This is a genomic window from Tatumella ptyseos ATCC 33301 (assembly GCF_000735525.1).
Taxonomy (GTDB): Bacteria; Pseudomonadota; Gammaproteobacteria; order Enterobacterales; family Enterobacteriaceae; genus Tatumella; species Tatumella ptyseos.
In genome coordinates, this window is the sequence record NZ_JMPR01000035.1 from 115,343 (window position 1) to 328,005 (window position 212,663).

Below are 212,663 nucleotides of genomic sequence, written 5' to 3' on the forward strand. Positions count from 1 at the left end.
ATGGCTATCAGAGCGGCCCCCAGTGAGACCGGGTCCATTTCTCCGGTGACGATAGCAGAGAATAGCTGTTCACTCTCTGCCTGGCTGATGATTTTGCCCTGATAGAGTTGTTCCAGAATTTGTTGCATATCCTTGTCCTTAATCGCTAAGCGCCCATACCAGGGTTTGTTCCAGAAGCTTTGCTCCCTGCGTGGTCAGAATTGACTCAGGGTGGAACTGGAAGCCGCAGACTTTGTCCTTATCATGACGAACGGCCATGACCATTCCGTTAAAGGTCGCGTTAACCGTGACGTCTGCCGGGATGCTACTGCCGACCAGCGAGTGGTAACGGGCAACCGGTAAAGGATTCGGTAAGCCACTGAACATATGTTGTCCGTCATGGCTGATGGCAGAGGCTTTACCATGCAGGATCTCCCCGGCCTGACCCACCACGCCGCCGTAACTTTCGACGATCGCCTGATGGCCAAGACAGATACCGATAATCGGAACCTTGCCGCGCATGGCTTTCAGCAGGGCGGGCATGCTGCCGGCATCCGCAGGGGCGCCAGGCCCCGGGGATAACATCAGTACCGGGTTTTCCATAGTGCGCAGGCGTTCTGTCAGCGTTTCCACCGGCAGGTTATTACGGTAAACCATGACCCGGTGGCCGAACGTGCGCAACTGGTCGACCAGGTTGTAGGTAAAGGAATCAAAGTTATCCAGCAGTAAAATATCAGCCATCAGAAAATCTCCTTACATTGATGGGCTGTTGCGATGGCTCGTAGCACCGCACGCGCTTTATTACGACTTTCGTCTGCTTCTGCCTGAGGTATGGAATCCAGCACGACACCGCCCCCGGCCTGGACGGTTGCAATACCGTCTTCCACATAAGCAGAACGGATCACAATGCAGGTATCAAAATCTCCGGTTCCGGTGAAGTAACCTACAGCCCCGCCGTAGGAACCCCGGCGTGTGCCTTCTGACTCAGCAATAAGCTGCATCGCACGGACTTTCGGAGCTCCGCTCAGGGTACCCATGTTCATCACCGCGCGGTATGCATGCAGTACATCAAGATCTTCACGGAGCTTGCCGATGACGCGGGAGACCAGATGCATCACAAATGTATAGCGGTCGACTTTGGTCAGATCGGCGACATGCCGGCTGCCCGGCACGCAGATGCGCGCAAGATCATTACGCGCCAGGTCAACCAGCATCAGATGCTCTGCCAGTTCTTTATGATCGGTACGCATTTCCAGTTCAATACGGCTGTCCAGGTCACGGTCCAGTTCACCGGCCGCATTACGTCCGCGCGGACGGGTACCGGCGATCGGGTAAATCTCTATCTGCCGCGTGGTGGCGGAATATTTCAGTGAGCTTTCCGGGGATGCGCCAAACAGCGTGAAATCCTGATCCTGCATAAAAAACATATAAGGACTTGGGTTGCTGTTTTTCAGGGTCTCATACGCGGCCAGGGGGGACGGGCAGGGCAGAGAAAAACGGCGGGAAGGCACGACCTGGAAAATTTCGCCGATGCGGATGGCATGCTGCAGTTTAGTGACAACGTCACAATAAACCTCATCGCTCTGATTACAGCTCAGGGACATTTGCTCCACTTTCTGAGCTACCGGCGTGGCCGAAGGTTGTAACATTTGCTGATGCAACTGGTGGACGCGTTGTTGCAGACGTTCAAATTCGCTCACCGACGGGGTAAAGACACTGGCCTGCACCCGCGAGGTGCGTGACTGGTGATCAATGACCAGTAAGGTTTCGGCCAGGTAAAAACAATAGTCCGGGCAACGCTGTTCATTGGTCAGTTCCGGCAGAGTTTCAAACCCGGCGACCAGGTCATAAGCAAATAACCCGCCCAGCATTACCGCTTCGCGTTGTTTCGGGTCACTGTGGATCAGTGTCGGGATCAGCCGCAGAGCATCCATTACGGATACTGATTTCAGGCGGGAGTCTTCGTCCTGTAACGGGTCAATCGGCGGAAAGATCAGTTCCCGGCCATCGGGCCTGACGCAGATTTCCACGTCCTGAGGCAGAGCAGCATCCAGCAGGGGAAGCAGGCTGGCCCCGTTTTCAGACAAGGCCTGTACGGTCACGGTACGACCGAATGCAGTGATCCGTAAAGCACTGTCAGTGATCAGCAAGCTTTGCAGATTATTTTTACTGTCGACATCGGCAGATTCCAGCAACAGAGTTGCCGGACGTGCACCGCAGAGCTGGTTGAAAAGTGCTGCCGGGTCATCACGGTACGGGGCATCACCGGTAATCAGTTTTAAATCGGGTTTTGCTGTAGCCATTGTTGTTTCTCTGAATTCTATCCAAAAAAAAGCCCGCGATGAGCGGGCCCTGAAATCTGCACTGTGTTGACTGCCGGGTGCACGAAAACATCGCCCTGTTATGGGAGAGTCATACGCCACCAGCGGAGAGAGTGAATTGCCGTCATACACATGAGAAGTATCCTTATCTGAACTTGCGTACTAGTTAACTAGTTCACTGTCGTATTGTCAATACATCTTTTGCAGTTATTGCTAAAATCACGGGTATCCGCCCGGACAACCGATAGCATGGAGTAAATTTGACAGACAGAACGGCGTTTAATTTGTATGACCTGCATAGCCACACAACAGCTTCCGATGGCCTGTTAACCCCGGAGGCGCTGGTGCTGCGTGCCCATGAGCGGGGCGTTAATATTCTGGCGATCACGGACCATGACACCACGGAGGGGATTGCACCGGCGAAAGAGGCCATCGCCCGTCATGGGTTGCCTCTGGCGCTGATCACCGGGGTTGAGATCTCGACCCGCTGGCAGAACCATGAAATTCATATCGTTGGCCTGGGGATGGATATTGACCATCCGGCTATCTGTGCGTTGCTGGACAGTCAGCGACAAAAACGTCAACAGCGTGCACAGGAAATAGCCGAACGGCTGGAGAAGGCCGGTATTCCCGGAGCGCTGGAGGGCGCACGCAGACTTGCCGGCGAGGGTGAAATCACCCGTGGTCATTTTGCCCGCTTTCTGGTGGAGTGCAATAAAGCCGATACCATTGCCAAAGTTTTTAAAAGTTATCTGGCGCGCGGTAAAACCGGATACGTCCCTGCACAATGGTGTACAATTGAACAGGCTATTGAAGCCATTCAGCTTTCCGGTGGCAGGGCGGTGGTGGCCCACCCCGGACGTTACCAGTTATCCACGAAATGGCTGAAACGTTTGCTGCAATTTTTTGCTGAGGCTGGCGGTGATGCGATGGAGGTGGCGCAATGTCAGCAGCCCCCGAACGAACGCCAGCAACTCGCCCTGTATGCACAGGAATACGGACTCGCCGCCTCCCAGGGCTCTGATTTTCATCAGCCCTGTGCGTGGATAGAACTGGGCAGAAACCTCTGGTTACCTGCCGGTGTTGAAGCCCTTTGGCTGCGTTTTCCGCACATTCAAAATAACGCACCGGTTAAATCCGGTGCCGGGAGTGAAGTATGAGTCAGTTTTTTTATATCCATCCGGAAAACCCGCAACCCCGGCTGATAAGCCAGGCGGTGGACTATCTGAATAAGGGCGGCGTGATCGTCTACCCGACGGATTCCGGTTATGCACTGGGATGTCGCCTGGAAGATAAATCCGCGATGGAGCGTATTTGCCGGTTACGTCAGCTGGATGGGAACCATCATTTCACACTGATGTGCCGTGACTTGTCTGAGTTATCGGTTTACGCCCAGGTCGATAACAGTGCATTCCGTCTGATCAAAAATAATACCCCCGGGTGCTATACCTTTTTACTGAAAGCTACCAAAGAAGTGCCGCGCCGCTTAATGAACGAAAAGCGGAAGACCATCGGTCTGCGGGTGACAGCCCATCCGGTGGCTCAGGCTCTGCTTGAAGCGCTGAATGAACCGCTGATGTCGACCACACTGATGTTACCTGGCAATGAGTTTGCAGAGTCGGACCCGGAAGACATTCAGGACAGTATCGGTAAGCAGGTCGATCTCATCCTGAACGGAGGCACTATTGGTCAGCAACCCACCACCGTAGTCGATCTCACCGGTCCTGCGCCGGAAGTGATCCGTGTCGGCAGCGGTGATCCGGCCCCGTTCAGTTAAGAGCCGTGCGGGGGCAACCCATGCCCGCGCCACAGGTACGGCCCGATAAATAACGTTACATTAGGGCCGCCATCCTGTATAATGGCAGTGGTTTTTTACGTAAGTATTTGATTTTTAAATTAAATACACCCTAACCCTGAGGCCTGGGAAGGCGACAGTGAGGCTGCTCAATGAGCGAAAAGTTACAAAAAGTTTTAGCACGTGCCGGGCACGGTTCCCGACGTGAAATCGAATCTGTTATCTCCGCAGGTCGGGTCAGTGTTGATGGTAAAGTTGCCACACTGGGTGACCGCGTTGATACGAATACCGCGCTTAAAATTCGTATTGACGGGCACCTTGTCCGGGTGGCTGAAAGCGCGTCTCAGGTATGCCGTGTTCTGGCGTACTACAAACCGGAAGGTGAGCTCTGTACCCGCAATGATCCTGAAGGTCGCCCGACGGTGTTTGATCGTCTGCCACGACTGAACGGTGCCCGCTGGATAGCGGTCGGTCGTCTTGATGTGAATACCTGCGGTCTGTTGCTGTTCACCACTGACGGTGAACTGGCGAACCGGCTGATGCACCCGAGCCGTGAAGTTGAACGCGAATACGCCGTGCGTGTTTTTGGCCAGATTGATGATGATAAAATCCGTCAGTTAAGCTTAGGCGTACAACTTGAAGATGGTCCTGCGGCCTTTAAAACCCTGAAGTTCGGGGGCGGTGAAGGGCTTAACCAGTGGTATAACGTTACCCTGACAGAAGGTCGTAACCGTGAAGTCCGCCGGTTATGGGAAGCCGTGGGTGTCCAGGTTAGTCGCCTGATCCGTGTCCGTTATGGCGATATTCCTCTGCCGAAAGGATTACCCCGCGGTGGTTACACAGAGATGGACCTGACCTCAGTGAACTATCTTCGCCAGCTGGTGGGAATGCCTGATGAGACTGAAACGAAGCTTGCGGTGGAGAAGGATCGTCGTCGTACCAAAGCGAACCAAATCCGTCGAGCCGTGAAACGACATACTCAGGTCAGTAGTAATGGCAATGGGCGTCGTTCCACCCAGGGACGTCCGGGTTCGGGCCGTCCGGGGTCAGCAAAGCCGGTTTCTAAACGTAATAAAGGACAGGGCTGATTTTTCAGCGTTAGTCAGACTAAGACCCCGCGACTGCGGGGTTTTTTTATCTATTCCGCCGGGCCGGCTTTTCTGCCGGGCTGAGCATCAAAACTGATACCTGTTTTCCCCAGGCTTTCATCACTCATCAGATACAGGTAGACCGGCATAATATCGGCCGGGGTTTTCAGGCGCGCAGCATCCTCTTCAGGAAAAGCGCTGGCACGCATCGAGGTACGTGTCCCCCCCGGGTTGATACAGTTGACCCGCAACGCAGTCTCCTTATATTCGGCTGCCAGTACCTGCATCATCCCTTCGGTGGCAAATTTGGAAACGGCATAGGTTCCCCATCCGGCCCGTCCTTCACGGCCGACACTCGATGTGGTAAAGACCAGCGACGGTGCGGGTGCCGTAAGCAATTGAGGCAGCAGGGCCTGGGTCAGGAAAAACGTCGTATCCAGGTTCACTTTCATGACCTGTGACCACTCTGCCGGCGGAATGTCCGCCATCGGCTGAAGGGTGCCGAGGATGCTGGCATTATGCAGAACACCGTCTAATTGCGGGGTGAGTGCGGCAACTTCCGCGGCAAATTGCCGGCAGTCTTCCGGGGTTGCGGTCGCAAAATCCAGTACCAGTACCGGCGCAGGTGTCAGTCCCGCGGCGGCAATATCGTCACGGACCTGATTGAGCTTTTGGCGGTTTCTGCCAGCCAGCAGTACCCTGGCCCCCTGACGGGCGAACGTCAGGGCCGCTTCGCGACCTATGCCGTCTGAGGCACCGGTGACCAGAAGGGTACGATTTTTCAACACGTTGGTTTGTTGCTGAGCATTCACAGGCGGGTCCTTTGTTTTTAAAATTTCATGCAGTTATGCCGAAAATTATCCTATGGTACACTAAGATAACATGCTGTTAATTTCCAGCTTAGCGGCCGGTTTCTGCGCCCCTCAGTGCGTCAGGCCGGTCAGGAAAACATGCGTTTAACCGAAATTGACTAAGGTGGACTGAGTGAGTTTTATTGCAGAATATGGATTATTTTTAGCGAAAATTGTCACTGTTGTCGTTGCTATTATTGCGCTGGCAGTGGCCATTGTGAGCCTGTCTTCCCGTAAAAAAGGGGGACAAGGCCAGCTTCAGTTAGGGCACCCGGGGGAGGATTACCAGACCCTGAAACAGACTCTGGCGGTCGCGAAACTGCCGGAGCATGAACAAAAACTGTTCCTGAAAGCGGAAAAAAAACAGCGCAAAGAAAAAGCTAAAGCCGATAAGGCGAAGGCCAAACAGGGGCTTAGTGAAGAGAGTAAAAACACCCTGTTCCTGCTGGATTTTAAAGGCAGCATGGATGCGGGGGAAGTAGCCTCATTGCGTAAAGAAATTTCTGCTGTATTGTCGGTGGCTTCTGCCGGAGATGAAGTGTTGTTACGTCTGGAAAGTCCGGGCGGAGTCGTGCATGGCTATGGCCTGGCGGCATCACAGTTGCAACGCCTTCGTGATCACAATATTCCCCTGACGGCTGTGGTCGACAAGGTGGCCGCCAGCGGCGGTTATATGATGGCCTGTGTCGCGTCACGGATCATTGCGGCGCCGTTTGCTATTATCGGCTCTATCGGGGTCGTTGCACAGGTGCCTAACTTCAACCGGTTGCTGAAACGCAATGACATTGATATTGAGCTCCACACGGCCGGACAATATAAACGCACTCTGACGCTGCTGGGTGAGAATACGGAAGAAGGGCGCGAGAAATTCCGTGAAGACCTGAACGAAACGCATCAGTTGTTTAAATCGTTTGTTCATCAGATGCGCCCGGGGCTGGATATTGATTCAGTAGCCACCGGTGAACACTGGTATGGTCGTCAGGCGCTGGAAAATGGCCTGGTGGATGAAATCGCCACCAGTGATGAAGTGATTATCCGCCAGATGGATAAGTTTACTATCCTGTCGGTCAGCTACAGTAAAAAGAAAAGCATCATTGAGCGTTTCACTCAGAGCGGTGCGCAGGTCGCTGAACGTATGCTCCAGAAATGGTGGCAACGTGGTGAAAAACCGCTACTTTAAAGGGTAGTCAGTGGCTCTGATACCGAAAAATGACCCCGGGATTTCCCGGGGTCATTGTTTCAGACGGTAGCGTGATGATAAGTTCAGCGTCAGAAACTTAAACACGTTAAACACTGCGGTGGTCTGACGTGTCGGTAAGCCCTGTGCATCGGTGAACAGTGGGCCGCTGAACATCAGGAGTCCGTTCTTTTCATCTACGCCTGTCACCTGCATTGCCGAAAAGTAGTCATCATGGCCGGTCATTGATTGATTAGCGATGTTGAGCAGCGCTGTTTTATCTATATATTCAGGGTGTTCAGACATTGTTTTCCTCACTTGAGATAAAGTCATGGCAAAGAGTGTGGGTATTGTAAGCGGTTTGACCGGGCACCACAAAAATTTTGCTGGTGCAGACGGGCGGAAATTTGTCAGGATGCTAATAAAGTTGCGTCTCAAATTTTATCAGGTAGAGTGTGGACGATTTGCGAATCAGGGAGCCCGCTTCACGACCGGCCGGGGAACTAAAGTAAAAGATTATTTTAATCATACTGTTATTTCCGGGCTATTATCAGTTATCAATGGATCATGGCGTGAACTGCGGGAGTCAGCAGCAAGTAGCGTTGTTGCAAATCAGGGGAGTTCTCCTCTCCCGTTCTTCAGGACGTTTTTATTAGGTAAAGTTATCTATGGGTAAAGCACTCGTTATTGTTGAGTCACCGGCAAAGGCTAAAACTATTAATAAATACCTTGGCAGTGGCTTTGTCGTTAAGTCCAGCGTAGGTCATATTCGGGACCTGCCGACCAGCGGGTCTCTGGCTAAGAAGACGGCAGAAGCCGGTAAAGCCAAAACAGCAAAGTCAGGAAAAAAAGACGAGAAGGCCGCTCTGGTGAACCGCATGGGTGTCGATCCATGGCACAACTGGGAAGCCAACTACCAGATTTTACCGGGTAAAGAAAAAGTCGTTTCTGAATTACAAACCCTGGCAGCGGATGCTGACCATATTTATCTCGCAACGGATTTGGACCGCGAAGGAGAGGCGATTGCCTGGCACCTGCGTGAGGTCATCGGTGGAGACGATTCGCGCTTCAGCCGCGTTGTGTTTAACGAGATCACTAAGAATGCGATCCGTCAGGCCTTTGAAGAGCCGGGTGAACTGAATATCGATCGTGTTAATGCCCAGCAGGCACGTCGCTTTATGGACCGTGTGGTCGGCTACATGGTGTCGCCTCTGTTGTGGAAAAAAGTTGCGCGCGGTTTATCCGCCGGTCGCGTTCAGTCAGTTGCTGTGCGGCTGGTGGTAGAGCGTGAGCGTGAAATCAAAGCCTTTGTCCCGGAAGAATATTGGGAAGTTGATGCCCGGCTGAATACCCCGCAGGGGACCGAGCTGCTGATGCGTGTATCGCATCATCACGACAAAGCCTTCCGCCCGGTCAATAAAGAGACGACCCGGGCCGCTGTCGCTGAACTGGAAAAAGCGACGTATCAGGTCACGGAGCGGGAAGATAAACCCACCAGCAGTAAGCCTGGCGCACCTTTTATTACTTCAACGTTGCAACAGGCGGCGAGTACCCGTCTGGGCTACGGTGTAAAGAAAACCATGATGCTGGCGCAGCGACTCTATGAGAGCGGCCACATCACGTATATGCGTACGGATTCCACCAACCTGAGCCAGGACGCGATTGAAATGGCCCGGGGGTATATTGACGGTAATTTCGGTAATAACTACCTGCCGGAAAAGGCCAATATTTATACCAATAAAGATAATTCTCAGGAAGCGCACGAAGCTATCCGTCCGTCTGACGTCAATGTGCTTGCCGAACAACTGAAAGACATGGAAGCAGACGCGCAGAAGTTATATCAGCTGATCTGGCGTCAGTTCGTCGCCTGTCAGATGGTTCCGGCGAAATATGACTCCACCACTCTGACCGTGATGGCGGGGGATTATCGTCTGAAAGCGAAAGGACGTACGTTGCGCTTTGATGGCTGGACGCGTGTCATGCCGGCATTACGCAAAAACGATGATGATCTGACGCTGCCGGCCATTGAGGTAGGTGATGCACCTGCGCTGCTGGAAGTGCTGCCTGCACAGCATTTTACTAAGCCTCCGGCCCGTTTCAGTGAAGCTTCGCTGGTACGTGAGCTTGAAAAACGGGGCATTGGCCGTCCTTCGACCTATGCCTCTATCATCTCTACCATCCAGGACCGTGGCTATGTCCGGGTCGAAAGCCGTCGTTTCTATGCAGAAAAGATGGGTGAAATTGTTACCGATCGTCTGGAAGCTAATTTCCGCGAATTGATGAATTATGATTTCACCGCACGTATGGAAGATAACCTCGATCAGGTAGCGAATGATCAGGCCGAATGGCGTGCGGTGCTGGATCATTTCTTCACGGACTTCAGTGATCAATTGCAGAAAGCAGATAAGGATCCTGAAGAAGGAGGCATGCAACCGAACCAGATGGTGCTGACCTCTATCGAATGTCCGACCTGTCAGCGGCATATGGGTATTCGTACCGCCACCACCGGGGTTTTCCTGGGCTGTTCCGGGTATGCGCTGCCGCCGAAAGAGCGCTGTAAGCAGACCATTAACCTGATCCCTGAAAATGAAGTTCTTAATATTCTGGAAGGGGACGATGCGGAAACTAACGCTTTGCGTGCGCGTCCGCGCTGCCAAAAATGCGGTACCGCTATGGACAGCTACCTGATCGATGAAAAGCGCAAACTGCATGTCTGTGGTAATAACCCTTCCTGTGACGGGTATGAAATCGAAGAGGGTGAATTCCGTATTAAAGGCTATGACGGCCCGGTGGTGGAATGCGAAAAATGTGGCAGCGAAATGCACCTGAAAATGGGACGTTTCGGTAAATACATGGCCTGTACCAACGACGAGTGTAAGAATACCCGTAAAATCCTTCGTAACGGCGATGTTGCTCCGCCGAAAGAAGACCCGGTACCTTTACCTGAACTTGCCTGCGAAAAGTCTGACGCCTATTTTGTGCTGCGTGACGGGGCTGCCGGTATTTTCCTGGCTGCGAATACCTTCCCTAAATCCCGCGAGACACGAGCTCCGCTGGTGGAAGAGTTGCAACGGTTCAGCGACCGTTTGCCGGAGAAGTTTATTTATCTGACTCAGGCACCGGCCGTTGATCCCCAGGGGAATAAAACGCTGGTCCGGTTTAGTCGTAAGACCAAACAGCAATATGTTTCTTCGGAAAAAGACGGTAAAGCGACCGGCTGGTCGATGTTCTTTATTGACGGGCAGTGGCAGGAAGTTAAAAAGTAGCGTTTTCTGTGATTCGTCCTGACCCGGGTTGATATTCATCAGCCCGATAACGCCCGGTGAACTTTACCGGGCGTTTTTTATTATTCCTGATGCTTCGCTCCCTCCGGAAGTCGGGAAGCCGGTAAAACAATGATGGCGATAAGCTGTCTTGTGATAATTGCGGTCAGGTATTACCCGAACTGCGTACTGGCAAAACACCGTCCCTGACAGCCAGCCGCCGCCTTATGGAAAAACGACCACACCGCAGCCTTTTTCAGACTCTTACTGATGCAATCGCTGTACATTGATTACCGGATATAGCTATTTGTTCTGTTAATTATAAATTAATGCTATAGTGGTTATAGTAAACAGCAATGTATGCTCTGTTAATAAATATAAATTAATCAGATAACTTTTTTGCAGGAATGCAGGCAATAAGTACCTTTTGTCCCGAAAAGGTGGGCTATGAAATTACAGCAATTACGCTATATCGTCGAAGTCGTTAACCATAACCTGAATGTTTCCTCTACTGCGGAAGGGCTTTATACGTCACAGCCCGGGATCAGTAAACAGGTTCGAATGCTGGAAGATGAACTCGGTGTTCAAATCTTTTCACGCAGTGGTAAGCACCTGACTCAGGTAACTCCGGCCGGCGATGAAATCATTCGTATTGCACGTGAAGTATTATCTAAAGTTGAAGCAATAAAATCGGTCGCCGGTGAGCATACCTGGCCTGATCAGGGTTCTCTGTATGTCGCGACAACGCACACCCAGGCACGCTATGCGCTTCCTCCGGTGATTAAAGGCTTTATTCAGCGTTATCCCCGGGTATCCTTGCATATGCATCAGGGGTCACCGACGCAGATAGCGGAAGCGGTATCAAAAGGGAATGCTGACTTTGCTATCGCCACTGAAGCATTGCACCTCTATGATGATTTAGTGATGTTGCCCTGTTATCACTGGAACCGTGCTATCGTCGTCCCGCCAGGACATCCGCTGACCGAAAAAGCCCGGGTAACTATTAATGACCTGGCAGAATATCCGCTGGTGACTTATACCTTCGGTTTTACCGGCCGCTCAGAACTGGACTCCGCGTTTAATCAAGCCGGGCTGACACCAAAAATTGTCTTTACCGCCACCGATGCGGATGTTATTAAGACCTATGTCCGGCTGGGATTGGGGATCGGTGTGATTGCCAGTATGGCCATTGACCCGGTGACGGAAACCGATTTGGTGAAGATTGATGTGTCTGATATCTTCACTTACAGCACCACTAAAATAGGCTTCAGAAGCAGCAGTTTCCTCAGAACCTATATGTATGACTTTATTCAGCGATTCGCTCCCCATCTGACCCGTGACGTGGTGGATGCGGCAATCGCGTTGCGTTCGAATGAAGATATTGAAGCGATGTTTAAAGATATCCGTTTACCGGTTAAATAACCTGACCGTGGCCCCGGCCCGATAGTGTTACTATTAACGTTGATCTTGAGTATGCCGGTTATGGATGGCCGGCGACGGAATATATCGGCCAGTGGTTGTATGACTCGCTGATGTATTTCGCCAGGCAAACAGGGATGTATTATGCATTTTTCTTTTCGTACCCGCGTTAAAGGGTATCAGGCGCCAGAAAACTTCCGCAGGACTTCTCTTTGTCGTTACCGTTGCAGGATATGGGGCACGGCGGTCGCACTGTGTCTTATGTTCTGGTCCGGGGTCATTTACCTTCTTATGCAATGTCTGACATAGACGTTTTAGCACCGTCTTTTCCTGGTGACTGATGTGACCGTTATCCCGCTGAGCACGATAAGACGGCGTTACCTGAGATAACAGGCGGGGCTCAGTACGCTCTGCAATTGCCCCGGCGGAGTTAATTGCAGGCCTTAGTCATCATTATGAGGATGAAGCAGGTGTCCCATTTTTAAGGCCTTGGTGTCCAGATAGCCGGTGTTTTTAGGGTTTCTTCCCACTTCCAGCGGAACCCGCTCGGTAATGTTGATGCCCGCGTCGGTCAGTACGCTGACCTTGCGTGGATTATTAGTCAGCAAGCGTACGGCATGAACGTCCAGCAAACTGAACATATCAGCACACAGAGTAAAATCACGCTCATCGGCGGCAAAACCGAGTTTGAGGTTGGCCTCAACCGTATCCAGCCCCTGATCCTGCAGCGCGTAAGCACGGATCTTGTTCAGTAAACCGATATTTCTGCCTTCCTGACGGTGATACAACAACACGCCCCGGCCTTCGGTGGCGATAGCATTGAGTGCTGCTTCAAGCTGAAAACCACAGTCGCAACGTAAGCTGAATAGTGCATCCCCGGTCAGGCATTCAGAGTGAACTCTGGCAAGGACGGGCGTATCACCACTGATATCACCGTAGACCAGTGCGACGTGGTCTTTACCTGTTTTTATCTCTTCAAACCCCACCATCAGGAAATCTCCCCAGGGTGTAGGTAGTGTGGCCTGGGCCACCCGCTTAAGTTGCATGTAAACTCCGTTACTATAAAACTGTATTATTATCAGCACTCTGAATGACAGAGGTTATCTGTGTATTGTGCCATAATTGTGCATCGTAACGTAATGTTATGCAGTTCGTGCCAGCGGGAAAGCACAATCAGGCAAGCGGTGAGAGTAGCGTATTCCGGCTGTGGCAGAAAATGATAATTTTTACTCACGACAGGCAGAAAAAGGATATGCGATGTTTAAGGTTTTAAAATCAGTCAGTACCGGTGTGCTGATATTACTTTGTCTGCCCTTACTGGTTTGGGTGTCGGGCTGGCACTGGCAGCCCGACAATACGTTGCCTCTTAAGCCGGTATTATTCGCGTTTACTGAGACGGTGACGAGACCCTGGGGTATACTGACCAGCTTGCTGCTCGGCGGGTGGTTGTTATGGCTTCGATACGGGGATGGGGCAGGCCTGCGTGAACTCTTGCAGACGGCGGTGCTGGTCGTGCTGGTCGTGTGGGGCGGGCAGGGTATCAATACGCTTATCAAGCATTATGTTCAGGAACCCAGACCATATACTTTATGGATAAGCAGGGTGTCCGGCACCTCGGTGGATCATTTCTATCATCTTTCCGGTCAGGAACGTGGCCAGCTTGTCGAACGGGTGACAGGGCAGGAGCCGTTTATTCCCGGCTGGCTGCGGCAGCATTGGGCTTATGAAACCGGCTACGCCTTCCCGTCAGGACACAGTATGTTTGCGGCCTGCTGGGCATTACTGATGCTGGTGCTGGCGGGAGTAAAGCGTCATTATGTTACCGTGGTTGCTACCTTTGTCTGGGCTATTGTGGTGATGGGGAGTCGGATGGCGCTCGGTATGCACTGGCCCCGGGATGTTATCATGTCAGTGATGGTCGCGGGTATCACGCTGACGGTGGCTTGTGCATTATTCCGGGGGATCCTGAGCGAACGCGTCAGGCAGGGATAATTCACAGGACAAAGAGAAAAGTAATATTGTAAATACAGCCAGCATCCCCATAATATAATGATGCGGGTAAGCCGGTATTTCCTGTCAGTCGCGTGTCGCTGTTTATACGGCTGATGAGAGAAAGAAAACGATAACAGGATGCATTGTGAAATATTTACTGATTTTTTTAGTCGTACTGGTCATTTTTATTATCTCAATTACCCTGGGAGCCAAAAATGATCAGATAGTGACCTTTAACTATCTGCTGGCACAGGGCGATTTTCGCGTATCTACGCTGCTGGCATCGTTGTTCGGCGCCGGGTTTATCCTGGGGTGGGTCATTTGTGGTTTGTTCTGGCTGCGCATGCGTCTGGCGTTATCGCACGCCCGTCGTAAAATTAAGCGCCTTGAAGCGCAGTATGTTCCGGCCAATTCTGTCACCACAGCCAGGGATAAATCCGTGGTGAAGGAATAATCGGCTATGCTCGAATTGCTGTTTCTGTTATTGCCTGTTGCTGCGGCCTATGGCTGGTATATGGGACGTCGTAGCGCGCATCAGGACAAACAACAGGAAGCCAATCGTCTTTCCCGTGATTATGTGACAGGCGTAAATTTTTTACTTTCAAATCAGCAGGACAAAGCTGTTGATCTGTTCCTGGATATGCTCAAAGAGGACAGTGGTGCCATTGAAGCACATCTGACGCTGGGTAACCTTTTTCGCTCCCGGGGGGAAGTAGACAGAGCCATTCGTATCCATCAGTCATTGATGGAAAGCACGTCCCTGGATTATGACCAGCGATTATTGGCAGTTCATCAACTGGGACGGGACTACCTGGCCGCCGGCCTGTATGATCGTGCCGAGGATATGTTTGCCCAGTTAACGGATGAAACTGATTTCCGGGAAGGCGCACTCACGCAGTTACTGCAGATTTATCAGCTGACCAGTGACTGGAGTCAGGCGATTGACACGGCTGAGCGCCTGGTACGGTTGGGGCAGGATAAACAGAAGAGTGTTATTGCACATCTGTATTGTGAGCTGGCTTTACAGGCGATGAGTAGTGATGATCTCGATAAGGCGCTTACCCTGCTCAAAAAAGGGGAGTCCGCCGATAAGAACTGTGCCCGTATTTCGATAATGATGGGGCGCATTTTTATAGAAAAAGGGGATGATCAGAAAGCGGTGCAAAGTCTGCAACGTGTACTGCAGCAGGACCCTGAGTTCGTGAGTGAAGTGTTGCCACTGCTGGATGGCTGTTACCAGCGCCTGAATGCGCCAGCCCAATGGGTGGAGTTCCTGCAGCAATGTGTTGCCGCAGATACCGGAAGCTCCGCGGAGCTGTATCTGGCAGATATTATCGATTCGACGGAAGGAACGGAGCCGGCCCAATTGTTCCTGATGAAGCAACTGGATCACAACCCGACGACCCGGGGCTTTCATCGTCTGATCAACTATTATTTGCAGGACGCTGAAGACGGACGGGCGAAACAGAGCCTTGCGGTTTTGCGTAATATGGTAGGAGAACAGATACGGACTAAACCACGTTACCGGTGTGAAAAATGTGGTTTTACCGCACATGCTATTTACTGGCATTGCCCTTCATGTCGGACCTGGGCTTCGGTCAAACCCATTCGTGGCCTGGACGGACAATAATCACAGACAGAGCGCAGGCTCTGTTCTTTTTATGGCTATTTAGTTACAACATACATTATGGGCTGAGCCCTCTGCACATCAGCACCGTGCAAAAAGGGTGACAACCAAAGCCAGGCAGGTAGAATAAGCGCCGTTTATCAGTCAAGCCCGATGCTCTTTTGTTATTTAAAGGAAAACTGCCATGTCTGCTTTATCGCCATCTTCTGTTACCTCACCGGTGCTGGTTGCACTCGACTTTGACGATATCAATCGGGCATTAGCGCTTACAGACCTTATCGATCCGCAAAGCTGCCGTCTGAAAGTGGGTAAAGAGATGTTTACCCGTTTCGGACCTGAGTGGGTAAAGACCCTGCAGTCCCGCGGGTTCGATGTTTTTCTGGACCTTAAATTTCACGATATTCCGAACACGGTTGCTCATGCTGTTGCCGCAGCCGCTGACCTTGGCGTCTGGATGGTGAATGTGCATGCCAGTGGCGGGGCAAGAATGATGAATGCCGCGCGTGAAGCTTTGGTCCCGATGGGGAAAGATGCGCCACTGCTGATTGCGGTGACGGTATTAACCAGTATGGAAGCCAGTGACTTACACGATATCGGTATCGACCGTACCCCGGCCGAACACGCATTGCATCTGGCAACACTGACAAAAGAATGTGGTCTGGATGGTGTGGTCTGTTCCGCACATGAAGCGGTCACTTTCAGACAACGGCTGGGGAATGCGTTTTCGCTGGTCACGCCCGGGATCCGTCCTGAGGGCAGCGCCGCACAGGATCAACGTCGTATCATGACTCCGGCACAAGCCAAACAGGCCGGGGTAGACTATATGGTGATTGGTCGCCCGATCACTCAGTCAGCCGATCCGGCCGCTACGCTGGCATCGATTCTGCAATCATTACAGGGGGCATAATGGGTCAGGATAATCTGGTTTACTCCACTGAGAGCGGACGCATCAGACCGGTTGCTGAAGTGAAAGAGCGCCCCAAAGGGGACGGTATTGTCAGGATCCAACGCCAGACCAGCGGCCGTAAAGGGAAAGGGGTGTGTATCATCACGGGCCTGGATCTGCCGGAGACTGAGCTGAGTAAACTGGCCGCTGAACTTAAGAAGAAATGTGGCTGCGGGGGATCGGTAAAAGAAGGCGATATCGAAATCCAGGGGGATAAGCGTGATTTACTGAAATCGCTGCTGGAAGCTAAAGGGTTGAAAGTGAAACTCGCCGGTGGCTAAACCCTCTGCTATTAAAAGGGCCGTTCCCGGCCCTTATCTCCAGATGATCAGTGTGTCTGGCGGCCAATAACGCCACCGACAGCTGCTCCGCCTAGTGTCCCCAGGGTGCTGCCGCCCGTCAGTATATTGCCACCGATAGCGCCGATACCGGCCCCTAACGCGGTATGCCGGTCCCGTTTCGACCAGTTAGAACATCCGGTAACACTTCCGACCAGCAGTGTGATAACAATCATCGACGTTATCGTTTTTTTTGTGATTATCACGGTCAGCTCCTCAGTTTATTGCCGGTGATGGCAAAAAAACGACTGAAATCTTGCAGAGTAGGATGGACCTGATAGCGGCCCGTCGCAGGTATGACGGCCGCCGGGCAGCCGTTGCCTCAGAGAGTACAGGGTGAACCCCGGGCAGGGATAGCGTGAATATTCTGAATCTTTTTGCAAACCTTTATCACGGTCTGTTTTCGGAGAAGTCGCGTTACCTCGTCCGTTACTCGCCGCCCGCAGTGGCGACTTCACGGAAAGGTGCCTGCCGCAGGCGCAGCAACACGGTTGAGTGTAAAGACGACTGGCCAGGTAAATGCTGTGGCAGGAAAGAACAGGGGAAAGAACATACTCCCCGGGGGGAGTATGTCACGGTCATCAGACGACCGGGCGGGCAACTACGTTGCGGTTTTCCATACGGACTTCAGCAATCGTCACGTCAATCAGGTCTGTCACACGATAGCGTTCTTCACCTTTGATCTGCACGGTACCACTGTCCTGGCTGCACACCAGTTCATCACGCACACTGTGGATGAACGGTGCAGGGATAAAGGCCACGGCACCGATATCCGTCAGCCTGACACGCATTCCGCCGCGCGAGATATCAATGATTTCTGCAGGGAACCTTTGATCGGTACCGGCATAAGGGGCCAGATAACGGGCATATAACCAGTCCCCGACATCCCGTTCTGCCATACGGTTCAGACGGCGACGCTCACCCATAATGGTGGTCAGCTCTTCTGCCGGCAGTTCAGCCTGCTGGCCCAGGATAATCGCCTTCAGTAAACGATGGTTGATCATGTCACCATATTTACGGATAGGAGAGGTCCAGGTCGCGTAGGCTTCCAGTCCCAGACCGAAATGAGGACCCGGCTTGGTGCTGATCTCAGCGAATGACTGGAAGCGGCGAATGCGGCTGTCCAGATACTGGGTGGGCATACTGTCCAGTTCGCGGCGCATAGTCTTAAAGCCTTCCAGCGTCGCTATTTCTTTCGGGTCCACCGTAATACCATGACCTGCAAGAACGCCTGTGACTTGCTCTGCGTTAGCTTCATCGAAACCGGCATGGACGTTATAAATTCCAAAGCCGAGAGCCTCACCCAGAACCTTAGCCGCACAGATATTGGCGGTGATCATGGCTTCTTCAATCATGCGGTTAGCAATACGGCGGGGTTCTGCAACGATTTTCAGCACTTCGCCTTTCTCACCGAGAATAAAGCGATAATCCGGACGATCTTTGAAAACCAGCGCATTCTTACGACGCCATTCATTACGGGCCAGACAAAAACGTTGCAGCAGGGTGATCTGCTGAGCAATGGCTTCGCTGGCAGGCTGCCAGTCACCGGTATTTTCCAGCCAGTCAGAGACATTGTCATAAGCCAGTTTGGCTTTTGATTCAATCCATGCGGCAAAGAAACGGGTTTCCGCTTCCGGCGTGCCGTCTTTATCGATAACGATATGACAGGCCAGCACCGGACGACGTACGCCCGGACGCAGCGAGCAGACATCATCAGACAGCTCACGAGGCAGCATCGGGATGTTAAAGCCCGGCAGATAGTTGGTAAAGGCACGCTGTGCGGCCAGTTTATCCAGCTCACTCCCCTCGGGAACATACGCCGTCGGGTCTGCAATGGCCACCGTCAGGCGAAGTTTACCGTCAGGCAACTCTTCGGTGTACAGGGCATCGTCCATATCTTCCGTGCTGGCACTATCGATAGTGACAAATTCCAGCGCCGTCAGGTCTTCACGGGTTAACTGCTCGTCGAGCATTTCACCGAAACCAACGTCCGGGGCTTCACGCTCCAGATTGTGGCGTGACAGTGTCACCCACCACGGGGCCAGATGATCTTCAGCGAAGGTAATGAACCCGGTCAGTTCGGCGTAAAAGCTGCGGTCACCTTTTAACGGATGACGGCGCATTTCAGCGACAGCCCAGTCTCCGGCCTGAAATTCATGTTCCAGGTGACGGGCTGGCCGACAGGAAATGGCATCTTTCAGCAGCGGATGATCGGGAATAATGGATAACCGGTCATCTTTTTTCTGGACGCGACCCACAAAGCGGGTCAGAAACGGCTCTACCAGGGTTTCCGGTTCGGCACTTTCTTTACCGTTATTGGTCTGGATGACAGCAACCACACGGTCGCCATGCATCACTTTTTTCATCTGCGGAGGCGGAATAAAGTAGCTCTTCTGGGCATCGACTTCCAGAAAGCCAAAGCCTTTATCGGTACCTTTTACCACACCCTCCGCGCGGGGAGTTTGTGCATGAAGTGTTTCTTTCAGCTGCGACAGCAGCGGGTTATCCTGGAACATAATTTTATAGTTTCGTGGCCTAACAGCGGCTGACAGTTTTACGCGAATCATCGCTGCCGGGCAATAGCCAAACCGAGAAAGATAAAAAAAGCCGGTGTCATCTCCGGCTTTTTTGCGTTAATTGCCTTCAGGCGATCCGCAATGACGGTTGCTGCCGGGTGAGGGAGAGTTTTACCGGTATCGACTTGGACGTCGGTGTGCCACTGTCATCCCCGAAGCTGGATAACGGCACCAGCGGATTCGTCTCCGGATAATAGGCGGCCAGGTTACCGCGCGGTATATTATAGGGCACCAGTACAAACCCCTCGACCTGGCGGGTGATCCCGTCATTCCACAGCGTTTCGATATCAACCTTATCGCCTTCGCGCATTCCTTGTTCAGCCATATCTTCCGGGTGGATAAATACCACCCTGCGTTGACCGTAAACCCCCCGGTAGCGATCATCCAGACCATAGATAGTGGTGTTGTACTGGTCATGTGAACGGAGTGTCTGTAACACAAAGGGCACGGTTGTATTACCGAGTTGCGGAAACAGCGTATCGGGCAGAGGTGCGGCACTGAACTCTGCTTTGCCGGACGGGGTTGCAAAGACATGCCGGGCCGCCGCGTTGCCCAGATAAAAGCCACCAGGCTGCTCGCATTTCTGATTAAAATCGTCAAACCCCGGCAGGGTGGCGGCGATATGGTCACGGATCACCGAGTAATCGTCAGCCATCCCTTGCCAGTTGGCTTTCTCCCGGCCGAGTACCGCATTGGCAATACCGGCAACGATGGCTGTCTCGGAGCGCTGATGTTCCGACAGCGGAATACCGATGCCTTCAGAGGCATGAACCATACTGAAAGAATCTTCAACCGTAATAAACTGAGACCCGGTGCGTTGCATATCCCGCTCGGTGCGGCCCAGTGTCGGTAATATCAGGCTGTTCTCATAGCCCGGAACCAGATGCGTACGGTTCAGTTTGGTACTGATATGCACCGTGAGTCCGCAGCGTTGTAACGCTTCTTCGGTACGCGGGGAGTCCGGGGCCGCCGCCGCCAGGTTCCCGCCAAGAGTGATCAGCACCCGGATTTCATCACGCAGCATGGCCTCGATGGCTTCCACGGTATTATGACCGGCCCTGCGTGGTGGCTCGAAACCGAAATGCGTCCCCAGTGCGTCAAGGAAAGGCGCGCCGGGCTTTTCATCGATACCCATGGTCCGGTTACCCTGCACATTACTGTGTCCGCGTACCGGGCACAGACCGGCGCCTTTTTTCCCCAACTGGCCAAACAGCAGTTGCAGGTTAGCAATCTCACGCACGGTATCGACAGAATGTTTATGCTGAGTTATGCCCATCGCCCAGGTACAAATCACCCGTTCAGAGTGCTGATAGATAGCCGCTGCCTGACGTAATTCCTCTTCGGAAAGCCCTGAACCCGCGGTGATCGCTTCCCAGCCGGTCGCATCCACCGCCGCCAGGTAGGCATCCACCCCGTGGGTATGTTCACGGATAAATTGAGTATCAAAAATCCCTTCGCCATCCAGCGCTAACTGGCGGCGATGCTCTTCCAGCAACGCCTTCACCATCCCGCGCACCGCAGCCATATCACCCCCGAGACGAGGCTGATAATAAGAGGAGCTGATCTTACCGGCCATAGGGGTAACGACTTCCAGAGGGTTCTGCGGGTCGGCAAACCGTTCCAGGCCACGTTCACGCAGGGTGTTGAAGGTGACGATGCTGGCTCCGTGTTCCGCCGCGTGACGTAAACTGTGCAGCATACGCGGATGGTTGGTGCCGGGGTTCTGTCCGAAGACAAAAATCGCATCCGCACTCTCAAAATCATCCAGCCGGATAGTCCCTTTACCGACACCGATACTGCGTTTCAGGCCGGTACCACTGGCTTCGTGGCACATGTTTGAGCAGTCCGGGAAATTATTGGTACCCAGCATGCGGCCAAACAACTGATAGAGCCACGACGCTTCATTACTGGCGCGGCCTGATGTATAAAGCTCAATCTGATCCGGGTTATCCATGGCGTGAATATGCTGAGCAATCAGGGTAAAGGCGTCCTCCCAGCTGACAGGCTCATAATGGTCGGTGTCCGGGTTATAAGAGAGTGGGTGGGTTAACCTTCCCTGATACTCCAGAAAATAGTCGCTTTCGGCATACAGGCGACTGACACTATGCTGCGCAAAAAAGTCAGGGTCAACGGTGCGGCGGGTGGCTTCCCAGGTAACCGCTTTGGCACCGTTCTCGCAGAAACTGAACGTACTTTTATTATCATCGCCCCAGGCACATCCCGGACAGTCAAACCCACGGGCTTTATTCATACGCATCAGGTTACGCATATTCTTAAGCGCCGCTTTACTGTCGAAGACGAAACGGGTAGTTGCTTCCAGCGAACCCCAGCCACCAGCTGCCGCACGATACGGTTTAATCTGACGTTTAAATTTCATAGTGGATGCCGCTTCCGTTGGGTGATGTTGAAAAATTGTACTAATTATATGAACAGAATTGTGCTTTTATGTTTTACTGGTGTCTAATTGATTCCAATTAACGAGCGATAGAGCCTGTTTATCGTGAGAATATTGCAACCTTGCTGAAATGGAGCCACCCTTAACAGATACGCACCTGGCTGCATCCGGAGCCGGTCCGTAAAGCAGATTACTTACCTTTCAGTACGGGAATAACACCACATGGATTTAAAACAACTGGTCTATTTGTGTAACCTGGAACAGGAAAAACATTTTGGCCGGGCCGCCGAAGCCAGTTTTGTCAGTCAGCCGACGCTTTCCATGCGGCTGAAGAACCTGGAGCATGAACTGGGCGTTTCTCTGATTAACCGGACGAATACATTTTCAGGGTTCACCCCGGAGGGCGAGCGGGTACTTTCCTGGGCCAGAGAAATGGTCTCTGTGTATCAGGGGCTAAAACTGGAAGTGGATGCCATGAAACATGGGATCCAGGGCACACTGCGGGTGGGTGTGGTGCCGCAGTGCAGTATTTCCCTGACCGGGGTCTTACAGGCAGTGTCGGCACGCTATCCGGAAATTAATTATCGTATTGATGTGATGAGTGCGGACCAGTTACTGGAAGCGATTAATGGTCATACCGTCGATGTGGCTTTCGGTTTTTTCGAACTGATAACGCTGCGCCAATTACAGTTTCAGGCCGCCTTCTTTGCCGACGAGGGCGTCGTGGCGCTCTATTGCCGTAAGACCTTTCCGCAACCGGAGACGACGGAACGATTGCCGCTGGCTACCGTCGCGGCATTACCGCTGTGCCTGGCTGAACAAACCCGCTACTTCCGGCGATACCTGGATAATTGCTTCCGCCAGGCAGAGCTGCCGTTCCGGGCCATTATTGAAAGTGCTTCTGTATCGCAACTGCTGGAAAGTGCACATCGCGGTATGGGAGTGATGCTGGCCCCGAAAGGTCATATTTTGCCGGCGATGCTGAACGGGCTGGCGGAAAGCCCGGTCGATATGCCGCCGATGAACCGCCAGGGAGCGATGGTTATCGCAAGCCCGGGCAAAGCCACGCCGCTGGTCCAGCATTTTTTCGATGCCGCCCGCGATTCTCTGCCAGTGATAACTCACGCCACCGCCAGCTGAGTCAGCCGGTAATCCCAGATATTGGTGGCGATGACACCGAGTAACGGCAGGAGGTCTTCAGTTTTCCAGCCCTGGCGTTTCAGCCTCTCCAGTTCCCGGCAGGAAAGCGGGGAGGTGCGTCTGCGCAACTCCTGATCCTCCGCAGTATTTTCCGCGGGGTGGTGACCGGCTGTGGCTGGTGGGGCGGATAACGCTCTCAGTATCAGCCAGGCACGGGCCGCCCGTGGTGCATGGCCGATAATCTCCGCTTTCAGGAACGGTTCGCCCAATGCCCTGATATCACGCAACAGGCTTCGTCGGACGGTGCTCAGCCGGGATGTATCCAGTCGCGGTAAGTATGTGGTTGTACTGCAGGAGCACAGCAGATCAGGATAGGGCGGTACGGGGGAAGTACGGTAGCGTGTTTCCCCCCCGTCAGCCGCCAGCGTCATCACTCCGCTAATCCATTGGGCCTGCCAGCCTACGAAACCGCATAACTGATGCAGGATAAGAATATCCGGGGGGGTAACTCCTGATTGCAGCAGGCCGGCCAGCCCGGGGGACGGAGTTTCTGCGGAGGAACAGGTCAGTAAGCGGGTATATTCGGTGATTTCGGTTAGCCGGATATTATTTTCACGGCTACCTGCGGGGCCTGGTAAGGGGCTGAGCCACGCCGCATAAAAGTCGCTCAGGAAACCGGTTTCTGTGAGCTGAGCGACGGTCAGCGCGATGGTCAGGCGTTCATAAAGGGTGAGACTGCACTTTTCCTCCGGACATGGGGTTTCCGGGAATAGCCTGCTGTAAATTGCCGCAGAGTGCCGGGATAACGGCTGAAGGTGCCGGAGCAGCTTGCCATCCGGTACGGTATGCTGCGACAGACAGGCAAAGAGGTCACGGCGTTGCCTGGCAGCAGGAAAGTGTCGGCAGACGGAGGGGGATGACGGGGGGATGGCGGGTTCGTTGTCACCTGTGGCTATGCGGCGGTCATGATGTTGTCGGTATTCCATACACAATCCTCTGATATCATGCCTGACCCGGTAAGGGCCTGCGTAAAATCAATGTGCTTATAGTGGCTGACAGGATGTTCAGGGAGAAGGAATGTTACAGACTAACTAATAACGGGCAGGTATATGCAGGAGCGCTATGTCAGTGGAGCCGTGGAAGAGCCTGGCGCAGGAGAAAGCAACGCGGAAAAGCAGGCGGCTGACACCGCCTGCTGACAGAACTTATTTCAGTTCCAGTTCATTCATTGCGGCGATGCTGAAACCACCGTCAACGTGAACGACTTCACCTGTGATCCCGCCGGCCAGGTCAGAGCACAGGAAGGCTGCAGAGTTACCCACATCTTCGATGGTGACGGTACGACGGATAGGGGTGACGGCTTCACAGTGTGACAGCATTTTACGGAAATCTTTGATCCCGGATGCCGCCAGTGTACGGATAGGACCGGCAGATACGGCGTTAACACGCACGCTTTCAGGGCCCATCGCATTAGCCATATAACGTACGTTGGCTTCCAGAGACGCTTTTGCCAGACCCATCACGTTGTAGTTAGGGATAGCACGCTCTGCACCCAGGTAGGACAGGGTTAACAGTGCTGAGTTCGGGTTCAGCATGGCACGGCACTCTTTAGCCATCGCGACAAAGCTGTAGGCACTGATGTCGTGAGCGATTTTGAAACCTTCGCGGGTGACAGCATTCACGTAATCGCCGTCTAACTGGTCGCCCGGGGCAAAACCGATGGAGTGTACAAAACCGTCGAATTTCGGCCAGACTTTTTCCAGTTCGGTGAACAGGCTTTTGATGCTTTCGTCTTCGGCAACATCGCAAGGTAATACGATGTCAGAACCCAGATCTTTGGCAAATTCTTCAACACGCGCTTTTAATTTTTCGTTTTGGTAAGTGAATGCCAGTTCCGCACCCTGTTTATGCATTGCCTGGGCAATACCCCATGCAATAGACAGTTTACTGGCTACGCCAGTGATCAGAATGCGCTTACCGGAAAGAAAACCCATAGCTGTAATCCTTAAAAATAGTTATTGTTGGCGGCGGCGGTTGTTCAATTAACAACCTGTCCGCTATGTTCAATCCGGGGATTCTAACACGACAATGGGTTATCAGGTAAAGTTACGGTGAAACAGGACGTAATTCTGTGGGTCAGCGGTCATTCCTTCGCCAGGCTTCGGCCGTCAGCGCCTCTCCGAAGTGGCTCTGGATCAGCCGTTTGGTCAGGTCATGCAAGGGTGACGCCAGAACATCTGCCGTTCCTCCCCGTTCAACCACTTCTCCCTGATGCATCACCATCACAAAGTCACTGATATGCTTCATCATGCCGATATGCTGGGTGACATAAATAAACGACAACCCGTCCCTGTCCTGCAACTCCAGCATCAGGTTGACCAGTTGTGAACGCATGGTCATATCCAGTGACGCCAGTGCTTCATCGGCGACAATCACCCGCGGTTGCAGGATCAGCGCCCTGGCCAGCGCCAGGCGTTGCTTCTGACCCGGGGCCAGCATATGCGGGTAATAACCGGCATGATCACGCAGCAGACCGACTTTGCGCAGTGTTTCAATGATGCGCGATTCCCGCTCTTCCGGCGTCAGAGAAGTATTCAGTCGCAACGGCAAATCCAGGATCTGGCTGACGCGTTGTCTGGGGTTAAGCGACGTCCCCGGGTCCTGGAAAATCATACGAATGACCTGGCTGCGGTAGCCATAGTCCCCGAAGGTGAGGGGATGATTATTGATAATGATCTCCCCGGCACTGGGTTCAATCATCCCGCTGAGCATTTTGGCCAGAGTCGATTTACCGGAGCCATTTTCGCCGATAATGGCGAGGGTCTGCCTTTCACGCAGGGTAAAACTGACATTTTTTACCGCATCCACCTGCTGAGGGCGAAAAAGGCCGGTTTTATAGCGATAGGTTTTCGACAAATCGCGGACTTCGAGTAAGGTTTCCATGGAACTACAGCTCTTTATTTAATGGAAAGTGACAGGCGTACTTATGGTTTTTCGTCCCGGTCAGCGCCGGGGCTTCTATACATTTCCGCTGGGCGTAGGGGCAGCGGGGGCCAAGACGGCAGCCCAGCGGTAAATGTTCCAGCGAGGGGATGGCCCCTGACAGGGTATTCAGTCGGCTCTTATGGGGCAGTGAACGCCCGAAGTCGGGCATTGAGCGGATCAGCGCCTGGGTGTAGGGATGATGCGGGGTAGCGATCAGCTCTTCACTGACGGCCGTCTCGACGGTTTGCCCGCAGTACATCACATTAATTCTGTTCGCCCACTGGCCCAGAGTACGCAGGTCATGGCTTATCAGCAAAATGGTCGTATTGTTGTTCTGGTTCAGGCGGCTGAGCAGCCTGAAGATCTGTGCCTGGGTTGTCGGCTCCATGGCATTGGTGGGTTCATCGGCAATCAGCAGTCGTGGCTTGGTGGCCAGGGCGATCGCTATCATGGCTTTCTGGCATTCGCCTTCTGTCAGCTCATAGGGAAAACTGCGCATGATATCTTTGTGATCTTTAATGCCTACCCGGTGCAGTAATTCGATGGCACGTTTTTTACGCCAGAACCAGAAACGCCGGTACCAGCGTCCTTTAAAGGTCCAGCGGGGGATGGCCTGCATCAACTGACGACCAATACTTTCGGACGGATCCAGGCAGGACTGGGGCTCCTGGAAAATCATCGAGATATGGTGACCGATGATTTTTCTGCGCTCACGGGGAGAAAGACGCAACAGGTCGATGTCATTAAACCGCATCCGGTCGGCTGTGACCCGCCAGTTATCCGACGTGACGCCGCAGATAGCTTTGGCTATCAGACTTTTACCGGAGCCGGACTCGCCGACCAGGCCGCGGATTTCGCCTTCCGTCAGGGTCAGGTTAACCCGATCGACGGCTTTGACAGGACCTTCGGACGAAAAAAATTCGATGGTCAGGTTACGGATATCCAGTAATGGCATTATTTTACCCCAGCCTCAATGGCACGGCGCACGCCATCCCCGAATAAATTGATAATCAGCACTGCGAGCATCAGCATCAGCCCTGGCAGCATCACGGTCCAGGGAGCCACATAAATCAGCTCCAGTGAATCACCCAGCATGGCTCCCCATTCCGGAGACGGTAGCTGTGCCCCGAGGCCTAAAAATCCCAGCGCAGCAATATCCAGGATAGCCATCGACAGTGCGCGGGTCAGTTCACTGACCACGGAGGGCAATACATTCGGAAAAATGGTATCACGCAACAGAATAAACGGGCTGGCACCATCCAGCCTGGCCGCAATGACATACTCTTTATCCATTTGCTCGTGGATGGCGATATAAATGGCGCGGATAAGCCTTGGGATCAATGCCAGCCAGACCGCAACCAGAGCATGAAACAGTCCGGGGCCGACAAACGCGACCACAATGATGGCCAGCAGCATTGACGGAATTGACAATAAGGTATCGAGAATATGGTTCAGTAAGGCTGAACGCAGCCCGTGGGTCAGTCCTGCCAGTATGCCCGGCAGCAGTGCGCAGACACCGGAAAACAGAGTCACCAGCAGGGCGCTGCCTACGGTCGGTGCCACACCGCTCAGTAAGCGGCTCAGAACATCGCGGCCCAGATCATCCGTCCCGAGAAAGAAAGAGACGTCGCCATAGCGGGACCAGGAGGGCGGCAGTAACTGATACCCCATAAATTGCTGATCGACTCCATAGGGAGCCAGCAGGCCGCCAAACAGACAAAGAAAGATCAATGCGGCAAAGCCATACAGCCCGACCATGGCTGAAGTGTCATGGTAAAACTTCCCCCAGGATTGCCGGAATGCGCCAGGCAGTCGTTTTTCCTGATAGACATTATCGATGGGCATAAATACCTGCTTTGCTTCTTCTTAACATATTTAATATCGCTTTAAATTATCAGTATCTTACGCTGGCTTATAGCTTAATAACTTTATATTTTGATTCAATACCGTCAGCGACTTCGCTGCTGTGGAGGCAGACAGCCTCTGACGTTATCCTCACCGGGGGAAGACCGGCAACCTGATCCACACAGAGAAGAGGCGGCCCCGGATTATCCGTTGGATCCACAATGTTATGCAAGGACTGCCCGCGCACAAAACGCCGTCGCCAGCGGAACGAAAGGCTTTCGTGAGGGCGATGTTAACGGTGTCTTTAAAATCCGTGCAATTGTAACAGACCGCAGTTTTATACTTTTACTGCATTTCGTTTCCCATTAAGATTGCAAACTACATTTGTCAGGGAGGCAACACCATGAATAAGAAAACAGGTTTGGTATTGATTATCGGCAGTCTTCTTTCCGGCTGTACCCTGTCTGAGCATCCTGCGACAACGGCAGTGACGGCCATCCAGGGAGTTTATTCAGACAATAGCAGTCAGTATGGATACATCAAGTCTTTTCCCCATCCGGCCGGCGAGGGCGTCAGTGCGGATAAACTCAGACAGTGTGTATTATCCACTCGCGCGGCACAACGCCTGTCTGCGGTCGGTAATGGCTTCAGCGGTCAGACGACCTACACGGTAAACCGCATGGGAGCACCGGTGCCGTTTGTGGTGAATTTTACCCTGCAGGTGTCAGAGACATCGTCACAACGTAATTATGTTTTCAGCCAGATTACTCAGGCACCTGAAGAGGGTAAATCAGTCACGTCCGATGCCTGGGTAACGGCAAATCCGGCACAGGTCGTCGGTACCTTCAATAATGTCAGTGCGGATATCAATCGTTGTCTCAGTCACCCTTCATAACCCGGTGACCGCTGTCGCGGGTTAACGATGTCCCGGCAATATTTGGGCCTGTGCAGTGATAAGGGTAACTACGCTTTCACCCTGAAGCCAGTGACCGGCATTCAGGGCTATTCCCGGGAAAGCTTCCCCGGGAATTCAGTTTAACGCAGGGCATACCATTCTTTATGTTTTAGCGGGTTCAGTGCCGCGCCGATAATATCGGAAAGCACATTCACCAGCATCACCATGGTGCCGATGACCATCACGCCGGCAGAAATCGCTGCATAATCCTGCTGACGGATGGCCCCAATGAGCCAGTGTCCCAGCCCCGGCCAGTTAAATACCACCTCGGTTATCATTGTCAGTGTCAGCATGGTAGAGAACTGTAACCCCAGATGCGGGATCACCGGTGGCAACGCATTGTGCAGGACATGACGACGGATCACCGTCACGCGGGATAAGCCGCGGGTTACTGCAGCTTTAACATAGTTCTTTTCCAGTATATCCAGTGTACTGTTACGGACAAGGCGGATGACTTCGGTCATCGGCGCCACCGCCAGGGTGACTACCGGTAATATCAGGTGGCAGAGAATATTCAGCAACATCTCATGCCGCCAGGGTGAGTCTGATAACCAGGCATCGATGAGGACAAAACCGGTCACATGTTGCAAAGGATAGAGCAGGTCCAGTCGCCCGGAGACTGGCAACCAGCCGAGGGTCAGAGAGAAAAACAGGGTCAGCAACAGTGCCAGCCAGAACACCGGCACCGAAAAGCCGACTAAGGCGAGGGCGCTGATCAGTTTATCCTGCCACTTTTTACGCATGACTGCCGCGGTGATCCCCAGCGGGATCCCCAGCAGCAGTGCCAGCAGGAAAGCGAGTACGCATAATTCCAGGGTGGCCGGGACCACTTCTTTCAGCTGGTCTGTGATTGGCTGGCTGTTAACACTGGACACGCCGAAATCCAGTTGCAGCATACTTTTGAACCAGAACCACCAGGCATCGCCCAGCGAAGCGCCTTCCAGGGGGGCGTGCGGGGTAAAATAACTCAGGCTGAAGGCGACCAGCGACAGCAGAAACAGCGTGATCCCCAGCAGGACAAGGCGGCGCAGAATAAAAATAATCATGGAGCGTTATCCTCAGAATCATCCCGATAGACGCCGGCAAAGGAAGTATTACCAAACGGACTCAGGATCAGCCCTTTGATATCGTAGCGGTAAGCCTGCAAGCGCAGTGAAGATGCCAGCGGCAGTACCGGGAGCTGATCGGTCAGCATTTGTTGTGCCCGGGAGTAACGGTCGATACGCTCCGCCAACTGTTGTGACGTGAGTGCCTGATGGAGCAGCGTATCAAAGGCCGGGTCACACCAGTGGGCATAGTTGGTGGCAGAGCTTATCGCGGCACAACTGAGTAGTGGCCTGAAGAAACTGTCCGGGTCATTACTGTCGGTCGACCATCCCGCGAGCGTCAGGTCATGATTGAGCGACATTAACTGCGCTTCCTGAAAACGCCCCTCTACAGGAATAATGCTGACAGTCACCCCGATACGGCCCAAATCGGCCTGGATGAGTTCCGCCGTTTTCAGCGGGCTGGGGTTCCAGGGCTGTGAGGCGGTCGGCACCATTAATCTGAGATGCAGGTCATGCACGTTCAGTTGCTTCAGTGCCTGTATCGCTTTCGCCGGATTATAGTCAGAGACGGTTGCCTGGCTGTCATAAGCCCAGGATGCCCGGGGCAGAATAGAGGCTGCCGTTTCTGCGGTACCATAATAGATAGAAGACATCAGCCGGTCATTATTGATTGCCAGCGCCAGTGCTTTTCTGACAGCGGGATTATCCAGCGGCGGTTTACGGGTATTAAATGCCAGATAGGCGATATTCATGCCGGGGCGCAGGGTCATCCTCAGGCGCGGGTCATCCCGCAAAATGGTCAGCTGGCTGGCGGCAGGATAGGCCAGAACATCACATTCGCCGGTCAGAAGTTTAGATAAACGGCCCGTACCACCCGCACCGATATCGATCACCACCTGCTGCATGCGGGGGATACCTTTCCAGTAATCCGGATTCCGTGCCAGACGAATAAATTGGCCGGAACGATATTCGCTCAACTGGAAAGGTCCGGTCCCCACCGGCTGACGATCCATCTGCTCTTCATGACCGCTGGCTGTCAGCTGATCAGCGTATTCTTTGGACAGTATCGGAGCGTAATGGGTGGCAATGTGCCAGAGGAACGAGGCATCCGGATGTGTCAGCTGTATTTCAACGGTGTAATTATCCAGCTTTTTGATGCTTTTGACGTTATCCGGAAACTTCAGACTGTCAAAATAGGGGTAGCTGCCGCCGCCAATGTCATGCCAGGGGTTATTGCGGTCGAACATACGTGAAAAGCTGAAAACAACATCATCAGCATCCATGGCGCGGTGCGGTGTAAACCATGCCGTTTTCTGAAAACTGACATGATGGCGAAGATGAAAAATATAGGTCGCGCCGCCATCTTTTACATCCCACCCGGAAGCCAGTTCAGGCGTCAGCCGATAGGTATAGGGATCCACACCCAGCAAACTGTCATATAACTGGGCCGCCAGTGTATCCACGGTCAGTCCGCTACTGGCCAATTGCGGGTTAAAGGTATTCAGCACGCCGTTTACACAGTAAACGAAGCCATTCTGCCGGATATCAGGTGTTACTGACGCAGATGCAGTGTTGCAGAGCAGAGCGACGCCAAGACACAACGCGGAATATAATTTCAGCATAGTACTCAAAGATTATTTACAGATTACCTGAAGTGTACCGTAAACCCGGCAGTGACCCCAACTTTAGTATTTGTCCCTCAGGAGAAGTCCCGGAGGCTCCTTACCGTGAAACACATCACCGGTGGTGACCCGGCGCAGACGTTGGCCCGGGCCGGCATTATTCTGCTGACGGCTCCGGGGCAGGATCAGCGACTGACCGGTATCTGATGCTTTTTGATCAGAGCACGAAGCTGGTGATAAGTCAGGCCAAGGGCAGCGGCGGCTTTACGCTGATGGAAGTGGTGTGTCCGCAGACTGTATTCGACCAGCGCACGTTCCTGCCGGTGCTGCCATCCTCTGAGGTCAAGAGGCAGTTCAGGTTCGGCGCTGAATGGCAGAGAACTTTCAGGCACTTTCTTCAGTTCCTCGCCGGGCGAAAATTCGGGACGGAATGGATTAAAAATAATCCGGTCAAGCATCTCTTCGCTTGAGTGATGGCGGTAAACAGAACGTTCGATGACATTTTTCAGTTCACGCACATTACCCGGCCAGTCCCAGTTCAGTAATTGCTGACGGGCCTTTTCGGTGAACCCCGGGAAAAGGGGGAACCCCAGCTCCCGGCACATCTGGATGGCAAACTGCTCGCCAAGCAGCAGAATATCGGACTGCCGCTCGCGTAGCGGAGGAATATTTACCACATCGAATGCCAGGCGATCCAGTAAATCGGCACGGAACTGACCGCTGGCGGCACGGGCCGGAAGATCTTCATTGGTCGCGCAGATCAGTCTGACATTGACCTGCAGTGGCTGGCTGCCGCCAACGCGCTCCAGCTGGCCGTACTCAATGACTCTCAGTAATTTTTCCTGGACCTGCATAGGCGCAGTGGCGAGTTCATCCAGAAACAGGGTGCCACCATCGGCCCGTTCGAAGCGGCCCTGATGACGGGTACGGGCGCCGGTGAAGGCACCGGCCTCATGCCCGAACAGTTCCGAGTCCAGCAGATTCTCGTTCAGTGCGGCGCAGTTAAGGGAAATAAAAGGGCCAGCCCAGCGCGGGGAGAGGTAATGAAGGCGATTGGCAATCAGTTCCTTACCGGTACCTCGTTCACCGATGACCAGCACCGGTTTATTCAGCACCGCCAGAGCCGAAACCTGCTCAAGCATAGCGAGAAAATTATTCGCTTCTCCTGACAGAGGATCCCGTTGTTCCATGATGAATATAACCACTTAGTGATGAATATCACCATTCTACAGGCGCAGGGAAACAGGGCAATAAAAACAAAGCATTATAAATCATCACTTTAAAAACTGGCACGCCGCTTGCAATACTGATTATGCCACATGATTTTGTGTGAAATAATTTTCGCCGGGAATACCGGCAGCTTTCAGGAGAGTCCTTATGGGTATTTTTTCGCGCTTTACCGACATTGTGAATGCCAATATCAATTCGTTACTGGAACGGGCGGAAGATCCGCAAAAAATGGTAAGACTGATGATTCAGGAAATGGAAGACACCCTGATTGAAGTCCGCACCACCTCCGCGCGGGCACTGGCGGAGAAAAAACAGTTAAGCCGCCGCATTGAGCAGGCAACGGCTCAGTCCCGGGAGTGGCAGGAAAAAGCAGAACTGGCTATCCGTAAAGAGAAAGAAGATCTGGCCCGGGCCGCGCTGCAGGAAAAACAGAAACTCAACGGGGTGATTGAGGCATTGCAGCAGGAAATTGCACAGACAGAAGAAAGTCTGAACCGGATGAAAACCGAAATCACCGAACTTGAGAATAAACTGACTGAAACCCGCGCCCGTCAGCAGGCCCTGACATTACGTCATCAGGCGGCTTCTGCCTCCCGGGATGTCCGTCGCCAGCTGGATAGCGGAAAGATGGACCAGGCGATGGCCCGGTTTGAGTCGTTTGAGCGCAGGATTGACCATATGGAAGCCGAAGCCGAAAGTCAGCGTTTCGGTAAGCCACAGTCGCTGGAAAGCCAGTTTGCCAGCCTGAAAACAGATGATGAGATAAGCCAGCAACTTGCTGCACTGAAAGAAAAAATGCAGCGTACCGACGGGCAGTAATGCCCGATCATGGCTTTCTGCCTTTAACGCGACTCAGTAAGGAGAATTCATGAGCGCCGTCATTCTTTTTATGGTTCCACTGACCATTTTTGTCCTGTTTGTTGCGCCTGTCTGGTTATGGCTGCACTACAATAAACGGGGTAACGAACTCTCGTCGCAGGAGATGGAACGCTTGCAACAGGCGACGCAGGATGTCCGGCGTATGCGTGAGCGCATTGATGCGCTGGAAGCGATCCTTGATGCGGAAAATCCGCAATGGAGGCAGCCGCAATGAACCCAGGGTTGTCATCACGTAAATTATGGCGTGACCCGCAGCAGGGTAAACTGATGGGGGTATGCGCAGGGCTGAGCGAATACCTGAATGTCCCGGTGACACTGATCCGTATTATGGTCATCATTTCTTTATTTATCGGCCTGTTCATGATCACGGTAGTGGTCTACTTTTCGCTGGGGTACTTTCTGGAAAAAAGGCCGCTCTCCGCCGACGGGGAAGATACTACGGCACCGGATGCGTCTGCATTACTGGAGGTTCTGGAAAGCGAAACAGGCCGGAATGAACGGCGTTTGCGTGATATCGAACGCTACGTCACGTCGGAAACATTTTCAGTGCGCAGCCGTTTCAGGCAACTGTAAACGGTGCGCCGTTCACAGCTAAGAGGTTAACGATGAAAAACACCGGACAGCAGAATGCATGGCAACGTGGAGTACCTGTGCTTAAATCTGTGTTGAAATTTGTCCTGATCACCGCTATCAGTCGTACACCCGCCGGCCTCAGTGCCCGGGTACTGAATCGCGTCGCCCGTAAGCCGGTACGTATTGTCCTGGCGATGGTGCTGGAACCGGCATTGTCTGCAATAATGAAAAAAATGTCGGCTCGCCTATTCAGGGAAAAGCATGAAGAGACTGCAAAATGAGATTGCATCACTGGTACAGCGCGGGGCGGATAAGCACTTGCGCCTGGCCGTTACCGGCCTGAGCCGTAGCGGCAAAACCGCTTTTATTACCTCACTGGTTAATCAGTTAATTAATGTTCATAACGGCGCGGCATTGCCGCTTTTTTCCGTGGTCCGGGACGAACGATTGCTGGGCGTCCGGCGAGTCCCCCAACGCGATATGGGAATTGCCCGTTTCAGTTATGACCGGGGCCTTGCTCAGCTTTTCGATTCCCCGCCGGCCTGGCCGACACCGACCCGGGGGATCAGTGAAATGCGGCTGGCGCTTCGTTACCGCTCACAGGACTCATTGCTCCGTTATCTGAAAGAAACCTCAACGCTGTATCTGGAAATTATTGATTATCCCGGCGAGTGGCTGCTGGATTTACCGATGCTGGCACAGGACTTTTTTAGCTGGTCAGAGCAGATGACCGGACTGCTGCACGGAGAGCGCGCGGCGCTGGCTGCCCGATGGCGGCAACTGACGGCGTCGCTGGACCCTTTTGCGCCTGCCGATGAGAACCAGCTGGCGGATATCTCTCACGCCTGGACGGCGTATCTTCATGACTGCAAACACCACGGGTTACATTTTATTCAGCCGGGCCGCTGCGTTATGCCGGGTGAGATGGCCGGCGCTCCGGCATTACAGTTCTTTCCCTGGCCGGTCGGCCCGGACGATGACAGGGCCGCGCTGAGTAAGGCCGATAAAAACAGCAATTACGGCATGTTGCAGGCCAGATATCATTATTACTGTCAGCATGTGGTTAAACGGTTTTATAAAGAACACTTTGTAAAATTCGACCGGCAGATCGTGCTGGTGGACTGTCTGCAGCCGCTGAACAGCGGACCTGAGGCTTTCAATGATATGCGGATGGCCCTGACACAACTGATGCAAAGTTTTCACTACGGTCAGCGCACACTGCTCAGGCGCCTGTTTTCTCCGGTCATCGATAAGCTGCTGTTTGCCGCGACCAAAGCTGACCATATCACGACCGATCAGCATGCCAGTCTGGTCTCGCTGTTACGACAGATGGTGCAGGAGGCGTGGCAGCAGGCAGCCTTCGAGGGCATCAAAATGGACTGTGTTGCATTGTCGTCAGTGCGCGCTACCGGCGCGGGGACGATGATGCACCAGCAGCAGCGTTTTCCTGCTTTGCGTGGACATCGTCTTTCTGATGGCAGTCCGCTGACGTTCTATCCGGGCGATGTTCCGCCCCGTTTCCCGGCTGATGCCTTCTGGCAGAACGGCGGCTTTCGTTTTGAAGCCTTCAGACCGCCGGTCATGGACAGTGACCGGCCGCTTCCCCATATCCGTATGGACAGTGCGCTGGAATTTTTACTCGGAGACAAATTACGATGAGTGACGATACTCCGCTAAAACCGAGGATCGATTTCCCCCCGCAGGATACCGGCACGGCGGAACCGCTGCGTGAAGCGCGGTATTTTGACCCGGGGGAGCGGGAATTTACCGCCTCACCGGATCCGGCAGAAGAAGAGGACGTGGTTGCTGAAGAAATTGTACTTAACGGTGCATTGCGGCCACGGAAGTCGTTCCGGTGGCGGCTTTTTATGCTCGGGTTGGTGATCTTCTTCATGACCGTCATCGCCCGGACCGGGCAATGGCTGACGGATGCCTGGCATCAGCGTGACTGGATAGCTCTTGGCGGAACCCTTTCTCTCGGGCTGGTACTGTTTGCCGGCGCCGCGAGCCTGGTCAGCGAAGGCTACCGTTTATACCGGCTGAGACACCGGGCGCAGGAACGCGATGAGGCTTGCGAATTACTTAACAGCCACGGAACCGGTAAAGCGAAAGCCTTCTGTGAACAACTGGCGGCGCGCAGTGGGATCGGCGAGGCGCATCCTGCCTTCCGTCGCTGGCAGACATCTCTGCAGGAAACGCACAATGATCGGGAGACCATGACGCTCTATGCCTCATGGGTACAACCCATCGCGGATAAACAAGCCCGCGAGAAGATTAGCCGTTATGCAGCGGAATCTGCGGTGATTATTGCCGTCAGTCCGCTGGCGATGGCCGATATGTTTTTTATTGCCTGGCGTAACATCCGAATGATTAACCAGATAGCCCGTATTTATGGCATTGAGCTGGGCTATTTCAGCCGGATACGTCTGTTCCGGGGGGTACTGTTCAATATTGCCTTTGCCGGTGCCAGTGAGCTTGTGCGTGAGGTGGGCGTGGACTGGATGTCTCAGGATCTCATGGGCCGGTTGTCGGCCCGGGCGGCTCAGGGGATCGGTGCCGGTCTGCTGACGGCCCGGCTGGGCATTAAAGCGATGGAACTCTGCCGCCCGCTCCCCTGGATTGACGGGGATAAACCCCGGCTCGGGGATTTCAGGACTGAACTTTTCAGCCAGTTGCGCGATACCCTGAAGAAAAAGCCCTCCGATCACACACGGGATAAAAACAAGGAACGTACTGCCGGATAACCCTTTCCGCGCGGTTTTCCGACAGCCGGGCCCAGGGTTCCGCTCAGCCAGAAGTGTCAACTTTTCCTGCCAGAGCCCTTCAGCTCCTCCGGCTGACGCGGTATGATGACTGATTATTGTGATGGTCGGGAAAATATTGATGCGCCTGGAAATTTTCTGTAGAGACAGACAGGGGCTGGTCCGTGAATTGCTGGATCTGCTGGTCGCGCGGAATATCGATTTATACGGTATTGAAATCGTGGCCCTTGAACGCCTGTATCTGCGTTTCAGTGCGATAGCTTTCGAAGAATTCCGTTCGCTGATGGCCGAAATACGCCGGACGCCCGGGGTGACGGATGTGCGTACTGTCACGGATATGCCCTCAGAGCGCGAGCGCCGGGTACTGACTTCCTTACTGGAGGCCATGCCTGAGCCTGTCCTTTCTATCGACCTGAAAGGACGTATTGAGCTGGCTAATCCGGCAGCACAGACGCTGTTTGGTCTGGACGAACAGAGGATGTATCACTCGCCAATCGGGCATTTGATTGAAGACAGAGAGCTTTCCCATTGGCCGGAAAGTGACATTGTCACTTCTGTTACCCGACATGTGGTGATCCAGGGCCGGGATTTCCTGATGGAAATTCTGCCCATCTATCTTCCGGGTGAGCTGGAACAGCAGATCCAGCCGGTCGGTGCCATGATCATGCTGAAATCCACGGCGAGAATGGGCCACCAGCTTCAGCGTATTAACATGACTGATAACTGCGGTTTTGAACACATTGTGGCAGCCAGCCCGAAAATGCGTCAGTTACTGAATCAGGCCAGAAAACTGGCCGTCCATGATGCGCCTTTGCTGATCACCGGTGAGACCGGAACCGGCAAAGATATGCTTGCCAGAGCGTGTCACCAGCGAAGTCACCGTCATCTTCAGCCTTTCCTGGCGCTGAATTGTGCCTCTCTGCCGGATGATGTCGCCGAAAGTGAACTGTTTGGCCATGCTGCCGGGGCTTACCCGAATGCACTGGAGAATAAAAAAGGATTTTTCGAACAGGCCAACGGGGGCTCGGTATTACTTGATGAAATCGGCGAAATGTCCCCGCGTATGCAGACCAAATTACTCCGCTTCCTGAATGACGGAACCTTCCGTCGGGTCGGTGAAGAGCATGAGGTGCACGTCGATGTCAGGGTCATTTGCGCCACGCAAAAAAACCTGCAGGAACTGGTCAGCCGGGGGGAGTTTCGCGAGGATCTTTTCTACCGCCTGAATGTACTGACGCTCAGTATCCCGCCTTTACGCGAACACGCCCGCGATATTCAGCCATTAACAGAGATGTTTGTCTCCCGTTATGCAGATGAACAGGGAGGGGCAGCCCCGTCGATTTCGCCACAACTGGCCGGTTATCTTTCACGATATAGCTGGCCTGGCAATGTACGACAGTTGAAAAATACCCTGTACCGGGCCATGGCGCAGCTGGAAGGTGATGAACTTCGTCCTAAGGATATTATCCTGCCGGAGCAGGCGGAGCATGAATTACCTATGGATGACAATCTGGAGGGGTCTCTGGACGATATTACCGGGCGATATGAACGCGCGGTACTGGTTCGTCTCTACAGCCATTATCCGAGTACCCGTAAGCTGGCGAAACGACTGGGAGTGTCACATACGGCTATCGCCAACAAACTTCGTGAATACGGGCTGAATAAAAAAGGGGCCGGTGAAGACGAGGCCGGATAACCCCGGATCAGCCGCGAGACAGCAGGCCCGTCAGGAGGCGGGCCTGCTGAGCGGAACTTACTTCAGCACAGCCAGGGCGGCGTCGTAGTCAGGTTCCTGCGCGATTTCTTCAACCAGTTCTGCATGCAGCACAGTATTATTTTCGTCCAGCACCACCACAGCACGTGCACTCAGTGCTTTCAGCGGGCCTTCAAGAATTTCGACACCGTAATCATTTTTAAAGTCACTGCCACGGAATGCCGACAGTGTGATCACATTGTCCAGGCCGTCAGCGCCGCAGAAACGACTTTGTGCAAACGGCAGGTCAGCAGAGATACACAACACAACCGTATTGGTGATGTCTGAGGCCAGCTGATTAAATTTACGTACCGAGGTTGCACAGGTGCTGGTATCGATACTCGGGAAGATGTTCAGTACCTTACGTTTTCCGGCATAGTCTCCCAGTGAGACATCACTCAGATCTTTCGTCACCAGGGTGAAGTCAGGAGCAACGCTGCCTTTAGCCGGAAACTGACCCGCGATGGCAATTGGCTGCCCTTTAAAATTGATAGTCTGAGACATCAGCGATTCCTTATCATCATTTGTGAGTGACTGCGACGCACTTCAATAGCGTACAGTGCAAGTGAACCCCTAATTTATCCCATATTTTGCACCCTTTTACGAGCAGGGACGGTATATTGCCGTATAAATATCATCTCTGTCTGGCCGTGAAAGGGGCAGCCTGCCTGATATCAGGCCAGAGGAACGAAAAACAAGAGGGAGCACATATGGTTAACTGGTACAGGCTTTCCGCGCTGGCCCTGGCGATGATGCCCGCGACCGAGTGTCTGGCGGCGACACTGCCCCCCGGCGCGCACTTAGCGGCCCGGCAGGAAATTGTCCGGCAAATAAAAGATGAGCCGGCGTCACTCGACCCGGTACAGGCGGTGGGATTACCGGAAATGCAGGTGATCCGTGACCTGTTTGAAGGCCTGACGAACCAGGACAGTACCGGCAACATTGTGCCGGGTGTCGCTGAACGCTGGCAGAGTAACGACAATAAAACCTGGATATTTACTCTGCGCCGGGATGCCCGCTGGTCAGACGGTAAACCCGTGACTGCCGCCGATTTTGTCTATAGCTGGCAGCGTCTGGTGGACCCGGCACAACGTTCCCCTTTTGCCTGGTTTGCGGCGCTGGGCGGTATTGAAAATGCCGGAGCGATCACCCGCGGAGAAAAGCCGCCGTCTTCACTGGGCGTCACTGCGATTGATGCCTGGCATCTGAAAGTGACACTGGATCATCCAGTGGCTTATTTCCCTTCACTGGTCGCCAATGTCTGCCTGTTCCCGGTCCCGCGGGACGTTATCCGTAGCGCTAAAAATGACTGGACGCAGCCGGGGGAACTGGTGGGCAACGGGGCGTATCAGTTACAGCAGCGGGTGGTGAATGAAAAAATCGTGCTGGTCAGAAATAAGGATTACTGGGATAACACCCATACGGTGCTGAATAAAGTCACCTTTGTCCCGATCAATGAGGAGTCTGCAGCGACTCAGCGTTACCGTGCAGGGAATATCGATATCACCGAGTCTTTCCCGAAAAACATGTATCGTTTGCTGAAGAAAGAATTGCCCGGCCAGGTGTATACCCCGATGCAGCTCGGCACCTATTACTATGCGTTTAATACCCGTAAAGGCCCGACGGCAGACGTCAGAGTCCGACGGGCTTTGTCGTGGAGTATCGACAGACAGGTGATTGCCGATAAGGTGCTGGGAACCGGTGAAAAACCCGCCTGGGGTTTCACCCCGGTCGGAACACAGGGGTTTCATCCGCAACCGCTCTATATTCAGCAGCACACACAGCAGGAACTGAATGCGCAGGCCAAATCACTGCTGGCCTCTGCGGGCTATGGGCCGGGGAGACCGCTGCATCTGACGCTGTTGTACAATACGGCAGAAGTGCATCAGAAAATTGCCATTGCCATCGCCTCAATGTGGAAGAAAAACCTGGGGGTGGATGTCACTCTGCAGAATCAGGAGTGGAAAACCTATCTGGACAGCCGTAATCAGGGGAATTTCGACGTGATCCGGGCGTCCTGGATAGCGGATTATAATGAACCCTCTACCTTCCTGGGGCTGCTGACCCGTGGTAACAGCGGTAATATTTCCGGATTCAGTAACCCGCAATACGATGCTCTGTTGGCCCGGGCGGCCCGCGAACGCACGGAAGCTGCCCGCAACAGCGACTATAACAAGGCCGAGCAAATGATCGCCGAAGAGGTACCTATCGCCCCGATTTATCAGTACACCAATGCACGTCTGATCAGCCCGCGGGTCAAAGGTTATCCGATCAATAATCCTGAAGATGTGGCTTACAGTCGTGAGATGTGGATTGAACAGCCGCCGGAGAAATCTGCGCGGTAATTTCCTATCAGACTGATTATCCGGCTATTATTATCGAACGGGGCAGCCATTGTGTAATGCCCCTTTACGTTTTAAATGCAAATTATGGTAATCAATACACTACAATGCAGGTTTTGATTTACCGGAAACAGAGTTAAGGGGAATGTGTGAGCATCATCGACGGTAAAGAACTGCAGATATCTGATGCGATTATTTCCTGTCAGTTAGACGGGCAGGGTGGAATGCTGCCTATCAGTGAAACTGAAATGGTGAATTGCGAGCGCCCCTGCTGGCTGCACCTGAATTATGCCCAGGAAAACAGCGCCGGATGGTTGCAGAAAACTCCGTTATTGCCGGACTCCGTAAGGGATGCTTTAGCCGGTGAGAGTATGCGCCCCAGGGTGAGCCGTCTGGCGGATGGTTTTATCATCGTTCTGCGCAGTATCAACTTTAATGAACATGCCCGTCCGGACGAGCTGGTGGCGGTCAGAATTTTTATCAGTGATAAATTAATCATTTCGACCCGCAAACGCAAAGTAGCCGCGGTGGAAGATGTCTGGGGTGAACTCCGGCAGGGGAACGGCCCGGAAAATGCGGGCGACTGGCTGGTGGAGTTTTGCGACTCACTGACGGATCATATCAGTGAATTTATCGAAGATTTACACGATAAAATTATTGATATGGAAGACGGGCTGATGGAAGGCCAGGCACCGGTGCGGGGCGAAATGGCATTGCTGCGTAAGCAACTGATTGTGATGCGTCGTTACATGGCACCTCAGCGGGATGTGCTGGCGCGCATCGCCAGTGAAAAATTTACCTGGATGGACGAGGCACAGCGCCGTCTGATGCAGGATATCTCAGACCGGCTGGGCAGGGGACTTGAAGATCTGGATGCGGGCATTGCACGGACCGCGGTTCTGACCGATGAAATCGATGCCTTGCTGACAGAATCCATGAACCGCAGAACCTATATTATGTCTCTGCTGGCGATGGTTTTTCTCCCTGCGACTTTCCTTACCGGACTGTTCGGCGTTAATCTGGGCGGGATTCCCGGCGGACAATGGCACGATGGCTTTGCTGTGTTTTGTGTGATTCTGGTACTGATTGCGCTGGGTGTGACCTGGTTCCTTAAAGAGCGCAAATGGTTATAAATCATGTGGTTGGATTAATAATCATAAAAATGATCTGAGTCAATGTATGCCGGGCGAAAATCGCGGATACTTCTTCCCGCAGGTGAATGCAACGTCAAGCGATGGGCGTTGTGCTCCACATTGTCTTACTTTTGAATTACTGCATAGCACATTTAATTCTTATGACCCCGGCGTTAGTGACGCCGGTTTTTTTTTGCCACCTCGCGGCCGCCTTTCACCGGTGCCTGACGGTCTTCTCTCCTCTGCTGCATCTTTGTTCTGTTCTGCGATATCTTTTGAAAGGTGATTTCCCCCTCGCGTAAAAGTCCGTATAATCCGCGCCCATGCATGCAGGCTTTTAACCAGGAAATAAACGGCCGGAGCACCCGGCGGTGAACAGAACCTATGAATCAGACCGATACCAGAAAAGACACACTCGAATTCAACAAACTCCAGAAGCGTCTGCGGAGAAATGTTGGCAATGCAATCACCGATTACCAGATGATAGAAGAAAATGATGTGGTAATGGCCTGCATGAGTGGTGGCAAGGACTCTTTTGCCATGCTGGATATTCTGCTGAGCCTGCAAAAAGTTGCTCCTGTCAGCTTTGAAGTGATTGCGGTCAACCTGGACCAGAAACAACCGGGTTTCCCGGAGCATATTCTGCCTGACTATTTCGAGCAGCTTAACATCCCTTACTATATCGTCGATAAAGATACCTACTCAGTCGTCAGAGAGAAGATCCCTGAAGGTAAAACGACCTGCGGACTGTGTTCGCGCCTGCGTCGGGGTACACTTTATTCCTTTGCCGAAAAGATCGGCGCCACCAAAATTGCCCTTGGTCATCACATGGATGATATTGTGGAAACGCTGTTTCTGAATATGTTCCATGGAGCGAGGATGAAGGCGATGCCACCGAAACTGCGTTCAGATGATGGCCGTAATGTGGTGATCCGTCCGCTGACCTACTGCCGCGAAAAGGATCTCATCCGTTTTGCTGATCATAAGGCGTTCCCGATCATTCCCTGCAATCTGTGTGGCTCTCAGGAAAATCTTCAGCGACAGGCGATTAAAGGCATGCTGAGCGAGTGGGATAAAAAAGATGCTGGCCGTGTGGAAAGTGTTTTTAAATCCTTACAGAATGTCAGTCCGAGTCAGTTAGCGGATCGCGAACTGTTTGACTTCGAAAACCTGCCGTTAGATCGTGAAGGAGAGCGTGAAGCTTACGGATTTACGGAAGCGACCGTTTCATCGACCAATATCGACCATTCGCTGTATATCGATGTCACAAATCTCTGAGGCTATGCTCCTGACAGACAACAGTCTGCCGGTATAAAAAGGGGCAATTCATCAGTGATCCTGCAGGTTGTCCGCCTGGCTTTATCCGCGGGGCGGACACAAAGCTAACTGATCAGCCCGCTGATCACTATCCAGAACAGACAAACCCCGGCCAGAACGCTGACAGCCAGAAGGCCGCGTCGGGCATATCGCCATTGGTGACGCTCGTTTTCGTCAGCTAATGCGATGACCGGATCCGCATGTTGTTTTCTTTTTTTCGGTCTGAAATCCAGCCAGAACGACGCCGCCGAGGCTGATGCTGCACAAATTTTCAGTGCTACGTAACCATCCATTATTTCGTTCCTTATCACGTCAGAATAAGCCGCCGACAAACCTGATGAAGCAGATGTGTTATCTGACACCCGCATATGACCTGCTGGTCAGGGCGGATGACTATTTGATAAGAGATCCCCTGCCGGAAAAATACTCTGTGGTCAGCCGTGACCAGCGACCGGGGATCAGGCCCGGGATTATCAATGAAGAATAACAATAAAGTTCTGTCGGGGAAACGGATAACAGCCCCGTGATGGCGGGTTAATCACGAGGCTGAGCAGGAAAGGCGTCCGCAGACTGGCAGGGTATAACGCTGCCGGGACCGTGGGATGACTACCGGAAACGAGGGTGAATTATTTCACCCGGTATTTCTCTATTTATTCCACCGCAGTGAGGCATGGGCGACCCGCGCACCTAAGATTTTTGCAGTCTCTTTATCTGACTGAGTTATCCCCTCAATGCCTTTATCGGCATCCGCCTGCGCCATGGCCCCTAAAAACGAGCCAAGCCGGTTAAGATCATCTTCAGATCCTTTCGAGCTATTATTGCCAGGCATTAACCCAAGGCTGACCCATATCATCTGGTGTTGTGCAGCAAAAATACTCAGTTGCTGCAGCGTTGCCAGTTTATCACCACTGTGGGAAGCGGAGCAGGTAAATCCGGCGGCCAGTTTATCCCGCCATTTTCCCCAGTATTTTGAACTGGCATCCATAAAGGCTTTGAAAGGGGCAGAGGCGCTGCCCATATAGGTCGGGGAGCCGAAGATGATTGCATCGGCTTCTTCTTCCAGATACTGCCAGTATGACCCGACATTCTCCGCCGGGATCAGGGTGGTCGTCACCCCGGCCACTGATGCTGCACCGGACTCCACGGATTTGGCGATCTCTTCGGTATGTCCATAGCCGCTGTGATAAATAATCGCAATCTTAGTCATAAACACCTCAGGAATTATATTTTATGCCGGCTAAACGCCATTGTTAACCCAATCATCCTAATGCGCCTCTGGCGGATATTCAAAAAATTAGCCGGGGGTCAGCACATTCAGGTAATTTACAGGCGGTATGCCACGAGAGGATGGCGGGCAGACAGAGTGATCGCCCCCTGGCGGGATTTATTTAGTAAAAAAAAGTAACAGATATCGACCCGCCGTCGCCGCTGACATATTCTGAGCAACCAACTGTCCAACCTCCCGGAGCCTGATGAATGAAAATAGCCGCAATGTTGCTGGTGAGTGCCACCGTTTTACTCTCTGCCTGCAGCAGCCATAACGATGATAATGAACCCCCACAGCAGGCAACGGCTGCACATATCCAGCCCGTGGTGATGTCTTCTCTGGCGGAGTCCAACTGTGCAGGTGCAGGCGGTATTCTGGCCTATTCACGACAACTTGACGGTAGCAGGATCGGCATGTGTGAGTTAAGCAATGGCAAACGTTGCAGCGAAGTTGCGCTGATCAATGGTAACTGTGCCCGTTAACAGCATGGCACCCTGACCGGCAGGGTGCTGCTTTTCCGCCATGGCGGAGAGTTTATTGACCGGTACTCACTCTGTGAGTACAGCTCCTGCCGAGGGAAAGCTCCTGCAGATTACTCAGTGTGGTTTCTGCTATGGTGGTCAACGCTTCACGGGTCAGGAAGGCCTGATGCCCGGTAAACAGGACATTATGGCAGGAGGAGAGCCGGCGGAAGATATCGTCCTGGATAACATCATTCGAGTTGTCCTCAAAGAACAGATCCCGTTCATTTTCATAGACATCCATACCCAGCGCGCCGATTTTTTGTTGCTTCAGCGATCCCACGGCAGCCTGTGAATCAATGAGTCCGCCCCGGCTGGTATTGATGATCATCACGCCGTCTTTCATTTTACTGAACGCTGCGGCATCGAGCAGGTGGTGGTTTTGCGGTGTCATCGGGCAGTGGAGAGAGATAATGTCGGATTCCCGCAGCAGAGTGGTAAAATCCGTATATTCAACGCCCAGCGCCAGAGCCTCTTCGGACGGATAAGGGTCAAACGCCAGTAATCGCATCCCGAACCCTTTAAGAATACGCAGTGCTGCCAGCCCGATTTTCCCGGTTCCCACAATCCCGGCAGTTTTTCCGTGCATGGTGAAGCCGGTCAGGCCCTCCAGCGAAAAGTTAGCATCCCGGGTACGGAGCCAGGCCCGGTGAATATGACGGTTCAGGGCCAGCATAAGAGCGACAGAGTGTTCTGCCACCGCTTCCGGAGAATAGGCAGGCACCCGCACGACCTGAATCCCCCGTCTTTCTGCGGCCGCCAGATCCACATTATCGAACCCCGCACACCGCAGGGCGATAAAGCGAACGCCCCCGGCGGCCAGTTCTTCAATAACGTCTGCAGAACACTGGTCATTAACGAAGATACAGACGGCGTCGAAACCTTGTGCGGTTTTGGCGGTATGGTGATCGAGTTTGAAATCATAAAAAGTGAAGGAAAAACCAAAAGACTGATTCGCTTTTTCCAGGGACTGCTGATCATAGTGTTTCGTGCTATAAACGGCGATATTCATTACGGATCTCCGGGGTAACTTTGCAGGGAATGCCGGTGTTATTAGCGTTTTGCCAGAATCTTACATACTATGTATCGCAAATACGTAACTCGCTGATTTCAGTATAGGCCCGGGCACGACAAAAGCGGGATCATTAATGCGTTGTGTCACTGATGGCTCCGGGAGAACAGGGTGAATTTTCTATGACAGACAAACGGCGAACAGCCCTGGCGATTATCGTCCCGGTCGTGCTGATCACCGGTCTGGCCGTGGCTGCCATTGATGTCTGGCTGCCGCCGCTCGTACAGCACTGGCTGCCGGAAGGGACACGTCTGACGCTCAGCGGGCATTTTCGCCCGCACACCAGAAGCCTCAGTTTCCCGGGGGTAGCGTTACAGGCGGGGGACTGTCAGGCGGTCTCCGTGAACGGCCTTTCTGTGGGCTATCGTGATCATTTATGGCAGTGGCATGCCACGGATGTTCGGGTTGATACCGACTGCCTGGCGACGGTTCCTTCCTCCTCTTCCTCCTCCGCGCCGGAAAAAACACTGGCGGAGTGGCAGGCGTTGCTGCCTGCCGGTCACTGGCAGGCCGATAAACTGGAAATTCTGCCCTGGGGTCAGTATGCCGGACGTCTGTCGCTGACGACCCAGCAACAGCGGCAGGCACTGACCTACGATAGAAATGATCTTCAGCTAAGCGCAGTGCTTAATGGCCAGGCACTGACGATCACCCGGTTACGATGGATACCTCCGGGCGGAACTCCGCCGCTTACTCTGCAGGGCTCCGTCGGGCTGGCCCCGAAAATCGGGCAATGGCCTGAGCGGGGGCAACTGGACGGGCAGCTATCTCTGACCGGTCTTCCGCTGCACCTTGAGCTGCACTGGCAGCAACAGCAGGGTGTGCTGAACGTACTGACCCCGAAGAGCCCCGAACCCTTGTTACAGTTGCCCTGGACGGCCACGCCACAACTGCTTGAAATTCAGCAAGGCAAATGGCAGTGGCCTTTTGCGTCTCAGCCGTTGCAGGGGGGGATTGCGCTGCAAGCCAGCCACTGGCGTGAAGGGCCGGAAAATAGTGTTATTTCCGGACGAATGAATGCCTTAACCTCCGGTCACGGCGGTAAAGGGAACGTTGTACTCAGTCTGGGGCCAGGTAAACTCAGTCTGACCGATAGCGCACTACCGTTACGTCTGACCGGCACGGCAAACAGCCCTGAATTACAGTTTTTTGCCCGGCTACCGGCGCAGCTGACCGGGCCGCTGACCGGACCCGAAATCCGCTTTCTGAGCGGCGCCTTACTCCGTATGCGTGGTCAATTGCTGGATACCTTCCAGGTCGATGAAGCGCGCTGGCCACTGGCCGGGGTACATCTGTCAGCTTCAGGGATTAACGGACCCTTACAGGCCATATTACAGGTACACAACCGCACCTCCGGCCGCTATCGTCTGCAACTGGCCGGTCAGGCCCGGGATTTCTGGCCGGATCAGGGGCAATGGCAATGGCGTTACTGGGGCAGCGGCGTGCTGTTACCTTTTAAAGCCGCCTGGGATCTTCAGGGCAGCGGTGACTGGCAGGGGCCGCAGATCACGCTTAAAACATTGTCGACCGGTTTTAACCAGCTCAGGTATGGCGGCGTACGGGTCGTGTCTCCGCGTCTTACGCTCACCTCGCCGCTGATCTGGCACCGGCAGGTGAACGCTCCGAAACTGGCAGGGGCATTTGCGTTAACGGCCGGGAAGACACTTTTCAGTTATGGCGGCAGACTGCCGGCACTGCATCTGCCGTTTTCGGTCTCCGGAACCTCCCCGGGGGATTTCCTCTATCAGGCGCGTCTCAGCGCCGGAACCCTCGGGCCACTGGCACTGCATGGTCGCTGGGATGGTGAGCGTTTGCGGGGTCAGGCATGGTGGGCCTCTCAGCCACTGGCCGTTGTCGAGCCGTTGCTGTCACCGGACATGAAAATGAAAATCACCGGCGGAAAAATGCGGGCACAGGCTGCCTTTTCCGCCTCGGCCACCAGCGGCTTTCAGGCCGGCGGACACTGGGTGATCACTCAGGGCAGTGCCTGGACGCCGGACAATCAGATACAGGGGGCTGGTTTTTCTTTACCGTTCCGTTATCAACAGCAGCGCTGGCAGTTGGGTTACCGTCAGCCTGTCCGTCTGACCATCGACCGTATCGTGGATCAGATAGGTTTGTCAGGGATCACTGCCAGCCTGCAGGGGTTCTATCCCTGGAGTCAGGAGAAACCCTTGCGGTTATCGGATGTCAGTATGTCGGTTTCCGGCGGCAAACTGAGCCTGGCTGAATTGAGGCTTCCGCAGCGGCAGGCAGCACTGCTGAAAGCCGATAAAATCAACCTGAGCAGGCTCATTACGGCATTACATCCCGGCAAAATAGCCATGTCCGGCCTGGTCAGCGGTGAGTTGCCGTTATGGGTCAATGACCCGCACTATATCATTCGTGACGGGTGGGTCAGTAACGACGGACCTCTGACCCTGCGGGTCGATAAAGAGATGATTGACGCCATTACCAGTAATAATATGGCGGCCGGCGTAGCCGTCGACTGGTTACGGTATATGGAGATCGGTCGTGCGCAGGCGAAGTTACAGTTAAGTAGTGACGGTGAACTGATCATGAAATCGACCGTTCAGGGAACCAGCCGCTTCAGTAATCATGATCAGCGGGTTAATCTGAATTATACTCACCAGGAAAATATCTTCAGACTCTGGGAGAGTCTGAATTTTGGCAGTAATTTAGAGTCGCTGTTATCGCAGCAACTGAAGTATCCGCAAACGGAGAGAAACAATGATGAAAAGCGGTAACCTGCTTATCTGCCTGATATCAGGTCTGATCCTGGGCGGGTGTACACCGCGTATTGAGGTCGCTGCGCCCAAAGAACCGATTACGATCAATATGAATGTCAAAATTGACCATGAGATCACGATAAAAGCAGATAAAGACGTCAATACCCTGTTAAAAAATTCGCAATAACGGCCCGTCACAGAGGGGGAGGCACTGCGGGTCACCCGGCCTGTAGATGCCGGATAAGCTGATAAGGCCGGGGAAGTTCAGAGAGGCATGGCTTTCACCCCCGGAGCTTCGGGAGTGCCCTGACCATGTACAGAGCAGAGGCAACAGGTCAGTAAAAAGTCAGGGTGAAACTGCCGGCCTGCAGAGACCGGCAACAGAAGGTCAGACGGCGATAATTGATTCGATAGCCGTTTTCGCATCTGTCGTGGCTTTCGCGCCGACTTCCGGGCCGTAACCATAGCCTTCCGCGAACACAAAGTTCACATCCGAAATCCCGATAAAGCCAAGGAATAATTTCAGGTAAGGGGTTAGCAGATCCGCGGGGGTATCTTTATGTACACCACCACGGCTGGAAATAATCACTGCACGTTTGCCTGTCACCAGTCCTTCGGGGCCGTTTTCCGTATAACGGAAGGTCACACCGGCGCGGGCGATGAGATCGAAATAGGTTTTCAGTTGCGTCGGGATATTAAAGTTATACATTGGCGCGGCGATGACAATCACATCATGAGCCTGTAACTCACTGATCAGTTCATCAGACAGAGCCAGCGCTTCCTGCTGGCGAGAGTTCAGTGGCGTTTCTGAAGGGCGCAGGGCTCCGACCAGTTCGCCATCCAGTACCGGGACTGGCTGTGCAGCCAGATCACGTACAGTGACAGTGTCACCTTTGGCGATGGCCTGTTCGGCATAAAAGTCGGCTAACTGCCCTGACTGTGAATAGCCGGCCAGAATACTGGATTTCAGAACGAGTACTTTGCTCATATTTGTTTTCCTGTCATAGAGGCGGAGTCTTCCGCTAAGTGGTCTCACTGTACGGGGATAGACCGGCAGATAAAAGTTGATAATTTCGAGATCTATATTCGAAAAAATTGAATGAGTCAGGGGCAGGGAAAGGTGTCCTGGCATAACAGCGCTTCATGAGTATGTTACAATCATGCACTGTCGCAGACAGACGGACATTTCCTGCCTGCTGATGCAGGGCCCGGGTCATTTTGTCATATAAAATCAAGGTAACGCATTATTATGTCATCTCAGGATTTCTCACCGCTTTCATCGCTGTTCAGCAGAACGGAACCGCTCATATTGCGGGATCGCCAGAAAATCAGGCGTCGTCTGACCGGTGCCGAAAAGGTGAAGAACCCGCAGGCGCGTGCTGAAATAACCAGTAAGATTGAACAGGATATTGCTGAGGCAGAAACGCGCCTGGCGCTCCGTCTGGCTTCGGCCCCGAAAGAGATTGAATTTCCGGATAACCTGCCGGTCAGCCAGAAACAGCAGGAAATTGCAGAGGCCATCAGTAACCACCAGGTCGTGATCATTGCCGGTGAAACCGGGTCCGGTAAAACCACACAGATCCCGAAAATCTGTCTGGCCCTTGGCCGGGGAAACCGCGGCCTGATTGGTCATACCCAGCCGCGCCGTCTGGCGGCCCGGACGGTGGCTACCCGTATCGCCGAAGAGATGAAGAGTCCGCTGGGCGATGTTGTCGGTTATAAAGTCAGGTTTAATGACCAGGTCAGTGATAACAGCCGTATTAAACTGATGACCGACGGGATACTGCTGGCGGAGATCCAGCAGGACAGGCTGCTGTTGCAATATGACACCCTGATCATCGATGAAGCCCATGAACGCAGCCTGAATATTGACTTCCTGCTCGGGTATCTGCGTGAACTGCTGCCCCGCAGGCCTGACCTGAAAGTCATTATTACCTCGGCGACGATCGATCCGCAGCGCTTTTCGCGTCACTTTAATCATGCACCGGTCATTGAAGTGTCCGGGCGTACGTATCCGGTAGAGGTCCGTTACCGGCCGGTCACTGAAGATTCCAGTGACGGCGATCGCGATCAGTTGCAGGCTATTTTTGACGCGGTCGATGAACTGATGCGTGAACCTGCCGGTGATATCCTGATTTTTATGAGCGGTGAACGGGAAATCCGTGATACGGCCGACGCTCTTAACCGCAGAGAGTTACGTCATACCGAAGTGCTACCGCTGTATGCCCGCTTGTCCAATACCGAGCAGAACCGGGTGTTCCAGTCGCACAGCGGACGTCGTATTGTCCTGGCGACTAACGTTGCGGAAACCTCCCTGACGGTCCCCGGAATTAAATATGTGATCGACCCCGGCACTGCGCGGATCAGTCGTTACAGTTACCGGACCAAAGTACAACGCCTGCCCATTGAGCCGGTGTCTCAGGCATCCGCCAACCAGCGAAAAGGGCGATGTGGCAGGGTCTCGGAAGGGATTTGTATCCGGCTGTATTCTGAAGAGGACTTCCTGAACCGTCCGGAGTTTACAGACCCGGAAATCCTGCGAACGAATCTGGCGTCGGTCATTCTGCAGATGACCGCACTGGGTCTGGGAGATATCGCGGCGTTTCCTTTCGTGGAAGCCCCGGATAAGCGTCATATCCAGGACGGTGTCCGTTTGCTGGAAGAACTTGGCGGGATCCTGCCGACGGCAGGCGGAGAGGTTAAACTGACGAATCTGGGCCGTGAACTGGCCCGCTTGCCGGTCGACCCGCGGCTTGCCCGCATGGTACTCGCGGCACAACAGTTTGGTTGTGTACGTGAAGTCATGATTATCACCGCCGCCTTATCCATTCAGGACCCGCGGGAGCGACCCTCAGATAAAAAACAGGCGTCTGATGAAAAGCACCAGCGCTTTGCGGATAAAGAATCCGACTTCCTGGCCTGGGTTAATCTTTGGAATTATCTGCAGGAACAGCAGCAACTGCTGTCAGGTAATCAGTTCCGCCGTCAGTGTAAAGCCGACTATCTGAATTATCTGCGGGTACGTGAGTGGCAGGATATCTATACCCAGTTACGTCAGGTAGTTAAAGAATTACGCCTGCCGGTCAACAGTGAACCGGCACCGTATCGTGAAGTTCACAGTGCGCTGTTGTGCGGCCTGCTTTCCCATGTCGGTCAGAAAGATGTAGAAAAACAGGAATTCACCGGCGCCCGTAATGCACGGTTCTCAATCTTCCCGGGGTCCGGCTTATTCAAAAAGCCCCCGAAGTGGGTGATAGTGGCCGAACTGGTGGAAACCAGCCGTCTCTGGGGACGCGTTGCTGCGAAAATCGATCCGGAGTGGATTGAACCGCTGGCTAAACATCTGCTGAAATATCATTACAGTGAACCGCACTGGGAGAAATCTCAGGGGGCGGTGATGGCAACGGAAAAAGTCACGCTCTACGGACTGCCAGTGATTGCCGGGCGTAAAGTCAATTACGGTAAAATTGATCCGCAGGTCTCACGTGAACTCTTTATCCGTCATGCGCTGGTGGAAGGTGACTGGCAGAGTCGCCACGCATTTTTACGCAATAACCGTAAGCTGCTGAATGAAGTAGAGGATCTTGAGCATAAGTCACGACGCAGAGACATTCTGGTCGATGATGAAACCCTGTTTACCTTCTATGACCAGCGTATCGGCCACGATGTTGTCTCGGCGCGTCATTTTGACCAGTGGTGGAAGCAGACCAGTCGTGAACAACCTGAGTTGCTCAATTTTGATAAGCAGATGCTGATCAAAGAAGGTGCTGCTCAGATCAGTGCGCTGGATTACCCGAACTTCTGGCATCAGGATAACCTGAAGCTGCGTCTCAGTTATCAGTTTGAGCCCGGGGCCGATGCCGATGGCGTTACCGTCTATGTCCCCTTACCCTTGCTGAATCAGGTTAGTGACCGCGGTTTTGAATGGCAGATCCCCGGCATCCGCCGTGAGCTGGTGATCGCATTAATCAAATCGCTGGCCAAACCGTTACGCCGTAACTTTGTACCTGCACCGAACTATGCAGATGCCTTTCTGCAACGGGTGACCGACAGCAGCCAGCCGCTGACAGATGCCCTGGAACGCGAGTTCAGACGAATGACCGGGGTCACCGTTAGTCGGGAGGACTGGCAATGGAATGCGGTGCCCGATCATCTGAAAATCACATTCCGTATAGTGGATGAAAACAATAAGAAGCTGGCGGAAGGCAAAGATTTAACGGCCCTGAAAACTGCGCTGAAGGAGAAAGTGCAGGAGACGCTCTCGGATGTGGCTGATGATGGTGTGGAACAGCAGGGGCTGCACGTGTGGAGCTTCGGCGACCTGCCACAAAGCTATCAGCAAAAGCGGGGCACTTATCAGTTGCAAGCCTGGCCTGCGCTGGTGGATGAAAAAGACAGTGTGGCTATTCGTTTGTTTGATAGCCAGGCAGAACAGCAGAAAAGCATGTGGCGCGGCCAGCGCCGTTTGTTGTGGCTGAACATTCCGTCACCGGTTAAGTACCTGCATGAGAAGCTGCCGAATAAATCAAAACTCGGACTTTACTTTAACCCTTACGGGAAAGTGCCGGAGCTGATCGATGACTGTATCTCCTGCGGCATCGATAAACTGATGGCTGAGCATGGCGGCCCTGCATGGACTGAACAGGATTTTACCCGTCTGAAAGATATTATCCGCGGCGGATTGAATGAAACGGTGGTGTCCATTGCCATCCAGGTCGAACAAATCCTGACAGCGGTGTTCCGGATCAATAAGCGACTGAAAGGAAAAGTGGATATGAGCCAGGCGCTGGCACTGTCAGATATCAAGGCGCAGATGAGCGGCCTTATCTACAGGGGCTTTGTGACCGGTAATGGCTGGCAGCGGCTGGCGGACACTCTGCGCTATCTGCAGGCCATTGAGCGACGACTGGACAAGCTGCCGGTCGACCCGCACAGTGATCGGGCGCGTATGCTGAAGGTTCAGCATATCGGACAGGCCTGGGAGCAATGGCGTAGTAAGCTACCGCCTAAACACCGGGACGATGAGGATGTTATGGCAATACGCTGGATGCTGGAAGAACTCAGAGTCAGTCTGTTTGCCCAGCAACTGGGTACTCCGTATCCGGTGTCGGAAAAGCGCATACAGCAGGCGATGGAACAGAAGGAACTCTGAAGGCTAAGGAGAGGGCAGCGGTAACCTTTACCGCTGCCCTGCGGCATTTACGGGATTTGAGGGCTAATCGTGTAAAAAACCACGATAATTAGATAACATCCTGTTTTATATGTTAAAAACCACCCACATAATGGTTTTAATGATCCAACTTTGCCCGGGGTTTTTGAGTATACTTGCTGCTGAGAGATAAATAGGTGTTATGGTAAATTAGGTCACAGTCATTAATACGGGACGGGATACTCAGGATGAGTAAGCGATCAGAAATTATTGATGGTGCTCAGGCACCTTATGGAAACAGAGGTATTGTTTATACGGAAGTTTTGGGATGGGTGGATTTGGGGCATGCTCAGGGCTCGGATATCCGGGAGCTTTTGAGATTAATAGCTCAAGGTGAATCATCAGGGAAGGAATTTTATGATGTCAGGTATGCACAGGGAATGACTGGTCTAAGGGGGCAACTTCGGTCAGGAAAAGTGATGACCTGGCGGATACTGCGCGGCAGACCTCACTGGGAACAGAAGAGCATTGCCCTGGCGATGATGATGACGATGGCCCGCAAATTTGAAGCGTTTCAGGGATCGTTTCCCAATAATTTAGTGACGGACAGCGGTTTCAGCGGTGAGGATTTGGTCTCTGATTTGCTGGGCTTTTATCGGGTAGTATCGATTCAGAATCCTTTTCCTCAGCTCCTACCTGTTAGCAAGGATGAAGCCCTAAAACGCTGGGATTACTACGGCAAAATCGGCAGCTGGAAGAATGAAACATTTCAGCCGCTACTGTTCCCCGATCCTGAAAAATTCCCGCATTCCCGCCCTCGTAAAGGGATGCTGCCGCCTTTTATGCGAACGGTAGTCCCCTATAACGATTTTCTGTCTGGAAAGGTCATTCTGCCTCAGCACGATAAGACTTTTTTGGTCTTAGGCTCTGGTAACAACAGGATGAGGTTATGAGACGAAATATAATTATTCTGCTCAGTGTTGCTGTCATTAGTGTTTTTGCACTGGCTGTCGTATGGCCGCATATAGAGATGGGGTTTGCCAGTAGCGCCCATTATACCCGGATGGATACCCGAGAGTACGAGTATTACACGCCTGCTTTATTGAAAAGAATGCCTCGTATCTCTGACAATTACGAGTTCAGTTATAGCAATATCAGTGGTCCACAAGCTTTTGTCTATGGCATTCAGTTCAATGGCACGACCGATACCAGTAAAATTCGTGAATACCTGATAGCCGAAGGATATAAACAGCAAAAACAATGTCAAACAGAAGCTGAATGTTGGCGATCTCCACGGAGTAAAGATGTTGTTTCGTTTTACAGCTTGTCTGAATTAGATTTGGTTAGTGTCGAAATTTATCGACGTGAGTATGCTGATTAAATTGATATATCTCTGGAATAGAAAGGATCTTACTGAGATCTTTTTTTGTACGCGTAATCTTTTGCCCTGTAAACAAAAAACACCGCTACCAACGGTGGTTCGTTTGCCGGGTTTAAGAGCTACTAACTCTAAAATTTTCTTAACGTGGTTTTTTACACGATTGGACCTCAAACCCCGTTTAAAACTCAGGTTTACGCGTCGATGACGCGCAACAGTTTTAACACTGCACCCGCCTGAGTTCTTAACCCCTGTTCCCACGACTGAACGAGAGAAGAGCGAACCCCGGTCAGGAGGGGGCGAGGGCCAACCGTACATGTTTCTGTATATCAACCAGTGAGTTCACAAACGTGGTTTTTTACATCATTGACCGTCAAACCCTTTTACTGACTCAATTCCTGAAGCTTGTCATAGAATGAAGTGACCGCGATGGCACGGTTGTCAGCACGGTAGCGGTCTTTGGCCGCGGGAGCCGAACTCTGTACCGCAATAATCTGCCAGCCATTATCGGTCTTTAACAGCAACGGTGACCCACTGTCTCCGGGTAGCGTATCACAGCGGTGTGACAGTACCGCTTTCTGTGACCAGCCGGTGACCTGACAGCCCTGATGTGCATACAGATTATCCAGATGATCTGCCGGATAGCCTGCCTGTGTGACTTTATTACCGTCTTCTTTTAAGGCTGCAATCAGGTCTGAGCGGCTACCGGAAAACAGCGGAATAGGGGTAATGACGGACGGCGGATTACGGATAATGATGATGCCGTAATCATAAGGTGCGGCAGAAGGGGGTACAATCCAGCCATCACCATCCGCTTTCAGTTTGCCCGCCAGCATAGGCTCTACACGGGCATCAATATCATGAATTTCATAACGCCAGCCATCAGAAAACGCCATAAAACGGATAGCGACCGGCGGGTCGAATTTACCGGGCGGCGTCAGCAGGCAGTGACCGGCGGTCAGGGCAATATGCGGTGAAATCAGAGTGGCTGTACAGACATTACCGCTGTCGGTTTCCACCTGGCCGATAGCATCCCAGGGCGCGGAGGCGACATCGGTGATTTCTTTACGGTGATCTTTACCAAAAAATAAGGTTTTTATTTCGCTGGCGTTGGGTGTGTCATCATCATCATCAGCGTGAACCTGCACACTGAAACAAAAAGCACTTAAAATAATTACAGTCAGCAGGCGCATAATTCTCTCAATGGCGGGAGTCTGTAGGTTAAAGATTGCGGTAAGGAAAGTAATATAGTCGTTACAGTGGAAAAAAGGGAGAGATACTGAGTAGTTACCGGATACTAAATAAAAAAGCTGGCAGCGATGATGCCGCAAATGATTACGCTGATCAGAATGATTTCGAAGCGATAACGACGTACCATGCGGGTTACTCCGGTAAAAAACACCCGGAGGACCGGGTGTTTTAATCACTTTGACGCGTGCTCAGGAAATTCCTGACGTGTCAGGTACTGATTTTAAATTAGTGAGCAGCTTTCTTAGCTACTTTTTTGTGGTGGTGCTTTTTAGCAGCCTGAGCTTTCTGAGCAACAGCTTTCTTAGCTACTTTTTTGTGGTGATGCTTTTTAGCAGCCTGAGCTTTCTGTTCAGCAGCTTTCTTAGCTACTTTTTTGTGGTGATGTTTTTTAGCAGCCTGTGCTTTCTGCTCAGCAGCTTTTTTAGCAGCAGCTTTTTTGTGGTGCTTACGGTGTTTGTGTTTATGTTTGTGAGCAACGTGCTTAGCAGGAGCTTCAGTTTTTGCCGGAGCAGCAGTGGTTGCAGCTGCAGGTGCAGGTGCAGTAGTGGTGGTGTCTGCAGCGAATGCTGCTGAAGACAGACCCATAGCAGCGGCAACTACCAGTGCAAATAATTTTTTCATTGCAAATTCCTCGAATTCATTTTCATTTATTAGCCCACTGCGGGGCCGGTGAAATCACTATATGAGAATAAATCGGGGGCGTCCGTTGGTGAATGGTATCGTTGTGTAACCGAATGTACAGTCGCGATAAGAAAGGAAAAAAACGCGCCGGCGGCCGGAAAAAATAACCGCCGGACAGAGGGTTAGCTGCAATAGCGTTGCTCAAGATGCTGGCGGAAAAAGGCCGGATTCAGGGTCTGACCGGTCGCTTTTGTCAGCAGTTCGTCAGTCGTCAGTAAACTTCCGTACTGCCAGATGTGGTCGTTCAGCCAGCCGGAAATATTTTGCAGATTTCCGCGGGCGATCTCTTCGGAAATGGCCGGGAGTTGTTGTTTCGCCGCCGCAAATAACTGGGCTGCATACATGGCACCCAGCGTATAGGTCGGGAAATACCCGAAAGCACCATCGGTCCAGTGAATATCCTGCATGCAACCTTCCCGGTAATTACCGCGGGTATCCAGCCCCAGGTAGTGGTGCATCTTTTCATCCCACAGGGACGGGATATCTTCCACCTCAATCTCACCTTCAATCAGGGCCTTTTCGATATCGTAACGCAGCATAACATGCGCAGGATAACTGACTTCGTCGGCATCGACGCGGATAAACCCGGGTTTCACCTGCTGTGCCAGTGCCACAAAGTTGTCTTTTTCCAGGGCAGGTTGCGACCCGAAGATAGCCTCAACCTGCGGCTGAATAAATTCCAGGAATTCGCGGCTGCGGCCCAACTGCATTTCCATAAACAGGCTCTGTGACTCATGGATAGCGGTAGACCGGGCCAGGCCGGCGGGTTGTCCTGCCCACTGTTTTGGCAGATTCTGCTCATAACGGGCATGTCCGGTTTCATGGATCACTCCCATCAGGGCACTCAGTAAGTGCTGTTCATCATATCGCGTGGTGATCCTGACATCTTCAGGAACACCGCCGCAAAACGGATGGGCACTGATATCCAGCCTGCCATGATTAAAATCGAAGCCCAGAGTCTGCATGACTTGCAAGCCGAGCTGTTTCTGTAACGGGGGCGGGAACGTCCCGGTCGGGGTTCGTGGCCGAGTAGCCGATTGTTTTTCCACCACGCGGGTTAATAACGCCGGCAGCCACTGTTTCAGGTCATTAAAGACAGAGTCCAGTTGCTGGCTATCCATGCCAGGTTCATAAAGATCCAGCAGAGCATCATAGCGTGACGTGCCATTGGCTGTTGCGCGGATATCGGCTTCCTGGCGCGACAGGCGAACTACCTCACGCAGGTTTTCTGAAAACCCCTGCCAGTCGTTTGCCTGACGCTGGGTTCGCCAGGCATGCTCACAACGCATACCGGCGATAGATTTTGCTTCGACTAATTCTGCCGGTAGCAGAACCGCCTGTTGCCACTGACGGGTCATCTCCTGCAGGTTGGCACGTTCATCCGGCGTCAGGGGCAGGTCGGCGGCGGCCCGCAACAGGTCACCGTTTTCTTTATCGGTCAGCAACTGATGCTGTAATAAGCTCAGTTCTGCTAAGGCTTCACCGCGGGCTTCACTTCCGCCTGCGGGCATCATGGTTTGCATATCCCAGCCAGCGATTGCCGACAGGTGACCGAAGCGGGAGAGGCGACGAAAGCGCTGGCACAGTCGGGTATAGGCATTATTCATTTCAGTTTCCTTTTAAATGTACTGTGGGTGGCGCCAGCGGGGCGGGTTGTGTGGCGGGCCAGCAGAACCGTACCGAGGCACCCCCCAGAGGACTGCTATCGATGGTCACCGTTCCGCGGAAGGCCTGAGCGATAGAGTAAACAATGGCCAGGCCCAGTCCGCACCCGCCGGTTGCCCTGTCTCTGCTCGGGTCCAGCCGGACAAAAGGTTCAAAGACATGCTCGCGTTCTTCGGGGGGAATGCCGGGGCCGTCATCTTCTACCTGCATCATTCCCATCGTGCCATCAAACCACAGACTGACACGTAACCGGCGTACGGAATAACGTAGCCCGTTATTGACCAGATTATCCAGCACACGCTCCATCAGGCGTAAGTCGGCGTATCCCTGGTTTTCCTGTTGCGGTATATCCAGCTCCAGGGTATGTTCCGGGTGGAGCGAGCGTACATCATCGATGCGCTCGGTCAGCCAGTGGGCCAGGTCGATATGCTGTACCTTCATATCGACTTTTGGCCGGTCCAGCCGGGCGTAGGTCAGCAGTTCTTCTATTAATCCTTCCAGCTGGCTGATATCACGGTTCAGAGCAGCCGCTTCGTTTTCTGTCAGATTATCACTCATCTCCAGCCGGTAGCGCAGCCGGACTAACGGAGTTCTTAATTCATGGGCAATACCGTCAATCAGCTGTTTTTTACTGGCAACCAGGACCTTAATATTGTCTGCCATCTGGTTAAAGGCAATGCCTAACCGGTAAAGACTGGAAGTGTTATCAAAGTGGGTACGGGAGTCGAGATCCCCCTGACCAAAGCGTTGTGCAGCGCGTTCCAGTTTCTGCATTTCTTTCCAGTGCGGCCGCATCCAGATAAATACCGGCAGGGCCAGTGACATGCCGATAAACGCCAGCAATGCAATATCCAGCAGCCGCATCTGGTGCAGATAGAAAAGGTACGGGATCGGGCCGACAGACAGCACGTAATGGCTGCGAGGAATATGTTGCAGGAAGGTGTACTGATCATCCAGCGCCACAATTTCCCCGGCACGAAGCCGGCGCATATTCTCAGGTGTCAGGGTATAGCGACTCATCGGCTCAATGTGCAGCTTAAACGACAAATTGAGATCCAGATTATCAATGGTCTTATTCCAGTCGTGAGGCGGAATTTCACGCAACTCAGTACGCATTAAATAGAGAGAGCTGGCCATCAGGTCATTCATGGACTGACGACCGGCGCGCTCTGCAGTCATTTTATAGACCAGCCCGACCAGTAAGGTCATCACCAGGAAACAGGCAAAAAGCAGAAGATAAAACTGGATAAACAATTTCTTCATTCTGAGTGAGTATCCCAGGCCTGAGGGGCGAACAAATATCCTTTATTACGGATGGTCTTGATGCGAAAAGGTTCGGTCGCGTTATCGTGCAGTTTTTTGCGTAACCGCGAAATGGCAACATCGATACTGCGATCCATGCCGTCATAACTGACCCCCCGTAAGGTTTTCAGCAAAGCATCACGGTTAAGGATTTTACCGGCATGGCTGGCCAGCTCCCACAGTAAATCGAAGTCGGCTGTGGAAAGGGGGATTTGCTCATCAGCAAGGGTGACTTCACGGTTTAGCATATCTATGGTCAGTGTCCCGAAACGGATAAGCCTCGCCGGGGCCGAACCGAGAGAATGTTCCTCTATGGAACTGTTCTGCTGGGATTGACGTAAATGCAGACGTAACCGGGCCAGCAGTACAGCGGGCGGGGTGGTCTTGAGGATATAGTCATTGGCGCCCATCTCCAGCGCCAGAATATGGTTCATATCACTGTCCAGTGATGTCAGCAATACAATCGGCCCGTTCCAGCGGGTACGTAAATCCCGGCACAGCGTCATACCATCTTTTCCGGGTAACATAATATCCAGCATTACCAGGTCAGGCTGCTCTGAAATAATCGTTTCCTCAGCCCGGTCGCCTCGTGTCTCGACAACCACGTCAAAATCATGTTTTCCCAGGTAAGCTGCGATCAATTCGCCCACTTCAGGTTCATCTTCTACGTAAACTAGTTTATTCATAATTAACAATAATTATTTATATTTAACATGTAAATAACCTGCCTCGATAATATCTGATACGTTAGCACGAAAAAGGTACCTGTTGCTGGTGCATTCCCTACATAATGTGCCATTATTATTTCAGCTATCTGAGTTACCGAAGGATCGATTCTACAAGGGGGTTGAGTGTCTGATGATAAATTAGCCTCGGGCATACATAATCAATGCATCTGTTTTAATTACAGCGATTACCTCTCTTCATCCTGTAAAAAACAGTGGAGTTTTGTCGATGCAATATATGGTGTGTTACCTGTTTTCGGGATAGTGACACGTAAAACGCTGCGTAATGATCCTCTGATAACGGATGCCGATCTCTTTAAAGAGATGGCCCTGCAAATTATTTCAACTCAGGTTAGCGATGAAATCAATATCGCCAGGCTGATTGCACTCGCAGAACAACAGAAAATTGTGAGTTTTGATATTCAGTTGCCTTACCCGCTCTCTGAAGAGCAAATCGCCGGAATTTATAAAGAGTATCGTAAACCGTTGACACTCAGACAGTCGGGAGATTGTCTGAGTATCGTGCTGCCCTGAATCTCTTCTTGCCGGCCTTTTCAGGCCAGCAACTGCATAATGCCTGTGCCCAGCGCAGAAAGCAGCAGGAGGGTCATCAGACACTTATCCGTACGTGTCAGCGGAAGCCTTTCCGGGGCGGTGTAACGGGCAATCATAAACAGAAATAATCCCGGTGCATATAGCATCAGCGACATAATCAGGTTGACAGGCCCGGAGGCATACAGCAGCCATACTCCATAGATGGAGGCTCCGATGCCGGTGATCAGTGCCGCGGAAATTTTACGACCTGCCGTCTTAACCAGAAACAGTCCGACCAGCAGGTACGGAACCAGAACCATCTCTGAGGCGATATTCAGCAGATTATTATAATCCGCATGGGTTAACCCGATAATCAGCAGGCAGACCTGAACACTGCCGTTGGTCAGCCAGAGCGACCCGGAAGGGGCATTATGGCGATTCTGACGGGCAATAATCCGCGGAAAGGAATCCGTCCGGGCGGCCAGGAAAGGTATTTCTGCGGCCATAATGGTCCAGCTCAGATAGGCACCCGAAACAGAAAGTACCAATCCGGTGACAATAATCACCGTCCCCCAGTGACCAATCATTGCAGATAACAGCCCGGCCATGGAGGGGTTGTGCATCTCCGCCAGCTGCGTACGCGGCACTATCCCCAGCGATAACAGTGTTACCAGCAGATAAACCAGCAGGGCAGCCAGTACGGCCCAGAGCGTTGCCCGACCGACATCCCGACGGTGACTGGCGCGGGCAGAAATCACCACTGCACCTTCTACCCCGATAAAGACCCACAGGGTGATCAGCATCGTTTGTTTTACCTGCGACCAGAGAGGGACGCCCAGGCTGATCCCGCGGAAATCATGGATAAAGTTCTCAAACCGGAAGGAAAATATGGCCAGTACCACAAACAGACAGAGCGGGATCAGTTTTCCGAGCGTTGCGAGCAGGTTAATGCTGGCCGCAGTCTGAACGCCCCGCAAGACCAGAAAATGTACCAGCCACAATAATAATGAGGCCCCGGCAATGGCAGGCCAGGTATTTCCCACGCCAAAGATAATATGGCCCGGACTGTCAGTGAAGAAACTGAGGGCCGAAAAAACGATCACTAAATAGGACACATTGGCAATAACGGCACACAGCCAGTATCCCCATGCTGAACAGAAGCCGATGACCTCGCCGAAGCCGGCACGGGCATAGGTATAAATACCGCCATCAAGGTCGGGGCGCATACGGCTGAGTAATAGCATCGCCAGTGCCAGAAAGAGGATACCGGCACCGGTTATCAGCCATCCGCAGAGTAACGCGGCAGGTCCGGCGACAGCGGCCATATTTTGCGGCAGGCTGAAGACACCGGCCCCCAGCATTGAGCTCAGTACCAGGGCTGTTAATGCGCCAAACCCTAATTTTTTTTCTGACATGACGTTCCTGATTAAAATAGTACTTATTATCCCGTTTCACGGAATAAAGCAGAAGAAGCTACTGGCGAATAAAATCTATATGAAATATATCACCAGATGCGGCCGGGCCGTGATTTTACGGAGTGGGGCAAGGGAACGCAATGCGAAAAAGGATCAAAGCGGGGATTAGCCGCCTCTGCGGGTAACAAATAATTATCCGCAAAGACGGCTAAGGCATTATTTAAACAGTTCTGCAGTAACGGTCAGGTTACCGCCGCTCTGGTTCTGCCATTGACGGGTGATATGGTAGAACTTCGCGCCTTTATCAGCGGCGAGACGTCCGATAGCATCAGAAATTTCAGTCGGTGTCCCGAAGTGCCCTGTGGTTGTCACAGTAGCGAACGGTGTCATCTGTGCTGCAGTCAGCGCGCTGAGATCCTGAACGGTCCGGCCATCCGGCAAGGTGACAGTGTAACGTTGTCCGGTGGATGACTGAGTTTCAAAGAAACGGCCGATACTTCTGTCCGGGGTATCGGAAGAGGCAACGCCCGGGATCTGGACATTCTTAGCCGCACTACCGCCCGCGGCTAATGCCGCTTTACCGGCTTCTGAATTGGCCGGAATGGCATCCGGGCTCTGGACCTGGCGGGTTTTTGCATCGGCTTTATAGATATAGGCCGTGACATACTGATTACCGCCGTTGTTAGCATCGATCTGGCGCACGATAAAAAACGAAGCAGCGCCTTTCTCTTTTGCAGCACGGCTAATGGCATCCACCACATCCGGCTGGTTTGGGAAGTAGCCGCTGACAGTGACCGTATCGTAAGGGATCAGGCGGTATGCGACCTTTTTAGGTAACTGCTGAACGCCGTTAATGGTACGGAAAGTGGTTTTTTTCGGGACGGGGGCGGCATTACTGTGATAAAGCGCAGCGGTCACCCGCCAGTTACCGCTGTTTCCGGTGGCATCACTCACACCTTCCACATAGAACGCTGCTGCACCTAATTCATCAGCGCGTCTGGAAATGGCATCACTGGCATCGCCCAGTGAATTAAAATGGCCGATGATATTAATCCGGGTAAATGGCTCCAACTGAGCGGCTTTTTCCGGAGTGAGTACCTGAGCTGCGAAAGCATTGACTGTCGTTACAGAGAAAAGCGCCGCAACTAAAAAAGTTTTCTTTAAATTCATAAACAAATAATCCTTTCCCTTACGCCTGAATGAGTCGAAAACATGCCGGATATTAATATTTCGTCTGTTTGCCGACGATTATTACATGTAATAAATGTGCTGTCTCAGTCAATTTAGTGATTACGCCGGACACACATCAATGGTTCAGTCGCGGGGCAGAACATATCCCCTTACCGCAAAGGAGAATACTACGGCAAAGTGATCATCTGATGAATATAAAGAGCTTCTCTGCGGGAACAGAGAAGCTGGCAGGAGGAATTAATGTTCAGACGGAGGGACGTTTTTTGCTTCCGGGCTGACGAAATCATCGGGTTTAATAACCAGCAGGTCGCAGCGGAGATGATCGATGACCTGTTCGGCAGTATTGCCAAGGAAGGCGGCGGAAAGTCCGGTTCGTCCGAGCGACCCGAGAACCACCACACCGGCATCCAGCTGAGCTGCTATCGCCGGGATGACCTCTTCAGGGTCACCTTTTTCCACGTGGGTGAATTCATCTCCGATAGAAAACTGCTGTCGCAAGGCTTTCATCGCAATCAGATGCTGGCCGCGGATGGCTTCATTGTACGTTTCAGGATCAAAATCAGGCAGTTCAATAGCGATATTGACCGGCGTTAACGGATAAGCCCCGACAAGATGGACTTCCGTATGGTTGACCATGTCCGCCAGCTGCTGGCTTTCCCGGACCAGTTTCTGATTCAGGGAATCGTGGTGGGGCTCATCGCTGGAAAGATTGACCGCCACCAAAGCTTTACCGCCATCCGGCCAGGGTTGATCTTTGACCATCCAGACCGGCCCCGGACATTTCCGCAGCAGATGCCAGTCTGTCGGTGTAAAGATAACAGACTCCAGACGATCATGCTGATGTGCCATTTTCAGGACTAAATCGTGCCGGTGTTCCAGCACCTCATCGATAATCGCCTCATGCGGGCGGTTATGCCAGACCACTTTGATTTCGATGTTCACACCGGCGTCAAGGTAGGCTTTCGCCTGCTGGCGTATCCATTCACTGCGTTGATTAATGACGCCCTGCCGCATACTGGTACGCTCATCCGGGGAAAGCAACGTCGTCATTTCATAGGAAAAGTCGTAGATGGGCAGAAAGGCTTTGATTTTTCCGCCGATACGCTGATTAAGATACACCGCCCGCCTTAACGCCGGTTGATCGTCCTGCTCCGGGTCAATAGCGACCAACACATTCTGATAGAGGGACATACTGACATCTCCACGGAAAACCTTTGATTGACTAAAGATAGCCTAAGTTAATCCCACGGAGAAGAAAAGTTATTACAGTGCGTGGCCATCTGAGCCACCACTGTAATACGGCAGAGAAGAACTCCTGCTTAATTACAGGGAGCCGTCTGGCCCGCCAGCTCGGTCAGCATCGCATGATTTTCAATCGTGATATATTTTCCTTTCACGGCGAGCATACCGCTTTTCTGGAAACGTCCCAGCAACCGGCTGATCGTTTCAACGGTCAGTCCGAGATAATTGCCGATATCTCCGCGGGTCATCGTTAAACGAAATTCACGTTGAGAGAAACCACGCTGGGCGAAACGGCGGGCAAGATTCCAGATAAAAGCCGCCAGACGTTCTTCGGCACTCTTTTTCGATAACAGCAGGATCATGTCCTGGTCACTTTTGATTTCCCCGCTCATCAGACGCATCATCTGCTGACGCAGGGCCGGCATTTTCCCTGATAGATCATCGAGGGTTTCGAAGGGGATTTCACAGACCATGGACGTTTCCAGTGCCTGAGCGAAGCTCGGGTGATGGCTGGTAATAATAGCATCGAAACCCACTAAATCACCGGCCAGGTGAAACCCGGTGATTTGTTCATCACCCTGTTCGGTGATCGTGTAACTTTTCAGCGTACCGGACCGAATGGCATAAAGTGATTTTAGTTCGTCACCCGCTTTGAAAAGTGACTGGCCTTTCTGGATAGGTTTTTTACGCTCAATGATGTTATCCAGCTGGTCAAGCTCATGTTCATTCAGAGTAAAAGGGATACACAACTGATTGATACTGCAATCCTGACAATGGATTGCGCAACCGCCAGATTGAACCCGGCGAATAATCCTTTTTTCTGGAATCATAATTCAGCTCCGGTAGTAATTAACTGACAGGGATTTTGACATTTTTCGCGAAGAAAAACAGGTTTATAGTGGTCTGTTACTAAAATATTTTAAATTTTCAACAGAGGATTTCAAAATGTTTCATGAATTCATCAGGTTATTTATCGGTAACAGTATAAACTAAATTGTCTTACCGGGTTTAGCAGAGAGAGACATTATCCTCAATCGGGAGCAGATTCAGAATTTAACCAGGCTTGCCGGTGATGAAAATTTCCCCGGTGGGGCAGAAAGGGCGGCTGATTGAGATAACCGCCCCCGTTCCGGCGGGCGGAAAGGGATGATGAACCACGATCACTCTTAAGCGTTTAAGAAGATAACGGGGAATGTTAATTCGATGAATATGATAATACTCTGTCTTCATTACGTTCGGTCAGCCGGATCCCGTTCTTCAGCTTTTGCAGGCAGCCTGCCGTTCAGTTGTGAAATGAGTACCACTCAATGTTTTATGCAATGGCCGGAATATGTAGCTTACTGAAATGACAGAGATTCAGGAGCCGCCCGGGGCTGTAGTCTCTTATGGCAGGGTAATGTTATGTTCCACTCCGTCATATTGAAAAAACAGGGAAGTGAAAACAGGGGGAGAGTTTACGCAAAGACGGCAGACGTTATCTGTACCAACAGAGAACACATAAAAGCCTCAGCAATGTTAATTATGTTATGACATTAATTATTATGCAACGCAGTCTCTGCGTCACTGACTTTGTGCACATTTACTGTCGGATGCGGAAGGCGTAAGCCTTAAGCCGCGGGGTGTGGTGTGATAATACTACCGGAATCATCAGACGTGAATACCGGTTTTTTGTTAGCCACAGTGAAGTTTCGCTACGATGGTAACTTTAGCGGTGTACCCAGGTTGCTTTTCAGGCCAATCCGGCAAACACTTAAACGGGTTAACCAGATAAAGGAGCCAACATGAGTGGAAAGTATGAGGTCTTTCAGGGGAAAGATCAGCAATATTATTTCCGACTGAAAGCTGCGAATGGTGAAATTATCCTCAGCAGTGAGGGGTACACGACGAAGAGCGCGTGTCATCACGGGATTGCTTCGGTTCAGAAACACAGTCCCGATGACCACAATTATCAACACCTGACGGCTAAAAATGGCGAGCCTTATTTTACGTTGCGTTCGGCAAATCATCAGGTAATCGGACGGAGTGAGCTTTATAGCTCCACGGCCGCGCGGGATAAAGGCATTGAGTCGGTGAAAAAAAACGGGCCGGGGAGTCCAGTCACTGAACTTCCGGCCCGTTGAGCTGCTGAGCATCCCCGGGGTCCCGGGGATAGTTTCAGAAGTTAGAACGTAATTGCGGATATTTCCGCAGGCTGTAAAGACACCACAGCAGGCTGACGGCACCGAAGGCCGCACCGACATAACCGACCGCGGACATTCCCACATGGGCGCTGACCTGATTACCAATCAGCGCGCCGGCACCAATACCGATATTATAAATACCTGACATCAGAGACATGGCTACATCCGTCGCATCCGGGGCCAGAGACAAGACCCTTACCTGCATCGCCAGGTTAATCGACATCATCGCTATTCCCCAGACAATACACAGCAGGCTTATTTCACCCGGATGGGTCGCGGTTAGCCACAACAGGCCCATACAGAGTGTAATGGCTGCGATAGCACCGGCAAGTAACGCGGAAGGCAGTCGTTTACCCAGTGCACTGAACAGCACACTCCCAAAGATCCCCGCGCCTCCGAACAGCAATAACAGCAGGGTGGTAAAGTTTTCATCCTGGTGGGCTATCTGCTGCATAAAAGGCTCAATATAGCTGTAAGCCGTATAATGCGCAGTCACTACCAGAGTGACCAGCAAATACATGCTCAGCAGGGCCGGGCGACGACACAGTTCCGGCAGACTTTTCAGGGAGCCGGTGTGTTCGCTGTTCATTTTCGGCAGCAGTCTGGCCAGCATGATCATCAGTACAAACGAGGCCACCCCGATCAGCCCGAAGGTGGTACGCCAGCCCATGGTCTGACCGATAATCCGTCCCAGCGGTACGCCCAGAACCATCGCCAGTGCCGTCCCGGTCGCAATCATGCTCAGTGCCTGGGTCTTTTTGCCCGGCGGGGCAATACGGATGGCCAGAGAGGCGTTGATCGACCAGAAGACCGCATGGGTGATAGCTATCCCGATCCTGGAAACCAGTAAGGTATTAAAGCTCCAGGCGAAGGCGGACAGAATATGACTGGCGATGAAAATCACCAGTAAGCCGACCAGCAGGATCCTGCGTTCAATATTGCGGGTCACCAGCATCAGAGGCAACGAAAGCAAGGCCACACACCATGCGTAAATCGTCAGCATGATCCCGACATCCGCCGTTTTCATATTGAAGCTGGAAGCTATATCGGACAGGAGTCCCACAGGGACAAATTCCGTGGTATTAAAAATGAAGGCTGCAATAGCCATCAGAAGAACCCGTAACCAGGCAACTTTCCTGGAGGTGTTAGCCGGGTTTTCATGCATTGTTGGCGAATCTGCTGTCATAAAAAATGCTTTTTCCCTTAGCTGTTGAGTGATCTGCATCACACTATAGAACAATTGTGACGATTTTACCGGGCTGATGAAACCCTTAATTCGGTTGTCTGCTGCAGAAAGAAACGATTAATCAGTTTTCCGCCACCGCCGGGGAAGCATATTTTGCAGGGCATTATCTTCACGAAGAAATTGGTGCGCGAGAGCCGCCATCGCGTGCAGACCAATCAGCCAGTAGCCGGAAAGCGCAATGATTTCATGCCAGCGGATAATTTCACGGCTTAGCATGACATCAGGATGCGGTGATTGTGGCATAGGGATCCCAAACAACTGCCAGGGGATCCCATGCAGATATCGTGAGGTTATTCCCATCACCGGCAGGCCGATAAACAGCAGATAGAGTGCGCACTGGCCCAGCCAGGAAACCACTTTATTCAGCCAGTGTAACCGGGGCGTAATTTGTGGTGATTTGAAGACGCATCGCAACGCCAGACGGATAACCATCACCGTTAAAATCAGCACACCGCAACTCATATGTGTGCCCGTCAGGATCCTGCCTGGCAGAGACCCCCGGGCCGCCATGGTTCGCAACTCGATGGTGGCATACACAATTACCAGCAGTATCAACGTTAACCAGTGCAAACGGATTTGCCAGCGGTGGTAACCCCCCTGATAATTTTCGGACATCATCTACCCCGCAGATTAAAAAAACCGGGTCCGGTGGATGGGTATCTGGCCGGACCACAAAAGAGCAGACAGTATAAGGGAAAACGTGGCGGAAGTTGTCAGTAAACGGGAAGAAGGTTGCAGACAGGGGAAACATCAGATGAACGCCCGGGACCGGGCGTTCACAGGAGGACGGAGATCAGGTGACAGGTTGCAGCCGGCGCATCAGTTTATAACCGACCAGCAGCGCCAGTGATAATAACACGGCGATAAATGCGGCCACGCCTGGCCATCCGTAAAGTTTCCAGAATATTCCGCCTGAGGTGCCGGCAATGCTGGACCCTCCGTAATAGCAGAACAGATACATGGAAGATGCCTGACCTTTGGCCCGACGGGCACGTATGCCTATCCAGCTGCTGGCAATGGAGTGCGCGGCAAAGAACCCCCCGGTAAACATCAGAAGACCGGGCAGGATGAGCCAGACGGATGCAAACAGTGTTAACAGCACACCTGTCAGCATCAGGCCGACACAGCTCAGGAACACCGGTCCGCGACCGAAGCGTGCGCTCATGGCACCGGCCTTCGGCGAGCTCCAGGAACCCGCCAGATAAACGACAGAGATCAACCCGACAGTGGCCTGACTCATGGAATACGGGGCATGTAACAGCCGGTAGCCGATATAGTTAAACAGGGTGACGAAAGCGCCCATCACCAGGAAACCGATAATAAACAGCAGCGGCAGGCCTTTATCACGGAAATGCAGGCGGAAATTAATGAACAACGCCTTAGGTTTCAGTGGTACAGGACGAAAATGGCGTGAGGCGGGCAGAATTTTGGCAAACATGACCGCGGCGGCCAGTGCACAGCAACCGATGGCAAGGATTGCAATTCTCCAGCTGGCGATGTCAGTAATAACTCCGGTTAACAACCGGCCGCTCATCCCCCCGATAGAGTTACCGCTGATATAGAGTCCCATGGAGAAAGCCAGTACTCCGGGGTGCATCTCTTCGCTGAGGTAGGTCATGGCGACGGCGGCCACACCGCTGAGGGATAAACCGAGCAGGGCTCGCATCACCAGCATCGCGGTCCAGTTGGTCATCAGCGAAGAGGCGATAGTAAAGCAGCCTGCCAGGATCAGTGCACCGACCATCATTTTTTTTCTGCCTACGGCATCTGAAATCGGCCCGGTGATCAACAGACCGAGAGCCATACAGGCGGTAGAGACAGAGAGCGATACGCTACTCATGGCCGGAGTGATATCAAAATGATGGGAAAGCACCGGAAGTATCGGCTGAACACAATAGAGCTGGGCAAAAGTGGCAAGACCGGCAGAAAACAGGGCGAGGGTGACCTGCAGGAAGGCCCGGGTACCGCGTGTAATATAGGGGGATTTACTTCGCGGTTGGGCAGGGCTCTCTTCTTCCGCTAACGGAAGCGTCGTCGCCCGGGACGTACTGTTCATGAAAGATCCTCTGTTATTCAGGTGCGGATACTCTAGGAAACAGCAAATAAGTTGTCTAATATATTAATAATCTCAAATAAGATGATTTAAATATGAATATTGAGTTAAGGCATCTGCGCTACTTTATTGCGGTAGCGGAAGAACTGCACTTCGGGCGTGCAGCATTGCGGCTGAATATCTCTCAGCCGCCGCTCAGTCAGCAGATCCGTCAGCTTGAAGAAGCCGTGGATGCCTGTCTTTTCGTCCGAAATAATCGACGGGTAGAACTGACGACCGCAGGTGAACAGTTTCTGACCGATGCCAGGGCCATCCTGTTGCAGGTGGATCAGGCCAGCGAGCGCGCCTCCCGACTGCATTACGGCGACAGCGGGGAATTACGTATCGGTTTTACCTCCTCTGCACCGCTGATTAAGCAAATACCGGACGTTGTCTACCGGTTTCGGCGGCGTTATCCGGATGTGCATCTTCACCTGCAGGACAGAAACAGCCGGCAGTTGCTGACCCCGCTGCAGGAAGGGCGGATTGATCTGGCGATCATGCGTAATACTCCGTTGCCGGATGACCTTCAGTACCGCTTATTACAGACCGAAACGATGTGTGCCGTGGTGCATAAAGATCACCCGCTGGCCGGTGAACGAAAAATATCCCTGCAGCAATTACGGGATGAGTCGTTTATCTTCTTCGACCACCAGGGCGGGACGGCGTTGTACAGTGAGATCCTTGGGCTGCTGCAACGTTATGAGGTTACTCCGAATATCACGCTGGAAGTCGGGGACGCGATGGCAATCCTCGGGCTGGTGGCGACCGGGCTTGGTGTCTCTATTTTACCGAGGTCTTTCCGCCGGGCCAGGCTCAGTGAAGTCGTCTGGCTGGAGCTGACCGAAACGGATGCCCGTTCCGAATTATGGATGGTCTGGTCCGCTCACCGACAGGTAACGGCGCCGTTGCGTCATATGCTGGAGTTGCTGGCGACCCTGTCCTGAAATAATCTTGCGTGAAGTCAATCACATTTCCTTATTTGTCGCCATCGTCCCTTTGGTAAATCCCCCATAATCACTCTGATTTAGCGGGTAACTGAAAAACAGGGAGGCAGCGAGTGTACGCAGCACATCAGCCAGGACACACCGACCTGATCCGGCAGGTCAATGCCGGGACAGTCTATCGCCTGATTGACTGTTACGGTCCGGTCTCCAGGATCGCACTGTCACGTCTTTCCCTGCTGGCTCCGGCCAGTATTACTAAAATTATCCGCGAAATGCTTGAGGCCCGGCTGGTTCGTGAATGCGGGCTTAATGAACCGGGACTGCGGGGGCGACCGGCAACCGGCCTGGTGCTGGATTGTGCAACCTGGCATTTTCTGGTGTTACGTATGACGGGGCGTTTTCTGTATATTACGCTGCGTGATCTCAGCGGGCATGAGGTGGCAGGCTCACAACAGGATCTGCCGGCGGATCCCGCCACCTGTATTCCCGATTATCTCTCAGAAGTTGTCGGGGACTTTTTTTCCCGCTATAACGCGCTAACCGAACGCCTGACAGCAATCACACTTATTCTGCCGGGGGTGATTGATGCTGCCAGCGGCACAGTGCACCGCATACCTTATTATCACGCAAGAGATATTCCGCTGGCGCAAAGTCTGCATCAGCGGACAGGGCTCACTATTTATGTACAGCAGGATCTGAAGGCCAGTCTGCTGGCTGAACATTTCTTCGGTGCTGCCAAAGGTTCTGATGACATTATTTATCTGGTGGCCGGTCGGCAGATAGAGGCTGCGGTCATCAGCTCAGGCAGACTCCTGCATAAAAACAGCACGACTCAGGCAGAGGTGGGACATACGGTGATGGATCCCGGGGGACGGCGCTGTGACTGCGGCCATTATGGTTGCCTGAATACCCTGGCAGGAAGCAGCCCTCTGACAGAACGCTGGCGCCAGAGTGCCGCAGAGTCCGGCCCCCCCCTGTTGCCGGGGACTGAAATAGCCGCATTGTGTCATGCAGCGCTCTCGGGTCATCTGCCGTCGCAGTCGATTATCCGTTATAGCGGAGAACAGATTGGGCGGAGTCTGGCCATGCTGGTGAATCTGTTTGATCCTGAATATATATTGATAGATTCGGCGCTGAATAATGCCGCAGAAATCTTTTATCCTGCCCTGTATTCCACCATAAAAAAGGAGTCTGTCGCCCGACGCCTCGGTTCGCTGATCATAAAACCTGCCAGCTTCAGCGGGGCAGATACCCGGCCTGGTACCGCGCTGATTAAAGAGGCGTTATACAGTGGTGAGTTATTGCATCAGCTTTTACAAGGTTAAGTTGCCTTAAACTTGCGTTAACGCAATTCCTCCCCCCCGGTAATCCCCTAAAATGCGTTTTACATTCAATTATCTGAACTATCAGTCAGAATTTTCCCGGGGAGCTCAAGTGAAAAAAGTGTTTATTACAGGCACCGACACTGCTGTAGGTAAGACAGTTGTCTCACTGGCCCTGTTGCAGGTCGCTTTACAACAGGGAAAACGTTGTGTGGGTTATAAGCCGGTCGCGAAGAATGCTTTGCCGACCGCGGAGGGCATGCGGAATAACGACGCACTATTACTGCAGAAAGCCAGCTCTGTCGGGCTTGCGTATGAAGATATTAATCCGTTTCCGCTTTCCGGCGATGAAATCAGTACCAGTCCGGGGTGCCGGGTGGATTATGAAGTGCTGACCGCCGGGCTTGATAACATCAGCGAACAGTCTGACTGCGTGGTCGTGGAGGGGACGGGGGGATGGCACTGTCTGATGAATAACGAAAGGCCACTCTCCGATTGGGTCGTCAGTCAGCAATTACCGGTGATCCTGGTCGTCGGGATCAAACTGGGATGTATCAATCATGCCTTACTGAGTGCCGAAGCGATTCTGAATGACGGCGTGCCACTTTACGGGTGGGTAGCGAACCGTATCAACCCGGGGCTGGCAGAATATGCCAGTATTATTGAAGTGCTGAAAAAACAGATTGGTGCTCCTTTGCTGGGGGAAATTCCGTATCTGCCCAGAGCAGAGCAACGTGACTTGACGAAGTTTCTGGATCTGTCACGGGCGGAAGAGGCGATATTCGAGAGTTAACGCCGGGCACAGGAGCAGGGTGCCTGCTCCTGTGCCCGGGATTAGCCGGCAGAAGACGGACTGTTGCTGTCGCTCAGACGCTTGTAGACAATTTTCTGGCTGTCGTTCTGGCAATGCCCGACCACCAGGCCACCTTTCTGATCGGCCTGATCGCTTGGTACGATATCCAGGCTGAAGCCGGTCTCAGGTACACCGTTAGCAATGATCTTTTTACTGATATCGGCTTTTACCGACTCGCAAGATGCCTGAGCCAGCAAAGGACAGGCAATCAGCAGGGCACCGGCCCATAAGATTTTACGTTTCATATGTGGTTCCTTTTCTTTGTAAAGACGCAATTGTTATTATCATCAGGGAGTTATCGGACGTCCTGTGCGCCGGTCAAGGCAGCGCAGGGTATTCGGCTCCCAGTAAGCATTGAGATTTGCACTCTGCTCACATTTATCACGGGTATCAAAAGCGTTATCAGCTTTATCAAACTCTTTCTCAACCCTGCGATTTACTTTATGCCGCAGTGAGCGGGTATCATCCCACTGCTGCTGGCGCTCACGCGCTTCTTCTTTTGTCAGCGCATTGTCGCCGTTATCAATAACAATGTGCTGTGTCGCTGCCCGGACGGCAGGTACTGCTGCCAGTGTTCCGCAACCCATCACCGCACACAGAACTACCGGTAAAATCACAGAGGTCTTTTTCATATTGAGTTCCTTTATTCTCAATGACGGACAGCCGGCCTTAGCTGTACCTGCGACTATCAGTATAACATTTGAACGGCTTTTCCTGCCAGCCATGTGTCCGGTGAGGGCACCGTGGCCGGGGCGGCAGCGGCATCAGACATTTTTCATGACTTTCAGACCGCCGTACGCCTGGCAGACCGGCATCATTTCCAGGGTATTAATATTGACATGGGCAGGCAGCGTCGATACCCAGTAAACGGATTCGGTAACATCTTCGGCAGTCAGCGGCTGCGTACCGTCATACACGGAGCTGGCTTTACTGTCATCGCCTTTAAAGCGGACATTTGAAAACTCAGTGCCTCCCACCAGGCCTGGCTCGATATTGGTGACACGAACCGCGGTACCCTGCAGATCTGTCCGCAGATTAAGACTGAACTGGCGCACAAAGGCTTTGGTGGCTCCGTAGACGTTGCCGCCCTGATAAGGCCAGTTACCGGCGGTTGAGCCGATATTAATCACATGGCCTTTATTGCGGGCGACCATGGCCGGTAACACGGCACGGGTCATAAACACCAGTCCTTTGGCATTGGTATCTATCATGGTCTCCCAGTCATCAGTGCTGGCATTCTGTGCCGGTTCTATCCCCAGTGCCAGCCCGGCATTATTCACCAGGATATCGATAGCCTGCCATGCTTCCGGTAATTCGCTCAGTGCCCGATCGATAGCGTCCTTGTCGCGAACATCCAGTTGTAACGGATACAGACTGTCGCCATGAGTGAGCTTCAGTTGCTGCAGGCGATCGGCCCGGCGTCCGGTGGCAATGACTTTATGCCCGTTCGCGATAAAACGGCGGGTAATAGCTTCCCCGAATCCTGCTGTCGCACCTGTTACCAAAATAATCATAGTGTTTTATGTCCTGTTATTTTTCCTGAGATATGCCATAAACATAGCATTGAAAACTGACCCATGCCTATACCTTATCAATGGTCACGGGCCCCGGGGAGCCGCGACGCCCCTCCATTGTGCATATGTGATCTCCCTGCACTATAGCAGGGCAGGATTTTCGTGAGCAGCAGTTTTCAACCGGGAATAATTATCAGGACAATCGGTTGCTATCAAAAAGCAAACGATTACCTTTCCGGGCAGCCCGGTAAAACCCGCACATCAGTAATAACCCGGGGAAGATTATTTAACGTATTGAAAATAAGAGACTAATTTTAAACATCCTCTCTGGCACGTTACTTGCAAACTTCCTGTCATACCACTGATACGTGATCAGCAGATTTCGGGACAGAGATCGGAAAGGAGACGGGGAGCTATGATGTCAAAGAAACGCCTGCAGGGGTTCCGTGCTGCATTTATACACTATGCGGGAGTGGCACACCACAGTGATGAAATCGCCGGGCAGTTTCGTTATCTGCCCGACGGACTGTTATTAATTGCCGACGGAAAGGTCGTTTCGCTGACCCCCTGGGATGACGGTAACAATGTGCCGGAAGGCTGTGAATTCACTGATTACCAGGGACGGTTGATCCTGCCCGGGTTCATCGACACCCATATTCATTTTCCGCAGACAGAGATGATTGCTGCTTATGGTGAGCAGTTACTGGAATGGCTGGAAAAGTATACCTTCCCGGTGGAAAGCAAGTATGGCGACAGTGAATATGCCAGTGCGATGGCCGCATTCTTTATCCGTCAGCTGTTCAGCCATGGTACTACTACTGCGCTGGTCTTTGCGTCTGTGCATCCTCAGTCCGTGAATGCGCTCTTTCTTGAAGCACAGAAGTATGCCATGCGCATTATTGCCGGGAAGGTGATGATGGACAGGCATGTGCCCGAGGCGTTACTGGAAGACCCGGCGGAAAGCGCCCGACAGACCCGGCAGTTGATTGAGCGGTGGCACGGTAAAGGGCGGCTGGGTTACGCCATTACCCCGAGATTTGTTCCCACCTCCTCACCGGCATTACTGGAACAGGCCGGTGTACTACGCCGTGAATATCCGGATGTCTGGATGCAGACCCATCTGAGTGAAAATATACGGGAAATTGAGTGGGTCAGTGAACTCTTCCCGGAACATGACAATTACCTCGGCGTGTATGACCACTATCAGCTGACGGGTAAACGCAGTGTCTTTGCACATTGTATTCATTTGCAGGATAAGGAGTGGACGTGTCTTCAGCAGACCGGCTCCTCTGTCGCCTTTTGTCCGTCGTCCAATCTGTTCCTCGGCAGTGGTTTGTTTAAGCTGTCTGCAGCGAAGGCGAGGAAGATCCCGGTCGGGATAGGGACAGATGTGGGTGCCGGTACCAGTTTCAGTCTTCTCCGTACACTGGGGGATGCCTATAAGGTGCAGCAATTGCAGAGTTATAAACTGAATGCCTGCGAGGCTTTTTATCATGCCACGCTTGGCGGTGCTCATGCCCTGGACCTGGATAGCGTTATCGGTAATTTCGCACCGGGTAAAGAAGCTGACTTTATTGTGGTTGACCTGACGGCCACACCGCTACAAAAACTGCGTTGTTCCGGAAGTACCGATATCCTCGATAAGCTTTTTGTACTGATGACGTTGGGTGACGAGCGCAATATCACGCATACCTGGGTAAACGGCGAATGTGTATGGACACAGGGAGAGACAGAGGAGAATGACCATGCAATTTTTGCTTAATCAGCAGCTGATCACGGTCAGTCATCTTGACCCGAATATGACGGTACTGAATTACCTGCGGGAAGAAAAACAGCGTTGCGGCACCAAAGAGGGATGTGCCTCCGGTGACTGCGGTGCCTGTACGGTGGTGGTGGCGTCACTGGAAGAGGATAAGCTGCACTATGAGACGGTGAACAGTTGCCTGACACTGGTCAGTGCCTTACACGGTAAACAATTGATCACGGTGGAAGACCTGCAGGAGGGACAGCATCTGCATCCGGTACAGCAGGCCATGGTCGATAACCATGCCTCTCAGTGCGGTTTCTGTACCCCGGGCTTTGTGATGTCACTGTTTGCCTTAATGAAACATGGTGGTTCTGCCGGGCATACAGAGACGGAACTGGCGCTGGCCGGTAATCTTTGTCGCTGTACAGGTTATCGCCCGATCCTGCAGGCAGCCAGTGATATTGTGAGTCAGGGAATGAGTCAGGATCAGTTTCTGCGCCATCAGGCACTGACGAAAAAACAGCTTCATGCGATACAGACACCGGAAATACAGATCCTGCAACAGGGAGAGCGGATCGGTTATCTTCCACAGAATATGACACAACTTGCCGGACTTTATCTGCAACATCCCGATGCCGTGCTGGTGGCCGGCGGTACGGATTTATCTCTGGCCATTACCCAGTCCCGTCAACGGTTTCCGGTGCTGGTGGCGCTGAGTCATGTCCCGGAGCTGAAACACTGTTATCGTCAGGGGGGATCGCTGTTCATCGGCGCGGGGGCCAGTCTGACCACGGTTGCCGCCTTCCTTGCGCAACATATCCCGGCGACAGGTGCATTCTTTACCCGGTTTGCATCGTTACAAATCCGTAATCAGGGAACGGTTGGCGGTAATCTTGCCAATGCATCGCCGATCGGTGACTGTGCGCCAATGCTACTGGCCATGGATGCGCAACTGTTACTGCAATGCGGGGAGCAGCAGCGTCATCTGCCCCTGGAGGAATTCTTTACCGGTTACCGGCAGACCCGCCTCAGACCGGGTGAGTTTATCCGTTCAGTGATCATTCCATCCGTGACACTGTCACAAAAAACAACGCTGCATAAGGTCTCAAAACGAATTGACGATGATATTTCTGCGGTCTTCGCCGCGATTACGATCTCTGCAGATCATCAGGGACGCGCAGATCATGTGCGGGTTGCCTTCGGAGGGATGGCTGCGACGCCCTGCAGGGCTTATCGTTGTGAAGCGGTGCTCTCCGGGCAGGTCATCACTGCGGCGCTGATTGAGCAGGCCTGTGCAGCACTGTCTGAAGATTTCCAGCCATTGAGTGATTTCCGGGCCAGTGCCGGCTACCGCCGTGATGTGGCGGCGAATCTTTTACGTCGCTGGTATTTCCGCTATAGCGATCCTTCTGACCTGACGGAGATCACTGACTATGTCTCATAATTCTGTCGCGCTCTCCCGGGAAGCCCTGAAAGCACTGTTTGACGCAGAAAGCCCGGCTACGGTAGGCAGCCCCCTGATCCATGAGAGTGCTAAAAAGCATGTCTGCGGTGATGCGATATATATTGATGATAAAACCTGCCTGGCCGGGACGTTGCATCTGGCTCCGCGGCTCAGTGAACATGCCCGTGCGCGGATTGTGGCTATGGATGTCAGCCGCTGTTATGAAGTGGCGGGGGTGGTCAGGGTGATCACTTGCCAGGATGTGCCGGGGGTCAATGACATTGGCCCGTTAGAAGCAGGGGACCCGTTGCTGGCCGATGGCGAAGTGTTCTATCACGGGCAGATCGTGCTGGTGGTTGCGGCAGAAACCCGTGAGGCGGCCTTTGAGGCGGCGGCGCTGGCAGTGATCGAATACGAGCCGATGGAAGCCGTGCTGGATGTGCGTCAGGCATTGTCGCAGCAGTTGTATGTGCAGGAACCGCATCGTCATCAGCGTGGAGATGCAGCGGCGGCACTGCGCCTGACAAAACACCGTCTGCAGGGGGAATTTTCCATCGGTGGCCAGGAACACTTTTATCTGGAAACCCAGACGGCACTGGTCCTTCCGGCCGAAGACAACTGTATGACCGTCTATTCCTCAACCCAGAACCCGACCGAAGTACAGAAGCTGGTGGCTTCTGTACTGGATATACCGATGAGCCATGTGGTTATCGACATGCGCCGGATGGGGGGCGGATTCGGGGGAAAAGAAACCCAGGCCGCCGGGGTGGCTTGTCTCTGTGCGGTGGTTGCCCGCCTGACAGGACGGCCGGCCAAAATGCGCTTATCCCGCAGTGATGATATGCAGATCACCGGTAAGCGCCATCCGTTCTATGTCCGTTATGAAGTGGGTATCGATGAACAGGGCCGTTTCAGCGGTGTGAACATTGACCTGGCGGCAGACTGTGGTTATTCGCTGGATCTGAGTGGTTCGATTGTCGATCGTGCGATGTTCCATGCGGATAACGCCTATTACCTCGGGGATGCCTGCGTGACCGGTTACCGCTGCCGGACCCATACGGCATCTAACACCGCCTACCGGGGCTTTGGCGGCCCGCAGGGGATGCTGGCGATTGAACATATTATGGGGCATATCGCCACTTTCCTGGGATGTGACCCGCTGGTTGTTCGTCAGCTTAATTACTACGGCGGCGAGGGGCGTAATACTACCCATTATTACCAGCAGATTAAGCATGATCGGATGCCGGAAATTACGCAGCAGCTGATTAACGACAGCGATTATCACCGGCGGCGTGAAGACATTCGGGCTTTTAATGCTTCCCATGCCCGGGTAAAACGCGGGCTGGCACTGACTCCGGTAAAGTTCGGTATTTCGTTTACCTCCGGGTTTCTGAACCAGGCCGGTGCGCTGATACTGATTTATACCGATGGAACCGTGCAACTGAACCATGGTGGTACAGAAATGGGGCAGGGGCTGAACACCAAAGTGATTCAGGTCGTGGCGCAGGTATTGCAAATCAGCCCGTCGCAGATCCGTATTATGGCCACCGATACCAGTAAAGTCCCGAATACCTCACCGACAGCAGCCTCCAGCGGGGCTGACCTTAACGGTAAAGCGGCGCAAATTGCGGCCACCACCTTACGCACGCGTCTGACAGAGATGCTGGCAGAGAAACATCAGTGCCGTGACGACGAGGTTGTATTCCGGAACGGCGTCGTGCGTGCCGTTGATCACTATTACAGTTTTGCGGATGTCGCTCAGATGGCCTGGCTGAATCAGGTACCATTATCCGCGACCGGGTATTATAAAGTCCCTGAAATTCACTACGATCGGGCGGCAGGGCGCGGACAACCGTTCTATTATTTTGCCTACGGTGCTGCCTGCTGTGAGGTGATTATCGACACTCTGACCGGGGAATATCGCCTGCTAAGGACAGACATTCTGCATGATGTCGGCGCATCGCTGAATCCGGCCCTGGATATCGGCCAGATTGAAGGGGGGTTTGTTCAGGGTCAGGGCTGGCTGACCTGCGAAGAGTTGTTCCGGGACAGCAGTGGCAAACTGCTGACCCGCGGACCCGCCAGTTATAAGATCCCGGCCATCAGCGATATGCCGATCGATTTCCGGGTCAAATTGCTGGAAGAGAGAGAGAACAGTCAGCCGACGGTCTATCACTCAAAGGCGGTGGGAGAACCCCCCTTTATGCTGGCGATCGCGGTGTTTTGTGCCCTGCAGGATGCAATTTCGGCGACAACGGACTACCTTCATTATCCGCTGACCGACAGCCCGGCAACCCCGGAGCGGGTTCTGGCAGGAATACAGAAACTGCGGGAGGCCAGGGATGGACAATGACGACTGGGTCACCCGGCTTGCGGAGTTGCGCGAAGCGGGGATGCCATGTGTACTTATCACCGTGATGGGAGAGCGCGGCTCGGTTCCCCGCGGCGGCGGCAGTAAAATGATTATCACCGCAGAGCAGAGCTGGCTGACCATCGGCGGGGGGCAGCTCGAATTCCGGTGTATGGAAATTGCCCGTGAAATGCTGCAGCAGGGAGAAAGCCATCCCCGCTATGAGCAGTTTTCGCTGGGAGCCAGATTTGCCCAATGTTGTGGCGGGGCCGTCTCCGTCTTTTTTGAGCCGCTATGGAATTCACGCCCGCAGATTGTGGTTTTCGGGGCCGGCCATGTAGGGCGGGCTCTGATTACGTTACTGGCAACCTTGCCCTGTCAGTTGGTATGGGCGGACAGCCGGGCGCAGTATTTACAGCAGGCTCCTCAGGGGGTGCGCTGTTGTTGTGAGGAGGAATTAACTGACGTGGTGACCGCCGCCGCGCCGGGCAGCTACTTTGTCGTGATGACGCATAACCATGACCTGGATTTACAACTGGCAGAACAGGTGCTGCGCCGTGGTGATTGCCGGTATCTGGGGGTAATTGGGTCACAGACCAAACGGCAGCGGTTTCGTTACCGGCTGGAAGGCAAGGGGATATCGTCAGGACAACTGGAAACCCTGCGTTGTCCCGCCGGGATTGCTGAAGTGAGCGGTAAACTCCCGGCCGAAATTGCCGTCTCGATTGCCGGGGAAATCATTGCTGAATATCAGAAAGATCGCTGCTGACGACGTCTTTATTTCCCACCGTCCACGTGAGCCTGTCTGAATAAGGGTCACGCAGGCCGCGGGGAAGGACGGTATGACCATCACAGCCTGCTCAGGGCTCGGGGTATAATGCCGGCGGATCACCGGCATAGCGCCCTGCACAGTGCCTCTGTCAGCCCAGCGGGCCTCCTTCAATTGTTTCACACATCCCGGCAAGGACATTGACACCATCTTCACGGGTCAGTGCCTGATACCAGGCAGCGGTAACCTGAGGGTCTTTAGCGTGGGTTACATCACAGCGTTTACGGGCTTTCAGGATCAGGTCTTTCACACGCTCATTCCGTCGTTGCTGATAACGGAGCAGACTATCTTCGATGCCCAGCGAATGTGAAGCCAGTACCGAGGCCAGTACCACAGCATCTTCCATGGCTGCACAGCCTCCCTGGCCGATATCCGGAGTGGTACTGTGTGCGGCATCTCCCAGCAGAGCCACACGACCTTTAACAAACTCCATAAAGGGTTCTATATCATGGATCTCTACCCGGTTTGTCGTCTGCGGGTCAATAGTATCAATCAGACGTTGTACCGGTTCCGCCCATCCACGGAAATAGCCTTTCAGGTCTTCTTTGACCGTACTGCGGTCTTCCGGTAATCCCTTCGGCAAAGGAACATCAAAAAAGAAGTAGAAACGGTTGCCGCTGACCGGCATCAGGGAAACGCGCTTACCTTCACCGACATAAGTTGTCCACTGATCGGCAGGCGCGATAGACTCATCAATGGTGACCAGTCCGTTCCAGTTTACATACCCGGCATAGCGGCGCTCAGTGGGGATTTCCCGGACGTATTCACGCACTACAGAGTGGGTACCGTCTGCCGCAATCAGGAAATCACCTCTGGCATGACTATTGTCATCAAACCAGACGCTGACACCTTCCGCATCCTGTACTACCCGACAGACACGTTTACCAAAATGGATTTTTTCGGCGGGGTAACTATCAATCAGCAACTGCTGCAGCTCAGCCCTGGCGACCGGATAGGGGGACTCACCGACACGTGACACCAGGGGAGCCATACTGAAGCGGGTCATATCGTTGCCGCTGACAAAATCGCGGTAGGCCATCCAGGCCATGTTCCCGCCCAGTGCTTTTACCGCATCGCGCAGGCCAAGGTAGTTCAGACATTTCACCCCGTTTGGCCAGACAGAAATAGCGGCACCCACGGGCTTAATTTCTTTCACGGCTTCGTAGACTTCAGCATCATAACCACACCGGCCGAGTGCCAGCGCTGTGCTCATCCCGCCAATACCTGCACCGATAATTATTGCTTTCATTTTTTTCTCCTTTTGCGGACAGGAGAATGGCTGCAACTTTTGTACCAACCCGAAAGTCAGAGATTTTTTTGACGGGATACATATAAACTAGTGGAGATACAGGGGGTTAAATAATTCTGAGCTGCATCGTGATGATGCACGTGAACAGTGCAAACATCATCAGTCGCGCGAAGGGTGCACTAAGAAAAAGCAGACTGAATCGATGGTTTCATCTGCCGGTAATTTTGAAGACATGCTGTCGGTGAACATAAACCGGCAGAGGGGAGCTCTCAGCTCAGCGGTAAGACAGGGTCATAATTCCGCGTGAATGGGTCGTATTGAGCCAGTTCATCTGACTGGTACCGAAATCCGGCGGAAGCGTGGCTGTCGTGAGTTGAGGCAAGGCTTGTGTCGCCACGGGCCGGATAGTCTTCGGGCAATTAAATTCGCTATTATGATAATCGTAACCACATGCAGACTGATAAATATATCCGGTAAATTGAATGGTTCCGTCACTTGAATAACTGCTGAGACAGAAAAACAAAAAAAACAAACTAACCCCGACCCTGAATATTTTCATTCATTACTCCGTGCATAAAATTCGTTGGTATATAGTCATCGAAGAAATTAATAAATCAGATTCAGATAATGATAGATCTCTACCGATCGCAGAAACGTACTGCCAGCCACCGGGAATCAATAATGCGACATAAAATAAACGGGCAGAGGGCGTAAAACGATTCCGGATTACAGTCAAGAAATCAATGATAGATTTTTCCTTTGAAAACCTGTTCTTTGATTAATTTATTAGCCTTTACATTTTTTATCAACTGTTTCTTTCCGTATTTTAAGTGAAATAAAAAATACCAATGCAAATCAGTCGATTGAGGTTTTCAGTAAGGGGCGGGTTCTGTAGTCATCGACGACAGGATCGCAGGGAGCTGGCAAAACAAATTATATTTGTAGCTATAATGTAAATAATAACAACAAATTAGTTACAAAACCCTGTGCGCGTTCATCTTCCCGGCATCAAGCGTCCTGCCCGGGACGTTAATCGGTGATAGTTTCTGCCGCAGGGATATCTTTCTCAAATAACTCCGTGAGAAAATATATTCAGAGCTATGTATTCTTAGAATAAACAGCAGTATGAAGTTCTTCAGTCAATATAATATTGCGGGCAGGGTAAGATAATAGTGGGCGCTGAAATTCAATTATCGTTTTAAAATAAATATCCCTGGCGTGAATAACTACTGATCCCTGAAAAAAAGAATATATATACTGCGTGACCTCTGCCATTCTATGACTTCACGTTTAATAAATACACTGTTCAGGAAATTAATCCGAAGAAACTCACGCAGAGGGACGTCTCCGGATACTGAAAGATGCAGTGACCGTCATCAGAAGAATAATACAATTTAGCGGGACAGCTGAAGGTTACAGTGACCATTAAGGTACGGGAGTACAGGACGTATACTTTTGTTCAGCGGTCGGCGTTAGTGCAAAAGCAGGGCCTGCAAGCCTTTTTTTTAGTTACAACATACATCAGGGGTTCATATAAATAAGAGCTGTCTGGAAGAACAGCTCCCAAATCAATAACAAAGCCGATTGTCGCAATCAGCAGGCGCAAGAGGTCAGGACTGCTGATCGCGCCAGTTCAGCCATAATCGCATATCAAACTCCAACTGATGATAATCCGGTTCCATATGACAACAAAGCTGGTAGAAGGCTTTGTTATGTTCTTTCTCTTTGAGGTGCGCCAGTTCATGAACCACGATCATTCGAAGAAACGGTTCCGGGGCCTCCCGGAATAAAGTCGCAATCCGGATTTCATTGTTCGCTTTCAGCTTTCCGCCCTGAACCCGTGAGATAAAGGTATTCGTACCTAACGTGCCGGTGATCGGGTTTTGTTTATTATCGTAATATACCTTTGAGAGCGAAGAAGCGTTCCGCACGTAACGCTGTTTATAGCTATCGACATACTGATACAGGGACTTATCACTCTGTATATCATGCCGGTCAGGATATTTATGGATCAGCCAGCGCCCAAGTTTTCCCTGGTCAGAGATGGTCTGGATCTGGCGGATAATGTCAGGGGGATATCCCTGAAGATACTTTAATGGCTTCATAAATACAGGATAACGAGAAATCTGGACGATATCATACCATAAACGGGCCGCTACCGGGCTACAGTAGGGTTCCGCAGAAAAAACATGTGTCAGAAAGATATTTAACTGTCGGTTAATATCCGTATACAGCCATTTTGCCCCTGAATTCTGGCGGTGCTACGTAAAAAATGCAGGGGTAATCCCCACATAATTCCTCAGAATTTACGTAGCGATACCAGAAGGAAAGGGGAGTAAGAGCCGGATTTACCGGGACCGATCGTGTATCCGGAGATGACCGGTTTCAGGTAAACCTGAAATGTCCGATAGCCTGCAATGACATGTCACTTAAAAATCGTTCCTGTTTTATTTTTATCCACAAAATCAGTTATTCTGTCTTACCTTGAAAACAGAAAAGGAATTATCCATTGCGCACACGTCATTCCGCACGTTTGATTATCATCAACTCCCTAAATCAGGTTTTATTATTCAGGTTCAGGCATGAAGATGATGCGCTGGCAGGTAAAGCATACTGGGCGACCCCCGGCGGAGGTGTGGAACCAGGAGAAACTTTTGAGCAGGCCGCCATCAGGGAACTCAAAGAAGAAACCGGTATTGATGTTGGCGATGTGGGCCAATCGTTAACTGAAAGAACTTTTGAAATGACGCTACCCAGCGGTGAGCTGGTTCTGGCATATGAGAGATTTTATTTAATCAGAATAGATCATGAAGATATCAGCACCCACGGATGGACTGAAAATGAAAAATCAGTCATTGATAATTATCACTGGTGGGATCTCAATGAACTAAGAAATACTGACGACATTGTTTACCCGTCAAATATCCCTGATATCTGCTCAGCGCAGGGTTAAACCAAAAGTACCAGGATGGAGCTCTGAAACATAGCCGGCCTGGGGTTTGCTGCGTTCCTGCAGTACGTTATGAAAACTGAGTTGAAACACTGGATGATCAGCTTGGCACAATGGCCGCAGATCTCAGTTATCGTTCATCGCCAGAGACAGGTTCAGATGCCGGCGATTAAGATTACCCGGGATCCATCATTATTTGGCCTGGATTATCTTGGTTCGTATAATGTATATTATGTTAAATGAGATATCACAATCCATCTAATCCTTCAGCCAATCATTTCCACCGCTTGGATTAAATACGAAAGTAGACCCAAGTACAGGCATAAAAAAACCCGGAATCACCGGGCATCAAGTGTCATTTCAGTATGTTAAAGCGGTAGAGTATTTTTTCGAAGTCCTGCTTCATGCTGACGAAAAGTAGTAGTTCGATATGCTCACCGTCAAAATCATAAAGCACCCGATATTCGCTCTCAACATCTAACCTTTCACGTAACATCAACCCCCGATCAGCAAGATGGGCATTAAAGCGGTATCTTTCGGGGTCTTCCATGATATTTTCTACCGAATCCATCAGCAACTTATCCACTAACTCGGCTGCGTGTTGTGTTCCGATAGTACCACTTTTATATGACTCAATATCCTTCAGGCACTCGTTCGCCATTGGTGCAACTTCGATTGAATACTGCTTTGACACTTAACACCTTCCTTTTATTTTCTTGCGGCACGCAACCTCCTTAAAGCCTCTTCAGGTGGCATACCTTTACCGTCTGCGATTTCCTTTTTAGCCATCATTGCCAGCTTAAAAAGGGCATTTATATTTCGTTCATTTTCAATTTCTCTCAGCTCTGCCTGGCGTTCTGCGGCGGTCTGAATGAAAAGTTCTGCTACACCGTTTTTCGTGACGTACATACCTCCTTCAAAATTTTGTGCATTTCCAAGACTGTCTCTTGCGAGTTTCTGGGACATGGTTTTAGCAGACATAAGTTTTTCCTCAATTGAGATTCACTGGCGAGAACAGCAATCTCTGCTCCTCGTTTGTTAAGACTTTGCTGAATTGCAAAGCGGGTTTCTCGCTAGTGCGGCGCGGGCAGCACATATTTATAGTATATCACTAGGGGTTTAATTGAGTACATATTTATCCACATAAAGATAGGAGGCTTTGCGATTCTGGAAAACCCGCTTTTGTAATAAATATGCAGCTATATTTCGGGTGTCGCTACGTGAAAAAACGGACATTACCCCCCTGCTCTTTCCTCAGATTTCACGTAGCGACGCCACTGTGTGAGTCCCGTTTTTCGAAAAATTCTGCCTGAAAATATCTGTGTCCTGGCGACACCGCGGAACGGCGTCCTCAAAAATGTGTAATGATGAAGAAGTGTCAGAGAAAATTAATAAATTAAAAAACTAATCCGTTCGATTAAATTTCCTCCTATACTTAGATCTCATTCTTCCGGAATGACTAGCCACAATGAGATAACCCTTAAATTTTCGTAGTTTATGGAGGATAGTCCATGAATAAGAATATGGTTTTATCTGCATTATCCGGTATTGCGTTAGTGTCCATTTCTATAACGAGTTATGCTGCTGAGAACTCTCCAAGGCATGGTTTTGTTATTGATCCACCCTCACGAGCTTATTTGTGTTCATCGCAAGGTGGAAACTTGAATAAAGATTGTGGTTCAATTCAATATGAACCTCAGTCACTGGAAGCGGCTAAGGGATTTCCTGAGAGCGGACCTGCTGATGGTCATATTGCCAGTGCCGGGCATGAGAATTATTCAGAGCTTGACGAACAAACAACAACCCGTTGGCATCATGTGACTTTGTCGACCGGAGATAACACGTTTACCTGGCACCTGACAGCTCCGCACAAAACCGAGAGATGGCGCTTCTATATTACTAAAAAGGATTGGGATCCAAACAGTAAACTGACCCGTGCACAGTTTGATCTCAGTAAACCTATTTGTGAACAGGATGATAATGGTAAATTACCGGATACCTCGGTAGTCACGATCAAAGATTGCAAAATCCCGGCCGATTACACTGGCTATCATGTCATTTTGGGTATCTGGGACGTCGCCGATACAGCCAATGCGTTTTATCAGGTTATTGATGCCAATATCAAGCCCTGATAGATAATCACTCACCTCAGTTATCCTGGTGATAAGCCGGGGTGAGTTAATATTTACCCGTCAGAACCTGATTTCACTCAATGTCGCTACGCGAAAAATAGGTGGTTTCCCCCCTGCTCTTCCCTCAGATTTCACGTAGCGACGCCATTGGTTTGTGTAATTTTTACCCTGAATTCCCCTCGCGTGGGAGCAACTGAGTCTTATCAACTGTACCCGGGATATAAGCCGGCATTGGTAGCTCTATCCGGCAAACGAACCACTGTTGGTAGCTGTGTTTATTTCGTTTACAGGGCAAGAGACTACGCGCGATAAGAAAAGATCTCAGGAAGTTCCTTTCGTGTGGTTTTTTATTTCAGCGATAACAACAATCTCTGATAATCAGGATTAACCTTCCTGACATGTTCTTCCTCGCCCTCTGGATAGGTTATAACCATCCCGTATCCTCGCTGTTTATCAGCCTCAATAAACACGTTTTTTTTAGCATGAAACTGTGGTTCTATTGTTATGAACTCCGTTCTTTCCAGTTGATAACGCCGGCTCCACTTTTCATCATCCGTATCCCCGCCGAAAAGTTTCAGGGTAGTCTTGTTAAACATGTGACTAATGAATGTTGTAGGAAAAAAGTCTGTCTTCAGTTCCAGTCTCTCGCCGCTGAATGCTCTGGCCCGCCCAGTCCCGTAACCATCACTGAGTCCGTAGTCCCCGAAATCAAAAATATAACTGGTATCGATAACCTCTTTTCCCTCCACCAGGGGAACATTGTCCGCAATTCTGAAGCTTACTATCAGTGAGTTCAGCTGCCACTGGCACGGGCCGCCGCCATCCACGGTAATCCGCAGACGGCGGATATTATCGCCATCAGAGGCACCGAAGGGTCGCTCAATATCGTTATAACCCGGTATATCATGCGGTTCATTGCTTGAGTTATAGCGCACAGATTTGCACTGTGCCGAACGGTACAGCAGCCCGGCGGGCTGCAGCGTAATCCCCTCCGGCTCCCGGAAAGTGACGTCCACCCACTTTGCATCCACCGGAGGAGACAGCGTTTTGTCAGGCCGGTTATCACACCCGGAAAGAAGCGTCACCGCGCACGCAATGACGGTGGTTTTATTCAGAAAATTCAACTTCTTCCTCCGTTACCGCCGCAAAGCGCAGCAGGGCATTTTTCCCGGTTGTGTCAGCCTCAGCGCAACCGACAACATGTCATGAAGGGCCAGAAACTCACGATTACGTTCAACCTCATCCGGATGACTGAAGCTCGCCTTTTTTTCAACGCCCTCCCGGAACCGGGCCCGCATGGCTTTCCGGTCCATATCCCGCACCGGATCGGCAAGCTCCAGCACCTGATTATGAATATAGGGAGGATTGGGCGGCGGTGTCGGATTGTAGTCGTAGCCGGATTGCCGCCACATCTCCACATCCCTGGCTGACGCCAGCGGATGGTACTCAAGCCTCACGTTCAGCCCTGAAACCGGGGTGTTGTTTTCATCAACGAACCGTAGTTCAAGCCAGTATTTATGCTGTTCTCCGCGACACTGAACTGTTTTATATTCAGGTCTGAGACTGGTGAAACAGGTGTTGTCGCCGATAATTTCCATGCTAATCCCTTGCACGTTATAAAGTTAATGTCAGCATCATGCGTCGAAAGAAACTTAAACAAAATCAGTTCGCCAGAGCTACGGATACCCCCGTTCTTCACCCGACCCTTCTATTACTGCTCACGCACCACCTGCGCTTATATTGCCGCCACCTGTACTACACTACCGGCTCAAATGGCTTAGTTACCGTTGTCCGTTGCATAAGACCACATCGTCTGCAAATCCCCGAAGTCGCTTAACCTACTCTTCCTGCCTTTGCGATCCGTCCTGCAGCAGCTCAGGGCTGTCCGGATATCGAAGATTATGATAGTGTTCATCGATATAGAAAAACTATCTCTTTTGATAATGACTCCTAAAAGCCTGACACTGCTCTCACTTCTTTGGTGCACCACCGGTTCACTGACCCATAGATGCCGGAGGCGGACATCATCGCTGATATATAGCCATATTAATGTATCGGGGGATTTGCTGCTTATGCTAAAAGAGGATCTTCCGAAGGGAGAAATGAGAGCGTTAAAGTTCAGGATAACCAATGAATAAGCACACTACTGCACATCTCTGTTTTATCAGGCCTTAAATCGGGATCTTAATTTTTAATGCTTGCACCTTATTAGTAAAGGTGCCTTATTGTACGTTGTAACTAACCAGGATATTAAAAAAAACCGACAACCCGGAAGTCATCGGTTCAGAACATCAGATTATGCGCTTAAACGGTTACCCGTTTGCTGCACGCTGGCCAGTTGCGGCTGCATAAAACCAGTTCCAGATCGGACTGTTCAGCCACATACTCTTCCGCCTGTCGCGCCGTTATCGATGATTTCGGCATATTTTTTCCAGCCCTATCCAAAGTTTCAGCGCATCAAAGCGGCGCGTGGTCTGTAGTTATTTAGAAACGGGAGTGGATAATAATAAAACGTGCGGAATGACGTGTACGCAAAGGATAATCGTTAATCCTGGCAGTGTTGGTCTGCCGGCTTATGCTGATGATATGCCCCATCCCATATAATCGAAAACAGAACTCCGCATGCACGCTATGCGATTCTGGAAAAAAACTGATAAGTCATGGAATGCAGAATTTGTCACCGTCGAATATGACTGGCTCTTCGCTTCTCAGGCTGCTGTCCGCCATGGTCGTGAGGATTGGGGGAAGTGCATTCTTACGGGGTATTGCTGACATTAACAGTACATTAATTCATCACTTGCTCACTGATATCCGCTTTTGTAATAAATATGCAGATATATTTCGGGTGTCGCTACGTGAAAAAACGGACATTACCCCCCCTGCTCTTCCCTCCGATTTCACGTAGCGACGCCATTGGTTTGTGTAATTTTTACCCTGAATTCCCCTCGCGTGGGAGCAACTGAGCCTTATCAACTGTACCCGGGATATAAGCCGGCAGTTTTCGTCTATACTTTATTGTTCCGGGAAATTTATGAGGATAAATTATGGCCGGTGGCTGGTCTGATGACGGTGCCGTCAATAAACAAATCGATGCAACCATTGAAGATGCTGTCGCAAGAGCAAGAGACAATCTTGGGCATGGCGAAAGCGCAGAATTCTGCGATGAATGTGGTGAACCCATTCCTGAAGCCCGCCGGCAGGCACTGGCCGGTGTCCGCTACTGTGTTAATTGCCAGACAAAGAAAGATAAAAAAAATGCCATCGAAAGTGGTTATAACCGGCGAGGTAGCAAAGACAGTCAGCTTCGATAAAGACTTATGGGTGGTGAGTTGCGCTATCCGGAAAATAACAGGGAGCATAAATTTCATCTCCCCGGCTAAAATATCATCAAATAGTTTATGAAGGTCTGTTCCCCGAGGGAAATCCATGCGTCCTGGCACGAAAAGCAATTATCAGAGCAATAATTAACAGCACAACCAGTACCCAGGGTAAAACGCTTGCCCCTTCATTTCTGAGTAAAAATCCGCCAGTCAGGCCACCAAGAGCGATAGCGCTGTTCCAGGTCACAACATTCATTGAAAGCGCAATATCGGCATACTCGCCTGCGGTATCTGCCAGGGCTGTTTGCAGTAATGTCGCGGCTCCACCGAATGTAAGACCCCATACGGCTATTCCGGGATAAATCACCGTCGGAGACGTGGAACAAATACCAAAAATAATCGAAACAAGGGCAAATACTGAGAGTGAGAGTAATACTGCGACACGCAGACAAGAATCTATCACTCTGCCGGTGATGAAAATTCCGACCATTGCAGCCAGGCCAAAAATCAGCAGCACGACATCCACATCAGAAGAAAGACCTGACTGAGCAAGGAAAGGTGCGACATAAGTGTACAGAATGTTGTGCGCAATCATCCAGGTCAGAACCACCCCCAGAATCGGACGGATCCCCGGAATTAACAGGACTGAAGTCAGTCGTATCTTTTGCCTGAGGGACTGTCCGGGATAATCAGGTACAGCCAGAATAATCCAGATCATCAGTACGACTGACAAGCCGGACATAACGGCAAAAGTCAGGCGCCACCCCAGAAGATCTCCCAGCCAGGTTCCTGCCGGTACACCAAGGGAAAGTGCAACGGGCGTTCCACTCATGGCCAGCGTCAGTGCCCGGCCCTGAAGTGAAGCTGAAACCATTCTTCTTGCATAACCCGCAATTAAACTCCATGCCAGACCCGCTGCCGATCCGGCAAGAAACCGTGCACACAGGATGATAGCAACACTGTCAGATAAAGCTGTCAGGCTGTTAAAGAGCAAAAATCCGCATACGGTCGCGAGCAGAACTGAGCGTCTGGACCATGTCCGGGTCAGGATGGTCAGGGGAATAGCTGCCAGAAGTGAACCCGCCGCATAAGCGGTAACCATCTGTCCGGCAACTGACGGGGATATATTAAGTCCGGAACTTATGCCAGTCAAAAGCCCTGCCGGGATAGTTTCAGTCAGTATACAAATGAATCCCGTCATCGCCAGTGCCAGTAGCGCAAGAACGGGCAATTCCCGTGTGTCATCCCGTGTGTCATTAATTTTAATTTCTTTCATAGAAAACAAACCCTTAATTTGTCCCTGCTCCTGAATATCAGGTGCAGGGTATTCACTGCCATAACTAATCTATCGATCGATACATATGTTGGATGCAGTGATTGTGGTTGTCAACTTTTTTGTATCGTTTAATATATATGTCTGGAGGAAATACGATGAGAACAGGCAGACCAAGGCAGTTTGACAGAGATGAAGCCGTTATCCGGGCAATGCACCTTTTCTGGGAACAGGGCTATGAGGCAACATCACTGGCGCAACTTAAGGCTGTAATAGGAAAAGGGATCACTGCCCCCAGTTTTTATGCAGCATTTGGCTCAAAGGCAGCACTTTTTAGTGAGGCGGTTAACTGTTATCTGAACTCACATGCACAGGTGACATCATCGCTGCGGGACCCTGATCTTCACCCACGGCTGGCACTAGAGATGACATTGATCAACTCGGCAAAAATGCAGTATGAACCCGGACATCCAAGGGGATGTATGGTTACGCTCAGCGTAGCGTTTCCCTGCCAGAATGACAGCGACATTCTTAAGCCTCTTGAGGGCTCAAGGCAACGGACTCTCGAGGGTATCAGATATTGTATACAAAGAGGCATCGATAATGGTGAACTCATCAATAATGAAGCGACTCTTGCGCTGGCAGCCTGTTTTGACAGTTTTCTGATGGGCATATCAACGCTGGCCCGGGATGATGTGCCGCTGGAGGAGGTATTACTGAGCATCACGCAAATAATGAAACTATGGGACTCTGCACGTTTGTAGGTTTGTCTGACCCGGGTGTGATTACATCCTGCGCTCTGTCTGGCCCTTTCCGGTTCTGAATTGCCAGCACTGGCGGCCCAATAAATAGCATGGACGGGTCAGTTAAAATAAATAAGGCCCGCCTCCACAGTTATCTGCCCTATTTTGCTCTGCTTAGCATCTATAGTGTTCTGAGTTTACAGTGTCTGCTTTTTTCAAAGGCCGCACCTTATTATTAATTAACAGGCCTTATTGTATGTTGTAACTAATTCAGATATAAAAAAACCGACAACCCGGAAGTCATCGGTTCAGAACATCAGATTATGCGCTTAAACGATTACCCGTTTGCTGCACGCTGGTCAGAAGAACTTTAACGTCATCCAGTGTTACCACCGGGTTCAGTAAGGTCAGCTTCAGACAGGTGACACCGTCTGCTTCGGTGACGCCCACGTTTGCGCTGCCACTGGCCAGCAGTTCGTCGCCGATCCGTTGGTTCAGTAAGGCAATGCCGCCCTGCACTTCATTCGCCGGACGGTAACGGAACAAAACACTGGCCAGTTGCGGCTGCATAACCAGTTCCAGATCGGACTGTTCAGCCACATACTCTCCCGCCTGTCGTGCCAGGGTCACGCCGTTATCGATGATTTCGGCATATTTTTTCCGGCCCAGCGCTTCCAGCCCCATCCACAGTTTCAGCGCATCAAAGCGGCGCGTGGTCTGTAGTGATTTAGAAACGAGGTTAGGAACCCCCTGCTCCTCATCAAACCCGGAGTTCAGGTATGCCGCCTGGTAACGCATCAGTTCATAGTGGCTGGCATCTTTCAGCAGGAATGCGCCACAACTGATGGTCTGGAAGAACTGTTTGTGGAAATCCAGTGTCACAGAATCTGCTTTTTCCAGGCCATCCAGGAAGTGACGATATTTCTCAGACAGTAATAACGCCCCGCCCCAGGCGGCATCCACATGTACCCAAATCTGCTGCTCTGCGGCCAGTGCAGTAATTTCATGCAACGGGTCAATCGCCCCGGCATCAGTGGTACCGGCCGTCGCCACGATGGCCATCACCTGCTCACCCCTGGCTTTCGCCTCAGTCAGTTTGGCGGCCAAATCGGTCACATCCATCCGGGAGAACGCGTCTGTTTTTACCTGAGTCACTGAACGGTAACCCAGCCCCATCAGCGCCATATTCTTCTGTACAGAGAAATGTGCGTGCTCCGAGCAGAAGACTTTGATTTTGCTCAGGTCACCGGTCAGGCCCTGCTGCTGGACAGAATGGCCCTGGCGCGCAAAAAAGGCGTCACGGGCCAGCATGAGTCCCATCAGATTACTCTGCGTACCGCCACTGGTGAAGACACCCGCATCACCGGCCGGATAACCGACAGAGTTGCGCAGCCATTCGATCAGCTTCATCTCAATGATAGTGGCTGAAGGGCTCTGATCCCAGGAGTCCATACTCTGGTTAGTGGCATTGATCAGCACTTCCGCGGCCTGGCTAATCACCAGGCTCGGGCAATGCAGATGCGCCACACACTGCGGATGATGAACCGATAAGCTATCTTTCAGGAAATATTCAACCGCACGACCAATGGTCGCCTCATTCCCCAGGCCCTGTTCAGTAAAGTTCAGTGAAATACGGTCACGTAACTGCTCAACCGTTTTCCCCTGATACATTTCAGGCTGTTTCAGCCATTCAACGACAGCCGCGGTACTTTGTTCAATAGCCGCCTGGTAGGCGGCAATGCTTTCAGCCGACCCGGAAAGGATCGGATTGATATCAGACATTAACTGACTCCGTTATACAGGCTGAACACCGGCGTCCAGCAGAGCCTGTTCAAATTTCTGCAGGAAAATACCCAGCTCTTCTTTGGTGATCAGCAAGGATGGCAGCAGACGCAGAACGCAACCATCACGCCCGCCACGCTCCAGGATCAGGCCATTTTCGAAACATTTTTTCTGCAACAGTGCAGAAAGCTGCCCGTCAGCCGGGTAAGAGCCCATCGCATCCTGTGCTTTGGACGGGTCGACGATTTCGATACCGATCATCAGGCCCGGACCACGTACCTGGCCTATCACCGGATAACGTTTCTGCAGGTTACGCAGTTCACCGGACAGCCATTCGCCGCGCTCAGCCACCTGATCTGCGATATTTTCCTGTTTCAGGATCTTCAGCGTAGTCAGACCGGTCGCCATCGCCATCTGGTTACCGCGGAAAGTACCGGTGTGGTGCCCCGGAGACCAGACATCAATTTTCTTTTTAATACCCAGTACCGCCAGTGGCAGACTGCCACCCACAGCTTTAGACATCACAATAATATCCGGCTCAATACCTGCATGTTCGAAGGCAAAGAACTTACCGGTACGGGCAAATCCGGCCTGAACTTCGTCGAGGATCAGTAAAATACCGTGTTCCTCGGTCACTTTACGGATGCGCTGTAACCACTCGATCGGTGCCGGGTTAACACCGCCCTCACCCTGTACGGCTTCCAGGATCACGGCCGCAGGTTTACGGACTCCACTTTCAACATCGTTGATCAGGTTTTCAAAGTAGTAAGAAATCGCTTTCACGCCGGCGTCACCCCCCAGGCCGAACGGGCAGCGGTAAAGATGCGGATAAGGCATGAACTGCACTTCCGGCATCAGGCCATCAACCGCTTCTTTCGGCGACAGGTTGGCCGTCACGGACAGTGCACCGTGGGTCATACCATGGTAACCACCGGAGAAACTGATGATACCGCTCCGCCCGGTCGCTTTTTTTGCAAGCTTCAGTGCCGCTTCCACTGCATCGGCCCCGGAAGGTCCGGTGAACTGTAAGCAGTATTCTTTCCCTTCACCCGGTAACAACGATAACAGATAAGCTGAGAACTCATCTTTTAACGGGGTGGTCAGGTCAAGTGTATGTAACGGTAATCCGCTGGTGATAACACTTTGGATGCTTTCAAGCACTTCCGGATGATTATGACCCAGCGCCAGCGTACCGGCACCGGCCAGACAATCGAGATATTCTTTACCTTCAACATCGGTGATCCACGCGCCCTGTGCTTTAGCAATCGCCAGAGGCAATTTGCGCGGATAACTTCTGACGTTTGATTCAAACTCAGACTGTCTGTTTAAGAAGTTTTCATTGCTTTGTGGTAATGAATGCGCATTCAAAGTATTCATACGGACTTTATCCGTCATCATATCACTCCTACAACCCGGAGTAGCTCTGTGCCGGATTGAATAAAAGGTTAAAAAACAGGGTCTATAAAGCGCGGCTAATATATGTGTTTTAAGAGGGCGTGACAACTGTTTTTACTTTTCAGGGTTTTCAGAGTTTTCCTTTAAAAATCAACGATAAGAAAGCATTTTCTGTCTTGCGGCCGGATCGGTTTTGTAACTAAATCCCGGTCCATTGTCGAAGGGTTAATCACTGACGGGTAAATTCCCTTTCAGTGATTGCGGGTATTCTGTACTAACTGACGGACTCAGAAGCCCCCCCGGATGACGTTTTATCCGGCTGCCCCGTATAACTCTCTAGTGATGGGGGTTATGGGCTTCGTATTGAGAAAGTAACATCGCGCTGCCCAGGCCGCCGGCGGCCGCAATGGCACATACCCCATAACTGCGGCCTGAACGTTGCAGCTCATGAAACAGGCGGCAGACAAGAATAGCACCTGAAGCCCCGATCGGATGGCCTCTGGCCAGCGCCCCGCCACCGCAGTTCGTTTGTTGCAAATCCAGCCCGCTTTCCTGAAGGCAAACTATCGCCTGCGAGGCATAGGCTTCCATCAGTTCAGTGACACACTGCTTCGGATCCACCCGCGGAAATTCAGAGAATAACTGCCTTAGCGCCACCACAGGCGCATATCCTGGTAAACGGCTGTCTGCACCGGCGCTGACGGAACCGCAAATGGTCAGCCCGCTGACGGGTTTCAGCCGGGCCGCGACAGCATCGGAAACCACCAGACAGAAAGCCGCACCATCAGCTTCAACAGCGGTAGACACCAGGCTCACCGTCCCGGACAGTACCGGAGCACGGGCTGCCAGGCGCTCACTTAGCTGGCGCGGATAACCGTCAGTGACGATCCCTGCTATCGGTACGGTTTCCTGTTGCAGCCGGTCACGCGCTGCCATCGCTTTTCGGTGACTGTCTATCGCCCAGGCATCCTGGGCCTGACGGGTCAGAGAATATTGCGCCGCCAGGGTATCCGCCGCTTCCGTCATATCCGGATCCGTCGCGGGATCCGGACTGAACGGCGGACGGGTATAAAAACAGGCCGGGCGACCATCGGCAAAAGTCTCCCCACGGAGCGGACGCCGGGAATAACTTTCTGCGCCGCCGGCAATCACGATCCCGGCAGCGCCTGAATCCACCAGCGCAGAAGCCAGAGCCACTGCATCCAGTCCGCCGGCACACTGGGTATCAATACTGATCCCGGAAACCCCTGGCATTCCGGCCGCCAGAGCAGTCATCCGGGCGGGATTCCCCCCGGCTCCCAGTGAATTAGCCAGAATCAGCTGATCCACTTCCGCAGCAGCAATACCGCTCTGCGTTAGCAGTGCAGTGATCACCGGCTCTGCCAGCTGGTGAACCTTCAGCGATCCAAATGCGCCTCCCCGCGGAACCACTGCGCTACGCAGCGCTGCAATAATGACACTCACGTTTTCAGATAGTCCTCTAAACGTTTCAGGTCAGCTTTACCGGCTGACAGTAACGGGAAGTCAGGCAGGAACCAGAAACGGCGCGGAACCATCTCACTACCCAGTTGTTCGGTGATAAGCCTGCGCAGTGCCTTCTCCTGCTGTGGATCCGGATGTCCCTGAATGAAGGCATGTAATATGTGGCCACGGCTGGCATCCGGGGCGGCAATGACCGCACATAACCCGCTGTCTGAATACTGACTGAGCAGTGCTTCGACGGCTTCCGGATACACATTTTTATCGGCGATAGTTACCATGCGGCTGCGACGACCACACAGCCATAAATGCCCCTGCGGATCCAGGAAACCCAGCTCACCGACGGTCATAAAATTCCCGTCTGTCCGGGTTTCCTCACTTCCCCCGGCAGCATAGCCGGAAAAGAGATACGGGCTATCCACCCAGACTTCGCCCACACCCTGCTGAACACCACGTATTTCAATGCTGACGCCGGGATAGGCCTTACCGACTGAGCCCCCGGGCGTTTCTGCATCAGCCAGAGTAATAAAACTGGTTTCAGATGCCCCGTAAAACTCATGGATGGTCGCCGCCGGACAATACCGGGCAGCACGTTCACGGGTTTTTGCATCGAGCTTTCCCCCGCCACAAAGGATCAACCGTACCTTCGGCAATGTCTCCCCGCTGCCGGTCAGTAAACGCAGTTGTGTCGGTGTGATATACAGCACCGTAGTCCCGGCAGCCTGTAACTGCAAAACCTGAGCACGCGGACGCATACCGGTGACAAAATCACATTCCATCCCGAGGTGTAACGACTCACAGACGCCGTACAGAGCCAGTGAATGATTCAGTCCGCCAAAAATGGCACTGCGATCCCCGGCGGTCAGGCCAAAAAGCTGCCGGTTCAGGTCAAAGGTTTTCTGCCATGTGATAAAAGGCCGCCGGATCACTTTAGGGATCCCGCTACTGCCACAGGTTGTACATTCGATATGCCCGGTATCGTGACCGATTTCAATCCATGGTGACTGACTGATCGCCCGGAATGTCAGACCGCCCGTATAAGCAGTCACTACCCGCTGCAACGCATCGGCGACTTCACCACCAGCATTCTCCAGCGCAACGCCCTGGTAACGAAAATAAGCCTCCGCCCTCATATTCCGTCCTCCCTGTCGGTAAATCCATGCAGCGTGGAATACTCCTCTGCCGGCGCACGGGCGGTACGGAAGCCGTTAACCGCGGCCGTCATGTCCGGCCTGCCCAGAGCAATACCACAGATCACGGTTTCCTGTTCAGGTAACGCAAGTAACTGATGAATGGCCCGGCCGTAATTTGCCAGCGCACCGATACCGCAGGTCCCGTAGCCCAGTTCCTGAGCGGAAAGAAAGAAACTCATCAGCGCCATCCCAAGATCCATAAAACAGCCGGCCCCCATCTCCCGATGGAGTGTCACGACAATACCGACCGGAGCATCAAAGAAGCGATAGTTCGCTGCAAACTGACGGCGGCGTCCCTCAATATCGCGTTTATGAATATCCAGCGCCTGATAGAGTGCATAACCTGCTTCCCGTTGACGTTGTTTCAGATACACAGGCATCGGTCGGGGAAAATAGCTATACAGTTCTTCTTCAGGAGGCTGTTGAGCTATCAGGGCTAGCTGAGTCGTCATTTCTGCCAGCGGCTCGCCGGTATAGATATGGAACATACCGGGTTGCAGATTCGCACCACTGGGGGCACGACGGGCTGCCTGCAGGATATGCCTGATATCGCTGAGAGGAACGGGTTCATCAAGGAAGGCTCGACAGGAATGGCGTTGAGTCAGTAATTCTGACAACGGATGACGGGGATTGCGCATCGTAAATACAGCCTGAACAAAGGACAAAAAATAAGACAGTCACCGTTAAACGGTAATCTGACCCGATGTGCCGAGTATAGCTGTAAACTATTTTTATGACCACAGCCTTACAAGTCTTTCCCCCCCGAAAGCCGCCCGGGAACAGGCTGGCGGGTACGTTCATATCTCTTAACTTCTGCATTTTTCTTCCGTTATAGCCCCTTAAATCTGCCCGGTAGCCCATCATCTGTTGCCGGGGACTTGCGTAAATGCGCCATCCGCCACATAATCGTCAACCAAATTTTCTGATATAGGTTTACAACTCTGTGTGGTATCTCGCGATCGTTACCTTCCTTTGGGGATCCTCATTCAGTCTGACCGGCCATTTCCTTGCCGGCCAGGTTGACAGCTATTTCGCCGTATTCTTCCGGACGCTGGCAGGCACCCTGATTTTTGTTCCCTTTATGGTATGGCGTAATCTGCCGAAACGGTTAATTGCCGGGTTATGGTTCGCCGGTGCCCTTCAGTTCGGCGTCACCTATGCGCTGTCTTATCAGAGCTACACTATGCTGACGGTGCCGGAGATGTTGCTGTTTACCACACAAACTCCCCTCTATATCAGTCTGCTGAATAATGCGCTGGAACGACGGTTTAATCCCTGGACGCTGGTCGCCGCCTTGTTTGCCGTCTCCGGCGGGATTGTCATTCACTACCATCCGCTGACCGGGCATTTCTGGAAAGGTTTCTGGCTTTTGCAACTGGCGAACCTGACGTTTGCCGCCGGACAGGTTATCTGTCGCCGCCTGCTGCTGAAATATAAGCCGGATGTTCCGTTACCTAAGCTGTTTGGTCACTTCTTCCTGGGCGCGCTGATCATTACCGCCCCGCTCTATTACTTCTTCGGTCAGCAGGGCCATCTGCCACAAACCGGCGCCCAGTGGACGGTGCTGGTTTATCTGAGTGTGGTCGCCACAGCGCTGGGAAGTTACTGGCTGGCGAAAGGAAGTACGCTGGTCTCGGTCGCGACGTTGTCCGTTTTCAACGAACTGCATGTGCCGGTCGGACTGATTATTAATATGCTGCTCTGGGGGAATGATGTTCCGGTGCTGAGGCTGATTGCAGGCTGCTGTCTGATAGCCATTGCCATCGGCATTAATTACACCCACCCGACACGCTCACCGCAACGCCCGGTATCACAGGAAGCCACCGACTAAGACTCACCATCTTTTCCTGCCCTCCCTCCGGCACAACGTTACTTGCGTGCCGGAGGGGTGCGATATAAACACCTGTCATTCCCGACTATGTGTTGCAGCATAAGGTATTGCCAGTGACACAAAGGCGCCGCCTGGAAAGCGGAAAATATCGCGTTAATCCTGTTTTTGATTGAGCTGGCATGATGGGCCGCTGTGAGCGATAAGCGGACATTAACATACCTTTGAAAGTGGCCAAATTTAGCTATCCAAGACACAGAGAAAGAAAAGGCATCGTCTATAAAAAATGCCTGTGACCGATAAGATGGCGAGCTAATACGCAACCTTATTTCTAAGCCATCGGGCTAGCCCGGTGTCCAGTATGAGTTCTGCAAGCTTCGTAGGCCCAATCATAGTGACGCCTTCAGCATGAAGATCCTCACTCAATGTCCCATGATGCCAGACAAAGAACATCCGATCATAGCTATCACTGGTCTGGAAACGTGACAGATACTCAGAGAATACAGACTGATTAGCAACAGACTTCACCTGCACAAATGCCTGTTCTTTGGTAGTGGGCAGTTCAAGTTCAATATCGACAGTCTTCTGTGTCTTGCCAAGGCTCCCAGTTCTTCTCCATCCACTGGCAGAGAAAATCAGATCTACGAGCAACTCAAAGTCCTGCCAGGTAAGCAAACTACACAAACTGGTAATAGCCATCAGATACTGAGCCTTAGCATTATCAGCGTTGATGATTTCCGGCGATTGCTCATCATTGATTTTTCGCAGAGCGTAATCGGCCAAACGCACATCGCAGATGGTTCCCCGGTAATTCTGTGTAGCAAGTAAAGCACCGCTCAGGACGCTGTGGGACAGCAGGTTACCGGCCAGACTATGGCTGTGCCATCCATCCACCGTTTGGCGGATCCTGCTGCCATCTTCCAGTTCGGTGACCTCTCCGGAAGGATGGCACCAATGCAATAACCCCTGGCTAAACGTAATGAAGAGTGTATCGGGAGTAGCGGTATAAAACGTCTTTATCTGCCTGACATCATTTTTGGCAGTGGACTGGTTATTGTTCCTTTCTTTTTCCCAGACTTTCTGCACATCCTCCCACTTTTCCTCAAGGCACATCTTATGGGGCGTTTTGTGGTATCCAAATTTAATAATGCCAGATGTCAGGCACTCATGTTCCCATTCTCCTCCCTCCCCCAGCTTGATATATTTCACCTCAGTCGCGTGAATCTTTTCCAACATACAATCACTCCGGTAAACGAATTTCCTAGCTAAAGGTTCCTTACTTTACCTCTGAACAGAGCGTAAAGGCGCACAATTTCCTTCACCGGATAAATCAGAGTGGTAACAGATGGTGGCCTGCTCCCCAATGTTCAACTTAGATTGTTGTAAGCAACGACTGCTCCTGGCAGATAACAGACTGTCCAACTGTAAACACAGGGTCATTACTGCCCTGTCTTTACACTGAGTATGTTTTGCCGGCAGGTAGTAAACTCACGTGCCATGGCGCTGATATTGATCCGGACGTTAATCCGTACAATCACCGTAGTTTTCTGTTCTTTCTGATCAGAATGTCGCAGATGTCCTGACCTATATCCGTAATAGTTGGGGGAATGCAGCACCGGCCGTGACTGCCGGTGAGGTGAAGACGCTGCGTAAAGCCTTAGCGCAATAAAAACGGGACGGTGCTTTGACAAAAGGCCCCGTGAAGGGGCCTTTGCTTTTGTATCTTTTCCGTTAGCCGTGCTGCAGGTCGCGTTTAATACTGTCGGTCGCCCGCAAAGAAAGCGCAACCATACTCAGTGTCGAGTTAACCGTTCCTGCCGCTGCCATTACCCCGCCGGAAGCAATATACAGGTTCTGGTGATCATGGGTACGCATCCAGCTATCCACGACGGAGTCTTTCGGATCATGCCCCCCGATAGTTCCGCCCATGATATGGTTATTCGGGTTAAAGTACGGCGTCATTTCAATTTCTGTCGCACCGAACAGATTCGCTATCTGCATCAGGTGCTGACGGGAAGAGACCGCCGCTTTACGCACATAATCCCCGACATCATAAGTAACATGCGGATACGGGATCCCCAGGCTGTCTTTACGCTGAGTACTCAGGGTCAGACGGTTGTCCGGGTTGGCCAGTACGTCATGGTTAACATAAATATCCATACCGCAGGCCGCACGGCGACGAATTTCCTGATCCAGCTTTTTACCTACCAGGCCCATCTGTAGTGCTTTCACACCCGCTTTATGGTTCTGGGACGTATTGTTCATCCCGATCTGAATCGCCGCATGCTCTCTGCGGAAGTCACCGTCACGGAAGTTAGTGATGGAACTCATCTGTACAGAGCCTCCGCCGGTCCAGATAGGCTCTGACGCCTGGAAGCTCATCAGGATCCCCGGATGGTCCATCATATTTCTGCCGACCATATCTGAACTGTTCGCAATACCGTTAGGGTTACGATCATTGGCTGCCAGTAATAACAGTTTCGGTGTTTCAATACCGTTACCGGCCAGCACAAAGGTCCGTGCGGTGACGCGGTGGGAGTTCTTATCCGGGTCGTAATAGTGCAGAGCCGTAATATTATTATGCTCATCGGTTTCAAACCGGTAGACCACCGCGTTAGGCAGAATTTTCGCACCGGCTTTTTCTGCTTTCACAATCGTATGGATACCATTGAACATGGCACCGATAGGACAGATAGGCATACAGTTGTTATTACCGCAGCACTGCGGACGTCCGTCATAAGGGCGGCTGTTACGCCCCTGCGGAACCGGGGTATTTTCGTACCCGGCGGTAGCCACCACTTCCGTAAAACGGCGATCGGCCGGACCGTAAGGCATCGGTTCCATCGGGAACGGCTTCTTACGTGGTGCAACATATTTCAGCGTCGTGTCGTTCGGGCCATTAACCCCGATCATCACTTCGGCACGGTAGTAATAATCTTCTAATTCATCATAAGTCACTACCCAGTCACGCCCCACACCATAAGTGGTGTGTAATTGCAGATCCGGGGGCAGAAAGCGCCAGCACGATGCCGCCCAGTGCCAGGTCGTCCCGCCGACACCTTTAATCATCCCCTGACGAAATGCAGAGGCATCCGGGCCGGAGACTTCCGGATAGTTGTTATACGGGTATAACTGCGGGTGAACCGCCCAGGGTTCCGGCGGATAAGGTGTCGCATAATCAGATTCTGATTTATTGACCGGGGGGATATTACGCCAGTTTTCAACCACTTCCCCCCTCTCCCAGCGCGGGCCGGCATCCAGAACCAGTACCGATAATCCGGCTTCCGCCAGTTCTTTTGCGACGGTACCACCACAAATCCCTGCGCCTACCACTACCACATCAGCGCTATATTGCTCAGACATAACCACCTCGAAATACTACAAATTCGTAAAATGACGGCACGATCAACGACGTTTGCGTGACAGCCGCACCACAATAAGGACAATGATCAAAAGCACGATAATGCCCCCGATCACCGAACCGGCCGCGGCATAGCGTGCAAGGAACGGTTGGGCTCCGCCTTCGCGCAGAGTCTTAACATCTGCAGCAGTGACAGACAGTTGCGGATTACCGAACTGTTTAAAGATGTAATTGCTGAGTTTTGCCACCTGGTCATCATTTAAGGACTGAACATCCGAGCCCGGACCAAATGCCGGCATCAGCACTTCTTTACCGTTAACTTCACGCTGAACACCAAACAGGATGGCCGACACCAGGTTATTCGGTGTATTTCCGCCGGTCGCTGTATTGTGGAACAATGAAGGGTAGAAGCCATCGGCTGTGCCGGTACCGGAGGTCTGGTGACAGCTGGCACAGGTAGTGTCATACAGGGCTTTACCGGTAATGTCCGCCGGGATCGCTGAGCCCATGGGCTGCGTTCCGCGAACATCCGAATCCCCTGCCATCCCCGCCGGGCTGCCGAAATCGCCGGTTGGTTTGGCCTGACCCGGATGACTCACCGCCGGCAGACTTTGCAGATAGGTAACGATGGCACTGATATCATCATCGCTTAGATGCTGAAGACTGTTGGTGATAGCCTCTGCCATCGGACCGGCGGCCTGCGCCTTACCTTCCACATGGCCGGTTTTCAGGTAAGTCATCAACTGATCACGATGCCAGCTGCCGATACCGCTCAGCGGATCTGACGTCAGGTTAGGAGCGTACCAGCTTCCCAGCGCCGCACCACTGAGTTCAGCACTGCCGGTTTCGGTGCCCATCATAATATTACGTGGGGTGTGACACTCGCCGCAGTGCTCAAGGTTATTGACCAGGTACTTACCGCGGTTCCAGGCCGCGCTCTGTGACGGATCCGGCTGGAACGGTTTTTGTTTCAGGAACAGCAGGTTCCATCCCCACATGGCCTGACGCAGGTTAAACGGAAAGCCCAGAGAGGTGATGCGGTTAGGTTGTTCAACGGGCTGAACACCGTGTGTAAAGTAATAATACAGTGCATGCACATCCTGATCGGTCAGGCCGGCATAGGAGGTATAAGGCATTGCCGGATAAAGATGGCTGCCATCGGCACGAATACCGTGACGTACCGCATTCTCAAACTGAGCTTCGGTATAGTTACCGATACCATAGGTTTTTGACGGTGTAATATTCGTGGAATAGATCACCCCCATCGGTGAATGGATGGCGTATCCCCCGGCAAAGGTCTTTTTGGTCTGCGGATCAGTATGACAGGCCGCACAGTCGGCCGCGACAGCCAGATACTGCCCCTGTTTCAGCAAGGCATCGGTACTGTTATCGACAGCAGATTGATGGACCGGGACTTCTTCAGCCGCATAAACCGGCAACGCACCCGTCACGGTACATCCAAGGCAGAGCGCCAGCAGCTTTCTGCGAAAGGTCCCCGTGGCTCTTTTCCTTATCGACGTTTGATATTTCACATTCACTCCGCATAAAATTTCTGCCATAAACCAGACTGTTACCGGTAACAGTCGAAGGCTGAACAGTGACAGATAAAGATCAACCACAGTTCAGGTTGTCAGGCCGGAAAGGTTTTTTTGTTTTATTTAAAAGTTCAGCAGGCGATCAACCGGCGGAGGATCAGCTGTCCAGTAATCCGGACCATTGTGGGCATAAGTCGGGATGACCATACCGTCACGCGGTACCTGATACATCAGGGCATTCTGGTAGCCGTACACTTTCGCATGGTGGCCCTCATCGGTAACGCCCAGATACCAGCCCTTAATCACAGACATCATCAGGTCATGCAGGGGTTGCCCTTGTAACTGGGTATCCAGTGCTTCCACATCCTGAGGGTTTTTATCGGCTATCCACTGGTTAAGGGAGGCCAGGCGGGTAACAAAGGTCGGATCTTTCTCACTAAAAGCGCTATACAGACGCTGACCCAGGGTCGTGTCCAGGCTTTGATGACCGGTCAGAAAACGGGATGTCTTCAGGAACTGGTTCAGTGTAGCGGTATCCGGCTGAGGTGTGGCAGGCTCTGCACTGGCACTATTGCTCAGCGTCGCCCCTGCAATAGCAGACCCGATAGCAAAACTGGCCACCAGCCCGCCGGTCTGACCGAAAAGACGACGGCGACGTAACCCTTCCTCACTCAGAGCCGGCTCTGTGGCGGGATAATTTTTATTGTCCATAAATTTCCTTGATGCTTATTGTATGATTCAACAGCGCCAACAATACTCACGCATCACCATACTATCCTCAGGGACAAGTAAAAATCTCAAAAAGTAACGATATACTTACAAATATATAAAATAAATTACATTTAAAGTTAACGAAAAAACTCAAATGTAAATTTTTAGTTATCCGGGATGGGTGGGCGATTTGCGGTAACATGCTTAACACATTGAAAATAATGACAATAAAAATCTCTGTTTACAGAGGAGGCTTTTGTATTTTCACGAATGAATGATTAGGGATTCTGCGCCGGTTTCGGTTACCCCGGTTTAATTCCTGCAACCAGTGTATCGGGATCGATAAATTCATTGCTGCTCTGGAAGGTAGGTGTAATCTCTTTTTTACTTCCAACTTTGGCGACTGCTGCACGCCGCTGGTGATAAGATCCAACGCGGCTCTGAGAGCGACGGATATTGCGCTCCAACTGCGGGTTTCGCAGATACTTCAGCGTGTAAATACTGCGAACCCGCGGATCGTAGCCAAATATTGCCTTCCTTAACTGTTTGCCGGCCCCTTTCCCGTGGGAAATAATGAAAAACTGGATGTAATGAAAATTAGCATGGAGCGATTATGTACAACAACAATGAAGAACAGGATTCTCGCATTAAAGCTTGACCATGCAGTTGCTGCCGTCGGTCAGCAGGTTACAAATCAAGTTGAAAATTTAGGGAAGGGAGCAACCCGCCTGCTGTATTACACGTCCTGTTTTACCGATGAATATAACGATGTTTGCCAGCAGCAAAAGACGGAAGATCTTCGCTTCAGAAATGCTGTTATTCGCATTATCCAGCATGGTGACGTTGTCTATGAAATGCTTCGGATCTACTTTGAAGAAATATTCAAATACAAAACTAATAACCAATTAGAGTATATTAAAAAAGCGCTTATGGCCGTAAATGTTCATATCGCGGCCAGCTCCCTTACCGGTGCGGGGTACGCTTTAGCGGTCGCTACCAGCGTCCGTATTGGATTGACTCTAAGTATTCAACTCAGTGACCTTACGGGACGCGCAGCGGGTACGGCTGCGGGGGTTGTGGCTACGTATGGCCTGGTTCAGAAAGCAGCGGATAGTGCTCGTCGTCTACACATACAATATCCTGCTTATTACTCTGCACTTTACATGCAACAACTGGAAATGATGTATTTCCTGATTGAACCGGTATTCGAGCGCGCGGGCGCACTTGAAGCGCAATGGTCGTCTGATTCCGGTATAGCAAACATCATCACCAGGATGATCAGATAACCATGATTCAATTAATAAAGAAATTTATACTGTGGCAACTCAGGTTTTTATCATCGCTTTATGGTCCTGTAATTCTCACAGTTATTTTCGCACTGCTTCAGGGGTATTTTTTCCCTGACAGTCCTGTCTGGCCTATAGGCGTATTCGCCATAGTTATGATTGTTATTTTTACGCGCTACTGTAAATGGTGACAGCGTTAATAAAGAAATATTCTCTATCGTGATTCATGGAACGATCGCTGTTGTGCCTGACAGCTAAGGGCATCAGGATGCGGACTCTGGATATTGGGAGTTCGCCCCTGCTTTTTTCTGACTGTTTTTACTGAACAATGACAATAGATTGCGTCTGCTCAGCGACATTTTTCCCGCTCCCGGAATTAACCACGCCCGGAAAGTACATTTTTCACCCTAAAAGGGTGTGTGCAATCGCCATATTGGTCTAAAAAACAGCACAAGTCATATTTTTCCGGGGTACTGTATATTTATACAGTATTTATTCTATAGAAGAGCTGCCCTCTGTGCAGGATGACGGAAACAGGCCAGTGAAGACCGAAAACACCGGCAGGATTTCTCATAATCCGGGGAGATATTTGATATCTGTTCACGTCCACCAGCAATGAGGCCTGCCCTCGCGGACACCGCTATTCACTGCTACTCAGATGTTACCGCTGCGAGGTCGCTGCCTGTGGACCGGCGTTGCCCTGAGCTGCCGCGGGGGAAAGCGTATAAGATCTGCAGTACCGTTTCCGGCAAAGTGGGATATCAGGGAAAAAGGACGTGTGTCCGGGGAATACCGAAGTGCATCCGGCAGAGCGCGATTATCTGCACTACTCTCAGTACGTAGTCTGCCACTGCATACCGTAACGCCTGCAAAAAAATCCGGCCAGGTCCCGGAGTACAGCACCTGGCCGGAGGGATTGCTCCGCTTCAAAAACAGAGCATTGTCATCAGAAAGGATCAGGCAATCGTGTGAGCCAATGTACCAATCTTGCTGATTTCAACTGAAATATGGTCCCCCGGGAACATAAACAGTTGCGGGGTGCGTGATTTACCCACACCTCCCGGTGAACCGGTGATGATCACATCGCCCGGTGCCAGCGGGGTGAAACAGGTCACGTAAGCAATGATGTCCTGCACGGTATGGATCATATTGCCCGTGGAGTCATGCTGCACCTGCTGATCATTCAGGAAGGTTTTGATATCCAGTTGCTGCGGGTCAGGGATCTCATCGGTGGTGGTCATGGACGGACCAAAACCACCGGTCGCCGGCCAGTTTTTACCGGCGGTGAACCAGGTAAACTGCATATCACGTACCGTCGCATCCATAAAGCAACTGTAACCTGCCACATACTGCAGAGCCTCACTGGCCGGTACCTGGTGTGCGGTTTTTCCGATGATCACAGCGAGTTCGCCTTCATAGTCGAACTGTTCGCTGCTGGCGGGTTTCTGCAGCGGCGTGTTGTGTGCTGAAAGCGTATCGGCAAAGCGTACGAATAACGTCGGCGCCGGGTTAGTTTCACCGAATTCCTTACGCTTCTCAGAGTAGTTCATGCCGACACAAAGGATTTTACCAGGATTCTCAATGACCGGTAAAAAAGTAATTTCGTCTGGCTGGTGATCTGCAGGTTTATCAGACAACGTAGCAATCTCGCCCAGGGCACCGGCTGTCAGTACCGCTTTAAGATCGCTGTAATCCACATATTTACCGGCATCGATGATACCGTTTTCCCGGATGAGACCGAAGCTGTGCTGACCATTATTATTTATTTTAAAACTGCATAACTGCATAGTAATTTAGTGTTCTTATGATTGTGAGGGTCCCCATATTATTACGATTGTGACGCAGCAGATCCAGCAGGAAAATGCTTTCAGTTGAACATATTACGTCTGTTCCGGCCGTTTTCCCCGGTCACAGATTCCACATCTTCCTGATAAATATCATTATTTTTTAAAAATTCAAAGATAGTTGATCATCCTGCTTAACCGGCTCAGTGTTAAAATTAACTACTGATAAACAAGGGAATTAAGCTAAATAACAGAGGTCAACACCGGTTTTCATTGTACGAACAGCTTAATTCGCTGCTGAACTACCCAGCCCGCCGTGGCACCGGGGCCAGGCTCCGGTTACTGGTGACTGAACTCTGCCAGTGGTTCCCGGCGGCAGACTGTGCGTAATTGCTCACGAAGCCAGCGGTGAGCAGGATCTTTGTCCGAGCGCGGATGCCACATCTGCGATACGGTAATTCCGGGGACCTTCACCGGGAGTTCGAACCGGCGCAGAGCGCCTTCCCCCGGCAACGCGGAAATTCCGGGGTAATTTTGCAGGAACGATGCCGGCACCTGGGCGATAAGTTCCGAGCCTGTCACCACGGCCAGTGCCGGCGCAAACCCCGGCACCACAGCCACGACTTCCCGCTGAAAGCCCAGCTCTGCCAGTGCACTGTCTATCGGCCCGTTGTATTTCCCCCGCCTGGATGAGGCAATATGCGGCCAGCGGATGTAGTCCTGCAGCGTAATACGGGTTAACTGTGCCAGCGGATGATGGCTGTTAACCACCCCGACGAACCGGTCACGAAACAGGGCCTGAAGACGGATTTCCGGCCCCATATCCCCGGCCACGCCGATCTCAATATCCACCCGCCCCTCGCGCAGCTGGCTGACGTTTTTTTCCGGCTTAGGGATAAAGCATAGCCGGACGCCCGGGGCCTGTTGCGAAACTACAGCAATCAATGCCGCGCCGAATGCACTGATAAACCCGTCATTGGCCCGCAGGATGAATGTACGCTCCAGTTCCGGCAGGCAAAGTGCGGTGGTGTCCGGCCGCAAAAGCTCTCTCGCGGCAAATACTGTTTTCCGGGTACGTTCGCGGATCTCTTCTGCATAGTGGGTGAGTATCATTTCCCGTCCGGCTCTCACCAGTAACGGGTCGCCGGTCACCGTCCGTAAACGGCTGAGCGTACGGCTCATTGCGGAGGCACTCAGCCCGAGTCTGCGGGCGGCACCGGCCACCGAGCGGGTCGTCAGCAGCATATCCAGCGCGGTTAACAGATTAAAATCAGCCTCAGCCATCGTGAGTTTTCCTGTTGATGTTTTAACCATGGCGTTGTGTGCACTATATAACTGCAAACAATGCACCTTCCGCCTGCTATCCTGAGAGAGTATATTCCCCCCCTTTACAAATCAATGCGCAACCCGGATCGCTTTTTCCGGGCGCAACAAGAAGTAACCGCGGAGACATGTAACATGCTTTTTTCTGATATGCCGGGTGATGAAGGGCTGCCCGGACGACAGCGCCGGCTGGCAATGATAGCAGTGATGATGACCACAGCGATGACTGTCTTTGATGCATCGATGGTCAATGTTGCCCTGCCGCAAATTGCCCGCGCGATGAATGTCCGGGCATCAGAGATTATCTGGGTATCGAACGGCTATCTGTTAGCCGCCGCCATGACACTGGCGATTTTTGCCTCACTGGCCCCCCGGGTGGGCTATCGTGTTCAGTATCCCTGCGGTTTACTGGTTTTCACGCTTTCGTCGCTGGGATGTGCATTATCCGATACCCCGCACACGCTGATAGCCATGCGTATTCTTCAGGGGATTGGGGCTGCCGCGACCCTGAGTATTGGTCCGGCGGTACTGCGTTCAGTTTTCCCTAACCGGTTACTGGGCCGCATTCTTGGTATGAATGCGCTGCTTGTTGCGTCAGGGACAGCCATTGCGCCGTTACTGGGCGGTACATTGCTTTCAGCGTTCAGCTGGCAGTGGCTGTTTGCGATTAACCTGCCGCCGGGAATTCTGGCAATTACTCTGGCCATGCGCGTTTTGCCGGAACGGGTAAAAAAATTACCGAGCCTTTCGATATTAAAGGGGCTTTTCTGTCGGCCATTGTACCCGGCAGCCTGATCATGGCCGCGGACAGTTTTGCACTGCACGGCGGGCAATCATTAACCTCAGACACCGTACTCCATGCGACAGGTTTCCTGGTACTGGCGGTGGCCGCGGGAGCTGCGTTTATCCGCTGTGAACGCCGGGCCAGTAAACCGCTATTACCATTGTCTATCTTTTCGTCTTCACGTTTTTCACTGGCTGCACTGACCTCAATGGCATCATTTATCAGTCAGGGGATCACTTTTATTGCGCTGCCATTCCTGTTCCAGAATGTGTATGGCTACAGCGCGTTTATCTCGGCATTACTGTTTACGCCGTGGCCGATTGGCATCATTCTGGCCGCTCCTCACGCCGGCCGCCTGTCAGACCGCTTTCCGCCAGCGCTGATCTCCACGACCGGGCTCTGTATTTTTGTCACGGGTCTGGCGCTGCTGGCTACCCTGCCGGAGCATGCCAGTGTCCTTGATATCTGTCTGCGCAGCCTGGTGTGTGGTATCGGTTTTGGCTGCTTCCAAAGCCCGAACAACCGCGAAATGTTATCCAATGTGGCGCGGGAAAACAGCAGTTATGCATCCGGAACACTGGCCATTATGCGGATGTTCGGGCAATGCATGGGCAGTGCCGCCATCGGTGTGATCCTCGCGCTATTCAGCCAGAAAGATCTGCACAGTGAAAGTCATGCCGTACATATTGCCCTGTGGGTTGCCGTGGCTTCCTGCCTGATTGCAATTACCGTCAGCGTCAGCCGCATTCGTCGCCCCTGATGCTTCACTGCCGGGGCTTCAGCCCCGGTGGCTACCTTCACGGGTCCCGGGTTCCCGCGCGTAACCTGTCCTCAGCAGCCTTCCGCCCGACCGTCCGGCAAGTGATGTTCAATAAACCGCTGCAGGATCCCGGTCGCCTCCGGGGTTTCAGTGATTTGCGCCAGAATAGCATCAGTATCCCTTCCTTCCTGACTGAAGACCGTCCTGTTTCTCTCTATCATCGCTCTGGCGGCCGCGACCGGGAATTCCGGATGGAACTGGGTGGAAACCGCATACTTTCCGTAACGGATAATCTGATGGGGGTCGATAGCCGACCGGCCAAGCACCTCTGCCCCCGCTGGCAGCCGTGTCACCGACTGCATATGCGTCAAATGCACCGGGAAAGTGGCGGGTAAATTCTCCAGCAAAGGATCGGCCGCGGCAGAGGGAGTCAGGCTGACCGGTAAACATCCTGTTTCGCGAATGCAGTCAAGATACCCCACCTCGCCGCCCAGGGCATGAGCCATCAGCTGATGACCGTAACAGACACCCAACAGCGGCATCTCTGCGGCCATCGCCTGACGTATCCATTCTGCGGTGGCCTCACTCCACGGCAGCCGATCCGTCACCATATCCCAGGAACCGGTGATCACGGCCAGCCGCGCGGGATCCGGTGCCGGTAAGGCTTCCCCTTCAAATACCCGTACCACCTGAAGGGCAGATAATGGCCGGCCAATGGCCTGACTGAACCACTGCGGTAAATCCCCGTACTGCTGACGGATCGCAGCCGGGGGTGTCCCGGTCTGAATAATGATCACTGCTGACTGTGCCATAAAATTCCCTGTGTAACGGTTAACCCTGCGAATAGTAATAGCCGGAAAGCGCCATTATCACAACCGGCTTTCGACCCGGGCCGCCGTGTTCAGCGATGATCAACAAAAAAAGTGACACCGTCACTTAATTTCGCCGGAACTATGCAGTGAAAATAGCAACCTTCACGTCCGGCGAGACAGGTTTTAGCGGACAGGCTCCTGTATCCGCGTCGTGCAGGGCCGTACCGGCGGTAGTATTCTGAATACCGGGTATTTATTCACCGGCTCAGGAGGCATTTTCCTGCGGGGACTTTCCCCTTACCGGTAATCGTTCTATGATTAGGCCGAATTTTTATTATTTGGGCGTGTTATGAAAACAATTATTGAAGGGTTTCTGAACTTCCAGAAAGAAGTTTATCCGGAGCGTAAAGCACTGTTCCATAGCCTGGCATCCAGCCAGAATCCGAAAGCTCTGTTCATCTCCTGCTCAGACAGCCGTCTGGTTCCTGAACTGGTTACCCAACAGGAACCTGGCCAGTTATTTGTCATTCGTAATGCAGGCAACATTGTGCCGTCGTTCGGCCCGGAACCGGGCGGTGTGTCTGCCACCATTGAATATGCCGTTGTAGCACTGGGTGTCCGCGATATCATTATCTGTGGTCATTCGAATTGCGGTGCCATGGGGGCTATTGCCAAATGTCAGGATATGCACAGCATGCCGGCCGTCGAACACTGGCTGCGTTATGCCGATGCGGCAAAAGCAGTCGCAGATAATAACGAATATCCGGACGAAGAACATAAAGTCAGTGCGATGGTACGTGAAAACGTCATTGCACAGCTGAATAATATTAAAACTCACCCGTCAGTCGCTGTGGCACTGCGTAATAACAAAATCCGCCTGCACGGCTGGGTGTATGATATTGAAAGCGGCGAAGTTCAGGCATTAGATCGCGGTGGCAAGAAATTTGTCTCGCTGGCCGAAAATCCGGATACCTGCTTCGAATAACGCTTGCCGGCATTCGCTGACTGACACTGCGGGTCTCCGGCCCGTAGTGTCGATTCTCAGTTTACCTCCGAACCGATAGCAGTCCCCGGGAGCTATTCCGTGACCCGGTAAGGGTATCCCTCGCTTCACTCTCCTTATTCGCTTTTCACACCGGCCCCTGCGCTGTTCGTATTACCGGCAACCTTATCCAGCCCCTTTCCAGCCCGGTGATAAGCACCCGCGCCTGGCGGCGCACCCTGAAAGCCTGTCTGTTATCCGTATTACCGCCGGCATTACCAGATAACATCCCGGTCGGATACTCTGCGGTTTTTATACCTGAGGCTGGCAGCACAGTTGCCGTATCCTCTGCGCGCGGTTGCCGGGGCATTGCGGGATAATTTCCCTTTTTTGCGGTCTCAGTTTAAGGTAGAGAAAATTAGCGGTTCATTTAGGGAGAATGCGATGAGTACACCGGTTGACCGATCGGCTCTTGATACACTGTTCCATCAGGCACGTACCCACAGTCACTGGCAGGATAAGCCCGTGACTGATGATATTCTGCAAAGATTGTATGAACTCACCCGCCTTGGCCCCACGTCGGCCAACTGCTCACCCGCCAGATTTGTCTTTGTGAAATCGGATGCCGGCAAAGAGGCACTGAAACCCGCCCTGTCTTCCGGGAATATCGAAAAAACGATGGCCGCCCCGGTCACCGTGATCGTGGCCTCTGATATGGCTTTCTATGAAAAGTTGCCGGGCTTGTTCCCGCATGCAGACGCCCGCAGCTGGTTCACCGGCAGTGAAAGTCTGGCACGGGAAACCGCTTTCCGTAACAGCAGCTTACAGGCCGGATATCTGGTCGTCGCTGCCCGCTCGCTGGGGCTGGATGTCGGTCCCATGTCAGGGTTTGATGCAGAGAAAATTAACGAAGTCTTCTTCCACGGGAGTGACTGGCAGGTCAATTTACTGATCAATATTGGCTACGGGGATGATTCGAAACTGCATGGCCGCTTACCGCGTCTGGATTTCGACGACGCCTGCCGCTTTGCCTGATAAAACACCTCCCGGATCCGCGATCCGGGAGATTTCCTGTAACAATACGCACAGCTCATTCCAGTAGGATAATCGCAACAGCCGCTGCTGTTTACTTCTGTTCATCATCTGTCCATGCCGGGTCAATATACCCCGGACCGATGCCGTATAATCCCATAATCGGGATCATTGATTCGAGCAGCAGAGAACTGTCTCTTGCTCTTTCCGCCGACGGACTCCGCGTTGCCAGACCGGAGAGTCGTTTTAACTGCTGCCATAACCCGGATGCCATGATATTTTCCCCGCTGAGTTCTGATACCTACAGTTCAGCCTGAAAATCCCTTAAAGGGAAATATCAAATTTATCGCTATTAGGGACAAAAATCGCATTAGCGAAGCACGTATCCGGGTACAGCGTCAGATCGACCTGAGGCGGAATAACAATCTGAACCTCGTCGCAGTGACGCTATTGCCGGGGACCGGTAATTTTTCCCTGAATATCGGCAGTTTTACCCTGAGCAGGAAGAAATTTTTCGGTGACGTTAATTAAGATTTAGTTAACTTTCTGCGATAGTATCCTGTACAGGCCCTTTTCCTTTTACTGAGGACACAATGTTCGATATCACCAGCTATAGCTTTTTTGTGTTATCTGTTTTTCTGCTGTCAGTCACCCCCGGCCCGGATATGGCTTATGTGATCGGACAAAGTGTGGTCAATGGCCGACGTGCCGGGTGCCTTTCTGCCAGCGGCGTTGCGCTGGGAAGCTGTACCCATGCGCTGGCCAGCACTCTGGGACTGACCGCAGTGATCGCTGCTTCGCCGCTAATGTTTTCGATAGTGAAATTCCTTGGTGCTTTGTACCTGATCTTCCTCGGGGCAAAGATGATCCTGTCGACCTTCAGGAAACAGACCTCATCCCCTGCAGAAGCCGTCGCTCCGGTGACCGGTATCGCTGCCGGGAGTTTGCTATGTAGGGGATTTATTACCACGCTGACCAACCCTAAAGTATTACTTTTCTTTATCTCTTTCTTCCCGCAGTTTGTCACACAGCATGGCGCGCATCAGACCGCGTCTTTCCTGATCCTCGGCATGACCTATGCCCTGGTCGCCTTTATGGTCGATATCTCCTGCGCACTGCTGGCAGGCGGAGCTTCTGATAAATTCGCGGGAAATCAGCGTTTACAGCGGGTGATGGACAGGATAGTGGGGACCGCATTTATCGGTTTAGGGATCCGTCTGGCGCTGACCCGCCGTTAAGGGCATCCCCGGCAGCAGACGCGGGAAAGTTAACAAGGGAATGCCACGCATTCCCTTGTTGTTACGCGACCAAAACCGCGTGTCACGACAGGGAGTGATACGGGTATCAGTCCGTGCTGGCGGTACTGCCCCGACCTGCCCCCGCCTCCCGCACGCGGGGCAGCCTTTTCATCGCAAGTGATGCATATCCACGTAGCACAACATAGGAATGCAGAAACATTCCTGATCTGAACTGTCGCTTATTCATCATCCGGCAGGTCGAAACAGTGCTGGATAAAGTCTGTCGCCTGTGCGACTCCCTCAGCAGAAATCGTATGCGGTACACCAGGCTGATAGAACGAGGTGACCTCCACGCCGTCCGCCGCCAATTGTTGCTCTGCCCGGCGGCTTTCGGTCCACGGGATCACCTGGTCGTCCTGACCGTGGATCAACAACACCTTAGTACCCGCGGCCGGATGCAGGGGCGGCGGAGAGGCGAGACGTCCTGAAAACGCGATAACGCCGGCCAGCGGCAATGCCGCCCTTGCCAGAGCGTCCAGAGACATAATACTGCCCTGCGAGAAGCCGGTCAGCAGCACTTCATCCTCAGACGTAATCTTGTACTGACGGAATATTTCCTGCAGAGTGGCGTCGAATCCGGCTCTGGCTTCCGCGATCCGCGCCGGGCGGTTTTCTTCCGTCACCCCGTTTACGCTGAACCACTGATAACCGGAACCCATGTCACACGGAAAAGGAGCATCCGGTGCAATACAGATCAGTTCCGGAAACGTCTCTGCCCAGAAATCACCTAACCCCTGCAGATCCGCACCATTACTGCCTACTCCGTGTAACAGAATTATAATTTTCTTACTCATAGTTGTCCTCTTACAATCCCGGGCCGGGTCAGCCAGACACGGCTGGCACACTGCCCGCCGGGTTAAGCGTGTCTTCGAATAATCGCGCTGTCGCTGTTTTGCCGCACCGGACGACAGATCTCCGGCCCTCCGTAAGACCGGACGCGGAGAACGGGCATCCGGGAAGTATACAGATGATGCAACGATGCGCATTTCAGATGCCCGGCTCGCGGTGACCCGCACGAAAATGCGGAACACCGTTTTGGGTCGCGGTGCCGGCGGCGGCAAGCGCCTTTCACCAGGAATGATTGTGCCGTATCCGCCAGTGTAGCAAAAACTTAAGTGAATGTTATCCGGCAGGCATCGGCGAAGAGGATCTTTGCCCTGTCCTCCGGGGAAACGGCTGTGGAAAGTCTGTGATTGTGGTTCGTGCAGGGGTTGATTCCACTGACCGGGACAGTCATAGATTTAACGTGTTTCCACCCGGCCATAGTGATCCAGCCTGCCTTCCGGTCAGAGAGGCAGGACTGCCTTGGGGGTTAAAGCTGAACACCGTTATTTTGCGGCGGAGCGCCCGCGGTCAGAGCCACGGGCGTGGCAGCATCAGAATCCTTCCAGCACAATTTTACCGCGTGAACGTCCGGTTTCTATCCTGCGATGCGCTTCGCGCAGGCTGGCGGCAGTAATTTTACCCGCATGTTCATCCAGGGTGGTCCGCAATGTCCCGTTATCAATCAGAGACGCAATATCATTCAGGATCTCATGCTGACGGCTCATATCTTCCGTCGTATACAGCGAACGGGTAAACATCAGTTCCCAGTGCAGGGAAATCGCTTTACGTTTCAACGGGATGGCATCCAGCGCTTTTGGATCATCAATTAATCCCAGCCGCCCCTGCGGGGTCATTATCTCAATCAGCTGGTCATAATAATCGTCGGTATGAGTCAGGCTGGCCACATAATCGACAGAACGGATACCTTTCGCCGCCAGTTGTTCACTGAACGGCTGACGGTGGTCGATAACATGATCGGCACCGAGGGATTCAACCCACTGCTGTGTTTCCGGGCGTGAGGCGGTGCCGATCACCGTCAGGCCGGTCAGCCGGCTGGCCAGTTGTGTCAGAATGGAGCCCACACCCCCGCCTGCACCGACGATCAACAGGCTTTTCCCCTGGCCCCCTCCGACCTGTAAGCGGTCAAAGAGTAATTCCCAGGCGGTCAGGGAGGTCAGCGGAAGTGCGGCGGCTTCTGCGGCACTCAGGGTGGCCGGTTTGCGACCGGTAATACGTTCATCCACCAGATGATACTCTGCATAAGTGCCCGGGCGGATTAACGACCCCGCATAGAAGACTTCATCCCCCGGGCTGAATAATGTGACACTGTCACCTACGGCTTCCACCACGCCGCAGGCATCCCAGCCAAGAACTTTGGGTGAGGACGGGTTATCACTCTGACGTACTTTAGTATCGACAGGGTTTACCGAGATGGCCTTAATTTTCACCAGCAGGTCATGACCGGAAGGCTGCGGTTTTTCCAGTTCAGTGTCATACAGCGATTTCGGGTCGGTTAGCGGTAAACCTGCCTGCTGATAAACGATAGCTTTCATTTGCACACTCCTCGGGTTGGCTTCGGGTCACAGTCTCTGCTGTCTGTCACCATTCTGGCCGACGGCCGGCAGCGGAAACAGAGCTTTTGCAGAGTAAGACTTTCACTATTTTTGTGAAAACAGATACGATTACTGCCGGAAAACGGGACAATCTGGCCCGTCAGCATGGCACGGTAACGGAGGCAATAATGGTTCGCCCTGAAGATCTCGGGTTATTTCTGCGCGTGGCTGCACTGGGGAGTTTCTCCCGCGCGGCACGTGAGGCTGGCATCTTACCGGGCCAGGTCAGTGCGGCTATCCAGCGACTGGAAACCCGGCTCAATACCCGGCTGTTTGCACGTTCCACCCGCAGCTTACGGCTGAGTGCGGAAGGGGAAAAATATCTGCCTTATGCGCAGGAAATTCTGTCAGTGATGCAGGCAGGTGAAGAGATCCTGCATCACCGTGACAACGAAATACGCGGCACCCTGCGTATTGCACTGCCTTCAGATTGCGGCCGCAACCTGCTGCTGCCCTGGATCAGTAATTTTTGCCGCGAGCACAACGAACTGACTCTGCAGCTATCCCTGTCTGACCATATGAGTGATATTTTCCGCGACCCGGTCGATATCGCCATCCGTTACGGTATTCCGGATAATCGTCAGTACATCGCACAACCCCTGGCAGAAGAGAATCGCCGGGTACTGGTGGCCTCGCCGGATTATCTGGCGCGTTGTGGTCAGCCCCGCTCCCCTGAACAACTGGCTCAGCACACGTGCCTGCTCTATAGCCTCAATGGCCATATTTATGATAAGTGGGCATTTCCACAGGCCGGAGGCATGCAGCGCATCGCGCTGACCAGTCAGTGGCTATGTGATGATGCCGATGTGGTGCGGCGCTGGGCGGTAGCGGGTCACGGTATCGCCTATAAGTCGTGGATTGATGTCAGTGAAGACGTGGTTGCCGGACGACTTAAGCTGCTGCTTACCGATATTCCGGGAGAGCCCGCCCCGCTGTATCTGATTTGTCCGCACCGTAAAGAGTTTTCACCGGCCATCCGCTTATTACGCAGCGAACTGAGCCGCCATCTGCAGGAAATCACCGGCAGACTGCCGGAGGCGCTGAAGCGGGCTTCTGCCCACTGACATCATTAAATTACCTTGATCTTCCAACGATCCTTACCTAAGGTCTGTTGATTAACCGTCACCGGGGTTCCCCGTCACTGGCCCGCGGCCTGCAGTAAGCCAATCGCCACTGCTGAGGCACGCCGTTCTCAACGCCCCGGCCGGGTCTGCGGCCACGGTTATTTGTCTGGCGTTGTACGCCGGGGCATTTACCCCGACCGGAAGTTTTTTACGGCCCGGCAACGGGCCTGTTGCGAAGCGACGCCGGAACTCATGATCTTCCGCTTTACTAAGAGAATAACTGATGAATGACACCGCCATCACCCCGTTTGATGCTACCGCCTTTTTTAAGCGTTTTTCCCATGGCACCTTTGATACCGGAGAAACCCGGCTGAATTACGTCGCCGGGGGTGAGGGAGAGCCGTTGCTGCTGGTACCTGGCTGGCCGCAAAGCTGGTACTGCTGGCGCTATGTGATGCCCCTGCTGGCGGATGCCGGACGACGGGTGATTGCGGTCGATTTACGGGGTATGGGGGACTCATCGGTCGGCACCCGGGGCTATGATACCGGGACGCTGGCCACCGATCTCGCGGCCCTGGTCGCCAGTCTGGGAGAAGCTCCGGTAGATATCGTGGCCCATGATGTCGGCAGCTGGGTCAGCTATGCGCTGGCCTGCGATCATCCGGCGCGGGTCAGGCGTCTGGCGCTGTTTGATGCGTTGATCCCTGGGCTGCCAGTGCCTGCCGGTAACGATCCGGCCCCGTCTCCGGCGAAACAGGCCGCCGCCACCTGGCATTTCAGTTTTAACCTGTTAGCCGATTTACCGGAAATATTACTGACGGGACGTGAAGCGCAGTTTCTGGACTGGTTATTCGATAACAAAACCCGTAACCCGCTGGCTATCAATGCCCGGGACCGCCAGGAGTATCTGCGGGTCAACAAACGGCCGGGTGCCTTGCGCGCGGCACTCAGTTATTATCGCGAGGCCTTCAGTGAAACAGAGTTAAGGCGCACACAACAGCGTTCTCAACAGACGCTGACCCTGCCGGTCCTCGCCGGGGGGGCGGCACAGGGGGCTGGTCATAAATTACAACTCAGCCTGCAGGCCCGCTGTGAACGGCTGGAAGCCGCACTGATTGAGTGTGGACACTATATCCCTGAAGAAGCCCCGACGGCACTGGTCCGTGCCCTGTCCGGTTTCTATGCCCGGTACCCACACGGATAATCCGGACGTTTACTGTGTTCTCTTAGCCCTTCCCCGCCCCTGCGACGGGCGGGGGAGCGAGTCCCGGCTCACTGATTGCGTACCAGGCGGGGATTCTGATATGTGTAACAGTAGAAATAGTCAGTTTCTGTGCGCTCTGTAGCTTCAATTTTGTCATACAGAGCCAGCGCAGGTACGTTATTTTTCAGGCAATTCCAGGTCAGTGTTTTTCCGGCCCCGGTACTGTCCACTAAAGAGGTCATTAACCGGTAGCCATACCCCCTCCTCTGAAATTGCCTGAAGATAACTAACAGCGAAATTTTTATGTTTTCGTTTTCTGCCTGCCGGTGAATGATGCCTGCTTTTACGTCATCAATGATAACCCAGCGAAAGTCTTCACGCCGGAGAGCACGGCTAAACCCCTGCTTCTGAAATTGTTCATCCCAGCCAAAAAGGTCCTGTATAAAAGGCTGCATATGCTCTTTATAGACCTCAAACAGATCCATTTGCGGATCCACTTTCTGATATTTTACAGCCATTACGCGGGTCCTCACTCAACTCCGGGAGTGATTGAAATTTGTTCTTATAAGCATCACAGATAACAAGTGCCACGACTTTCCAGCCTGATTTTCTTCAGTGATAGCCTACAGATCACTGCAAATTAATAAAACTCCATACCTTCATACGGTTCAGCCAGGCAGGCACTCAGACGGCTTTTCAGATCACCATCGTGGATTTCGAGCTTGTGCCCGTCAGGGTCCAAAAAATAGACGGACTTTCCTTCACTCTTATTTATCTTCCACTCGGTTACGCGTTCCCTGTGATGGCGATAGCTCTTGTAAATTCAGAGTGTAGGCTAAAACAGAGGGGTAAGGTGTGTCATTCCGCAGAGTCACACACCTTATCGCCACTCCTTCTGTCCGGGCCGCACGCCAGAAAGCAGCGAACGGCAACCGTATCAGCCTCCTGCCGGGGTAACCCTTTAGTCCCCCCCAGCTTCCCCCCGGTCAGGGGCCGTTTATCTGCCAGACTGTTCAATAATCGGTTGAACGGGTCAGTGATTCCCAGTCATCGATTTCCTGGCCTAATGCCGCCAGTTTCTGACGAACTAAGCTCAGGGCATCACTGCCTAATAACAGATGCGCAGGCGGCGTCTGGCTGTCGATTAATGTCAGTATGGCATGCGCCGCTTTCACAGGGTCGCCCAACTGCTTACCGCTTTTTTCCTCACGTGCCTGACGAATAGGATCAAATGACGCGTCATAGTCCGGGAGTCTGCGGGCACTGCGTACCATCGATCGGCCTGCCCAGTCGGTACGGAACGAGCCTGGCGCGACCGCCGTCACATGGATGTTGAACGGCGCAAGTTCTTTGCTTAAGGTCTCTGAGATCCCTTCCAGGGCAAATTTACTGCCGCAGTAGAAGCTGATCCCGGGCATGGTAATAAAGCTGCCCATTGAAGTGATATTGATAATATGACCGCGGCGTCGCTGGCGCATGCCTGCCAGTACGGCTTTGATCATCGCCACGGCACCGAACACATTAACGTCAAACTGGTGGCGCATCTCAGCGAGCGAAGATTCTTCCATGATGCCTTCATGACCGTAACCGGCATTATTGACCAGCACATCCACCGGACCGGTGGCAGATTCCACCTCCGCCACCACCTCATCAATACGCCCGAAATCTGTGATGTCCAGCAGCCTGCCGTAGGCGTGTGTATGCTGTGCTTCGAAAGCCTCCAGTGCCTGCTGGCTGCGCACGGTGCCAATGACCCGATGGCCTGCCGCAAGGGCTTCCTGTGCCAGTGCCCGCCCAAAGCCACTGCTGACGCCGGTAATTAAAATCGTTTTTGCAATTGTCATAATGCCCCCCATGAACAGTACAGGTTGCAGGATATTCTGCGTTCTGCGAGATTATCAGACCGTATCTTCTCTTTTTCTTGCCTGATTTTATGAGGGACTGTCATGTCCGGCATCATTCCCCTTGCTAAAGCTCTCGCGCCGCTGGAGGGTTATAACCTCACGGCGTTACCTGACGTACGAATTTTACGTGCCGACCGCCCTCTTTCAAAAACACCGGTGCTCTACGACCCGGGGATAGTGATTGTCTGTCAGGGCAGTAAACGCGGCTATTTTGGCCGGCAGACCTATGTGTACGATGAACTGCACTACCTGGCGGTTTCGGTGCCGGTCCCGTTTGAGATGGAAACCCGGGCATCTGCAGAACATCCGTTACTGGCAATTTATATGCATCTGGATTTTCAGCTGGCCGCTGAACTGATATTGCAGATTGAACAGCATGGCGCATACCCTGCCGCCGCCGCACCGCAAAGCATGATGTCAAGCCCGATGGACGCAACGGTAAACACTGCCGTTCAGCGTTTACTGGAGGTGCTGAACAATCCTGCTGAAGCAGCGATCCTCGGGCCGGGCCGGGTGCGGGAACTCTATTTCCGGGTGCTGACCGGGGCACAGGGCAATGCCATGCGTGCCGCACTGACCCTGCAGGGGCAATTCGGTAAAATCGGTAAAGTGCTGCAGCAGATCCACACGTCCTACGCCGGGGCGCTGACTCTCACTCAACTGGCGCTGGATGCCGGGATGAGTGTGCCGACGTTTCACAGTCACTTCAAAGCCATCACCCAAATGCCGCCGATGCAGTATGTGAAATCGGTCCGGCTTCACCAGGCCCGGATGCTGATGGTGCGTCAGAAAATCACGGCCGCGGCCGCAAGTTATGCGGTCGGCTATGAAAGTCCGTCACAATTTAATCGTGAGTTCAAACGCTTGTTTGGTCTGCCCCCGGCAGAGGAGATTAAACGCATGAAGCAGCACTTCGCCGTGCCGCCTGAGCAACCAGCATCGATATTTGTTTCTTCGCATTAAGGCAGAGGTTGATCTCCCCTGCCTGATACTCCCTGTGTTCAGGGCTCCTGCAGCCGCGCCAGCATACTGACCCTGCAAACGTAAATAATCGCGCACAATAACAGACTGAGCAGCATCGTACAGATAAAGACCCCTGCACCGGTTAACGCCAGCATGACCCCGCCGATTAATGGCCCGGCAGCAATCCCTAGTGTCGACAGCATTGACGCGCCGAGATAAGCCCCCCGATATTCTGCAGGCGCCAGTTGATCGAGCAAAATGTTCAGATTCGGCATCAGGATCGCTTCTCCGACACTGAACACCGCGGTCACCATCAGCCAGGGCCAGATATCCGGCGTACGTACACAAAAGAAACAAAGTTGTGACACCGCAAATATGGCCCCGCCCAAAAGAATACGTTTTGGCAGCGGAACATTTGTCAGAAATCGCGTCATAAAGGTCTGGAAAAACAGCACCGTACAGGCGTTTGTGACCAGTATCAGGGTGATCAGCCTGACCGCGGCATTACTGTTAAACCGCAGGATATACTGTGGCAGTATGGCTTCGTAGTGCATAAAAACGATACTGCACAAAATACTGCATAGCAGCGCCGCAATGTAGATTTTATCCCTGGCAATAATCCCGGTGACGGTGTGGATTTTAATCGTCACGTCGCTGCCCTGCTGTGGGTCCTTCTGTAATTTACCCGCAGGAATAAACAACAGCACATAGACGAAAAACGGAACATACGACAGCCCGGTGATCAGGAATGTCCCTTTCTGAGAGGTCAGCCCAAAGGCTATCCCGACCAGCGGACCAAATACCGCCGCGATGTTGACAAGGTAATAGCGCAGTTGCAGAGCAAGTGCACGGCGACGACGATCTCCCAGTAAATCACTCATCAGTGCGCGCAACGGGGGATCGACCCATGCAAAGGAAACACCTATGATCATCAGGCCGATGATAAACAGTATGATGCCGGTTGCCTGCGCAAGAAGGATATATCCCAGCGCAGAAAACCCGCAGCCCAGCATCAGGATAACCCGCCGCCCGAGCCGGTCCGAAATATGCCCACCATACATACCGAGCACCGCCGAGAACAGTGCGCTGCTGGTCATTGCCAGACCGATGGCGATCGGCGACATATGATAATTCCGTGTCATGATCACTGCGATAAACGGCCAGGCCATAAAATAACTGAAACGGATCACCAGCGTAAAAAAGAGCAGCGAGTGAACAGCCAGCGGAAACGTTTTCAGCGTCCGGAATAATCCAGGGGCGGGCCCCTCTTCAGCAGCAGAACTGGTTGTCATAATCTATCCTTTTTATAATTTTAATTTGTCAGAGTGCGGTCACAATTAACTCACTCAATATTAATAAGATTATTCCCCATCACCCGCAATATAAATATAAGTGTCCGGTTTGATTCACACGATAATAAGGTAAAGATCACTGATGGAAGAGCAATCTATGGGAAGCCATTGAGTCGCGAATACAATTCGGTGATTACTGCTGTTATAAACAGTAGTCTGCTACCGGAGAGGGTCTGACGGGGAGACTTCCCCCCCTCTGAACGTCTGTACGCCGAAAATCTCTCCGGTGCCAGCCCGGGCTACCGGGTTGCGGGTTATGGGTTACGGGTTATACGGGTTGCTAGTTGCGGGTTGCGGGTTGCGGGTTGCGGGTTGCGGGTTGCGGGAAAAATAGTGCTGCCAGCCGGTAATGTCAGGCTAATCATTTAACCGCCGGTGTTTCTGTTGAAACCGGCGAATACCGGTATCAGGCGGTAACTGATACCGGCGAGATAACGTTATCTGCATCAGTCAGCCGGTTATCACTCCCGGCGAGGATCCGGGAAAAAGTCTGCACCATGCACATAAAGATCTGCCCGCGGCAATTGTTACCTGATACGTTTTTCCATGCGGGCACTATTTTCTGTTGCAGAGTGATAAAGGTTTAGCTCATAGTGATGATTCGCTTCATCAGCCTCTGAAGGAGAGCAATAGTCATGACATTGACCGCCGGCGTACATCACATTGGTTTAACGGTCTCAGACCCCGAAGAAAGCGCTGAGTTTTTCACCCGCCTGCTGGGCTGGGAGGTAGTGAAAAGGCTCGACGATTATCCGGCCATCTTTGTAAAAGATAAGCAGATAATGATCACGCTATGGAAAACCCAGACTGAAGCGCCCGTTAACTTTAATCGTAAAACAAATATCGGATTACATCACCTGGCCTTAAGGGTTAACACCAGAGAGGAACTGTTGCGGACTTATGCGGTATTAAAGGAAAATAATATCGAAATAGAATTTGAACCCACGCCCCTCGGCGAAGGGCCAGCAATGCATATGATGTGCTATGAACCCGGCGGGATACGTATCGAGTTTTACTGGGCGGAGTGATTTACCGGTCTCTGCGCAGCATCCTGCCAGGGTACCGGGTTTACTGTCTGAGATTCACGGTAATCCTTCCCGGGGTCACCCAGCCCCACTCCCTTCCTCTTTTACTTCTGCCCCCGCCTGTCTGTCGGTTCAATGGTACCCACTATAATCGTACTGAGTGACTCACCGGAGACCCGATAGCGTCACCGGCCGGGGGAACAAATCAGTCCCGGGTCAGTAATTGGTGGCTTAGATTTCGCCCCGGAATTCATTCAGTTGCATGGAAATCGTCTATTTAAGAATGGATGACTTCACGTAAAGGCTTGCTGACACGCAATGGCGGTATTTTCATGTCAGCGATAGCACCTGCATATACAAAAATTTACAACCAGTCGCTATTTGCAACAAGTCACGCAATAGTGCTATGTTATTACATAACAAAACACAAGCGATGGTCTTTGATGAATAACCGTTCCCCGGATTCGATTCCCGTTCTTGACGTCAAAAACGTCAAAGTCTCCAGCGGTCATGATGTGCTGGTCAACGAATGCAGTTTTTGCCTGTACGGGGGCGAACGCGTATGTATCATTGGTTCATCCGGCTCGGGTAAGTCGCTGACTGCAAAGGCTATCATCGGCATCCTGTCAGCAGAACTAACCTTTCAGGGAAGTATCCGTATTAACGGAACCTGTGTCGGCGGAGTTCACCCTTCCCGAAGACCTCAACACGCACGGGTTTCAGCCGTCTTTCAGGACTCTTCTGCCGCGCTGAATCCGTTGATGCCCGTGGGTTCCCAGCTTAAGTTGGTGCTGAACGCGGAGTGTAACGCAAAGCTGCCAGCATTACTGGATGCGCTACAGCTGGGCGATATTCCGCAGTTACTCTCCCGTTATCCTGCGGAGCTCTCCGGGGGACAGCGTCAGCGCATCTGCATCGCCATGGCTCTGATGGCAAATAACCGTTTACTGATTGCTGATGAACCGACGACGGCGCTGGATGTGATCAACCAGCAGCACGTTCTGCAGGTACTGAGTCACCGTTCAGCCCTGGTTGATCCCCCTGCTCTGCTCTTTATTACTCACGATATCGCCGTGGCTACGCAGTTGTGCGAGCGGGGTATCGTGATGGAAAAGGGGCAGATTGTGGAACGTGGCACAATGGCTCAGCTCCTGAATGCGCCGCAACATCCGTATACCCGCAAACTGGTACAGGCAGCACGCGCGGCTGAGCGGGTGTTGAAAGTACATTCCAGTGAGGCACTCCCCGGATGAGCACGACGTTACCTGCTGTCTCTCCCGCTTTCATCCAGGTCGACAGGATTTCCCGTTACCGCAACCGGCACGCATTCCCCTGGCAGAAGGCCACATCTGCAAACGCTATTCTTGATGATTTTTCATTAACGTTGCACCCGCATGAACGTGTGGGTCTTCTCGGGTGTTCGGGATGCGGAAAATCAACGCTACTCAGAGCTATCATGGCGCTCGATGTGGTCGATAGCGGAGCGGTATATTGCAACGGGAAGCGGGTCAGGCCGGGTCCGGCCCGCACATTACGCTGGTATCGCCGGCAGGTTCAGTACCTTCCCCAGGAACCCGCCAGCACGTTGCCTCCGGCAATGCGCGTCCGGGATATCCTCAACGAGCCGCTGAGACATTCAGGCCATCGCCGTCACGCGTCTTCCGATCTTGCCGCATCTCTTGAACAGGTGGAGCTCAGCCCGAAGATCCTCGATAAGCATGCAGGCTCTCTTTCAGGGGGCCAGGCCCAGCGGGTCGCGCTGGCAAGGGCGCTGATCATTAAGCCTGATTTCCTGCTGGCCGATGAGCCGGTCAGTGGTCTTGACCTTCCTCTGCGGGAACAAATCAAATCGTTACTTTTGCGAATGACTGAAGAGAACCGCATGGGCCTGCTGGTCGTTTCCCATGATATTTCTTTGCTGGCCGGGTTATGTGACAGAACGCTGGTCATGGCGGCGGGTGAAATTATTGAGGATCGGCCAACTCCGGAAATGCTGCATTTGCCCCATCATCCGCATACGCGCCAGCTCCTGAACGCGGTACCGGGTCTGTTTTCTCCGGTCCTTCCCGCAGACAGGGATGAATATACACCAAAACCTGGCGGTAGCTTCAATACCACGGCTCTGCATATCAATAAGGATACACATGAATACGGGTAAAACCTTCCGGCCTGTTTGTGGACTCTTGTCAGCGACCTTATTACTTACCGGCTGTTTTAATGAACCGCAGGATCAATCGGCCAGTGGCAACGAAGGCAGGATCAGAGTGGCGCATCTTCAGCCACCACGTTCCGGCCTGACGCCGCTCAGTGATGATGCGTTCAAGTTATCACGCTGGGGCACAGCAGAGACGCTGGTCGTCCTCGATAGTGCCGGTGAAGCGCAGCCGGCACTGTCGATAAAATGGCAGCAAATGAACGATACAACCTGGCGCTTTGAACTGCGCCCGGACGTCAGGTTTCATGACGACAGTAAACTGACGGCACAGGTGGTTGAAAATGCCCTGAACGTTGCTGCCAACGCCACACCCAAACCCCGTATCCTTGATGGTGTAAAACTCACGGCAAAAGCAGAGGGGGATAGCACAGTACTAGTGACAACGGCGAACAAAGATGCCCTTCTGCCTCAACGTCTTTCCAGCCCTCAGCTGGCGATCCTGTCTCTGAATGCCTACAAAGAAAATGGCGTGGTGGATCCGGTTAATACCGGGACAGGGCCATTTATTTTACGTCGCGTGGATGGCACCAGCAGTGCATCACTTGACCGTTTTGAGGGCTACTGGGGTGAAAAGGCGAAGGCAAGCGGGATCGACGCCAGTTTTGTCCCGGACGGGACCGCGCGCGCGGCCGCATTACGTACCGGTACGGCGGATGTCGTTGAAGCGATCCCGGTCTCTCAGGCTCCGCTGCTGGAACCGTCGCTGGTGCATGAAGTGCCCATGCCAAGAACCAATACGCTGTATCTCAACACGGCCCGGGGCGTTATGAAAGATCCTGCGATGCGTGCCGCGGTACGCGACGCGGTTAACCGCCAGCAACTTGTCGATAATGTCTATGAACACCACGCCGATGTTGCTCAGGGACTGCTGGGTCCGGCATTACCCTGGGCGGCTAAACTCCGTAAACCGGTGGCAGACCCGGGAACTGCGGGTACGCCCGACGGGGCCACCCTCACGCTGGCAACATTCAGCGATCGCCCGGAATTACCGGAGGTCGCGATCTACCTCGCGCAGCAACTGACCGCTGCCGGCTTTACTGTGAAACAAGTGGTTCGTGAATATGCTCAGATTGAAGCGGACGCGCTGGCTGGAAAGTTTGATGCGTTTATTCTATCCAGGGCAACTGTTCTTGATTCCGGTGACCCGGTCGCCTATATGTACAGCGATTTTTCCTGCAAAGGTTCGTTCAATATTTCTCAGTTATGCCGCCCTGAAATTGATGCTGCGTTAATCAAAGCCGGTGAAATACCAGCCGGTGAGGCCCGTCGTCAGGCCATTATGGAGGCTGAAAACCTTATTCTGGCCAGTGATGCCGCCATTCCGTTGCTGCATGAGCGGGTTATTCAGGGGGAAAGCGCGGTACTGAAAAATGCGCAACGCGACCCGCGCGAACGTACGCTCATCGACGGCAGGACGCAGTTAGTCTCCGGCGACCAGAATACGGACGCGCTGTAATTAATAAGGCTATTGAACGATGAGAGAATCCCTGTACTGCAGAACCTGCGCCGGAATTCAACGGGCGAGTTACCTGCCACATGGCTTACTGATGGCGTTAATGTCGCGGCTTATGACATTAACAGGCATCATTGTATTGATCGGGATGCTGCCGTGGCTTTCGGATGGCGATCCGGCAATGGCATTGCTGCGTGCCCGCTCTGCCGAACAGGAAGCGACGCCGGAAGCCCTGGCAGCGATCCGTCAGTCACTGGGGCTTGATCAGGGCCCTGTTAACCTGCTCATTAACTGGCTCAGTGGCCTTCTGCAGGGGGATGCCGGCAACTCCTGGATTTCAGGTCGTCCGGTACTGCCCGGGATGCTGCAGGCAGCACAGGTATCGCTGACGCTGATGATGATGTCTGCTGCGGTGGCCCTGATGCTGGCAGCGATGATTTGTCTGCCGACGTTCCGGCGCGGACTGCAGGGCCGGCCATACCGTTCAGCAGGACTACTGGCGTCCATATTGACGTCATTACCCGACTTTCTTCTGGCCTCCTTTTTACTGGTTGTCGGCGCGGTCTGGCTGAAGTGGTTTCCTCCTTATGGCTGGAACGGTATGCACTATGCTGTATTGCCCGCACTGGCCATGGGGATCCCTTCGGGGGGATATCTGGGCCGGATATTTTCGGACGCGTTAGCCGCGACGTTCAGCGAAAACTGGGTGATTACCTGGATAGTCTCCGGGATTTCGCGCTGGCATATTCTTTGTGCGGTACTCCGGCGGACCTTATCTACGGTAATGCCACTGATCGGCCTTATTCTGGTATCACTGACGGGGAGCGCCGTGGCGGTCGAGAAAGTATTTGCCATCCCCGGACTGGGCAGAGCCACGCTTGGAGCGGTTGTTGCCCGGGATCTTACCGCCTTGCAAACCGGCATTCTCTTCCTGCTGATCATGGCATTTATGTCCGGCATTCTGGCGACGGGGATCAGATACCTCATTCTTGGTCGGGCGTTACTGACGTCCTCTCTGCCGGTCACAAATGAACCGGGCAACAGTTCCCGGCGGAGGTGGATTGTGTTGCCGGTGGTCTGTGCCGTCGCGCTGGCCGTGCTTCTGCTGACCGGCTTACCCCGGGATCCCTACGCGTCTGATTTTCTCCGGCTGGCTCCACCGTCCTCTTCACTGCCGTTCGGTGCCGATGCCATGGGGCGCGATTTACTGGCGAGGGTTGCACACGGCACTGTGCATACCTGCATTCTGGCACTGATTGTCTCGCTCGTTTGTCTGGTTGTGGGGTTAGTGATTGGCCTTTTTCCGCGTGTATTTGTCGGGCCAACCGAGATAGCGAATGCATTACCGCCTGTTATCGCAGGCCTGCTTGTCGTCTCCGTCAGCGGTGCCGGTAGTTCAGGCGCGGCTATTGCGATAGCGGCTGTCGGCTGGGCTCCTCTGGCGACACACACTGCCGCACTGGCATCCGAGATCCGGGCCAGATCGTACATCAGTATGTTGCCCGTTTTAGGGACTAGCGGGTTGCGTCAAAATATTGTTTACGTTTTTCCAGCCCTTATCGGGCCTCTCTTCCGCCATGCAATGTTACGGTTACCCGGCATCGCACTGGCATTAGCTTCACTGGGATTCCTGGGTCTGGGGGCTTCTCCCCCTGCGCCTGAATGGGGCCGGGTGCTTGCAGAAGGCATGGCTTATCTTGAACGCGCGTATTGGGTTGTGCTGGCTCCGGCGAGCGCGCTGGCTGTTTTATCGGTCATGGGGGTGAGTCTGGCCGGCTTTATCGCCCGGAAACCTGCACGCATGCAATGAGTGACGGCCCGGTTAGCCGGGGCATTGAGGCACCGCAAACGGTGCCCTCAGTTATTTTCTGCCATGATAGTCTCTGAGTTTTTAAGAGACAATGGCAGGCATTTTTCAACCGGGACCCGGCTGGCGCGTGAACTCTGAGAGAATTACATCAGGTTTCTGAGGTTATTTCAGAGGGTAAGAATAAAAGTATTGAGTCTCGCTGGCGCGACACTGTCAGTGACTGACCTCTCTTTACGCCGCAGCATTTTCCGCCGCGACGCAGACCATACCGATGCCACATTGTCATTGCACTTTTTGCACTTCATTGCACAGAGTTACACTGTAACTTTCTTTCAGCCCGGCGCGAACATTTAACCCGCCCGGGTCTGAAGTCAGAGGATTGTGCCTGACCCGGTACTCATTTATAGCCACTCAATCAGACCTGCCCATTTATCTTTCAGAGCAGGAAATACGGTATGCATTCCCTTCCTTCAGCACACGGGCAAATCCTGCCTGACTTAGGTGCATGCCGGCAATGATAAGTTTTTCGCTGACAGCTTTTTCCATCACTTTCTTCCTTGTTTCCGCTGCCTCGGCGGGGTTGATGTCGAATAATACAGAGACAGACGGGTGCGCTGACTGAATATAAGGATAATGGACAATATCTCCCCATATTAATAAGCTTTTATCCTCCGCATTGATACGAAACCCGGTGTGCCCGGGCGTATGACCGGGTAGCCATACCGGCAGAATACCCCCGGCTATTTTGTCGCCGTTAAAAAAACGCACCTTCCCGGCATAAGCGTCTAATGTCTGGCGGACCAGCCAGAAATTACGTTGCCCGCGATCATTCGCCATCTTGAGTTGGTCATCATCCTGCCAGTGTCTCGCCTCGAGAGGATGAAGAGTAATTTCAGCATTTTTAAAAACAGGCTGTTTTTCAGGGTCCAGCAGACCTCCGATATGATCCGGATGGCAGTGCGTCAATAAAACGGTATCGACGTCGTCCGGGCTGACACCAGCAGCGGCAAGGTTTGCTTTGAGTTGCCCCGCCCTGTTGTTCTGCGGGCCTGTGCCAGCGTCAACCAGAATGACCTGACCCCGACCGCGGATCAGGTAACAGTTGATATGAATATCGTCGGGCTCATCGAGCCCTGCACGGTATTGAATAACTTCCGCATCAGCTTTTTTAATGCCTGACAGCAAATCCAGGCTGGCTGACATATTGCCGTCATTTAGCGCAGTAATCTGGAAATCGCCCATCTGGCGGAACGGAAAGGGATGGCTCATGACTACCTCCTGGTGAGTTACGGCGAACAGGTATTCTGCCGGGAAGCCAGCACAACGAATACAGGTCATCAGACCGGCAAGTAAATACGATTTCTCAATGACTTTTCATCATGCTACAGGCTGGTTCTGCCGCTTAAAAACGATAATATGTCACGGGTTAGTGATATTAAGTCAATCAAGGCACGTTATAAGCGTTGAGCAAGGAACCTGATTTATGCGTAGAAAAATACCCAGTAGCGCGTCCCTGCAGGCTTTTGATGCCGCCGCAAGGCACGGTAATTTTGCCCGTGCTGCAGAGGAATTATCATTAACGGAAGGGGCGATTAGCCGTCAGATTGCGCGTCTGGAAGCACTGCTGAACTGTAAACTGTTTGACCGTATGGGGAGCCGGGTAAAGCTTAACCCTGTCGGCGCGCGCTATGCACATCACGTACGTGAAACTCTCGATCGGCTCGAAAGAGATACCCAGTACATCATTGGAATACCGGAAGGCAGTAAGAATCTGGATATCGCCGTTCTGCCGACCTTCTCCAGCCGTTGGCTTATTCCCCGCCTGAGCGGCTTTAACTCTATGTTTCCGGAGATAACGTTAAATATTGCGGCGAGAACGGACCCCTTTATCTTGCCAGGCAGTGGCTTTGACGCGGTCATTCATTTTGAACATTCCGCATGGGCGGGCATGCGAATGCAATTTCTGTTTCAGGAAAATCTGCTGCCTGTTTGCCATCCCGCATTGTTAACAAATAATGACTTCAATCGACAATTAAACGAACTTCCGCGCATTCACCGGCGACAGAATCCTGATGCATGGCATCATTATGCCCGGCAAAGTGGAATACACCTCGATAATCCTGCTCAGGGAGTGCGGTACGATCTTCATGAAATGGCCATCGCTGCCGCCATCGCGGGACAAGGCGTCGCATTGGTTCCGCGTATGTATGTCGAAAATGAATTGCGTTGCGGCAGGCTCGTTTCGCCCTGGCATTCCCCGGACTGCCTGAACAAAAACTTCTGTTTAGTAAAACCGGCGGAAACGGGAATCAATGAGGCGGCGCTGGAATGTTTTGAACTCTGGTTGCTTGCTGAAATGAATACGCTTACCAGCCTTAATACCAGCAACCGCCCCTGTTCCGCCATTTAATTCATCCGGGCTGCCTTAAGTTTAAGCCCCCGTCAGCCCGGAAGCAGTGACGTGACCTTATTCCTGTTCCCGGTTTATCCGGTTATCCGCTTTAATTACTGTTGCTCCTCTCTTCTGAGCCCCCCTTCGTTCGTTCTCCGTTGCCGGGCGCAGTGGCGGAGCTATGCCAGGGGTAGGAACTATGCAGGGGTAAGAACTATGCAGGGGGGTAGATGATTTCCGGGGCCCTCTTTATACTGACCCCTCTCATGACCGCCTGCCCGCCGGCAGACGGTAATTTGCCCACTGCTGAGACGGGGTACCTCCTGCTATGAAATCATCACGCACTATTCACGATAATCGCCAGCGGGTCGTCGAGGTCGCGAAGAAAATTATCAGCCGTAAGGGATTTTCTGCCGTTGGCCTGAATGAGATCCTGACCGCTGCCGGCATTCCCAAAGGATCGTTTTACTATTACTTTGCTTCCAAAGAAGAGTTCGGCACCCTGATGCTGGAAGACTATTTCACACGCTATCTGGAGACGATGGAAGAACTGCTCAGTGCCGGAGAGGATCCTGCACAGGCCATGATGAACTACTGGCAGAGCTGGACAGCCACCGACGATGGCCCTATTCCCAAAGGATATCAGTGCCTGGCCGTAAAGCTGGGCGCGGAGGTCAGCGATTTATCCGAACCGATGCGCCTGGCGCTGGAGCAAGGTACCACCCGTATTGTGCAACGTCTGGCCGGACAGCTTGAACGGATGGTGGCGGAAAACAGTTTCGTCCCCCCACCGGAAGGATGTCTGATGTTTGCCGGGTCCCTGTATCAGTTGTGGCTTGGGGCCAGTCTGATGGGGAAAATGACCGGCAGTCTTTCTCCGCTAGCCCCGGCGATGACCCTGACAAAACGCTTATTGCAGCTATAATCATTTTATTAATATGTGCGTTTCAGGGAAGCTTCTCTTATCAGTGACTCAGTTATACTTTACCATCCAGACGACTGGTCTAATTTCAGGTCCGGTGAAAAACTGTTTAACTGTATTTCAGGTTTCCACACTGATGACGGCTGCCCTTTCAATATCCAGACGACAGGTCTGATTTAATCTCCGGAGACAGATATGCAACAAACAGCTCACACAAACCGCCGCTGGGTACTGGCCTCGCGTCCTGTCGGCATTCCGACGGCGGAGAACTTCCGGCTCGAAAATGCCGAATTGCCTGAACCGGCAGAAGGACAGATGCTGCTGCGTACGGTGTATCTGTCTCTCGACCCTTATATGCGCGGCCGCATGAGTGATGCGCCTTCTTACGCAGCTCCGGTTGCCATCGGTGATGTGATGGTGGGTGGCACGATTAGCCGTGTGGTCAGCTCGCTGCATCCGGAATTTAAAAAAGATGACTGGGTACTGGCCTACGGCGGATGGCAGGACTATGCCCTGTCCGACGGTAAAGGCGTGGTTAATCTCGGGGCGAATCCGCAGCAGCCGTCACTGTCTCTGGGTGTCACCGGAATGCCGGGTTTTACCGCGTATATGGGACTGACCGATATCGGCCAGCCTGTCGCCGGTGAAACGCTGGTCGTTGCGGCGGCGACCGGCCCTGTCGGCAGCACCGTCGGTCAGATAGCGAAGCTGAAAGGCTGTCGTGTGGTCGGCGTGGCCGGCAGTGATGAAAAATGCCGGGATGCTGTTGAACACGCCGGCTTCGATCTTTGCCTGAATCACAAAGATGCCGGCTTTGCAGAGCAACTGAAAGCCGCCTGCCCGGACGGGATTGATATTTACTTTGAAAACGTTGGCGGTGCGGTCTTTGAGGCTGTCGTACCGCTGCTCAACCCGAAAGCACGTATTCCCCTGTGCGGCACGGTCGCTCATTATAATGACACCGGTGCGGCCTCCGGGGGTGATCGCCTGCCGGCGTTTATCGGTACGCTGCTGAAAAAACGTATTCGTCTGCAGGGTTTTATTATTTTTGATGACTATGCCCCGCATTTCCCGGCGTTCCGTACGCTGATGACGGACTGGATCCGTCAGGGAAAAATTCATTATCGCGAACAGGTGATCGATGGCCTGGAGTACGCCCCCGGGGCACTCAGCGGAATGTTACAGGGTCACAACTTCGGTAAGCTGGTGATCCGGCTGGCGGATGATTAAACCTGCACACGATGACTGAACCCGCTACAAGGATAAACAATGAAAATTCTGATTGTACTGACATCGCACGACACACTGGGTAACACTGGCGAAAAAACGGGATTCTGGCTGGAAGAGCTGGCTGCCCCTTATTATGTCTTTAAAGATGCCGGGGCGGAGCTGACTCTGGCCTCACCTCTCGGCGGGCAGCCGCCTCTGGACCCGAAAAGTAATCTGCCTGATTTTCAGACCGATGAGACCCGTCGTTTCGAAAATGACGAGGCCGCGAAAAACGAACTGGCCAACACTGTTGCGCTTAAATCGGTCAACGTCGACCAGTTCGACGCCATTTTCTACCCGGGCGGCCATGGCCCGTTATGGGACCTGGCCACCGATAAAGACTCCATTACCGCTATCGAACAGACCCTGGCGAAGGGACGTCCGGTGGCTGCGGTCTGCCATGCCCCGGGCGTACTGCGCAGTGTTAAAAAGCCGGACGGTGAACCTCTGGTCCGTGGTCTGCGGACGACCGGGTTCAGCAACAGTGAAGAAGCTGCCGTGCAACTGACGGATATCGTGCCTTTCCTGGTGGAAGATATGCTGAAAGAAAACGGCTCTGATTACAGTAAAGGCCCGGACTGGGGATCTTATGTGGTGACCGATGGTCTGCTGATCACCGGCCAGAACCCGGGGTCTTCTGCCGCAACGGCTCAGGCCCTGCTGCAGGCACTGAAAGGGTAATATCATGAGCGCTTATATTATTTTTATCCGCGACGAAACACTGGATCAGGACGAGATGGAAATATATGCGCAGAAAGCCGCAGACGCGCGAGGCGAGCATCCGATAACCCCTCTGGCCTTCTATGGTCAGGCTGAAGGTCTGGAAGGCCCCGCGGCAGAGGGGGTCGTGCTGCTGAGCTTCCCGGATATGGCAGCCGCCCGCGCCTGGTATCACAGCCCGGCTTATCAGGCGGCTAAACAGCATCGTCTGAAAGGGGCAAAATACCGGGTCGTTCTCACGGACGGTATTGCCTGAAACCTGGCGGAAACCGGTCAGTCGCTGGCCGGTCTCCGTCAGTCCGGTTGTTTAGCGGCCGACCGTGCTTTCCTCGTCACCCGCCCTTTCCTGATGTCCCAGCAGATTTTGCAACGGCATACTGCTTTTAAGTATCGGTGATTTGATCACGATATAGCTGAAGTATTTTTCGATACCAATATCGTCATCCAGTAATCCCTCAATCACTTGCTGATAATGCTCAATACTGCGGGTCATAAAACGTAGCAGGTAGTCGTATCCTCCGGTGATCACATGGCATTCCATGATTTCACTGACCTGTGCTAAACGCTGTTCAAAACGCCGGAAGTCTTCCCGACGGTGTCCGGCCAGTGTGACTTCGGTAAAAACACTGACCGACTCGGTAATTTTCGCCAGATTGATATGTGCCTCATAGCCGGTAATAAATCCGGCGGCTTCCAGCCGCTTTACCCGTTGCAGGCAGGGACTGGGGGATAACCCTACCGCGTCGGCCAGATGAACATTACTGATACGCCCGTCTTTTTGCAGGTGCGAAAGAATAGCAATATCCAGACGATCCAGTTTCAGTAAGCCGTTCATAAAGTCCCCTGAGTGTCCTTAAGGCGTGGTCTGTAACTATTGATATACCACGCATTAATGCAGGAGGGCTACTGTTTAAATATGAAAATCATGATGTTATAACCTCCCTGTTGCCCGGGCGAGGGCGAGTTCGAACAGATGAAATGCCTCTTCCAGCTGGGCGTTTGTGGTGACCAGCGGTGCCAGAAACCGGATAACATTCCGGTATAATCCGCAGCGGACCAGCAATAATCCTTCGATACAGGCCGCATCCAGGATAGCCTGCGCCAGAGCGGCATCGCGTTTACCCGTATCGGGGTCGACAATTTCGACCGCGAGCATCAGACCACGACCACGCACATACCGCAGGCAGGCATATTTTTCGCGCATTTGTACTAACCGCTGAGACAATCGCTCACCCAGTAGCAGACTGCGGTTCAGCAGGTCTTCCTCTCCGAGCACTTCAAGGACTGCCAGCGCGGCAGCGCAGGCTAAGACGTTCCCCCCCTGAGGACTGACCGGCCGGGAGGCATTCATTACCGCACGACGGCCCGTGACTGCCGACATCGGTAAGCCTGTACCCGGGTTGCCGGTGATCACCAGATCCGGCATGACCCCTGACTGTTCATAGGCAAACATCTCGCCGGTGCGGCCGAAGCCACTCTGCAGTTCATCGCAAATCAGTAACATATCGTACTGCCGGCAAATCCGCTGCAGATACTGCATAAATGAAGCCGGAGCCGGGATGATCCCACTCTCACCCTGAATGGGCTCCAGAAGAATGGCAGCGACCTGCCCCGCACGCTCTCCGCCTGCCAGACAGTGCCACAGGGCCGCCCGGCAGTCTGCTTCAGAAATCCCCCGCGAGCTGTCGGGATACGGCAGTGAGCAAACGTCGCTGGCCCCGTGTGCTGAGTCCGCCTGCCCGACCGGACTATGGCCGGTCAGCCGGCAGTCTGCCAGAGAAGAGTGATGAAATGCCCCCTCGAAGGTGATAATACCGGGGCGTCCGGTAAATGCCCGGGCACTGTTAACTGCCTGTGCCACCGCGTCTGCCCCGGTATTGAAGAACACCGTCTGAAAGGCTTCGTCGCCGCCCACCAGTTGATTAAGCCGGCAGGCCAGCCGGATATACAAGGGGCTGGCAGCCACGCGGAAGCAGTCGCCGGTGAATTGGTTCAATTGCCGGGTGATGGCAGAGACGACGGCCGGGTGATTATGCCCGATATTCAGTCCGCCGCTACCGCCCGCAAAATCAAGATAACGGGTACCTTCGACATCCCACACCTCTGCGCCGCGCCCTTTCCCGATAACCAACGGATGGACTGTCACAAGTCCGGCGGGGATTTCTCTGTTACGCGCGTCAAGCCAGTGGTCATTACTGGCCGGAAAGGCCGTCATTACTTCGCTCATACACTTTTCCCCGCGACTGATGAGTCACATGATAAAAAGACTGTCTCCCCGGAAATCTGCGCTGCCCTGCATGCGGCAGAGACCCTGAACCTGAAAATACGTGGCCGGTACGTTACTCTCCGCCCAGCTCGAGTGCGACCAGCTGACGCCACCAGCGCACGCCGTAAGGGATAACCTCATCATTAAAATCGTATTCCGCCTGGTGTAAGGCCGCACCGGGGCCGGAACCCAGCCAGACATACGCTCCCGGTTTCTGCTGCAGCATAAAGGAGAAGTCTTCAGAGGTGAGCGCCGGATGTTCCGCCGTTTGTGCGGACAGGCCCGCGGCCTGAGCGGCCTGCAGAGCAATCCCGGTTTCCCGGGCACTGTTGCAGGTAGCAGGATAATACCGGTGGTAACTGACTTCTGCCGTCAGCCCGTGGGCCGCGCTGATATGACCCGCCATATGCCGCAACTGCCGTTCGATAATGTCCTGTGCCCCGGGGGTGAAAGTACGCACCGTCCCGGTGACGGATGCGTCGGAGGGGATCATATTATGTGAATGCCCCCCCTGAATGCGGGTCACCGTTAATACCGCCGGTTCATACGGTGCCAGTGCCCGGGACACCAGGGTATTCAGTGCCACCACCAGTTCGCTGACCGCCAGCAACGTATCATGGGTCAGATGAGGCTGCGCCGCATGCCCCCCCGTCCCGGTCAGGGTGATATCGAACCGGTCCCCGGCAGCCATGATCGGGCCTGCCCGGCTACGGAACTCCCCGGCCGGTAATTCCGGCCAGTTGTGGATAGCGTAAACAGCATCACACGGGAATCGTTCAAACAGCGCGTCTTCGATCATCGCCCTGGCCCCGGCCAGCCCCTCTTCTGCCGGCTGAAAAATAAAGCAGACGGTACCGGTAAAGTCACGTTCCGCCGCCAGGGCTTCCGCGGCGGCCAGCAGCATGACCGTGTGACCGTCATGCCCGCAGGCATGGGCAATCCCCGATTGCTGGCTGGCCCAGGGCTGTTTCCCCAGGTCATTCATTGGTAAGGCATCCATATCGGCGCGCAGACCTATCATCCGCGGCCCGTCACGGCCCTTCAGCAGACCAACGACGCCGGTCTTACCGATATTCCGGTAAACTTCTATCCCCAGGCGGTTCAGCTCGTCTGCAATAATCTCTGACGTCTGAAACTCTTTAAAACCTGTTTCAGGGTGCTGATGCAGCCTGTGCCGCAGTTGTATCCATTTATCCGTGATCATTTCATTAATATCCTCGTTCCGGTTCCACCAGACCTGCTATCGGCGCTCCCCGCTGATGACAGCGAATATTCTCCAGCAATACCCTGACCGAGGTTTCCGGCTGTGTCTCACTGGCGATATGCGGGGTTAACCAGAGGGACGGATGCGCCCAGAAAGGGTGGTCTTCCGGTAAGGGTTCCGGGTCGGTCACATCAACAATGGCCTGACTCAGCTGGCCGCTGTCCAGTGCCGTCAGCAAATCGCCATGGTTTAGTTGCTGACCGCGGCCGGCATGGATAAGGCCTGCCCCCGCGGGTAACTGCTGAAAGACATCGCGGTTCAGAATACCGCGGGTACGGGAAGTCAGTGGTAACAGACAAACCAGAATGTCACTTTCTGCCAGGAACGGCTGCAGCTCCTCATCACCCGACCAGCAAGTCACCCCGGAGACCGACTTCGGCGTCCGGCTCCACCCTGAACAACGAAAACCCAGAGAAAGCAGTTGCAGCGCGGCGGCCTCCCCCAGAGTCCCCAGCCCCATAATCCCGACCCGGCAGGTTTCTGTCGGAAGGATCCGCCCTTTTTTCCATTCTCTTTTTTGCTGCTGGCGGAGATACATCGGTATCTCACGGTGCAGCGCCAGTACCGAAAAAGTGATGTACGCCGTCATGCTCTGTGCAATGCCGGGTTCAATCATCCTGACGACGCGCACGCCCGGCGGCAGACGGGAATAATCAAACTGATCCGCCCCCGCGCCCACCGAGAAAATCACTTTCAGGTTCGGGAAACGCTCGCTCAGGTTGTCCGGCACCGACCAGGTCACCAGATAGTTAACCTGTTGCGGGTCGCCGGTTTCAGGCCACAGATAAAACGGCAGATCCGGCGCGTGCTCTGCAAGCCACGCTTGCCAGATCAGGCCGCGATGCTGATCGGAATCATAGACAATACTCATTAGCCCAACGCCTGTGAAAACAGACCAAAGTCGAGAAATGCCTCCGGACGCTTCTGCCAGGGGGTGCCACGGACCATCATCACCGGGGCATCCACCACCGGCATACCCTGAGCTTTCAGCCAGACGGAGAACGGCCATTCGCCCTGCGTGTCGATACGCACAAATTCATCCTGTAATCTGGCGGCACAGTCACAGAACAGGGTTCTGGCGGCGGCTTCGTCACGAGCCAGTAATGGCCCGACCACGTAACCCCGGCCAAACTTTCTGACAACAGCAAAGCCTGTGATCTCATCTCCGGTCTCCAGCACGGTGATAAACTCTGCTGACCCGGCTAAATCTTCATACAGAGCTGCCCGACGTAATCCGTGAGCACTGTAGTCATAGTCAATCAGACGGGGTAAGTCATCGGCGGTGGCTGCCCGTAACCGCTGGCCGGGTGCAGGTTCCGCGGCCGGGAAAGGCGGCAGAGACGCTGACTGATGCTGATGCATGGGAGACTGCTGCCTGAATCCGTATTTTTCGTACAGACCTTTGCCCATTTCGGTAGCATGTAACCGGACCATGCCCTCCGGCGCTTTTTCCAGCAGCCCTTCCATTAATAGTTTACCGATGCCGCGTCCCTGACACTGAGGGTCGACAATCACCAGCCCAAGGGTATGAGATCCCCCCCAGTGCCAGATCAGGGCACAGCCGACCGTTTTACCGGCCTCTGTGGCCACCAGCCCTTCCCCCAACCGGTACGCCTGCAGCCAGTCTTCCCGGCGGTGTGGCCATTTCACCTGCTGACTGAGTTGGTAGCCGGTTTCCGTATCGTTTTCATTCATCTGACGCAATACAATGCTCATTCTTTCTCCTTACATCATTCCAGGTGCATCAAGATCACTGCCATCAACCAGACGTGAGTAGCGATAAGGTGCGGGGTCAACAATCGGGGTATCCCCGGTCACTAAATCGGCCGCCAGACGGCCCGCACCCGGGCCGATCCCGAACCCGTGACCACTGTACCCGGCGGAAAGTACCAACCCCGGGATCTGCCGGACAGTTGAGATCACCGGGATAGCATCCGGGGTACTGTCTATCATCCCGCCCCAGGACTGTGACACACGCAGCCCCTGTAAGGCAGGAAATTCTTTTACCATCGCCGCAAGCCCCTGCCTGACCATGTCGTGGTCGGCTTGCGGATCCAGGATCCTGACCTTTTCAAACGGTGAAACCCCGTCCATCGACCAGCGCGCCAGGGTTTCCGGGCCACGGATAAACGCGGACAGCCCCGGCGCGACGGTTAAATTTTTACGACGTGCGCGGAACGTCTGATAAAAATGCCGGCTGTATTTCAGCCCCTGGAAGCCCGGTTCCAGCCGCCCTTTTCCGGAGACAGAAACGGTATAACCGCCATCGGACTGCGGGCGGCAGGCAAAACTGCCGGTATAAAACGGCGCGGTCACCACCTGGTCGATGGGATGGGTACGAAAGGCTGTGCCGATCACATTCCCCAGCGGCAATTCGAGACCATGCCGGCGGCAAAACAGGGAGGTCCAGACCCCGGCGGCACAGATCAACCCCGGAGGTTTTGATCAGTCCCCGCTCGGTGATCACACCGCTGACTTTACCGGCAGAAATATCCAGACCGCGTACCGCACATTGCTGAAACACCAAAGCGCCCTGCCGTTGTGTCGCCACCACCAGCCCCGGGGCGGCCTGCGACGGGTCTGCATAGCCATCATCGGGTGAATGGACACCCCCCAGCCAGTCGGTGGTACTGCCTGGTGTCAGGGCTTTTGCCCCGGCAGCATTGAGGATGTGACTGCGGACATCATAATGGCGGGCCATTTTCCCCCAGTTTTCCCAGGCTGCAATTTCCGCCGGGTCGCGGGTGGCGTACACCAGCCCGGATCGGCGAAAGCCGAGTTCTTCGCCGGTTTCTTCATTCAGTTCCTGCCAGCGCTGCAAGGCGTGAATAATCAACGGTAATTCCCGTTCATCACGATTCTGCTGGCGACACCAGCCCCAGTTACGGCTGGATTGTTCCGCACCGACCAGCCCTTTTTCGATAATCACCACCCTGAGTCCCTTGCGGGTTAATTCCCAGGCCGCGGCCGAACCGGAGATCCCGGCCCCGATAATCACCACATCGGCGGCATCCGGGAAATGGGGGCTGTCCTGTACATATCTTATCAATGCCGGCATAAAAAAATTATCCTCTGTTAAGCAGTGACACCGGTTTTAACGACATCCTGATGTTCATCCAGCCAGCCCTGGCGGAGTTCCGGCACCGCCCGTTTTAACCGTTCAAAGTAGAGTTCACTCGACGGTTTTGCGTAGTCCTCACGTGCAATCTGCGTCACAATCCGCCCTTGCTGCATCACTACAATGTCATCGCACACAGCCCGGATGGCATGCATATCATGGCTGATAAACAACACCGAAAGATTAAACCGGCGTCTGAGGTCGGCTATCAGGTCCAGGATCGCCGCCGCGACCACGGTATCCAGCGCTGACGTCACTTCATCGCAGATGATAATTTCCGGGTTGGCGGCCAGTGCGCGGGCAAGATTGACCCGTTGTTTCTGACCGCCGGACAATGAGGCAGGTTTACGATGGCGAACGGTGTCCGGTAACCTGACCAGATCCAGTAATTCTGAAATCCGCTGTTCCAGCGCGGCTCCGCGCAGCTTAAAAAAGTACTGCAACGGACGACTGAGGATCGCGGTCACAGTGTGTGCCGGATTCAGTGCCGTGTCCGCCATCTGAAAAACATACTGTATTTGCTGTAATTCCCGGACACTGCGCTGTCCGAGGTCACGGGAAATATAATGATGATTAAAAAGTAAATGCCCCGACCAGGCCGGATTGATGCCGGCGATGGCCTGTGCCAGCGTTGTTTTACCGGACCCGGATTCGCCGATGATCCCCACGGCCTGACCTTTCCACAGCCTGAGCTGAATATTCTCACTGATGCGGATTTTCGGGATGCCTTCGCTATTACGTGGCCCGTAACCGGCACACAAATCACGCACTTCCAGTAACGGATGCACATCTCCATGATCCCTGCTCCAGCCGCCGGGCCGCATCACCTGGCGTGCCGCGTCCATGAGCTGGAGCGTATAAGGCTGGCGGGCGTGGCTGAGCAGTTGCGCGGCCGGGCCGTATTCGACGATTTTTCCGCGTTGCAAAACCATAATCTGGTCTGCCATCTGCGCGACAACCGCGAGGTCATGGCTGACATAAATGGCCGTCATTTTGCGTGTTGAGACAATCTTACGAAACAGTTTCAGGACTTCCACCTGGGTGGTCACGTCCAGTGCGGTGGTCGGCTCATCGAGAATAATGACCTGCGGGTCTGCCATCAAAGCCATAGCCGTCATTAAACGCTGTAACTGCCCGCCGGACACCTGGTGCGGATAGCGCTGACCGATAGTCTCCGGGTCCGGCAAGGCCAGTTCTTTGAACAGGCCGATCGCTTTTTCCCGCGCTTGTGCTTTACTCATTTTTCCGTGGATCAGTACCGGTTCGGTGACCTGATCGATAATTTTCATGCCCGGATTGAACGACGCGGCGGCGCTTTGCGCGATATAAGCGACGTTATCCCCGCGAAATGCCCGCAACTGTGCCGGCGACAGCGCACTAACATCGCTGCCGGCGACCTGGACTTTCCCCGCGGTCACCCGGCAACCTTGACGGGCATAGCCCATCAGCGCCATTGCGATAGTCGTTTTTCCCGACCCGGACTCACCAATCAATGCCAGCACTTCCCCTTTTCTGACCGAGAAACTGATACCGCTAACCAGCTCAGTTTCCACTCCGTGATTGATGGCACAGACCTGCAGGTTATCGACCGACACCACCGCATTATCAGGATAGAAAGACACTGTCATACCTCCTCCTTCGCCAGCGCCAGCGTCGTCGGACGCAGACTTTGCAGACTGTCAATAAACAGGTTAACCCCGATGGTCAGGCTGGCTATCGCCAGCGCCGGCATCAGGACCGCCGGTGAACCGTTAAATAATCCCTGCATGTTTTCGCGGACCAGCGTTCCCCAGTCAGCCTGGGGGGGCTGTACGCCCAGTCCCAGGAAGCTGAGCCCGCTCAGCAGCAGGACGATATAAATAAATCTGAGGCCGAAATCTGCCAGCATCGGATGGATCATATTCGGCAGAATTTCAAAAAGCGCGATATAGGCCCGGCTTTCTCCGCGTAGTTGCGACACCCTGACGTAGTCCATGTTCCGTAACTGGCTGGCCAGGGCAAAGGCTATCCGATAGGCACCGGGCCAGTAGGTAAATACCGCCGTAACGATCAGCATCGGCAACGACGAACCAAAAACGGCGACAATCATCAGTGACAGGACTTTGCCGGGCAGAACCAGTAAAGCGTCATTGACTCGCCCGAGAATTTCTTCCAGCCAGCGGCCACTGACCGCCGCCAGCAGAGCCAGCAAGGTACCCACCACACTGGCCAGCACGGCCGCCGTCAGGGCAAGCCCGAGCGTATAGCGACTGCCATACAGGATGCGGGTCAGGATATCGCGCCCCAGATAATCGGTTCCCAGCCAGAACCTGGCAGAAAATCCACTGAACAGAGGCCCGCTGCCGATATCATTCACCGGATACGGGGCGATTTTGCTGCCCAGGATCGCCATCACTACCCAGAACAGCGTGATCAGTAACCCCAGCTTTCCGGAAAACCTGAGCGACTGAAAAAAAGACCATGCGGTGGAAAGGTATCTCATGAGCTCCTCCACTTCGGGTTAAAAGCGATAGTGATGATATCCGCGACCAGCAATAACAGCAGATAACAGGCGGCGAACAGCATGACGCAAATCTGTACTACCGGCAGATCCCGGTTACTGACCGCATCCACCAACTGGCTGGCCAGTCCGGGGTAATTAAAGATCGTTTCAATAATGATGACGCCGCCAAACAGATAAGACAGGCTGAGCGAGATGGCATTGGCGATAGCCCCGGCAGCATTGGGTAAGGCATGACGAAGCACGGCCCGGGCCGGTGACACGCCTTTGAGCAGTGCCATTTCCACATAGGGGCTGTCGAGCTGACTGATGATCGCCGAACGTGTCATTCTGGCCATTTGCGCCGTCAGTACACAACATAAGGTCAGCACCGGCAGTGCGTAAGCCTGAATAAAACTCATCAGATCCACATTCGGGCTGCCAAATGACATCGCAGAAACCCAATGCAGCCTGACGGCAAACACCATTACCGCGACGGTCGCTATCAGAAACTCAGGCACTGCAACCGTGGCCATAGTGCAGGTCACCAGAGCCTTATCGACCCATTTATCACGCTGCATGGCAGCAGAAAAACCGATAAACAGCGCCAGCGGGACAGACACCAGGGTCGTGACCGCGGCCAGTTCGAGCGTGGCCGGGATCCTCGGGGAGATCAGCTCAGAGACCGGTAACCGGCTGGCGTAAGAAACCCCGAAGTTCCCCTGTATCAGGCCGGTAAACCAGTGGTAATAGCGCACCGGCAAGGGCTGATCCAGCCCCAGCTGGTGGCGTAAAGCCGTCACCGTTTCAGGTGTCGCATTTTGTCCGAGGATCATTTGTGCGGCATCACCGGGTAATAAACTGGTGATGAAAAACACCACCATGGAAACGATGAGCAGCGTCAGAATGCCCGACCCGATCCGTCGGGCGATCAGCAACATCATAAAACGGTTCATGGGCTTCTCCTTGTTAATCAGGCGGTCAGCCACACATTTTCGTGGAAACGGTACCCCATCATCATGCCTGACGGGCTGGACGCCAGCCCTTTCACCCGGTGGCTGTAACCATCCAGCGAGCTGACAAAAACAGGCACCAGTGTGCCGCAATGGTTGTAGATCAGCGTCTGCATGTCCCCGTACATCTGTTTGCGTTTAGCCTCATCACGAACGCCGCGCGCGGCCACCACCAGCTGATCAAACTGCGGGTTATGCCATTTTGATTCGTTGTTTGCCGCCGTGGAGAGATAGAACTGAGAAAACAACAGGTCGACCGTCGGCCGTGGATTAACCGATCCGTACCCGATAGGATCTTTCATCCAGTGTGTCGACCAGTAGCCTTCATAAGGAACACGGCGCACATTAATATTCAGCCCGGCGTTACGGGCAATATTCTGCATCATCAGTGCACCTTCCTCGGCGGCGTCCAGGGTCGGTGCGGTGACCACTTCAACACTGGCTCCGCTCATCCCTGCTTTCTTCAGATAGAAACGGGCTTTATCGGTATCGATCGGCCGGGGTTTGAGATCCGCATTGTACAGCGGATGCCAGGGGGGCACCGGGGTATCATTGCCGGGGGTGCCGTAGCCCAGTAACGCGGTATTGACCATCATCTCCCGGGGCTGGAGATATTTCATCGCCATCACGAAATCTTCATTTTTGCCCGGGGTGATATCTGTGCGGATAATCAGGTCGGTATACATGCCCGATTTACTTTCCAGAACGCCAAACTGCCCGCCACTGTTTTTTAACCGCTGAGCATAATCCGGGCTGATCGACGAGCAGATATGTAAATCACCGGACATCAGTCCGTTAACGCGGGCGGCCTGGTCAGGTACGCCCAGCAGTTCAATGTCGTCAAGATGAGGCAGTCCGGGCTTCCAGTAAGCGGTGTTACGTTTTCCGAGGGTATGCAACCCGGGGACGAAGGCCTGACAGACAAACGGCCCGGTGCCGATCCCTTTGTTAAAATCGGTGGTGTCTGCCGGCACAATCAGGAACGCAGGCATCGCCAGCATCAGCGGCAGGTCAAAATTCGGCCCCTGCAGAACAATCTCGACCTGCTGCGGGCTGACGGCGGTCAGCGTTTTAAACTGTTGCGCCAGGCTAAACACACTGGAGGCGACGGAAGGATCCTTATGCCGGGACAAAGACCAGACAACATCGTCAGCCGTCAGGCTTTTACCGTTATGGAAGGTGACCCCTTTGCGGAGCGTGATCTGCCAGCGGATGCCGTCATCCGACTGCAGTGCGGTCGCCAGTGCTGGTGTGGCGACTAATGTCTGGTTAATTTCGGTTAACCCGTTATAGAACATATACTGGCGGGTATAGTCTGCGCTGTTGTTGGCTTTTGCCGGGTCCAGGGTATCGGTGGCTGACGAGTTTGACATCGCCGCCCGCATTTTACCGCCTTTTACCGGCACTTCCGCGGCCAGGGCACTGGCAGAGAAACCGGGCAGGCCGCTGCCGATCACGGCCCCGACAGAGAGGAGCTTAATCAGGTCACGCCGGGAAAGGGATCCCCGGTTCAGGGAACGGGTTAACGTGTGCTGGTTCGGAAAATCTTTATCATCTTTGCTCATCGACGCTCTCCGCAATTGGAACGATTCAGTTAGAACAGGCGATCTTTCGCTTTGTAATACAGCCCGGTCAGTGGCAGAAACCAGGGCTTGCCGAAATAGCCAGGCACCGGTGCCCAGGGTTTATCATTCCAGGGGTTGTTGTCTGCCCGGCCACTGATAAGGTCTGCCATGACATTCCCCATCCATACCGACATCTGGGTACCGTGACCGCTGTACCCCATGGTGTAATACACGCCATTTTCTTCTCCGGCATGGGGCAGCCTGTCGGCACTCATATCCACCATCCCTCCCCAGCAGTAATCCACCGGTGCAGAGGCCAGTGCCGGAAAGACCTTGCCCATGGCACTGCGCAGTATTTCTCCGCTACGGCTGTCTGAGGCAGGATTGCTGATGGCAAAACGTGCCCGGCCGCCGAATACCAGCCGGTGATCGGCAGTGGTACGGAAATAATTGCCGATATTCATTGAGTTAACGTAGGTTCGGTCATGAGGCAGTAACCGGTGCAACAGATCCGGGGCCAGCGGTGCGGTCACGATAATAAAACTACCCACCGGTACAATGCGCCGCTGAACCCAGGGGAAAGGCCCGTCAGATGAACAACCGGTCGCCAGTAAGACTTTATCGGCGATGATGTCCCCTTTGGCGGTAGATATCCGGTGGCGCTGACCGGAGAGGCGGGTCATCGCCGTGACCGCGTGATGTTCATAAATACGGGCACCGTGGCGTACCGCGGCCTCTGCCAGACCGACCCCGAATTTCCCCATATGCATACTGGCACCGCGCTGTTGCAGTAATCCACCGTGGAAGGCCTGACTGTCAATTTCCCGGCCAATGTCTGCCGCGGAGATAAGCTCGACCTCCGGGTCCACCGTTTTACGCATCAGCTCACAGGCTGCCCGCAATCCGTCGAAATGGGCCGGTTTACTGGCCAGCTTGAGTTTTCCGCAGAACCGGAAGTCACAGGCAATGTCTTCCTCTTTGACGATCCCGCTGACATAATTCACCGCAGAATCGTAGGCGCGGTACATTTCAGAGGCTTTTTCCAGTCCTTTTCTGGCCACCAGGTCGGCGAAGCTTTTGGCAATGCCACTGTTGCAATGGCCCCCGTTTCTGGCCGAGGCTTCGCTCATAATGCCGTTTTTTTCCAGAACCACGACATCAATCCCCTGCTTAGCCAGACTGCGGGCCGCAGAGATCCCGCTGAATCCTCCGCCGATGATCACGACATCTGCCCGTTCAGGTAATGGCGTTTGTGCTGCCCCCTTAAACACCGGGGCATTGGCCTGCCAGAAAGATTCCAGTTTCATCAGTCTGCTCCCGGGTTACATGCCAACAACCGCAGGCAGTTCGTTGATGCCATTGATTTCTGTGTAACGGTAGCCCGGGTTACCTGGCTCATGTCCGCGGTTTACAAAGACTTTGTGGGTGATCCCCAGGTCATCCGCCGTCATCAGGTCGTAACGTAAGCTGGAGGAGACATGCAGGATCTCTTCCGGACCACAGCCCAGTTTATTCAGCATGTATTCAAAGCCCTGCATATGCGGCTTATAGGCACCGGTCTCTTCCGCGGTGATCGCCATATGGATAGGTGCGCCCAGCCGCGGAATATGGTGCGGGATCAGGTCTTTCATGGAGTTGGTCAGCAGGACTAACGGAAATTCTTTCGCCAGTACAGCCAGCCCTTCCGGCACATCCGGATGCGGCCCCCAGGTAGCACAGTCGCTGTAGATGTAATCGGTATCTGCCGGTTGCCAGTCGACTCCCCACTTCCTGCAGGCACGCTGCAGGGCCTGGCTGACCACGTCGTAGTAGGGCTTCCATGCCCCGAGAACTTCATCCAACCGGTAGGAGGAGAAATCGCGGATAAAGGCAGGCATCACATCCGCGGGTACACGGTCGGCGAAACGCCGCGAGGCGGCCCCCGCCATATCGAAATTAATCAGCGTGCCATAACAATCAAACGTGATAAATTTAGGTTTGAAAACGCCCATGATATTCTCCTGCTTGAGGTAGTGAGTTAGAAATCGATTAAAACGCTTTTTTGCCGCTGACAGGCCTGGAAAGCCTGCTTACCCAGGTCCTTACCTATCCCTGACCCCATAAAACCGCCGGTCGGAATAATAAAGTCTCCGCTCCGGCCGTAGCGATTGACCCACACGGTGCCGGCATCCAGTGACTTTATGGCGCGCAGCGCGACCGCCAGCGTTGAGGTATGTACTCCGGCACAGAGGCCATAGGTCTCATGCCGGCACAGCGCAAGCCCCTCTTCTTCATCGTCAAATAACTGGAGAGTGAGCACCGGGCCGAAGATTTCTTCGCGCACCGCACAATTCTCGCGACTGACCCCGCTGAGCAACGTCGGCCGGTAAAACCAGCCTTCGCCGGTACCTGCAAAACGTTCACCCCCGGTCAACACTTCGGCCCCCTGCTCACGGGCAAGCGCCACAATCCCGGCGACTTTTTCACCCTGACGGTGATCGATTAGCGGGGAGTAGCGGCTGCTTTCAAGCCAGGTATTGCCCGGCGTCACCTGACTGCACAGCCTGATAAGATGTTCCGTCACCGCCGGGGCGATGCCGCGCTGAATGACCAGCCGGGTCCCGGCAACGCAGGCCTGGCCGCCGTTGGCGGTAAAGCCGCGGAAGATACGTAAGGCGATGGCTTGCGGGTCACCGGCATCATCGAACACCAGTTGCGGACTTTTACCGCCGAGTTCGAGGGTAACGGGTTTCATACCATGGACCGCCGCATCACTCATTATTCCGGCGCCTGTGGCGGTTGACCCGGTGAAGGAGACTTTCCTGACCAGCGGATGCTTCACCAGTGCACTGCCGGTGAGCTGACCGCGGCCCTGGACGATATTCAGCACCCCGGCCGGTAACCCTGCCCTGACCGCCAGTTCTGCCATGCGTGCGGTCGAAAAAGGGGTCAGTTCAGACGGTTTCAGTACCACGGCGTTGCCCGCCGCCAGGGCCGGCCCGCATTTCCAGGAGGCCATTGATAGCGGAAAGTTCCAGGGGGTGATCGCCCCGACCACCCCGTAAGGCTCAGGGATCACCATGCCAAGGCTGTGGCTGGCGGTCGGCAGCAGGTCGCCACTGTATTTGTCGGCACATTCACCGTAGAAACGGATAGCCGCCGCCGTAAACGGAATTTCATGCTGCATCACCTCCGTCACCGGTCGGGTGGAGCCTGCCGCTTCGAGCCGCCCTAAATAGTCGCTGTCCTGCTCAATCAGATCGGCCCAGCGGCGCATCACCGCCCCGCGTTCACGCGGAGAACAGGCAGACCAGCCACTTTCCTGACGGGCGTTTTCCGCAATATTCACCGCATCATCGACGTCATTAATTCCGGCTTCTGACAGTGAGGCATAAGTTTTGCCATCTGAAGGACGATTGACCGCGAGACTGCCCTCTTTCATTTTGAGGTATTCGCCGCCAATAAAATTCCCTTCAGGGATATCAATTTTATCCGGATCAAAACTCAGCATATATTTACCTTTATTTTAAACAGGAGATGAAAGTGAGAATTCATTACGCCGCTGTCTTCCCTGTGATTAATGCAGAAGGCGTGCCAGATATTTAAAAAATTTAATGCGTTTCATGAAGGGCAAAAAAAAATTTAATGCCGAATCCCGAAGTCAGTTAACGGTAAATTTTTGGTTATTTATAACCTAATGATTTATATAGGTTTATAAAAATCTTCTTCCGCTTATCCATTGTGCAGCACTGCACCGGCAGAGTGCGGTGTGGCTTGCCGGCAGAGAAATACGTTGATCCCGGGGATTTATAAATAAGAAAATCATCTGTATTTTCCTTTTCCTCTCCGGAGTAATAAACCATTCCTATCGGGCACCGAATTTCCCCCTGCCCGGATTGTTCCTCCCGCAGAAAACAGATAATAAGAATATTTACTGATAAGACTTTACTATCGCTGTACATATTTATTGAATACCGCCGCCGCCCTGCAATAGTCACCGCGGGGTTTATTTTGCGGATTATTGTTTCAGTGCTCTGCGCACACAGCACTCCCGGACAGAGAGTTTTTTTATCCGGTTAATTTTGCAATAAAGGAAGGACGATCGATTAAGAGAAAGTATGAAACAAGAGTAATTCTCAGGGGCCGTCTGAGGGCAGGTGTGATTGTCCGGTAACCGGGGAATTCACCGAAGGTCAGACGTACCGGAGAGATTGCATTGACGATCAAATCTTTATCAATACTTTCACCACGACGAATAAAGTTGCGGGCTGTGTTCCTGAAACTGATAAAGTCACTGATGTCCGGTTAATTAACTTTTCCCGGCGCCGTCGGATATTTAAATTGCTTTTGATGATGTGACAACAGAAGTAAAGCAACAGCCGTTATAAGAGAAATGATAATGATCACCCACCAGGTCGTAATGTATCCGAAGGATTGAATACAAGCCCCCATCAGAATACAGGCAGGCATTAACCCTAAACTCCTCAACGTCGTCATTATGCTGTTTATACGCCCGCGATGGCTCACCGGTGATTGATTGGCTAAATACACCCCTTCTTTTGTCAAAAGCAGCACTTCTCCTGCGGAGAGGAAAAACCATGCCACAAACTGCATCGCGATCGGGCTAAATAACATGACGAATAAGTAGCCTGCTGCAAATAAAAAACCGGCTAACGCAAGGCTTTTTATCTCGCATGTTTGACCGGTGACCCTTATTAATATCGGAGTGATGATAACCACCAGCAGACTTGCAAAGGTCATCAGCTGACCAAATAACAAGGGACCGTTCTCACCATAACGATGAGCCAGGAAAAGCGGGGTGACTATCGTCATCTGGTTTACGCTAAACCAGAGAAAAGTGCATAGAACCCCGAAAACCAGCAGCCATGGCCTCTCTTTGAAGACCCGCCATACCGTGCCTTGCTTCGCTTCCTCAGCGTCACCAGGTTCTGCGGGAGGTGTCAGACGACGCTCATAGTGATGACGCACACCCAATATAACGATCAAAATGCCGATTAAACCGGCTAAACCGTTACCAATAAAAATCCAGGCGGTATGATCCCTGAACAGATACCCCGCCAGCACAGGCCCGACACCCGATCCTAAATTATAAGAAAGATAGCTGAAAGATATCACCGCATTTCTGTTTTCCGGGGTCGATAAATCAGCCACCAGGGCATTACTCGCAGGAAGCGCAATTCCGAAGAAAAAATAACTGATAAAAAGTAAGACAGGCAGCATTAAATGCCAGTCATGGAAAAAGCCACTCAGTATAAGCACTCCCGAACCGGCGAGTTCGCCAAAGACCATTATTTTTTTATGGCCAAGGCTGTCAGAAAGTTTCCCCCCTGAAAAGTTGCCCAATAAATAGAATAACGTCACTCCCATGGCTAATCCCCCGGCGGAGGTCGCTGAATAGCCCAGCTTCAGGGTAAGCAACAGGAAGAGAAAAGGGATTATAAAATTACCCAGGCCCAGTACGAATCTTGCTACCGCGATGTAATAAATATCGGTCGGTAACCCCCGATATATAGAGAATGAATTTACAAATTTTTTAAGCAATGAGAACTCTCTCTGGATCCGGCAAAATACAGAACGTAAAATGCCTTATCTGAGCAGTGTAATCTATATTCCGTGTATTTTTTATCGTTATCTCTCTGATGAATTTATCGTTAGATCAATGCCGGAGAAACTTTCTCCCCTCCGGCCAGGATGAGGTCGCCCTCAGGCAGTCTGCCTTCAACGCCCCAGTTGAGAAATCACGTCCCGCGAGGCATTGTCCCGCTGTTCCGCAGTCAGTTCACGTAACTGGCCCTGGTGCATTTCAAGGACTCTGTCGGCAACGTCGAAATAATCATCATCGTGACTGATGATCATCAGGGTCTTACCCTGCGCCCGGAACCAGGGCAATAATTCGCGATAAAAATAGCGTCTGAACTGCGGATCCTGCTCGGCGGCCCATTCATCCAGAAACAGAATATCGCGGCGGGCAGCCAGGGCCAGCAACAGCGCCACCCGTTTCTGCTGCCCCTGCGACAGGTCCAGCGTGGACAGTTGATTATTCTCAATACTGACCTTTCCCTGCAGGCCAAGTTTCTCCAGCCACAGTTCAGCCAGCGCTTCATCCCCGCTTTCCGGCGTCACAAACACGGTTTTAAACAGATAAGGCCGGGTAAATACCACCGAGAACAACGACTTCAGCTCTGCGGTATTCAGTGGCTGATCATCCAGCCAGACGCCGGCCCCGGCGCTGGCATACAAGCCGGTCAGCATCTGACTGAGGGTCGATTTGCCGGAACCGTTAGCTCCGATGATAAATACGATTTCACCACGATTAAGCCGGGCAGAGACCGGTCCGACACTGAAACCGGATTGCGGGTAATGCCAGCTCAGGTTTTCCCAGCGCAGGGTCTGCCAATCGGCAGGCAGCGACACGTCCGTTTCCGGCAGTGCTTCCTGATCCGGGGCCAGCATCCCGGTTATTTTTTTAAATGCCAGTTCACCACTCAGTAATGTCGGCCAGGCCCCGATAGCCTGCAGCAACGGGGAGCGCAGGAACAACACCGTCAGGGAAAACGAGGTTGCCACCGTGCCGGAAATCCAGCTCATGGCCTGTGAAGCCAGGAAAATCAGGCCTGTCAGCCCCAGCATCATAATATTGGACCAGTTAATGGCCGAGAGGTGAAAACTGTCGGCGCGGATAATATGCTGCCGGTAGCCTAGCGCCGCTTGCTGGTAGTCATTCTCATAGAAATGCCGGGCACGGGCCGGATCAAGCGCCAGCTCTTTATTACCGTGGATGATAACCTGGAAGACATCCTGCAAATCAGTTTCATAATGACGGACTTCCCGCAGGTGCAGGTAAACCCGTGCCACCATCCGGTAACCTGAGTAAAAGGTCAGCCCCATCCAGACGACGACAATGGCCAGTACCGGCAGAGAAAGATAGCCGAGATACCCGATAGCCACGATCCCCAGGACGATCCCCTGAATCAGCTCCGGCAGACGAACGAACGCCAGTGTAATATTACGGATATCCGGCCCCAGCATCGATAGCAGTTCCCCGTTGCCCTGTTGCTCCAGCTGGTCCGGCGACATGCCCAGCAGTTGCAGGATCATCCGGCTGCGCTTCTTCCAGATAAAGTGGTGTCCCAGCGCGGTCAGTGTCCACTGAGCCGCCAGCGTCACCAGCAATAAGGTGATCAGCAAGCACGCCAGTTTCGCAAGCCCGATTTGCAGTGAACTTTCCTGCGCCAGCGTCTGGTTGATATAAGAAATCGTAAAAATGCCCAGACAGGCACTGAGCAGGTTTAGCAGGATAATTCCGGCTATCGCCGGCAGGTGGTGCTTCAGAACTGATTTAAGTAACAACATAGTTTTCTGCAGAAAATTCCCGCCAGCACAGGCGGACGGGAAGAGAAAGGACAATCAATGCAGTGATCAGAAATCCACACTCACTGACAACTTCACGGTACGAGGATCACCCTGGGTCAGATAGCCACTGTCCTGACCTATGGTTTCCCAGTACTTCGCATTCGTTACGTTTTCTACCCCGGCACGCCAGGTCAGGCGTGTTTGCTGCCACGGCATCGCATACTGGACGCCGAGATCCAGCCGCGTCCAGGCCGGCATACGCAGGCTATTATTGCTGTCCGCATACTGATGACCGGAGTGCATCAGTGTGCCGTTAACCGTCACGCCCTGCATGCCCGGCACGTCATATTCCGTGTACAGCCGCCACTGGTTACGGGGAACACCTACCGCATCCTTACCGTTTGCCGACCCGTACATGTTATTCATGACCGGCTTCAGCCAGGTGGTCCCGGCATTCACCCGCCAGCCCAGTACCGGTTCACCAAAGACATTCAGTTCTACCCCCTGGTTACGCTGCTCACCGGACAGACGGTAAATATTATCACTGCCCAATACGCCAGCCATCTTACGCATATCGAACAGCGCCAGGTTGCCACCGAACCGGTCACGCTGGACTTTCAGTCCGATCTCATTCTGCCGGGTACGCCCGATACCGGTGATCTTCCCGGCATTGGAGGCATTGAAAGGTGCTGCATTCGCGGCCTGAAGGCCCTCGATATGGTTGGCATACACCGATAGCCAGTCACGGGCTTTCCAGACTGCGCCATAGACCGGGGACCAGCGATGTGCATCAAATGCCCCGTTCGTGTCTTCTGCACCGCTGTATTCATAATTGCGGATACGTAATTTCTGATACCTGGCTCCGGCAGTAAAAAGTAACCGGTCATCCAGCACGCCGACGGTATCGGAGAACGAAATGCCGTTATTTGCCGTCCGGCTGCGGACCGAAGGCGCGGACATATTGCCGCCGGTATAGAGAATTCCGGTCGGTTCCACGGCGGTCGGCTGGTAAATATTCGGTCCGGTAAATGCCCCGGACATCTGATAAGCACTGCCTGCCCGGTTATAGATCCCGGAATAGCCGAGATTGACCTGGTGGCTGATGTCGCCGGTCCGGAACTTACCGCGCACACCGGCCATTCCGCTCACAGTGTCTGCGGTGTAATGGGTATTCAGCAGGTTCATGTCTGAATCACCGGCCATGTTGTAGACCACCGGAGAAGCACTGGCTGACCATTCATTGGTGTGGCTGCCGCCAATGGCACTGTAAAGCACCCAGTCCGGCGTCAGGTGATAGTCATTCTTCAGCATGGCATAACGGGTGGTCAGGTCGGCATAATTCCAGCTCTGGCCATAGTTGGTTCGCGGGTCTGGTACCTCAGGCAACGCTGTCATTCCCTCGTCCAGTTTGATCCCGGCACGGCCGTTATGGATAGTGGATTTCACATACCCCAGGTCCAGGGAGCTGTCGAACTTTTCGCCGCGGTAATCCAGGCCCAGAAACGCCGCTGTGGTCCGGTCTTTTTCATGACGAATTTCAGTTTCGCCTTCCCGGTGGACCACGTTCGTCCTTACGCCGAACTGGTTATTGTCGCCGAACCGCTGGCCGATATCTGCACTGATCCCGGGTTGACTGCGTGAGTTATAGTCCACATTCAGACGACGGACAGGAGAAGCCGTGGCGTGCTTCGATTCAATGTTAACGTTCCCCCCGACGCCGGTCCCGGCGGCCGGGACACCGTTCAGGAAGGCGCTGGACCCTTTGATCAGCTCTACCCTGTCCACATCCTCCAGCGGCAGGATCTGGCGGGGCAAAATGCCATATAAACCATTCAGGCCAATATCATCGCCGTACAGATCAAAACCACGGATGCGAAAACCTTGAGAAAAGTTTCCGTAGCCGCGCACACTCTGAACAGAAGCGTCATTTTTCACCACATCCTGCAGCGTACGGGCCTGCTGAGCGTCCAGCAAAGTTGAGGTATAGCTGATCACGCTGAAAGGCACATCCAGCGATTTCTGCTCTCCCAATACCCCCAGCCTCGCACCGTTGGCGATGCCGCCGTCGAGAAACGCCGGTACCGGGTCCTGACCGTTATTGGTATCAGCGCCCGGCGGGCTGGCGGTCACTGTCAGTGTCTCAGGCCGGACTTGCGTGTCAGTCTCCGCGGCCAGCACCGGGACACTGACCGGTAACAGAGCGATCAGTACAGCCTGACGGAGGACGTCCGGGCGGAATAAAAGGCGAGTTTTGTACATAGTTTCAACCTGCGAGCAGAGTAGTTTCTAAAATATTTCGCCGCACGGAGGCTTTCCTCCACGACAAAGTTCCTGAAAGGTGCTGTAAGCGCAGGATAGTAATGCAACTCTTTATCATTTGCATTATTATTCCTGGATATTTACCGCCAGTGATGGAATAACGTCATGCCTTTACCCCACACCTCTGCGAGCGCAACACTGACTGAAGTTCCGGCCAGTATTGTCTGTCACCCGCACCAGTTTGAGGCCCTGCTCCCCGGCGGCTGGACGGCCTGTTCCCCGGCCCGCAAAGTCGCCTGGCTGTCACTGTGGTCACAATGGTTTTTTGCAGATGCACTGATCAACTGGGCCGATCAGTTATGCAGTGAACAGCGTGCCTGTCCGCTGTGGGAATTTAACGGTCAGCTGACGCTGAATGCCGCGGGCTGCCCGGAACGCTGGCATCAGCGGGGTGAACCACTGCGCGGGCTGACGCCCGCTCAGCAACATCAGCAGACAGAGCAGTTAATCTGTCAGTTTATTACCCCGGTGTGTCAGACCCTCTCGTCCCTGGCGGGCAATAATCTTACGGTGTTCTGGAGCAATGCCGCGGTGCGGTTATGGCAGGGTATGCAGCAGGCCGACAGCAAAGCAGCCGATGTCCGGATATTCCGCGACCTTTTTTCTGCCAGCCATTTCACCGACGGCAGTATTAATCGTCTGAAAGCCCCCTTGCGCACACTGAAAACGCCTGACGGTGAAGACAAAACCGAACGCCGCCATTGTTGTCTGATCTTCCGGCTGGACGATCATCAGAAATGTGCCTCCTGCCCGCTGGAAAAATGCGGTAAACATTAATCCCGGAGAGATCCCGTGAAAAGTACCCCCCCGGCACCGCCGGAAGCGACCTTTCGCCTTCATCAGGCACAGGTATCCATGGGTCACCGGCAGTTACTTAGCCCCCTGACCCTCGAATTTACGCCTCAGCGAGTGACCGGGTTAATCGGTCATAATGGCTCAGGTAAATCGACCCTGATAAAACTGCTCAGCCGGCAGAACCCTGAGTTTGACGGGGAGATTAGCTGGCGGGGTAAACCCCTTCACCAGTGGGGGGCCCGCGAATTTGCCCGTCAGGTGGCCTACCTTCCTCAGCACCTGCCCGTGGCAGAAGGAATGACCGTTACTGAACTGGTGGCACTGGGGCGCTATGCATGGCACGGAGCACTCGGCAGGGTGACCGATGAAGACAAAGACATCATCGCCAATGCCATCGAAAGCGTGTCGCTGACCCGGCAGGCCCGCCATCCGGTCGAACAGTTATCCGGCGGTGAACGGCAACGGGCCTGGATTGCCATGTGTGTGGTTCAGGGCAGCCATTGCCTGCTGCTGGATGAACCCACGTCTGCACTGGATATTGCCCATCAGAAAGAGGTGCTGTCAGTCATCCGTGATCTCTCACGGCAGCGTCAGTTAACCGTGATCATGGTGCTGCACGATATCAATATGGCGGCGCGGTTTTGTGATGAATTTATTGCGCTGCGCCAGGGCGAAAAAATATTCCAGGGCGGTGTCAGCGAACTGATGACAGAACAGCAACTGGAGCAAATCTATGGCGTTGCCATGGGTATCATTCGCCAGCCGGAGAACGGGGATCTCATCAGTTATGTCAGATAATTACCTGCCAGACGGCGACACGCCGATGCTGACCCGTCGTCAGATGCTTTGCCGCTCGGCACTGATAGTGGCCGCAGCCTCCCTGCCCGCCGGCGCTATCGCAGCAGCCCCTCCGGCGTCAGTGCCTCGGGTGGCGGCCCTGGAATGGTCGGCTGTCGAAACCCTGTATGCGCTCGGGATCACCCCTGTCGCTGTCAGCGATATCCGCGGTTACCATGACTGGGTCGCGGCACCGGTTCTGCCGCCACAGGTGACTGAACTGGGGTTACGCACCGAGCCAAACCTGGAACTGCTGGCCAGCCTCTCCCCGGATTTACTGATCCTGCCGGATCACTCCGCGTTGCCTGTCTCCCGTCTGCAGCAGATTGCTCCGGTATGGGAATACTCCTTCCGTGAGCCGGGTGAAACCCTGCTCAACACTGCCCGCGATAATATCCTGCAACTGGCCCTGCGCCTTCACCGCGAGGCTCAGGCACAACAGTTTCTCACCGGTTTCCGGCAGCAGATGGCCGGATACCGGCGTCAGTTAGCACCGATGGCGGGTAAAAAGATCCTGATGTTCACACTGCTCTCTCCGCGTCAGGTTCTGGTGCTGACGCATGACAGCCTGTTCGGGGAAGTGCTTGCCGCCACCGGACTGGAGTGTGCCTGGCAAGGGGCCACCAGCCTGTGGGGCAGCGTGATTGTCGGGACCGAACAGTTACTGACCTGTCAGGCGGATATTGCTTTACAGTTTTCACACCATGATACGTCTGTCACCACCGCGCTTGCCGGTTCGCCTCTCTGGCAGCAGATGCCGTTTAATCAGCAGCATCGGCGTTATTTGCTGGACCCGGTGTGGCTGTATGGGGGGCTCTGTTCTGCCCTGCGATTTGCCGGGGCACTGGCCCGCAGTGCCGGAGAGTGGCATGCGTAAACCTGTCGGGATCCTCCTTATTTTACTGCTGTGCCTGAGCGCCGCGGGCTTATTGCTCACCAATACCCTGCATTACGTTCATCCGCCCGGAATTGCACAGCTCACTCCCCCGGCCGCGGCCAATCTTCTTCTGCAACAACACCTGCTGTTTCAGTACAGCTTTCTGCCGCGTATCGCCGTTGCTCTGCTGGCCGGAGGCGCGCTGGGCCTTGCCGGCTGGCTATGCCAGTTACTGCTGAAAAATCCGCTGGCGGAGCCGGCCACGCTGGGAATAGCCTCCGGTGCTCAACTGGGGCTGACCCTGGCAACATTGCTGGGTGGCGGCGTGCTGGCCGGTCAGGGATTTTCGCTGGCCGGGGCCATGGTATGTATGCTGATTATTTTCGCACTCAGCCGTCAGCATCAGTTATCCACCCTGACCCTGCTACTGACCGGATTACTGATCGGCCTGTTCTGCTCTGCTCTGCAAAACGGGCTGACCTTATTCCGTCATGAACAATTGCAGGACCTGTTTATCTGGAGCAGCGGTGATCTGGCGCAGAACGACTGGTCGGTGGCGCGCCGTCTGGCACCGGTACTGATCCTGACCACGCTGCTGACACTGCTGTTTTCCCGTGCGCTGAACCTGCTGCGTCTGTCCGATGCCATCGTCGACAGTCTGGGAGGCCGCAGTCAGAAGATACGTCTGGTCGGGTTAGCGCTGGTGACAGTGTTATGCGGCTGGACGGTCAGTCAGGCCGGAATTATCGGTTTTATTGGCCTGTTTGCCCCGCAGATTTGTCGCCTTTATCCGCATCAACGGTTTATCAGTCATATGCTGCGGGTAATGCTGTTCGGCGCGCTGATTTTGCTTATCTGCGACCAACTGTCGATACTGGCAGGATCGGCGGGATACCCGTTGACTGCCGGCAATATCACGGCTATCGGCGGGATCCCGTTGATGCTATGGATCATCGCCCGGGCGCGTTTTGTGACTGCGCCGGACCTGCGGACACCGGTCAGCCGGACGCTGTCGATGAACGGTAAAAAGTGTGCGCTACTGGTACTGCTGATGATCATTGTGGCTCTGATCTGCTTCGCCATTCAAAGAAATGCCAGCGGGATCAGCTTCAGCGTCCATGACCCGCTGGCTTTCCGCTGGCCCCGGGCCATGGTCGCCGGCAGTTGTGGCGGTTTGTTAGCCATTGCCGGCGTTATCCTGCAGCGCCTGACCGCTAACCCGCTGGCCAGTCCGGAAGTGCTGGGGGTTAACAGTGGTGCGGCCTGCGGAGTGGTACTGATGCTGCTGTTCTTCCCGGTATCGGGCGGAATAGCCATGTTCCCGGCGGCGCTGGCCGGCGCACTGCTGAGCCTGGGGATAATTATCTGCTTTGCTTTTGGCAGACGCACATCTTCCCCGCGGATCCTGCTGGCCGGTACCGCACTGAGTGCACTGTCGGCAGCCGTCATCAGCATTCTGCTGGCGAGCGGTGCGCCAAATACCAGCCAGATCATCAGCTGGCTGTCAGGTTCCTCCCTGGGGGCAACCCCGCAGATGGCCCTGATCGGATTAGCACTCTTTCTGGTCGCTCTGCCGGTAGCATTGCTCTTTTCACGGTGGCTGACCCTCCTGCCGCTGGGACGTGAGGTCGCTTCCTCGCTGGGAATTGCCCTGCGGCCGGTCACCGCGGTATTGCTGATCTTTTGTGCGGTACTCAGTGCCTGCGCCACGCTGTTGCTTGGCCCGATGAGTTTTATCGGCTTACTGGCGCCCCGGGTGGTAAGCCAGGCAGGTCTCCGTTCGATGACCGTGGCGCTGCCGGTCGCGGCGGTGACCGGCGCGGTACTGATGATGGTGGCCGATACCCTGGGCCGGCTGGTGATTTTTCCTTTCCAGATCCCGGCCGGGATCATGGCGGTGTTACTCGGCACTCCGCTGTTTATCGGGTTGTTATGCGGCAAAAAGCGCAACGGCTGAAGCCCGACCGGTTCTGAAGGATGCCGGGCAGTGACGACGTTGCCGGGACACAGGAAAGCTGACGTGAATACACCGGGAGAGGTCTGCCCGGTAATGACAGGAACCGAACCCTGACCGGAAGAGACTGAGAGTGATGTTCTGTCCGGACAGGAAGCGGCTAAAGATGGAAAACTCCCCCGGCCGGCCTGGCCGGGAGAAACGGACTCAGAAAGAAACCACCGTTTTCAGCCCGGCGACCCAGGCATCCGGCGTACTGCCGGCACCGCCCGGATTATGCCAATACTGAATATCCGGCTGCAGTTCCAGCCAGGACGTCGCGCGAATGCGATAATACAGCTCGGCGTTGACCGAATGACTGATAGCCGGATACCCGTTCCCTCCCGGAAACTGCCCCTGGCTGGCAAACTGCAACTGCTCGTTCGCGTAACCACTCATTTTAATATAACTGACGCCCAGTCCCAGCCAGTCTTCGGGCCGCGCATCCAGTAATCCGCGATAACGCATCGACAGTGAACTGGTCAACCGCACACGGTTAGTACGCTGATCCGAAAGGCTGCCACTCCATGAAATACTCATCCCCCGGCTGGCATCGTCCGGGTGACGGGTGATCTGCTGGTTACCTGACGCCCAGATAAACCCGGTAGTTCCGTAGGTACGGTAGCCCTGAGGATCCCGGCTGCCATCCGGTTGCGACACACCCCGGGAAAGGTGCTGCTGGCGGGCATTGGTCAGCAGTGCCCCCACGTTGTAGACGCCGGGCAGTCCGTTGACCTGCGTTTTCAGTTCCGCCTCGACCGGGAACAATGCCCCGCGGCTGCCCCGGGTTGACCAGCTCCAGGCATGGCTGCGATCCGCCACACGCGGGTTCTGTTCCATCACCCCGGCTTTCAGGGTCCACTCCGGTGTCAGTTTATAGGCCAGTGTGGTGCCCCAGCTATGAACATTCCAGTTATTCCACAGCATGGCATTGGCGGATTTCCCGCCGCACTGACTTAATACCTGAAAATCACAAGGGATAGACTGGTCAAAGGTCTGAACCTTATTGATCAGTCCCACCCGCCAGGAGAGCCGGTGGTCCAGGAAACTGCGCGAAAACGTCAGCCAGCCCAGACGGGTAATCGACTGCCCGCCCCAGCTTTCCTGAGCCAGGTCGTTAAAGGGAATCGAGGGATTTTGCAGACGCGAGCTAGTCAGATTATTGTTATGGTTGCGGTTGACGATATTCCCTTCAATCGCTGCATCCGGAATACCGGTCAGGGCTTCCAAATTCTGATTAAAGGTCAGGGAGAACTGATCAATATATTCCGCTTTACTGTGGCTGTTATAGCCGCCCGCCATATTGAGCGCCGTCTGGCTGAGGTAGCCGAGAGAATAAGTAAAGCCGCGGGCTTGCAGTCCCGAACGCAGGCCTCCCGAATCGCCAAGCAAGCCTTCCCGGGGCGCTTCAAACCCCAGAACACTGTAATCCGGGACGGTTGCCAGCGCTGATGAAGATAAAAATAATGCCGTAATGATGACTGAAGGTTTAAAAGGGCCGTATTTCCCTGAATTATCCATATTCTCATCCTGAAAGATTATCCGTTATCCATTGACGGTGATATAACACTAAAGCCCGAATTAACAATATCCTGTAATAAAGCCAGCTGACGAGATAATGAGGCAGGAAAATCATTGTGCGAAAGACAGCAGATTTTTCTGCGCATTGAGGCACCTCATAAAGGTGGCTGATACTGTTTCCAGGCAGCGCGATGCCGCATAAGCCGCTGAATTCCGGCTACTGATCACACCCGCACACTGTATCATCCGCATTGTTCAGTGAAAGAGGATTTTGCTCTGTTCACTCAGTATTGTGACCCTTGTCATAATGAGATTACCGCCAGATGGGAATATTTCTGTTGCGGGCAACTGTTGAAAAATAATGTCCCTTCCCCGTCGGTCAGGGCCAGTGATGTTACAGAAAAAAACGTCACTGATATTACGTTGCCTGATAACAGAGACCCGTCCCCCGGCGACATGCCCCGTCAGTCCGGACAGCTCCTCCGGCGGATCAAAAATGCGGATCACGGTCCTGCACCTGTCATTTCAACGGCTTATTCCCGGTTCTGACTGCCATTGTGCCGTCAGCTGGCGTATACTTTTCCCTCCGACTGCTTAGATAATCGCCCTCTGCTTATGATCTCCTGGAAGAAGAACCTGTTTTCCCTCTGGCTGGGATGTTTTATTACAGGTTTAGGTACTAGCCAGATTCTGCCTTTTTTGCCGCTCTATATTTCACAACTCGGCCACTACAGCACGGCTGATCTCACCCTGTGGTCGGGCCTGACCTTCAGTATTACGTTCCTGGTCTCAGCGATAGTGTCGCCGATGTGGGGACGACTGGCCGACAGTAAGGGCCGCAAGTTAATGCTGATCCGTGCCGCTATCGGCATGGCTATCGCCATTTTCTTTCAGGGCCTGGTGACCCATGTCTGGCAGCTTTTTTTATGGCGCGGCATTATGGGGCTGGCCTCCGGCTATATTCCTAATGCGATGGCACTGGTGGCCTCACAGGCACCGAAAGGCAGAAGTGGCTGGGCGCTAAGCATTCTTTCTACCGCACAGATCAGCGGGTTTCTCGGCGGGCCGTTGCTCGGTGGTTACCTGGCAGATACCATTGGCCTGCGTCCTGTGTTCCAGGTCACCACCGGTTTGCTGGTGATTGCCACGCTGGTTACGTTTTTTCTGATCAAAGAAGAACCTCAGCCCGCACGGCAGAAGAATACGGTCAGTAAGCCCCCTTCTGTCTGGCAGACCGTTCCTTCCGCCAGCGTGATACTGAGCCTGCTGTTTTGCACGTTATCGGTTCAGTTATGTAACGGTTCGGTCAACCCTATCCTGTTTCTCTATGTGCAGCACCTCTCCCCGGACAGCCATAATATTGCTTTTATCAGCGGGTTTATCGCGGCGCTGCCGGGAATGTCGGCCCTGATCTCCGCCCCCGTCTGGGGCCGGATGAGCGATACGCTGGGACCGCACCGGATTATTTCTGTCGCCTTCATCATGTTTATCCTGCTGCTGACGCTAATGTCTCTGGTCAGCAGTGTGACGCAGTTTTCTCTGCTGCGTTTTTTATTGGGTTTTGCTGACGGAGCCATGTTCCCTGCTATCCAGTCACTGCTATTGCGCCACTCTTCAGCCAACGTGTCCGGGCGGGTCTTTGGTTACAATCAGTCTTTTATGAACCTGGGAAATGTCACCGGCCCGCTGCTGGGTGCCGTAACGTCCGCGGCTCTGGGGATGCGCTGGGTCTTTCTGGCTTCGGCTGTAGTGATCCTGCTGAACCTGATTTACCTGAGCCTGACCTTCCGGCGCGCTGGCCGGGCCGGGACATTGAAAGAAGCCGAATAAGCGTCGTGCGGCTGGCCGGACGAGTGACCGTCAGCCGGCACGGCAGTACGCGACGCGAAAGAAAAGATTAGCCGGCTGGCCGGGTCTCCGGGCCAGCAGTGCCCCTGCGGAACGCAGATCAGGTCAGTTTGAAATGCCGATCCGGGAGTAAAGCCGGAGGTAAAGGTGACAGGTCGTTCATTTCCAGCATATGCCGTTCAATGGTCAGACAAATGGCATCCAGCGGTAACTGATTAGATGCCGTGCCGAAAGGCCGTTCCAGTTCTTCTGCCAGCGACTCCAGCGAAAGAAAGGTATAGGAGATAAAGGCTGACACCAGAATGGTCATATAATGCAGTTCTGTCACCAGCGAGAACGGTAACAGGGTACAGAAAAGATAGACAGTGCGGTGCAGGATCAGCGTATAGGCAAAGGGGATGGGCGTATTATCCAGCCGCTCACATCCCCCGAGAATGGTCTCGAGTTTACGCAACGGCTTATCCAGTTCAGTAAACAGAATATCCGACAGTTTTCCCTCACGGCGCATCTGCCCGAGCGACTCCCCCAGACATAACAACACGCGGTTGGCGCGGAAAGGACTGTTGATCACCTGCTGAAAAACCGCTTCCGGCAGCAGGCGCTGCAAATCCGCACGGGCGTCACTGCCCCTGAGCTGATGTTTCAGCGCATACGCATAGGCCGACAATAATTCAGAGAATCTTATCAATTCCGGCGCGTTGGCCGGTAACACGGAATGAAGCTGACGTAGCAAAATACGGCTATTAATCAGCAGTGTTCCCCAGAGTAAACGAGCTTCCAGAAAGCGCGCATAACTCGCATTGTTGCGAAAGCCCAGGAAAATCGCAATGGCAATGCCCAGCAGACTGAACGGCGCTGTGGTCAGCCGAACGTTCATACTCTCGTACCAGGGCAGGCTCAGTAAGGCCAGCAGGGACATCAATACATTCAGGCTCAGGCGAAAGGATATTTTTGATAGAACTGATCCATGCCAGTCAAATAAGCGGATAAACCAGTGCTGAGGTTTTCGGATAATCATGCGTCTGTCGGCTGTCGTTGGCGGTCTGCCGATTATACAATAATTCTCAAGTCTGACCTCAGAAATTGCTGTCAGTCGCCCCCTATCTCCGCCTCCGCAATATCGTAGTATTTAATCACCTGCTGTTACATTCAGGCAGTCCGGTATTACATATGTTAAATATTTGCCTGCCTCACCATTTTTCATCGCGTAAAATTACCACTTATAATCAATGACTTGTCAGTTCATTCACATTTAACAAACACTTTTAATTCTATATAATTACACAATTCTATTCACATTTAGTCACATTTAGCGTTACACTTCGGCCAGTTTTCCCAATGACCAGGCGTATTATGATGTATTCAAAGAAAATTGCTTTCAGTCTTACCCTGTTATCCGTGACAACTTTCAGCCAAAGTGTGGCCGCGGCTACCGAAAAAACCGATGTCCTGCTGATCGGTGGCGGCATCATGAGTGCTTCGCTGGGGACCTGGCTGCATGAACTGCAACCGGATTGGCAGCAGATCATGGTGGAACGGCTGGACGGTGTGGCCGAAGAATCGTCGAACGGCTGGAATAATGCCGGTACCGGCCATTCTGCGAATATGGAGCTGAACTATACGCCGCAACGTGCCGACGGTAGCATCGATATCAGTAAGGCACTGGAGATCAATGAATCGTTTATGATTTCCAGACAGTACTGGTCTTCCCTGGTCAGACAAGGAGTACTGAATAACCCGCACTCCTTTATTAACTCTACCCCGCATATGAGCTTTGTCTGGGGTGAGGCAAACGTCGATTACCTGCACAAACGCTATGAAGCCCTGCAGACCAGTACCCTGTTCCAGGGGATGAAATACTCCACTGACCAGAATCAGATCCGTCAGTGGGCACCGCTGATCATTGATGGCCGTGACCCTGCACAAAAAGTGGCCGCCACCTGGACCCCGCTGGGGACCGATGTCAACTACGGTGAAATCACCCGTCAGCTGGTTGACAGCCTGAAACAACAGCCAAACTTCAGCCTGGAACTCTCTACCGAAGTGACAGGATTCTCACGCAACGCGGATAACTCCTGGCATGTAACCGTCAACGACCGTAAAACCAATACGACCCATGATATTGATGCCCGCTATGTCTTTATCGGTGCCGGGGGTGCCTCACTGAAGTTACTGCAGGAGACCAACATTCCGGAGGCGGAAAACTATGGCGGATTTCCGGTCGGCGGCTCTTTCCTGGTGACAGAAAACCCGGCCATTACCGAACACCATCCGGTGAAAGTCTATGGCCAGGCCTCGGTCGGTGCGCCACCGATGTCCGTACCGCATCTGGATGCCCGTAATCTGGACGGTAAAAAAGTGGTACTGTTCGGCCCCTTTGCGACTTTCTCGACTAAATATCTGAAGAACGGTTCGCTGTTTGATTTGCTGAATGCCACCACTACTCATAATTTCATGCCGATGGCCCATGTGGGTATTGATAACTTTGATCTGGTGAAATATCTGATAGGCCAGGTGATGCTGTCTGATGAAGACCGTTTTGCCGCGCTGAAGGAATACTACCCGGACGCGAAACCATCAGACTGGCATCTGTGGCAGGCCGGACAGAGGGTACAGATAGTCAAGAAAGACGCCAGCAAAGGCGGCGTGCTGAAGCTGGGCACTGAGATTGTGACCGACCAGCAGAAAACGCTGGCGGCACTGCTGGGTGCCTCCCCGGGTGCCTCGACAGCAGCGCCGATCACCTTAAATGTGATCGAAAAACTGTTCAGCGAGCAGGTTAAAACCCCGGAATGGCAGCAGAAAATCCGCACAATTGTGCCAAGCTATGGCCGTAAGCTGAACGGTGATGTGGCGCTGACTCAGCAGGTGTGGGATGAAACGGCTCAGACGTTACAACTGACCAAACCCCCGGTGATCAGTGCACCGGCCACCGCGCAGGCAGCGACCCCGGCGGAACACACGGCCAGTCCGCAACACGATATGGCACTGTAACGGGATCACTGGACCGCTGGTCAGCGGCGCAGTAGCCGTAATTAACGGATTTCCAGCGGGGTTTCCCGCTGTGGCGCAGGGAAGCGCCTTTCCAGTAACTGAAGATCATTGTCGGTTAACTCCCCCGTTAAGGCTGCAGCATTGATGGCGGTATGTTCAACACTGCCGGACTCAGGGATCACCAGCATATTTCCCTGCCGGATAGCCCAACGCAGCAAAATATCTGCGCTCCCCGTCTGATAATGATCCGCCAGCGCCCGCACGACCGGGTCGTCCAGTAATTCACTGCCATGCCCGCCGAGCGGCGAATACCCCATCAGGGTGACCCCGTGTTCTTCACACCACGGCAGTAAGGAATATTCGACCCCACGGGCCGCCGGGTTATAAAAAATCTGATTCACCGCACACTGATCCCCGCCCGGCGTCTGCCAGAGCTGCTGCATAGCACGGGTATCGAAGTTGGATACCCCCCAGGCCCCGATTTTTCCCTGCGCTTTAAGCCACCCGAACCCTTCGATAATCTCATCCAGCGGATGTTCCGATGACCAGTGCAACAGGTATAAATCAAGATACTCTGTCTGCAGGCGGCGCAGGGAATCCTCGCAGGCCTTCTGCATTGCACCTCGGGAGGCATTCCACGGATAAACTTTAGAGACCAGCCATGCCTGCTCGCGGATCCCCCTGAGGGCTTCGCCTATCAGGGTTTCCGACTCACCCTCGCCGTACATTTCGGCGGTATCGATAACCCTGATCCCCTGAGATAGCCCGAAACGCAGTGCGTCGGCTTCCTGCTGACGGGCATGCCGCCCCTGCCCCAGACGCCAGCTCCCCATACCGATGGCAGGAAGCTGCTGACCGCAAAGATCCACTGTATGCATAACTATCCTCCGGACACCGGAAGGCGTTCCGGTTGTTTTTTATTTTCCAGTAACTTCTGTTTTTTACCCAGCCACAGGCTGTTGATCAACCACAGCAAAGAGAGCGGGATTGCCAGCCAGGCGATCAGGCTGCCGCTCAGACCGACCGCATTCATTGCCGTCCAGCTCCAGGCGCCCGCCTGATCACCGGCCCGGTAAACGACGGTATCAGTGACATTTTTCGCTTTATATTTTTGCTCCCGTGAAAGCACGGTAAACAACACTTCGCGCGCCGGGCGCGCAAAGGCAAAGTTTCCTGCCCGACGGAGCACCGCAAAAATAAACAGGCCCGCCAGTGTCGGCCATACACTTAACATCAGAAATCCGGCCAGGGTGACTAACGGCAGGATAGCCAGGACACGCCGGGTACCGTAGCGACTGAGCAGGCGTCCGGTGATCAGTAACTGGCTGAGCAATGTAAGAATATTGACAGACAGGTCACTGGCCGCAAAAAAGGTGGTACGGCTCTCATCACTTTTGAAAATCTGATGCACCAGGTCCGCCTGCCGGAAATAGACGAAGGTGGAGGTCACCGAAAACAGCAACATATACAGACAGATATTCAGCAGATACCCGGAGCGGGCAATGGCCAATATCCCGTCAAAAATGCCGCCCTTCACCGGGCCGTCATCCGCCTGAGCCGGTACAGTATCGTGATCTTCTGTGTCAGACAGCGGATTTTTCCGCACCTGTGTATTCAACTGACGGACACAGAAAACAGCGACTTCAAGTAACACGGCTGAGAGCAAAAAGAGTCCGCTCATATTCAGCCAGCGTACCAGCACAGTCGTCAGCAGCGAACCTATTACTGCCCCCAGCGTTGCCCCCGCCGCCATCAGCGAAAATAACCGGCTGGCGCGCTCACGGCTGAAAATATCTGCCACCAGCGACCAGAAAACCGACACGACATAGAGATTAAAGACAGAGACCCAGACAAAAAACACTCGCCCCAGCCAGCGATGATCGCCGCGGGGCAGAAAAAACATCAGCGCGGCAAAAATAAGCAGGTGAATGATAAAGAAACGGTAGACCCAGGGAATAAAACGCCGTCGCGGCAGACGGGAAGATAACGCAGAGAACGGCAGTGTCAGCAGGATCATCACAATCAGGGTCGCCGCGAACAGCCATTGCAGATTATTCACGCCCCCGTCAATACCGAGCGTATCCCGTATCGGGCGGATAACATAATACGCCGATAACACACAGAAAATGTACAGCATACTCCAGAGCAGCAGGGAGACTTCTTCTCTGCGCACGCCTGCGGTATGCATCAGTTTACGAATTAGCGGATGGATGGCACCTGCCGACCCTTGCGGTTGATGTTGCATGCATTCTCCTGATCACAGTGAATGATGCACTCAGCCATGCAGAAAGCATTCTCCATGACTCAATGCGCGCCTGAGTCTACAGGTATAGCGTCAAACCGGCGGAAATTCCAATTCCCGGCCGGGAAACTGGCTCACGGGAGTTGCGGCCGGAACAGGTCAAACCGCTGTTCGTCGCTGATCCCGTAATAGGCAGAAGGTCCGCCGGCACGCAACACCGGCTGTGCCTGACTGGTCTGATAGACTCCGTCTGTCAGTAAACGCGGATCGATATGTACCCGCACCACTTCACCAAGCACCAGCCAGCTGTCCAGTTCACGGCCATCTGCATCCTGGAGCCGGAGACATTGCGTCAGACGGCATTCGAAATGAACCGGGCTCTCCGCGACACGGCAGGCCGCAACCTCGACCGCGGGCAGCATTTTCAGCCCGGCATAGGTAAATTCATCACCGTCCGGCGGTAGCGCGGCCGAACTGGCATTCATCGCTTCGGCCAATGGCCGAGTGACCAGATTCCAGACAAATTCCCCGGTACGACTGATATTGGCCACGCTGTCTTTCCAGCCGCTGCTGGCAAAGCCAATCACCGGTGGCGTGTAATTGAAACAGTTAAAAAAACTGTACGGTGCAAGGTTATGGTTCCCCTGCCCGTCATGGGAACTTATCCAGCCAATAGGACGCGGACCAATAATCGCATTTAATGGATCATGTGGCAGACCGTGCCCCTCCCGGGGCTGGTAGGAATAATGTTCGTTTGTCATAGGCTTCCCCTGATTAACCCTGAACAGTCGGGGCAACGGAGCGCCAGAGCTTTCCGTGACCCGACCCGGATTCAGGCATTCTCTGTGATTTCACTTTGTGACAGTTGCTGACGACGGCGTAACTGCGGGAACATTACCATCCACAGTCCAACCACCACCAGTGTCCCCACTCCGCCAATCACCGACGCCGGCACGGCCCCGATAGCACTGGCCAGTACGCCGGTTTCAAACTCTCCCAGCTGATTAGAGGTATTGATAAAGATTGAGTTCACCGCATTGACCCGTCCACGCATCTCGTCCGGGGTATCCAGTTGAACCATCGCCCCGCGGATCACCATGCTGACCATATCAAAACCGCCCAGCGCCACCAATGCCAGCAGCGACAGGACCACATTATGGGATAACGCGAAGATGACAGTCGCTACCCCGAATCCGGCGACACAACCAAACATAATCAGACCGGTATGGCGGTGGAAGCTGTTACGGCTGATCCAGATCCCGGTGATCAGTGCCCCGACAGAAGGTGCTGCACGCAGCGCTCCTAACCCCCATGCGCCTGTGTGCAGAACGTCATGGGCAAAAATGGGCAGTAATGCGGTGACACCGCCCAGCAGTACCGCGAATAAATCCAGCGAAATGACCCCGAGAACATCTTTGCGTTTAACAATAAAATCCAGCCCGGCGAACAGGTTACGGAGGGTCATGGGTAACGGTTTTACCGGTTCACGCTGGTATTTCAGCCGCATCATCACCAGTAACGATATCAGATAACAGACCGCGGCCGTTCCGTAGGCCAGTGCCGGTGAGACCACATACAACAGTCCCCCTGCCATCGGCCCGGCAATCACCATCGCCTCGCGAAAGACCTGATTGGTTGCCATCCCTTTTGACAGCAACCCGGCGGGTAACAGTGCCGGTAACAGCGATGTCATCGACGGACCTTCAAATGCCCGGGCCAGTGAAAAGATAAAGACCAGCGACAGCAATAACACGGCACTGCCGGGCATCAGAAACGACATCAGGATCAGCCCGAGGGCAGCCAGAAGTTCGACACTCTGCCCCCCGAGGATTAGCGATTTGCGGTTGTACTGATCCGCAAGATGTCCGGCAGGCAATGCCAGCAGCACTGAGGGGACAAATTGCATCAGCCCTATCATTCCCAGCATAAATGCACTGTGCGTCATCGAATAAAGCTGCCAGCTGACGGCGAGTGAGATTATCTGAAAACTCAGGGAGGAACAGGTTTGTGCCGTCACATAGGCACGAAAACCTGTGTGATGGAAAATGCGCGATGAAGGCTCCCCGGAAGAAGAGTCCATAAGTAAGCTCCGGAAAAATAAGTGGCGTTATTATCAGCCCGCCAGCATAGCTGATTACGCCGGGCAAGCCAATGCGGTAAACACCCGCGACCGGAGAGCCTTTCCCTCCTTAACCCCCGGCAAACACGGCTTTTTTCTGTTGTGCGGGATCCTCCCGGCGTAATGATAAATATCAACTATGCTTATCGGGTGCGTAATTAAACCCTGTTGTTGTCAAGGAGAAAGGCATGAGCAATGATAATAAACCAAAAATAACCACCACTGACGCCGGCATACCGGTCGCCAGTGACGAGCACTCACTTTCTGTCGGCCCGGATGGCCCGCTGGTTCTCCATGATCATTACCTCATCGAACAGATGGCGAATTTCAACCGTGAAAGGATCCCGGAACGGCAACCGCACGCCAAAGGGAGCGGTGCATTTGGCCATTTTGAAGTGACTGAAGATGTCAGCCGCTTTACCCGCGCCGCCCTTTTCCAGCCGGGAGTGAAAACCGACGTATTAATGCGCTTCTCGACCGTCGCCGGTGAACGCGGCAGCCCGGATACCTGGCGTGATCCGCGCGGTTTCGCCATGAAATTTTACACTAGCGAGGGAAACTATGACCTGGTCGGGAATAACACGCCGGTTTTCTTTATTCGTGACCCGATGAAATTCCAGCATTTTATCCGCTCCCAGAAACGCCGTGCGGATAACAACCTGCGTGATAATGATATGCAGTGGGATTTCTGGACGCTTTCCCCGGAATCTGCACATCAGGTTGCCTGGCTGATGGGGGATCGTGGGATCCCGAAAAGCTGGCGACACATGAACGGATACTCCAGCCACACTTATATGTGGATAAACGCTGAAGGCGAGAAGTTCTGGGTTAAATATCACTTCAAAACCGATCAGGGCGTTGAATGCCTGACTCAGGAGGAAGCGGATAAACAAGCCGGTGCAGACGGCGATTTCCACGTCCGGGATTTGTACAACGCCATTGATAACGGTGAGTTCCCGCAGTGGACGCTGTATATGCAGGTTATGCCGTTCGCTGACGCGGAAAACTATCGTTTCAACCCGTTCGACCTGACCAAAGTCTGGCCACACAGCGACTACCCGCTGATCAAAGTGGGCAAACTCACCCTGAATAAAAACCCGACAGATAACCATGCACAGATAGAACAGGCCGCATTTGAGCCAAATAACCTGGTGCCGGGGATCGGTCTGAGCCCGGATAAAATGCTGTTGGGCCGTATTTTCGCCTACGCGGATGCGCACCGCGCGCGTCTGGGGGTAAATTATAAGCAAATTCCGGTCAATGCCCCGCATTCGCCGGTGAACAGCTACAGTAAAGACGGCGCAATGCGAATGGATCCGGTCAGCGACCCGGTTTACGCCCCTAACTCGAAAGGAGGCCCGAAAGCCGACGGCGATCGTTATCCGACCGACTCCTCATGGGAGACTCAGGGCGCGCTGGTACGACAGCCTTACTCATTACATGCAGAAGATGATGACTTCGGTCAGGCCAGTACACTGGTGACTCAGGTTATGGATGATGCCGCCCGTGACCGTCTGGTGAACAATGTCACCGGACACCTGTTAAACGGCGTCCGGGAGCCGGTGCTGTCCAGGGTGTTCGATTACTGGCGGAAGATCGATCAGAATATCGGTGACCGTATTGCCAACAGTGTGGCTGCCGCTCAGCAGAAATCGTAATATCCCGCATGTCCGGCGGCTATGTCGCCGGATTTTCAGGAATTTCCAGCAAACGAATGCCGAACTGATCAATTTCTGCCGAATGTTCACCGGCACAGATCCACTCTTCCAGTCGCTCTGCCAGTGCCGTCGCCGGCAATTGCGTTTTACCTTTCATTGCACATTCCCAGATGACCAGTACCTTCCAGCCCTGACGCTGCAGTGCCTGCAGGTTTTCTTTGTCCCGTTGCAAATTACGACCGATTTTCGCCAGCCAGAAATCCGTTCGGGTGGCCGGCGGTTTAAACAGGTGACAATGATGATGGTGCCAGAAACAACCGTGAGTAAAAATGACCTTTCGCGCCGTCTCCAGGACAAAATCAGGGCGGCCCGGCAGATCTCTGGCTTGCTGCCGTACTTCCAGCCCCAGGTCTGTCAGTAACTGCTGTAACTGCTTTTCAATGCCGGTATTACAGTGACGGATAGCCCGCATGTTTTTGCTGCGGGTCTCGCGGTTATGCACATCAGCCATCTTCACTCCTCTGTTGACGGCAAACTGCCGGTGCAGGCCGTTGATCACAGTGAACTGTTCACGATCCCTGATGACTAACTGACATCAGCTTAAGGTTTCCTTAATACTTCCCCCGCACAATAACCGCGGTGTGCGGGCCACTGTAATAACATTATTACCGGCCGGTCAGCGTCAATGACCGGATAAACGCGGGGTGTAAAGACGCAGAAGCTTTCCCGCAGGACAGACGTGATAGGCTGATATTCCAGTGCTTCCCGGCAGACGGAGGCTTCAGCATATCCGTACACCACACAGCAACATGGTTAATAACAACACAAGATGTGCAGGAGAGCCAGCCCCGGGCACTGCAGGGTCGGTTTGGCAGGAGATCTCCTCCCCCCGCCCTGCCGTACCGGATTGCCTTCTGCCGGAGCCACGGATGAAAATACTGATTGTCGAAGACGATACCTTGCTCCTTGAGGGACTGATGCAGGCCATGCAACAGGAAGGCTATACCTGTGATGGTGTCAGCAGTGCCCGGATGGCGGATAACAGTCTTAAAACCTCGCAATACAGCCTGATGATCCTCGACCTCGGATTACCGGATGAAGACGGTTTACAACTGTTGTTACGCCTGCGCCGTGAAAAAATGGCCTTGCCGGTACTGATCCTGACGGCACGCGATACCCTGAGCGACAGGATCACCGGACTTGACAGTGGTGCCGATGACTACCTGATTAAACCTTTTGCGCTGGAAGAACTGACTGCACGTATCCGTGCGCTGATCCGCAGGCACAATAACCAGAGCGATAATCGTCTGATCGTTAATGACCTGGTGCTGGATGTCACCTATCGCCAGGTATTCCGGGAAGGCAAACGCCTGGAACTGACCCCGAAGGAATACGCGTTACTGGCCCGGTTAATGATGAAGGCCGGTATGCCGGTGCATCGTGAGATCCTGTATAACGATATTTATAGCTGGGACAGCGAGCCTGCCACCAATACCCTGGAGGTACATATCCATAACCTGCGCAAGAAGATCGGCCGGGCATCTATACGGACATTGCGCGGCTTCGGATATGTGCTGATTAAGAAAAAAAACTGTTCTGAGGAGTCACTATCCTGAACCTGTCCCCTAAAACGACCACGTTACGTCGCCGGTTGCTGATCACCGTGGGCTCTATTCTGCTATTCTGCCAGGCCATCAGCGTGCTGTGGCTATGGCATGAAAGTAAAGAACAGATAGATCTGCTGGTAGAAGGCGTATTGAGCCACCGTAACGAACAATGGCATGTGGATAAAGAAATCCATGAAGCACTTGCCAGTCTGGCTATTCCAAGCTTTGTGATGATTTGTCTGGCGCTGGTGCTCTGCTGGCAAGCGGTGCGGCGGGTCACCCAGCCCCTGTCTGATCTCTGCCTGCAACTGGAGAAACGCTCGGGCTTTTCTGCCGAACCCATCGAATTTCAAAGCAGGATCACCGAAATTGACGCCGTCACGCATGCGATTAATGATATGGTCGCCCGCCTGACCGATACCCTGAACCGGGAACGGTTATTTACCGCGGATGTGGCCCATGAACTACGCACCCCCCTGGCCGGGTTACGTCTCCACCTGGAACTGATGGCCCGCCAGCACCACCTGGATATGTCTTCCCTGATCCTGCGTCTGGATCAGATGACCAATAGTGTTTCTCAGTTATTACAGCTGGCGCGGATCAGCCAGTCCTTTACGGAAGGCAATTACCAGCCGGTATTATTGAGAAAAACCGTGATTTTTCCGCTACGGGACAGTCTGCTGACCATGATTAAATTGCGCCACCAGCAATTGATCCTGCCGGAGGCTGAACATGATTTTAGCGTACAGGGAGACCCGACGCTGCTGCAATTGATTGTGCGTAATCTGACAGAGAATGCTCATCGTTATAGCCCGGAACACAGCACCCTGCGCATCAGTCTGCATCCTGTGGTCACAGAAGAAGGTCGGCCGGGCATTGAACTTTCAGTGGAAGATGAAGGGCCTGGCATTGATGAAACCCGTGCCAGTGAACTGAGCCGGGCATTTGTACGGATGGATAGCCGCTACGGTGGCAGTGGCCTTGGGCTGAGTATTGTCAGCAGGATCTGCCAGCTGCATCATGCCCGTTTTACCCTCACTAACCGGACGGATCGCCAGGGTTGCCGGGCCTCGGTCATTTATCCGCTAGCGGACGAAACCCTTTAAAAACTGGTAAACCAGACCAGCAGAAAAATCACAACTGTACTCAGACTGAGTAAAGCAGCACTGAGTTCACTTCCGGAAAAGGTCGCTTTATTCTCCATCATTACTCTCCTGTCAGGGGGTGTCAGCAGAGTATTTCAGGTAATGATTAAATTAATATTAAGCCGGTGAGAAAATCACCGGCGACGATCCTGCCTGCTGCAAAATAAAAGCATACGATACGGTCAGGCCTGAGGAACGCTGAATTCTGCTTTCGCTTTTTGTAACTGAGCCGTGAACTCCTGCGAGGTGTGCAGCGTTGCCACGACCGCGGACCCCACCAGCCGTGCCGCATCCACATCACTTTGCCAGTGATAGCCGCAAATCACCCGGCTTTGACCGAGTTCATATCCCCGTTTCAGGATCTCATTCTGTCGCGCAGGATTAACTTCGGCCAGTACCAGAGCCGTGGCCCAGCCAATGGCGGTGTGTCCGGAAGGATAAGAACCATTAGAGGAAAGTTCTGCTTGCTGGCGGGTGTTACAGGTAGCCACCTTATAAAAAGCAAACGGGCGAATACGCATATAGTGTTGCTTTGCCGATCGGGTGGCCAGATCACCGGCATCTTCGATCATATTAGTCAGTAGCTTGTAGAGTTGCGGGGTGGTTGCGGCACTGATCTCGTGGCCAAATGCCCCGGAGAACGCACTGGCTACCCCGCCACTGCTGAGATTTGCATCGTCGGCCGCCAGTTTACCGCGGGGGGTGTCGCGTAATAGCCGGCCCTGTTCATACATCGCCTGATCGTTGAGAAAAGTAAGACTGCCAGGCGCAGGCGGAGGGGGCAGTAAGGCCAGACTATCAATGGCCTGGCTGTTAGTCAGATAGTAGAGCTCAGGCCGGGTGGTCGCATCATTACCGGCGGGGATGGCGGCATATCCGGTCCCGCTCAACAGCCATGCAGAGATCATAAATACTGACAGTTTTTTGACCATAATAAACATCCTGTAAAAAAACGGTGAGAGGCACCGACGTTACCACGTCACATTGCACTTAACTCCGGTACCGGTCACAGTTCAGGCTTTGCCCGCAGGTCCGGACGGACAGAGACTCGCGGGGGGTTAATCAGGTGCGAGCTGTTCACTGTCCATCGCCATCAGAGCGTTTTTCTCTGCGTAGGAATTCCTCCGGAAAAACCGGACGTTAGCGATGATTTTCCCGGGAAAGCATTTGCGCAATGCCTATGAAACATTTATTGTTCCTGCGTCTGACGAACCGCGCGGACATTATTACTCTTCAGTCAGGTTTGTTTTTCACCAATGTCGTGCAGTAACGTCGGGAATTTATGGACTTTTTTTTACACTTTATCGACCTTTTCGGGACCTTTGTCTTTGCCCTGAGTGGCGCTATTGTCGGCGTCAGACATCGTTTTGACTTATTCGGCGTTTTTGCATTAGCGAGTGTCACTGCCATCGGTGGCGGCTGTATCAGGGATATTTGTCTCGGCGCGACTCCCCCGCCCGGGCTTGTTAATATCGAGTACTTTTTCTGTATCATTCTGGCGATCGCCTCCCTCTCCTTCTTTCAGAAACTGGTGTTCTCGTTTGAGAAACCGTCCCTGTTTTTCGATGCGCTCGGTCTGGGTTTTTTCGCGGCATTTGGCGCGAATAAGACCTGGCTTTACACACACAGTGTGCAGCTTTCCATTTTGTTAGGCTGTGTCAGTGCCGTGGGCGGTGGGTGCCTGCGGGATATTCTGGTCGGCAAGACACCGGTGATCTTTACTAAAGAGATTTATGCCAGTGCGGCAATGATTGGGGCTGCGATTGAACTGCTGGGTTCGGCTAATATCATCCCGGAACGCTACAGTATTTTGCTGTCGATTTTTGTCTGTACCCTGATCCGGATGGTGTCGCTGAAATACAATATCACGCTGAAAACTATCGCGAATAAATATTTCTGAACGTTAGTTAATGTCATATTTAACCCTAAATGCGGCGGGTCCCTTTCGGGCTGGTTGTCGCTTTATCCGGGTGTTACTGTAACGACCTCTGAAATTAAGATAATTATTGAATACTGACTGTTTTATCTGAGGCGATTATTATGTCTATTGTTGAAGTTGTTAAACAACGTTTTACTACCAAAGCCTACGATGCTTCCCGCAAGATTACTGCACAGCAGGAGCAGGAGTTACTGGATATCCTGCGTTACAGTCCGTCATCCCTGAACCTGCAGCCATGGCATTTCTTTGCCATCACCAGCGATGAAGGCAAAGAGACTATCCTTCCGGGTATCCGTGATTTTAACGCGGCAAAAGTCCGTGATTCAGCGATGGTTGTTGTTTTCACCAGCAAAGATACCCTGGATGATGCACAGTTCAGCAAGGTGCAGCAGCAGGAAGATCTGGACGGTCGCTTTAAAGATGAAGAGACTAAAAACGCCAACGATAAGGGACGCCGTAATTATATCGCTGCCTATGGTGGCTCAGATGAAGACCTTCGCTACTGGATGGAGCGCCAGACTTATATCTCTCTGGGCTTCCTGCTGCTGGGGGCCGCGGCGATGGGGCTGAATGCCACTCCTATTGAAGGTATTGATCCGGTGCTGCTGGATGAACGCCTGGGACTTAAAGAGAAAGGGCTACACAGTCTGGCCGTCGTCGCTATCGGCCATAACAGCGAGAAAGATTTTAATGCATCGCTGCCAAAATCACGTTTAAGTGAAGAGACTGTGATCACCCGCCTGTGATCTGATAGTCTGCCGCTCCCTGCCCGGCAGGGGCGGCTTGACTACCAGGTCTCCGCACACACAATCCCGGAGTGTTGCCTTGCGGCCTTATTTCCCGGGACCACCACTGAACCTGCATCTTCTGTTGTCATCCTTCCACCGTCACTGCTTTCTGTCATGGCTGCTGATGCACTGCGTGACCCGCCCCGTCTTTAGCAGGGATGGTCCATTGTTGCCGATTTTTCCCGTTCGCGGTTGTCTCTGATATGCCGTTCTGAGCGAGCCTGCCCCCTCAATGTTAACGATTTGTTTAACACAGACAGATAAACAGCATAAAATGTTGTTTCTTTGCATAAACCCTGATGATCCCCTGAGCGTAATAAGTTTTTTTTATTTTGCCTCTTTCCAGTCGGTGAAAAACGCGCTTTTATATAGTCATGAGCCGGCAGGTTATCGCACTGCACATCGCAAAAAACATAGTGTCCGGGGTATCCGACCCGTCTCACCTCAATCCGGCTGTGGGCTTGAAACAGAATGAAAAATAAAGGCAGAAAGGATAGATGAATAACCGTCAGGAGCTGACCCGCAAGCTGCACGAAATCGCGGGAGAAAAACAGGTTTTACTGAGTGAAGACGATAAGGCCTTTTACACCAAAGGATTCCGCGTCGGTCAGGGTGAAGCACTGGCCGTGGTACTGCCACAGACGCTGTTACAGCTCTGGCAATTGTTAGAAGTTTGTGTTGCCGAAGATGTTATCATTCTGATGCAGGCCTCCAATACCGGCGTCACCGGAGGTTCAACCCCGGACGGTAATGATTACGACCGCGATATTGTCATTATCAGCACCCGTTTACTGACCGGGGTTCAGGTCATTGATGATCACCAACAGGTTATCGCTTTTCCGGGCACGACCCTCACCGAGCTTGAAGACACCCTGAAGCCTCTGCAGCGTGAACCCCATTCGGTGATCGGTTCCTCCTGTATCGGCGCGTCTGTCATTGGCGGGTTATGTAATAACTCCGGGGGCTCGCTGATCCGTCGTGGTCCGGCATTTACAGAAAAATCGCTGTTTGCCCGCATTACTGATGACGGACATCTTGAACTGGTTAACCATCTGGGTATTGAGCTGGGCGATACTCCGGAGAGGATCATTAATGCGCTGGAGACACGCGAATACACGACCGGCGATGCTGCCGACTGGCAGGGTAAAATCTGGGCAGATGATTATTCTGAACAACTGCGCGATACTCATGCGGCATCACCGGCCAGATTCAACGGCGATAAACGTTATCTGTATGACAGTGCGGGATGTGCCGGAAAAGTGGTCGTCTTTGCCGCACGTTTGCCGACGTTTGCCGCCAGCGAAGCTACCCGTACCTTCTATATCGGCAGCAATGATGAAAGCGAACTGATCGGTTTACGCCGTTTTCTGCTGGAAAAAATGGATGAACTGCCCTTACAGGCGGAATATATTCACGCCGGTGCGTTTGACCTGACATTGCGTTACGCAAAACATATGTATCTGGCCATCCGTAAGCTGGGGCCGCAGGCCATTCCCGGTTTAATGGCCAACAAAGCGCGCTGGGATGTGCGGATCAGACATGCCCGTTTTCTGCCGCATAATTTTACCGATAAGCTGATCCAGGGCTTTAATCAGATAACCCCCTCGTTTATCGCACCGCGGATCATGGATTACCGCCGGCGCTTTGTGCACCATCTGATGATTAAAATTGAAGCCCGTCAGGCTGAACAACTGACGGCATTGCTTGAGGAGTATTTCAGCCAGCGTCCGGGGGAATATTTCCTGTGCGATGACCGGGAAGCTGCCGATGCCTTTCTGATCCGTTTCGCGGTGGGCGGCTGTACCATCTCCTACTGTGACTACCTCGGCTATGATACCAACCAGCGATTAATTGCTTTTGACGTGGCTCTGCGCCGTAATGATGACCAGTGGCGGATCCATCTGCCACCTCATCTTGCGGCGCAGGTCCAGGCCGATTCCTGTTGCGGGCATTTCTTTTGCTTTGTGAACCACCAGGATTACGTCCTTAAAGCCGGGGTGGATGCGAAGAAATTCAAACAGGAGGTGATGGAGTATCTGGAACAGCGTGGTGCCCGCTATCCTGCGGAGCACAATGTCGGGCACCTGTATCAGGCGTCCTGTGAACATGAACAACACTGGCGTGAACTGGATCCGACCAATACCTGCAACCCGGGGATTGGGAAAACCAGCCGTAAAAAATTCTGGGGCAAGTAACTTCATCCGAAAGTTTGCCTGCGGCCGGAGATCACCGGCCGCAGCTCAGGATCTCCGCACGGGCCACGGCGTCTTCCAGCCACTGATGTAACTGTTGCAGTTGCCGGACAGAGACGCGGTCATGCAATGCCGGCCGGTGTCCCCCGGCCATCTGACTCTGTAATTCGCTGGCCATCGCGTCTGCCGGCAATACACTGGCGGGCGCTTCAGCCCGCAACCCGCCCCCCTCAGTCATTTGCATGATTTGTTCACGGACACGGCCGAAAAACTGACGGCACCATGCGGCCAGTTGTGCGCAATCATAGCGTGGCGATTGCAGTGCACAAAGGATCCCCTGACGATCCGCAAACGATTCAAAACGGCAGGAAACCACGTACCCTGCCGAGAGTTCTTCCCGCAACCATTGATAAAACGCAGGCTGATAAATGGCCCCCAACTGTCGTGCTGCCGCCAGCTCAGCAGGCAGTTCGCTGTCCAGAGGCAGGAAGAATAGTAAGGCATTATCCCCGTCCCTTTCCGGCAGGTGGTGCGCTTCCCCCTTCAGTGGCGGCAGGATTGACTGTTCCTGTTGTAACAGCAGCGTCTGTTGCAGAAAGTGACTGATCAGCGAAAAAAGCGCGTCATCCTGACAGCGGACAATACAGGACCAGACCGGGGTTGGTTGTGTTACGGCCAGTCGTTGCGGGAACTCTGCCAGTAAACGACGGATCAGAATTTCCTGCGTTGTATCTTCGGCCATGACGGACGCCGAAAGATCCGGCCAAAGCGAGCAAAGCAGCCGGATAAGTTCCGCAGCCTCACCGGCTGCCGGTAACATCATTCTGACCTGAGGCACGCCCTGGTAAAGTGCCACACTGGCCTCGCCTCCGGCATGCCTGACACGGCTTATCCAGGGGTGCAGACGGTATCTGAGCTGTGAGAGTTGCGCCCCGGTCAGGGTCATACCGCGTACAGGCCGAAGGATTATGCCCGCCTCTGCACCAGGTATTTCTGAACGATAGCAGAGCGGGCCGTCCGCCGGTCCCTGCAGAGAAGCCTCCGGCAGCGAACGTGCCTGTGCCGGACGGACGGTTTGCGGATAGAAAACAAAGTCCGGTGCCGGCTCAGGTGAAACGTCACTGATCTCCGGTGCCGGCGACCACCGGCACAGGAAGCCGCGGGCTGTCGTGACCTGCCCTCCCTCTGAAGGTTCAGTCTGCAATTCACACGGGGACGTGCTGAGCAATGCCTCTGCCAGTGCAGTAATATCTGCGGTATCTCCGGCCTCCCCGCTGGCAACCTTTCTGACCTGTTCCATCGGACTGAGACGCAGAAAATCCTGCCGGGCCAGCCGTACGTAATGCGCCTGTTGTTGCGGGCTGAGACAACACACCTGTGCCAGCCAGTGACGAAACAGACGGTTGAGGTCGCCTGCCGGATGTGGCGGACCCGCGGGCCGGGTCAGCCGGATCAGTAACCACAAATAGCCCGGGGCCGCACTGACCACTTCTGCGGCACTGTGATGACACAGCCCCAGCCTGCGCCCGGCATCAATAAAGGATCCTGGTGCCGCATCACTCAGCAGTGCCTGTAATAAGGGAACCGCCGCCAGCAGTCGGCTCTGCGGGTCGGCAAGCAGATAACTCAGACAGTGCTGCCCTTCACCGGCCACATGTAACACCACCGGGATCTGCCGCTCGTTCACCGGCACCGGGGCCCGGGCGGGGAATGGCAGCGTCCGGCAGGCGTTCAGCGGCAGGAGCCCGGACAATCCGGCCTGTGACAGGGCCTCTGTCAGGGCGGCGGACAAGTCTGTCAGGGACAGCGGCGCACGGATGATCAGGCAGAGATTGCCGGGAGAGTAATATTGCTGATGAAAAGTCAGTAACGCCTGACGCAGGGCGGGAAGGTCACCGTCCAGGCTCTGCCGGTTACCGGCCACAAAACGACGGAATGCCGGGGGCTGGCCGATACCGGTAGCCAGTAACGCATTGATCAGGGTCGGCGTATGGCGGCTCAGCATGCCATATTCCGCATCAATGACCGGAATTTCGCGCCGAATAGCGTCAGCAGAAAATTCCGGTGACAATGCCATATCCAGCAACCGGGCGAGACCGGCGCTCAGTTCGTCTGACCGGACATCAAAATAATAAAGCGTCCTGCAGGCTTCTGTAGTGGCATTCACACGGCCGTGGCGGGCTGCCACCCAGGGCATTAACCGCTGCGCGCCGGGAAAGCGCATCCCCCCCTGGAACAGTAAATGCTCCAGCAGATGCGCTAAGCCCGGCCAGCGGGCGGGTTCATGGTGACTGCCGGCATCCACCCGCAGGCAAACCGCCGAGGCAGACAGGTCAGCCACCGACTGTAGCTGAACCGCCATGCCGTTGCTGAGGTAATACAGGGACGAGGACTCACTCATCCGGTTACCCGCGGGAGGTGAAGATCACCTTCGAGTTTTTCTGATTTCGGAACTGCAGTTGTGCAATACGAATATCACTGCAATCGGCTTCACGCCGCGCCTGCAGGATTTTATCGTGATGAGCCGATTTACTGCACACCGGGTCCGCATTGTCTGCGTTGCCGGTCAGCATAAACGCCTGACAGCGACAGCCTCCGAAGTCTTTCTCTTTCTCATCGCAGGAGCGGCAGGGTTCCGGCATCCAGTCATAGCCCCGGTAGCGGTTAAAGCCAAAGGACTGATACCAGATGTGCTGCAAGCTGTTATCCAGCACCGACGGAAACTCTATCGGTAACTGACGGGCGCTGTGACAGGGTAACGCAGTACCGTCCGGCGTCACGTTCATAAAAATTGCGCCCCAGCCTCCCATGCACCCTTTCGGGCGTTCTTCATAGTAGTCCGGCGTCACAAATAACAGATTGGTCAGATTGCCGTCGGCCTGCATCTTCTCGCGATAACGCTTCACCACCGCTTCTGCCCGCGCAATCTGGTCACGGGTCGGTAATAACCCTTCCCTGTTCAGTTGGGCCCAGCCATAAAACTGGCAGGTGGCTAATTCAACATCATCGGCCTCCAGCTGAATACAAAGCTCAATGATGCGGTCGATCTGATCAATATTATGCCGGTGCAGAACAAAGTTAAGCACCATCGGATAGCCATGGGCTTTGATTGCTTTCGCCATTTCCAGTTTCTGATGGAAGGCTTTTTCCGAGCCCGCCAGTGCGGCATTCAGCGTTTCATCACTGGCCTGGAAACTGATCTGGATGTGGTCCAGTCCCGCTTCTGCAAAGGTATCCAGTTTTTTACGTGTCAGCCCGATACCGGAAGTGATCAGATTGGTGTAGAACCCCAGCTCACGTGCCCCGGCAATCAGTTCCGGCAGGTCTTTACGCACTAAAGGCTCCCCGCCGGAAAAACCGAGTTGTACACTGCCCATCTCGCGTGCCTGACGAAAAACGGTCAGCCACTGCTCTGTAGTCAGCTCAGACTGCTCTTTGGCAAAGTCGAGCGGGTTCGAGCAGTACGGGCATTGCAGCGGACACCGGTAGGTCAGCTCCGCCAGTAACCAGAGCGGCGCTTTAATCTCAGGATTAATTTGCGTCATGGAACATGATCCATTTCTGCTTACCGGCCGCCTGCAGGAAATCGACAACATCGTCATCCACTCCGCCGGCCTCCGGAAAGCGCTGATTCAGCAGGTCGATAATCTGTGCCACTGTCCGTTGACCATCCACCTGTTCCAGGATCATCGCCGCAGTTTCATTCAGTTTCGCCATGCCTTCCGGGTAAAGAATGACGTGACAATCCTGAGTGGCTTCCCATTGCATGCGATATCCGCGGCGGAACATCACCACCGATTGTTCAAAACTCATGGTTATACCAGTCGGGTTGTGTGCCAGACCGGCTGATCTGTCACGGTATGATAAGGAGGGCGTTGCAGACTGTAGGCCATGGTCATGGCATCCAGCATCGTCCAGAGAATATCCAGCTTGAACTGCAGGATTTCCAGCATCCGGTTCTGTTTATCTGCGGTATCGAAGTGCTCCAGCGCCAGTGCCAGACCATGTTCAACATCACGGCGGGCCTGACTCAGACGACTGCGGAAATAGAAGTAACCTTCCTCTTTGATCCACGGATAATGCTGAGGCCAGCTATCCAGACGGGACTGGTGAATTTGCGGGGCAAACAGTTCCGTCAGAGAGCTGCAGGCGGCCTCTTCCCAGCTGGCGCGGCGGGCAAAATTCACATACGCATCGACCGCGAAACGAACACCGGGTAAAACATGTTTTTCAGAAAGTAAATCTTCACGCGATAACCCCACCGCTTCACCGAGCTGTAACCAGGCTTCGATCCCGCCTTCACTGCCGTCTGCACCGTCATGGTCAAGGATACGCTGTACCCACTTACGTCGGGTCGCCGGGTCCGGGCAGTTCGCCATTATTGCCGCATCTTTCAGCGGAATGTTGGTCTGATAATAGAAGCGGTTCGCAACCCAGCCCTGGATCTGTTCACGGGTCGCCTGGCCGTTGTGCATAGCGATATGGTAAGGGTGATAAATATGGTAACAGGCACCTTTATCCCGCAATGCCTGTTCAAAAGCCTGCTTGCTCAGGGTGGTAGTGATCGTCATGGATTAATCCTGTAGCTGTATCGCCATTCCGTCCCAACTCACCTCAATGCCCTGCTGTTGCAGGAACCGGCGCTGGGGCGAATCCTCATTGAGGATGGGATTGGTGTTGTTAATATGAATAAGAATTTTACGACTGGCAGGTAAAGCCGCCAGCAGTGTCATCAGCCCCTGCTCTTCGGCGAGTGCCAGATGACCCATTGCCCGGCCGGTGTTTTTACCGACGCCGGTGCTTAGTAATTCATCATCCTGCCAGACGGTGCCATCGATTAACAGGCAGTCGGCTTTTTTCAGCCAGGGCAGGATCACATCATCCGGCTCACCCAGCCCGGGGGCATAGAATAATGATTTGCCGTTTGCTTTGTTTTCAATGAACAACGCGACATTGTGTCCGGGCAGAGGACGATCACGGTAAGGTGAGTATGGCGGTGCATTACTGAGAATAGGCACCGCGGTAAATGTCAGATTACCGCAGACCGTTACGCTGAAGGGTTCAAGCGGACGAATGGCATGGTGCTGCAGACCACCATTCCAGTGCTCCAGCATCGGGAAGACCGGAAAACCGGTACTAAGATCCTGATGAACTTCGTCTGTACACCAGACACGGTGCGGACAGCCTTCACGCAGGCTTAAAAGCCCGGTGGTATGGTCTATCTGGCTATCGGTCAGAATAATATCCCCGATGGCGGTCCCGCGCAGTACACCGCGTTTTACCAGCTCAGGGGTCATGAAAATTTGTCGGGAGATATCCGGAGAGGCGTTACATAAGACCCAGTCTTCACCGTTATCACTGACAATGATTGAAGACTGTGTCCTGGCGTGAGCATTGATGGTACCGTCACGCAGCCCTTTACAGTTGCTGCAATTACAGTTCCACTGCGGGAAACCACCACCGGCAGCAGAGCCCAGCACTTTGATAAACATAAAATACTCTTTACTGAAGGTAAGTGCCGCCCGAAAGCGGCCACTTATGACACCGGATAATTAACGGTTAGAAATGTACAGAGTCACTTCCATACCCAGGCGCATATCTACGAATTCAGGTTTTTTCCACATAATAATGACCTTAATACTTAAAATGTTAATGTCCGAAAAATAGCCTGCGACCGGGTGCTGCCCGGGTTTCCCGGAACACCCCCCCTTCACAAGGCCGATAAATGTTGCGCCTTTGTCAAGCAGAGGTCAATGAAAAGATGACTAAATTCTTTTAAGCTGTCATAAAATGTTCGACGATACGTAACCAGTTGTGACGGCAGACTTTGTCGATCACCGCCCCGCTCAGCCCTGCCTGGTGCAGACTCTCTTCAATGGCCGGTAACCCGGTCACATCTTTAAGTGCAGCAGGCACACTGGCGCCGTCAAAATCAGACCCCAACGCCACATGATCTTCACCGGCATGGTTGATCATATAACGAATATGCCGGGTAATGAGTTCTGTCGGCGTATCGTCGTTTCGCTGACCGTCCGGTCGCAGAAAAGCGTTACCAAAATTGATGCCTGCCACGCCGCCACTCTCTGCCAGGATACGTAATTGCTCATCGGTCAGGTTACGCGGCTGGGGGCAGAGTGCATGGGCATTCGAATGGGTCGCCACCAGTGGCTGATGGCTGTAGCGCGCGGTATCAAAAAACGCCTGCTGATTCATATGCGAGACATCAATGATCAGGTTCAGTGCGCCAAGCTGGCGGATAAAATCGATCCCTTTGTCCGTCAGTCCGGGTCCGCTGTCCGGTGAGCCCGGGAAACTGCCGGTGATGCCCTCGCCGAACCGGTTAGGGTTATTCCAGAACGGACCGACACTGCGGACACCTCCCTGATAAAACTCGTTCAGTAACACACCTTCAGTATCCAGCGCATCCGCCCCTTCAATATGAGCAATCATCGCCAGCACACCGTTTTCCAGGCAGTAACGGACCTCTGCGGCCGTCCGGCAGATTTTGGCCTTACCGTCTGAAAACTGTTCCAGACGACCAAGGATTGCCAGCTGTTCGCGCATGACGCTGACGTGGTCACGCAATGCTCCGAGGCGCTGCGGGAAATGCCGGGCGACATAGCTTTCCGGCGGGACGAAGATAGCAAAAAATGCGGCCCCTAACCGGCCCTGACGGATACGGCTAAAATCCAGATGACCGTCGCAGCCCGCCCGGAAGAAGTAATGTTCCGGATTTTCCGGGTGTTGCAGCCATAACTGCATCAGTAAATCATTATGGCCATCAAAATAAGTCGTTATTGTCATACTTTCTGATCCCATGGTAACGCAGAGGGCCTGCTATCCCCCTGCTCAGGGAGAATTTACTGACGTTCAGCCAGATAGCGGCTGATCACGGCCAGATCCTGCGCACCAAGCCCGTCGTCTACCGCCTGTTGCCAGAGACGGGTAATGTTATCCAGTGCCGGTAACTGTGCTGCATTACCAGCTTCAACGGCTAGCTTCGCATCTTTCAGGGCCCAGATAAGCTGCATTTGTGGCGAGAAGTCGCCACTTTCAATCATTTGCAGTTTGACTTTCGCATAGGGTGCTGCCAGTGGCCCCCCTTCCAGGGCCTGCCAGAACGCCTCCGGACCGAACCCCAGGCTTTCTGCCAGACGTTCACTTTCTGCCAGGCTCTGCATCAGACCTATCAGCCAGCTGTTCACCACCAGCTTCATCCGGGAACCTGCTCCGGCGTCACCCTGCCACAGGGTGGCTTTACTGATGGCAGCAAATACCTGTTCTGCTGCGCCGGCCCGCGAACGGTCGCCGCTGGCCAGTACCGTGATCTGCGCATTCTCCGCCGGGGCTTTGGTGCCGGAGACCGGCGCATCAAGGAAAAGAATATCCGGACGTTGCTCACTCAGCAGCTGATGTAGCTTTTCCGTGCCTTCCACACCGAGGGTACCCATCTGACAGACGGTTGCTCCCTGCGGTATTTCGCTCAGCGCCTGTGTCAGCACATCCCGGGTCGTTTTTTCGTCCGGTAACATGGTGATGATCACCGATGCACGGCTGACTGCCGCGGCAGGAGAATCCGCCAGCGTGAAGCCCGGTTGTGTTAAATCTTCGCCCTTTTCCGGGCTACGGTTCCAGCCATAAACGGCAAACCCCTTTTTCAGCAGGTTACTGGCAAAGGCGTGCCCCATGGCACCCAGCCCCAGCACTGCGACTTCAGGTTGTTTCATATGACCTCCGTTAATCGTTGATGGGGCCGAAGCCCCTGTCTGCAGCCCCTCCGACGGGAGGACCCACGCTAAATCCATTGACTTCAGGCGTGTACTGCCGGGCTCGTCACGGTACTACGCCGCCGGGCCTTAGAGACCTGAACATCAGATAATAATGACTCAAACGGGATCCCCGTGTGCTGATGGAGTGCCAGAATCTGTGCCTTAGAGAGCTGCCGGGTTCCATTGAGTATTTCGTAGACTCTGGAGGATGTTGCCCTGATCATTCGCGCGACATCCTGCACACTCAAACCCTGCTGCTCCATACGAAACTTAATCGCCTCAACTGCTGTGGGAGGGGCAATTTTATAATGAATATCTTCATAGGCAGCGATCAGGGTAACCATAACTTCCATAAAGTCCCCCTCCTCTGTACCTGGCTCTGGCTGAGAGTCAAACAGCGGCTCAATGAGCGCCAGTGCGTTAAGATAATCCGTCTCATTGCGGATAGGCTTAACCTGATATGTCATAGTGTCACCTTCTTTGCATCAATTTTACTGTATTCAGCATGAGTGCCAACAAACTTAATGAATACCGCTTGTTGGGCGTAAGCAACGCTACCTATGATCCGATAAGTGTTGCCCTTGATGTCAAAAACAACACGGTTATGTTCTAAAAAATCAACTGAGCGGTATTGGCGCTTTATGTCCTGCGGTGAGTGCCAGTGTGCTTTACTGACCTCCTGGTACCAGGCAGACACCGGCCCTTTTGCGTCAGCATGTGTCGTCCAAAAGTCTGCCAATATCCTTTTTGCTACGACATTCATATCCAGTCCCTGAGTCCCAATATGGGATTCACTATACACCTCCCAAAACGGGACTCAAGCACTTCTTTCGGAAACCTTTGGAGCCAATAAGAGATGAGCGCGTGCCCGTGACATAATACGGAATACCGGCTGTCGCCGGGTATGATGTCCGGGCCTGAGGGCTTTCTTTTCTGGCCGGTACACCGGTATCGTGGCTGAGCAAACAGCGTGGTGAACGGATAACCCGTACCGGCCGGTCAGCAGAAGATACTGTGCAGGGACGAAGCGATAAGCAGTAAACCGCCTGCAATATTAATGATTTTTTTTAGCACCAACGTATTCGTTTTCTTTGCGGAAAAAATAAGAACCTGGCTGACCGCCACCAGCCAGAAACTCATTACCATCACATGGACGGAAGCCAGCATCAGATAATGGCTAATGCCACCCTGCTGACCGGCAAACTGTGAAACAACGGTCAGATAAAAAATGATCGCTTTCGGGTTCAGGATATTAGCTGTCCACGCGCCCCGCAAACTGACCGGTTCCGTGGCCTCCGGCAGAACACCGTACCGGGCCTTCATCCCGCTACGGATCAGTGTCGCCCCCAGCCAGAGCAGCCAGAGAGCACCGGCGACTTTCATGAGACAATGCCTGTCGCTGAGGTTGCTGACTGGAGAAGAAATCTGCAGGACGCTGATTTGGTCATTATTGCCAGTCCTGAATATGCTCATGGTGTCACTGGTGTAATTAAAAATGCGCTCGACTGGATTGTTTCCAGCGGAGAGTTCACAGATAAACCGGTATCGATACCCAACCTCTCTCCCCGGGCCGGAATCGCGCATGCTCAGTTAATCGAAATAATCACGGTTATGGGCGCGCAATATAGCGCGTCATGCAGCCCTGTTGCCTCGCTTGCTGAGCCTTACGTCATTCCCGGGTTGTCTGCCGCAGAATTGTGCGAACAACCAGAGATTAACTCCCGTTTGCGCCGGTTGTGGGAAGTTATTCTTCTGACACTGACGAGCCGGCATGCCACGACAATACGGTTGCGGAGAGCTTTTTCCAGCTACTGAAACGCAAACGGATTAAGAAAAAGATCCACGGAACGAGAAACGAAGCCAGAAGCGATATTTTTGATTAGATCGAAATGTTTTATAACAGTAAGCGTCGGCAGGGTTCGGGCGAGCAGATGCCACCGGCTGAATATGAAAACCTATATTATCAACGGCTCAGAAGTGTCTGGATTATCCGTGGCGATCCACTGGGTAAGATCAGTCCCAAAGTACCTGTAGATAAACAGGTACTTTGGGACTGCCTGGACTGTTATGGCAATAGTTACGCAAATAAGTAACCAGATATATATTTTAGAGTGAATTGAGTCAGGTATTTTTGGGATAAATCTCGCCAGAGATATACCAAACCCGCCGAATATAACCAATAAAATTAAAATACTTATATTAATAAGACCTATGAAATGGTAATCCTTCATACCTGTGTCTGACGAATACAGAGAATAAACAAAAGAACCAAATATAGCCATCGGGAGTGTCAGAGGATTGGCGCACGCAACACTATCTGACATAGTGTTACCATGTCTCCTTAGCAAGGGTACTGTCATGACACTACCTCCAACACCAAGGATCGTAGCAATAATCCCAATAAAAATTCCACCTACAGAGTAGGTTTGAACACTCAACTCTTTCTTCGATACCTGCTTGAAAAATCCTCTTCTGAAGAGACAATCAATGATTGTAATAACCATGTATACAATGAATGCATATCGTATGAAATAGTCATTAATAGCACCAGACATCAATGATCCAATAACTGCCCCAAGGGCAATAAAAATTATCAGTGGATAAACAAGATTTTTGGAGATATTTCCTTTTTTCCAGTTGATGTAGGTAGCGAATGATGAATTGAATATCATCACAGCTGTAGAGGTTGCTACCGCAACATGCATTACGTTTGGGTTATGAGGATATTGGTTAGACAGCATCTGATATACGAAGGGTACTACTACGAACCCTCCACCGAAGCCAAACATGTACGTTGTAATCCCGGTAAGAAAACCAGCAAGGGATATAATAATCAACTCATTCATTTTAAATCACCATTTATTAATTTTTTAGTGAATAAGTCCATTTTTTTCGGAAGTGGAATTAGTTAAAAATATTTTCATATAAAAATATAATATTTTCTGATGATTATAAATGACTATGCCTTTACCCTCACCTTTCTTTATTTCATCTTTTGTTGGAAAACTCCAATATTGGTGAGCATCCTGCGTGATGCCTGGAATATTTTTGCTGAAAAGAAATTTTTGTAAGGAATCTAATAAAAATTTTCCTGACTGCTTTCCTGCGTCAAAAATTGAGTGCAGGAAACAACGTCTATAATCAAAACTCCCGAATTTTTTGAACAACACGGGTCCGGCATCCCAAAATTCATCTATCTCGTGGATAGAAACAGCGTAAGATTTATCTTTTGCGGGCATTGCTCTATAAAATGTCATAACTCCCGTGTATTTAGGTAAGAGATCACTCTCAAGTTAGCCGTGCTATTTATCATCACGTGGTTTGCTCGTACCTCTCAAACGCTCCAGAAAAAAATTTACGGTTTACCGTTGTAGCCATCCATATAGGTCTCTGTGGCCGCGGAGAGCGCTAACGCCGCCTTCTGTTCAGGATACTCAGTGCTGTAGGACTGATTATTGAATCTTTCATGCTGCGCAGCAGCCTTGAACATCGGTAGCCCTTCAAAACTCTCAACCCTTCTCTGAGCCTCTGCACGGCTGAATCCCCTATCACGGTCGACTTTTCCTAAGTCATAAAAGGGCTGTAAAAACTGACGGGCACCTTTAATACTGTCTGCCGTATTGACAGACATTTCCGGGTCGGTTCCCAGCGCGCGGTACTGCGCTATCAGATCAGTCGCATGGCGACTGATACTATTATCGGAGACACAACCACTCAGCAGCAGTGTAATAAAGACCAGTGGGGGTAAAGATTTAATCAGCATTTCAGCACCCATAATGAAATTATTAATTTGTTAGCCGTTATTTATAAACGAATAATATTTTTACCGTACCGGAATCCGTACGGGCTGATATCTGAACAATTCCTTACTCTGTTTGTTTTATGCGCACTCCAACGGCCGGATAATGCTTTGTGCATGGCGGTTGTGTGCGCTATGCCCTGTTTATTCACTAATGCACTCTGGCGTCGGCGGCACGTCAACCCTTCCGACAGACTCTGGTGCCCCGATAATCCACAGCAATTCAGCAGGCTGGCTGACTCCCGGTTTTATATCGCGGAAACGCCGCCGCCAGGCGGAGCGGGTTTTTGTCTCTGTATCGCGGCAGATTATGGAATAGTATGCTGCATTTAAAAGTAAATTGCCCCGCGACGGTATTTTTTTGCCCCTTAAAACGATTACATTTTAACAAGCTCTGAAAAAAGAGGTAACATCGCCGACGATTCAGTGAAATTTAATATTTCCTGCTACGCATTAACCTGTTGCGAGCTTTTAATATAATGAAAATTAAACTACCACAGCTTAAAGCCAGTCTGATCCTGCCGGTCATCTTCCCGGCGGCAGGTCTGGCAGCCACTCCGTCACGGACGGATACCTCATCACCGGTAATGATTGTTTCTGCCACACCGGTAAGTCACGGTCTGTCTGAACTGGATACCCCGGCGGCCGTCAGTGTCGTTTACGGTGAAGATATGCGCAGAGCCCAGCCTCAGGTTAACCTTTCTGAAGGTCTGGCCGGGGTTCCGGGGCTGCAAATCCTCAACCGCCAGAACTATGCCCAGGACTTACAGCTCTCGATTCGGGGCTTTGGTTCCCGTTCCACTTTTGGTGTTCGCGGCATCCGTATTTATGTGGATGGCATTCCGGCCACCATGCCGGACGGACAAGGCCAGACATCGAATATTGATATCGGGTCGATTGACCATGTGGATGTGCTGCGCGGTCCTTTCTCCGCGCTTTATGGCAACAGTTCAGGCGGGGTCATCAACGTGGTGACCAAAAAAGGCCAGCAACCGGATACCCTGAAAGCCGGTAGCTGGTATGGCAGCTATGGTAGCTGGCGCAACAGCCTGCAGGCCAGCGGGTCGACCGGCGACGGCACCCATGCCGGCGATGTGGATTACACGGCGTCCGTTTCACGTTTCACCACCCACGGTTACCGGGACCATAGCGGTGCCAGCAAGAATCTGGCCAATGCCCGGCTGGGGGTGCGGATCGATGATGACAGTACCCTGACCCTGCTGGTTAACAGTACCCATATTCAGGCCGATGATCCGGGCGGACTGACACCGGGGGAATGGCGGGCGAACCCTGAACAGGTCGCGCCTAACGTCACTCTATACAACGCCAGAAAAACGGTCGATCAGACTCAGGCCGGGCTGCATTACGAGCGTTCTTTTGGCGATAACGATGACCTGAGTGTGATGACTTACGCCGGGATCCGTGAAACAACACAATACCAGTCAATTCCTTCGACTGCGCAGACCAAAAGTCAGAAATTCGGTGTGATTGATCTGACCCGTCATTATCAGGGTATTGATACCCGCTGGACGCACCGCGATACCCTGTTTTCGTTGCCGGTCAGCGCCACCGTCGGGCTGGACTATGAAACGATGTCAGAGCAGCGTAAGGGCTATCAGAACTTCACTCAGACTGACTTAGGCCAGAAAGGCGCTCTGCGCCGTGATGAAACGAACCTGATGTGGAACCTGGACCCTTACTTCCAGACCGCCTGGCAGCTTTCCGATAAATGGTCACTGGATGCGGGTGTACGCCTGAGTACCATCAGTTTTGACTCGGATGACCATTACCTGGCGAACGGTGATGACAGCGGCGATAAACGTTATCATCAGTGGTTACCTGCAGCCTCGCTGAAATATGCTATTGATGACAGCTGGAATACCTACCTTTCTGCCGGTAAAGGGTTCGAAACACCGACCATTACCGAACTGTCTAACCGTCCGGACGGAAAAAGCGGTCTCAATCTGGGGCTGAAACCTTCTACTAATAAGACCATTGAATGGGGTACGAAAAAACGTATCGGGTACGGCCTGCTGAATGCTGCGGTATTCCAGACAGATACCCGTAACGAAATCGTGTCCGCAGATAACAACGAAGGACGCGCGACCTATAAAAATGCCGGTCAGACCCGGCGCCGCGGGCTGGAACTCGGATTTGAACAGCAATTTGCCGGAGACTGGCAGCTCACCACCTCCTGGACTTTACTGGATGCCCGCTACCGCAGTAATGCCTGCGCCGGCACCGGTAGCGACTGTACCGGGAACCGGATCCCCGGGATTGCACGCAACATGGGTTACCTCGGGCTGGAGTATGCGCCGTATTCCGGCTGGTATGGTGGTGCCGATATTCGCTATATGAGTAATATCGAAGCCGATGACCCAAATACTGTTAGCGCTCCGTCTTATACCGTCAGCTCCCTGAATACCGGCTACAAATGGCTGGTCGACAACTGGACGGTAGATCTCTCCGGGCGCATCGACAATCTGTTTAATCGTAAATATGTCGGTTCAGTCATTGTGAACGAAAGTAATGGTCGTTATTACGAATCTGCACCGGGCCGTAATTACGGTGTCGGTCTGAACGTCAGTTACGCCTTCCGGTAAACCAGGTAAGGTCACAGGCGGCATCCCGCCTGTGACCTGCTGCCAATACCGGCGCTCCCTCCACTTTGCCATCAGTACCGCAATAAACCGCCCTGCCTGCAGCGGCTTCACCAATATCGTCCACCTTGACTGAATGATGACCGCATCAGCAGTGCGTCTGGCGGGGCTTCCGGAGCCATAGAACCACTTGTCCGGGGAGATCGGCAATGCTATGTTGTGCTCCTCTTTAACCCGGAGTCTGACTGATGTCCCTGCATTCCCGTTTACCGGCGATCACCTTACCGATGGTTATTTCCGGCGCTGTTGCCGTACTTGTCGGCTATGCCAGTTCGGCCGCCATTATCTTTCAGGCGGCCCGGGCCGCCGGTGCAGATACTGCATTAACCGGTAGCTGGCTGGGGATGCTGGGGGTCGGGATGGGGATCACCTCTTTCGGTCTTTCACTGCGTTACCGGATGCCGATCCTTACCGCGTGGTCTACTCCGGGAGCTGCCATGCTGGCAACCAGTCTCAACGGCGTCAGTCTCTCCGATACTATCGGACTGTTTATCTTCACGAATCTGCTGATCGTTATCTGCGGCGTCAGCGGGGTATTTTCAAAACTGATGCGTTATATTCCTGCCTCTATCGCATCCGCGATGCTGGCAGGGATCCTGTTGCACTTCGGATTACAGACCTTCAGCGGACTGCAGCAAAATTTGCCCCTCTGTCTGGCGATGTGTCTGAGTTTTCTGCTGGCCCGCCGCTGGTCACCCCGTTATGCAGTGTTTTTCACCCTGTTGACCGGAGCTCTGGTGATCATCGTTCAGGGGCAAACCTCTCTGTCAGGCGTTAGCTGGCACCTGTCGGCCCCGGTATTTATCAGTCCGTCGATAAATCTGCCGCTGTTACTGGGCGTCGGTCTGCCCTATTTCCTGGTCAGTATGGCCTCCCAAAACGCGCCTGGCATCGCTACGCTGAATGCTCATGGTTATCCGGTACCGGTCTCACAGGTCACCACCATTACCGGCGCGGTTGCCCTGTTACTCTCTCCGTTTGGCGGTTTTTCTGTCTGTATTGCGGCTATCACCGCCGCCATCTGTATGGGCGAAGACGTCCATCCGCAACGTAATCAACGCTGGATCGCGGCGGCAATAGCCGGCCTGTTTTACCTGGTGACCGGCGCATTTGGTTCAGCGATTGCACTTTTGTTCAGCACTCTCCCCCCTGTTTTTATCCATACCGTGGCAGGCCTGGCCTTACTGACGCCTCTGGCCGCCAGCCTGCACCGCTGTCTGGAACGCCCTGAACAACGTGATACGGCGATAGTGACTTTTCTTATCACCGCCTCCGGTGTTTCTGTCGCCGGTATCGGCCCGGCCTTCTGGGGAATGATCGGCGGTGGCCTCTGTCATATTATGCTCAGCCGACGGGTCGTAACAGTTCATAGCGCATCGACCCGCACCACCGGTTACCGCTGGAAAAAACCTTTCCGTCGTAAAGGTGTCGGGCATGCGGTCAAAAAATAACTCCTCGACTGCGCAACCCGTGCCAGTGCGGGTGATTCATAGCCCGTCAGGGGCCGGACTGGCAGCGTTATGCCGGACTGGTCGGAAAATTGCCTGTATTCCCGGGCCAGTCGCACTCTGGCTGGCCGGTCATTGTCCTGTGATCATCGGGTGAGGATATCGCCGCCGTCAGGGTGGTGCGGGATAAAAGTGACGGCGTCACTTCCCCTGATCACTGAGCCCCCCGGAAGCCGGCGCTCTGTAGCCTATGACCGCAAGCCCCTCTGGTCACGTCACAAATAGCGCCATCGCGATATCGTCCCGGCCACTGAAAGCTGGCGAGTTCTGTTTTGTGGGTGAGCCACTGATCTGCCCTGCTGAAGGTTGTGCGGCTCCCGGCTTTTGCAGCATGAAGTAGTTTACAAAGTTCAGAAGCGCGGGAAGCGAACCCTGCACTGAAGACCGCAGGCAGGTGCGTGTCATTCCAGAATGAACAGGGTTAATCGGACGGGTGACGGAACCGGGGATAACATTCGATCTGCGGGGACTGTACCTCCCGGACAGATTTGAGCCCGGGCGGACGACAGGAGGATGACCACCGGCCAATCCTCCCGCCGTCTTCCGGATTATTCAGCAGGCCGCCGCTGACTGACATCCCCGGCAGGTTCTTCGGTCACCAGCGATAACCGGCCTTCCAGCGCCCCGGAGGCTTCCCGCAGCACTGCCAGCACCGGCGCCAGCTCTGCCGTTACACGGGATGGAGACTCCAGCCGGAACACTGCCGGTAACGCCATTCCGCCGGTCAGCCAGTCCCAGAGTGCATCCAGATTGTTCCCGAATTCCGGAGGGCAATGGCTGTGCCGCACCAGATGCTGATAAAACGCCGTTCTGCTGGTGATTTCGCGGAAATCAAAAACAATAGTCAGCATTTCAGGGGATCCTTGTAAAGGTTCGGTAGTGATCGGTGGTCAGAAATACCAGCCCGTCAGAGGAATAGAGCAAACGGTCTGCATTACGGTGCCCGCAACGATAATTGACATCGGCTTCGTACCACCGGCGCCCCGCTGCATCCGGAAGCCGCCCTTCCCGGTTAGAAAAATGGTCGCCACCGATAGCTTTCCCCGGCAGGACGTCACACAGGTTCGCATCCGAAGGATCCCATCCATCATGGCGGGCTTCCCCTTTGCGAATGTAGTAGTCCGGTAAGCGATGGTACTGATGGATCCAGGCGGCGACTTTCTGTGGCGCGGTTTCTGCAGTGATATCACTGACACCTCCCTGCGCCGAATTATGCGTACGGGTCGTCGGCCCGACGGGTGAAGAGCCATGTAAAGCCGGTTTAATTCCGAGCCAACTGGCAATCAGGGCGATAACTAATGCGCCCCAAAGTTTTTTAGACATAATCATTCCCTTAAATAAACCGGAGTGACTATACCTTTAATCTGTACCCGCTGTCAGCGCTCGTTCTGTGTCAGTATGTTGAAACCCTGAAAGGGTCACGGTCGGGTGCAGAGATACCCGCGCAGAACGCTTCGGGAAATGTCTGACCAGACTTATTCAGCGAAGCAGTGGCGAGTGTGATGAAACTATGGGAGTGAATGCATAAGGGGATGATCACAGGCGTTGTGTCATTAAGGCAGAGTAATTCCCCCTGCCTGCTCACCTGCATCCCAAATGGACCGTCGCGGCATATTTACGGCTATTCCCGCCCTGATAATCCCGGACGTAAGAAAAGCACCATGAATTGCCGGGAAAAGATAATAGAGCAATTAAAGCGTACCGGTGATACCGGCAGACTTCACTGGTGCTATGTTTACCCTGGTGTGGCGCATAGTCTGTTATGCCAGAAGTCTGTCGGTATCTGTCCGCTAAATACAATAACTAAGGACATTATTGCGGGCGGCGGCTACCCGCTGCATCAGTCACTCAGTTTGCCCTGGTGTGGCGCATAGTCTGTCAGCGGGGACTGGCACGGCGGGCGCCGTGCTTAATGCAGGTATTGCGTGCTGCCGGGTGCGGAAGAACGACGCCAGGTACCCGGAGCCATACCAAATTCCCGCTTAAAGCTGCGGTTAAAGGATTGCTGGGAATCGAAGCCCATCGAAATAGCCACGGTCAGGATCGGGTCATTGGTGGATGTCAGACGGCATGCTGATTTTTCCAGCTTTTTCTTACGAATGTATTCGCCGAGGGCATAACCGGTGTGTTCTTTGAACATCCGCTGTAGATGCCATTTTGAGTAACCTGCCCTTTCCGCTACCAGATCCAGGTTTAACCGGTTTTCAATGTGATTATCGATCCAGCTGATTAGGTCGTTGAAAAAAGCGCTGTTCATCAGTCTCTCCATCCGGACTTAAAGAAATAGTATCTGTTGCAGTTGCATTTAATGGTGCGCCAATAATCGCTAAAATGCAAACATAATAGTTGCATTAAATGCCTTACAGACGCAGGGGATATTCAGGCAATACATGAAAAGTGCCGTGACATCAGGAGGATACCTGCTGCCACGGGGAGATTAACTGTCGGGGATTTCGCTCACACGATGATCTGCGGCGTTGTATTCAGCCACAGGCGGGTTGGCTTTTGCCCGTACCGTGATTTCGGCCAGAGCATCTGCGACCGAACGCTTCGCCAATACATTCAGTGAGGCCTGCTCAGCCTCTTCTGCCAGCGATTTAAAATACCAGCAGACATTGGCGCTGACCACACAGCAGGGTTTCTTCACATCCGGACGTGAATTCAGCAGCTTTTTCTCATCCGTGACCGACAGATAGATATCACGCAGCGAAATATCCTCAGCCGGTCGGGCCAGGTGGATAGATCCGGTACGCCCGAGGGTGGTGGCAATAATGCCATCACGGGTTAAGGGTACCATCAGTTTGCGGATCAGGCTGGGGTTTGATTCCATGCCCTGCGCGAGGATAGCACTGGTCGAGCGTTTTCCGTGCTGCTCTGCCATAGCAACACTCAGTACCATCTGTAGTGCTGTAGGAAAGCGATAATCTAACATTCCGGTTCCTCTGAGAGGTGATACTTTAAACTATACGTTCTGAAACATTCTCAAGTTTAACAAACTATCCCTGACGTGAGAAGCAACCCCCGGCCCGGACCGCACAGAACTTTAAGTCAGCCCTCTCGCCAGTCTGCCAGCCCCCACTAATCCCCCCTGCTGCTGATAACGGGCCCGGGTGATTAACGGCCCGTGACAGGGACGTAAGATCCTGGATCTCAGTTCCTCATCCAGCAGGCTCATCAGCTCCGGTACTGAAGCCAGACCTCCTCCGGCCACAATTCTGTCCGGCCCCAGAGTATTCACCACCACCGCCAGCACTTCACTGACCAGTTGGCTCCAGAGAGTCACCACTTTCAGGGCATCAGCAGAGTGGTTCTGCCACTGTTCAATGATGGTCCGGCTATCTGCAGAACGTCCCAGCAGATGCAGATACAGACGCTCCAGCCCCCTGGCGCCGCCCAGAGTATCAAGACACCCGTATTGTCCGCAGCCACAGCGCAGACGCGGCAAATGCAGCGTTTGCCCCTGGTAATCGAATTCTGTCCGCGTTATCGGTCCGTGGCCCCACTCACCCGTCAGGCCCCCGGCACCACTGATAATCTGCTGATTAATGACCAGCCCCCCGCCGACACCACTGCCGAGAATGATCCCCAGCAGAATGGACGGGCTATCACCGGCGTCCGCAGAAGCCTCTGCCAGTGTAAAACAGTCGGCATCATTGGCAATCACCACCTGTCGCTGTAAAAAAACACTCAGCTCGCGCGCGACGGTTCGGCCGCGAAACGCCGGAATGTTTCCGGCCAGTATGGTATCGGTTCGCGGGTCAACCACACCGGCCGCAGAAACAGCCACCGGGGAATCGTCAGCCAGTTGCGGTGCGGCAGCGTTCAGTAACTGTTGTAATGCCTGGCAGAACGCAGGCCAGTCCTCCGCCGGCATAGGAACTTTACCCATCTCCGTTAAGGAGTTATCGCCGTGATACACCGCACTTTTAATAAAACTTCCGCCCACATCGAAACACATGACTGCTTTGTTCATTATCACTCCCCTTCACCGCATATTCTCCTGGCCGCAGTATAGAGGGAATATTCCGTGGGGGATATCGGTCGTCGCCCGCGGTGGCCTTTGTTCCCTGCCTGACGATGAAAACCGCAGAGACTTGCATTCCGCGACAATTGTGCAGACAATAGTATGTTGTAACTAATTTACAAGCAAACTGAGGTGAGTCTTATGCGGTATACCCTGGTCTCTGAAATGCGTCAGTGTATTGATGAAATGGAGCAGCGGCTGGGCGAACTGTCCCTGGCGCTGGAGGCATTGCCCTTACTGGCAGCCCGCGTCTTCACTCTGCCGGGAGTGAAAAAAGGTGATGAACAATTACCGCTGGAGACGATCCCTGTCCATCTCTATAGCGGCACCACCGCACGACGGCTGGCGCTGGAACACCTGAAATTACTGTTTATGCAACAGCAGTCTGAAAGCCTGAGTACCCGGTCTGCCGTCAGACTGCCGGGCGCACTCTTTTTCCAGGCGGATAAAGCTTGCCTCAGCGCATTGCAGGACCAGACCTGCGAAATAAACCGCCTGAAACAGCAGCTGGAAAGACTGATCTCCCGGGATTCCGGCCTGCCTTCCGAAGCGCGCTTTCCGTTTGTCCACCAGCATTTTCCAGGGCTGATTACCCTGAATGCCTATCGTTCTGTCACTCTGGAACCGGCTCCGGCCTCGGTCCATTTTGGCTGGGCAAACAAACATATCATTAAAAAGGTGACCCGGGATGACATCTGCCGGCAGCTGGAAAAAAGCCTGAAGGCAGGACGGGCACGTGCGCCATGGACGCGGGAGCAGTGGGCCGAAAAAGTCGCACAGGAGCTGGAAACGCTTTTGTCTTTGCCGGCAGATGCCCCCTTAAAGATAAAACGGCCGGTTAAAGTTCAGCCCATCGCCCGGCTGCGCGCGGAAGGCAGCCGTAAACAGCGACAACTGCCCTGCCCGACGCCATTACTGTTCTGCAGTGAAACGTCCCGCATCCCCGTCACCGGGGAATTGAATGATTATGATCAGAACAGCATTACACACCGCCACAAACCCGCCGCCCGTGCGATGACCTTACTGATCCCGCGGCTATGGCTGTGGCTGGATCCTGACGCTGCCGCCAGCTGAGCCTGAAAGTTATGCTTTCAGGCTGCCAACCATCTCCTCCGGCCTGACCCACTGGTCAAACTCTTCTTCAGTGAGATAACCCAGTTGCAATGCCGCCGCCTTCAGGGTCAGCCCTTGCTTATGCGCTGTTTTGGCGATGTCGGCGGCTTTATCATAACCGATATGAGTATTCAGAGCGGTCACCAGCATCAGTGAGTCATTCAGTAACTGTTCAATGCGTGGCCGGTTTGGCTCAATCCCTTCCACACAATGCCGGGTGAAGCTGTCTATCCCATCTGCCAGCAGCCGGACCGACTGCAGGAAGTTGTGGATAATCATCGGCCGGTAGACGTTCAGTTCAAAGTTACCGGAGGCTCCGCCGATATTGATAGCCACATCATTCCCCATGACCTGACAACACAGCATTGTCATCGCTTCACACTGTGTCGGATTCACTTTGCCGGGCATAATAGAACTGCCCGGCTCGTTTTCCGGGATTGACAGTTCCCCGATCCCGCAACGCGGGCCGGAAGCAAGCCAGCGCACATCGTTCGCAATCTTCATCATCGAGGCAGCCAGCCCTTTCAGTGCGCCGTGGGCATGGACCAGTGCGTCGCAGCCAGAGAGCGCCTCAAACTTATTCGGGGCGGTCACAAAGGGCAGCCCGGTGAATGCCGCCACTTCACTGGCAACGTTTACCGCATACTGCGGATGGGTATTCAATCCGGTACCGACAGCCGTTCCGCCGAGTGCCAGTTCGGCAAGATGAGGCAGAGAGTTTTCCAGGTGTCGCTGATTATGCTGCAGCATCGCCACCCAGCCAGAGATTTCCTGGCCCAGCGTCAGTGGCGTCGCGTCCTGCAGGTGTGTGCGCCCGATTTTCACGATATCCGCAAACGCCCGGGATTTCTGTTGCAGTGCCGCTGTGATCTTTTTGAGCTGAACTAACAGTGTCTTATGCAAAGCAATCACCGCCGCAATATGCATGGCTGTCGGAAACACATCGTTAGAGCTCTGACTTTTATTCACATCATCGTTCGGGTGGATCCGCCGGGACATCCCGCGTTCACCGCCCAGCAGTTCACTGGCGCGGTTTGCCAGCACTTCATTCATATTCATGTTGGTCTGGGTACCGGAGCCGGTTTGCCAGACAGCCAGCGGAAATTCCGTATCATGTTTACCGGCCAGGACTTCGTCGGCGGCAGCAATAATCGCCTGACTTTTTTCCGCAGGCAGAAGCCCCAGCGACTCATTGACGCCGGCAGCGGCGCGCTTGGTAATGGCCAATGCCTCTATCAGGGCTTTCGGCATTTTTTCCGATGAGATACGGAAATGCTCCAGAGAACGCTGTGTCTGAGCCCCCCAAAGCTGGCTGGCCGGAACGTCAATTTCACCCATGGAATCTTTTTCAATTCGCTGAACTGCCATTTCACTCTCCTGAAGTTATACAGACAGGCATTTCGGGACGACGACCCGGGGACAGCACGGCCGACGCGGTACAAAGAAATAATCAGTTAACATTATGCACCTGCCTGCGAACAGGCATTGCCATCAGGCGAAAATGCCTCTCTGTAACCGTAGAACATCCTGTTACCTCCGCAACCAGGGCCCGCGGAAAAAGCACTGGCCGCCCTCTGATACACTGCCGTTCACCTTCTGTTCGGCTTGTGCCTGAAAAAATGCTATCGTTATCACTGAACGACGGAAAATCCGTGAAGAACGAGCCTTCTGACGACCGGATATTCCGGCGAAAGTCCGGCGGGAAAGCGGGCTGCCGGGATCAGCAGTAAGCGGTATTCACGGGTCAGAGGCTGAAATTTAGAGATAAAAGGACAACTCGGTGATGAAGAAGACAAAAATTGCTCTGGGTGTGGTTATTGCACTGGGTGTGGTCTGGACCGGTACCGCCTGGTATACCGGAAAACAGATCGAAGCGAATATGGGTCAGCTGGTTGATGGTGCTAATCAGCAGATTGCTCAATACCTGCCTGATAGTCACCTTGTGCTGACTCAGCAGGATTTCCGTCGCGGTATTTTCAGTTCACACGTTCAGCTGGTTTTACAGGGGGGGAGTAATGCGACTCAGGATGATCCTCTGGCGCCAGGTCAGAAAGTGATCTTCAGCGAAACGATCGATCACGGCCCCTTCCCGCTGTCACAACTGAAACACCTGAACCTGGTCCCGGCCGCGGCTTCAGTGCATTCTGAGCTGGTAAATAATGATACAGTGAAAGGGCTGTTCAGCCTCAGTAACGGGCAGTCCCCGGTCAGTGCAGAAACCCGCCTCGGCTATGATAAATCCAGTGATACGACTTTCGACGTCACTGCGCTGAATTATACCGACAATACCGGGAAAATTTCGGCACAGCCTTCTGTCTTTACTCTGGCGGCGGATGGTCAGCAAAATAACATCCGTTTCAGCGCGAATGTCGGCGACGTGGCTGCACAGTTCAAAAACGACAGTAACCTGCCGGTGGATATGACCATTGCCGGGCTTGATTTCTCCGGTGATACCCATCTCAGCCCGGAAGGCTTACGTCTGGGCAGCCAGAAACTGACGCTGAAATCACTCTCTACCGCGGTTAATGCTCAGCCGGTACTTTCTGTGTCCGGTGTGAATATGAACAGCGACTTTGATAACAAGGCGGGCAAAACCGGCGGCAAAATCAATTATGTTATCGATAAAGTGCAGCTGAAACAGCAAACCCTGGGCAGTGCCGCGTTAACCGTATCGCTGAATAATTTCGATACGGCCTCAGTGAAACAGTTCTATGACAACTACAATGCTGTGGTGAAACAGAACCTGGCCGATATCGCCAGTGGTCAGCAGGACGATCCTCAGGCAATGCAGCAATCTGTCAACGAAACCATTCTGCAGAATCTGCCACTGATACTGAAAGGTGCACCGGAGTTTTCTGTCGATTCACTGACGCTGAAAAATGAGAAAGGTGAAAGCCGGTTCTCACTAAAAGCTGATTTTAACGACCCGTCTACCGTGACCACAGCACCGCAATCACTGGGCCAGGTGGCCGACGGTTATATGAAAAATCTGAATGCCACCCTGTCTGTGAATATGCCTATGGCTCAGCAATTACTGAGTATCATCGGACAGTCTCAGGGATATAGCATTGAAGATGCCGGAAAACTGGCGTCACAACAGATTCAGGGATTATCTGCCATGGGACAGATGTTCCATCTGGCGACCGTCAAAGGAGACGACATTGTCTCTGCGCTGCAATACAGCCAGGGTGATGTCACCGTGAATGGTCAGAAGATGCCACTGGAACAGTTTATCCAGCAGTATGTTCCGGCAGACGCGGCTACCGGCGAGTAAAAGCCTGTTGTCAGGCGCTGTTCAACGGCACCTGACTATACGCCCATAAAAAAACGAATCCCCGGGGATTCGTTTTTTTTGACCGGAAAATGGCTGCTTTCAGCCGGCAGCGGCTATCCGTATTTACCGGAGACGTTTACAGCGCATCCGTCAGGCGGTCAACCACAATGCGACCGCTCAGGTCACGCTGAGTGATACGATAATTGGCTGAATAGGAACGACGGCAATTCAGTTTGTCATAGAGTGAAACCGTACCCTTATGTGCACCGTCTTTATCCACGATAATCCATTGATTAACTTCTTCCTGACCACGATTTTTCAGCTTAACAACATCAGCATGTTCCAGCTGGTCGCCTTCATCAATTTTAAGATAATCTTTTAACATTTTACTGACCCCCGATTGACCTCCTTTACTATATTGCGAAATATTTATCCATTCAATCGAATATACTAATCGATATAGCCTTACACATAGCAAGGATTAATATCATTTAATGGCCTATTATTCAGTCAGATAACCCTCCTCCCCGCTAAATCAGATGGTAAATCTCTGGCATTTTACCCCCGGATATTTTTATAATGTGCCGCACTTTTTAAAACTAATCCGGGTGCACGATGATCGATACCACACTTCCCCTGACAGACCTCCACCGTCATCTTGACGGGAATATCAGAGCTAACACAATTCTGGAGCTGGGCAGAGAATTTAATATTGCCTTACCTGCCAATGATCTTCCCTCTCTGCTGCCCCATGTTCAGGTGATGTCTACCCAACCGGACTTAGTCAGCTTTCTGCAAAAACTCGATTGGGGTGTCAAAGTCTTAGGCAGTCTTGAGGCCTGTCGGCGTGTGGCGTTTGAAAACGTCGCTGACCTGGCGCAAGCTAATATCCATTATGCTGAGCTGCGTTTCTCACCAGGCTATATGGCGATGAGTCACGGTCTGCCGGTAGAGGGTGTGGTAGAAGCCGTTATCGAAGGGGTTCGCCAGGGCTGTGAACACTATGGCGTCCAGGTCAGACTGATCGGTATTATGAGCCGTACTTTCGGTGATAAAGCCTGCCTGCAGGAACTGGAAGGCCTGCTGGCGCACCGCGACCATATCACTGCCGTCGATCTGGCCGGCGATGAACTGGGGTTCCCGGGGGATCAGTTTCTGAATCATTTCACCCGCGCCCGTGATGCCGGTTTCCGTGTCACCGTCCATGCCGGCGAAGCCGCAGGTCCCGAAAGTATCTGGCAGGCTATTCATGAACTGGGTGCAGAACGTATTGGTCATGGGGTTAAAGCCATTCAGGACCCGGCCCTGATGGATTATCTGGCTGAACATGGTATTGGTATTGAATCCTGCCTGACGTCCAATATTCAGACCAGCACCGTAGCGTCACTGGATGTACATCCGCTGAAACAATTCCTGCAACACGGTGTGATGGCATGTATTAACACCGATGACCCGGCGGTTCAGGGCATTGAATTACCTCATGAATATCAGGTTGCCGCTCCGGCTGCCGGTCTGAATGCCGACGAAATTCGTCAGGCACAGGAGAACGGCTTGTATATGGCGTTTCTGAGTGCTGAAGAAAAACAGGCACTGCGCCGCAAAGTTGCCGGTTAAGTCGCCCGTTAACGGCCCTGTTTTGCGGGGCCGTCATCGTTTTCCGCCGGCATATTGATGTGTAATTGTTCAATAATTTAATTCTGAGTGCGATACCCCGTAGCAAAAGATTTAACAAGGTTGTTATAGCCAGCCTGATCCCTGATAATACTCACCTTTCAAAACCCATGGCACGACAATGACTGATTATTTATTGCTCTTTATTGGCACAGTGTTAGTGAATAACTTTGTGCTGGTGAAGTTTCTCGGCCTCTGCCCCTTCATGGGTGTTTCCAAAAAGCTGGAAACCGCCATCGGGATGGGACTGGCGACAACCTTTGTAATTACTCTGGCCTCCATCTGCGCGTGGCTGGTGAATCACCTTATTCTGGTTCCTCTGGACCTGGTCTATCTGCGTACCATGGCATATATCCTGGTGATCGCAGTCACCGTACAGTTCACAGAAATTGTGGTACGTAAAACCAGCCCGTCACTTTACCGCCTGCTGGGGATCTTCCTGCCGCTGATCACCACTAACTGTGCGGTACTGGGAGTTCCTCTGCTGAGTGTGAACCTGAAGCATACCTTCCTGCAGGCCGCGCTTTACGGGTTCAGCGCTTCGCTTGGGTTCTCTCTGGTCATGGTGCTGTTTGCCGGCATCCGTGAACGTCTGGTCCTGGCGAATGTTCCGGCACCGTTTAAAGGCTCTTCTATTGCTCTGATCACCGCCGGCCTGATGGCACTGGCCTTTATGGGCTTCAGCGGATTGGTGAAGTTCTGATGAGTGCTATCTGGATTGCGGTTATTTCGCTGAGTATCTTAGGTCTGGTATTCGGCGCTCTGCTGGGGTACGCCTCACGCCGCTTTAAAGTAGAAGAAGACCCGATTGTCGAACAGATCGACGAATTACTGCCACAAAGCCAGTGCGGACAGTGTGGCTATCCCGGCTGCCGCCCTTACGCGGACGCGGTAGGTAATCACGGTGAGATGATCAACAAGTGTGCCCCCGGTGGAGAGCAGACCATGCTCAAACTGGCCACGTTACTGAACGTCGAACCCCAGCCGGTGGATGGCGGAGAAGAAGCCAAAGCCCCGGAACGTAAAGTTGCCTGGATTGACGAAAGCAACTGTATTGGTTGCACCAAGTGCATTCAGGCCTGCCCGGTCGATGCCATTGTGGGAGCCACACGTGCGATGCATACGGTACTGACCGACCTTTGTACCGGGTGTGACTTATGCGTTGCCCCGTGCCCGACAGACTGTATCGAGATGCGTCCGGTCCCCGCCACCACTGCTAACTGGAAATGGGATCTCAATACCATCCCGGTCCGTGTTATTCCGGTAGAACATCATGCTTAATCTGTTTTCTCGTTTTCGTGCCGATAAAATCTGGGACTTCAAAGGGGGTATCCATCCGCCGGAGATGAAAACCCAGTCAAACGGTACACCGTTAGCGGCAATCCCGTTACCGGCACAGTTGATCATTCCGCTGAAACAACATATCGGTCAGGAAGGTGAGTTGCTGGTCAAACCCGGCGATCATGTTTTACGCGGACAACCCCTGACCTTCGGACACGGACGGATGTTACCGGTACATGCCCCGACATCCGGTACGGTGACGGCCATTGCCCCGCATATGACTGCCCACCCTTCCGGTCTGGCTGAGCCTTCGGTATTTATTCGCCCTGACGGGGAAGATCGCTGGATTGAGCGTCAGCCAATCGCTGATTACCTGCAGACAGACCGGCAGGTGCTCATTCGCCGGATCCATGAGGCCGGAGTCGCCGGACTAGGCGGAGCCGGTTTCCCGACCGCCACCAAACTGAAAGGCGGCCTGAGCGGAGTGAAGGTCCTTATCATCAATGCTGCTGAGTGTGAACCCTATATTACCGCCGATGACCGGCTGATGCAGGACTATGCCGCAGAAGTGCTGACCGGTAGCCGGATCCTGCGCCATATTCTGCAGGCTGATCAGGTACTGATTGGCATCGAGGATAATAAGCCTGAAGCTATCCGCAGCCTGAAAGCCGCCCTCGGCAATGATACGGATTTACAGATCCGCGTTATTCCGACCAAATACCCCTCCGGAGGGGCAAAACAGCTGACCAAAATCCTGACCGGGCGTGAAGTGCCGCACGGTGGGCGGTCTGCTGATATCGGTGTACTGATGCAAAACGTGGGAACAGCCTATGCGGTAAAACGCGCGGTTATTGATGGCGAGCCTCTGACTGAGCGTGTCGTCACTCTGACCGGTGAAGCATTGAGCCAGCCACGTAATGTCTGGGGACGCCTCGGTACGCCGGTCAGCCATCTTCTGCAATTCGCGGGCTTTACCCCGGATGACAAACAGATGGTGATCATGGGCGGACCGCTGATGGGCTTTACACTGCCCTCACTCGATGTACCGATGGTGAAAATTACCAACTGTCTGCTGGCCCCGTCGGCCACAGAAATGGGGAATAACGAGGAGGAACAGTCCTGCATTCGCTGCAGTGCCTGCGCCGATGCGTGCCCTGCCGGTCTGTTGCCACAGCAGTTGTACTGGTACTGTCAGGGCGGTGACCATGATAAAGCCAGAGCCTATCACCTGAATGATTGCATTGAGTGCGGTGCCTGTGCTTATGTCTGCCCGAGCAATATTCCGCTGGTACAGTACTACCGTCAGGAAAAAGCTGAACTGCTGGAGATCGATCTCGAAGCCCGGCGAACCGCCGAAGCGAAGGCGCGTTTCGAGGCCCGTCAGCAACGACTGGAGCGGGATAAAGAGGCCCGTGAAGCTCGCCATGCTGAAGCAAAACGTCGTGTTTCTGCCAGTGAGCAACAGCAAATAACGGCCGCGCTGCAAAGAGTGAAAAGTAAATCTGCCGGCACCGAAGGTGATGTCGTTGTTCAGGCCGGTAGTACACCGGACAATTCTGAGGTTATTGCTCAGCGTGAAGCACGTAAAGCACAGGCCCGTACCCGCCAGGCAGAAAAAGCCGCTGCCGGGACAGAGACTGATGACCGAAAAGATGCTGTCGCGGCCGCCATTGCCCGTGCCAAAGCGAAGAAAGCGGCTCAGGCTGCGGATACCGCCGGTGAACCGGTAGTGGCTGCGCCGGCTGCCGAAACCGCTGCTGAAGACCCGCGTAAAGCCGCTGTCGCTGCCGCCATTGCTCGCGCCAAAGCGAAGAAAGCCGCCCAGGCTGCGGATAACGCCGGTGAACCGGTAGTGGCTGCGCCGGATGCCGAAACCACTGCTGAAAACCCT

190 protein-coding genes and 7 pseudogenes (1 of these 197 cut by a window edge) are annotated in these 212,663 nt (G+C 53.2%); 85 read left to right on the forward strand and 112 right to left on the reverse strand.

All coding sequences use genetic code 11. The features are described from left to right. Together trpD and GTPT_RS10385 are read right to left on the reverse strand one after the other, a co-directional pair. Positions 1-720: pseudogene (trpD, locus tag GTPT_RS17835) on the reverse strand (bifunctional anthranilate synthase glutamate amidotransferase component TrpG/anthranilate phosphoribosyltransferase TrpD); it reaches 871 nt to the left of the window's first position. Beyond that, positions 720-2,282, reverse strand: coding sequence for an anthranilate synthase component 1 (locus tag GTPT_RS10385; RefSeq protein WP_029990349.1), 1,563 nt, complete (start codon positions 2,280-2,282; stop codon positions 720-722). Before GTPT_RS10385 ends, trpD begins: the two are co-directional and overlap by 1 nt. A 278-nt stretch (positions 2,283-2,560) precedes the next feature. On the opposite strand from GTPT_RS10385, the gene rnm reads away from it, so the two are divergent. From rnm to rluB, 3 genes are all read left to right on the forward strand, one after another. Continuing rightward, positions 2,561-3,460 carry an RNase RNM gene (gene rnm, locus GTPT_RS10390; protein WP_051170750.1) on the forward strand — a complete coding sequence of 300 codons (900 nt, stop codon included), beginning with the start codon at positions 2,561-2,563 and terminating at the stop codon, positions 3,458-3,460. Continuing rightward, the gene (locus tag GTPT_RS10395; RefSeq protein ID WP_025903078.1) at positions 3,457-4,077 is read left to right on the forward strand and encodes an L-threonylcarbamoyladenylate synthase; all 621 of its coding nucleotides are present in this window, start codon (positions 3,457-3,459) and stop codon (positions 4,075-4,077) included. Before rnm ends, GTPT_RS10395 begins: the two co-directional genes overlap by 4 nt. A 170-nt stretch (positions 4,078-4,247) precedes the next feature. After that, positions 4,248-5,183: a 23S rRNA pseudouridine(2605) synthase RluB gene (gene rluB, locus GTPT_RS10400; protein ID WP_025903079.1), complete on the forward strand. Its 936-nt coding sequence runs from the start codon at positions 4,248-4,250 to the stop codon at positions 5,181-5,183. Positions 5,184-5,233: 50 nt separating this feature from the next. Here the strand turns inward: rluB and GTPT_RS10405 are convergent, their stop codons facing one another. Next, positions 5,234-5,995, reverse strand: a complete 762-nt coding sequence (locus GTPT_RS10405; RefSeq protein ID WP_029990351.1) for a YciK family oxidoreductase — start codon at positions 5,993-5,995, stop codon at positions 5,234-5,236. A gap of 172 nt (positions 5,996-6,167) precedes the next feature. On the opposite strand from GTPT_RS10405, the gene sohB reads away from it, so the two are divergent. Then, complete coding sequence (gene sohB / locus GTPT_RS10410; RefSeq protein ID WP_025903081.1) at positions 6,168-7,214, forward strand: protease SohB; 1,047 nt, start codon at positions 6,168-6,170, stop codon at positions 7,212-7,214. Positions 7,215-7,265: 51 nt separating this feature from the next. Here the strand turns inward: sohB and GTPT_RS10415 are convergent, their stop codons facing one another. Then, the gene (locus tag GTPT_RS10415) at positions 7,266-7,517 is read right to left on the reverse strand and encodes a DUF2498 family protein (protein WP_025903082.1); all 252 of its coding nucleotides are present in this window, start codon (positions 7,515-7,517) and stop codon (positions 7,266-7,268) included. Positions 7,518-7,542: 25 nt separating this feature from the next. Here GTPT_RS10415 and GTPT_RS17530 point away from each other — a divergent pair, with 25 nt between their 5' ends. The 3 genes from GTPT_RS17530 to cysB all read left to right on the forward strand — a co-directional run bounded on the left by GTPT_RS17530 (position 7,543) and on the right by cysB (position 11,896). Continuing rightward, on the forward strand, positions 7,543-7,887 hold the full coding sequence (locus GTPT_RS17530; protein ID WP_025903083.1) for a hypothetical protein: 345 nt from the start codon (positions 7,543-7,545) through the stop codon (positions 7,885-7,887). Then, complete coding sequence (topA, locus tag GTPT_RS10420; RefSeq protein WP_025903084.1) at positions 7,880-10,477, forward strand: type I DNA topoisomerase; 2,598 nt, start codon at positions 7,880-7,882, stop codon at positions 10,475-10,477. Before GTPT_RS17530 ends, topA begins: the two co-directional genes overlap by 8 nt. A gap of 444 nt (positions 10,478-10,921) precedes the next feature. Continuing rightward, positions 10,922-11,896 carry an HTH-type transcriptional regulator CysB gene (gene cysB, locus GTPT_RS10425; RefSeq protein ID WP_025903085.1) on the forward strand — a complete coding sequence of 325 codons (975 nt, stop codon included), beginning with the start codon at positions 10,922-10,924 and terminating at the stop codon, positions 11,894-11,896. A 440-nt stretch (positions 11,897-12,336) separates the two neighbouring features. Here cysB and ribA read toward each other — a convergent pair whose 3' ends face one another. Beyond that, a complete protein-coding gene (gene ribA, locus GTPT_RS10430; RefSeq protein ID WP_025903086.1) occupies positions 12,337-12,939 on the reverse strand; it encodes a GTP cyclohydrolase II in 603 nt (200 codons plus the stop codon). A gap of 211 nt (positions 12,940-13,150) precedes the next feature. On the opposite strand from ribA, the gene pgpB reads away from it, so the two are divergent. The 5 genes from pgpB to yciH all read left to right on the forward strand — a co-directional run bounded on the left by pgpB (position 13,151) and on the right by yciH (position 16,739). Beyond that, a complete protein-coding gene (pgpB, locus tag GTPT_RS10435; RefSeq protein ID WP_038011403.1) occupies positions 13,151-13,885 on the forward strand; it encodes a phosphatidylglycerophosphatase B in 735 nt (244 codons plus the stop codon). 145 nt (positions 13,886-14,030) lie between these two features. Next, positions 14,031-14,339: a LapA family protein gene (locus GTPT_RS10440; RefSeq protein WP_025903088.1), complete on the forward strand. Its 309-nt coding sequence runs from the start codon at positions 14,031-14,033 to the stop codon at positions 14,337-14,339. A 6-nt stretch (positions 14,340-14,345) separates the two neighbouring features. Beyond that, the gene (gene lapB / locus GTPT_RS10445) at positions 14,346-15,515 is read left to right on the forward strand and encodes a lipopolysaccharide assembly protein LapB (protein ID WP_025903089.1); all 1,170 of its coding nucleotides are present in this window, start codon (positions 14,346-14,348) and stop codon (positions 15,513-15,515) included. A gap of 181 nt (positions 15,516-15,696) precedes the next feature. Further along, complete coding sequence (gene pyrF, locus GTPT_RS10450) at positions 15,697-16,419, forward strand: orotidine-5'-phosphate decarboxylase (RefSeq protein ID WP_025903090.1); 723 nt, start codon at positions 15,697-15,699, stop codon at positions 16,417-16,419. Further along, on the forward strand, positions 16,419-16,739 hold the full coding sequence (yciH, locus tag GTPT_RS10455) for a stress response translation initiation inhibitor YciH (protein ID WP_029990353.1): 321 nt from the start codon (positions 16,419-16,421) through the stop codon (positions 16,737-16,739). Before pyrF ends, yciH begins: the two co-directional genes overlap by 1 nt. A 47-nt stretch (positions 16,740-16,786) precedes the next feature. Here the strand turns inward: yciH and GTPT_RS10460 are convergent, their stop codons facing one another. From GTPT_RS10460 to GTPT_RS10470, 3 genes are all read right to left on the reverse strand, one after another. Further along, positions 16,787-16,972 carry a glycine zipper 2TM domain-containing protein gene (locus GTPT_RS10460; protein WP_029990355.1) on the reverse strand — a complete coding sequence of 62 codons (186 nt, stop codon included), beginning with the start codon at positions 16,970-16,972 and terminating at the stop codon, positions 16,787-16,789. 405 nt (positions 16,973-17,377) lie between these two features. Next, positions 17,378-19,312, reverse strand: coding sequence for an exoribonuclease II (locus tag GTPT_RS10465; RefSeq protein ID WP_029990356.1), 1,935 nt, complete (start codon positions 19,310-19,312; stop codon positions 17,378-17,380). Between the two features lie 127 nt (positions 19,313-19,439). Next, positions 19,440-21,749, reverse strand: coding sequence for an FdhF/YdeP family oxidoreductase (locus GTPT_RS10470; RefSeq protein ID WP_025903094.1), 2,310 nt, complete (start codon positions 21,747-21,749; stop codon positions 19,440-19,442). A gap of 240 nt (positions 21,750-21,989) precedes the next feature. Here GTPT_RS10470 and GTPT_RS10475 point away from each other — a divergent pair, with 240 nt between their 5' ends. After that, entirely contained in the window at positions 21,990-22,907 is a 918-nt protein-coding gene (locus tag GTPT_RS10475; RefSeq protein WP_025903095.1) for a LysR family transcriptional regulator, read from the forward strand. On the opposite strand, the gene GTPT_RS16750 is transcribed toward GTPT_RS10475, so the two are convergent. The 5 genes from GTPT_RS16750 to sapC form a co-directional block, all read right to left on the reverse strand. Then, a complete protein-coding gene (locus GTPT_RS16750; RefSeq protein WP_051170752.1) occupies positions 22,889-23,893 on the reverse strand; it encodes a hypothetical protein in 1,005 nt (334 codons plus the stop codon). The two genes, GTPT_RS10475 and GTPT_RS16750, sit on opposite strands and share 19 nt — an antisense overlap. Before the next feature lie 219 nt (positions 23,894-24,112). Further along, positions 24,113-24,901, reverse strand: a complete 789-nt coding sequence (gene fabI, locus GTPT_RS10485) for an enoyl-ACP reductase FabI (RefSeq protein ID WP_025903097.1) — start codon at positions 24,899-24,901, stop codon at positions 24,113-24,115. Positions 24,902-25,043: 142 nt separating this feature from the next. Then, complete coding sequence (sapF, locus tag GTPT_RS10490; protein ID WP_029990359.1) at positions 25,044-25,850, reverse strand: putrescine export ABC transporter ATP-binding protein SapF; 807 nt, start codon at positions 25,848-25,850, stop codon at positions 25,044-25,046. A 4-nt stretch (positions 25,851-25,854) separates the two neighbouring features. Continuing rightward, complete coding sequence (sapD, locus tag GTPT_RS10495; protein ID WP_029990361.1) at positions 25,855-26,847, reverse strand: putrescine export ABC transporter ATP-binding protein SapD; 993 nt, start codon at positions 26,845-26,847, stop codon at positions 25,855-25,857. Then, positions 26,847-27,737, reverse strand: a complete 891-nt coding sequence (sapC, locus tag GTPT_RS10500; protein WP_025903100.1) for a putrescine export ABC transporter permease SapC — start codon at positions 27,735-27,737, stop codon at positions 26,847-26,849. Before sapC ends, sapD begins: the two co-directional genes overlap by 1 nt. A 403-nt stretch (positions 27,738-28,140) precedes the next feature. Between sapC and GTPT_RS10505 the strand changes: the two genes are divergently transcribed. Then, positions 28,141-28,632: a hypothetical protein gene (locus tag GTPT_RS10505; protein ID WP_029990362.1), complete on the forward strand. Its 492-nt coding sequence runs from the start codon at positions 28,141-28,143 to the stop codon at positions 28,630-28,632. A 140-nt stretch (positions 28,633-28,772) separates the two neighbouring features. Here the strand turns inward: GTPT_RS10505 and sapB are convergent, their stop codons facing one another. The 3 genes from sapB to pspF form a co-directional block, all read right to left on the reverse strand. After that, the gene (sapB, locus tag GTPT_RS10510; protein ID WP_025903102.1) at positions 28,773-29,738 is read right to left on the reverse strand and encodes a putrescine export ABC transporter permease SapB; all 966 of its coding nucleotides are present in this window, start codon (positions 29,736-29,738) and stop codon (positions 28,773-28,775) included. Next, complete coding sequence (sapA, locus tag GTPT_RS10515; RefSeq protein WP_029990363.1) at positions 29,735-31,363, reverse strand: ABC transporter substrate-binding protein SapA; 1,629 nt, start codon at positions 31,361-31,363, stop codon at positions 29,735-29,737. Before sapA ends, sapB begins: the two co-directional genes overlap by 4 nt. Before the next feature lie 185 nt (positions 31,364-31,548). Beyond that, positions 31,549-32,556, reverse strand: coding sequence for a phage shock protein operon transcriptional activator (pspF, locus tag GTPT_RS10520; RefSeq protein ID WP_029990365.1), 1,008 nt, complete (start codon positions 32,554-32,556; stop codon positions 31,549-31,551). 184 nt (positions 32,557-32,740) lie between these two features. Here pspF and pspA point away from each other — a divergent pair, with 184 nt between their 5' ends. From pspA to tyrR, 7 genes are all read left to right on the forward strand, one after another. After that, positions 32,741-33,412 (forward strand): phage shock protein PspA, encoded by a 672-nt coding sequence (gene pspA / locus GTPT_RS10525; protein ID WP_025903105.1) that lies wholly within the window; start codon positions 32,741-32,743, stop codon positions 33,410-33,412. 49 nt (positions 33,413-33,461) lie between these two features. Next, a complete protein-coding gene (gene pspB / locus GTPT_RS10530) occupies positions 33,462-33,686 on the forward strand; it encodes an envelope stress response membrane protein PspB (RefSeq protein ID WP_025903106.1) in 225 nt (74 codons plus the stop codon). Next, entirely contained in the window at positions 33,683-34,045 is a 363-nt protein-coding gene (gene pspC / locus GTPT_RS10535) for an envelope stress response membrane protein PspC (RefSeq protein WP_029990366.1), read from the forward strand. The genes pspB and pspC overlap by 4 nt, the downstream gene beginning before the upstream one ends. A gap of 32 nt (positions 34,046-34,077) precedes the next feature. Continuing rightward, on the forward strand, positions 34,078-34,326 hold the full coding sequence (locus GTPT_RS10540) for a phage shock protein PspD (protein ID WP_025903108.1): 249 nt from the start codon (positions 34,078-34,080) through the stop codon (positions 34,324-34,326). Further along, positions 34,307-35,704: a YcjX family GTP-binding protein gene (locus tag GTPT_RS10545; protein ID WP_029990368.1), complete on the forward strand. Its 1,398-nt coding sequence runs from the start codon at positions 34,307-34,309 to the stop codon at positions 35,702-35,704. The genes GTPT_RS10540 and GTPT_RS10545 overlap by 20 nt, the downstream gene beginning before the upstream one ends. Beyond that, the gene (locus GTPT_RS10550) at positions 35,701-36,789 is read left to right on the forward strand and encodes a YcjF family protein (protein WP_029990369.1); all 1,089 of its coding nucleotides are present in this window, start codon (positions 35,701-35,703) and stop codon (positions 36,787-36,789) included. The genes GTPT_RS10545 and GTPT_RS10550 overlap by 4 nt, the downstream gene beginning before the upstream one ends. A gap of 139 nt (positions 36,790-36,928) precedes the next feature. After that, positions 36,929-38,503, forward strand: coding sequence for a transcriptional regulator TyrR (gene tyrR, locus GTPT_RS10555; RefSeq protein WP_029990371.1), 1,575 nt, complete (start codon positions 36,929-36,931; stop codon positions 38,501-38,503). Between the two features lie 57 nt (positions 38,504-38,560). Here the strand turns inward: tyrR and tpx are convergent, their stop codons facing one another. After that, complete coding sequence (tpx, locus tag GTPT_RS10560) at positions 38,561-39,064, reverse strand: thiol peroxidase (RefSeq protein WP_025903112.1); 504 nt, start codon at positions 39,062-39,064, stop codon at positions 38,561-38,563. Positions 39,065-39,309: 245 nt separating this feature from the next. Between tpx and GTPT_RS10565 the strand changes: the two genes are divergently transcribed. From GTPT_RS10565 to ttcA, 3 genes are all read left to right on the forward strand, one after another. After that, a complete protein-coding gene (locus GTPT_RS10565; RefSeq protein WP_244875084.1) occupies positions 39,310-40,905 on the forward strand; it encodes a peptide ABC transporter substrate-binding protein in 1,596 nt (531 codons plus the stop codon). 146 nt (positions 40,906-41,051) lie between these two features. Next, entirely contained in the window at positions 41,052-42,035 is a 984-nt protein-coding gene (gene zntB, locus GTPT_RS10570; protein ID WP_029990374.1) for a zinc transporter ZntB, read from the forward strand. Between the two features lie 384 nt (positions 42,036-42,419). Beyond that, on the forward strand, positions 42,420-43,313 hold the full coding sequence (gene ttcA / locus GTPT_RS10575) for a tRNA 2-thiocytidine(32) synthetase TtcA (RefSeq protein ID WP_025903115.1): 894 nt from the start codon (positions 42,420-42,422) through the stop codon (positions 43,311-43,313). A gap of 104 nt (positions 43,314-43,417) precedes the next feature. Here ttcA and GTPT_RS10580 read toward each other — a convergent pair whose 3' ends face one another. Further along, complete coding sequence (locus tag GTPT_RS10580) at positions 43,418-43,645, reverse strand: hypothetical protein (RefSeq protein ID WP_025903116.1); 228 nt, start codon at positions 43,643-43,645, stop codon at positions 43,418-43,420. Between the two features lie 44 nt (positions 43,646-43,689). Here GTPT_RS10580 and GTPT_RS17535 point away from each other — a divergent pair, with 44 nt between their 5' ends. Next, on the forward strand, positions 43,690-43,839 hold the full coding sequence (locus GTPT_RS17535; protein ID WP_156022685.1) for a hypothetical protein: 150 nt from the start codon (positions 43,690-43,692) through the stop codon (positions 43,837-43,839). A gap of 159 nt (positions 43,840-43,998) precedes the next feature. Here the strand turns inward: GTPT_RS17535 and GTPT_RS10585 are convergent, their stop codons facing one another. Further along, positions 43,999-44,559, reverse strand: a complete 561-nt coding sequence (locus tag GTPT_RS10585; RefSeq protein ID WP_029990375.1) for a flavodoxin family protein — start codon at positions 44,557-44,559, stop codon at positions 43,999-44,001. Positions 44,560-44,828: 269 nt separating this feature from the next. On the opposite strand from GTPT_RS10585, the gene GTPT_RS10590 reads away from it, so the two are divergent. Next, positions 44,829-45,101 carry a putative hemolysin gene (locus GTPT_RS10590; protein ID WP_025903118.1) on the forward strand — a complete coding sequence of 91 codons (273 nt, stop codon included), beginning with the start codon at positions 44,829-44,831 and terminating at the stop codon, positions 45,099-45,101. Positions 45,102-45,153: 52 nt separating this feature from the next. Here GTPT_RS10590 and GTPT_RS10595 read toward each other — a convergent pair whose 3' ends face one another. Then, a complete protein-coding gene (locus tag GTPT_RS10595) occupies positions 45,154-46,152 on the reverse strand; it encodes a 2-hydroxyacid dehydrogenase (protein ID WP_029990377.1) in 999 nt (332 codons plus the stop codon). A 182-nt stretch (positions 46,153-46,334) separates the two neighbouring features. Here GTPT_RS10595 and GTPT_RS10600 point away from each other — a divergent pair, with 182 nt between their 5' ends. Together GTPT_RS10600 and GTPT_RS10605 are read left to right on the forward strand one after the other, a co-directional pair. Beyond that, a complete protein-coding gene (locus GTPT_RS10600; RefSeq protein ID WP_051170753.1) occupies positions 46,335-48,959 on the forward strand; it encodes a YdbH family protein in 2,625 nt (874 codons plus the stop codon). After that, on the forward strand, positions 48,946-49,128 hold the full coding sequence (locus GTPT_RS10605) for a YnbE family lipoprotein (protein WP_029990379.1): 183 nt from the start codon (positions 48,946-48,948) through the stop codon (positions 49,126-49,128). The genes GTPT_RS10600 and GTPT_RS10605 overlap by 14 nt, the downstream gene beginning before the upstream one ends. 201 nt (positions 49,129-49,329) lie before the next feature. Here GTPT_RS10605 and GTPT_RS10610 read toward each other — a convergent pair whose 3' ends face one another. Beyond that, positions 49,330-49,929, reverse strand: coding sequence for an FMN-dependent NADH-azoreductase (locus tag GTPT_RS10610; protein WP_029990381.1), 600 nt, complete (start codon positions 49,927-49,929; stop codon positions 49,330-49,332). A gap of 261 nt (positions 49,930-50,190) precedes the next feature. Here GTPT_RS10610 and hrpA point away from each other — a divergent pair, with 261 nt between their 5' ends. The 3 genes from hrpA (at position 50,191) to GTPT_RS10625 (ending at position 55,471) form a co-directional block, all read left to right on the forward strand. Further along, complete coding sequence (gene hrpA, locus GTPT_RS10615; RefSeq protein WP_029990382.1) at positions 50,191-54,093, forward strand: ATP-dependent RNA helicase HrpA; 3,903 nt, start codon at positions 50,191-50,193, stop codon at positions 54,091-54,093. A 245-nt stretch (positions 54,094-54,338) separates the two neighbouring features. After that, positions 54,339-55,043 carry a hypothetical protein gene (locus GTPT_RS10620; protein ID WP_029990384.1) on the forward strand — a complete coding sequence of 235 codons (705 nt, stop codon included), beginning with the start codon at positions 54,339-54,341 and terminating at the stop codon, positions 55,041-55,043. Then, complete coding sequence (locus GTPT_RS10625) at positions 55,040-55,471, forward strand: hypothetical protein (RefSeq protein ID WP_029990385.1); 432 nt, start codon at positions 55,040-55,042, stop codon at positions 55,469-55,471. The genes GTPT_RS10620 and GTPT_RS10625 overlap by 4 nt, the downstream gene beginning before the upstream one ends. 380 nt (positions 55,472-55,851) lie before the next feature. Here GTPT_RS10625 and GTPT_RS10630 read toward each other — a convergent pair whose 3' ends face one another. The 6 genes from GTPT_RS10630 to rstA all read right to left on the reverse strand — a co-directional run bounded on the left by GTPT_RS10630 (position 55,852) and on the right by rstA (position 61,053). Continuing rightward, a complete protein-coding gene (locus GTPT_RS10630) occupies positions 55,852-56,661 on the reverse strand; it encodes a trypsin-like serine peptidase (protein ID WP_025903129.1) in 810 nt (269 codons plus the stop codon). A gap of 104 nt (positions 56,662-56,765) precedes the next feature. Next, a complete protein-coding gene (gene ydgU, locus GTPT_RS18085; protein ID WP_465315989.1) occupies positions 56,766-56,846 on the reverse strand; it encodes a small membrane protein YdgU in 81 nt (26 codons plus the stop codon). Between the two features lie 98 nt (positions 56,847-56,944). Beyond that, the gene (gene asr / locus GTPT_RS10635; protein ID WP_029990387.1) at positions 56,945-57,340 is read right to left on the reverse strand and encodes an acid resistance repetitive basic protein Asr; all 396 of its coding nucleotides are present in this window, start codon (positions 57,338-57,340) and stop codon (positions 56,945-56,947) included. A 182-nt stretch (positions 57,341-57,522) separates the two neighbouring features. Next, positions 57,523-59,007, reverse strand: coding sequence for a carboxypeptidase M32 (locus tag GTPT_RS10640; RefSeq protein WP_025903131.1), 1,485 nt, complete (start codon positions 59,005-59,007; stop codon positions 57,523-57,525). A gap of 1 nt (position 59,008) precedes the next feature. After that, positions 59,009-60,328: a two-component system sensor histidine kinase RstB gene (rstB, locus tag GTPT_RS10645; RefSeq protein WP_029990389.1), complete on the reverse strand. Its 1,320-nt coding sequence runs from the start codon at positions 60,326-60,328 to the stop codon at positions 59,009-59,011. Further along, the gene (gene rstA, locus GTPT_RS10650) at positions 60,325-61,053 is read right to left on the reverse strand and encodes a two-component system response regulator RstA (protein ID WP_025903133.1); all 729 of its coding nucleotides are present in this window, start codon (positions 61,051-61,053) and stop codon (positions 60,325-60,327) included. The genes rstB and rstA overlap by 4 nt, the downstream gene beginning before the upstream one ends. Positions 61,054-61,218: 165 nt before the next feature. On the opposite strand from rstA, the gene GTPT_RS10655 reads away from it, so the two are divergent. Then, entirely contained in the window at positions 61,219-61,626 is a 408-nt protein-coding gene (locus GTPT_RS10655) for a hypothetical protein (RefSeq protein WP_025903134.1), read from the forward strand. 20 nt (positions 61,627-61,646) lie between these two features. Here the strand turns inward: GTPT_RS10655 and GTPT_RS10660 are convergent, their stop codons facing one another. From GTPT_RS10660 to fnr, 4 genes are all read right to left on the reverse strand, one after another. Continuing rightward, on the reverse strand, positions 61,647-63,041 hold the full coding sequence (locus GTPT_RS10660) for a basic amino acid/polyamine antiporter (RefSeq protein WP_025903135.1): 1,395 nt from the start codon (positions 63,039-63,041) through the stop codon (positions 61,647-61,649). Positions 63,042-63,257: 216 nt separating this feature from the next. Then, entirely contained in the window at positions 63,258-64,211 is a 954-nt protein-coding gene (ydgH, locus tag GTPT_RS10665) for a DUF1471 family protein YdgH (RefSeq protein ID WP_025903136.1), read from the reverse strand. A 258-nt stretch (positions 64,212-64,469) separates the two neighbouring features. Then, on the reverse strand, positions 64,470-65,423 hold the full coding sequence (gene uspE / locus GTPT_RS10670; RefSeq protein WP_029990390.1) for a universal stress protein UspE: 954 nt from the start codon (positions 65,421-65,423) through the stop codon (positions 64,470-64,472). Positions 65,424-65,551: 128 nt separating this feature from the next. Then, positions 65,552-66,304 (reverse strand): fumarate/nitrate reduction transcriptional regulator Fnr, encoded by a 753-nt coding sequence (fnr, locus tag GTPT_RS10675; protein ID WP_025903138.1) that lies wholly within the window; start codon positions 66,302-66,304, stop codon positions 65,552-65,554. A 951-nt stretch (positions 66,305-67,255) separates the two neighbouring features. On the opposite strand from fnr, the gene GTPT_RS10680 reads away from it, so the two are divergent. Then, positions 67,256-67,594, forward strand: a complete 339-nt coding sequence (locus GTPT_RS10680; protein ID WP_025903139.1) for a YegP family protein — start codon at positions 67,256-67,258, stop codon at positions 67,592-67,594. Positions 67,595-67,628: 34 nt separating this feature from the next. On the opposite strand, the gene GTPT_RS10685 is transcribed toward GTPT_RS10680, so the two are convergent. From GTPT_RS10685 to GTPT_RS10695, 3 genes are all read right to left on the reverse strand, one after another. Beyond that, the gene (locus tag GTPT_RS10685; protein WP_276971226.1) at positions 67,629-68,840 is read right to left on the reverse strand and encodes a sugar transporter; all 1,212 of its coding nucleotides are present in this window, start codon (positions 68,838-68,840) and stop codon (positions 67,629-67,631) included. 117 nt (positions 68,841-68,957) lie between these two features. Continuing rightward, a complete protein-coding gene (locus tag GTPT_RS10690; RefSeq protein ID WP_235501129.1) occupies positions 68,958-69,518 on the reverse strand; it encodes a cytochrome b/b6 domain-containing protein in 561 nt (186 codons plus the stop codon). Between the two features lie 175 nt (positions 69,519-69,693). Next, complete coding sequence (locus GTPT_RS10695; RefSeq protein WP_029990391.1) at positions 69,694-70,956, reverse strand: MFS transporter; 1,263 nt, start codon at positions 70,954-70,956, stop codon at positions 69,694-69,696. A gap of 92 nt (positions 70,957-71,048) precedes the next feature. Between GTPT_RS10695 and GTPT_RS10700 the strand changes: the two genes are divergently transcribed. From GTPT_RS10700 to bioD, 3 genes are all read left to right on the forward strand, one after another. Continuing rightward, positions 71,049-71,939: a LysR family transcriptional regulator gene (locus tag GTPT_RS10700; RefSeq protein ID WP_025903143.1), complete on the forward strand. Its 891-nt coding sequence runs from the start codon at positions 71,049-71,051 to the stop codon at positions 71,937-71,939. A gap of 113 nt (positions 71,940-72,052) precedes the next feature. Next, positions 72,053-73,264 carry an ROK family protein gene (locus GTPT_RS10705; RefSeq protein WP_029990392.1) on the forward strand — a complete coding sequence of 404 codons (1,212 nt, stop codon included), beginning with the start codon at positions 72,053-72,055 and terminating at the stop codon, positions 73,262-73,264. Between the two features lie 109 nt (positions 73,265-73,373). After that, positions 73,374-74,054 (forward strand): dethiobiotin synthase, encoded by a 681-nt coding sequence (gene bioD / locus GTPT_RS10710; RefSeq protein ID WP_025903145.1) that lies wholly within the window; start codon positions 73,374-73,376, stop codon positions 74,052-74,054. Positions 74,055-74,095: 41 nt separating this feature from the next. On the opposite strand, the gene GTPT_RS10715 is transcribed toward bioD, so the two are convergent. The 3 genes from GTPT_RS10715 to ydfG all read right to left on the reverse strand — a co-directional run bounded on the left by GTPT_RS10715 (position 74,096) and on the right by ydfG (position 75,628). Next, a complete protein-coding gene (locus GTPT_RS10715) occupies positions 74,096-74,359 on the reverse strand; it encodes a DUF1161 domain-containing protein (RefSeq protein WP_029990393.1) in 264 nt (87 codons plus the stop codon). A 42-nt stretch (positions 74,360-74,401) separates the two neighbouring features. After that, positions 74,402-74,746: a DUF1283 family protein gene (locus tag GTPT_RS10720; RefSeq protein ID WP_025903146.1), complete on the reverse strand. Its 345-nt coding sequence runs from the start codon at positions 74,744-74,746 to the stop codon at positions 74,402-74,404. Between the two features lie 132 nt (positions 74,747-74,878). Beyond that, the gene (gene ydfG / locus GTPT_RS10725; protein WP_025903147.1) at positions 74,879-75,628 is read right to left on the reverse strand and encodes a bifunctional NADP-dependent 3-hydroxy acid dehydrogenase/3-hydroxypropionate dehydrogenase YdfG; all 750 of its coding nucleotides are present in this window, start codon (positions 75,626-75,628) and stop codon (positions 74,879-74,881) included. Positions 75,629-76,046: 418 nt separating this feature from the next. Here ydfG and guaD point away from each other — a divergent pair, with 418 nt between their 5' ends. From guaD to xdhC, 4 genes are read left to right on the forward strand one after another with little or no spacing between them, the layout of a single operon-like run. Continuing rightward, entirely contained in the window at positions 76,047-77,390 is a 1,344-nt protein-coding gene (gene guaD, locus GTPT_RS10730) for a guanine deaminase (RefSeq protein WP_111678750.1), read from the forward strand. After that, positions 77,374-78,819 carry a xanthine dehydrogenase small subunit gene (gene xdhA / locus GTPT_RS10735; RefSeq protein ID WP_029990395.1) on the forward strand — a complete coding sequence of 482 codons (1,446 nt, stop codon included), beginning with the start codon at positions 77,374-77,376 and terminating at the stop codon, positions 78,817-78,819. Before guaD ends, xdhA begins: the two co-directional genes overlap by 17 nt. Continuing rightward, positions 78,809-81,172: a xanthine dehydrogenase molybdopterin binding subunit gene (gene xdhB / locus GTPT_RS10740; protein ID WP_029990396.1), complete on the forward strand. Its 2,364-nt coding sequence runs from the start codon at positions 78,809-78,811 to the stop codon at positions 81,170-81,172. The genes xdhA and xdhB overlap by 11 nt, the downstream gene beginning before the upstream one ends. After that, positions 81,162-81,938 (forward strand): xanthine dehydrogenase accessory protein XdhC, encoded by a 777-nt coding sequence (gene xdhC / locus GTPT_RS10745; protein WP_029990397.1) that lies wholly within the window; start codon positions 81,162-81,164, stop codon positions 81,936-81,938. The genes xdhB and xdhC overlap by 11 nt, the downstream gene beginning before the upstream one ends. A gap of 151 nt (positions 81,939-82,089) precedes the next feature. Here xdhC and hpxO read toward each other — a convergent pair whose 3' ends face one another. From hpxO to GTPT_RS10760, 3 genes are all read right to left on the reverse strand, one after another. Then, positions 82,090-83,247: an FAD-dependent urate hydroxylase HpxO gene (gene hpxO, locus GTPT_RS10750; RefSeq protein WP_025903152.1), complete on the reverse strand. Its 1,158-nt coding sequence runs from the start codon at positions 83,245-83,247 to the stop codon at positions 82,090-82,092. A 274-nt stretch (positions 83,248-83,521) separates the two neighbouring features. After that, the gene (locus tag GTPT_RS10755; RefSeq protein ID WP_025903153.1) at positions 83,522-83,806 is read right to left on the reverse strand and encodes a hypothetical protein; all 285 of its coding nucleotides are present in this window, start codon (positions 83,804-83,806) and stop codon (positions 83,522-83,524) included. 1,051 nt (positions 83,807-84,857) lie between these two features. After that, positions 84,858-85,352 (reverse strand): M48 metallopeptidase family protein, encoded by a 495-nt coding sequence (locus GTPT_RS10760; RefSeq protein WP_029990398.1) that lies wholly within the window; start codon positions 85,350-85,352, stop codon positions 84,858-84,860. 404 nt (positions 85,353-85,756) lie between these two features. On the opposite strand from GTPT_RS10760, the gene GTPT_RS10765 reads away from it, so the two are divergent. Then, on the forward strand, positions 85,757-86,200 hold the full coding sequence (locus GTPT_RS10765) for an NUDIX hydrolase (RefSeq protein WP_029990399.1): 444 nt from the start codon (positions 85,757-85,759) through the stop codon (positions 86,198-86,200). Positions 86,201-86,552: 352 nt separating this feature from the next. Here the strand turns inward: GTPT_RS10765 and GTPT_RS10770 are convergent, their stop codons facing one another. Continuing rightward, the gene (locus GTPT_RS10770; protein WP_025903157.1) at positions 86,553-86,891 is read right to left on the reverse strand and encodes a type II toxin-antitoxin system RelE/ParE family toxin; all 339 of its coding nucleotides are present in this window, start codon (positions 86,889-86,891) and stop codon (positions 86,553-86,555) included. 14 nt (positions 86,892-86,905) lie between these two features. After that, positions 86,906-87,178 (reverse strand): hypothetical protein, encoded by a 273-nt coding sequence (locus tag GTPT_RS10775; protein WP_029990401.1) that lies wholly within the window; start codon positions 87,176-87,178, stop codon positions 86,906-86,908. Between the two features lie 530 nt (positions 87,179-87,708). Between GTPT_RS10775 and GTPT_RS10780 the strand changes: the two genes are divergently transcribed. Beyond that, on the forward strand, positions 87,709-88,329 hold the full coding sequence (locus GTPT_RS10780; protein ID WP_038011378.1) for a lytic polysaccharide monooxygenase: 621 nt from the start codon (positions 87,709-87,711) through the stop codon (positions 88,327-88,329). A 347-nt stretch (positions 88,330-88,676) separates the two neighbouring features. Here the strand turns inward: GTPT_RS10780 and GTPT_RS10785 are convergent, their stop codons facing one another. The 3 genes and pseudogenes from GTPT_RS10785 to GTPT_RS18060 form a co-directional block, all read right to left on the reverse strand. After that, entirely contained in the window at positions 88,677-89,453 is a 777-nt protein-coding gene (locus tag GTPT_RS10785) for a hypothetical protein (RefSeq protein WP_029990403.1), read from the reverse strand. 12 nt (positions 89,454-89,465) lie between these two features. Then, entirely contained in the window at positions 89,466-89,927 is a 462-nt protein-coding gene (locus GTPT_RS17840; protein WP_241964905.1) for a hypothetical protein, read from the reverse strand. A 728-nt stretch (positions 89,928-90,655) separates the two neighbouring features. Further along, positions 90,656-90,809, reverse strand: a pseudogene (locus tag GTPT_RS18060) (aspartate aminotransferase family protein); the annotation flags it as partial. A 564-nt stretch (positions 90,810-91,373) separates the two neighbouring features. Between GTPT_RS18060 and GTPT_RS10800 the strand changes: the two are divergent. Further along, positions 91,374-91,640, forward strand: a complete 267-nt coding sequence (locus GTPT_RS10800) for a DksA/TraR family C4-type zinc finger protein (RefSeq protein ID WP_025903163.1) — start codon at positions 91,374-91,376, stop codon at positions 91,638-91,640. A gap of 85 nt (positions 91,641-91,725) precedes the next feature. Here the strand turns inward: GTPT_RS10800 and GTPT_RS10805 are convergent, their stop codons facing one another. Beyond that, the gene (locus GTPT_RS10805; RefSeq protein ID WP_029990405.1) at positions 91,726-92,925 is read right to left on the reverse strand and encodes an MFS transporter; all 1,200 of its coding nucleotides are present in this window, start codon (positions 92,923-92,925) and stop codon (positions 91,726-91,728) included. A 155-nt stretch (positions 92,926-93,080) separates the two neighbouring features. Between GTPT_RS10805 and GTPT_RS10810 the strand changes: the two genes are divergently transcribed. Then, complete coding sequence (locus tag GTPT_RS10810; RefSeq protein WP_025903165.1) at positions 93,081-93,686, forward strand: TetR/AcrR family transcriptional regulator; 606 nt, start codon at positions 93,081-93,083, stop codon at positions 93,684-93,686. A 300-nt stretch (positions 93,687-93,986) separates the two neighbouring features. On the opposite strand, the gene GTPT_RS10815 is transcribed toward GTPT_RS10810, so the two are convergent. The 5 genes from GTPT_RS10815 to GTPT_RS10835 form a co-directional block, all read right to left on the reverse strand. Continuing rightward, positions 93,987-95,447 (reverse strand): pyridoxal phosphate-dependent decarboxylase family protein, encoded by a 1,461-nt coding sequence (locus GTPT_RS10815; RefSeq protein ID WP_025903166.1) that lies wholly within the window; start codon positions 95,445-95,447, stop codon positions 93,987-93,989. A gap of 12 nt (positions 95,448-95,459) precedes the next feature. After that, on the reverse strand, positions 95,460-96,845 hold the full coding sequence (locus GTPT_RS10820) for a diaminobutyrate--2-oxoglutarate transaminase (protein ID WP_029990406.1): 1,386 nt from the start codon (positions 96,843-96,845) through the stop codon (positions 95,460-95,462). Between the two features lie 333 nt (positions 96,846-97,178). Beyond that, the gene (locus GTPT_RS10825; RefSeq protein ID WP_029990408.1) at positions 97,179-98,306 is read right to left on the reverse strand and encodes a thiolase family protein; all 1,128 of its coding nucleotides are present in this window, start codon (positions 98,304-98,306) and stop codon (positions 97,179-97,181) included. Continuing rightward, positions 98,303-99,454 (reverse strand): AMP-binding protein, encoded by a 1,152-nt coding sequence (locus GTPT_RS10830; protein WP_025903169.1) that lies wholly within the window; start codon positions 99,452-99,454, stop codon positions 98,303-98,305. The genes GTPT_RS10825 and GTPT_RS10830 overlap by 4 nt, the downstream gene beginning before the upstream one ends. After that, positions 99,451-100,152, reverse strand: coding sequence for a nitroreductase (locus tag GTPT_RS10835; protein ID WP_029990410.1), 702 nt, complete (start codon positions 100,150-100,152; stop codon positions 99,451-99,453). The genes GTPT_RS10830 and GTPT_RS10835 overlap by 4 nt, the downstream gene beginning before the upstream one ends. Positions 100,153-100,457: 305 nt before the next feature. On the opposite strand from GTPT_RS10835, the gene GTPT_RS10840 reads away from it, so the two are divergent. Then, positions 100,458-101,345 carry an EamA family transporter gene (locus GTPT_RS10840; protein ID WP_025903171.1) on the forward strand — a complete coding sequence of 296 codons (888 nt, stop codon included), beginning with the start codon at positions 100,458-100,460 and terminating at the stop codon, positions 101,343-101,345. Between the two features lie 309 nt (positions 101,346-101,654). Here GTPT_RS10840 and GTPT_RS10845 read toward each other — a convergent pair whose 3' ends face one another. The 5 genes and pseudogenes from GTPT_RS10845 to GTPT_RS17090 all read right to left on the reverse strand — a co-directional run. Next, positions 101,655-102,578, reverse strand: a complete 924-nt coding sequence (locus GTPT_RS10845; RefSeq protein ID WP_029990414.1) for a hypothetical protein — start codon at positions 102,576-102,578, stop codon at positions 101,655-101,657. A gap of 495 nt (positions 102,579-103,073) precedes the next feature. Beyond that, the gene (locus GTPT_RS10850; RefSeq protein ID WP_025903173.1) at positions 103,074-104,705 is read right to left on the reverse strand and encodes a GMC family oxidoreductase; all 1,632 of its coding nucleotides are present in this window, start codon (positions 104,703-104,705) and stop codon (positions 103,074-103,076) included. Between the two features lie 42 nt (positions 104,706-104,747). Then, positions 104,748-106,154, reverse strand: a complete 1,407-nt coding sequence (locus GTPT_RS10855) for a c-type cytochrome (protein WP_029990416.1) — start codon at positions 106,152-106,154, stop codon at positions 104,748-104,750. Positions 106,155-106,361: 207 nt separating this feature from the next. Further along, on the reverse strand, positions 106,362-106,949 hold the full coding sequence (locus tag GTPT_RS10860; protein WP_025903175.1) for a sugar dehydrogenase complex small subunit: 588 nt from the start codon (positions 106,947-106,949) through the stop codon (positions 106,362-106,364). 302 nt (positions 106,950-107,251) lie between these two features. After that, positions 107,252-107,488 (reverse strand): annotated as a pseudogene (locus tag GTPT_RS17090) (Tn3 family transposase); the annotation flags it as partial. Positions 107,489-107,551: 63 nt separating this feature from the next. On the opposite strand from GTPT_RS17090, the gene GTPT_RS10870 reads away from it, so the two are divergent. Continuing rightward, positions 107,552-108,235 carry a hypothetical protein gene (locus GTPT_RS10870; protein ID WP_029990263.1) on the forward strand — a complete coding sequence of 228 codons (684 nt, stop codon included), beginning with the start codon at positions 107,552-107,554 and terminating at the stop codon, positions 108,233-108,235. A 956-nt stretch (positions 108,236-109,191) separates the two neighbouring features. Here the strand turns inward: GTPT_RS10870 and GTPT_RS10880 are convergent. Continuing rightward, positions 109,192-110,022, reverse strand: coding sequence for a fumarylacetoacetate hydrolase family protein (locus tag GTPT_RS10880; RefSeq protein ID WP_029990264.1), 831 nt, complete (start codon positions 110,020-110,022; stop codon positions 109,192-109,194). A gap of 336 nt (positions 110,023-110,358) precedes the next feature. Next, a complete protein-coding gene (locus GTPT_RS10885) occupies positions 110,359-111,303 on the reverse strand; it encodes a LysR family transcriptional regulator (RefSeq protein ID WP_029990265.1) in 945 nt (314 codons plus the stop codon). Positions 111,304-111,477: 174 nt separating this feature from the next. Here GTPT_RS10885 and GTPT_RS10890 point away from each other — a divergent pair. After that, positions 111,478-112,886: pseudogene (locus GTPT_RS10890) on the forward strand (MFS transporter). 71 nt (positions 112,887-112,957) lie between these two features. Here the strand turns inward: GTPT_RS10890 and GTPT_RS10895 are convergent. Beyond that, a complete protein-coding gene (locus GTPT_RS10895) occupies positions 112,958-113,698 on the reverse strand; it encodes a glutamine amidotransferase (RefSeq protein ID WP_029990266.1) in 741 nt (246 codons plus the stop codon). A 349-nt stretch (positions 113,699-114,047) separates the two neighbouring features. Here GTPT_RS10895 and GTPT_RS10900 point away from each other — a divergent pair, with 349 nt between their 5' ends. Both GTPT_RS10900 and GTPT_RS10910 read left to right on the forward strand, forming a co-directional pair. Next, entirely contained in the window at positions 114,048-114,683 is a 636-nt protein-coding gene (locus tag GTPT_RS10900) for a carbonic anhydrase (RefSeq protein ID WP_029990267.1), read from the forward strand. Positions 114,684-115,124: 441 nt separating this feature from the next. After that, positions 115,125-115,715, forward strand: coding sequence for a malonic semialdehyde reductase (locus GTPT_RS10910; RefSeq protein WP_025901645.1), 591 nt, complete (start codon positions 115,125-115,127; stop codon positions 115,713-115,715). A gap of 91 nt (positions 115,716-115,806) precedes the next feature. On the opposite strand, the gene GTPT_RS10915 is transcribed toward GTPT_RS10910, so the two are convergent. Beyond that, positions 115,807-115,986: a hypothetical protein gene (locus GTPT_RS10915; RefSeq protein WP_025901646.1), complete on the reverse strand. Its 180-nt coding sequence runs from the start codon at positions 115,984-115,986 to the stop codon at positions 115,807-115,809. A 319-nt stretch (positions 115,987-116,305) separates the two neighbouring features. Between GTPT_RS10915 and GTPT_RS10920 the strand changes: the two genes are divergently transcribed. Further along, complete coding sequence (locus GTPT_RS10920) at positions 116,306-116,950, forward strand: LysE family translocator (protein WP_029990269.1); 645 nt, start codon at positions 116,306-116,308, stop codon at positions 116,948-116,950. A 239-nt stretch (positions 116,951-117,189) separates the two neighbouring features. Here the strand turns inward: GTPT_RS10920 and GTPT_RS10925 are convergent, their stop codons facing one another. Beyond that, entirely contained in the window at positions 117,190-117,804 is a 615-nt protein-coding gene (locus GTPT_RS10925) for an alpha/beta hydrolase (protein ID WP_025901648.1), read from the reverse strand. 582 nt (positions 117,805-118,386) lie between these two features. Next, a complete protein-coding gene (locus GTPT_RS10930; RefSeq protein ID WP_029990270.1) occupies positions 118,387-119,388 on the reverse strand; it encodes a zinc-binding alcohol dehydrogenase family protein in 1,002 nt (333 codons plus the stop codon). Between the two features lie 188 nt (positions 119,389-119,576). Between GTPT_RS10930 and GTPT_RS10935 the strand changes: the two genes are divergently transcribed. Both GTPT_RS10935 and GTPT_RS10940 read left to right on the forward strand, forming a co-directional pair. Further along, positions 119,577-120,512, forward strand: a complete 936-nt coding sequence (locus GTPT_RS10935; protein WP_029990271.1) for a LysR family transcriptional regulator — start codon at positions 119,577-119,579, stop codon at positions 120,510-120,512. A gap of 283 nt (positions 120,513-120,795) precedes the next feature. Next, positions 120,796-121,716 carry an alpha/beta fold hydrolase gene (locus GTPT_RS10940; RefSeq protein WP_029990272.1) on the forward strand — a complete coding sequence of 307 codons (921 nt, stop codon included), beginning with the start codon at positions 120,796-120,798 and terminating at the stop codon, positions 121,714-121,716. A gap of 68 nt (positions 121,717-121,784) precedes the next feature. On the opposite strand, the gene GTPT_RS10945 is transcribed toward GTPT_RS10940, so the two are convergent. From GTPT_RS10945 to GTPT_RS10955, 3 genes and pseudogenes are all read right to left on the reverse strand, one after another. Further along, positions 121,785-122,234, reverse strand: coding sequence for a GNAT family N-acetyltransferase (locus tag GTPT_RS10945; protein WP_029990273.1), 450 nt, complete (start codon positions 122,232-122,234; stop codon positions 121,785-121,787). A gap of 122 nt (positions 122,235-122,356) precedes the next feature. Next, a pseudogene (locus tag GTPT_RS17850) lies at positions 122,357-122,506 on the reverse strand (glutathione transferase); the annotation flags it as partial. Between the two features lie 223 nt (positions 122,507-122,729). After that, on the reverse strand, positions 122,730-123,560 hold the full coding sequence (locus GTPT_RS10955) for an oxidoreductase (protein WP_029990274.1): 831 nt from the start codon (positions 123,558-123,560) through the stop codon (positions 122,730-122,732). A gap of 102 nt (positions 123,561-123,662) precedes the next feature. On the opposite strand from GTPT_RS10955, the gene GTPT_RS10960 reads away from it, so the two are divergent. Next, a complete protein-coding gene (locus GTPT_RS10960) occupies positions 123,663-124,583 on the forward strand; it encodes an AraC family transcriptional regulator (RefSeq protein WP_029990275.1) in 921 nt (306 codons plus the stop codon). A gap of 38 nt (positions 124,584-124,621) precedes the next feature. Here GTPT_RS10960 and GTPT_RS10965 read toward each other — a convergent pair whose 3' ends face one another. Further along, positions 124,622-125,875 carry an MFS transporter gene (locus GTPT_RS10965; RefSeq protein WP_029990276.1) on the reverse strand — a complete coding sequence of 418 codons (1,254 nt, stop codon included), beginning with the start codon at positions 125,873-125,875 and terminating at the stop codon, positions 124,622-124,624. A 695-nt stretch (positions 125,876-126,570) separates the two neighbouring features. On the opposite strand from GTPT_RS10965, the gene GTPT_RS10970 reads away from it, so the two are divergent. From GTPT_RS10970 to GTPT_RS10990, 5 genes are all read left to right on the forward strand, one after another. After that, a complete protein-coding gene (locus tag GTPT_RS10970) occupies positions 126,571-126,963 on the forward strand; it encodes a VOC family protein (RefSeq protein WP_029990277.1) in 393 nt (130 codons plus the stop codon). A 440-nt stretch (positions 126,964-127,403) separates the two neighbouring features. Further along, positions 127,404-128,213 carry an ATP-binding cassette domain-containing protein gene (locus GTPT_RS10975; RefSeq protein WP_081671447.1) on the forward strand — a complete coding sequence of 270 codons (810 nt, stop codon included), beginning with the start codon at positions 127,404-127,406 and terminating at the stop codon, positions 128,211-128,213. Next, a complete protein-coding gene (locus GTPT_RS10980) occupies positions 128,210-129,118 on the forward strand; it encodes an ABC transporter ATP-binding protein (protein WP_081671448.1) in 909 nt (302 codons plus the stop codon). The genes GTPT_RS10975 and GTPT_RS10980 overlap by 4 nt, the downstream gene beginning before the upstream one ends. Further along, a complete protein-coding gene (locus GTPT_RS10985; protein WP_029990280.1) occupies positions 129,105-130,631 on the forward strand; it encodes an ABC transporter substrate-binding protein in 1,527 nt (508 codons plus the stop codon). The genes GTPT_RS10980 and GTPT_RS10985 overlap by 14 nt, the downstream gene beginning before the upstream one ends. A 19-nt stretch (positions 130,632-130,650) precedes the next feature. Further along, positions 130,651-132,438, forward strand: coding sequence for an ABC transporter permease subunit (locus tag GTPT_RS10990; RefSeq protein ID WP_029990281.1), 1,788 nt, complete (start codon positions 130,651-130,653; stop codon positions 132,436-132,438). Positions 132,439-132,867: 429 nt separating this feature from the next. Here GTPT_RS10990 and GTPT_RS10995 read toward each other — a convergent pair whose 3' ends face one another. Continuing rightward, positions 132,868-133,707: an MBL fold metallo-hydrolase gene (locus GTPT_RS10995; protein ID WP_029990282.1), complete on the reverse strand. Its 840-nt coding sequence runs from the start codon at positions 133,705-133,707 to the stop codon at positions 132,868-132,870. A gap of 214 nt (positions 133,708-133,921) precedes the next feature. Here GTPT_RS10995 and GTPT_RS11000 point away from each other — a divergent pair, with 214 nt between their 5' ends. The 5 genes from GTPT_RS11000 (at position 133,922) to GTPT_RS11020 (ending at position 137,997) form a co-directional block, all read left to right on the forward strand. Then, positions 133,922-134,848 (forward strand): LysR substrate-binding domain-containing protein, encoded by a 927-nt coding sequence (locus tag GTPT_RS11000; RefSeq protein ID WP_029990283.1) that lies wholly within the window; start codon positions 133,922-133,924, stop codon positions 134,846-134,848. A 310-nt stretch (positions 134,849-135,158) separates the two neighbouring features. After that, a complete protein-coding gene (locus GTPT_RS11005; RefSeq protein WP_029990284.1) occupies positions 135,159-135,755 on the forward strand; it encodes a TetR/AcrR family transcriptional regulator in 597 nt (198 codons plus the stop codon). A gap of 192 nt (positions 135,756-135,947) precedes the next feature. After that, positions 135,948-136,982: an NADP-dependent oxidoreductase gene (locus GTPT_RS11010; protein WP_029990285.1), complete on the forward strand. Its 1,035-nt coding sequence runs from the start codon at positions 135,948-135,950 to the stop codon at positions 136,980-136,982. 39 nt (positions 136,983-137,021) lie between these two features. Next, on the forward strand, positions 137,022-137,702 hold the full coding sequence (locus GTPT_RS11015; RefSeq protein WP_029990286.1) for a type 1 glutamine amidotransferase domain-containing protein: 681 nt from the start codon (positions 137,022-137,024) through the stop codon (positions 137,700-137,702). 4 nt (positions 137,703-137,706) lie between these two features. Continuing rightward, positions 137,707-137,997 carry a DUF1330 domain-containing protein gene (locus GTPT_RS11020; protein WP_025901678.1) on the forward strand — a complete coding sequence of 97 codons (291 nt, stop codon included), beginning with the start codon at positions 137,707-137,709 and terminating at the stop codon, positions 137,995-137,997. Between the two features lie 51 nt (positions 137,998-138,048). On the opposite strand, the gene GTPT_RS11025 is transcribed toward GTPT_RS11020, so the two are convergent. The 16 genes and pseudogenes from GTPT_RS11025 to GTPT_RS11105 form a co-directional block, all read right to left on the reverse strand. Beyond that, on the reverse strand, positions 138,049-138,576 hold the full coding sequence (locus tag GTPT_RS11025; RefSeq protein ID WP_025901679.1) for an Lrp/AsnC family transcriptional regulator: 528 nt from the start codon (positions 138,574-138,576) through the stop codon (positions 138,049-138,051). Between the two features lie 96 nt (positions 138,577-138,672). Next, the gene (locus GTPT_RS11030) at positions 138,673-139,968 is read right to left on the reverse strand and encodes an aspartate aminotransferase family protein (protein WP_051170743.1); all 1,296 of its coding nucleotides are present in this window, start codon (positions 139,966-139,968) and stop codon (positions 138,673-138,675) included. A 112-nt stretch (positions 139,969-140,080) separates the two neighbouring features. Beyond that, positions 140,081-141,211, reverse strand: a complete 1,131-nt coding sequence (locus tag GTPT_RS11035; protein ID WP_029990288.1) for an amidohydrolase — start codon at positions 141,209-141,211, stop codon at positions 140,081-140,083. 4 nt (positions 141,212-141,215) lie between these two features. Next, positions 141,216-142,142: a 2-hydroxyacid dehydrogenase gene (locus GTPT_RS11040; RefSeq protein ID WP_029990289.1), complete on the reverse strand. Its 927-nt coding sequence runs from the start codon at positions 142,140-142,142 to the stop codon at positions 141,216-141,218. Beyond that, on the reverse strand, positions 142,142-142,987 hold the full coding sequence (locus tag GTPT_RS11045; RefSeq protein ID WP_029990290.1) for a GNAT family N-acetyltransferase: 846 nt from the start codon (positions 142,985-142,987) through the stop codon (positions 142,142-142,144). The genes GTPT_RS11040 and GTPT_RS11045 overlap by 1 nt, the downstream gene beginning before the upstream one ends. A gap of 9 nt (positions 142,988-142,996) precedes the next feature. Beyond that, positions 142,997-144,329: pseudogene (locus GTPT_RS11050) on the reverse strand (NAD(P)/FAD-dependent oxidoreductase). Positions 144,330-144,346: 17 nt separating this feature from the next. Beyond that, positions 144,347-146,017, reverse strand: a complete 1,671-nt coding sequence (locus GTPT_RS11055; protein ID WP_029990291.1) for an ABC transporter ATP-binding protein — start codon at positions 146,015-146,017, stop codon at positions 144,347-144,349. Then, positions 146,014-146,871, reverse strand: coding sequence for an ABC transporter permease (locus GTPT_RS11060; RefSeq protein ID WP_025901686.1), 858 nt, complete (start codon positions 146,869-146,871; stop codon positions 146,014-146,016). The genes GTPT_RS11055 and GTPT_RS11060 overlap by 4 nt, the downstream gene beginning before the upstream one ends. Continuing rightward, the gene (locus tag GTPT_RS11065; protein WP_025901687.1) at positions 146,868-147,824 is read right to left on the reverse strand and encodes an ABC transporter permease; all 957 of its coding nucleotides are present in this window, start codon (positions 147,822-147,824) and stop codon (positions 146,868-146,870) included. The genes GTPT_RS11060 and GTPT_RS11065 overlap by 4 nt, the downstream gene beginning before the upstream one ends. 17 nt (positions 147,825-147,841) lie before the next feature. Further along, positions 147,842-149,446 (reverse strand): ABC transporter substrate-binding protein, encoded by a 1,605-nt coding sequence (locus GTPT_RS11070; RefSeq protein WP_029990292.1) that lies wholly within the window; start codon positions 149,444-149,446, stop codon positions 147,842-147,844. Between the two features lie 29 nt (positions 149,447-149,475). Next, a complete protein-coding gene (locus GTPT_RS11075; protein ID WP_025901689.1) occupies positions 149,476-150,753 on the reverse strand; it encodes an NAD(P)/FAD-dependent oxidoreductase in 1,278 nt (425 codons plus the stop codon). 15 nt (positions 150,754-150,768) lie between these two features. Next, positions 150,769-151,437 carry a haloacid dehalogenase type II gene (locus GTPT_RS11080; protein WP_025901690.1) on the reverse strand — a complete coding sequence of 223 codons (669 nt, stop codon included), beginning with the start codon at positions 151,435-151,437 and terminating at the stop codon, positions 150,769-150,771. 26 nt (positions 151,438-151,463) lie between these two features. Then, a complete protein-coding gene (locus GTPT_RS11085) occupies positions 151,464-152,936 on the reverse strand; it encodes an aldehyde dehydrogenase family protein (protein ID WP_025901691.1) in 1,473 nt (490 codons plus the stop codon). 794 nt (positions 152,937-153,730) lie between these two features. Then, positions 153,731-154,987: an MFS transporter gene (locus GTPT_RS11095; protein WP_025902009.1), complete on the reverse strand. Its 1,257-nt coding sequence runs from the start codon at positions 154,985-154,987 to the stop codon at positions 153,731-153,733. A 177-nt stretch (positions 154,988-155,164) separates the two neighbouring features. After that, complete coding sequence (locus GTPT_RS11100) at positions 155,165-156,799, reverse strand: multidrug ABC transporter permease/ATP-binding protein (RefSeq protein WP_025902008.1); 1,635 nt, start codon at positions 156,797-156,799, stop codon at positions 155,165-155,167. 66 nt (positions 156,800-156,865) lie between these two features. Continuing rightward, positions 156,866-159,058 (reverse strand): TonB-dependent receptor, encoded by a 2,193-nt coding sequence (locus GTPT_RS11105; protein ID WP_029990295.1) that lies wholly within the window; start codon positions 159,056-159,058, stop codon positions 156,866-156,868. A 165-nt stretch (positions 159,059-159,223) separates the two neighbouring features. On the opposite strand from GTPT_RS11105, the gene fhuF reads away from it, so the two are divergent. The 4 genes from fhuF to fhuB all read left to right on the forward strand — a co-directional run bounded on the left by fhuF (position 159,224) and on the right by fhuB (position 163,584). After that, on the forward strand, positions 159,224-159,895 hold the full coding sequence (gene fhuF, locus GTPT_RS11110) for a siderophore-iron reductase FhuF (RefSeq protein ID WP_029990296.1): 672 nt from the start codon (positions 159,224-159,226) through the stop codon (positions 159,893-159,895). A 78-nt stretch (positions 159,896-159,973) separates the two neighbouring features. Continuing rightward, entirely contained in the window at positions 159,974-160,711 is a 738-nt protein-coding gene (locus GTPT_RS11115) for an ATP-binding cassette domain-containing protein (RefSeq protein ID WP_081671453.1), read from the forward strand. Further along, positions 160,701-161,627, forward strand: a complete 927-nt coding sequence (fhuD, locus tag GTPT_RS11120; RefSeq protein ID WP_025902004.1) for a Fe(3+)-hydroxamate ABC transporter substrate-binding protein FhuD — start codon at positions 160,701-160,703, stop codon at positions 161,625-161,627. Before GTPT_RS11115 ends, fhuD begins: the two co-directional genes overlap by 11 nt. Beyond that, on the forward strand, positions 161,620-163,584 hold the full coding sequence (gene fhuB / locus GTPT_RS11125) for a Fe(3+)-hydroxamate ABC transporter permease FhuB (protein WP_029990299.1): 1,965 nt from the start codon (positions 161,620-161,622) through the stop codon (positions 163,582-163,584). Before fhuD ends, fhuB begins: the two co-directional genes overlap by 8 nt. A gap of 204 nt (positions 163,585-163,788) precedes the next feature. Here fhuB and GTPT_RS11130 read toward each other — a convergent pair whose 3' ends face one another. Further along, positions 163,789-165,141, reverse strand: a complete 1,353-nt coding sequence (locus tag GTPT_RS11130) for a carbohydrate porin (protein ID WP_038011383.1) — start codon at positions 165,139-165,141, stop codon at positions 163,789-163,791. 615 nt (positions 165,142-165,756) lie between these two features. On the opposite strand from GTPT_RS11130, the gene GTPT_RS11140 reads away from it, so the two are divergent. After that, positions 165,757-166,971, forward strand: a complete 1,215-nt coding sequence (locus tag GTPT_RS11140; protein WP_038011421.1) for an MFS transporter — start codon at positions 165,757-165,759, stop codon at positions 166,969-166,971. Between the two features lie 118 nt (positions 166,972-167,089). Here the strand turns inward: GTPT_RS11140 and GTPT_RS11145 are convergent, their stop codons facing one another. Further along, entirely contained in the window at positions 167,090-168,007 is a 918-nt protein-coding gene (locus GTPT_RS11145; protein WP_025901999.1) for a bestrophin family protein, read from the reverse strand. A gap of 335 nt (positions 168,008-168,342) precedes the next feature. Between GTPT_RS11145 and mqo the strand changes: the two genes are divergently transcribed. After that, complete coding sequence (gene mqo / locus GTPT_RS11150) at positions 168,343-169,983, forward strand: malate dehydrogenase (quinone) (protein WP_029990303.1); 1,641 nt, start codon at positions 168,343-168,345, stop codon at positions 169,981-169,983. Between the two features lie 41 nt (positions 169,984-170,024). Here the strand turns inward: mqo and GTPT_RS11155 are convergent, their stop codons facing one another. The 4 genes from GTPT_RS11155 to GTPT_RS11170 form a co-directional block, all read right to left on the reverse strand. Next, positions 170,025-170,861, reverse strand: coding sequence for an aldo/keto reductase (locus tag GTPT_RS11155; protein WP_029990304.1), 837 nt, complete (start codon positions 170,859-170,861; stop codon positions 170,025-170,027). Between the two features lie 2 nt (positions 170,862-170,863). Continuing rightward, entirely contained in the window at positions 170,864-172,228 is a 1,365-nt protein-coding gene (locus tag GTPT_RS11160) for an NTP/NDP exchange transporter (protein WP_025901996.1), read from the reverse strand. A 131-nt stretch (positions 172,229-172,359) separates the two neighbouring features. Next, positions 172,360-172,986: a flavin reductase family protein gene (locus GTPT_RS11165; RefSeq protein ID WP_029990306.1), complete on the reverse strand. Its 627-nt coding sequence runs from the start codon at positions 172,984-172,986 to the stop codon at positions 172,360-172,362. Positions 172,987-173,057: 71 nt separating this feature from the next. Continuing rightward, a complete protein-coding gene (locus tag GTPT_RS11170) occupies positions 173,058-174,305 on the reverse strand; it encodes an MFS transporter (protein ID WP_025901992.1) in 1,248 nt (415 codons plus the stop codon). A gap of 227 nt (positions 174,306-174,532) precedes the next feature. Here GTPT_RS11170 and GTPT_RS11175 point away from each other — a divergent pair, with 227 nt between their 5' ends. After that, positions 174,533-176,002 (forward strand): catalase, encoded by a 1,470-nt coding sequence (locus GTPT_RS11175; protein ID WP_025901991.1) that lies wholly within the window; start codon positions 174,533-174,535, stop codon positions 176,000-176,002. A gap of 19 nt (positions 176,003-176,021) precedes the next feature. Here the strand turns inward: GTPT_RS11175 and GTPT_RS11180 are convergent, their stop codons facing one another. Next, on the reverse strand, positions 176,022-176,513 hold the full coding sequence (locus GTPT_RS11180; protein WP_025901990.1) for a very short patch repair endonuclease: 492 nt from the start codon (positions 176,511-176,513) through the stop codon (positions 176,022-176,024). A gap of 418 nt (positions 176,514-176,931) precedes the next feature. Here GTPT_RS11180 and pmrA point away from each other — a divergent pair, with 418 nt between their 5' ends. Further along, positions 176,932-177,618, forward strand: a complete 687-nt coding sequence (gene pmrA, locus GTPT_RS11185; protein ID WP_029990307.1) for a two-component system response regulator PmrA — start codon at positions 176,932-176,934, stop codon at positions 177,616-177,618. After that, entirely contained in the window at positions 177,615-178,715 is a 1,101-nt protein-coding gene (pmrB, locus tag GTPT_RS11190) for a two-component system sensor histidine kinase PmrB (protein WP_029990308.1), read from the forward strand. The genes pmrA and pmrB overlap by 4 nt, the downstream gene beginning before the upstream one ends. Before the next feature lie 221 nt (positions 178,716-178,936). Here pmrB and phoC read toward each other — a convergent pair whose 3' ends face one another. Beyond that, complete coding sequence (gene phoC, locus GTPT_RS11195) at positions 178,937-179,662, reverse strand: acid phosphatase PhoC (RefSeq protein WP_029990309.1); 726 nt, start codon at positions 179,660-179,662, stop codon at positions 178,937-178,939. Positions 179,663-180,036: 374 nt separating this feature from the next. On the opposite strand from phoC, the gene GTPT_RS11200 reads away from it, so the two are divergent. From GTPT_RS11200 to dld, 3 genes are all read left to right on the forward strand, one after another. Beyond that, positions 180,037-180,654, forward strand: coding sequence for a trimeric intracellular cation channel family protein (locus GTPT_RS11200; RefSeq protein ID WP_025901986.1), 618 nt, complete (start codon positions 180,037-180,039; stop codon positions 180,652-180,654). A 140-nt stretch (positions 180,655-180,794) separates the two neighbouring features. Next, on the forward strand, positions 180,795-181,439 hold the full coding sequence (gene nfsB, locus GTPT_RS11205; protein WP_025901985.1) for an oxygen-insensitive NAD(P)H nitroreductase: 645 nt from the start codon (positions 180,795-180,797) through the stop codon (positions 181,437-181,439). Between the two features lie 539 nt (positions 181,440-181,978). Then, on the forward strand, positions 181,979-183,676 hold the full coding sequence (gene dld, locus GTPT_RS11210; RefSeq protein WP_029990311.1) for a D-lactate dehydrogenase: 1,698 nt from the start codon (positions 181,979-181,981) through the stop codon (positions 183,674-183,676). Positions 183,677-183,707: 31 nt separating this feature from the next. Here dld and pqqF read toward each other — a convergent pair whose 3' ends face one another. The 11 genes from pqqF to GTPT_RS11260 all read right to left on the reverse strand — a co-directional run bounded on the left by pqqF (position 183,708) and on the right by GTPT_RS11260 (position 192,825). Then, complete coding sequence (gene pqqF / locus GTPT_RS11215) at positions 183,708-186,074, reverse strand: pyrroloquinoline quinone biosynthesis protein PqqF (RefSeq protein ID WP_071780105.1); 2,367 nt, start codon at positions 186,072-186,074, stop codon at positions 183,708-183,710. 4 nt (positions 186,075-186,078) lie between these two features. Next, positions 186,079-187,218 carry a pyrroloquinoline quinone biosynthesis protein PqqE gene (pqqE, locus tag GTPT_RS11220; RefSeq protein WP_025901982.1) on the reverse strand — a complete coding sequence of 380 codons (1,140 nt, stop codon included), beginning with the start codon at positions 187,216-187,218 and terminating at the stop codon, positions 186,079-186,081. Next, entirely contained in the window at positions 187,205-187,486 is a 282-nt protein-coding gene (gene pqqD, locus GTPT_RS11225) for a pyrroloquinoline quinone biosynthesis peptide chaperone PqqD (protein WP_025901981.1), read from the reverse strand. Before pqqD ends, pqqE begins: the two co-directional genes overlap by 14 nt. Positions 187,487-187,488: 2 nt before the next feature. Next, positions 187,489-188,244 (reverse strand): pyrroloquinoline-quinone synthase PqqC, encoded by a 756-nt coding sequence (gene pqqC / locus GTPT_RS11230; protein ID WP_025901980.1) that lies wholly within the window; start codon positions 188,242-188,244, stop codon positions 187,489-187,491. Between the two features lie 3 nt (positions 188,245-188,247). Then, positions 188,248-189,165 (reverse strand): pyrroloquinoline quinone biosynthesis protein PqqB, encoded by a 918-nt coding sequence (gene pqqB, locus GTPT_RS11235; RefSeq protein ID WP_025901979.1) that lies wholly within the window; start codon positions 189,163-189,165, stop codon positions 188,248-188,250. A gap of 60 nt (positions 189,166-189,225) precedes the next feature. Further along, the gene (gene pqqA / locus GTPT_RS17540) at positions 189,226-189,297 is read right to left on the reverse strand and encodes a pyrroloquinoline quinone precursor peptide PqqA (RefSeq protein ID WP_071846626.1); all 72 of its coding nucleotides are present in this window, start codon (positions 189,295-189,297) and stop codon (positions 189,226-189,228) included. A 151-nt stretch (positions 189,298-189,448) separates the two neighbouring features. After that, positions 189,449-190,477, reverse strand: a complete 1,029-nt coding sequence (locus GTPT_RS11240) for a dipeptidase (protein WP_025901978.1) — start codon at positions 190,475-190,477, stop codon at positions 189,449-189,451. 56 nt (positions 190,478-190,533) lie between these two features. Beyond that, the gene (locus GTPT_RS11245) at positions 190,534-191,478 is read right to left on the reverse strand and encodes an NAD(P)-dependent oxidoreductase (RefSeq protein ID WP_081671451.1); all 945 of its coding nucleotides are present in this window, start codon (positions 191,476-191,478) and stop codon (positions 190,534-190,536) included. A 5-nt stretch (positions 191,479-191,483) separates the two neighbouring features. Further along, entirely contained in the window at positions 191,484-191,909 is a 426-nt protein-coding gene (locus GTPT_RS11250; RefSeq protein ID WP_025901976.1) for a helix-turn-helix domain-containing protein, read from the reverse strand. Next, positions 191,906-192,205 (reverse strand): type II toxin-antitoxin system HigB family toxin, encoded by a 300-nt coding sequence (locus GTPT_RS11255; protein WP_025901975.1) that lies wholly within the window; start codon positions 192,203-192,205, stop codon positions 191,906-191,908. Before GTPT_RS11255 ends, GTPT_RS11250 begins: the two co-directional genes overlap by 4 nt. Before the next feature lie 236 nt (positions 192,206-192,441). Next, positions 192,442-192,825 (reverse strand): LysE family translocator, encoded by a 384-nt coding sequence (locus GTPT_RS11260; RefSeq protein WP_051170745.1) that lies wholly within the window; start codon positions 192,823-192,825, stop codon positions 192,442-192,444. A 6-nt stretch (positions 192,826-192,831) separates the two neighbouring features. Between GTPT_RS11260 and GTPT_RS17855 the strand changes: the two genes are divergently transcribed. Beyond that, complete coding sequence (locus GTPT_RS17855; RefSeq protein ID WP_051170746.1) at positions 192,832-193,257, forward strand: NADPH-dependent FMN reductase; 426 nt, start codon at positions 192,832-192,834, stop codon at positions 193,255-193,257. Then, positions 193,215-193,424 (forward strand): annotated as a pseudogene (locus GTPT_RS17335) (IS3 family transposase); the annotation flags it as partial. The gene GTPT_RS17855 and the pseudogene GTPT_RS17335, both read left to right, overlap by 43 nt. Here the strand turns inward: GTPT_RS17335 and GTPT_RS11270 are convergent. The 3 genes from GTPT_RS11270 to GTPT_RS11280 form a co-directional block, all read right to left on the reverse strand. Then, positions 193,398-194,288: a sulfite exporter TauE/SafE family protein gene (locus tag GTPT_RS11270; protein WP_071780107.1), complete on the reverse strand. Its 891-nt coding sequence runs from the start codon at positions 194,286-194,288 to the stop codon at positions 193,398-193,400. The pseudogene GTPT_RS17335 and the gene GTPT_RS11270 overlap by 27 nt on opposite strands. A 24-nt stretch (positions 194,289-194,312) precedes the next feature. Beyond that, complete coding sequence (locus GTPT_RS11275; protein ID WP_038011389.1) at positions 194,313-194,699, reverse strand: hypothetical protein; 387 nt, start codon at positions 194,697-194,699, stop codon at positions 194,313-194,315. A 98-nt stretch (positions 194,700-194,797) separates the two neighbouring features. Next, positions 194,798-195,205 (reverse strand): Exc2 family lipoprotein, encoded by a 408-nt coding sequence (locus GTPT_RS11280; protein WP_162139948.1) that lies wholly within the window; start codon positions 195,203-195,205, stop codon positions 194,798-194,800. A 515-nt stretch (positions 195,206-195,720) separates the two neighbouring features. Between GTPT_RS11280 and pqqU the strand changes: the two genes are divergently transcribed. Both pqqU and GTPT_RS11290 read left to right on the forward strand, forming a co-directional pair. Beyond that, entirely contained in the window at positions 195,721-197,844 is a 2,124-nt protein-coding gene (gene pqqU / locus GTPT_RS11285) for a TonB-dependent receptor PqqU (RefSeq protein WP_029991107.1), read from the forward strand. Positions 197,845-198,089: 245 nt separating this feature from the next. After that, entirely contained in the window at positions 198,090-199,352 is a 1,263-nt protein-coding gene (locus tag GTPT_RS11290) for a benzoate/H(+) symporter BenE family transporter (protein WP_071780138.1), read from the forward strand. A gap of 605 nt (positions 199,353-199,957) precedes the next feature. Here the strand turns inward: GTPT_RS11290 and GTPT_RS11295 are convergent. From GTPT_RS11295 to GTPT_RS11315, 5 genes are all read right to left on the reverse strand, one after another. After that, entirely contained in the window at positions 199,958-200,260 is a 303-nt protein-coding gene (locus GTPT_RS11295; protein WP_051170876.1) for a barstar family protein, read from the reverse strand. Between the two features lies 1 nt (position 200,261). Then, complete coding sequence (locus GTPT_RS11300; RefSeq protein ID WP_029991104.1) at positions 200,262-200,732, reverse strand: ribonuclease domain-containing protein; 471 nt, start codon at positions 200,730-200,732, stop codon at positions 200,262-200,264. 586 nt (positions 200,733-201,318) lie between these two features. Beyond that, the gene (locus tag GTPT_RS11305; RefSeq protein ID WP_025901964.1) at positions 201,319-201,669 is read right to left on the reverse strand and encodes a helix-turn-helix domain-containing protein; all 351 of its coding nucleotides are present in this window, start codon (positions 201,667-201,669) and stop codon (positions 201,319-201,321) included. Between the two features lie 177 nt (positions 201,670-201,846). Then, positions 201,847-202,341: an RrF2 family transcriptional regulator gene (locus tag GTPT_RS11310; RefSeq protein ID WP_025901963.1), complete on the reverse strand. Its 495-nt coding sequence runs from the start codon at positions 202,339-202,341 to the stop codon at positions 201,847-201,849. 111 nt (positions 202,342-202,452) lie between these two features. Further along, on the reverse strand, positions 202,453-203,382 hold the full coding sequence (locus GTPT_RS11315; protein WP_029991102.1) for an ROK family protein: 930 nt from the start codon (positions 203,380-203,382) through the stop codon (positions 202,453-202,455). Between the two features lie 192 nt (positions 203,383-203,574). Between GTPT_RS11315 and tus the strand changes: the two genes are divergently transcribed. Beyond that, a complete protein-coding gene (gene tus / locus GTPT_RS11320; protein ID WP_029991101.1) occupies positions 203,575-204,507 on the forward strand; it encodes a DNA replication terminus site-binding protein in 933 nt (310 codons plus the stop codon). Positions 204,508-204,516: 9 nt separating this feature from the next. Here the strand turns inward: tus and fumC are convergent, their stop codons facing one another. Next, entirely contained in the window at positions 204,517-205,914 is a 1,398-nt protein-coding gene (fumC, locus tag GTPT_RS11325) for a class II fumarate hydratase (RefSeq protein WP_025901960.1), read from the reverse strand. A 415-nt stretch (positions 205,915-206,329) separates the two neighbouring features. Here fumC and GTPT_RS11330 point away from each other — a divergent pair, with 415 nt between their 5' ends. Beyond that, positions 206,330-207,820, forward strand: coding sequence for a YdgA family protein (locus GTPT_RS11330; RefSeq protein ID WP_025901959.1), 1,491 nt, complete (start codon positions 206,330-206,332; stop codon positions 207,818-207,820). A 136-nt stretch (positions 207,821-207,956) separates the two neighbouring features. On the opposite strand, the gene GTPT_RS11335 is transcribed toward GTPT_RS11330, so the two are convergent. Beyond that, positions 207,957-208,205: a hypothetical protein gene (locus GTPT_RS11335; protein WP_029989586.1), complete on the reverse strand. Its 249-nt coding sequence runs from the start codon at positions 208,203-208,205 to the stop codon at positions 207,957-207,959. A gap of 230 nt (positions 208,206-208,435) precedes the next feature. Here GTPT_RS11335 and add point away from each other — a divergent pair, with 230 nt between their 5' ends. From add to rsxC, 4 genes are all read left to right on the forward strand, one after another. Continuing rightward, positions 208,436-209,434: an adenosine deaminase gene (add, locus tag GTPT_RS11340; protein WP_029989585.1), complete on the forward strand. Its 999-nt coding sequence runs from the start codon at positions 208,436-208,438 to the stop codon at positions 209,432-209,434. Positions 209,435-209,612: 178 nt separating this feature from the next. After that, a complete protein-coding gene (gene rsxA / locus GTPT_RS11345) occupies positions 209,613-210,194 on the forward strand; it encodes an electron transport complex subunit RsxA (protein WP_025901956.1) in 582 nt (193 codons plus the stop codon). Next, complete coding sequence (rsxB, locus tag GTPT_RS11350; RefSeq protein ID WP_029989582.1) at positions 210,194-210,772, forward strand: electron transport complex subunit RsxB; 579 nt, start codon at positions 210,194-210,196, stop codon at positions 210,770-210,772. Before rsxA ends, rsxB begins: the two co-directional genes overlap by 1 nt. Beyond that, a partial coding sequence (gene rsxC / locus GTPT_RS11355) for an electron transport complex subunit RsxC (RefSeq protein WP_038011394.1) occupies positions 210,765-212,663 on the forward strand: 1,899 nt, incomplete at its 3' end. The genes rsxB and rsxC, both read left to right, overlap by 8 nt.

Excerpts from the sequence above, each read along its gene's own strand:
- hpxO (WP_025903152.1), bottom strand. The coding sequence starts at position 83,247 with ATGAAAGCAATAATTATCGGTGCAGGTATTGGCGGGATGAGCACAGCG.
- GTPT_RS11160 (WP_025901996.1), bottom strand. The coding sequence starts at position 172,228 with ATGCAACATCAACCGCAAGGGTCGGCAGGTGCCATCCATCCGCTAATT.
- topA (WP_025903084.1), top strand. The coding sequence starts at position 7,880 with ATGGGTAAAGCACTCGTTATTGTTGAGTCACCGGCAAAGGCTAAAACT.
- xdhA (WP_029990395.1), top strand. The coding sequence starts at position 77,374 with ATGCAATTTTTGCTTAATCAGCAGCTGATCACGGTCAGTCATCTTGAC.
- GTPT_RS10810 (WP_025903165.1), top strand. The coding sequence starts at position 93,081 with ATGAGAACAGGCAGACCAAGGCAGTTTGACAGAGATGAAGCCGTTATC.
- GTPT_RS10805 (WP_029990405.1), bottom strand. The coding sequence starts at position 92,925 with ATGAAAGAAATTAAAATTAATGACACACGGGATGACACACGGGAATTG.
- asr (WP_029990387.1), bottom strand. The coding sequence starts at position 57,340 with ATGAAAAAATTATTTGCACTGGTAGTTGCCGCTGCTATGGGTCTGTCT.
- GTPT_RS11085 (WP_025901691.1), bottom strand. The coding sequence starts at position 152,936 with ATGCTGAGTTTTGATCCGGATAAAATTGATATCCCTGAAGGGAATTTT.
- GTPT_RS11310 (WP_025901963.1), bottom strand. The coding sequence starts at position 202,341 with ATGTTAGATTATCGCTTTCCTACAGCACTACAGATGGTACTGAGTGTT.
- GTPT_RS10600 (WP_051170753.1), top strand. The coding sequence starts at position 46,335 with ATGACAGACAAACGGCGAACAGCCCTGGCGATTATCGTCCCGGTCGTG.
- GTPT_RS11270 (WP_071780107.1), bottom strand. The coding sequence starts at position 194,288 with ATGAATGAGTTGATTATTATATCCCTTGCTGGTTTTCTTACCGGGATT.
- GTPT_RS10760 (WP_029990398.1), bottom strand. The coding sequence starts at position 85,352 with ATGAAGCCATTAAAGTATCTTCAGGGATATCCCCCTGACATTATCCGC.
- GTPT_RS11035 (WP_029990288.1), bottom strand. The coding sequence starts at position 141,211 with ATGATCACGGATAAATGGATACAACTGCGGCACAGGCTGCATCAGCAC.
- GTPT_RS11005 (WP_029990284.1), top strand. The coding sequence starts at position 135,159 with ATGAAATCATCACGCACTATTCACGATAATCGCCAGCGGGTCGTCGAG.
- pqqB (WP_025901979.1), bottom strand. The coding sequence starts at position 189,165 with ATGTTTATCAAAGTGCTGGGCTCTGCTGCCGGTGGTGGTTTCCCGCAG.
- GTPT_RS10700 (WP_025903143.1), top strand. The coding sequence starts at position 71,049 with ATGAATATTGAGTTAAGGCATCTGCGCTACTTTATTGCGGTAGCGGAA.
- GTPT_RS17535 (WP_156022685.1), top strand. The coding sequence starts at position 43,690 with ATGAAGCAGATGTGTTATCTGACACCCGCATATGACCTGCTGGTCAGG.
- pqqE (WP_025901982.1), bottom strand. The coding sequence starts at position 187,218 with ATGACGCAAATTAATCCTGAGATTAAAGCGCCGCTCTGGTTACTGGCG.
- ribA (WP_025903086.1), bottom strand. The coding sequence starts at position 12,939 with ATGCAACTTAAGCGGGTGGCCCAGGCCACACTACCTACACCCTGGGGA.
- GTPT_RS11025 (WP_025901679.1), bottom strand. The coding sequence starts at position 138,576 with ATGAACGGCTTACTGAAACTGGATCGTCTGGATATTGCTATTCTTTCG.
- GTPT_RS11080 (WP_025901690.1), bottom strand. The coding sequence starts at position 151,437 with ATGGGCGTTTTCAAACCTAAATTTATCACGTTTGATTGTTATGGCACG.
- lapB (WP_025903089.1), top strand. The coding sequence starts at position 14,346 with ATGCTCGAATTGCTGTTTCTGTTATTGCCTGTTGCTGCGGCCTATGGC.
- GTPT_RS11145 (WP_025901999.1), bottom strand. The coding sequence starts at position 168,007 with ATGATTATCCGAAAACCTCAGCACTGGTTTATCCGCTTATTTGACTGG.
- GTPT_RS11115 (WP_081671453.1), top strand. The coding sequence starts at position 159,974 with ATGGGTCACCGGCAGTTACTTAGCCCCCTGACCCTCGAATTTACGCCT.
- GTPT_RS10980 (WP_081671448.1), top strand. The coding sequence starts at position 128,210 with ATGAGCACGACGTTACCTGCTGTCTCTCCCGCTTTCATCCAGGTCGAC.
- GTPT_RS10995 (WP_029990282.1), bottom strand. The coding sequence starts at position 133,707 with ATGAGCCATCCCTTTCCGTTCCGCCAGATGGGCGATTTCCAGATTACT.
- GTPT_RS10895 (WP_029990266.1), bottom strand. The coding sequence starts at position 113,698 with ATGGCACAGTCAGCAGTGATCATTATTCAGACCGGGACACCCCCGGCT.
- tpx (WP_025903112.1), bottom strand. The coding sequence starts at position 39,064 with ATGTCTCAGACTATCAATTTTAAAGGGCAGCCAATTGCCATCGCGGGT.
- GTPT_RS10550 (WP_029990369.1), top strand. The coding sequence starts at position 35,701 with ATGAGTGACGATACTCCGCTAAAACCGAGGATCGATTTCCCCCCGCAG.
- GTPT_RS11075 (WP_025901689.1), bottom strand. The coding sequence starts at position 150,753 with ATGAAACTGGAATCTTTCTGGCAGGCCAATGCCCCGGTGTTTAAGGGG.
- GTPT_RS10595 (WP_029990377.1), bottom strand. The coding sequence starts at position 46,152 with ATGAATATCGCCGTTTATAGCACGAAACACTATGATCAGCAGTCCCTG.
- GTPT_RS10385 (WP_029990349.1), bottom strand. The coding sequence starts at position 2,282 with ATGGCTACAGCAAAACCCGATTTAAAACTGATTACCGGTGATGCCCCG.
- pmrA (WP_029990307.1), top strand. The coding sequence starts at position 176,932 with ATGAAAATACTGATTGTCGAAGACGATACCTTGCTCCTTGAGGGACTG.
- nfsB (WP_025901985.1), top strand. The coding sequence starts at position 180,795 with ATGTCTATTGTTGAAGTTGTTAAACAACGTTTTACTACCAAAGCCTAC.
- fhuF (WP_029990296.1), top strand. The coding sequence starts at position 159,224 with ATGCCTTTACCCCACACCTCTGCGAGCGCAACACTGACTGAAGTTCCG.
- GTPT_RS10970 (WP_029990277.1), top strand. The coding sequence starts at position 126,571 with ATGACATTGACCGCCGGCGTACATCACATTGGTTTAACGGTCTCAGAC.
- GTPT_RS10720 (WP_025903146.1), bottom strand. The coding sequence starts at position 74,746 with ATGAAAAAGACCTCTGTGATTTTACCGGTAGTTCTGTGTGCGGTGATG.
- GTPT_RS10755 (WP_025903153.1), bottom strand. The coding sequence starts at position 83,806 with ATGAAAATATTCAGGGTCGGGGTTAGTTTGTTTTTTTTGTTTTTCTGT.
- GTPT_RS10975 (WP_081671447.1), top strand. The coding sequence starts at position 127,404 with ATGAATAACCGTTCCCCGGATTCGATTCCCGTTCTTGACGTCAAAAAC.
- GTPT_RS10625 (WP_029990385.1), top strand. The coding sequence starts at position 55,040 with ATGAGACGAAATATAATTATTCTGCTCAGTGTTGCTGTCATTAGTGTT.
- GTPT_RS11140 (WP_038011421.1), top strand. The coding sequence starts at position 165,757 with ATGATCTCCTGGAAGAAGAACCTGTTTTCCCTCTGGCTGGGATGTTTT.
- GTPT_RS10685 (WP_276971226.1), bottom strand. The coding sequence starts at position 68,840 with ATGACAGCAGATTCGCCAACAATGCATGAAAACCCGGCTAACACCTCC.
- GTPT_RS11300 (WP_029991104.1), bottom strand. The coding sequence starts at position 200,732 with ATGTCTAAAAAACTTTGGGGCGCATTAGTTATCGCCCTGATTGCCAGT.
- rsxA (WP_025901956.1), top strand. The coding sequence starts at position 209,613 with ATGACTGATTATTTATTGCTCTTTATTGGCACAGTGTTAGTGAATAAC.
- pqqC (WP_025901980.1), bottom strand. The coding sequence starts at position 188,244 with ATGACGATCACTACCACCCTGAGCAAGCAGGCTTTTGAACAGGCATTG.
- sapA (WP_029990363.1), bottom strand. The coding sequence starts at position 31,363 with ATGCTGAAATTATATTCCGCGTTGTGTCTTGGCGTCGCTCTGCTCTGC.
- GTPT_RS11020 (WP_025901678.1), top strand. The coding sequence starts at position 137,707 with ATGAGCGCTTATATTATTTTTATCCGCGACGAAACACTGGATCAGGAC.
- GTPT_RS10940 (WP_029990272.1), top strand. The coding sequence starts at position 120,796 with ATGAATGACACCGCCATCACCCCGTTTGATGCTACCGCCTTTTTTAAG.
- cysB (WP_025903085.1), top strand. The coding sequence starts at position 10,922 with ATGAAATTACAGCAATTACGCTATATCGTCGAAGTCGTTAACCATAAC.
- ydgH (WP_025903136.1), bottom strand. The coding sequence starts at position 64,211 with ATGAATTTAAAGAAAACTTTTTTAGTTGCGGCGCTTTTCTCTGTAACG.
- GTPT_RS11070 (WP_029990292.1), bottom strand. The coding sequence starts at position 149,446 with ATGAGCAAAGATGATAAAGATTTTCCGAACCAGCACACGTTAACCCGT.
- pqqF (WP_071780105.1), bottom strand. The coding sequence starts at position 186,074 with ATGAGTGAGTCCTCGTCCCTGTATTACCTCAGCAACGGCATGGCGGTT.
- fhuD (WP_025902004.1), top strand. The coding sequence starts at position 160,701 with ATGTCAGATAATTACCTGCCAGACGGCGACACGCCGATGCTGACCCGT.
- GTPT_RS11165 (WP_029990306.1), bottom strand. The coding sequence starts at position 172,986 with ATGACAAACGAACATTATTCCTACCAGCCCCGGGAGGGGCACGGTCTG.
- GTPT_RS10715 (WP_029990393.1), bottom strand. The coding sequence starts at position 74,359 with ATGAAACGTAAAATCTTATGGGCCGGTGCCCTGCTGATTGCCTGTCCT.
- GTPT_RS11065 (WP_025901687.1), bottom strand. The coding sequence starts at position 147,824 with ATGAACCGTTTTATGATGTTGCTGATCGCCCGACGGATCGGGTCGGGC.
- GTPT_RS11245 (WP_081671451.1), bottom strand. The coding sequence starts at position 191,478 with ATGGATTTAGCGTGGGTCCTCCCGTCGGAGGGGCTGCAGACAGGGGCT.
- GTPT_RS10990 (WP_029990281.1), top strand. The coding sequence starts at position 130,651 with ATGAGAGAATCCCTGTACTGCAGAACCTGCGCCGGAATTCAACGGGCG.
- sapB (WP_025903102.1), bottom strand. The coding sequence starts at position 29,738 with ATGATTATTTTTATTCTGCGCCGCCTTGTCCTGCTGGGGATCACGCTG.
- GTPT_RS17855 (WP_051170746.1), top strand. The coding sequence starts at position 192,832 with ATGCCTGTCGCTGAGGTTGCTGACTGGAGAAGAAATCTGCAGGACGCT.
- GTPT_RS10860 (WP_025903175.1), bottom strand. The coding sequence starts at position 106,949 with ATGGACAATAAAAATTATCCCGCCACAGAGCCGGCTCTGAGTGAGGAA.
- pspC (WP_029990366.1), top strand. The coding sequence starts at position 33,683 with ATGAACCCAGGGTTGTCATCACGTAAATTATGGCGTGACCCGCAGCAG.
- GTPT_RS11175 (WP_025901991.1), top strand. The coding sequence starts at position 174,533 with ATGAGCAATGATAATAAACCAAAAATAACCACCACTGACGCCGGCATA.
- GTPT_RS10850 (WP_025903173.1), bottom strand. The coding sequence starts at position 104,705 with ATGTCTGAGCAATATAGCGCTGATGTGGTAGTGGTAGGCGCAGGGATT.
- rluB (WP_025903079.1), top strand. The coding sequence starts at position 4,248 with ATGAGCGAAAAGTTACAAAAAGTTTTAGCACGTGCCGGGCACGGTTCC.
- pgpB (WP_038011403.1), top strand. The coding sequence starts at position 13,151 with ATGTTTAAGGTTTTAAAATCAGTCAGTACCGGTGTGCTGATATTACTT.
- guaD (WP_111678750.1), top strand. The coding sequence starts at position 76,047 with ATGTCAAAGAAACGCCTGCAGGGGTTCCGTGCTGCATTTATACACTAT.
- GTPT_RS11170 (WP_025901992.1), bottom strand. The coding sequence starts at position 174,305 with ATGGACTCTTCTTCCGGGGAGCCTTCATCGCGCATTTTCCATCACACA.
- GTPT_RS11040 (WP_029990289.1), bottom strand. The coding sequence starts at position 142,142 with ATGAGTATTGTCTATGATTCCGATCAGCATCGCGGCCTGATCTGGCAA.
- GTPT_RS10585 (WP_029990375.1), bottom strand. The coding sequence starts at position 44,559 with ATGACTAAGATTGCGATTATTTATCACAGCGGCTATGGACATACCGAA.
- GTPT_RS10820 (WP_029990406.1), bottom strand. The coding sequence starts at position 96,845 with ATGATGACGGATAAAGTCCGTATGAATACTTTGAATGCGCATTCATTA.
- phoC (WP_029990309.1), bottom strand. The coding sequence starts at position 179,662 with ATGATCTCTGCATGGCTGTTGAGCGGGACCGGATATGCCGCCATCCCC.
- GTPT_RS10955 (WP_029990274.1), bottom strand. The coding sequence starts at position 123,560 with ATGACAATTGCAAAAACGATTTTAATTACCGGCGTCAGCAGTGGCTTT.
- yciH (WP_029990353.1), top strand. The coding sequence starts at position 16,419 with ATGGGTCAGGATAATCTGGTTTACTCCACTGAGAGCGGACGCATCAGA.
- sapC (WP_025903100.1), bottom strand. The coding sequence starts at position 27,737 with ATGCCCATCGATAATGTCTATCAGGAAAAACGACTGCCTGGCGCATTC.
- pyrF (WP_025903090.1), top strand. The coding sequence starts at position 15,697 with ATGTCTGCTTTATCGCCATCTTCTGTTACCTCACCGGTGCTGGTTGCA.
- GTPT_RS11015 (WP_029990286.1), top strand. The coding sequence starts at position 137,022 with ATGAAAATTCTGATTGTACTGACATCGCACGACACACTGGGTAACACT.
- tyrR (WP_029990371.1), top strand. The coding sequence starts at position 36,929 with ATGCGCCTGGAAATTTTCTGTAGAGACAGACAGGGGCTGGTCCGTGAA.
- GTPT_RS10800 (WP_025903163.1), top strand. The coding sequence starts at position 91,374 with ATGGCCGGTGGCTGGTCTGATGACGGTGCCGTCAATAAACAAATCGAT.
- GTPT_RS10395 (WP_025903078.1), top strand. The coding sequence starts at position 3,457 with ATGAGTCAGTTTTTTTATATCCATCCGGAAAACCCGCAACCCCGGCTG.
- sapD (WP_029990361.1), bottom strand. The coding sequence starts at position 26,847 with ATGCCATTACTGGATATCCGTAACCTGACCATCGAATTTTTTTCGTCC.
- GTPT_RS10565 (WP_244875084.1), top strand. The coding sequence starts at position 39,310 with ATGATGCCCGCGACCGAGTGTCTGGCGGCGACACTGCCCCCCGGCGCG.
- GTPT_RS11335 (WP_029989586.1), bottom strand. The coding sequence starts at position 208,205 with ATGTTAAAAGATTATCTTAAAATTGATGAAGGCGACCAGCTGGAACAT.
- GTPT_RS11330 (WP_025901959.1), top strand. The coding sequence starts at position 206,330 with ATGAAGAAGACAAAAATTGCTCTGGGTGTGGTTATTGCACTGGGTGTG.
- GTPT_RS10945 (WP_029990273.1), bottom strand. The coding sequence starts at position 122,234 with ATGGCTGTAAAATATCAGAAAGTGGATCCGCAAATGGATCTGTTTGAG.
- GTPT_RS10915 (WP_025901646.1), bottom strand. The coding sequence starts at position 115,986 with ATGGCATCCGGGTTATGGCAGCAGTTAAAACGACTCTCCGGTCTGGCA.
- pspB (WP_025903106.1), top strand. The coding sequence starts at position 33,462 with ATGAGCGCCGTCATTCTTTTTATGGTTCCACTGACCATTTTTGTCCTG.
- GTPT_RS11255 (WP_025901975.1), bottom strand. The coding sequence starts at position 192,205 with ATGAATGTCGTAGCAAAAAGGATATTGGCAGACTTTTGGACGACACAT.
- GTPT_RS10910 (WP_025901645.1), top strand. The coding sequence starts at position 115,125 with ATGAGTACACCGGTTGACCGATCGGCTCTTGATACACTGTTCCATCAG.
- GTPT_RS10775 (WP_029990401.1), bottom strand. The coding sequence starts at position 87,178 with ATGTCTGCTAAAACCATGTCCCAGAAACTCGCAAGAGACAGTCTTGGA.
- GTPT_RS10610 (WP_029990381.1), bottom strand. The coding sequence starts at position 49,929 with ATGAGCAAAGTACTCGTTCTGAAATCCAGTATTCTGGCCGGCTATTCA.
- fnr (WP_025903138.1), bottom strand. The coding sequence starts at position 66,304 with ATGATTCCAGAAAAAAGGATTATTCGCCGGGTTCAATCTGGCGGTTGC.
- pspA (WP_025903105.1), top strand. The coding sequence starts at position 32,741 with ATGGGTATTTTTTCGCGCTTTACCGACATTGTGAATGCCAATATCAAT.
- GTPT_RS10580 (WP_025903116.1), bottom strand. The coding sequence starts at position 43,645 with ATGGATGGTTACGTAGCACTGAAAATTTGTGCAGCATCAGCCTCGGCG.
- GTPT_RS11290 (WP_071780138.1), top strand. The coding sequence starts at position 198,090 with ATGTCCCTGCATTCCCGTTTACCGGCGATCACCTTACCGATGGTTATT.
- rsxB (WP_029989582.1), top strand. The coding sequence starts at position 210,194 with ATGAGTGCTATCTGGATTGCGGTTATTTCGCTGAGTATCTTAGGTCTG.
- mqo (WP_029990303.1), top strand. The coding sequence starts at position 168,343 with ATGATGTATTCAAAGAAAATTGCTTTCAGTCTTACCCTGTTATCCGTG.
- GTPT_RS10660 (WP_025903135.1), bottom strand. The coding sequence starts at position 63,041 with ATGTCAGAAAAAAAATTAGGGTTTGGCGCATTAACAGCCCTGGTACTG.
- GTPT_RS10590 (WP_025903118.1), top strand. The coding sequence starts at position 44,829 with ATGAAAATAGCCGCAATGTTGCTGGTGAGTGCCACCGTTTTACTCTCT.
- GTPT_RS10640 (WP_025903131.1), bottom strand. The coding sequence starts at position 59,007 with ATGAATAATGCCTATACCCGACTGTGCCAGCGCTTTCGTCGCCTCTCC.
- dld (WP_029990311.1), top strand. The coding sequence starts at position 181,979 with ATGAATAACCGTCAGGAGCTGACCCGCAAGCTGCACGAAATCGCGGGA.
- GTPT_RS10630 (WP_025903129.1), bottom strand. The coding sequence starts at position 56,661 with ATGCGCCTGCTGACTGTAATTATTTTAAGTGCTTTTTGTTTCAGTGTG.
- GTPT_RS11030 (WP_051170743.1), bottom strand. The coding sequence starts at position 139,968 with ATGAGCGAAGTAATGACGGCCTTTCCGGCCAGTAATGACCACTGGCTT.
- GTPT_RS10925 (WP_025901648.1), bottom strand. The coding sequence starts at position 117,804 with ATGAGTAAGAAAATTATAATTCTGTTACACGGAGTAGGCAGTAATGGT.
- GTPT_RS11180 (WP_025901990.1), bottom strand. The coding sequence starts at position 176,513 with ATGGCTGATGTGCATAACCGCGAGACCCGCAGCAAAAACATGCGGGCT.
- GTPT_RS17530 (WP_025903083.1), top strand. The coding sequence starts at position 7,543 with ATGGCAAAGAGTGTGGGTATTGTAAGCGGTTTGACCGGGCACCACAAA.
- GTPT_RS11130 (WP_038011383.1), bottom strand. The coding sequence starts at position 165,141 with ATGGATAATTCAGGGAAATACGGCCCTTTTAAACCTTCAGTCATCATT.
- hrpA (WP_029990382.1), top strand. The coding sequence starts at position 50,191 with ATGTCATCTCAGGATTTCTCACCGCTTTCATCGCTGTTCAGCAGAACG.
- GTPT_RS10475 (WP_025903095.1), top strand. The coding sequence starts at position 21,990 with ATGGATTTAAAACAACTGGTCTATTTGTGTAACCTGGAACAGGAAAAA.
- GTPT_RS10680 (WP_025903139.1), top strand. The coding sequence starts at position 67,256 with ATGAGTGGAAAGTATGAGGTCTTTCAGGGGAAAGATCAGCAATATTAT.
- GTPT_RS11200 (WP_025901986.1), top strand. The coding sequence starts at position 180,037 with ATGGACTTTTTTTTACACTTTATCGACCTTTTCGGGACCTTTGTCTTT.
- GTPT_RS10880 (WP_029990264.1), bottom strand. The coding sequence starts at position 110,022 with ATGCAGTTATGCAGTTTTAAAATAAATAATAATGGTCAGCACAGCTTC.
- GTPT_RS10900 (WP_029990267.1), top strand. The coding sequence starts at position 114,048 with ATGAAAACAATTATTGAAGGGTTTCTGAACTTCCAGAAAGAAGTTTAT.
- rstB (WP_029990389.1), bottom strand. The coding sequence starts at position 60,328 with ATGAAGAAATTGTTTATCCAGTTTTATCTTCTGCTTTTTGCCTGTTTC.
- xdhC (WP_029990397.1), top strand. The coding sequence starts at position 81,162 with ATGGACAATGACGACTGGGTCACCCGGCTTGCGGAGTTGCGCGAAGCG.
- GTPT_RS10870 (WP_029990263.1), top strand. The coding sequence starts at position 107,552 with ATGGAGCGATTATGTACAACAACAATGAAGAACAGGATTCTCGCATTA.
- GTPT_RS10620 (WP_029990384.1), top strand. The coding sequence starts at position 54,339 with ATGAGTAAGCGATCAGAAATTATTGATGGTGCTCAGGCACCTTATGGA.
- add (WP_029989585.1), top strand. The coding sequence starts at position 208,436 with ATGATCGATACCACACTTCCCCTGACAGACCTCCACCGTCATCTTGAC.
- GTPT_RS10935 (WP_029990271.1), top strand. The coding sequence starts at position 119,577 with ATGGTTCGCCCTGAAGATCTCGGGTTATTTCTGCGCGTGGCTGCACTG.
- GTPT_RS10960 (WP_029990275.1), top strand. The coding sequence starts at position 123,663 with ATGTCCGGCATCATTCCCCTTGCTAAAGCTCTCGCGCCGCTGGAGGGT.
- GTPT_RS10415 (WP_025903082.1), bottom strand. The coding sequence starts at position 7,517 with ATGTCTGAACACCCTGAATATATAGATAAAACAGCGCTGCTCAACATC.
- GTPT_RS11295 (WP_051170876.1), bottom strand. The coding sequence starts at position 200,260 with ATGCTGACTATTGTTTTTGATTTCCGCGAAATCACCAGCAGAACGGCG.
- GTPT_RS10885 (WP_029990265.1), bottom strand. The coding sequence starts at position 111,303 with ATGGCTGAGGCTGATTTTAATCTGTTAACCGCGCTGGATATGCTGCTG.
- GTPT_RS11275 (WP_038011389.1), bottom strand. The coding sequence starts at position 194,699 with ATGACATTTTATAGAGCAATGCCCGCAAAAGATAAATCTTACGCTGTT.
- fhuB (WP_029990299.1), top strand. The coding sequence starts at position 161,620 with ATGCGTAAACCTGTCGGGATCCTCCTTATTTTACTGCTGTGCCTGAGC.
- GTPT_RS11315 (WP_029991102.1), bottom strand. The coding sequence starts at position 203,382 with ATGAACAAAGCAGTCATGTGTTTCGATGTGGGCGGAAGTTTTATTAAA.
- xdhB (WP_029990396.1), top strand. The coding sequence starts at position 78,809 with ATGTCTCATAATTCTGTCGCGCTCTCCCGGGAAGCCCTGAAAGCACTG.
- GTPT_RS11045 (WP_029990290.1), bottom strand. The coding sequence starts at position 142,987 with ATGAGCATTGTATTGCGTCAGATGAATGAAAACGATACGGAAACCGGC.
- sapF (WP_029990359.1), bottom strand. The coding sequence starts at position 25,850 with ATGGAAACCTTACTCGAAGTCCGCGATTTGTCGAAAACCTATCGCTAT.
- GTPT_RS11055 (WP_029990291.1), bottom strand. The coding sequence starts at position 146,017 with ATGACAGTGTCTTTCTATCCTGATAATGCGGTGGTGTCGGTCGATAAC.
- ydfG (WP_025903147.1), bottom strand. The coding sequence starts at position 75,628 with ATGATTATTTTGGTAACAGGTGCGACAGCAGGATTCGGGGAAGCTATT.
- GTPT_RS16750 (WP_051170752.1), bottom strand. The coding sequence starts at position 23,893 with ATGGAATACCGACAACATCATGACCGCCGCATAGCCACAGGTGACAAC.
- ttcA (WP_025903115.1), top strand. The coding sequence starts at position 42,420 with ATGAATCAGACCGATACCAGAAAAGACACACTCGAATTCAACAAACTC.
- GTPT_RS11260 (WP_051170745.1), bottom strand. The coding sequence starts at position 192,825 with ATGAAAGTCGCCGGTGCTCTCTGGCTGCTCTGGCTGGGGGCGACACTG.
- GTPT_RS10460 (WP_029990355.1), bottom strand. The coding sequence starts at position 16,972 with ATGATTGTTATCACACTGCTGGTCGGAAGTGTTACCGGATGTTCTAAC.
- GTPT_RS10930 (WP_029990270.1), bottom strand. The coding sequence starts at position 119,388 with ATGAAAGCTATCGTTTATCAGCAGGCAGGTTTACCGCTAACCGACCCG.
- GTPT_RS11100 (WP_025902008.1), bottom strand. The coding sequence starts at position 156,799 with ATGTTGTTACTTAAATCAGTTCTGAAGCACCACCTGCCGGCGATAGCC.
- GTPT_RS11250 (WP_025901976.1), bottom strand. The coding sequence starts at position 191,909 with ATGACATATCAGGTTAAGCCTATCCGCAATGAGACGGATTATCTTAAC.
- GTPT_RS10545 (WP_029990368.1), top strand. The coding sequence starts at position 34,307 with ATGAAGAGACTGCAAAATGAGATTGCATCACTGGTACAGCGCGGGGCG.
- GTPT_RS10965 (WP_029990276.1), bottom strand. The coding sequence starts at position 125,875 with ATGACAACCAGTTCTGCTGCTGAAGAGGGGCCCGCCCCTGGATTATTC.
- GTPT_RS10690 (WP_235501129.1), bottom strand. The coding sequence starts at position 69,518 with ATGATGTCCGAAAATTATCAGGGGGGTTACCACCGCTGGCAAATCCGT.
- fabI (WP_025903097.1), bottom strand. The coding sequence starts at position 24,901 with ATGGGTTTTCTTTCCGGTAAGCGCATTCTGATCACTGGCGTAGCCAGT.
- uspE (WP_029990390.1), bottom strand. The coding sequence starts at position 65,423 with ATGTCCCTCTATCAGAATGTGTTGGTCGCTATTGACCCGGAGCAGGAC.
- rstA (WP_025903133.1), bottom strand. The coding sequence starts at position 61,053 with ATGAATAAACTAGTTTACGTAGAAGATGAACCTGAAGTGGGCGAATTG.
- GTPT_RS17840 (WP_241964905.1), bottom strand. The coding sequence starts at position 89,927 with ATGGAAATTATCGGCGACAACACCTGTTTCACCAGTCTCAGACCTGAA.
- GTPT_RS10540 (WP_025903108.1), top strand. The coding sequence starts at position 34,078 with ATGAAAAACACCGGACAGCAGAATGCATGGCAACGTGGAGTACCTGTG.
- ydgU (WP_465315989.1), bottom strand. The coding sequence starts at position 56,846 with ATGGTACGTCGTTATCGCTTCGAAATCATTCTGATCAGCGTAATCATT.
- GTPT_RS10505 (WP_029990362.1), top strand. The coding sequence starts at position 28,141 with ATGAATAAGAAAACAGGTTTGGTATTGATTATCGGCAGTCTTCTTTCC.
- fumC (WP_025901960.1), bottom strand. The coding sequence starts at position 205,914 with ATGGCAGTTCAGCGAATTGAAAAAGATTCCATGGGTGAAATTGACGTT.
- GTPT_RS11240 (WP_025901978.1), bottom strand. The coding sequence starts at position 190,477 with ATGACAATAACGACTTATTTTGATGGCCATAATGATTTACTGATGCAG.
- GTPT_RS11000 (WP_029990283.1), top strand. The coding sequence starts at position 133,922 with ATGCGTAGAAAAATACCCAGTAGCGCGTCCCTGCAGGCTTTTGATGCC.
- GTPT_RS10605 (WP_029990379.1), top strand. The coding sequence starts at position 48,946 with ATGAAAAGCGGTAACCTGCTTATCTGCCTGATATCAGGTCTGATCCTG.
- GTPT_RS10920 (WP_029990269.1), top strand. The coding sequence starts at position 116,306 with ATGTTCGATATCACCAGCTATAGCTTTTTTGTGTTATCTGTTTTTCTG.
- GTPT_RS10465 (WP_029990356.1), bottom strand. The coding sequence starts at position 19,312 with ATGTTCCAGGATAACCCGCTGCTGTCGCAGCTGAAAGAAACACTTCAT.
- GTPT_RS10845 (WP_029990414.1), bottom strand. The coding sequence starts at position 102,578 with ATGTTGGAAAAGATTCACGCGACTGAGGTGAAATATATCAAGCTGGGG.
- GTPT_RS10815 (WP_025903166.1), bottom strand. The coding sequence starts at position 95,447 with ATGTCTGATATCAATCCGATCCTTTCCGGGTCGGCTGAAAGCATTGCC.
- pqqU (WP_029991107.1), top strand. The coding sequence starts at position 195,721 with ATGAAAATTAAACTACCACAGCTTAAAGCCAGTCTGATCCTGCCGGTC.
- GTPT_RS10695 (WP_029990391.1), bottom strand. The coding sequence starts at position 70,956 with ATGAACAGTACGTCCCGGGCGACGACGCTTCCGTTAGCGGAAGAAGAG.
- tus (WP_029991101.1), top strand. The coding sequence starts at position 203,575 with ATGCGGTATACCCTGGTCTCTGAAATGCGTCAGTGTATTGATGAAATG.
- GTPT_RS11280 (WP_162139948.1), bottom strand. The coding sequence starts at position 195,205 with ATGCTGATTAAATCTTTACCCCCACTGGTCTTTATTACACTGCTGCTG.
- GTPT_RS10835 (WP_029990410.1), bottom strand. The coding sequence starts at position 100,152 with ATGCGCAATCCCCGTCATCCGTTGTCAGAATTACTGACTCAACGCCAT.
- pqqD (WP_025901981.1), bottom strand. The coding sequence starts at position 187,486 with ATGAGTTTTGAACAATCGGTGGTGATGTTCCGCCGCGGATATCGCATG.
- GTPT_RS10985 (WP_029990280.1), top strand. The coding sequence starts at position 129,105 with ATGAATACGGGTAAAACCTTCCGGCCTGTTTGTGGACTCTTGTCAGCG.
- GTPT_RS10830 (WP_025903169.1), bottom strand. The coding sequence starts at position 99,454 with ATGAGGGCGGAGGCTTATTTTCGTTACCAGGGCGTTGCGCTGGAGAAT.
- GTPT_RS11010 (WP_029990285.1), top strand. The coding sequence starts at position 135,948 with ATGCAACAAACAGCTCACACAAACCGCCGCTGGGTACTGGCCTCGCGT.
- GTPT_RS11060 (WP_025901686.1), bottom strand. The coding sequence starts at position 146,871 with ATGAGATACCTTTCCACCGCATGGTCTTTTTTTCAGTCGCTCAGGTTT.
- GTPT_RS11155 (WP_029990304.1), bottom strand. The coding sequence starts at position 170,861 with ATGCATACAGTGGATCTTTGCGGTCAGCAGCTTCCTGCCATCGGTATG.
- GTPT_RS10470 (WP_025903094.1), bottom strand. The coding sequence starts at position 21,749 with ATGAAATTTAAACGTCAGATTAAACCGTATCGTGCGGCAGCTGGTGGC.
- GTPT_RS10780 (WP_038011378.1), top strand. The coding sequence starts at position 87,709 with ATGAATAAGAATATGGTTTTATCTGCATTATCCGGTATTGCGTTAGTG.
- GTPT_RS11105 (WP_029990295.1), bottom strand. The coding sequence starts at position 159,058 with ATGTACAAAACTCGCCTTTTATTCCGCCCGGACGTCCTCCGTCAGGCT.